The organism is Micromonospora sp. WMMD736, from assembly GCF_049179015.1.
Lineage (GTDB): Bacteria > Actinomycetota > Actinomycetes > Mycobacteriales > Micromonosporaceae > Micromonospora.
The window spans coordinates 2,750,919-2,975,788 of the sequence record NZ_JBMHMI010000001.1 but is presented as its reverse complement, the minus strand read 5'-3'; the positions used below and the strand labels follow the sequence as shown (position 1 = coordinate 2,975,788).

Here is a 224,870-nt window from a genome sequence, read left to right as displayed (position 1 = left end):
ACCGGCGGCCTCGTCACGATCGAGGACATCCTGGAGGAGATCGTCGGTGAGATCACCGACGAGTACGATGTCGAACGCCCGCCGGTCGAACACCTCGCGGACTCCTCGGTACGGGTCACGGCCCGCCTGCCGGTGGAGAACCTGGGCGAGCTGTTCGACACCGACCTGCCCACCGACGAGGTGGAGACGGTCGGTGGCCTGCTCGCCCAGTCGCTGGGGCGGGTGCCGATCCCCGGGGCGCAGGCCGAGGTGGCCGGCCTCCGGCTGGTGGCCGAGGGCACCACCGGTCGACGCAACCGGATCGACACCGTCCTGGTGAGCAGGGTGGAGTCGGGCGACGAGCAGGACGCCACCGGGCGCGGCGACCACGCCGGCGCCGGCAGCGACCCGAACCACTACCGAGACGACGAGAGGCAAGCCGCCGATGCCTGAGACACCCGCCGCGCCCACCGCCCGGCCCGCCCCCGGCGCGTCGGCGCCACTGAGCGCCGAGGACGGCAAGCTCGTCGTCCTGGCCCGGGGCGCCCGTGCGCGGGTCGGTGCCGTGGAGGGCGCCGCGGTCCGGGATCAGGACGGTCGGACGTACGCGGCGGCGAGCGTGGCGTTGCCCTCGCTGACCCTCACCGCGCTGCAGTTGGCGGTGGCCTCGGCGGTCGCCGCCGGGGCGAGCCGGCTGGAGGCGGCGGCGGTGGTGACCGAGGCGTCGACGCTCGACGGCGCGGGGCACGCGGTGGTGCGTGACCTCTCGCCGGACGCGCCGATCCACGTCGCCGCCCCGGACGGCACGGTCCTCGGCACGGTGACCGAATGAGCCCGGTGCGCGACCCGGAGGCACGCCCGTACCGGGCCGGGTTCGGCTGTTTCGTCGGCCGACCCAACGCGGGCAAGTCCACCCTGACCAACGCCATCGTCGGCACCAAGATCGCGATCACGTCGAACAAGCCGCAGACCACCCGGCACGTCATCCGGGCGGTGCTGCACCGCCCGGAGTCGCAGCTGGTCCTGGTGGACACGCCGGGCCTGCACCGACCCCGTACGCTGCTCGGCGAGCGCCTCAACGACCTGGTCCGCTCCACCTGGACCGAGGTCGACGTCATCGGCCTGTGCATCCCGGCGGACGAGCCGGTCGGGCGCGGCGACCGGTTCATCACGGGCGAGCTGGCCGAGCTGAAGGCGACCGTGCTGGCGGTTGTCACCAAGACCGACCTGGTGGACAAGCGTCGGTTGGCCGAGCAGTTGCTCGCGGTCAGCGAGCTGGGGGAGTTCGCCGAGATCGTGCCGGTGAGCGCGGTCTCCGGGCACCAGGTGGACACCCTCGTCGACGTGATGACGAACTACCTGCCGCCGTCGCCGCAGCTCTACCCGGACGACATGCTGACCGACGATCCGGAGCAGGTGCTGGTCGCGGAGCTGATCCGGGAGGCCGCGCTGGAGGGTGTGCGCGACGAGCTGCCGCACTCCATCGCCGTGGTGGTGGAGGAGATGATCCCCGAGGGCCAGCTCATGAAGATCTACGCCGACGTGTACGTGGAGCGGCCCAGCCAGAAGGCGATCGTGCTCGGCCACCGGGCCAGTCGGCTCAAGGAGGTCGGCACCACCGCCCGCCGGCAGATCGAGGAGCTGCTCGGCTCACGGGTCTACCTCGACCTGCACGTCCGGGTCGCGAAGGACTGGCAACGCGACCCACGGCAGTTGCGCAAGCTGGGTTTCTGAGGCGTCGTTTGGCGCGTGCGCCGCGCCGGGTAGGGGAGAGGGCAATCCCCGCGCCCCCGATCCAGATGCAGGCTGATGCGCAACAGATACCTCGATCTGCTCCGTTTCCTGGCCATCGTCCGAGTCGTCGTCTACCACGTCACCGGGTGGGCGACCCTCACCCTGGTGTTCCCCGCCATGTCGGTGATGTTCGCGCTGGCCGGCTCGCTGATGGCCGCGTCGCTCGTCCGGTCCGGCCCGGCGGCGGTCGGCCGTCGGCTGCGCCGCCTGCTGCCGTCGCTGTGGGTGGTGGCGGTGATCTTCGTGCCGGCCATGCTGTTCACCGGGTTGTCGCTGTCCCCCCGGGTGCTGCTGTGGCTGTTCCCGGTCGCCGACCCGCCGGCCAACTACTGGGGCGCCCTGGCGCTGAGCGTCATCTGGTACCTGCGCGACTACCTCTGGTTCGTGCTCGCCTCGCCGGTCGCGTTCTGGCTGTTCCGGCGGGCTCCGCTGCCCACCCTGCTGGCCCCGTACCTGCTGCTGGTAGCCATCGAGGCGGGCATCTACCCGGCGCCTACCGTCGTCCGCGAGTTCGGCCTGTACTTCGGCGCGTGGCTGCTCGGCTTCGCCCACCAGGCCGGGATGCTGCGCCGCCTCACCGGCCGGGTGCTGTATCCGCTCGCGCTGGCCCTCGCCGTCGTCGGCGGGGCCTGGATCGTCACGCATCCCGGGCCACGGGGGTACGACCTCAACGACAACCACCTGGGCAACGCCCTCTGGTCGGCCGCCTTCATCCTGGTCGTCCTGGGCCGGGCGCCGGCCGGGGTGGCCTGGCTGTCGCGCAGCCGGCTGGCCGACCGGGCGGTGACCGTGGTCAACCGGCGGGCGCTCACCATCTACCTCTGGCACATGCCGTTCGTGGTGGCGCTTACCCCGCTCGTCGACGTGGTCGGCTGGTCCCACCAGGACCCGGTGGGACTGGCGGTACGGGTGCTGCTGGTCTTCGTGCTGGTCGGCTTGGTCACCCTGGCCGTCGGCTGGGTCGAGGACGTCGCCGCCCGCCGCCGGCCGGAACTGGTGCCCGTCGGCTCGCCGACCCCGACCGGTCCGTCGGCCCCCTCGGACGACGGACCGGCGGGTCGGCCCGGAGCCGGTACGACCGTCGGGCGGGCCGTCGTGCCGGCGCAGCGGGCCGGTGAGGCGGCGACCGTCGAGATCACCGCTGGCTGATGGTCACGTCGCCGCTGCCGGCGGAGCCGTCGAGCACCAGGGACGCCGCCGGGTCGTCCGCCACGGTGATCCGCGCGTCGCCGGAGCCGGTGCTGGAGCGGACCCGGTAGCTGCCCGCCGGTACGAGGACGGTGACATCACCGCTGGAGGCGTGCGCCCGTGCCGAGGTCGGCGTCTCCAACTCGACGGTCACGTTGCCCGAGCCGGCCTCGGCATCCGTCGCGCCGGCCAGGCGGCGGGCGTTGACGTCGCCGGAGCCGGCCCGCAGTCGTACCGTCGAACCGGCCTCGCTCAGGTCGATGTTGCCCGAGCCGGTCTCCACGTCGAGCGCCCCCGTGACCTCGGTGATCCGCACGTCGCCCGAGCCCAGCCGCAGTTTCACCGTGCCCACCTTGGTCAGCTCGACGTCTCCGGAGCCGCTGTCGCCCTGTACGTTCACGCCCGCCGGAACGGTCACCTCGTACGAGACGCTGCACCGGTCACCGCAGTCGGTGTTCAACACCAACTCGCTGTCCTTGATCTCGTACCGCGCCTTGGGCTCGCCGCCCTGGTAGCGCACCACCCGCTTGATCCGCGCCTCGCCGGCCGCGCCGGTGCCTCGGATGATCACGTCGCCGGAGCCACCGTCCACCCGGATGGTGGTGATCTTCACCGGCTCGGTGTCGTCGTAGTCGAGCCGGCGGAACGACAGGTTGTCGCACCCGGCCAGCAGGATGAGGGCGGTGGACAACCCCAACGCGACGGGCGCGGTGGCGCGGCGACGACGGGCGGCGGTGGTCTGGTGCAGTGCCATGGCCAGCACGCTACGGCCGGCCGTCGGCCCGGCGCATCGGGGTTCATCCTCGCGTCCACCCCGAAGCGACCCTGATTTCACACCCCGAGGGAGAATGGTCCGATGGCCGGGTACCGCCGACAGCTCTACCGCGACGACGCGGTGGTGCTGCGCGTGCAGAAGCTCGGCGAGTCCGACCGGATCATCACCCTGCTGACCCGCCGGCACGGTCGGCTGCGGGCGGTGGCCCGGGGGGTCCGGCGCACCATGAGCAAGTTCGGCGCCCGGCTGGAGCCGTTCGGTCACGTCGACCTGCAACTCGCCGGTGACCCCAAGGGCAACCACGGCAGCTCGCTGCACACCGTCAGCCAGGTCGAGGGCATCGACCTGTACGGCAAGCGGTTCCTCGGCGACTACCCCCGCTACACGGCGGCCAGCGCGATCGCCGAGACCGCCGAGCGGCTGACCCCCGTCGAGCGGGAACCGTCGCTGCGGCTGTTCCAGCTCACGGTGGGGGCGTTGAAGGCGTTGTCCCGGGGCGAGCACGACACCACCCTGGTGCTCGACGCGTACCTGCTGCGGGGGATGGCCCTCGCCGGCTGGGCGCCGGCGCTGACCGCCTGCGCGGTCTGCGGCACCCCCGGGCGGCACCGCGCGTTCTCCGTGCCGGCCGGCGGCGCGGTCTGCCCGGACTGCCGGCCGCCCGGCGCGGCCCACCCCGCGCCGGCCACCATCGACCTGATGTCCGCGCTGACCACCGGCGACTGGGTGGTCGCCGATGCCACCGACACCGGGGTACGACGGGAGTGCAGCGGCCTGGTGGCGGCGCACCTCCAGTGGCACCTGGAACGCGCGTTACGCTCGCTGCCGCTGGTCGACCGGAGCACCACCCCGGTCGCCGGTACGGTCCCACCGCCGGGCGGCGGCGGGGCGGGGATACTCCGGCCGGGCGGTGACGTCGGGTCCGGGGCTGCGATGCTCCGGCCGGGCGGTGACGTCGGGTCCGGAGCGGACGGCACGAGCAGGGAGAGAGCCGAGTGATCCGATCGACGAGGTCCGGTCGGCGCGAGCCGACACCACCGACGCCCCACCCGTCCGGCGCGCGGCCGCCGGCGCTGCCCGCGGGGGCGGTGCCGAAGCACGTGGCCATCGTGATGGACGGCAACGGTCGGTGGGCCAAGGACCGTGGGCTGCCCCGCACCAAGGGGCACGAGGCGGGGGAGCACAGCCTCTTCGACACCATCGAGGGCGCCATCGAGATGGGCATCCCCTACCTGTCGGCGTACGCCTTCTCCACCGAGAACTGGCGGCGCTCGCCCGACGAGGTCCGGTTCCTGATGGGGTTCAACCGGGACGTCATCCGTCGACGCCGCGACCAGCTGGTCGACCTGGGCGTCCGGGTGGTGTGGTCCGGCCGGCCCGGCCGGTTGTGGAAGAGCGTCATCTCCGAGCTGCAGACCGCCGAGGAGATGTCCCGCGACAACTCCACGTTGACCCTGCAGTTCTGCGTCAACTACGGCGGGCACGCCGAGATCGGTGACGCCGCCGCCGCGATCGCCCGGGACGTGGCCGCCGGTCGACTGGACCCGGCGAAGGTCACCGAGAAGACCGTCGCGAAGTACCTCTACCACCCCGAGATCCCGGAGGTGGATCTGTTCCTGCGGCCCTCCGGCGAGGAGCGGATCTCCAACTTCCTGCTCTGGCAGACCGCGTACGCCGAACTGGTCTTCCTCGACACGCTCTGGCCGGACTTCGACCGCCGTCACCTCTGGTACGCGTGCGAGCTGTACGCCCAGCGGGACCGGCGCTTCGGGGGCGCGCTGCCCAACCCGGTGGCGCCGACGGCCTGAGCGAGGCTTACCCACACGTCACGCTGGGTATCAGGAACGTCAGGAGCCACTGACGGAGGTGAACCCACATGATCCAGAAGCGCATTGCCCAGTGGGCGGTGATGGCCGTCGCGGCGCCACTGGCCGCGGCCGGCGCGCGTCGGCTCAGCCACACCCTGGAGGCCCGCCGTGGTCCCTCCGGGGCGACCCGGCTGCTGACGAAGGGCGCGGACCTGATCCGCCCGCAGAAAGCCAAGCGCCGCCGATTCTGGTAACGCAAGAGCAACCCCCGAGGCGCCGCCCCGCACAACGTGCAGGGCGGCGCCTCGCCCCGTACCCCACCCCACCCCGACCCTCACCCCACCCCACCCCGCGCGACTTCCTCCGCGATGAGGCCCGCCGATCTTGCACTTTCCGTGGTGACAAAAGCCATGGAAGCGGACTTGTCGACCACCATAAGTGCAAGATCGGCGGGGCTCGGCAGGGGTGGGGTGGGGGTTGGTTGTTCTGGGGTTTGGGGCGGTGGGGGCCGGTAGGGTCCGAGAGGGAGGCGGGACCTGTCGAGTGGATGGGTGGGGGTGGGTGGGTGTGCGGGATCTGCGGTACAAGATGATCATGGCGTTGAACGCGGCCGACCTGGGTGGCCCGATCTGTGAGCAGGTCGCCGAGATCTGTGCCGAGATCGCCGAGCAGCACTGCGCCGAGTTCGGTCACACGCCCGCGCTGCGCACCGGTGAGATCGCCGAACTGGCCACCGGAGAGCCGGCGCTGACCTGGGCGCCGTCGATTCCCGACGCTGGGCAGCGTGCCTGGTGACGGCACCCGCCCCGGCGGTCGACGTACGCCGCGCCGAGGACCGCTTCGCCACCCGGATCTCCTGGCTGGACTCGAAGCACTCCTTCTCGTTCTCCCGGCACTACGACCCGGCCAACACCCACCATGGGCTGCTGCTGGTCAACAACGACGACGTGGTCCGGCCGGGCGCCGGCTTCGAGACCCATCCCCACCAGGACATGGAGATCGTCACCTGGGTGCTGCGGGGTTCACTCGTGCACCAGGACTCCACCGGCCACTCCGGCGTGATCTATCCGGGCCTGGCGCAGCGGATGAGCGCCGGCACCGGCATCCTGCACTCGGAGAAGAACGACGCCTGGCGGCTGAACAACCAGCAGCCGCACAGCGACCCCGTGCACTTCGTGCAGATGTGGGTGCTCCCCGACGAGCAGGGCGTGGACCCCGGCTACGAACAGTTGGAGATCGAGGACGAGTTGCTGCGCGGCGGCCTGGTCCCGATCGCCTCCGGGATGGACCGCTACGACGGTGCGTCCGCCATCCGGATCCGCAACCGGTACGCAACCCTGCACGCTGCCCGTCTCCGCCCCGGCGACGAGGTCACCATCCCCGACGCGCCCTTCGTGCACGTGTACGTGCCCAACGGCACGGTCACCCTGGAGGGCAGCGGTCCACTCGGCACCGGTGACGCGGCCCGGCTCACCATGACCGGCGGTCGACGGCTCAGCGCCGACGACCCGGCGGAGATCCTCGTGTGGGAAATGCACGCCACGATCAACTGACGGGTGGGCACGTCGTCGCGCCGTCGGTCAGCCGCCGCCACAGCCCGCCACAGCCCGGCGCCGCCCGCCGTCTCCCATGATCGCGCTCGAACATGGATGTAGTGGCCTCCCTGCATTGCGGAGGCCACTACATCATGGTTTGAGCACGATCTTGCCGTGGGCCGTGGGCCGTGGGCCGTGGGCCGTGGGCCGTGGGCCGTGGGCCGTGGGCCGTGGGCCGTGGGCCGTGCGTTACGCCGGGGACTCCGTCTTGTCGGCGGCCCAGGTGGTGTGGAACGAGCCCTCGCGGTCCACGCGCTGGTAGGTGTGTGCGCCGAAGTTGTCCCGCAGGCCCTGGATCAGCGCGGCGGGGAGTCGCTCGGCCCGCAGCGCGTCGAAGTACGCGAGCGACGACGAGAACGCCGGCGTCGGGACACCCGCCTGCGCGGCGTCGGCCACCACCCGCCGCCAGCTCGGCACGCCCGCGCTGACCGCCTCGGCGAAGTACGGCGCCACCAGCAGCGTCGGCAGGTCGGGCTGCTCGTCGTACGCCTCGCGGATCCGGTTCAGGAAGCGGGCCCGGATGATGCAGCCACCGCGCCAGATGGTCGCCGTACCGCCCAGGTCGATGTCCCAGTTGAACTCGCTGCTGCCGGCCCGGATGTGGTCGAAACCCTGGGCGTACGCGACGATCTTGGAAGCGAGCAGCGCCCGGCGGACGTCCTCGACGAACGCGTCCCGGTCGGCCACCTGCCACTTCTCGCCGGCGTCCGGGAAGGCCCGGCGGGCCGCCTCGCGCTGGTCGACATGCCCGGACAGCGAACGCGCGAACGTCGCCTCGGCGATCCCGGTGATCGGGATGCCCAGGTCAAGGGCGCTCTGCACGGTCCACCGGCCGGTGCCCTTCTGCTCGGCCCGGTCCTGCACGATGTCGACGAAAGCGCGGCCGGTCGCCGCGTCGGTGTGCGCCAACACGTCGGCGGTGATCTCGATGAGGAACGACTCCAGCTCGCCGCTGTTCCACTCGCGGAAGATCTCCGCGATCTCGGCCGGGGTGGCGTCCAAGCCGGCCCGCAGCAGGTCGTACGCCTCGGCGATGAGCTGCATGTCGGCGTACTCGATGCCGTTGTGCACCATCTTGACGAAGTGCCCGGCGCCGTCCGGCCCGACGTGCGTGCAGCACGGCACACCGTCCACCTGGGCGGCGATCTTCTCGAACATCGGCCCGAGCTTGGCGTACGACTCGGTCGAGCCACCCGGCATGATGCTCGGGCCGAGCAGCGCGCCCTCCTCGCCGCCGGAGACGCCGGTGCCGCTAAAGTGCAGCCCCTGCGCGCGCAGTGACTCCTCGCGGCGGCGGGTGTCGGCGAAGTGGGCGTTGCCACAGTCGACGATGATGTCGCCCTCGTCCAGCAGCGGAACCAGCTCGTCGATCACCGCGTCGGTGGGCGCGCCGGCCTTGACCATCACGATCACCGCGCGGGGACGCTCCAGCGACGCCACGAAGTCGGCCATCGTCTCACCGGGCACAAAGGTGCCCTCATCGCCGTGCTCCGCGACGAGGCTGCGGGTGCGTTCCGGGGACCGGTTGTGCACCGCCACGGTGAAGCCGTTGCGGGCCAGGTTGCGGGCCAGGTTGCGGCCCATCACCGCCAGCCCGGTCACGCCGATCTGCGCTGTCGCCTGCTGAGCCATTCGTGCCGCCACCTCTCGCCGTCGAACTGTCCCTGCGACGGTATCGCGGCATCCGGGATCACGGGCAGGTCGTCCCACGGCGGGTCACCGCCTGGTCGCGGCCCGTCCGTCCACCGCGTCCACCGGACGACCGAGGTCCACGCTCACTCCTGGGCCAGGCGTTCCTCCACCCGCGCCACCTTCGCGGTGAGCGCGTCGGTGACTCCCGGCCGGACGTCGGCCTTGAGGACGACGCTCACCCGGGGCGCCTGCGCGGCCACCACGTCGACGGCCCGCTTCACCACCGCCATCACCTCGTCCCACTCACCCTCGACGGTGGTGAACATGGCATCGGTCCGGTTCGGCAGACCGGACTCGCGGACCACCCGTACCGCCTCTGCCACGAGGTCGCCCACGGAGTCGCCGCCGCCCAGCGGGGTGATCGAGAACGCGATCAGCATCTGCTGATCGTGCCAGTAAATTCGGATGCGCGTCTTCCCAGCCGGTGGTTAGGGTTCCGGCATGCGTAACTGACGCCCCACTTCCGAGCCGGTCCGCCGCCCCGCGTCGCGGTCCGTGCGCTCCCGGGCGTCGCGCGTCTTTCTCCCCGCCATGCGGCGGCGTCGAGCCTGCCTGATCCCCGGTGAGCAGTCCCTTCCCACCGACCGTCGCACCGCGACGGTCACCAGCCGATCCGACCGACCGCCGGAGCGCGGGACCGGCCGCGACGGTCGGCACCGAAGGAGGCCCGGATGCCCGCCAGGCGTAACCCGAAGAAGTCCCGTACCCCGAAGACCACCCCGTCCGGAAGGATCCCGGCGGCCGACCACGGCCCGGCCGGCCCCGCTGCCGGGGGCGAGCCGGCGTGGCCGGCGGCGCTGGTCGAGCCGGCGCTGCCGGCGGCGCTGGTCGACCCGGCGGCGACCGTCGAGCCCGTGCGGCCCGTAGCTGTCCCGGCCGACATGGCGCTGCCGGTCGATGTGCCGGCGGCGGTCGACGCGCCTGCGGTGGAGGACCTGCCGACGCCGGCCCGGCGACCGTCCGCGCCCACGGCCGGACCGCCGACGGGCGGCGGCAACTGCTCGGCCGGCGGCCGCAGTCAGCCGGCGGGCCAGACCCGCCGCTACGCGTTCCGGCGTAGCTGACCGAGCCGCCCGGGCGCCGGTCCGTAACAGCAACTTCAGGGATGTTGTGGCCACCCACACGGACGAGGCCACAACATCCCTGAAGTTGCGCGGATCTTGCCGGCGGCTCGCCGGCCGGCGGCTCGCCGGCCGGCGGGCGGGGGCCGGCGTGCGGGGGCCCGGCGCGGGGCGGCCGGGAGTGCCCTGGACGGGCGCGCGGTGGCGCGGCGCGGGGCGGTGTCAGCCGAGTAGGGGGCGGAAGGTGCCGGCCAAGATGCTCGTCGTCAGGGCGGCGCCGGCCAGCGCCGCCGCGCCGACGACGAGCAGCGTGTCGGCGAGTACGAAGCGCTGCCGGCGGGCCACGGTACGGGGTGTGCCGGCGTCGAATCCGCGCGCGTCCATCGCGACGGCCAGCCGGGTACCTCGACGGATCGCCCCGACCAGCAGCGCGAACGCCGTGGACGCGAAGAGTCGTAGCTTGGCCACGGGATTGCGTCCCGCGTCGACGCCGCGTGCCCGGCGGGCCATGCTGATCATCTGCCACTCCTGTTCGAGCAGCGGTACGAGCCGGAACGCGGCCAGCGCCCCGATGGCGAACCGGGCCGGTGCCTTCGCGTTCTGGATCAACGCGTCCGCCAGGTCGGTCGGGTCGGTGGTGGCGAAGACGATCACGCCGGGCAGGGCCACCGCGAAGATCCGCAGCACCAGGCCGAGCGCGGTCAGCAGCACACCGGTACTCACCAGCACCGGCCCGGCGTCCAGCAGCACGCGGCCGGACTGGTCGGCGGCGAAGAGCACCAGGGTGACCAGGATGCCGACGGCGCTGAGCAGCAGCGGCAGCGCCCGCCGGGCCAGCACCCGGTAGCGCAGGCCGAACAGCGGCAGCACGGCGAGTTCGACGGCGATGGCGACCGCGGGCGCCACCGGGTCGAGCGTGGCCAGCAGGGTGAACGAGAAGACCAGCGCGGCGGCGAGCTTCGCCACCGGGTTGCGCCGGGCCAGCGGCGCTCCGGGCCTGGCGACCGGCTCGATGCCGATCATCGGCGCTCCGCCCGTCCGGCGTCGAGGCGTCGGTCGCCGCGCGCCACCCCGTCGACGACCGCTCCGAGGCGTCGGTCGCGCGCCACCGTCCTCACGACCGCTCCAGGGTGACGGTGCGGTCGGCGAGCGCGGCGACGAAGTCCGGGTCGTGGGTGACGCTGACGACGCCGTGTCCGGCGTCGCGCAGGTCGGCGAAGAGGTCGACCAGCTCGCCCCAGGTGCGCCGGTCCTGGCCGAAGGTGGGTTCGTCGCAGATCAGCACGCGGGGCGCGGTGGCCAGGGCCGTCGCCACGCTGAGGCGTCGCGCCTCCCCACCGGAGAGGGTGTACGGGTTGGCCGCCGCGAGCCGGGTCAGTCGTAACCGTTCGAGCAGCGTGGCCACCGTCTCCGTGACGGCCGCATCGGGTTGACCCGTGCGGCGTGGGCCGAGCGCCAGCTCGTCGAAGACGGTGCCGGTGACGAACTGGTGCTCCGGGTCCTGGAAGACCGACCCGATCCGGCGGGCCAGCACGGGCGCGCGCCAGCGGTGCGGGGGAGTGCGCTGGTGGGTGCCGGCCAACTCGGCCGAGGCGGTGACCCGGCCGGTGCCCGGTTTGAGCAGTCCGCCGAGCAGCAGCGCCAGGGTGGACTTGCCGGCCCCGTTCGGTCCGCGGACGGCGAGGGCCTCTCCGGCGCGTACCGTCAGATCGGTGGGGCCCAGCCGGGACGGCAGGCCGAGCCGGTCGGCGGTGAGCAACACGTCGCCGGCGGCGGTGGTGGCCCGGCGCGGCGCGATGGGGTGACCGGGCACCCAGACGCCCTCGGCGGCGAGGGCGTCGCCGTGCAGGGCGAAGACCGCGTCGGGTGGTCCGTCGGCGCGGACGCCGCCGCCGGGCGCCAGGACGACCACCCGGTCCACCAGCGGCAACGCCTCGGCGACCCGGTGTTCGACGAGGATCAGGGTGGTGTCGGCGTCCAGTGCGCCCGCCACCGCGCCCCGGACCAGGGCGGCTCCGTCCGGGTCGAGGTTGGCGGTGGGCTCGTCGAGCAGCAGCAGGCCGGGCCGCAGCGCCAGCGCGCCGGCCAGGGCGAGGCGTTGCTGTTCGCCGCCGGAGAGGGCGGCCGTGTTGCGTTCCCTGGGGTACGGGAAGCCGACCCGCCGCAGCGCCTCGTCGACGCGCGACCAGATCTCGTCCGTGGGTACGCCCCGGTTCTCCAAGCCGAACGCGACGTCGTCTCCGGTGCGCGCCATGACCAACTGGGTCTGCGGGTCCTGGAAGACGATGCCGACCCGTTCCCGGGCCTTGTGGGCGTCGAGCCCGTCGATCTCGACGGTGCCCTCCTGCTCACCGGAGTCCTCCGGCAGCAGCCCGGCGAGCGCGGCGAGCAGCGTGCTCTTGCCGGCCCCCGAGGGCCCGAGCAGCAGTACCCGCTCCCCGTCCGCCACCCGCAGATCCACCCCGCGCAGCGCCCACGCCCGCCGCCCGGCGTGCCGCCACCCAAACCCTCGCAGCAGTACCCCCACCGCCCCTCCTCCCGGGTCGCCGTCGTCGTTGATCAAGAGGTTCGCGTCAGATCTCCGCCTCGCGGTGACGCCAACCTCTTGATCAACGAGGTAAGGGCAGGTTCTAGACCAGGGCGCGGGTTCGGCCGGACGGGAGGCGGTCCAGGGCGCCGGTGTTGGCCAGGGCGCGGGTGAGGGCCCAGCCGCCGACGCCCGCGATGACCGTGGCGCTGACGATGGTGAGCAGCGCGTACGGGATGCGGTAGTTGACCAGCTCGGTCTCGCTGTTCCAGACGAAGAAGTCGAACAGGGCCGCGCTGAGGCCGGTCAGCGCGCCGGCCAGCACGGCGGTCGGCAGGCGGTACGACCGGTACCGGAAGGCGGCGAACGCCAGCTCGGCCCCGATGCCCTGCACGATGCCCTGCGGGATGACCGTGCCGGCCCACTGGCTGCCCAGCAGCGCGGAGACGACCGCGGCCACGGTCTCGCAGTAGAGTGCCGCGCCCGGCTTGCGGATGACCAGCCCGCCGACCACGGCCGGCATCAGCCACACGCCGTAGATCAGCGTCTGCGCGGGCGGGAAGAAGACGAACGCGCCCTCGGTGGCGCTCCACACCAGGCCCCAGGCCCAGAAGATGACGCCGAAGGCGACCGCGATCACCGAGGCGACCACGATGTCGATCGTGCGCCAACGGTTGGTGGTGTTGTTCATGCTGTGCTCCCAGTTCAGTGGAACGAACCAGGAGAAGACGCACGCCGCGCGTCCGGTGGCACCGGACCCACGGCGCGGCTGGAGGTCGACCGAACTCCCTGCGCTGGCATTACCCAGATCAGGTTCGAGGGTCTGCGGGCGTGCCCGCACTCTCAGCGCTGTGCGCTCCCCTGTCGGATGTGAAGTTGTCTCGCTGACGCTAGCACCGACCAGGGGTAACAGCCCAGCAGGGCGTCGCGCCGGCCCGCGCATCCGGGGCCGGCGCGGCGGCGGCTGGGTAGGCTCACGATCATGCAGGTCGACGCGCGGGGTCTGACGTTCGAGGTACGCACCGGCGGCCCGTCCGACGGCGCCCCCGTGCTGCTGCTGCACGGGTTTCCGCAGCACAGCGGCGAGTGGGACGAGGTGGTGCCGCCGCTGCACGCCGCCGGCCTGCGCACGTACGCGCTGGACCAGCGGGGCTACTCGCCGGGCGCGCGCCCCGCCGAGGTGGCGGCGTACCGCATCCCCGAGCTGGTCGCCGACGCGGTCGCGGTGCTCGACGCGCTCGGTCTCGACGCCGTGCACCTCGTCGGCCACGACTGGGGCGCGGTCGTGGCCTGGGCGGTGGCCGCCGCGCACCCGCAGCGGGTCCGGACGCTGACCGCGGTGTCGGTGCCGCACCCGGCGGCCATGGCACACGCGCTCGCCACCGACGGCCAACAGAAGGCCCGCTCGTCGTACATCGCGCTGTTCCGCAAGCCGGGCAAGGCCGAGAAGGTGCTGTTGGCGTGGCACGCGACGGCGCTGCGCAAGCTGCTGGGCGGAGTGGGCGACGCCGCCCGGGTGAACCGCTACGCCGACCCGATGCGCGAGCCGGGCGCGCTCACCGCCGCCCTGAACTGGTATCGGGCCATGTCCCGCGCCGACCTGGCCGCCGTCGGCCCGGTCGCCGTACCGACCAGTTACGTGTGGAGCGACCGGGACGTCGCGATCGGCCGGACCGCCGCCGAGGCGTGCGCCGCCCACGTCACCGGCGACTACCTCTTCGTACCCCTGACCGGGGTGAGCCACTGGATCCCGGACGCCGCGCCCGCCGCGCTGGCCGAGGCGGTCCTGGCCCGGGCCGCCGGGACGGCCTGAGCCGTGCCGGGCGCCACCGGTGGACCGGGCACCCGCCGGTCGATCGCCGCGCAACTCCGCCTGCTGGGCGTACGCCCCGGATCGACGGTGCTGGTGCACGCCGGGATGCGTCCGCTGGGCTACGTCTGCGGCGGACCGCAGGCGCTGGCGCTTGCCCTGCGGGACGCGCTCGGCCCCGACGGCACGATCGTGGTGCCGACGCACACCCCCGACAACAGCGACCCGGCGCAGTGGCGGCACCCGTCGGTGCCGGTGGACTGGTGGCCGCTGATCCGCGCCGAGATGCCGGGCTTCGACCCGGCGATCACACCGAGCCGCTACATGGGCGTCCTCGCCGAGACGGTCCGCTGCTGGCCGGGGGCACTGCGCAGCACGCACCCCCAGGTGTCGTTCGCGGCGCTCGGCCCGACGGCCGAGCAGGTCGTCGCCGGGCACGCCCTGGCCGACATGCTCGGCGAGGTCTCACCGCTGGCCCGGCTCTACGATCTGGACGCCGACGTGCTGCTGCTCGGCGTCGACCACAGCGTCAACACCTCGCTGCACCTGGCCGAGTACCGTCGTCCCGCTATCGTCCGCGAGCGACTGGGCGCGGCGGTGCGGACCGCCGACGGCGGCCGGGAATGGGTGTGGTGGCAGGACGTCCGGCTCGACGAGAGCGACTTCGGTGCCCTGGGCCGGGACCTCGACGCCACGACGGTGGTCCGCGTCGGCCCGGTGGGCGTCGGAACGGCGAGGCTGGTAAGCCAGCGGGCGGCGGTCGACTTCGCGGTGCGGTGGTTCGCCCGCAACAGACGGACGGAGGAAGCATGACGGTGAGCGCCGAGGACTACCTGAGGGTGGTGACCGAGACGATGTCCCGGGTGGCCGCCAGCCAGCGGGACGCCGTGGGTCGGGCCGCTGACCTGATCGCCGAAGCGGTACGCGCCGACGGGGTGGTGCACGCCTTCGGCACCGGGCACTCGGAGGCCCTCGCCATGGAGATCGCCGGCCGGGCCGGCGGGCTGGTACCCACCAACCGGATCGCCCTGCGGGACCTGGTGCTGCTCGGCGGCGAGCCGGCGGACGTGCTCGGGCCGCTGCTGGAACGGGACCCGGCGGTGGCGCACCGGCTCTGGGAGCTGGCTCCCGTACGGCCCGCCGACGTCTTCGTGCTCGCCTCGAACTCCGGCGTCAACGGCGCGATGGTCGAGTTCGCCACGCTGGTCAAGGAGCGGGGTCACCAGCTGGTGGCGATCACCTCCGCACAGCACTCCGGCCAGATGGCCTCCCGCCACCCGTCCGGACGCAAGTTGGCCGACCTCGCCGACGTGGTGCTCGACAACGGCGCCCCGTACGGCGACGCGACGCTGCCGCTGCCCGACGGGGGCGCGGTCGGCGCGGTCTCCTCGATCACGGCCGCGCTGCTGGCCCAGCAGATCACCGTGGAGGTGGTGGCTCGGCTGCTCGCGGTGGGGGAGCGGCCCCCGGTGTACCTGTCGGCGAACATTCCGGACGGGGACGCGCACAACAACGCGCTGGAGGCCCGGTACGCCGGCCGGATCCGTCGCGGGTCCTGACGTTGCCACACGATGAACGGCAGGTGTCGTGAGCCTGTTTCGCGCTCGGTCGGGTGGGGCATTGGCGTTGCTGCCGGCGGCGGGACCGCCGACAGTACCGTTCACACGGAGGTAGCGCGTGTCCAAGGAGACCGAGAAGCAACGCTGGCAGCGAAACTTCGCCGATCTGCTCCAGGAGTTGCGGGTCGCCCAGACCGGCGTGCAGATCCTCTTCGCCTTCCTGCTCACCCTGCCGTTCAGCAACGGGTTCACCCGGACCAGCGAGTTCCAGCGCGACGTCTACATCGTCGCCCTGCTCGCTGCGGCCGCCGCCACCGCGATGATCATTTCGCCGGTGGCGTTCCACCGGGCGCTGTTCCGTCAGGGGCGCAAGCCGGAACTGGTGCGGTTCGCGCACCGGATGGCGACCGGCGGGCTCGGCTTCATGCTGATCGCGATGGTCAGCGCGGTGCTGCTGATCACCGACTTCGTGCTGGACCGGCCGATCGCCTTCGTGCTGAGCGCGCTCGCCGGGATCTGGTTCCTCGTCTTCTGGGTGATCCTGCCGTTCGCCCGCCGCAACTGGGGTGACGACGACATCGACGACGAGGACGACGACCCGGAGACGCTCAGCGTCGGTTGACGCCCGTCGATGTTCACGCCACGCTACCTCTGGGTAACAACCGGGGGTAGCGTGGCGTCAGTCGCGCACGTCGAGCAGCCGCACCGAGTTTCGAGGGGGCAGCCGTGACCACGACACAGGACGGCCGACCGGCACCGGACGGCCCCGACTCCGCAGCCGCCGCCGGGTCTGCCGCCTCGCCCGCAGCCGCCGCCGGGTCTGCCGTTGGATCGCCGGCCGCCGGCACCGCCGCGCCGCTTCCGGCCGAGGCCGGGCAGGTCTCCGAGAAGGAAGCCCGCCGGGTCGCCGAGGCCGCCCGCGAGTCCACCTGGGACCGTCCCAGCTTCGGCAAGGAGCTGTTCCTCGGCCGGTTCCGGCTCGACCTCATCGACCCGTGGCCGCGCGCCGACCCGGCCGAGGTGGCCCGCGCCGAGGAGTTCCTCGGCCGGCTCCGCGCCTTCGTCACCGCCGAGGTGGACGGCGCCGCCATCGAGCGCGACGCCGCCATCCCGGACTCCGTCTTCCACGGCCTCGCCGACCTCGGCGCGTTCGGCATGAAGATCGATCGGAAGTACGGCGGCCTGGGGCTTAGCAACCTGCACTACTGCCGGGCGCTGATGCTGGCCGGTTCGGTCAGCCCGGCGATCGGGGCGCTGCTCTCGGCCCACCAGTCGATCGGCGTGCCGCAACCGCTGAAGATGTTCGGCACCGCCGAGCAGAAGCAGCGCTTCCTGCCCCGACTCGCGGCGGGCGAGGTCTCCGCCTTCCTGCTCACCGAGCCCGACGTCGGCTCCGACCCGGCCCGGCTCGCCACCACTGCCGAACCGACCGAGGACGGCACCGGCTACCGACTCAACGGCGTGAAACTCTGGGCCACCAACGGCACCGTGGCCACCCTGCTGGTGGTGATGGCCCGGGTGCCCGCCGCCGAAGGCCGCCGCGGCGGCATCACCGCGTTCGTGGTGGACGGCGACAGCGCCGGCATCACCGTGGAGCGGCGCAACGAGTTCGTCGGCCTGCGCGGCCTGGAAAACAGCCTGACCCGCTTCCACGACGTCTTCGTACCCGCCGAGAACGTCATCGGCGGCGAGGGCAAGGGCCTCAAGATCGCCCTGACCACGCTCAACACCGGCCGACTCTCACTGCCCGCCATGTGCGTGGGCGCCGGCAAGTGGGCGCTGAACGTGGCCCGGGAATGGGCCGCCGACCGCGTCCAGTGGGGGCGGCCGGTGGGCGAGCATGAGGCCGTCGCCCAGAAGCTCTCCTTCATCGCCGCGACCACGTACGGCATGGAGACCATGCTCGACCTGTGCTGCCTGCTCGCCGACGACGACCGAAACGACATCCGGATCGAGGCGGCGCTGGTCAAGCTCTACGCCAGCGAGATGGCCTGGAAGATCGCCGACGAGTTGGTCCAGATCCGGGGCGGACGCGGCTACGAGACCGCCGACTCACTCGCCGCCCGGGGTGAACGCCCGGCCACCGTCGAACAGGTGCTCCGGGACCTGCGCATCAACCGGATCTTCGAGGGTTCCACCGAGATCATGCACCTGCTGATCGCCCGCGAGGCCGTCGACGCCCACCTGTCGGTGGCCGGCGACATCATCGACCCGGAGGCTGGGCTCGGCCGCAAGGCCCGCGCCGGGGCGCGGGCGGGAGCGTTCTACGCCCGGTGGTTGCCGACCCTCACGGTCGGCAAGGGCCAGAGCCCATCGGGGTACGCCGAGTTCGGCCCCCTCGCCGGGCACCTGCGCCAGGTGGAACGCTCGTCGCGCAAGCTGGCCCGCTCGACGTTCTACGCGATGTCCCGTTGGCAGGGCAAGATGGAGCGCAAGCAGGCGTTCCTCGGGCGCATCGTGGACATCGGCGCGGAGCTGTTCGCGATGTCCGCCGTCTGCGTACGGGCAACCGCCGAACGTGACGCCCACCCGGAGAACGTCGAGTTGGCCGACCTGTTCTGCCGGCAGGCCCGCGTTCGGGTGGACGCCCTGTTCGCCGCCCTGTGGGACAACACCGACTCGGTCGACACCGCCGCCGCCAAGCGGATCCTCGCCGGCCGCTACGCGAGCGTGGAGGAGGGCGTCGTCACCCCGTCCGCCGAACTGCCCTGGGTGGCGCGCTGGAAGCCCGGCCCGTCCACCGCCGAGGACGTCCGCCGCCGCATCCCCCCGAAACCGTAACCGGTCACTGCGCGAGGTCGCTGTCCGACCCTGACGCAAGACCATGCCCGAGAGCGGTGCAAGCTCACGCTCGATCCTGGATTCGGTGGCATCCCTCCGACCCCGAGGCCACTACCTTCTGGTTCGAGCACGATCTTGGGGCGGCCCGGGCGGCCGGGACGTGGCGGGGTGGGGCGGGGCGGGTGTCGCGTGGCGGGGTGTGGCGGCGCGCAGTGTCGCGTTGCGGGGTGTGGCGGGGCGGGCCGTGGCGTCGCGGGGCAAGGCGTGGCGTTGCCGCAGGTCAACGGGCGACCGCCCAGGCCAGCACTCCCGCCAGGATCAGACCGTTGAGCACGGCCAGCGCGAGGTACGCGGCGGGCGGAATCTTCTTGCCCCGCCGCACGAAGGAAACCAGCACGGCGGCGTATCCGAGCAGCAGGACGGCGATGACGACCAGGAAGTAGAACACCCGACGACCTTAACGGCCTGCGCCCGCACCCCCGAGCCGCCACCACACACCCCAAGCCCTTCGCCCTCGTAGATCTTGCCCAGAGCCCTCGTCCACGCCCCTGTCCTCGTCGATCTTGCACTTTCGGTGGTCAATTCAGGACGGTTTGCCTCTTACGTCACTACAGAAAGTGCAAGATCGCGGGGTACTCGCCGCCCGGCCTCGTGGATCATGGAGTTGTGGTGCCTGTTTTAGGGGCTTACGGGGCGCTTTGTCGCCCACCACAAGTCCATGATCGGCATGGCGGGGCGGGGCGGGGTTGTGTTTAGGGGGTTTTGTTGCGGAGGCCTAGGTGGCGTAGCTCCAGGGCGGCCAGGGCTTCGACGGTGTCGTCGTCGCCGCGTCGCCACGCCTCGGCGACGTCGGGCGCGATCCGGGTGAGGCGGCCCAGCGGTTGAGTGGCCAGCGCGCGGAGCGCGAGCAGGTCCCGTCCGGCCGGTACGGCGGCGAGCTTCGCGGCGGAGCCGGCGCGACGCATCCAGCGCAGCCGCAGCGGCAGCCAACCGACGAGCACCAGACCGAGCGGGAAGATCAGCACCGCGACGGCGAGGGCGAGGGCGAGCTGGTCGACGAGGTGCTGCTGCTCCCGGCCGGCGTCGGCGAGACCTCGGGCGGCGTCGGCGGCGCGCTGGAAGGGTGCGGTGAGCTCGTCACCGACCAGCGGCACCCGCCGTACCTTGCCGCCGGCGTCGGCGAGGTTGTCGGCGAGGCCACCGCCCGCGCCCTCCAGCTTCTGCCCGGGTACGGCGAGCTTCTGCACCAGGTCGTGCAGCCAGAGGGCGGCGCGGATCGCGGCGTACACCCAGATGACGACGAGCAGGTCGGTGAGCAACTGACGGACGGCGGTCGGAAACCGATCGGCGTAGATCTTCACGCCGGACAGCGTGCCACGAACGGCTCCGGCCCGGCACCCGTCGATTCCGGTGCTCGGCCGGAGCGCCGGATCAGGCGAGCCGCAGGTCCACGAACGCGACGGTGTCGCCCGGCAGGACGTACCGTTCGATCTCGACGAAGCCGTGCTGGCGGGCGAACCGCAGGCCCTCGTCGTTGGACGCCAGGACGACCGTCTCGATGGTCTGCGCGCCCAGCTCACGGGCCCGGGCCAGTCCGCGCTGGTAGATCTGCTCCCCGTAGCCGTGCCGGCGGCTCTCCGGCAGCACCCGGGCGATCACGGTTGCGGCGTCGGGTGCCGGGGGACGTACGGTCGAGCAGCCCACTGCCGCCCCGTCGGCGTACGCGACCTCGAGGATGTGGCGCTGGGCGCGAGCGGCGATCTCGTCGGCCGACAGGGGTGCCGTCGGGATGATCGAGTTGTGGATGTGCTGCCAGTCGCGCAGCGTCGTGTCACTGCCCGCCGGATCGACCGGCGTGAACCGGAGGCCCGTCATCGGACGCACGTCGGGCAGGTGCCGAAGATTTCCAGGGTGTGGCTGACGTCGGCGTACCCGTGCTCGGCGGCGACCCGGTCCGCCCAGCTCTCCACCGCCGGGCCGGCGACCTCGACCGTCCGCCCGCAGGCCCGGCAGACCAGGTGGTGGTGGTGCCCCTCGCTGCACCGGCGGTAGAGGTGCTCGCCGCCCGGCGGGCGCATCACGTCGATCTCGCCCGCGTCGGCCAGCCCTTGCAGGGTGCGGTAGACGGTGGTCAGGCCGACCCGCTCACCGCGCTGCCGGAGCATCGCGTGCAGGTCCTGGGCGCTGTGGAAGCCCTCCATCTCGCCCAGCAGCGCGCTTACCGCCGAGCGCTGCCGGGTGTTGCGTACCGCGGCGCCGCTCTCGCTCATGATCCCTCCCCCGCGTGACTGACCGCGTCCGCCACGATGTGCGCGACGTGCTCGTCGACCAGGTTGTAGGCGATCTCCCGACCCCGACGCGAGCCGCGCACCACACCCGCGCCGCGCAGCACCCGCAGGTGCTGGGAGACGAGCGGTTGCGCGGCGCCCAGCTTCTCCACCAGCTCGTGCACGCACCGCTCGCCGTCGGCGAGCTCGCTGACGATGGCCAGCCGGATCGGTGCGGACAGGGCTCGGAGCAGTTCGCTGGCTCCGTCGAAACCCTCGTAGCCCGTTGCGCTGGTCATCTTGCAACGGTAACCAATACCACCGACATCCGCCGATCGGGTTCAGTCCAGGACGACCTCGTGCGGCTCCACCGCCGGTACGGGTGCCGGCGCGGTGCGGCGGCGCAGCGTCCGCCAGATCGCCCCGGCCACGGCCACCACCAGGAAGGAGGCGATCGCCAGCAGCACCACCGACGCTCCGGGCGGGGTGTCGGCGTTGGCGGCCACCCAGACACCCGAGCCGGCGGCGAAGAACCCGAGCGCCATGGCGGCGGTCATCGTGCTGCGGAAGCCCCGGGTGACCTGCTGGGCGGCGGCCACCGGAACCACCATCAACGCGCTGATCAGCAACACTCCGACGGCCCGCATCGCGATGGTCACCGTGACTGCGGTGGTGACCGCGATCAGTAGGTTGAGCGTGCGCACCGGCAGGCCGGAGACACGGGCGTACTCCTCGTCGTGGCTGATCGCGAAGAGCGCCGGCCGCAGGGCGATCATGGTGATCAGGATCGCCGCTCCGAGCACACCGACGGTGATCAGGTCGTTGACCGAGGTGGAGAGCAGCGATCCGAACAGGTAGGCGTTGAGGTTGGCGCTTGTCGCGTCCGAGAGACCGACCAGCAGGACGCCACCGGCGATGCCGCCGTAGAAGAGCAGGGCCAGGGCCAGGTCGCCGGAGGTACGCCCGCGGGCGCGGACCAGCTCGATGGCGATCGCGCCGGCGGTGGCGACGATCACCGCCACCAGCACCGGTGAGCGGTTCAGCAGCAGGCCGGCGCCGACACCCGTCAACGCCACGTGTCCGATGCCGTCGCCGATCAGCGTGAGTCGGCGCTGCACCAGATAGATGCCGAGCGCCGGGGCGGCCAGGCCGATCACCAGCGCGCCGATCAGGGCACGCTGCATGTAGGGGTACTGGAAGAGTTCCATGGTCAGTTGCTCCACAGCCCGGCGGGCTCGTCGGGACCGTGCGGGTGCACGTGGTCGTGGTCGGGCTCGGCGTGGTGGCCGGCCGGGTCCGGGACCGTGCCGTCGTGACAGATGCCGCCCTGGTGGACGACGACCGCCCGGCTGATCACCGGTCGCAGCGGCCCCAGCTCGTGGGCCACCAGCAGCACCGTCCCGCCGTCGGCGACGAAGTCGCGCAACGCGCCCGCGAACGCCTCCTGGCTGGCCGCGTCCACCCCGGCGGTGGGCTCGTCGAGGATCAGCAGCTCCGGCTTACCGGCCAGCGCGCGGGCGATCAGGGTGCGCTGCTGCTGACCGCCGGAGAGGGTGGACACCGGATCGGTGGACCGGTCGGCGAGCCCGACCGCCCGCAGCGCCGCGTCGACGGCGGCCCGGTCGGCGGCGCCGGGAGGGCGCAGGATGCCCCGGCGGGCCAGCCGGCCGGAGGCCACCACCTCGCGGACGGTGGCGGGTACGCCCGACCCGGCGCCGAGGCGCTGCGGGACGTACCCGATGCGCTGCCACTGGCGGAACTGGCGCAACGGCCGGTCGAAGAGGGTGATCGAGCCGGAGCTGAGCGGCACCAGGCCGAGGATCGTGCGGATCAGCGTGGACTTGCCGGAGCCGTTGGCGCCGAGCACCGCGACCACCTCCCCGGCGGTCACGGTGAGCGAGACGTCCCGGAGCACGGGGCGGCCCTCGTAGCCGACCGCGCCGTGCTCGACGGTGATGACAGGGGTGCTCACGAGCAGCTCAACGCCGTCCGCAGGGTCTGCAGGTTGGTACGCATCACCGAAAAATAGTCGGCGTCGCTGCCCGCAGCGAGTCCTTCGATCGGATCGAGCACCGCGGTCTTCGCGCCGACCTGACCGGCGATGGTCTCGGCGACCTTCGGGCTGACCAGCGCCTCGAAGAAGATCGTGGTGGCCCGGTGCTCCTTCGCCTCCTCGATGACCTGGGCGAGTCGCTGTGGCGAGGGCTCGACGTCGGGGCTGAGCCCGGTGATGCCGACCTGGTCGAGGCGGTAGCGGTCGGCCAGGTAGCCGAACGCGGTGTGGCTGGTCACGATCTCGCGTCGCTGGCAGGTCGTCAGGCCCTTGGTGAACTCGCCGTCGAGGGTGGTCAGGTCGGCGCGCAGGGTCGCGGCGCGGGCGGTGTAGTCGGCGGCGTGCTTCTCGTCGACCGTCCCGAGCTGTTGGGCGAGCTTGTCGCCGATGGCGGCGAGTCGGATCGGGTCGAGCCAGACGTGCGGGTCCTTGGCGTGCCCGTGCCCCTCTTCGCCCTCCTCGTCGCCCTCGTGGTTGTGGCCACCGGAACTCGCGTCCATCAGCGGCTGCACGCTGGCCACGTCGAACACCGGGGCGTCGTCGTCCTGCGCGATCGCCTCGTCCACCGCGGGCTGGAAGCCCTTGAGGTAGACGATCAGCTCGGCCTCGGTGATCTGACCGACCTGGCGGGGACTCAGCTCCAGGTCGTGCGGCTCGGCGCCGGGCTTGGCCAGGTTGGTCACGCGGACGGCGTCGCCGCCGACGCGCTCGGCGACGAACTGGAGCGGGTAGAACGCGGCCACCACGTCGACCCGTTGGGGATCGGCGCCGGCCGGGCCGCCGGTGGAGCAGCCGGCGGCGGCGCCCAGGGCGAGCAGGGCGGTAGCGGCGGCGGCCAGGACGCGGGGCGTGGTGCGGTTGCTCATGGTCCCCACTGTCCGTGGTAATGAGAATGATTGTCAAAAACGCATGCTTGCATGTCAGAGCAGCTTCGCCAGGCCCACCGTCACCAGCAGGGTCAGCATCAGCAGCCGGACCACCCTGGTCTGCGGCGCCTGAACCGGCCAGGTGGTCGCCAACAGGGCGATCAGGGCGGCGGCGAGGGCCAACGTCAGCAGGCCGCCGACCACCCCCGGCGTGAAGAACGCCACCAGCACCACCACGAGGGTGAGCAGGAACACCGACGTCGGGTTCGCCCCGGCCAACCGGGCCAGCAGAGGGCGCTGCGTACGCTGCATCCCACAGACTCTACGAGGAGGAACCCCCGGTGCTGGTGACCAACCGGTTCGTGGTCGACGTCGATGTCGCCGACGGCTTCACCGAACGGGCGCACGCCGCCCTGACCGCGCTGGCGGCCTGCCCCGGCTACCTGCGCGGCCAACTGGTCCGAGCCCTGGACGACCCCCGGTACTGGTCACTGGTCACCGAGTGGGAGTCCGTCGGCACCTACCGGCGGGCGCTGGGCGCCTTCGAGGTCAAGGTGAGCGCGGTGCCGCTGCTCGCCGAGTCGGTGGACGAGCCGTCCGCGTACGAGGCGCTGGCCAGCGCCGCGCCGGGCGGAGCCGTGGTGGTAGCCGAGAGTGATCGGGCTGCAGGTCCTTACCGCTGAGCCGTCGGGCACTACCCTGCTCCTATGACCGCACCCGCCCCGCCGCCCGGTCCCGGTGTGGCTCCGCCCTTCGCCGCGCCTCCCACCGAAGGACGCCGCACCCGGCTCTGGATCGGCATCGGCGTCGGCGCCCTCGCCGTGCTGCTCTGCTGTGGCGGAGGTGGCACGGCCGTCGTGGGCCTGGCCGTGAGCGGCGTGCAGGCGGTACGCGAGCAGGGCCGCACGGTGACCGACGACTACTACCAGGCGCTCGTCGAGCGCAACTACGGCCGGGCGTACGACCAGCTCTGCGACGACGCGCAGCGGCGCGAGTCCCGCCCCGAGTTCGAGCGGCGGGCGGCCGCCGAGCCGCAGGTCACCGCGTTCCGGGTGGGTGAGGTGGACACCACCACCCTGACCGTGCCGGTGGACGTGACCCTGGCCGGCGGCGACCGGGAGCGTCAGCAGGTCAGCCTGGGTCAGGACGGTCAGACCGGTGGCATGGAGGTCTGCGGGGTGAGCTGACCCGCCCCCGGTATTCTGCTGGGCTCGGGGCGGCGGTGGTCGTACCGTTGTCCCGAACCGACCGTTCCATCCACATCTCGCCCCCGCCGACCGCCAGCCGGCGTAGGAGGAAACATGCCAGCCGACCGTATCGACGCCGTCGTCAGCCTCGCCAAGCGCCGAGGCTTCGTCTTCCCCTCCAGCGAGATCTACGGAGGCACCCGGTCGGCGTGGGACTACGGTCCGCTCGGCGTGGAGCTGAAGGAGAACGTCCGCCGGCAGTGGTGGAAGACCATGGTCCAGCAGCGCGACGACGTCGTCGGTCTCGACTCCGCGGTGATCCTGGCCCGCAAGGTGTGGGAGGCGTCCGGCCACATCGCCGAGTTCGTCGACCCGCTCACCGAGTGCCAGTTCTGCCACAAGCGGTTCCGGGCGGACCACATCGAGGAGGCGTACGAGGCCAAGCACGGCCACGCGCCCACCTCGCTCGCCGAGGTCAACTGCCCCAACTGCGGCAACAAGGGCACGTTCACCGAGCCGAAGATGTTCAACGGCCTCATGAAGACGTACCTGGGTCCGGTGGAGAGCGACGAGGGGCTGCACTACCTGCGTCCGGAGACCGCGCAGGGCATCTTCGTCAACTACAAGAACGTCGAGACGGTCGCCCGCAAGAAGCCCCCGTTCGGCATCGCGCAGACCGGCAAGTCGTTCCGCAACGAGATCACCCCGGGCAACTTCATCTTCCGGACCCGCGAGTTCGAGCAGATGGAGATGGAGTTCTTCGTCGAGCCGGGCACCGACGAACAGTGGCACGAGTACTGGCTCCAGGAGCGCTGGAACTGGTACCTCGACCTCGGCCTCTCGGCGGACAATCTGCGCCTGTACGAGCACCCTGCCGAGAAGCTGTCGCACTACTCGAAGCGCACGGTCGACATCGAGTACCGGTTCCAGTTCGGCGGCACCGAGTTCGCCGAGCTGGAAGGTGTCGCGAACCGCACCGACTTCGACCTCTCCACGCACAGCAAGCACTCCGGCGTCGACCTGTCGTACTTCGACCAGAGCAAGAGCGAGCGCTGGATGCCGTACGTCATCGAGCCGGCCGCCGGTTTGACCCGCGCGGTGCTCGCCTTCCTGCTCGAGGCGTACGACGAGGACGAGGCCCCGAACACCAAGGGCGGCGTGGACAAGCGCACGGTGATGCGGTTCGACCCGCGCCTGGCCCCGGTCAAGGTGGCGGTGCTGCCGCTGTCGCGCAACGAGGCGCTGTCGCCCAAGGCGAAGGACCTCGCGGCGCTGCTGCGCAAGCGCTGGGTGGTGGAGTTCGACGACTCGCAGGCCATCGGCCGCCGGTACCGCCGGCAGGACGAGATCGGCACCCCGTTCTGCGTGACCGTCGACTTCGACACCCTGGACGACAACGCCGTGACGGTCCGGAACCGGGACACCATGGGTCAGGAGCGCGTCTCCCTGGACCAGGTCGAGCGGTACCTCATCGAGCGCCTTCCCGGCTGCTGACGTGTAAGGAAGGGCCCCCTCATAACGCCTCAGGTATAGGAGGGGGCCCTTCCTAACTTCGCTGCCCAGCTGAGCGGAGTGGTATCGAGGGCCGTATGCGATCAGGCCTTTGCCTGCTCCGGGCCGGCTGGATCGACCCGGACCCGAAGCGTGGCGCCGACGCCCTGCCGGGACTCGTACGCGTCCTCGACAGTTTGTCGAATGCGGTCCGGATGGCGTCGGAGCTGTGCTGGCGTGACGTGCAGAACCAGGACACCGTGCCGACTCAGCTCGTTGTGCCGCTCCAGCGTCCGAGCCCAGTCGCTTGGGCTGAAGTGGTACTCCTGTGAATCGACCTCCAGCGCCACCGCCGAATCGTCCATGTACCCGTCCGGCGTCGGCAACACGGTCCCGTCGAGCGTGCGAAGGCGGGGATTCCACCGAATCCGCGGCAGGATCGGGCTGCCCGCCAAGCATTCGCGTAGCTCTGCCTCCGGAGCCGACCGGGTGCCGGCCACGACTTCCGCGTACGCCATCCTGACCAGCGCGGTGCGACTGCGCCGCGCCCGGCGGATCTCCTCATCCAACCCGGCCAGGTCGGTGAAACCGCGCTGGATGGACTCGGCGACGATGGCCCGCACCGGGCGAAGCTGCCCGAGGTCGCGGCCCGCGTCCACCACCGCCCGCGCCGGCGAGCACACGGGGTAGGGCGCGCTCGAACGCGGCCGGCTGTCCAGTGCCAGGGCCCGTCGAACAAGGGCGTAGCCCGCCGACCGGCGCCGCGCGCGGTGCGGCACCACCAGGTGTACGTCGGTGTTGCGCGGAATCTGCCGGAACCCGTACCAGGCGAGCGCGGCCAAGCTGGTGAGCTGCGCCTGCGGCCCGGCGTAGAGGGCTGCGGAGATCCGCCGTTGTTCATCGGTCAGCGTGCCCGTGAACAGGGCGTAGGTCGCTGGCAGGACGCGTTGCCATTGACCGCGCCGGGCCTGGCGGTACAGGTACATGTCGTCGTAGCCGGCGGCGAGCAACTGCGCCCGGGTGGCGATCTGCTGCTGCCGCTCGGCCATCGCCGCCAGCTCGGGTGGATGTTCACGCATGACCGCAGCTTGACCGCCGGAACCAGGCCGTGTCCCGCCCGGTCGTACGGCCTGTGGAAACTCCTGCCAGGTGTGGATAACTCGTTCGATCATGGTGCGGTGTGATATGCGTCGTGAAAGGAAGGGCCCCCTTCTATGCGCTAGGCGTTAAGAGGGGGCCGTTCCTTACACTTGTCCGGTGACCGCCTCGACCGTGCCCGCGCTGCGCCCGTTGACCCTCGGGCCGTACCAGGTGTCACCGCCGGTGGTGCTCGCCCCGATGGCGGGGATCACCAACATCGGCTTCCGCCGGCTCTGCCGTGAGCAGGGCGGCGGCATCTACGTCTGCGAGATGATCACGACCCGGGCGCTGGTCGAGCGGAACCCGAAGACGCTGCGCATGATCGCGTTCGGCGACGACGAGCAGCCGCGCAGCCTCCAGCTCTACGGCACCGACCCGGAGATCACCGCCGCCGCCGTCCGGATCGTGGTCGAGCGCGACCTGGCCGACCACATCGACCTCAACTTCGGCTGCCCCGTACCCAAGGTCACCCGCCGGGGCGGCGGCGCGGCGCTGCCGTGGCGGCGCCGGCTCTTCGCCCGCCTGGTGAAGGCCGCGGTGGATGCCGCCGCACCCTCCGGGGTGCCGGTCACGGTCAAGATGCGCAAGGGCATCGACGACGACCACCTGACGTACGTCGAGGCGGGGCTCGCCGCGCAGGAGGCCGGCGTCGCGGCGGTGGCGCTGCACGGGCGTACGGCCTCGCAGCGCTACTCGGGTACCGCCGACTGGGACGCCATCGCCACCCTCAAGCAGGCCCTGGACGTGCCGGTGCTCGGCAACGGCGACATCTGGGAAGCCGACGACGCGCTGCGGATGGTCGCCCACACCGGCGTCGACGGCGTGGTCGTGGGTCGCGGCTGCCTCGGTCGGCCGTGGCTCTTCGCCGACCTGGAGGCCGCCTTCAACGGTCGGCCGGAGCGGCGACTGCCCACCCTCGGCGAGGTGGCGGTGACCATGCGCCGGCACGCCGAGCTGCTGGTCGACCAGTTCGTGGCGGGCGCCCGCAACCCGGCCCGGGGTGAGCGGGACGGCTGCACCGACTTCCGCAAGCACGTCGCCTGGTACCTGAAGGGCTTCCCGGTCGGCGGCGAACTGCGCCGCTCGCTGGCGATGATCGAGAGCCTCGCCCAGCTCGACGACCTGCTGGGCAAGCTCGACCCGGCGGAGCCGTTCCCGGTCACCGCCCTGGGCCAGCCGCGCGGGCGCACCAACTCACCGGGCAAGGTCGCCCTGCCGGACGGCTGGCTGGCCAGCCGGGACGACGACACCGTGCCCGAGGGCGCCGAGATGGACGACTCCGGCGGCTGACGCCGCGCGGCCGGGGACGGCACCTCGAGCCCGACCGCTCGTCGCCGTCCCCGCCCACCGCCCTACCCGCTGTTCCGCGGCGCAAGATCCACGCAACATCGGTGTTGTTGCTGTTTCCGGCGCGTCTGAGGCAGCACCATCGGGGATGTTGTGAGGATCTTGGCGCGGGGCGCGGGGCGCGGGGCGCGGGGCGCGGGGCGCGGGGCGCGGGGCGCGGGGCGCGGGGCGACGTGTCCTGGGCATGCCGAAAGGGCCGGGCCCCGTGGTGGGGTCCGGCCCTTTCGGTTGAGTCTTAGCTGGTGGCGTAGCCGCGGGTGGCGATCCAGTCGGCGAGGTGCTCGACGGTGATGTCGTACGCGGCGGTGTTCGGGTCGGCCGAGTCGGCGATCCGCACCACGTTGCCGTTGTCGCGGTAGCCCACGACGCTGATGTAGTGCCCGCCCTCGAAGGAGTGGATACCACCGTCGGTGTCGACGCTGGTGCCGGCGATGTTGGCGACCACGGCCCGACCGTTGTCCACGGTGCGGACGATGTCGGCGCGCAGCTGGTCGGTCTGCTTGGCGTCGGCGTCGGGCTTGCTGATCTCGACGCTGTGGTAGGCGTCGGTCTTGCCGGTTTCCTTGTTCAGCACCGGGGTGATGTCGTTGATGCTGTTGGTGCCGGCCTCGGTGGTGCCCATCTCCTTGGCCATGGCGTCCACGCTGATGTCCTTGCCCTGCACGCTCAGCGCGTTGCGGGCGGCGGCGGGGCCGCAGTAGTAGAAGTTCGGCTGGGCTTCGTACCGCACGCCGAGTTGACGCTCGCCGTGGCCCTTGCGGTCGGTCTGGGTCTGCGACACGGGCTTGGCGGTGCTCTCGGCGGCGAAGGCGGTGGTCACGGGGCCGGCGATGGCGCCACCGGTGAACGCGAGGCCAGCGGCGGTCAGGGCGGTCTTACGAATCAGATCGGTACGCATGATGGCGTGCTCCTCTGCTTCATCCGGGGGAAGAACGCACCCGACACACGGGGGTGTGCCCGGCGGGGAAAGTTCGTGAGGGAGTTCTGTCCGGCGACCCGACAAGAGGGGGTCTGCGCGGGAGGTGGTGCAACGGTCCGCGATGGCGGGTCATTCCCGCACCGCTGGGCCGGGGGATGGCCGGTGGTGCTCGGTGGTGCGGGGGCGTAACGACGCCGACCCGACGGGTGTTCCCGGGGGCGGCTATCGGCCCTGGGCCGGTGGTGCGGGGGGTGTAACGAGCCCGGCCTGGCGGGTGTTCCCGGGGGCGACTCCGTCCGACGCCGTGGTGCGGGGCGTGCGACTGCCCGTCGGGTTTTCCTCGGCCGCCCCGAACCCTGGGGGCGCGGCGGCATGGCAGGTATAACGACCCCGCCGGGCCCGCGATTCCGCCTGCGCGGTGGCACCGACCACAGCATGCGGACGGCCGAAACCGGACAGACGTCACGTCCGTGACGCCGTACCCGGTGCGCCTCGGCGTGATCGTCACGAGATCGCCGATCTGGGATATCCGCACGCCGGGACGACGCCCCCATCTCGGCGACCTGGAGTCGATCATCCGCGCGATCCGGCGGCCCCTTGGGGGGCGATGTGGGGCATCCGGCGTGTCGGGGCGTGATCGACTCGACGTCGGCGATGTCGGGGTGTCCGGGCGTGCGGGATACCCCGACATCGGCGATCCCGAGTCGATCACCCCCCCGCTGGCGACCTCAGGGGCTCCCGCTGGCGGCCTGGAGGTATCGCGACCTCAGGGGGTCGCCGGGTCCGCCTGGGGTGCGCCGTGTTGGCGGGGGACGGTGGGCGTCGCCGGCCAGGGGATCTCGGGGCTGCGGTGGAAGGTGATGCCGGCGGCGGACCAGCGCGGGCCGTGGCCGGCCAGGCGGTCCCGGAAGCCGGCCCAGTCGTGCGTGGCCCGGGGCGACCAGCCCAGCTCGGCGATGGCGGGGAGCCGGGGGAGCAGCAGGAACTCGATGTCGGCCAGCGAGGTGACCGATTCGGTCCACAGCGGGGCCTCGACGCCCAGGACGGCCGTGGCGGGCACACCCGCGACGTGGGTGCCCGGATCCCAGTCGTACGCGCGTCGTACGTCGATGAGGCCGGCCCAGTCGTGCCCGATCGGGGTGTCCTCGGCGTACTTCATGTCCAGGTACGCGTGGTTACCGGGGGAGACGATCAGGCGGGCGCCTCGGCGGACGGCGTCGGCGGTGGTGGGATCGTCGGTGTCCGTACCCCACCATTGCAGGACCCGTCCGTCGACGTGTGCGGCCGGGGCGAGCTGGTGCCAGCCCACCACGGTCTTGCCGGTGTCGGCGACGAGTCGCTGCGTCCGCTCCACGAAACCGGTGTAGACCTCGCCCTTGACCTTGAACGCCTCGTCGCCGCCGATGTGCAGCCACGGTCCGGGGGTGAGGGCGGCCACCTCGCCGAGCACGTCGGCGATGAAGTCGTACGTCTGCTCGTCGGCCGGGTCGACGTAGCTGAAGCCGACCTCGGTGCCGGTGTACGGCGCGGGCGCGACCTTGTCCGGCGCGAGGCGCGGGTATGCGACGAGCGCCGCATTGGTGTGCCCCGGTAGGTCGATCTCCGGGACGACGGTGACGTGCCGGGCGGAGGCGTACGAGACGATCCGCCGGTAGTCGTCCTTGGTGTAGTGCCCGCCGGGGCCGCCGCCGACCTCGGTCGCCCCGCCGACGGTGGCGAGCCTCGGCCAGGAGTCGACGGCGATGCGCCAGCCCTGGTCGTCGGTGAGGTGCAGGTGCAGGTGGTTGAGCTTGTAGCGGGCCAGGTGGTCGATGACCCGCAGGACGTCCTCGACGGCGAAGAAGTGTCGGGCCACGTCGAGCATCGTGCCCCGGTACGGGAAGCGGGGGCGGTCCAGGATCGTGCCGCCGGGCAACGTCCAACGGGCAGTCACCGGGGTGGGGCTCTCGATGGCGGCGGGGAGGAGCTGCCGGAGGGTCTGGACGCCGTAGAACAGACCGGTGGCGGTCTCGGCGACGACGCGTACCCCGGTGGCGGTCACGTCGAGCCGGTAGCCCTCCGCCCCGAGGTCGGCGCTCTCGGCGTCGGTGCCGGGGGGCGGGAAGGCCGTACCGGCCAGGGTGAGGGTCAGGGTGCCGTTCTTCTCGGCCGCGAGGGTCTCGGCGACGGGCAGGGGGTACCCGGTCGCCGGGCGGAGCAGTTCGGCCAGCTGGTCGGCCACCTGCCGGGCGTCGGGCGCGGCGGTGACCCGGATGGCGGTGTCCCCGTCGAGCGTGAACGTCGCGGTCGGGTCCGCTTCGACCCGTTCCGGCGCGGGCACGACGTCGTCGAGGCGTGCCGGCGGGGCGAGCAGGTCGGCACCGGCCGTCCGTGCGGCGAGCGTGGCCAGGTCAGCGGCCTCCGGTTGGTGCTGGGTGGGCAGCGCGGCGGGGTCGGGGGTGGGGGAGGAGAGCGGAAGGGTTGACACGACGACGGCTCCGGAAGGGGTTATTTCGCGTCGGATATGGCAAAAGCGAGCTTCGGCAGAACCAGTGGCGTCAACAATACGAGGGCCGGAGAAATTGCGTGATCGTGCGCGTGGAAGCGTTCCCAAAAACCGGTACGAACGCGGATAGTCGTGATGGCTGTGCCTATTGTCACCGAACGGTCCCAGCCCACCCGATCTTCGCTTAACCTTCGCCCTGAACCTTCGTTAAGTGTCAATCCGGCGCGCGTGGGAGGCTCTGGTGGCAGCGCAAGAGAACGACGATCACAAGTACGTCTACGACTTCTCCGAGGGCAACAAGGACCTCAAGGACCTGCTCGGGGGTAAGGGCGCCAACCTCGCCGAGATGACCAACCTCGGCCTGCCCGTGCCGCCCGGTTTCACCATCACCACCGAGGCGTGCCAGGCATACCTCGCCACCGGACGGGAACCGGACGGCCTTGCCGAACAGATCGAGGCGCACCTGCGGGCGCTGGAGAGCGAGATGGGCAAGCGCCTCGGCGACCCGCGGGACCCGCTGCTGGTGTCCGTCCGTTCCGGCGCCAAGTTCTCCATGCCCGGCATGATGGAGACCGTCCTCAACGTCGGCCTCAACGACCAGAGCGTGGTGGGACTCGCCGCGCAGGCAGGCCAGAACGACCGCTTCGCCTGGGACTCCTACCGCCGACTCATCCAGATGTTCGGCAAGACCGTCTGCGAGGTGCCGGGCGAGGAGTTCGAGCACGCCCTCGACGAGGTCAAGAGCGCCAAGGGTACGCACAACGACCTGGACCTGGACGCGGACGACCTGCGGGGGCTGGTCGACGCCTACAAGAAGATCTTCGCCAAGCACACCGGGCGGGAGTTTCCGCAGCAGCCACGGGAGCAGCTCGACCTGGCGATCCGGGCCGTCTTCGAGTCGTGGAACGCCGAGCGCGCGGTGCTCTACCGCCGCCAGGAGCGGATCCCGGCCGACCTCGGCACGGCCGTCAACGTGGTGACGATGGTCTTCGGCAACCTCGGCCCGGACTCGGGCACCGGCGTCGCGTTCACTCGGGACCCGGGCAGCGGCGCGCAGGGCATCTACGGCGACTACCTGGCCAACGCCCAGGGCGAGGACGTGGTCGCCGGCATCCGCAACACCGTGCCGTTGCAGGAGTTGGAGCGGCTGGACAAGTCCTCCTACGACGAGCTGTTGTCGATCATGGCCCGGTTGGAGGAGCACTACCGGGACCTGTGCGACATCGAGTTCACCATCGAGCGCGGCAAGCTGTGGATGTTGCAGACCCGGGTGGGCAAGCGCACTGCCGCCGCCGCGTTCGTCATCGCCGGGCAACTCGTCGACGAGGGACTGATCGACGAGGACGAGGCGCTGCACCGGGTCAACGGCGCGCAGCTCGCCCAGCTCATGTTCCCCCGCTTCCAGCTCGACCACGAGTTCGAGGCGGTCGCCACGGGCATCGGCGCGTCACCCGGCGCGGCGTCCGGCAAGGTGGTCTTCACCTCCGCGCGGGCCGTCGAGCTGGCCGCCGAGGGTGAGTCGGTGATCCTGGTCCGCCGGGAGACCAACCCGGACGACCTGAACGGCATGATCGCCGCGAAGGGCATTCTCACCTCGCGCGGCGGCAAGACCAGCCACGCCGCCGTGGTGGCCCGGGGCATGGGCAAGACCTGCGTGTCCGGCGCGGACGCGATCGACGTCAACGTGCCCGCGAAGCGGTTCACCGTGGCCGGGCGGACCGTGAACGAGGGCGACGTCGTCTCCATCGACGGCACCACCGGCAAGGTGTACCTGGGCGAGGTGCCGGTCATGCCCTCGGAGGTCGTGCAGTACTTCGAGGGCAGCCTCGACGGCGAGCACGTCGACAACCCGCTGGTCCGGGCCGTACACCGGGTCATGACGCACGCCGACGGGAAGCGGCGGCTGGCGGTCCGCACGAACGCCGACACCGGCGCGGACGCGGCCCGGGCCCGGCGCTTCGGCGCCGAGGGCATCGGGCTGTGCCGTACCGAGCACATGTTCCTCGGCGAACGACGCGAGCTGGTGGAGCGGCTGATCCTGGCCCGCGCCGAGGGTGAGCGCGACGAGGCGCTGGCCGCGCTGCTGCCGTTGCAGCGGGCCGACTTCGAGGAGATCTTCCGCGAGATGGACGGCCTGCCGGTCACCGTCCGGCTCATCGACCCGCCGCTGCACGAGTTCCTGCCGCCGTTGGAACAGCTCGCGGTCAACGTGGCGGTCGCCCAGGAGCGCGGCGAGGACGTGGCCAAGGAGGAGGCGCTGCTCGCCGCCGTCCGGCGGATGCACGAGGAGAACCCGATGCTCGGGCTGCGGGGCGTACGCCTCGGCCTGGTCATCCCCGGCCTGTTCGCGATGCAGGTCCGGGCCATCGCCGAGGCCGCCGTCGCGGTCGTCCGCGGTGGCGGCAAGGCCTGCCCCGAGATCATGGTGCCGCTGGTCGGGGCCGTGCAGGAGTTGGAGACGGTACGCGCCGAGGCCGAAAAGATCATCACGGAGGTGGTCGGGGACAGCGGCGTCGAGGTGTTGATCGGCACCATGATCGAGGTGCCCCGGGCGGCGCTGACCGCCGGCCAGATCGCGGAGGCCGCCGAGTTCTTCTCGTTCGGCACCAACGACCTCACCCAGATGGGTTGGGGCTTCTCCCGGGACGACGTCGAGGGCGCGTTCTTCTGGCGCTATCTGGAGCTGGGCATCTTCGGCATCTCGCCGTTCGAGTCGATCGACCGCGACGGCGTCGGCCGGCTGGTCCGGATCGCCGCCGAGGAGGGGCGGGCCGCCCGCCCCGGGCTGAAGCTCGGCGTCTGCGGCGAGCACGGCGGCGACCCCGACTCGGTGCACTTCTTCCACTCCGTGGGCCTGGACTACGTCTCCTGCTCACCGTTCCGGGTGCCGGTGGCGCGTCTGGAGGCGGGCCGGGCGGCCGTGGAGACCGACGGCTCGGACAGTCGCTGACGCCGCGCGCCACGGCGGCCCGGGACGACCGGGCCGCCGTCGGCGTTCGTCACCCGCCGACGCATCGGGGGCGCGTCGATCGGCCGTTACGGGCGTAACCTTGGCTCGCTCGCAAACGGCCGATTGGGTACGCCGTCGAACGGGAAGGGTGACTGAATGACAAGCGTCTGGGAGAGCCTCACCGTCGATGCCCGTGATCCGGCGCGGCTGGCCCGCTGGTGGGCCGAGGCGCTCGGCTATCGGATCGTCTCGGAGAAGCCGAGCGGCGTGGAGATCCGCCAGTCCGATCGGTCCCCCGCCATCTTCTTCGGCCCGGTGACCGAGGGCAAGGTGCGAAAGAACCGGCTGCACCTGGACCTGCGCCCCGCCGACCAGGAGGCCGAGGTCGAGCGACTTGTCGACATGGGCGCCCGGCACGTCGACATCGGCCAGGGCGATGTGGAGTGGACGGTGCTCGCCGACCCGGAGGGCAACGAGTTCTGCGTGCTCCCTGCGCGCGAGGAGTGAGCGTCGACCCGGCGGACCGGCTGGTGGCGGAGCCCCCCAAGGACACCGGCCACCGCCGGTCGCCGTACGAGCGTGACCGCGCCCGGGTGCTGCACTCGGCCGCGTTCCGTCGGTTGGCCACCAAGACGCAGGTGCACACCGCCGGCACCGACGACTTCCTGCGTACGCGGCTGACGCACTCGTTGGAGGTGGCCCAGATCGCCCGGGAGATGGGCGCCCGGCTGGGCTGTGACCCGGACGTGGTCGACGTCGCCGGGCTCGCCCACGATCTGGGGCACCCGCCGTTCGGGCACAACGGCGAGGCCGCGCTGGATCTGCTCGCGACGCCCTGCGGTGGCTTCGAGGGCAACGCGCAGACGCTGCGGGTGCTCACCCGGTTGGAGGCGAAGGTACTCGCCCCGGACGGGTCGTCCGCCGGGTTGAACCTGACCCGGGCGTCGCTCGACGCGATCGGCAAGTATCCGTGGCCGCGCCGCCCGGGGCAGCGCAAGTTCGGGGTGTACGCCGACGACACGGCGGTGTTCGAGTGGCTCCGGGCCGGTGCGCCGGGGGACCGGCGCTGCCTGGAGGCGCAGGTGATGGACTGGGCCGACGATGTCGCGTACTCGGTGCACGACGTCGAGGACGGCATCCACGGCGGGTACGTCGCGCTGGGCCCGCTGCTCGCCGACGTCGACGAACGGGCCGCGCTCTGTGCCGACGTGGCCGCCACGTACTCGGGGGAGTCCCCGGACGACCTGGCCGAGGTGCTGGTCGCGTTGCTGGCCGACCCGCTGCTCGCCCCCCTCGCCGCGTACGACGGCAGCCACCGTGCCCAGGTTGCGCTGAAGGCCACCACGAGCGGCCTGACCGGCCGGTTCGTGGCGGCGGCGGTGGAGGCCACCGAGGAGCGGTACGGCCCCGGCCCGCACCGCCGCTACGCCGCAGACCTGGTGGTGCCGAGGCGGGTCCGGGCGCAGTGTGCGCTGCTCAAGGGCATCGCCCTGCGGTACGTGATGCGGCGCAGCGGGTTCCGGGGCCGTTACGAGCGGCAGCGGACGATGTTGGCCGAACTGGTTGCCGCGCTGGTGCGGCGGGCGCCGGACGGGCTCGACCCGATCTTCGCTCCGCTGTGGCGGGCCGCGCCGGACGACGACGCCCGGTTGCGGGTCGTGATCGACCAGGTCGCCTCGCTCACCGACCCGGCGGCGGTGAGCTGGCACACCCGTCTGGTCGACACCTCGACAACTTAGGTTAGCCTAACTGTATGACGGAACGCCCCAGGAACGTCACCTCGGTCCGGGTGCTACGCACCGAACGACCCACCCCGCACCTGATCCGGCTCGTCCTCGGTGGGGACGAGCTGGCCGGCCTGCCGGTGGGCGAGTTCACCGACCACTACATCAAGGTGGTCTTCCCGCAGCCCGGCGTCGCGTACCCGCAGCCGCTGGACCTCGCCGCCATCCGCCGGGACATGCCCCGCGAGCAGTGGCCCCGGCTGCGGGCGTACACCGTGCGCCGGTGGGACCCGCGCGCCGGCGAGCTGACCGTGGACGTGGTGCACCACGGCGACGAGGGCCTGGCCGGGCCGTGGGCCGCCGCGCTGCGCCCCGGCGACCCGGTGCACTTCGTCGGCCCCGGTGGGGCGTACGCGCCGGACCCGGACGCGGACTGGCACCTGCTGGTCGGCGACGAGAGCGCCCTGCCGGCGATCGCCGCCGCGCTGGAGCGGCTGCCGGTGGGCGTCCCGGCCCACGTCTTCGTGGAGATCGCCGACCCGGCCGACGAGCAGAAGCTGCTCAGCCCGGGGGCGGTCGAGCTGACCTGGTTGCACCGTGGCGAGCGTCCGGTGGGCGAGGCGCTGGTCGAGGCGGTGCGGGCGTTGGAGTTTCCGGCCGGGCAGGTGCACGCCTTCGTGCACGGTGAGGCGGCCTTCGTCCGGCACCTGCGCAGGCTGCTGCGCGGCGAGCGGGGTGTGCCGCTCGACCGGCTCTCCATCTCCGGCTACTGGCGACGCGGCATGGACGACGAGGGCTGGCGTTCGTCGAAGCAGGAGTGGAACCGGCAGGTCGCCGCCGAGGAGCCGGCCGCGGCCTGAACGCCGAGGAGCCGGCCGCGGCCTGAGCGTCGGCCAGGTCAGTCCTCGGCCGTCGCGGTGAGTCGTCGGGTGAGCAGCACCGCGTACCCGACGACCGCCACCGAGAGCAGGGCCAGCATCAGCTTCGGCTCGTGCACCACGACGGTGATCAGGACGACCGAGCCCACGCCGTAACCGGCGATGCCGAGGCGGCCGACGCTCGGCCGGTTCCACACCCAGTGCAACGCCAGCCCGCAGAGCATCCAGGCCATGATCGAGGCGGCCAGGACGAGCCGCAGTTCCATCGGTAGCCGCATCACCTCGTCGTCGGCCAGTCGGACCACCTGCCCGAGTGACCAGCCGAGCAGCAGCAGTGCGCCGCCGAGCGGGATGTGCAGGTAGGCGTACGTCTGGCCGCCGCGCAGCCGTCGCCGTGGCTCGCGGGTGGTGACGAAGGTGGTGTAGACCCACCAGACGCCGGCCGGCACCAGGAACGCCAGTCCGGCCGTCACGATCATGTGCGGCCGGGGATGGTCCGGCACCGCGAAGAGCAGATTGGCCAGCGCGCTGCCCAGCACGATGATGGTGAACTGCCCGATCCGCTCGGGTAGGTGCTGGTCGTCGACCGGAAACCGGTTGAGCCAGCGCTTGCCGACCCACGGGGTGGCCAGCTCGATGAGCATCGCGACGATCCACAACGTCGCACGCGCCGAGGCGGGAGCGGCCAGCGAGGCCAGCCAGATCAGCCAGCCCGACCCGAAGCCGAGCAGGTAGATCGTGGTCACCGTACGGGCCGGCGGGCTGGTCGGGCGGGCCCGCAGATACAGCAGCAGCAGCACACCCCGCACGATCAGGTAGCCGACCGGCAGGAGCACGCTCTCCGGCACCTCGTCCACCCCGAGCGTCATCGTGCCCGCGCCGACCAGCGCGACCAGGACCAGGAGCCGGTGCGGTACGTCGTCCGGGTCGAAGCGGGTGTCGTAGAACACCTGGCCCAACCAGGCCCACTGGACCACCACGAACAGCCCGAGCACGGCCAGCACGGCGCTGGGCGACGGCGTGGGATCGTCGCCCAGCCGGCGTACCACCGCCGCCAGGGCGTACACGAAGATGAGGTCGAGGAACAGCTCCAACCAGGTGGCGTGCCGTTCACCGGTGTCGTCCGTCTGCGGACCCTGCCCGCGCATCCGCAGCCGACCGGACACCCATCGTGGCGGCCGGGGCCCGTTGGCGCGTACCCTGCGCATCTGGTCATGGTCCCCGCGCGGACCCGGCGTGGGGGCCGGAACCGCCCAGCCGGCAGCGGTGGTCGCCACACCGGCGTCCCCCGGCCGGCGTGTCGCCGGTCGGGCAGGGCAGGATGTACGGCGAGGGGGTGGCGCATGGCTGGGCGGATCCGGGACGAGGACATCGCGCTGGTCCGGGAACGCACCTCGATCTCAGATGTGATCTCCGAGACGGTCACCCTGAAGTCCGCCGGGGGCGGCAACCTCAAGGGCCTGTGCCCCTTCCACGACGAGAAGAGCCCGTCGTTCAACGTCTCGCCGGCCCGCAACGTCTGGTACTGCTTCGGCTGCGGGGCCGGCGGCGACGCGATCAAGTTCCTGATGGACGCCGAGCACCTCAGCTTCGTCGAGTCCGTCGAGCGGCTGGCCGGACGCGCCGGCATCCAGCTGCGCTACGTCGAGGACGACCGGGGCGCCCCCCGCCCGCGCCCGCAGCAGGGCCAGCGCCAGCGACTGGTCGCCGCGCACGCCGCCGCCGTCGAGTTCTACCGGGCGCAGCTGCGCACCGCCGGGGCCCGACCGGCGCGCGAGTTCCTCGCCCAACGTGGTTTCGACCGGGCGGCCGCCGAGCGCTACGGGTGCGGGTTCGCGCCGGAAGGTTGGGACCTGCTCACCAAACACCTGCGTCAGCAGGGCTTCACCCACCAGGAGCTGGTCACCGCCGGGCTGTCCCGGGAGTCCCGCTCGGGCACGCTGATCGACCGGTTCCGTCGCCGGCTGCTCTGGCCGATCCGCGACCTGACGGGCGACGTGATCGGCTTCGGGGCGCGCAAGCTCTTCGACGACGACGACGGCCCGAAGTACCTGAACACCCCCGAGACCCCGATCTACAAGAAGTCGCACGTGCTCTACGGCATCGACCAGGCCAAGCGCGAGATCGCCAAGCAGGGCCGGGCGGTGATCGTCGAGGGCTACACCGACGTGATGGCCTGTCACCTGGCCGGGGTCACCACGGCGGTGGCGACCTGCGGCACGGCGTTCGGCGCGGACCACATCGGGGTGCTGCGCCGGCTCCTGCTGGACACCGACTCGGTGGCCGGTGAGATCATCTTCACCTTCGACGGTGACGCCGCCGGCCAGAAGGCGGCGCTGCGCGCGTTCGCCGACGACCAGCGCTTCGTCGGGCGGACGTTCATCGCGGTCAGCCCCGACAACATGGACCCGTGCGAGCTGCGCCTGGCCAAGGGTGACCTGGCCGTGCGGGACCTGGTCGCCCGCCGCGAACCGCTCGTCGACTTCGCGCTGCGGCACGAGATCAACCGCTTCGACCTGGACACCGTCGACGGCCGGGTGGAGGCCATGCGCCGGGCCGCGCCGCTGGTCGCGCAGCTCAAAGACCGGGAAAAGCGCCCAGAGTACGTCCGCAAGCTCGCCATGGACCTCGGTATGGAGATCGAGCCGGTGCAGCGGGCGGTGCTCGCCGCCGCCAACACCCCGCCGTCCGGTGCCCGGGACGCCGCGCCCGCTCCCCGGCCCGCCCCGGCCCCGGCCGAGCCGGCAGTGGACAGCCCACAGTCGATGGTCGAGCGGGAGGCGTTGAAGCTCGCCCTGCAACAGCCGGTGCTGGCCGGGCCGATGTTCGACGCGGTGGAGGCGACCGAGTACCGCCACCCGGTGCACGTGGCCGTGCGCACGGCCGTCGCGGCGGCCGGCGGGGCCGCGTCCGCGACCGGCGGCGCGGTCTGGATCGAGAAGGTCCGCGACGCCTGCGCGGACCTGGTCGCCGCGGCGCTGGTCGGCGAACTGGCCGTGGAGCCGCTGCGGATCGACGGTGAGCCCGACCCGCGCTACGTGTCGATCACCATGGCCCGGGTGCAGTTCGGCTCGGTGACCGCTCGCATCCGGGACCTCAAGTCGCGGATCCAGCGCATCAACCCGGTCAACAACAAGGACGAGTACTTCGCCGCCTTCGGGGAGCTGCTGTCGCTGGAACAGCACGCCCGGGCGCTGCGCGAGCAGGCCGCGGGAGGGCTCTGAGATGGGACTGTTCAGCCGCAAGCCGAAGCTGCCCCCGGCCGACCGGCCGCCGTTGGCCACCGACGAGCGGGTGCTCGCCTGGGCGGCGGTGGGCAACGGCGAGGGCGACGGCGTCGTCGTGGCCAGCAACCTCGGGCTGTGGCTGCCCGGTCGGGGGCACCGCATCGGCTGGCACGACCTGATCAAGGCGGTCTGGTCGGGTCGGGAGCTGACCGTCACGCCCGCCGAGACCGTCGTCGAGCGCGACGGCTACCTCGTGGTCGCCGACGGGCCGGCCGAGACGTACCTGCTGCTCGACCCCGGTGAGCTGCCGCACCAGGTGCGCGCCCGGGTGACCCGCTCCGTCGCGTACACCGAACACCACCCGGTGCCCGGCGGCGCGGCGCGGGTCGCGGCCCGCCGCGCGGCCGGGGCCGACGGTCTGACCTGGACGGTCCGACTCGACCCCGGCACACCGGCGGACGACGAGGCGGTGCTCGCCGAGACCGACCGCCTGGTCGGCGCGGCCCGCGCCGCGACCGCCCCGACGGACCTCTGACCGACGGTCAGCGCGCTCCCAGGTCGTTCAGCGCCTTCTCGGCGCCCCGGTGCAGCGGCACCGGCAGGGTCCTGCGGGCCTTCTCCAGCGAGATGCCCTTGGCCGCCGGGTTGGCCTGGGCCAGGACGTCGCGCTTCTCGAACACCGTCCGGGTGATCACGCAGGCGACGTTGGCGTCCAGGTCCTCGCGGACCAGCAGCACGTTCGGCACGACGATGGTCGGGGTGTCGGTCGCCGTCCGGTACACGTCCCGACCGATCGTGCCGGCCTGGTAGCCGGGGCCCAGCGTGGTCAGCTTCGGCAGCAGCGGCGCGATGTCGACGAACCGCACCGTGTCGCCGGCGGTGGTGAACAGGTCGGTCAGGCCACCGGTGGGCAGGCCACCGGACCAGAAGAACCCGTCTATGCTGCCGTCCTTGACGCCGTCGACCGTCTTGGTCAAGTCGAGTCGCTGCGCCCGGACGTCCTTCGCCGGGTCGAGTCCGGCGGCCTCCAGCAGCCGGTTTGCGATCACCTCCGTGCCGGACTTCGGAGAGCCCGTGGAGATCCGCTTGCCGCGCATGTCGGCCACCGAGGTGATCCCGGCGTCCTTGCGGACCACCACCTGCGTGTAGTTGTCATAGAGGCGGGCCAACGCCCGCACCGGCTGCGGCGCGGTGAAGCTGCCGTTGCCCTCGACCGCGCTGACCGCCGTGTCGAACAGCGAGAACGCCACGTCGTACTGGCCGCCGACCAACTGCTCGACGTTCTGCACCGACGCGCCGGTCTCGGCGGCGGTGCCGGTCAGCTTGCCGCCGGTCGCATCGGAGAGTTGCCCGGCCAGGGCGTTGCCGACCACGTAGTAGACGCCCGTCGAGTTGCCGGTGGCGATGCCCACGCGGGTCTCCCGGGCCACCTCGCAGGTGACCGCACTGGCCGTGTCGTCCGTGGCCGCGCCGCCCTGTTGGCCTCCGCAGCCGGTGACGCCCGCCAGGACGAGGGCGAGCGCGCCCACACCCGCCGCGAGCCGTACGTCGGTTCGTCTCACAGTCTCTCCTCTGTTGGTGTTCGCGGTCGGCCCTGTGCTGGTGTCTGCGGTCGGCCCGTGTCTGTTGGTGTCTGCGGTCGGCCCGCGGATCCGCGGCGGACGAGCACTCCCACTGCCGCGATGGCGGCCAGCGCCACGCCGACCGCGACCGGCACGGGTTCGAGCCAGAGCAGGGTGACCCCGCCGACAGCGCCGAGCACCCGCTCCGGTGCGCCGGCCGGGCCCACGCCGGGCAGCCAACCACCTGCGGAGACGGCCAGCACGGCCACGCTGAGCGCCGTGACCACCGCGGCGATGGCAACCTGTTGGACACCACCGATGCCGAGCAGGCCCAGCCCGGTCGGGGTGATGACGAACGCGATCGGAGTCAGGTACGCCGGCAGCGCGTACCGCAGGGTCTGCCACATGGTCGGCACCAGCCGGCCCCCGGTGACGGCGGCGGCGGCCACGGCCGCGAGGGCGGTCGGCGGGGACACCTCGGACAGCACGGCGAAGTAGAAGACGAACATCGCCGCGGCGGGCGCGGTAACGCCCAGGTCGAGCAGGGCCGGGCCGACGATCACCCACCCGATCACGAACGAGGCGGTGACCGGCACGGCCAGGCCCAACAGGCTGAGCGCGACGGCCGCGAGCAGTGCCGTGAGCACCAGGACCAGCGTCGGGTTCGAGGTGGCCGCCTTAGCCCCGCCGATCAGCAGCGCCGCCGCCTGCGGCCCGAGCCCGGTCTTCGTGGTGGTCGCCGTGATGATGCCGGCGGCGGCGCACACGGCGGTGACGGCGAGCACCCCGCGTACGCCGGTGACCAGGGCGGTCACCAGCCGGGCCGGGGTGAGTCGGTGCGTACGGTCCAGCCACGACAGGGCGGCGGTGAGGACGATGGCGAAGACGACCGCCCTCATCGCGGAGACGCCGACCGCGAGGAACACGATGATCGCGATCAGCGAGGCGAAGTGGTAGCCGAACCGGCCCAGCAGCCGCCACGGCGAGCCGACGTCGAGCACGACCGGCTGTACGCCGGACCGGCGGGCATCGATTTCCACGGAGAGCAGGATGCCCAGGTAGTAGAGCACCGTCGGCACCGTCGCCCAGCCCAGCACCTGGAGGTAGGAGACGCCCAGGTACTCGGCGATGATGAACGCCGCCGCCCCCAGGGTGGGCGGGGAGAGGATCGCCCCCACCCCGGCAGCGGCCAGCATGCCGCCGGCCCGTTCCGGTGGATAGCCGGCGCGACGCAGCAGCGGCCAGGTGACCGCGCCGATGCTCACCGTCGTCGCCGCGCCCGAGCCCGAGACGGTGCCGAGTAGGAAGCCCGACGCCACCGCCGTCCGACCGGCGGCGGTCCGGGAACGACGGAACGCGGCGGCCGACAGGTCGACGAAGAACCGTCCGGCCCCGGACAGCTCCAACACCGCGCCGTAGATGGTGAACAGCACGATGTACGAGGCGGCCACGTCCAACGGGGTGCCGTAGAAACCGCTGTCGGAGTTGTAGAACGCGTCGACGAGTTGACGGAAGTCGAGCCCGGCGTGCGCGACCGGCCAGGACTGCGGCAGCAGCCCGCCGTAGTAGCCGTACCCGAGGAACAGCAGGCAGACCGCCGGCAGGATCCAACCCGTCGTACGCCGGCACGCCTCCAGCAGCAGGAGCAGCAGTACGGTGCCGAGGACCAGGTCGGTCGGCGCGAGCAGGCCCTGCCGGTCGAGGAACGCGTTGTAGCCGCCGCCACCCGTACCGATCGTGATCGGCAGGACGGGATAGAGGCAGGCCGCCACGGCCACGGCGGCCAGTACCCAGTCCGCGACGGTGGGCCGGGTGCTGGCGGCGCTGGGTCCCGTGCTGTCGGCGGGCCCGGCCGTGCTGGCGGTGTGTTCTGTGCTGGCCGTGTGTTCTGTGCTGGCCGTGTGTTCTGTGCTGGCGGTGTGTTCTTTGCTTGCGCTGGCTTGTCGGCGGCGGCGCAGGCGGGTCCAGCGCGGCAGGTCGGCCGGGTAGGCGAGGAAGACCAGCGGGAGCACACCCGCCAAGAAGATGATCAGGTAGTACTTGCTGCCCTGCGCGAGTGGGCGGAACACCTGCCAGAGAGCGAGCGCGCCGACCGCCAGCGCCACCGTGCCGAGCAGGAGGGCCGCCGGACCGGCCAACACCCGGCCGGGCTTCTCGTCCTCGAACTGGGCAGCCAGGTCCCTTGTGGCCCGCTCGGCGGCGCCGGCCGGACCGGCCGGTCCTGCGGTCTGGGTCGGGGCTGCGGTCTGGGCCGGTCCCGCTGTGTCGGCCGGCGGCGCGGTCTCTGTCGCTGCACGTGGTCGGGGTGGCCGGTCGGTCGCGTTCGTGTCGGGCCCGCCGCCGGATGAGTTGGCTGGTCGGGCGGGTGACGGCGGACCATCGGGCGAGCTGGCGGGCGACACAGGGGGACGATACCTGTCGATTGGCCGATGGCGTGGGGCATTGATCGGCGTTTCGCTTCCGGCGGCTCGGACGCGCGCATATTTCCGTGGAGGGGTGTCGGACCCGGCGGTTAGGGTCGGGCGGTGACTACCGGGCGACCACTGATTCAGGCCCGCGGGCTGGTGAAGCGGTTCGGTGACTTCACCGCCGTGGACGGCATCGACGTCGAGGTACAGGCGGGCGAGGCGTTCGGGTTCCTCGGGCCGAACGGCGCGGGCAAGTCCTCCACCATGCGGATGGTCGGCTGCACCTCCCCACCGAGCGCTGGCGAGCTGCGCATCCTCGGCCTGGACCCGGTGGCCGACGGACCGGCGATCCGCGCCCGCCTCGGGGTGTGCCCGCAGCTCGACAACCTCGACCCGGAGCTGACCGTCCGGGAGAACCTGACCGTCTACGCCCGCTACTTCGGCATTCCACGCCGGGCGGCCCGGGCGCGGGCCGACGAGTTGCTCGACTTCGTCCAGCTCAGCGAGCGGGCCGACAGCAAGGTCGATCCGCTCTCCGGCGGGATGAAGCGCCGCTTGACCATCGCCCGCGCCCTGGTCAACGAACCGGACATCGTGCTGCTGGACGAGCCGACCACCGGGCTCGACCCGCAGGCCCGGCACCTGGTGTGGGAGCGCCTGTTCCGGCTGAAGCAGCAGGGCGTCACGCTGGTGCTCACCACGCACTACATGGACGAGGCCGAGCAGATCTGCGACCGGCTGGTGGTGATGGACGGTGGGCGGATCGTCGCCGAGGGCTCACCTCGGGCGCTCATCGAGCGACACTCCACCCGCGAGGTGGTCGAGCTGCGCTTCGCGGCCGAGTCGCAGGCACCGTTCGCCGACAAGCTCGACGGGTTGGGGGAGCGGGTCGAGGTGCTGCCCGACCGCGTACTGCTCTACGTGCCCGACGGCGACGCGGCGGTCGCCGAGGTGACCGCGCTGGGGTTGCAGCCGGCGAATGTGCTGGTGCGCCGCAGCAGCCTGGAGGACGTCTTCCTGCACCTGACCGGCCGCACCCTGGTCGACTGAGGCGCTGCCGCTGCCGCGGCCGCGCGCTTCGCAGATCTTGGACACTTCCCGTCAGCAGATGACGGGAAGTGTCCAAGATCTGCTCTAGGTGTACCGGTCAGCTTCGCTCATCGGGCTCTGGCCCAGGTGAGGAAGCGGTCGGCCAGGCGTCCGGGGTCGAGGCTGGGGAGGTCGCCGGTGGCCTCGTCGAGCAGCGTGGCGAGGTAGATGAGCAGGCCGGTCCGGTTCTCCCGGTACTCGCCGAGCAGCGCCAGCCGGGCCGGGGAGCAGGGCCACCCGGCGCCGCAGACCCGGCAGCGCCACGACGGGCGGGCCGCCACATGCGCACGGTAGCGGGGCATGAATGCCTCCCTGGGTCGTGAGCCGACGTGCTCGGGTCGGGCAGGTCCTTTGCTCTGCTTCCACCGACGCAACACTCGAAGGCTCCCGGTGTTGCCTCCGGTGAAGCAGAGCAAAGGGTGGGTGGGAGCGCCCCGGATCGGGGGTCACGGGGCGCTCCCGGCCTGGTTCCGCCCGCCGTCCGATCCCGTGAGCGGTTCCGCTGCGTGACACTCTGGTGACGACGCGACTACGGTGGGAGGTTCCGCGCGCCGACGACCAGCGCGTACGACGGTCGGCCCGGCACGGTACGAAGATGTACGGAGGTTGTCCGTGGAGAGTTCGTCCATGCTGGAGCACTTCGCGGAGGAGCTGCGGCTGGCCCGGACGGACCGGGGCCTGTCGCAGGCGGCACTCGCCGAGGCGTTGAGCTATTCGGGTGCGCTGGTCGCCAAGGTGGAGACCTCCGAGCGCCGGCCGAGCCTGGACTTCGCGCGCCGCTGCGACGTCGTGCTCGCCGCCGACGGCCGGTTCGAACGCATCCAACGGCGGATCAGCCGCGAGATCGTCGTGCCGTGGTTCCGCGACTGGGCCGGCGTCGAGCAGGAAACCACCGCACTACGGTGGTTCGAGCCGCTCTACGTGCCCGGTCTGGTCCAGACCGAGTGATATGCCGGTGCCGGGTTATTCGCACCTGACGAGGTCGAGCAGCAGGTGACCGCTCGACTCGACCGCCAGGGCGTGCTCACCCGGGACCGACCACCGCTGCTCAGCGTGGTCGTCGACGAGTACGCGCTGCGCCGCCGCGTCGGCGAGCCGGAGGTGATGCGCGAGCAGTTGCGGCACCTGGTGAAGCTCGGGTCGGCCCTGCCCCGGTTCAGAATCCAGGTCGTGCCGCTGTCCGCCGGTGCTTACGCTGGGCTCGATGGTCCCTTCGTGATCGCCACTGCGGCAACCGGTGAGGATGTCGTCTACCTCGACGGGCAGCGTCACGGGCAGGTCATCGACCGGTCCGATTACGTGCGTCAGATGGTCGAGGTGTGGGAGTCGATCCGGGGTGAGGCACTATCGCAGCAACAGTCCCTCGACCTGATCGCGGAAGTGGCGGAGACATGGAACTGACCGGTGCCCGGTGGCGCAAGAGCACTCGCAGCAACGGCAGCGGCGGGGCCTGTGTGGAAGTGGCCGACAACCTGCCGGGCCTGGTGGCCGTGCGTGACTCGAAGGACCCGGGCGGCCCGGTGCTCGTCTTCGAGCCCGGGGCGTGGCGGGCGTTCGTCGGGCCCGGTGCCGGAGTCCGGTAGGTCGCCGGCCCGCGAATCCTGGGCCCGGTAGGTCGCCGGGGCAGTAGATGCTCGGCTGGTAGCCGCGGGGCCGGTCGGTCCCTGGACGGTCGCGTGGTCGAGCCGCCTGGTCCTGCACATCACCAAGGTCCACTCGGCTTTCAGCTAACCGGGGTGTTTGCGGGACCGGGACAACCCGCTTTCCGGGAGCCCGGGTTGATCTGCCACGAGGAACTACGGCAGCAGCGACGGAAGCGAAGAAGGTGGCGGAGACATGGAGCTGAGCGGCGCGCGGTGGCGCAAGAGCACTCGCAGCAATGGCAGCGGCGGCAACTGCGTGGAGGTGGCCGACAACCTGCCGGGAGTGGTGGCCGTGCGTGACTCGAAGGACCCGAGTGGTCCGGCGCTGGTGTTCACGGCCGACGCGTGGCGCGCCTTCGTTGGGTCCGACGCGGCCCGTCGAGCATGATCCACACCAGATCGCCGATCTGGGGGTGTCCGGGCGGGCGGTTTCAAGTGGTGGTTGCAACCAGGTGTTTGTGGAGTACCTCGGCTGGATTCTGCCAGTCGAGGGTTTGGCGTGGTCGTCCGTTGAGTTCTCGGGCCACGGCGTCGAGGTCGTCCTGGGTCCAGGTGCGAAAGTCGGTGCTGGAGCGGGGGAAGTACTGGCGCAGGAGACCGTTGGTGTTCTCGTTGCTGCCGCGTTGCCATGGGCTGTGGGGGTCGCAGAAGTAGACCTTGCAGTCGGTGGCCAGGGTGAACACCGGGTGGTAGATCATCTCGATGCCCTGGTCCCAGGTCAGGGTCTTGCGCAGCTCGGCCGGCAGCCGGCGCATGAGACCGGTGAGGGTGTCGATGACCTGTTCACTGACCCGCGATTCGGGCAGAGCGCCAAGCATCACGTATCGGGTGGCCCGCTCGACCAAGGTGATGATCGCGCTGGAGCCTCGGGCGCCGATGACCAGGTCACCTTCCCAGTGCCCGGGCACGGCCCGGTCTTCGACCTCGGCCGGGCGGGTTGAGATGTGGAAGTCACGCACCCACGGGCGTCCCCGCAGCGCGCCGGCCTGGCGCGACTGGGGCCGTCGGCCAGCGCGTCCCGAGCGCAGCGCGACTTGCCGGGCGAGTTCCTGGCGCATTCCACCTCGGGCCTGGAAGTAGATCGCTTGGTAGATCGTCTCGTGTGACACCCACATCTCCGGCCTGTCGGGGAACTCCCGCCGCAGCGACCGAGCGATCTGCTGCGGCGAGTGCCGCTGACACAGACGATCCTTGACCGTCTGCCACAACGGCGGCCACGCCCGCCCCCACCTCGGACGCAACTTGCCCTCACGAGGACGCCGCGCCCGCGCATCCGCCTTGTCCTGAGCGTTGCGGTGAGAGTACTTCCACCGGTACGCCCCACCCCATCCCTTCGGATAGCCCACCCCGGCCACATAACCCGGGTCAGGCCCGAACGGATGCCGCTGACCCGCCGGCACCCGACCCCCGGTGCCACAGTGATTCCGCGACAACTCCCGCCAAACCGTCGAGCGATGCCGCCCAATCACCTCCGCGATCTGCGGGAACGTCAACCCCTGACCGAACAACACCTCAATCTGCGCCCGCTCCGCGGACGACAACCTCTGCCCCGGCATGACCCCTCATCCTGACGAGAATCCACCCCGTTGCAACAACCACTTGAGCCCAAGGCGATGGGATGCCGCCACGTCGCCGATCTGGAGTGGATCATCGCGCGGGCAGCCCTCGCTGGCGTGGCGGGTGATCCACTCGACTTCCCGGATGTCGGGGCTTCCCCCGGCCGTCGACACCGCGACTTCCGGGAAGACGAGTCGATCACGCAATCGCGGCGGTCGGGCGTGGCGTAAAGGGGTCGCGGTCTGTCGTACCCCTTGGGTAGACAGGTCGGGGTCGATGCGGGCGGAGGTGGCGCGGTGAGTGTGGCGGAGCGGGCGGGGGCGAGACCGGGGCTGCCGTGGGCGCCGGCGTCCGCGGTGTTCGGCTACTACCTGATCGGGCTGCGGCGCACCTGGCGGGCCGGGGTGTTCTCGTCGTTCCTGCTGCCGTTGCTGACCGTGCTCGGGTTCGGCGTGGGCGTCGGGGGCTACATCGACCAGGGTGTCGACGGGGTGCCCTACCTGAACTGGCTGGTCCCGGGGCTGATCGCCTCGACCGCGCTCCAGGTGACGGTGGGCGACTCGACGTGGCCGGTGTTCAGTAACTTCCAGTGGGTCAAGAGCTACCAGGCGCAGAGCGCGTCGCCGCTGCGCGTCGGTGACATCCTGGCCGGGCACCTGGCCTTCGTGGTGTTCCGGGTGGTCACCACGATCGCGGTTTTCCTGCTGGTCACCGGCCTGTTCGGGGCGTTGCGGTCACCGTGGGCGGTGGTCACCCTGCCGGTGGTGGCGTTGCTCGGGCTGGCCGTGGCCGCGCCGACCTTCGCGTACGCCGGGGTGGTGCCCGGTGACAGCTGGCTGGCGATGCTGTTCCGGTTCGCGGTCATCCCGATGAGCCTGTTCGCCGGGGTGTTCTTCCCGGTCGAGTCGCTGCCCGAGGCGCTGCGCTGGCTGGCGTACGCGACACCGTTGTGGCACGCCGTCGACCTGTGCCGGGCCGCCACGCTCGGAGTCGCCCCACAGTGGTCCGTCGTCGGCCACCTGCTCTATCTGGCCGCCTGGGCGGTCGCCGGGTGGCTGCTCGCGCTGCGCACCTTCCGCCGCAAGCTCGTCGTCTAGGGGGAACCCGTGGTCACGCTGGTCCTGCCCCGGCTGGTCGACGTCTCCGGCGCGTCCCGCCGGTCGGCGTCGGTGGTCGGGCGCAACGTCACGGCCCTGAAGGCCGTCTACTGGCTGCTGTTGCTCTCCGGCTTCGTGGAGCCGCTGCTCTACCTGCTCTCCATCGGCCTGGGCGTGGGAGCGCTGGTCGGGGACCTGCCGTTGCCCGACGGGCGGCTGGTGTCGTACGCCGAGTTCGTGGCTCCGGCGATGCTGGCCTCCTCCGCGATGACCGGGGCGATCTCGGAGACCACATTCAATTTCTTCGGCAAGATGAAGTACATGAAGCTGTACGACGGGATGATCGCGACCCCGGTCCGCCCGTTCGAGATCGCCCTCGGTGAGCTGGGCTGGGCGATGCTGCGGGGCAGTGCGTACTCGGCGGCGTTCCTCGTGATCATGGTGGCGCTCGATCTGACCACGGTGCCCCGGGCGGTCACCGCGCTGCCGGCGGCGGTGCTGGTCGGGTTCGCGTTCGGCGCGCTCGGCATGGCGGTCGCCACCGTGATGCGCAGTTGGCAGGATTTCGACCTGGTGGGGTCGGTCCAGTTCACGCTGTTCTTCTTCTCGGGCACGTTCGTGCCGGCGCAGGCCTATCCGACGCTGCTGCGCTGGCTGGTCGAGGTCACCCCGCTGTACCGGGCGGTGCACCTGATCCGCGGGGTCACCGTGGGCACCGGTGGCTGGCTCTGGCTGCTCGACGTGCTCTACCTGCTGGCGATGATGGCGGTCGGTCTGCTGGTGGCCTCGCGCCGGATGGGCAGGATGCTCTACAAGTAGGGGGTTATGCCGACCCGTCGACGGGGCATGTCCGCAGGTGACACCGCCGACGACGAGGAGGGGCGATGGCCTCGGACGAGTCTCCCGCCCAGCGCGAGCGCGACCACAGCACCGCGCCCGACAGCACCGCGCCCGACAGCACCGCGCCCGCTGCCAAGCACGGTCGGAGCGAGCACGATCCCCGCAGGCGAGGCACCGAGCGTGACCGTGCGAGCGCGGCGGTCGGGCCGGTCGGGCCGGACGACGGCCCGGACAGCCCCACCGACCTGCCCGGCAGCGGCTGGAAGGCGGCGATCCGTCGCACGGTCAGGGAGTTCCAGGACGACAGCCTGACCGACTGGGCGGCGGCGTTGACCTACTACGGGGTGCTGTCCATCTTCCCCGGGCTGCTGGTGCTGATCTCCATCCTCGGGCTGCTCGGGGAGAGCGCCACCGAGGGCGTCAAGGACACCGTCAGCCAGGCGGTGCCGAACGACAGCATCCAGACGATCATCAACGACGCGATCAGCGCGGCGAACGAGAACGGCGGGCTGGCCAGCGTCGCGGCGATCATCGGTCTGCTGGCGGCGTTCTGGTCCGCGTCCGGGTACGTGGGCGCGTTCATGCGCGCCTCGAACACCATCTACGACGTGCCGGAGGGTCGGCCGATCTGGAAGACGTTGCCGATCCGGCTCGGCGTGACCGCGGTGATCGGGGTGCTGCTGCTGGCCAGCGCGGTGATCGTGGTGTTCACCGGTCGGCTCGCCGAGGCGGTGGGGGATGTCGTCGGCCTCGGCTCGACGGCGGTCACGGTGTGGGACATCGCCAAGTGGCCGGTGTTGCTGATCCTGGTCAGCCTGATGTTCGCCATCCTCTACTGGGCCTCGCCGAACGCTCGGCACGGCGGGTTCCGGTGGGTCAGCCCGGGTGGCGTGCTGGCCGTGGTGATCTGGCTGGTGATCTCCGGCCTGTTCGCCTTCTACGTGGGCAACTTCGGCTCGTACAACAAGACGTACGGGGCGCTGGCCGGTGTGATCGTCTTCCTGGTCTGGCTGTGGTTGAGCAACATCGCGATCCTGCTGGGTGCCGAGTTCGACGCGGAGTTGGAGCGCGGTCGGGCCATCTCGGCGGGGCACCCCGTCGACGACGAGCCGTACGTCGAGCTGCGCGACGACCGCAAGCTCCGCAAGAAAGGCGCCGCGCACACCAACTGAGCCACCCGTACCCGCCCCGCCAGCAGAGACCCGCTGGCGGGGCGGGTTCGCGTCGGTCGATGAAACTGCACGCGAGCGCCCGGGGGCACGCCGTTATCCTTTTCTTGATCCACTTTTAGCTTTTGTTCCTTCGGACAAAAGTTGGGAACGGAACGGCTGAAGCTCTGGACAGGCGGCGCAGCGCGCTCCTACTGTGTCGGACACAACACATCGGCATTGCGTCGATGTGAACGAGTCCGATGAAGAGGTGAACCGCGCGTGCGGAGCGTCGACCCCCTGCACGTCCGACTGTTGCGGTTGCTCCGCGACGAGGGGGCCGTGTCCCGCGCCGAGCTGGGCGACCGGCTCCAGATGCCGCGCCCGCGACTGCTCGCTGAGCTGGATCGCCTGGTCGCGCTGGGGTACGTCGCCGAGGCCGGTTTCGCCGCCTCCCGGGGCGGGCGTCGCTCGACGCTCGTCGAGCTGAACCCGAAGCTGCGCTTCGCCGCCGTCGACCTGGGCGCCAGCTCGATGGACGTCGAGGTGGTCAACGGCCGCCTCGAACCGGTGGCCCACTACGCCGAGCCGGCCGACATCCGCAGCGGCCCGAAGGTGACCCTGCAACGGGTCAACGAGCTGCTGCACAAGGCCCGGGTCGACGGGGCGTACGAGCGGCTGGACGCGGTCGGCATCGGCGTACCCGGGCCGGTCAGCTTCCGCGACGGCGTACCGGTGTCGCCGCCGATCATGCCGGGCTGGGACCGGTTCCCCGTCCGCGAGCTGCTCAGCCGGGAACACGCCTGCCCGGCGGTGGTCGACAACGACGTCAACATCATGGCCATCGGGGAACGCCACGGCGGGGTCGCCCACTCGGTGGACGACTTCCTCTTCGTGAAGATCGGCACCGGTGTCGGCTGCGGCATCTACCTCTCCGGCGAGGTCTACCGGGGCACCGACGGCTGCGCCGGGGACATCGGCCACATCCAGGTCGACGCGCACGGCCCGATGTGCTCCTGCGGCAACGCGGGCTGCCTCGAGGCGCTGTTCAGCGGCGCCGCGCTGGCCAAGGAGGCGTTCGCCGCGGCCCGCAGCGGGGCGTCGCCGGCCCTGGCCGAGCGGTTGAGCCTGCGCGGCACGGTGACCGCCCTGGACGTCGCCGAGGGCGCCGTCGAGGGCGACGTGACCTGCATCCAGTTGATCCGCGACGGCGGACGGCGGGTCGGCGGCGTGCTCGCCGGCCTGGTCAGCTTCACCAACCCGTCGATGATCGTGATCGGCGGCGGGTTGGCCCAGCTCGGGCACATCCTGCTCGCCGAGATCCGCAGTGTGGTCTACCGCCGGTCACTGCCCCTGGCTACCGGCAACCTGCCCGTCGTGCTGTCCGAGTTGGGTGGCCGGGCCGGTGTCGCCGGCGCGGCCGTGCTCGCCAGCGACGTCGCCTTCGGGGAAGCATCATGAGCGAGGAGGAGACCGTGGCCCTGTCCGACGAGACCGCCACCACCGGGTCGGCCGACGCCGACGCCGCCGCGCCGCTGGTCGAAGCTCCGCCCGACACCGTCGCGGGCGAGGTGGTCCTGCGCCTCACCGACGTGGTCAAGACCTTCCCCGGCGTACGCGCCCTGGACGGGGTCCAACTCGAGGTACGCGCCGGAGAGGTGCACTGCCTGCTGGGGCAGAACGGCGCTGGCAAGTCCACCCTCATCAAGGTGCTGGCCGGCGTACACCAGCCGGACTCCGGGGTGGTCGAGTGGCGCGGCGAGCCGGTCACCTTCGCCAACCCGCAGGCCGCCATGAAGGCCGGCATCGCCACCATCTACCAGGAGCTCGACCTCGTCGAAGACCTCTCGGTCGCGGAGAACGCGTTCCTCGGGCACGAGTACCGCAGCCTCGGCTTCGTCCGGCGCGGCCAGATGGCCCGGCACACCCGGCAGATCCTCAGCCGGCTCGGGCACGGCGAGATCCCGCCCGGTCGGATGGTCCGCTCCCTGCCGGCGGCCGGCAAGCAGATCGTCAGCATGGCCCGGGCGCTGTCGCACGAGGCGCGACTGATCATCATGGACGAGCCGAGCGCGGTGCTGGCCCACGACGAGGTCGGCAACCTGTTCCGGATCATCCGCGAGCTGACCGCGCAGGGCATCGCCGTCATCTACATCTCCCACCGGATGGAGGAGATCCGCGAAATCGGCGACCGGGTCACCGTACTCAAGGACGGCCGGACCACGGCGGCGAACCTGCCGGCGCGCGACACCCCGACCCGCGACCTGGTCAGCCGGATGACCGGCCGGACCATCGAGTACGTCTTCCCGGACCGCCCGGCCGACGACACCGCCGGCGTCGACCTGCTCCAGGTGGAGGGGTTGACCCGCACCGGCGAGTTCGCCGACGTCTCGCTGACCGTCCGGGCCGGGGAGATCGTCGGCATCGCAGGCCTGGTCGGCTCCGGCCGGTCCGAGCTGCTGGAGACGATCTACGGCGCCCGACTGGCGGAGGCCGGCACGGTGCGGATGGACGGCAAGGCGCTGCGCCCCGGCGTCGGGGCGGCGGTACGGGCCGGCATGGGCATGGCCCCGGAGGAGCGCAAGAGTCAGGCGCTGCTGCTGGGCGAGCCGATCTACCGCAACGTCACGCTTGCCACCTTCGGCCGGTACGCGCGGCTCGGCTTCACCAACGCGGCGGCGGAACGCGCCGAGGCGGACCGGATCGCCGAGACCCTGGAGCTGCGTCCCCGGGACGTCGACCGGCCGGTACGCACCCTGTCCGGCGGCAACCAGCAGAAGGTGGTGGTCGGCCGGTGGTTGCTCGGCGGCACCAAGCTGCTGCTGCTCGACGAGCCCACCCGGGGTGTGGACGTGGGCGCCCGGGCCGAGTTGTACCAGGTCATCCGCTCACTGGCCGCGCAGGGCGTCGGCGTGCTGCTGGTCTCCAGCGAGGTGCCCGAGGTACTGGGCCTGGCCGACCGGGTGCTGGTCATGCGCGAAGGCCGGGTCGTCCGCGAGGCGGCGGCCGGCGAACTGGACGAGAACACTGTGCTTGACCTCGTGATGGCGGGGTCCTTGATGGAAGGCGCACCGGCATGAGCGACGCGACTCCCACACCCACCGCGACACCGGAGCGCCCGCAGCTTCCGGCCCAGTCGCCGCCGGTGGACCCGGCGGAGACGGCGGTGGCCAGCGACAAGGCGGCATCGGTCGGCAAGCTCTCCTGGTGGCGGGGCGACGGTGGCGACGGCGCGAAGCGCAACCTCGGCCTGATCGGCGTGCTGGCCGCGCTCGTCGTGGTCGGCGCGATCACGAAGCCGGACCTGTACGGCGACCCGACCTGGGTCTGGAACAACGTCCTGGCGATCCTTCAGCTCGCCTCGGTCGTCGGTGTGGTCACGGTGGGCATGACCTTCGTGATCATCGGCGGTGGCATCGACCTGTCGGTCGGCGCGATCGTCGCGCTGGCCGGGGTCTGGTGCACCACGGTCGCCACCCAGAGCTACGGCGCCGGGGGCATGATCTTCACGGCCCTCGTGGTGGGCATCTGCGTCGGCCTGGTGAACGGCGTGCTCATCTCGTACGGCAGGTTGGTGCCCTTCATCGCGACCCTCGCGATGCTGGTGGCCGCGCGCGGCCTGGCGGCCTCGATCTCCAACAAGCAGACGCAGGTGTCGAGCAGCACGTTCATCAACGACATCGCCGCCCGCAAGGTGATCGGCATCCCGATCCTGGTCTACATCCTCGGCGCGGTCGTGCTGGCCGGTTGGGTGCTGCTCAACCGGACGACCTTCGGCCGGCGGACCATCGCCGTCGGCGGTAACCCGGAGGCCGCCCGGCTGGCCGGTATCAACGTCCGTCGGCACACGATGCTGCTCTACGCGCTCTCCGGTCTGTGCTGCGGCATCGCCGCCATCATGCTCACCTCGCAGGCCACCTCGGCGCAGGCGGCGATGGCCAACCTGTACGAGCTGGACGCGATCGCCGCGGCGATCATCGGTGGGACGTTGCTCAGCGGTGGTCGGGGCACGATCGTCGGCTCGCTGCTCGGCGTCATCATCTTCGCCACGATCACGAACCTCTTCGCCATCAACGGCCTCTCCATCGAGGCGCAGAACATGGTCAAGGGCGGCATTATCGTCGCCGCCGTCCTGATCCAGCAGTTCAAGTTCAAGTCAGTCACCCGGCTCCTCGCGCGGAACAGGGTCACCACCACAACCTGACGCACCGCACCGTTGTCCTGGCGACGTCGAGATCTTCGACGGTGGCCGGACCTCGCACACCCTCACCCAGATGAAAACCCGCTCCCAGGAGGTCGTTCATGACCCAGAACAGTCGCGACCTGTCGCGCCGCCGGTTGCTCTTCGGTGGTGCCGCGGTCGGCGCCGCCACCCTGCTGACCGCCTGCACCAGTAACGAGACCCCGGCCGCCAGCACCCAGACCAAGGCCGCCGGCAACGCCGAGGGCAACAACGCTCCGGGCAAGAAGGTCGTCATCGGCTTCTCCGCCCCGGCGGCCGACCACGGCTGGATGGGCGCCATCCACGCCAACGCCAAGGCGCAGGCCGCGGCGTACTCGGACGTGGAGTTCAAGGAGGTCGACGGCGGGTCTAACTCGGAGGCCCAGCGCTCCACGCTCGGCACCCTGATCGCCCAGAAGCCGGACATCATCGTCGTGCTGCCGCACGACGGCAAGGAGGTCAACGCCGTTGCCCTCCAGGCCATGCAGGCCGGCATCCCGATCGTCAACCTCGACCGGGCGTTCCCCGACGCGCTGGCCTCGCGGCTGGTGATCAAGGGTGACAACTACGGCATGGGCGTCTCGGCCGGCCACTTCATCGGCAAGATGCTCAAGGACAAGGGCGTCGCCAACCCGGTCATCGGTGAGATCGCCGGCCTGGAGATCCCGCTGACCGTCGAGCGCAGCGAGGGCTTCAAGGCCGCCCTGGCGACCTACGGGTTCAAGGTGGCCAACCGCCGTTCGGCCGAGTTCACCTCGGACAGCGGCCAGCGCGAGGCGGCCCAGCTCCTGCAGGCGCTGCCGAAGATCGACGCGATCTGGAACCACGACGACGACCAGGGCATCGGTGTGCTCGCGGCCGTCAAGCAGGCCAACCGGTCGGATTTCTTCATGGTCGGTGGCGCGGGCTCCAAGCTCGCGATCGACGCGATCAAGGCCGACAACTCGGTGCTCAAGGCGACGGTCACCTACAACCCGTCGATGGCGTCGTCGGCGATCTCGCTCGCGCGGCTCATCGCGCAGGGTCGGGGCCTGGGCGACCTGACGGAGCTGCAGGTGCCCAAGGAAGTGACCCTCGCCTCCGAGACGATCACCAAGGAGAACGCGAGCAGCTACGACAAGCTCGGGTTCTGACATACCGGGGGGAGACCCACCTTGTCCACGACAGACAGAGAACTGCGGATCGGCATGGTCGGTTACGCGTTCATGGGCGCCGCGCACTCGCAGGCGTGGCGCACCGTGAACCGCGTGTACGACCTGCCGGCGCGGGCCCGGATGGCGCTGATCTGCGGCCGGGACACCACAGCGGTGTCCGACGCCGCGGACCGGCTCGGCTGGGACGCGTACACGACCGACTGGCGTGACCTGGTCACCCGGGACGACATCGACGTGGTCGATGTGTGCACACCGGGCGACAGTCACGCCGAGATCGCCCTCGCCGCGTTGGCCGCCGGCAAGCACGTGCTGTGCGAGAAGCCGCTGGCCAACACGGTCGCCGAGGCACGGGCGATGACCGCCGCGGCGGACACCGCCCGCGCCGCCGGGGTGCGGTCGATGTGCGGGTTCAACTACCGCCGGGTCCCCGCGGTCACGATGATGCGCCAGATGGTCGCCGAGGGACGACTCGGGGTGATCCGCCACGTCCGCGCGACGTACCTGCAGGACTGGATCGTGGATCCGCAGTTCCCGCTGGTCTGGCGGTTGCAGAAGGACAGGGCGGGCTCCGGCGCGCTCGGTGACATCGGTGCGCACATCATCGACCTGACGCAGTTCGTCGTCGGCCAGTCGATCACCGGTGTCAGCGCGATCACCGAGACGTTCGTCAAGGAGCGGCCGTTGCCGGCCGAGTCGAGCGGGCTGGCGGCCACCGTCGACGGCGAGTCGGCCGACGGTGGTGCTCCGGCCACCGGGCCGGTCACCGTCGACGACGCCGCGGTCTTCGTGGCCCGGCTCGACGGCGGCGCCCTGGCCACGTACGAGGCGAGCCGGTTCGCCACGGGCCGCAAGAACGCCCTGCGTGTCGAGATCAATGGCTCGCTGGGCAGCGTGGTCTTCGACCTGGAGCGGCTCAACGAGTTGGAGTTCTACGACGCCACCCGGCCCACGCTGGAGCAGGGCTTCAGCCGGATCCTGGTGACCGAGGGCGACCACCCGTACATGTCGGCGTGGTGGCCGCCGGGCCACATCATCGGCTACGAGCACTCCTTCACGCACCAGATGCGCGATCTCATCGAGGCGATCGCCACCGGCACCGACCCGGCGCCGTCCTTCGCCGACGCGTTGCAGGTCCAGCTCGTGCTGGACGCGGTGACCCGTTCGGCGGAGACCGGTTCCTCGTGGACCGACGTGGAACCGGCGCTGACCGTGGTCACCGTCTGACCCTGACCATCCGCGACGGCGGTGTTCGCGCCGCCGTCGCCCGACCGGCTTTCCGGAGCCGACCGGCGAGGGACCGGCCGCGGTTTGCGCCCCGCGGCCGGGACGAGGTCGGCTCCGGAGAGTGTGCAGCCGGGCCATCGAGGCCCGGTGGCGCACGGCTAGGACGGTCGTCCGGTGCGACCGGACCGGGATTCCCCGGCCGCACCGGAGGACCGCCACCACCCCCCCCGGCGATCCGGAGGAGACCCGATGACATCGCCCGCCGCTGCCCCCACCCGTACCGCTTCCGCCTGCCACCACACGGCGGGCCGCACCCCGGTCGAGGATCCGGTGGGCGCGGCAACCTGAGACGTCCGGTCGGGGCATGCCAACGCCCCGGCCGGCGGATGCGGGGGAGGCAGGGTCGAGACGCCGACCGACCCTGCCTGCCAGCCCCGTCTGTCCGTACCCGTGCCGAGACCCGGTCCGTCGTCGTCGCCGCCGACGCCGACGCCGGGCCGGCGTCGCACCGGTACGGGTCGGGCGGGCGGGGCCCATCCATCCGGCCCGAAACTTTTCCGAAACCGGGCCGTATCTTTCCGAAACATATTCTGATATTCCTATATTTAGCGGTACCGACGGTTCCTCGGTAATGGGGAAGGAGCACCATGCGTACAGGTGTCTGGCTGGTAGGAGCGCGCGGTTCCGTCGCGACCACCAGCATCGTCGGGGGGCTCGCGCTGCGCGCCGGCCTGGCCGGGCCCACCGGCTGTGTGACCGAACTGCCGGATCTGCGCGGTCCCGCCCTGCCGTCCTTCGCGGACCTGGTCTTCGGCGGGCACGACGTGGCCACCACCCCGCTGTGCAAGCGCGCCGAGGCGCTCGCCGACGCCGGTGTCATCCCCGGGCGGCTGGTCGCCGCGCTCCGCGACGAGTTGGGCGTGGTCGAGCAGGAGTTGCGCCCCGCGCCGGTCGGCGACACCCAGGCCGACCGGGCCGCGGCGGTCGTCCGCGACCTGACCAGCTTCCGGGAACGCCACGAACTGGACCGCGTGGTCGTGGTCAACGTCTCCGCCACCGAGGCCGTGCCCCGACCGCACCCCGGACACGCCGACCCGGCCGCGTTGCACGCCGCCCTCGACAGCCCCGACGAGGTGCTGCCGCCCAGCTCCCTGTACGCGTACGCCGCGCTGCTGGCCGACTGCGCCTATGTGGACTTCACGCCGTCCACCGGTCTGCGGCTGCCGGCGCTCGCCGCGCTGGCGCAGGAACGCCGCCTGCCGTACGCCGGGCACGACGGCAAGACCGGCGAAACCCTGGTCAAGTCGGTGCTCGCACCGATGTTCGCGATGCGCAACCTCGCCGTACGCTCCTGGTCCGGGATGAACCTGCTCGGCGGCGGCGACGGCGCGACCCTCGCCGACCCGGCCGCCAACGCGGCAAAGGTGCAGAGCAAGCAACGTGTGCTCGGCGAGACGCTCGGCTACGTGCCGCAGGGCAACACCCGCATCGAGTACGTCGAGGAGCTGGGCGACTTCAAGACCGCCTGGGATCTGATCACGTTCGCCGGCTTCCTCGGGACCGGCATGCGGATGGAGTTCACCTGGCACGGCTGCGACTCGGCGCTGGCCGCGCCGCTGGTGCTCGACCTGGCCCGCCTCACCGCCGCCGCACACGCCGCCGGGCACGTCGGGCCGCTGGCCGACCTGGGCTTCTTCTTCAAGGACCCGCTCGGCACGCCGACCCACTCGCTGGCCGAGCAGTGGGCCCGGCTGACCGACTTCGCCCAGCGACTGCACGCCGGCCCGGACGGTGCCCATGACCACGCTGGCTGACCTGGCCGAGCTGGTCCGCGCACCGGCCGCGCTCTCGGTCCCCGGGGACGTCGTGGCCGGCGCGGCGGCGGCCGGCGCGCTGGGCCCGCGTACTCCCGCCCTGGCGGGCGCGTCGGTGCTGCTCTACTGGGCCGGCATGGCCGCCAACGACTGGGCCGACCGGCAGCTCGACGCCGTCGAACGCCCCGAACGGCCGATCCCCAGCGGCCGGGTCACCCCGACCGCCGCGCTGGGTCTCGCCGCCGGCCTCACCGCCGCCGGTGTGGGCCTGGCCGCCGCCGTGGGCGGTCGCCGCGCCGCCGCGCTCGCGGTGCCGTTGGCGGCCAGCATCTGGGGGTACGACCTGCTGGCCAAGAACACCGCCGCCGGTCCCGCCGTGATGGCCGCCTGCCGGGGGCTGGACGTGCTGCTGGGCGCGTCCGGCGGCCGGTTGGCGCGGGCGCTGCCCTCGGCGGCCACCGTGGCGGCCCACACCTGGACGGTCACCGCGCTGTCCCGTCGCGAGGTCAGCGGCGCGGACGCCGCCCTGCCGATGCGTACCCTGGCCGGCACCGCCGTGGTGGCCGCGAGCGCCGCCGTGGCCGTTCCCGGCGCGCGCCGGTCCGCCCACCCGGGCGCCCGCCCCGCCGCCGACCTCGAAGCCGGACGCACCGACGGACGGGCGGACGCACGCGCGGGCCGGGCCTGGTCGACCGGGATCGCCGCCGCGCTGCCCGCCGCGCTGGCCGGGTGGTACGCCGCCCGCTACGGCGCGGCCCAGGCCCAGGTGGTCCGGGATCCGTCGGCTCCGAAGGTCCGTGCGGCGGTGGGCGCCGGGATCACCGGCCTGCCCGCCCTGCAGGGAGCGCTCACCGCCCGGGGCGGCGCGGGCCTGCTCGGGCTGGCCGTCGCGGCGGCCGCGCCGCTGGGTCGTCGGCTGGCCCGGAAGGTCTCCCCGACATGACGGTGCCCCAGGCCCGCCGCGCCCAGCCGGGCAGCGCCGACCCGGAGGCCGCGCCGGCCGACGCTGTCCGGGCCGACGCGACGACGCTGCGCCTCGGGTACGGCACCAACGGCTTCGCCAACCACCGGCTCGACGACGCGCTCGCCGTGATCGCCGACCTCGGCTACGAGGGGGTGGCGCTCACCCTGGACCACGACCACCTGGACCCGTTCGCGCCCGGCCTCACCCGCCGGATCGCCGCGGTCGGCCGACGGCTGTCCGCGCTGGGTCTCGGGCTGGTCGTCGAGACCGGGGCCCGTTACCTGTTGGACCCGTGGCACAAGCACGCCCCGACGCTGCTGCACGACGACCCCACCCGGCGGATCGAGTTCCTGCGCCGGGCGGTACGGATCGGCGCCGACCTGGGCGCGGAGGCCGTCTCGTTCTGGGCCGGCGTACGGCCGGAGACGGTGTCGCCGCAGTGCGCGTGGGACCGGCTGGTGGCCGGCTGCGCCACCGTGGTCGACGCTGCCGACAGCGCGGGCGTGACCCTCGGCTTCGAACCGGAGCCGGGGATGCTGGTGCAGGACATCGCCGACTGGCGTCGACTGCACGCGGCGCTCGGCGGCCCGGCCCGCCTCGGCATCACCCTCGACATAGGCCACTGCCGGTGCCTGGAGCCACAGCCGGTGCCGCAGTGCGTCGCCGAGGTCGCCGAGCACCTGGTCAACGTGCAGATCGACGACATGCGCCGGGGCGTGCACGAGCACCTGGAGTTCGGTACCGGCGAGATCGACTTTCCGCCGGTGCTCGCCGCCCTGGCCGATGCCGGCTACCGCGGCCTGGTCGCGGTGGAGCTACCCCGCGACTCGCACGCCGCACCCGCCGTGGCCGCCCGGTCCATTGATTTCCTGCGCGCCGCGGCGGTCACCTCGACAATCGGTGACCGCCGGCGACAGAAGGTACCCGCCGACGCCCTTTGCTCTGCTTCAACGGACGCAACAGATCCGGACACCGACCGACGCGTGGAGTGAAGCAGAGCAAAGGACGCGCTCTGGCACCCGCGCAGCAGCACAGCAGCACAGCAGCACAAGGGGAGGAGACGGGATGACACCGGATTCACTGCGGGCCGCGCTGCGAGGCGTACCCGATCCCGACTGGCTGGACACGGCGCTGCGCCGGGTCGCGGCCGAGCCCACCGCGATCACCCGGCTCTTTCCGGCCGTCGGCCGGCGCTGCGGTCGGGCCGCGCTGCCCGACGCGCCCGGCTGGACCGCCGACGACGCGGCGCGGGTGCTGCTGCTGACCAGCCTGCCCGGCGAGCACGCCGGGTACGCCGAGACCCTCTACCGGCACGGCGACGCCGCCGAACGGCGAGCCGTGCTCCGGGCGCTGCCGCTGCTGCCGATCGGCGCCGAGGCGGTGCCGCTGCTACACGACGCGATCCGGACCAACGACACCCGGCTGGTCGCCGCCGCGCTCGGCCCGTACGCCCGGCACCTCGACGCGGCCGCCTGGCGGCAGGCCGTGCTCAAGTGCGTGTTCAGCGGGGTGCCCCTCGCGGCGGTGGCCGACCTGGACGGCCGGGCCGACGGCGAGCTGGCCGCGATGCTCGCCGCGCTCGCCGCCGAACGGCACGCCGCCGGCCGGGACCTGCCCGCCGACGCCACCGACCTGCTCCACCGGCTCACCGCCGCACTGCCCCGGGAGGCGTGACATGCGCATCTTCGACCCGCACATCCACATGACCTCGCGCACCACCGACGACTACGAACGGATGGCCGGCGCCGGCGTCCTCGCAGTGGTCGAGCCGGCGTTCTGGCTGGGGCAGCCGCGCACCAGCGCCGCGTCGTTCGTCGACTACTTCGACTCGCTGATCGGCTGGGAGCCGTTCCGGGCCGGGCAGTTCGGGGTGCGCCACTTCGCCACCATCGCGCTCAACCCGAAGGAGGCCAACGACCCGCGCTGCCGCCCCGTGCTCGACCTGTTGCCCCGCTACCTGGACAAGGACGGGGTCGTGGCGGTCGGCGAGATCGGGTACGACTCGATGACGCCCGAGGAGGACGAGGCGTTCGCCGCGCAGCTCGCTCTGGCCGTGGCGTACGACCTGCCGGCGCTGGTGCACACCCCGCACCGGGACAAGGCCCGGGGCTGCGAACGCACCCTCGCCGTGGTCGCCGAGTCCGGCATCGACGCGGGGCGCGTGGTGGTCGACCACCTCAACGAGGTGACCGTCAAGCTCGTCAAGGACAGCGGCTGCTGGCTGGGCTTCTCCATCTACCCGGACACCAAGATGACCCCGTCGCGGATGGTCGAGCTGCTGCGCGAGTACGGCACCGAACGGATGCTGGTCAACTCGGCCGCCGACTGGGGACGCTCCGATCCGCTGCTGACCCGGGCGACCGGCGAGGCGATGCGTCAGGCCGGTTTCAGCGACGACGACGTCGACAAGGTGCTGTGGCGCAACCCGGTGGAGTTCTACGGGCAGTCGGGTCGGCTGGACCTCGGCGACGTGGCGGAGCCCGCCGCGGTGGACCCGCAGACCGGCAACTCGATCCTGCGCGGTGGTAGCTGATGCGGCTGCGACACTCCGGCGGCGAGACCGTGCACCTCGGCTACTGCACCAACGTGCACCCCGCCGAGGACCTGGCCGGCATCCTCGCCCAGCTGGACACCTACGCCGTGCCGGTGCGGCAGGCGCTCGGCAGTGACCTGCTCGGGCTCGGCCTGTGGCTGGCCGCCCCGGTCGCCGCCGAACTGGCCGCCGAGCCGACGCTGCGCCGCCGGCTCCGCGCCGAGCTGGACGCGCGCGGTCTGGAGGTGGTCACCCTCAACGGCTTCCCGTACGCGGCCTTCCAGGCCCCCGTGGTCAAGCAGGACGTGTACCACCCGGACTGGACGACCGAGCAGCGGCTGACGTACACCCTGGATCTGGCCCGGGTGCTCGCGGACCTGCTGCCGGACGACGCGGCCCGGGGCTCGATCTCCACCCTGCCGCTGGCCTGGCGGCGGCCGTGGGACACGGACATGGCGGACGCCGCCCGGCGGCGGCTCGATGCGCTCGCGGCCGGCCTGGCCGACGTCCAGCGGGACACCGGCCGTGAGGTGCGGGTGGCGTTCGAGCCGGAGCCGGGTTGCGTGGTGGAGAGCACCGGGCAGGCCGCCGCCCTGTTGTCCGGCATGGACACCGACCGGATGGGCGTCTGCCTCGACCTCGCGCACCTGGCCTGCGCGTGGGAGGAGCCGGCGGCGGCGTTGGACCGGCTGCGGGCGGCCGGACTGCCGGTGGTGAAGGTGCAGGTCTCCGCCGCCGTCGAGGCGGCCGACCCGGCCGGTGGTGCCGACGCGCTGCGCCGCTGGGTGGAGCCGCGCTTCCTGCACCAGACCCGGGGCGCCGGCTGCGCGGGCGTGGCCGACCCGGCCGACGAGGCGTACGCCGCCGACGACCTCGACGAGGCGCTGGACCGGAAGCTTCCCGGCCCGTGGCGGGTGCACTACCACGTGCCCCTGCACGCCCCGCCCGAGGAGCCGCTCGGCTCGACCCTGCCGGTCCTGCGCGCGGCCCTGAGAGCGCTCTTCGACGGGCCGGTCGCCGGCTGCGACCACCTCGACGTCGAGACGTACACCTGGGGTGTGCTGCCGGCCGCACGGCGGCCCGGCACCGACGCGGAGCTGGCCGCCGGCATCGCCGCCGAGTTGGCCTTCGCCCGCGACGAACTGGTCGGCCTCGGGCTGACCGCAGACCGAACCGTGAGCATGGAGGTGACGCGATGAGCCGGCGACTGGTGGTCCTCGACGTGGTGGGGTTGACCCCGCGACTGCTGAAGCACATGCCCCGACTGCGCGGCGTCGCCGACGGTGGCTTCCGGGCCGAGCTGGGCACGGTGCTGCCGGCGGTGACCTGCTCGGTGCAGTCCACGTTCCTCACCGGCGAGCAGCCCAGCGGGCACGGCATCGTCGGCAACGGGTGGTACTTCCGGGACCTGGGCGAGGTGCTGCTGTGGCGGCAGCACAACGCGCTGGTCGGCGGGGACAAGCTCTGGCACGCGGCCCGCCGGGCCGAGCCGGGCTACACCGTCGCCAACGTCTGCTGGTGGTACGCCATGGGCGCCGACGTGAACTGGACCGTCACGCCCCGCCCGGTGTACTACGCCGACGGCCGCAAGGAGCCGGACTGCTACACCGACCCGCCGGAGCTGCACGACGCGCTGACCGGGCGGCTGGGCACCTTCCCGCTGTTCACCTACTGGGGGCCGACGGCCGGCCTGCCGTCGTCGAAGTGGATCTGCCAGGCGGCCGAGCAGATCCTGGCCGACGTGTCACCCGACCTGACCCTGGTCTACGTCCCCCACCTGGACTACGACCTGCAACGGTACGGTCCCTCGTCGCCGCAGGCCGCCACGGCGGCGGCGGAGCTGGACGCCGTCCTCGGGCCGCTGCTGGACGCCGCCCGCGCCCGGGACGCCACCGTGGTGGTGCTCTCGGAGTACGGCATCACCGACGTGTCCCGGCCGGTCGACGTCAACCGGCTGCTGCGCAGCGAGGGGTTGCTGCGGGTGCACACCCAGGCCGGCATGGAGTACCTCGACCCGTGGACGTCCAAGGCCTTCGCCGTCGCCGACCACCAGGTCGCGCACGTCTACGTCAAGGACCCGGCGGACGTGCCGGCGGTGGCGAAGCTCTGCGCCGGGCTGCCCGGCGTGGCCGAGGTGCTCGACGCCGACGGCAAGGCCGCGCACGGGCTGGACCACCCGCGTGCCGGGGAGCTGGTGCTGGTGGCCGAGCCGGACTCCTGGTTCACCTACTACTACTGGCTCGACGACGCCCGTGCGCCCGACTTCGCCCGGCTGGTCGAGATCCACCGTAAGCCGGGGTACGACCCCGCCGAACTCTTCTTCGACCCGGCCAATCCCGGTGCCGCCAAGGCCCGCGCCGGGGTGGCGCTGGCCCGCAAGAAGATCGGCATGCGCTACCTGATGAGCGCCGTCGGCCTGGACGCCGGCGCCCGGGCGATCCGCGGGTCGCACGGGCGGCTACCCAGCGACCCGGCGGACGCCCCGGTGCTGCTCTGCTCGGACCCCTCCGCCGCCCGGGACCGGATCGCGGCCACCGAGGTCAAGGGGCTGTTACTCGAGCTGGCCGGATTGAACGGTGCCGGGGCGCAGGGTCCGGGAGATCGGACGTGACCGTCACCGTCGCGCCCACCGACACCAGCGGTCTGCGGGCGCGCTTCGACGCGGAGTTGGCCGCCTTCCTCGACCGGCAGGGCCCGGACTGGCCGGACGGTGCGCCCCGGGGGGTGTTCACCGCGCTGCAACGGTTCGTGCTGGCCGGCGGAAAGCGGCTGCGCCCCCTGTTCTGCTACTGGGGCTGGCGTGGCGCCGGGGCGGCCGACGCCACCCCGATCGTGGTGGCCGCGGCGGCGTTGGAGCTGTTCCACGCGTTCGCGCTCATCCACGACGACATCCTGGACGGCAGCGACCGCCGCCGGGGTGAGCCGTCGGTGCACCGGCTCTTCGCCGACCTGCACACCCGGTCGTCGTGGCGCGGCGACCCCGAGGCGTACGGGCGCAACACCGCGCTGCTCTGCGGGGACCTCTGCGCGGCCTGGTCGGATCAGATGTTCCACGAGTGCGGGCTCGCGACCGAGCAGGTGCACCGGGGGTACGCGGTGTTCGCGCTGATGCGTACCGAGGTGATCGCGGGGGAGTACCTGGACCTGGTGTCCGGGGTGGGCGACGGCTCGGTCGCGAGCGCGCTCACGGTGATACGGATGAAGGCGGCCCGGTACACGGTCACCCGGCCGTTGCAGATCGGCGCGGCGCTCGCCGGTGCGGGACCGGAGCTGATTGCCGCTCTCGGCGAGTTCGGCGACCCGTTGGGGGATGCGTTCCAGCTCCGCGACGACGTGTTGGGCGTCTTCGGTGATCCGGCGGTCACCGGCAAGTCGATCCTGGACGACCTGCGCGAGGGCAAGCCCACGGTGATGATGGCGCTGGCCCGCAGCGCCGCGGACCGGTCGCAGACCGCGCGGTTGCGGGAGTTGTTCGGCAACCCGTCGCTCGACACCGACGGCGCGGCGGACCTGCGCGAGATCATCGAGGCCACCGGCGCGCGGGACCGGATCGAGCAGATGATCCGGGTCCGTACCGAGGCGGCGCTGACCGCGTTGCGGAGCGCGGCGGTGAACGAGGAGGCCCGCGCGGCCCTGATCGCGTTGGCCGGTCAGGCCATCGACCGGCGCGCCTGACCCGCCGACTTTCGATCAAATCGACGAAAGTTCATGCCGTGCTACCGGAAGGTATGGACACATCGACACTTGCGACTTAGTGTCGGGGCCAACACAGCAATGTTTCGTCGAGGTGAACCGGCGGCGCGGTAACCCATCGACCCCACCACCCGCTACGGCATCCGGCGCGACGGCGCGCGCCCCGCCCTGGCCTCCTCGTCAGGAAGGGACACCACAGATGTCCATGAAGGACAGACCCACCCAACGGTCCCGACGATGGTTCTCTGCCGGATCGGCCCTGCTCCTCGTGGCCGCGGCCGGCACGGTCACCCTCACCGCCGGTGCGACACCGGCCCAGGCGCACACGATCAACGCCAGCGACTTCCAGCAGGTCGAACTCGCCCGGGGCGTCACCGACATGGGTGAGCCGATGTCACTGGCCGTCCTGCCGGACCGCTCGGTCCTGCACACCGCCCGCAACGGCACCCTGCGTCGCACCGACGCGAACGGCACCACCTCGGTGATCGGCACCCTGTCGGTCTACAACCACGACGAGGAGGGCCTACAGGGCGTCGGCGTCGACCCGAACTTCGCCAGCAACCGGCAGATCTTCCTCTACTACGCGCCGCCGCTGTCCACCCCCGCCGGCGACGCCCCCGCGACCGGCACCGACTTCTCGGCCTGGCAGGGAGTGAACCGCCTCTCCCGGTTCACCCTCAACAGCGACTTCACGCTCAACCAGGCCAGCAAGGTCGACGTCCTCGACGTGCCGGCCGACCGCGGCCTGTGCTGCCACGTCGGTGGCGACATCGACTTCGACGCCGCCGGCAACCTCTACCTGTCCACCGGCGACGACACCAACCCGTTCGAGTCCGCCGGCTACTCGCCGCTGGACGAGCGGACCAACCGCAACCCGGCGTACGACGCGCAGCGCAGCGCCGGCAACACCAACGACCTGCGGGGCAAGATCCTGCGGATCAAGGTGAACGCCAACGGGACGTACTCCATCCCGTCGGGCAACCTGTTCGCGCCCGGCACCGCCCGGACGCGGCCGGAGATCTACGCGATGGGGTTCCGCAACCCGTTCCGGATCAGCGTGGACAAGGGCACCGGGGTCGTCTACGTCGGTGACTACGGGCCGGACGCCGGCTCGACCAGCGCCACCCGTGGCCCGTCCGGCCAGGTGGAGTTCAACCGGGTCGCGGCTCCGGGCAACTACGGCTGGCCGTACTGCACCGGCACCAACACCAGCACCGAGACGTACAACGAGTGGGACTTCGCCACCAACACCAGCGGGGCGAAGTACAACTGCACCGGCGGGCCGACCAACAACTCGTTCCGCAACACCGGCCTGATTACCCTGCCGCCGGCCCAGCCGGCCTGGATCCGGTACGCCGGTGACGCCGGCACCCCCACCGAGTTCGGCGGCGGCTCCGAGTCGCCGATGGGCGGTCCGGTCTACCGATACAACGCCTCGTCGACCTCCACCACCAAGTTCCCGCAGTCGTTCGACGGGCAGTTCTTCGCCACCGAGTTCGGCCGGGGCTGGATCAAGCCCATCCACGTCAACTCCGACGGTTCCCGGGGCACCATCGACACCTTCCCGTGGGTCGGCAAGCAGGTGATGGACTCGGCCTTCGGCCCGGACGGCTCGTACTACGTGCTCGACTACGGCACCGGCTACTTCAACGGTGACGCCAACTCGGCGCTCTACCGCTTCGACTACGTCGGCGGCGGCAACCGGGCCCCCAGCGCCGCGGCCAGTGCCAACAAGACGTCCGGCGCGGCACCGCTGACCGTGACGTTCTCCTCGGCCGGCTCGTCCGACCCCGAGGGCGGCGCGCTCACCTACTCGTGGGCGTTCGGCGACGGCACCACCTCCACGGTGGCGAACCCGACGAAGACCTACAGCACCAACGGCACGTACACCGCGACGCTGACCGTCCGGGACCCGCAGGGCGCCACCGGCAGCGCCAGCGTGCAGATCAACGTCGGCAACACCGCGCCCACGGTGACCATCAACAACCCCGGCAACGGCCAACTGTTCAGCTTCGGTGACACCGTGCCGTACAGCATCACGGTGACCGACCCGGAGGACGGCACGATCGACTGCACCAAGGTCAAGATGACCTACGTGCTCGGCCACGACCAGCACGGGCACCAGATCACCTCGAAGACCGGCTGCTCCGGCTCGATCACCATCCCGGTCGACGGCGAGCACGACGACGCGGCGAACATCTTCGCCATCTTCGACGCCGAGTACACCGACGCGGGCGGCCTGACCACGCACACCCAGCACACCCTGCCGCCGCGGCACCGCCAGGCCGAGTTCTTCGGTAGCTCCTCCGGCATCAACGTGTTCAGCAAGACCCCGGCCGAGGGCGGCAAGACCGTCGGTGACATCAACAACGGCGACTGGATCGCCTTCCAGCCGTACCGGCTGGGCAACGTCACCTCCTTCACCGCCCGGGTCTCGTCGGCGGGCAGCGGCGGCACCCTCCAGGTGCGGGCCGGCTCGGCCACCGGCACGGTGCTCGGCTCCGCGACCGTTCCGGTGACCGGCGGCTGGGAGACCTTCACCACCGTCACGGGGACGATCACCAACCCGCCGACCGGCACCACCACGCTCTACCTGACCTTCGCGGGTACCGGTACCGGCGCGCTCTACGACCTGGACGCGTTCACCTTCGTCACCGGGTCGGCCCCGACCGGCGGGACCGGCCCGATCAAGGGCCTGGGCGGCAAGTGCCTGGACGTGCGCAACGCCGCCACCGCCGACGGCACGCAGATCCAGATCTACACCTGCAACGGCAGCGCGGCCCAGACCTGGGCGGTCACGCCGAACTCCACCATCAAGTCGTTGGGCAAGTGTCTCGACGTCTCCGGCGCCGGCACCGCCGACGGCACCAAGATCCAGCTCTACACCTGCAACGGCACCGGGGCGCAGAACTGGTCCGCGCAGGCCGACGGCACGATCCGCAATGCCGCGTCCGGCAAGTGCCTGGACGTCTCCGGCAACAACTCCGCGGACAGCACGGTGGTCCACCTGTGGACCTGTGTCAGCGGTGCGGCGAACCAGAAGTGGACCCTGCCCTGAGCTGAGCGGAGGGGCTCCCACCGTCCCGGGAGCCCCTCCCACACCTTCCGAAGGAGAGCGACATGCGCAGACTCCTGCGATCCGTTGTCGGTGTGGGCGCTGCCGCCCTCGCCGTCATCGCCTGCACCACCCCGGCCACCCCGGCCAGCGCCGCCGACGCCCCGTACGACGTGCTGGTCTTCTCCAAGACCGCCGGCTTCCGGCACGACGCCATCCCGGTCGGCATCCAGACCATCCGTGACCTGGGCGCGGCCAACAACTTCACGGTCACCGCCACCGAGGACGCCGCCGCGTTCACCACCGCGAACCTCGCCCAGTACGAGGCGGTCGTCTTCCTCAACACCACCGGCGACGTGCTCAACGCCACCCAGCAGACCGCCTTCGAGTCGTACATCGGCTCCGGGCGCGGGTACGTGGGCGTGCACGCCGCCGCCGACACCGAGTACGACTGGCCGTTCTACGGCAACCTGGTCGGCGCGTGGTTCGCCTCGCACCCGGCCATCCAGCAGGCCAACATCAAGGTGGAGGACCGGGGGCACGCCGCGACCGGGCACCTGCCGCAGACCTGGACCCGTACCGACGAGTGGTACAACTACCGCACCAACGCCCGGTCCACCGCGCACGTGCTCGCCACGCTCGACGAGTCGTCGTACTCCGGCGGCGGGATGGGCGCCGACCACCCGCTGAGCTGGTGCAAGAGCTACGGCGGTGGCCGCTCCTTCTACACCGGCGCCGGCCACACCCAGGCGTCGTACGCGGAGTCGAACTTCCGCAACCACCTGCTCGGCGGCATCCGGTACGCCTCCGGCCGGAGCAAGGCCGACTGCCGGCCCGAAACCGGCTACACCCCGCTCTACAACGGCTCCACCACCGGCTGGTCGCAGGCCGGACCGGGCAACTTCACCAACTCCGACGCCACCCTCACCTCGGTCGGCGGCATGGGCCTGTACTGGTACAGCGCGAAGCAGTTCACCAACTACTCGCTGAAGCTGGACTGGAAGTTGGCCGGCGACGACAACTCGGGCATCTTCATCGGCTTCCCGCCGTCGAGCGACCCGCAGTCGGCGATCGACAACGGCTACGAGGTCCAGATCGACGCCACCGACGCGGTCGACCGCACCACCGGCGCGGTCTACACCTTCAAGGCCGCCGACATCGCGGCCCGGGACGCGGCGTTGAACGCGCCGGGGGAGTGGAACACCTACGAGCTGCTGGTCGAGGGGGAACGGCTCCAGGTCTTCCTCAACGGGGTGAAGATCAACGACTTCACCAACACCAATCCGGTACGGTCGCTGGCCGGCCACATCGGCATCCAGAACCACGGTACGGGTGACGACGCCTACTTCCGCAACATCCGGATCAAGGAGCTGGGCGGCAGCAACCCGCCGACCGGCAACACCACGGTCCAGGCCGAGGCGTTCAGCTCGGCCAACGGCGTCAGCGCGTTCACCAAGGCCGGCGCCAACGGCGGGCAGACGCTCGGCTACATCGAGCCGGGGGACTGGGCCGCGTACAACGGCGTGGACCTGACCGGCGTCACCTCGTTCACCTCCCGGGTCGTCTCCGGGGGCGCGGGCGGCACCATCGGCGTCCGCACCGGCTCGGCCACCGGCCCGTTGCTCGGCACCGTCACCGTGCCGAACACCGGCAGCTGGAGCACGTACGCCAACGTCACCACGACGCTGTCGAACGTCCCGTCCGGCACCCAGAACCTGTACCTCACGTTCAGCGGCAGCGGCACCGGCCTCTTCGACGTGGACGACTTCACCCTCGTCAAGGGCACCGGCGGCGGTTCCGGCGTCGGCCCGGTCAAGGGCCTGGCCGGCAAGTGCCTGGACGTCCGCAACGCCGCCACCGCCGACGGCACCCAGATCCAGATCTACACCTGCAACGGCAGTACGGCGCAGACCTGGACCGTGACGCCGAACTCGACCATCAAGGCGCTCGGCAAGTGCCTCGACGTCAACGGCGCCGGCACCGCGGACGGCACCAAGATCCAGCTCTGGACCTGCAACGGCTCCGGCGCGCAGAACTGGGCGGCCCAGTCCGACGGCAGCCTGCGCAACACCTCCTCCAACAAGTGCCTCGACGTGTCCGGCAACAACTCCGCCGACAGCACCGTCGTCCACCTCTGGACCTGCAACGGCGCAGCCAACCAGAAGTGGACCCTGCCCTGACCCACCGAGCCCGCTGGGGCCGTCGGACGTGACCGGCGGCCCCGGCGTACCACCCGATGACGCCGTCGGCGCGGCGGTACCTCACCGCCGCCGCGCCGGCCGCGTCCCGCGCGTCGGACCGATGCCGCCGACCAACGCCCAGCCGCCTGCCGTACCTTGGCCGGCATGGGGCGTTACGCGCGATGGCGCCGGATGGTCCAGGCGCAGGGACTCCGGCTGCACGACGCGCTGCGCCCGGCCGACGAGCCCGACCCGCTGACCGGGCCGGTGCCCAGCCTGAACCGTCTCGACGCCCTGGTGGAGGGCTTCGCCGCAGGCCAGCCCGTGCGCTGGAGCCTGGCCGGAGCGCCCCGGCCGCTCCCCGAGGCGGTGGACGTGGCGGCGTACCGGGTCATCGAAGAGTCCCTGACCAACGCGTGCCGGCACGCGCCGGGCGCGGCCGTCGCGGTCCGCCTGCGCTACGACGACGAGGGCATCACCATCGAGGTACGCGACAACGGCGGACCAACGGCGGAGCGCGCCCCGCGTGCCGGTGACGGTCTCCTCGCCGTACGCCGCCGCGTCGAGCGGGTCGGCGGCACCCTGAGCGCCGGCCCGGACCCCGACGGCGGCTTCACCGTCCGGGCGGTCCTGCCGGCCCCCGAAGAGATGGCCGGGTGAGACGGTCCGGGGCTTTTGTGATGCGGCCTGGTGGTGGTCCGGGGGATTCGCGATGCGGTCGGGTGGTGGTCGGGGGCTTTCGCGATGGGCCCGGCGGAAATAGGGTGGGGGCGGCGACCGTGACGGTGGCCGGTGACCCGGTGGGAGGCGCAACCCGCCGGGCTCAGGTGTGCTCGGCACCCACCGGCGTTCCGCCCCGGTGCCGCGTACCGGTCTGACCGGTCACCCTCGCCCCGGTCCGCACAACGGAATCCCCATCACATCAGGGGAGAAGGACAATGGCGCGACCCATCACGCTCTTCACCGGCCAGTGGGCCGACCTGCCGTTCGAAGAGGTCTGCCGGCTCGCCTCCGAGTGGGGCTACGACGGTCTGGAGATCGCCTGCTGGGGCGACCACTTCGAGGTCGACAAGGCGCTCGCCGACGACTCGTACATCGAGCGCAAGAAGGAGACCCTGGCCAAGCACAACCTCCAGGTCTTCACGATCTCCAACCACCTGGTCGGTCAGGCGGTCTGCGACCACCCGATCGACGAGCGGCACCAGGACATCCTGCCCGGCCGCATCTGGGGTGACGGGGAGCCCGAGGGCGTCCGCCAGCGGGCCGCCGAGGAGATCAAGGACACCGCGCGGGCGGCGGCGAAGCTCGGGGTGAACACCGTCGTCGGCTTCACCGGCTCGTCGATCTGGCACACCCTGGCGATGTTCCCGCCGGTGCCGCCGTCGATGATCGAGCGCGGCTACCAGGACTTCGCCGACCGGTGGAACCCGATCCTCGACGTCTTCGACGAGGTCGGGGTGCGGTTCGCGCACGAGGTGCACCCCAGCGAGATCGCGTACGACTACTGGACGACGAAGCGGACGTTGGAAGCCATCGGCAACCGGCCCGCGTTCGGGCTCAACTGGGACCCGTCGCACTTCGTCTGGCAGGAGCTGGACCCGGTGAACTTCATCTTCGACTTCGCCGACCGCATCTACCACGTCGACTGCAAGGACGCGAAGGTGCGTACCGGCGACGGCCGTCGCGGCCGACTCGCCTCGCACCTGCCCTGGGCCGACCTGCGCCGCGGCTGGGACTTCGTCTCCACCGGCCACGGCGACGTGCCCTGGGAGGACTGCTTCCGCGCCCTGAACGCGATCGGTTACGACGGCCCGATCTCGGTCGAGTGGGAGGACGCCGGCATGGACCGCCTGGTCGGTGCCCCCGAGGCGCTGCAGTTCGTCCGCCGGCTCGCCTTCGACGCGCCGAGCGCCGCCTTCGACGCCGCGTTCAGCAGCAAGGACTGACGAACCACCGCCCGGCCCGACGACCACCGGGCCGGGCCACGGTTCCGCTGGCTATTCGGCTGGCCGCTGGCCGGTTGGTGCCCGGCTGGCGGGCTGTCTGTCTGGCTGGCGGCCTGCCTGGTTGGCGGGCTGCCTCGTTGGTTGGTTGGCCGGTTGGCCGGTTGGCCGGTTGGCCGGTCGGCGGACTGGCTGGCTGGTTGGCCGCTGCCTGGCTGGCCGGGGCAGGGTCCGGACAGACCACGGGCCGGTCGCCTTGCGGCGGCCGGCCCGTCGACGTGCGGGTGGGTCAGAGCGTGCTTGCGTTGGTGCCCGAGCCGGACGGCTTGGTGCGGGGGGTGGTGGCCGACGGCGACCCGGAGGTCGTGCCGACCGGGCTGCTGCCCGACTTGGCGCCCACCGTGGCGGGCGTGCCGGCGAACGCGTCGTCAGCGGCGGTCAGCTCCTGCTTGCCGGTGCTGCCGTTGCCCAGCTTCTCACCCAGCTTGGTCTGGCCAAGCTTGTCCTTGCCCTCGCTGTAGAGCCGGTTGGCCTGGGCCTGCGCAACCCCGGCCGCCTCCTGGACGGTCGGGTGGTCGAGCACCTTGCGGCCCCGGACCACGAGCTCTTCGTACTTCTCCCGGCCGGCACGGGCGCCCAGGACGAATCCCGCAGCCAGCCCGCCAAGAAACATGATCTTTCCGCGCATGGCGGCTCCTTCCGTACCTGACGCGCCGTCGCTCCGTCGGGTCGCCCCGCCGGACGCGACCAATTCGCGCCTGCGTCCTCTGTCCGCAGCTAACTACCCATCCTGCTCTCCGCTCAAGCCTGCTTGTGCCCGGATGGCGATTTGCCCGGATTGTCGTATCGCCCCGAGCCCTGACCTGCGAACCTGGATCATGGTGAGTTATAGGTGGGCGGTGGGTGGAACCCACTGGACCACCACCCGGGTATGTCCTGTACTCTTGTCCCCGTCGCGAGGTGCCGGCGAGATCCGGTTCCCAGCGGTGCACGATCCCCTGTAGCTCAATTGGCAGAGCAGCCGGCTGTTAACCGGCAGGTTATTGGTTCGAGTCCAATCGGGGGAGCTTTTGCTCCACGCCAACGCCCGTCGGCCCACGCCGACGGGCGTTTCCGTATGCCCACCCTCCCAGCCCCAGCACGCCCCGGCCCGTGGCTCGGTCCTGCCACCCCGCCACCTCGCCCCGGCCCTTGGCTCGGTCCCGCCACCCCGCCCCGGCTCCTTCCCGCCGCCCGCCCCGCCCCGCCCCCGCCCGGCCCCCGCCCGGCCCCCGCCCCGCCCCGCCTCCTGGCCCCGCCCCAGCCCTCGCGGCCCACCTCTGCCCGGCGATCTTGCACTTAGTGCGGTCGCATATCGGGACGTAGCGCGCCTTTCGGCAGCCGAAAGTGCAAGATCGACGCGATCATGCCGGCGAGCACGGGGTGCGCGGGTGTGCGGGGTGCGGGGTCGGTGTTCGGGTCAGCAACTTCAGGGTTGTTGCTGTTTCCCGCGCGCCGGATGCAGCAACTTCACCGATGTTGTGAGGATCTTGGCGTGGGCGTGGGCGTGGGCGTGGGCGTGGGCGTGGGCGTGGGCGCGAGGCGCGAGGGCGCGAGGCGCGAGGGCGCGAGGGCGCGAGGGTGGAATGAGAGGTTCGGCCTGTTTGGGGCTTGTCGGCCCGGCAGGATGGCGATGTCGACTTAGACTCCCGCTGCGTCGATTTCTGCGTCGATTCTTGGAGTGAGCGCCAATGTCCGGACGACAGGGCTTCGGCCGGGCCACGCTGGTCGCGGTCGTGGTCGTGCTGGCCTGGTTGGTGATCGGTGCGGTGGCCGGCCCGTACGCCGGACGGCTCGGCGAGGTCTCCACCAACGACAACGCCGCGTTCCTGCCCACCGACGCCGAGGCGACCCGTGCCCAGGATCTCGCCGGTGGATTCGTCGACCGGCAGACCATCCCGGCGCTGGTCGTCTACGAGCGGTCGGCGGGGATCACCGACGCCGACCAGCAGCGGGTCGCCGCCGACGCGGCCCGGTTCGCCCAGGTGCCGGGCGTGGTCACCCCGCTGCCGCCGCCCATCCCGAGTCAGGACGGTCAGGCGCTACAGGTGATCGTGCCGGTGGACGACGCCGAGGGCGAGCAGATCGGTTCGGTCGTCGAGCAGGTGCGCGACATCGCCGGGGGCGACCGGGACGGTCTGAGCGTGGACGTCGCGGGCCCGGCCGGTCTGCTCGCCGATCTGATCGAGGTGTTCTCCGCCATCGACGGACCGTTGCTGCTCGTCACGCTCGTGGTGGTGCTGGTCATCCTGCTGATCGTCTACCGCAGCCCGGTCCTGTGGATCTTTCCGCTGCTGGCCGCGGGGATGTCGTACGCCCTCGCCGCCGTCTTCGTCTACCTGCTCGCCGACGCCGACGTCCTCAAACTCAACGGGCAGGCGCAGGGCATCCTCACTGTGTTGGTCTTCGGCGCGGGCACCGACTACGCGCTGCTGCTGATCGCTCGTTATCGGGAGGAGTTGCACCGCCACGACCGTCCGTGGAGCGCGATGCGTGCCGCGTGGCGGGGTGCGGCGCCGGCCATCATCGCGTCCGGCGGAACGGTCATCGTCAGCCTGCTGTGCCTGCTGCTGTCCAGCCTGAACTCCAACCGGGCGCTCGGTCCGGTCGCCGCCATCGGGATCGCCGCCACGCTGCTGGTGATGCTCACCTTCCTGCCCGCGCTGCTGGTGCTCGGCGGTCGGTGGGCGTTCTGGCCCCGACGTCCCCGCGTCGACCAGGCCGACCCGCAGGCCGAGCACGGCATCTGGAGCAGGGTCGCCGGCTTCGTGGCCCGGCACGCCCGTCCGATCTGGTTGAGCACCGCCGTCGTGTTGGCGGTGCTCACGCTCGGCCTCACCCAGCTCGGCGCGACCATTCTCGGTCAGTCGGATCTGTTCACCCAGCGCACCGACTCGGTGGACGGGCAGGAGGTGATCGCCCGGCACTACCCGGCCGGCACCGGAAGCCCGGCCACGATCTTCACCACCGCGCAGTCCGCGCAGCGGGTGGCCGAGGTGGCACAGGGGGTGCCCGGGGTGGCTGCCGTCCGCCCGTTCAGCGACGGCCAGCAGGGCGGCCCGCCCGACCGCAACGCCGCCCCGAAGATCGTCGACGGTCGGGTGCAGCTGGAGGCGACCCTGACCGACGCGCCGGACAGCAAGGGCGCCGAGCGGACCATCCGCGACCTGCGGGAGGCCGTACACCGGGTGCCCGGCGCGGACGCCGTGGTCGGCGGCTTCACCGCGATCAACGTGGACACCTCGGACGCCGCGAAGCGCGACCAGAACGTCATCATCCCGGTGGTGCTGGTGGTCATCGCGGTGATCCTGGCCCTGCTGCTGCGCGCCCTCCTCGCGCCGCTGCTGCTTATCGGCACGGTGCTACTCAGCTTCGCGGCCACCCTCGGCCTGTGTGCGCTGCTGTTCCGCCACGTCTTCGGCTTTCCCGGAGTGGACTCGTCGTTCCCGCTGTTCGCGTTCGTCTTCCTCGTCGCGCTCGGCATCGACTACAACATCTTCCTGATGAGCCGGGTCCGCGAGGAGTCGGTCAAGCGGGGCACCCGGGCCGGTGTGCTGGCCGGTCTCGCCGTCACCGGTGGCGTGATCACGTCCGCCGGCATCGTGCTCGCCGCGACGTTCTCCGCCCTCGCCGTGCTGCCGCTCGTGGTGCTCGTCGAGTTGGGTACGGCGGTCGCGATCGGGGTACTGATCGACACGATCATCGTCCGGTCGCTGCTGGTGCCCGCGCTCGCGTACGACATCGGGCCGAAGATCTGGTGGCCGGGCCGGTTGTCCCGGACGAACGGTGAGCGGGAGGCGCGCGATGCTGGCTGAGACCGACGTGGTGGTGGTCGGCGGCGGCCTGGCGGGCCTCGCCGCCGCCCGCCGGCTGCACCGGGCCGGTGTGCCCTGGCGGCTGCTGGAGGCCGGCGGCCGGCTCGGGGGTCGGGTCGCCACCGACGTCGTCGACGGGTACCTGATCGATCGCGGCTTCCAGGTGCTCAACACCTCCTACCCGAAGCTCGGCACGCTGCTCGACACCGATCGCCTGAACCTCGGCTACTTCACCTCCGGCGTGCTGGTCCGTCGGGGCGACGACCTGCTGCGGCTGGTCAACCCGCTGCGCGAGCCGACCGGTGGCCCGCGTACCGCGCTCGCCGACGTCGGTTCGCTGCTCGACCGGCTCCGCTTCGCCGCGCTCGCCACCGGTGCCGCCACGCTGCCGGTGTCCCGCCTGCTGGCCGCAACGGAGACCACCACCGAGACGGCGCTGCGCCGGGCCGGTCTCTCCGACGCGATCATCGAGGAGCTGCTGCGGCCGTTCCTGTCCGGTGTGTTCATCGACCGGGAGTTGGCGACCTCCAGCCACGTGTTCGCGATGGTGCTGCGCTCGTTCGCCCGGGGTCGCATCGGCCTGCCCGCCGAGGGGATGGCCGCGCTGCCCCGGGCCGTCGCCGATCCGCTTCCGGTCGACCTGCTCGACCTGGACACCCCGGTCGCGCAGGTCACGCCCGGCCTGGTCCGCACGCAGGCCGGCGACATCAGATGCCGGGCCGTCGTGGTCGCCGTCGACCCGCCCGCCGCGGCCGCGCTGCTGCCGGCTCTGACGACGGTACGGATGCACAGCTACACGACGTACTACCACAGCGCTGCCGAACCACCGCTGAGCGAGCCGATCCTGCTCGTCGACGGCGACCGTCGGGAGATCGTGGCGAACACGGTGGTGCTCAGCAACGCCGTGCCGACCTACGCCCCGGCCGGCCGGCACCTCGTGGCCACCTCGGTGGTCGGCCCGACGGCCCCGCCCGAGCCGACCATCCGGGCCGAGTTGACCCGACTGTACGGACGATCCACCGCCGACTGGACGCACCTCACCACCGTGTCCATTCCGGACGCGCTGCCCGCCGCCCCACCCCCGCAGGGGCGGCTGCGCAAGCCCGTCGCGCTCGGGCAGGGGCTGTTCGTGGCCGGTGACCACCGGGACAGCCCATCGATCCAGGGCGCTCTCGCGAGCGGTTGGCGTGCCGCGGGCGCGGTCCTCGAGGAGCTGCGCGCCGGCTGACCTGAAGCCGAAAACGGGGGCACCGCAGCCGTAGTTGATCACCTATGATCCCCCGCCATGCCCGCCACCCTCCCGGCGCCAACCTTCGACGTCGCCGACGCGTACCCCGAGGTCAGCGACCTCCACAAGGCGCTCGACGCCGCCGACTGGCCCGCGGTGCGGGCGGTGTTCGCGGACCGCGCGCCGGACGGCCGCACGCTGCTCGTCGCCGCGGCCGGCGACAAGCTCGGGACCGAGCCGTTCCTACGCCGGGTGTACGACGCGGACCCCGCCGACCCGCTCGCCGGGACGCTGCTCGGCAACCACCTCATCCGCGCCGGCTGGCGGATCCGCAGCGCCTACCGGGCCCGGTACGTCAATCGGGAGCAGTTCGACCAGTTCCACGACCACCTGCGGCGTGCCGAGCGGGTCCTCATCGACGTCACCGCCCGGCACCCCGACGACGCGGCCGCCTCGACCCAACGGATCACCATCGCCCGTGGTCTGGAACTGGGCCAGAACGAGGCGCGTCGCCGCTACGACCGGCTCGCCCAGCACCACCCCCACCACGCGCCCGCCCAGGCGACCCTGCTCCAGCAGCTCTGCCCGAAGTGGAGCGGCGACTGGGACCGTGCCTTCGCGTTCGCCCGCGAGTGCGCGCAGGCCGCGCCCGCCGGAGCGCCCAACGCCGTGGTGCTCGCCGAGGCGCACCTGGAACGCTGGCTCGACTTCGACACCGAACGGGAACGTACCGCGTATGTGCGCAGCGCCACCGTCGTGGACGAGATCATGCAGGCCGGGCAGCGGTCCGTGCTGCACCCGGACTTCGTCGACCGGCCCGGCTGGGTCTGGGTCCGCTCGTCGTTCGCGCTGATGTTCAGCCTGACCGAGCAGTGGTCGGCGGCGGCCAGCCAGTTCTCCGCTCTCGGCAACCTCGGCTCGGAATTCCCCTGGACGTATGCCGATGACGCCGAGGGCTACACGAAGTACCGCGCGAAGGCGTACGCGAAGGGTGGTCGGTCGTGATCCAGCACCTGGACGTGGACGGGGTGCCCACGCTGCTCGCCCCCACCGGTGGGCCGATGCGCGCCGGGCTGACCTTCCGGGTCGGCACGGCCGACGAGACCCTCGCCCGGGCCGGCACCACCCACCTCGTCGAGCACCTGGCGCTCGCGCCGCTCGGCCTGGCCGACTACCACGTCAACGGCGTGACCGCCCCGGCGTTCACCATGTTCCACACGCAGGGCTCCGAGTCCGACATCGCGGCGTTCCTGACCGCCGTCTGCGGGCACCTGTCCGACCTGCCGGTCGCGCGACTCGACGTCGAGAAGGACATCCTGCGTACCGAGTGGAGCAGCCGGGGCGCCGCCGCCATCGACGACATCCCGCTGTGGCGGCACGGGGCCCGGGACTTCGGGCTCAGCAGCTACCCGGAGTGGGGCCTGGGCGCGCTCACCGGCGACGACCTGCGCGAGTGGACGGCCCGCTGGTTCACCCGGGAGAACGCGGTGCTGTGGATCTGCGGCGACCGGGTGCCCGCGGGACTCCGGCTGCCGCTGCCGACCGGGGTACGCCAGCCCGTTCCGGCGGTCTCGTCGGCGCTGCCGCAGACCCCCGCGTACTTCGTGCACGGCGCGCGTGCCGTGGTGCTCGACGCCGTGGTGCGGCGCAGCGCCGCCGCAGCCGTCTTCGCCGGTGTGCTGGAGCGGGAGCTGTACCGGTCGCTGCGCCAGGAATCCGGCCTCTCCTACACCGCCACCACCGGGTACGACCCGCGCGGCGACGGCAACGCCACGCTGCGGGCGCTCGCCGACGCGCTGGCGGAGAAGCAGGACGCCGTCCTCGGCGGCTTCGTCGACGTGCTCGCCAAGCTGCGGGTCGGCCGGATCGAGCAGGCCGACCTGGACGCCACCGTGGCCAAGCGCGAGGACCTGCTCGGCACCGCCGAGGTCGATGCCGCGCGACTTCCCGGGTACGCCCTGAACGTGCTCACCGGGGAACCCAACCTCACCATCGACGAGCACCGGGCCGAGTTGAAGGCCGTGAACCTCGCCGACCTGCACGAGGTCGCGGGCGAGGTGATGGGCTCCGCGCTGCTCATGGTGCCGCGGGGGCTCACCGCCGACTGGGCCGGCTTCGTCGCCGCGCCCACCCACTCCACGGAGACCGTGGAGGGCACCGGCTACTCGGCGAGGGAGGGCCACGCCGCCCTGCGGATCGGCGTCGACGGGGTTACCCTGCTCCAGAGCGACAAGCCGCTGACCGTCCGCTACGCCGACTGTGCCGCCATGCTCACCTGGCCCGACGGAGCCCGGCAACTGATCGGCGCGGACGCCATCGTGCTGCACATCGAGCCGACGATGTTCCACCTGCACCCGGCGGCGCTCCCGGTCATCGACGCCCAGGTGCCGGCCGACCGGCACATCAGCATGCCGGCCCGTACGCCCGACGAGATCCCGCAGCCCTCGACCCAGGAGAAGCCGGCCCGCGCGCCCGGCGACCGCCCCTGGTGGGAGGTCGCGATGATCGTGGTCAGCGGCGTCGCGGTGCTCGTGGTGGGTGCGGTGAGCCTGCTGGTGACGTACGTCATGGCCGCCGCCGGCACCGAGCCGGGCGAAGAATGGCTCTGGGGCGTCGTCGTGGCAGGCTGGCTGCTCACTGTTATCCTCGCGTTGCCCATCGTGCTGCTGTGGCGACGGCGGCGGTGATGGGACGGGGGCCGCATCGGCGCTGGCCCGTGATCCACCGGGCGGGTTAAGATCCGCGCGGTTCCGGGGCGGTAGCTCAGCCGGTTAGAGCAGGGGACTCATAATCCCTCGGTCGCGGGTTCGAGTCCCGCCCGCCCCACCACCAAGAAGCGGCTTTGACCTGCTTCTTCTTGCTCTTCTTGCGATCTTTCTCGTTCGTCGACTTCGATGAAGACGGCAGCTGTGAGCCCGAGGTGAGCCCGGCGGGGCGCTCGTTGCCCCGGCGGGGCACCAGACGGGCGGCAGCTTCGGCGGCGTCGCGTGCCCGCCGCGAGCGCGATCGTGGCAGCTCCGTGGCGACGGTCGTGAAGGCGGATCGGTGGCAGGGCGGCCTTGCGTACCAGCCGATCGAAATGGTCGGACAGTCAGTCGGGCTCGATCCACCCGCCGGTCGGACGGCAGAAGAGGCGTCCGCTGCCCAGCATCAACGAGCGTTACCCACAGTGGACGGCACGTCCGTCCGAGGGCTGAGTTCGACGATGGCTGTGCCGGCCTTTGGGCTGACCGCGTTGACGATGAGCCTGGGAATGCGAGGGATCTACTCAGGGCTGACGGACGACCATGCTCAATTGTCGCGGCGTGCCCTTCGTTGACTGTGCCCGTGGCTCTTTGCTGTGCCCAGAACTGCTTCGACAACGGGGGATGGTCAACAATGACCCACGGGTACCTACCGCTGGATCATGCGGCTCCAAGGTCCTGCGACACCCAACCCGCTAAAGTTCGAAAGGCCCGAAACGTCGTAACCCCTTTACCGAAGCTGTCATGACAAATTCGGCCGCCAGGCATGTTCCCCGACCAGCCGCTGAATCGCCATCGCGGGCAGAAGATCCACAAGAGTATATTCATGACGGTGACGTCGAGATGGGATAGACCTGATGGATTGCGTCCACTAGGCTCCCGCCGAGACATGACTTTGGGGGTGCGGCGGTGCGGGACGAGCACGGGGGTGCGTCCGATATCGGCTGGTTACAGGCCGAGGCCAATGATCTTGCAAGGCGGATGGGTCAGGCCCAGGATCCGGCGGCGAGCTACAAGGGAGTCGACTCGCGCGGCGTGGTCACCGTGGCGGTAGATGGCAATGGCCTGGTTCGGGATGTCATCGTTGCGCAGGGCTGGAAGCGCGTCGGCGGAGCGGCCCAGTTGGCGGTCGCAGTGCAGGAAGCGCGCGAATCAGCCGCGCTGGAGCGGCTGCGGCGGCTCGACGAGAGCCTCGAGGAACAGTTGGACGCCGAGGAAGTCCCGCCCGCTGAATCGGCCGATTCGCCGATCGGGGTCGGTGCCGGCGGCGGGTCGATCGACGAGTTGGTTGAATCGTTGTCCACGCAGGCAAGTAGCGCTTCCACGGTGGCGGCACTGCGGGAACTGGTGACCATGTTGGAGGGCGTCGACGCCGACTTGGATGAGCTGGCTCGGCAAGTCTCCGGTCAGCAGAGTCAGCCATACGAGGGGCGCAGCACCGGTGGCCACGTCACCGTCCGTGTTGCCGGTGACGGGGCCGTCCTCGGCGTCGATTACGAATCGCGGTGGCTACGCGGGGCACATGAGTTCAACATCGCTCGGGAGACGCGTGACGCGTTCGAAGCGGCCTATCGAATCGCGGGCACGCAGACGGTGCAGGGACTGTTGCCGGACAGCCGGATAGCTGCGCTGGGACGCCTCGCCGGTGACCCGGTGGAGTTAGCCCGCCGTCTGGGCCTGCACGGCCGATAGACGACGTACGTATTGACGGGGGGTGACGTGGCAACACCGAGCAAGGAAGAGCTTGAAGTCGCGATCGAGGCGTTGCGGCAGGGCGGCATCACGTGGCAGCAGAACGCCGAGGTCATGCAAGCCGCCTCGTCGGCGGTGACGGCGCAGAGCCTGGGCTCCTTCGAGTTGTCGGCGCACGCCTCGATCACCGGGCTGGTGGAGACGTACGGGTTGTTGCAGGAAAAGGTGGCGACCCTGTTGCGGCAGGGAGCCGACAATTTCGAGGCGATCGGTGCCGCGCTGAAGACTGCGGCCGACGGCTACGAGCAGGACGAGATTGACGAGTTGCACCGCCAGCGCGGCATCTACTGACAATCCCCGATGAGCAGAAGGGCGGTGCGCGATGGTGCCGGGTCCCGGTGATCAGGAGTTCCGCGAGCTGATCGCAAAGGCCGAGGGCCTACTGAGAAGGGTTCACGACAAGGCGACCGAGATTGTCAACAACGTCAACCGGATCCTCGGTATGGTGCCTGGCTTCGTGGGCAATGGCATCCGCAGCGGAACTGAGCGTCTGCTCGGGCTGCTGAACAACATTCATCGCGAACTGGACAAGTACCTCGGCAAGCCCGGGTGGCCACCGGCGCTGCTGAGTGCTGGCAATGAATGGGCAGACCGGGTCGGGGCCCCGGTGAGCGCCACGGCAGGGGCAGCCGACCCAGACCTGTCCCCCATCCTGGACGAGTGGAAGGGCGCAGCCGCCGACGCTTACAAGCGGATCCTGGGTCCGCAACAGAAGGCCATTCTGGCTATCAAGAAAGAGTTCAGCGATGTCATCCACAGCGCGCTGACGGCGACGGCTGCCGCCATCGTCCTCTGGTGGGGGTCGATCGTCGTTGCACTCGTAGCCCTGGTTGGCGGCCTGATCGCAGCTGTGGGGTCTACCGCAACCGTGTTCGGCGCGCCCGCCGGACCAGTAATCGGAGTCGCCGCTTGCCTGGCCTTCCTGGCGGCCCTGGCTACCGGTCATGCCACTTTACTGGGAGTCACCGCCGTTCAAGACGGCAACCTGCGCGACAAGCTCGCAGAGTGGGGTGCCTTCGGGGGAGAGAGTTGGCCGATCTCCACCGCCAGCAAGCTGCAAGACGGCACGCTCCGCGACCCCGGGGTTCCAGACGACACCGACTGGCGTCTGCGGCCATGACAGGAACAAACGGGCCGACCGGCGTACCGCGGGGGACGAGAGCGCTGGCCGTACTCGCCGGGCTGGGCGCCGTCGCGTACCTCCTGTTGCTGGTGTTTGTGGCCTACCTGGCCACGATCCAGGCGGCCAGCGTGCTGGTTCCTCTGGCCGTCGGGAGCGGTTTCGGGCTCGTGGGTTCGCTCGCTGTATTTGCGGCAAATGCGCGGATGGCGGCCGGGCGGGGTGGCGGGCCAGCGCGCGGTCTGTTGTGGGGCGCTGTCGCCCTGACTGCGGTGGGCGCGGCTGCCCTGGTCGTGGTGGGGATCTTCTATCTGATCAGCTCTGACTCGACGGTCGGCCTCATCACTCTCGCCTCGGTCATCCTGCTGCTCGGGCCGCCGATCCTGGTGGCTCTGTCCCTGCCTGTGGCCCGCCGCCGTTGACTGGTACGGAAGGTGGAGCGGTCTTCGCAGTACTCGGCTGCGTCCTCGCCCTCGCGCTCGTGGGGTTGCTCGTCGGGTTGATCGCGTACTCCCGCAGACGTGAACGAGACCGGCGCGATGTGTTCCAACAGTGGGCCAGGCAGCATGGGTGGACCTTCGTTCCGTCACCGAACGTCGACTGGGGCAGCCGCCTACCAGGCCGTAATCGACGTGGTGTCTCCCTGGCCGTGTTCGGCGCGATCGGCGGCTACCGGGTCAGCGTCGCCGAATACTCCTACACCGAGACCCACACCTCCACCAGCGGTGACGGATTGGGCGGCACGACCACAACCACGTCCAGCCACAGCCATCCCTACGTCGTGATCGTGGTCCACCTCGACGAGCCTCATCCCACGATCTCTGTACAGCCACGCACCGCCGTCTCCCGAATGGGTCAAGTCCTGTTCGGCGACGCCGGGACCGTGACCGGCGACCAGAACTTTGACAAGCACTACCGGGTGGCTGGCGAACCGGTAGCCGTCCGGCAACTCATCGGGCCTGCCTTACGAGCCGAGCACGTTGCCGGCTCCGTGCCACTCTGGGCTCTGCACCAGACAGAGTTGATGACCTACCGGCCTGGCCGAATCGAAAGTCCGAGCCAGATCCCCGATCTGGCCGCACCCTTGATCCGTGTAGCTGTCCTGCTGACGGCGAAAGATCAGCGAAAGTTGTGAAGCGGTTCTTCCCAGCAGCAACGATGCAGGACCCAACATGCTCCGTCGAAGGCCGCCGCAAATTTCGTATCTCGATCGCGGAGCAGGAACCGGTGTCGGGGTGCCGGCACAAACACGAAGCCAGATAACGGTGCGTGACGGATCTCTGAGTACCGAGAGCCGCTCGCTTCCGGATCTAGCCGATGAGCGCCTACTCGATCCTGCCGGTCGCTCCGTGTCGCGACGATCGCGCCGACCGTCATGGAGCGGACCCGTCGCTTGCCGTCTCCGTCGTCCTGGTCGTCGCTGGCGTGCGGTGGGGCGGGCCGGCCGCGCATCCCTTCGGTGGTGATCTGGCCTTCCAGCTCCTCGATCGCGTTATCGAGGTCGGCCACCTGGTCCCACTAGGAGGCGCGGGCGGCTTCGTCGCGGGCGAACTCCAGATGCGCGCGAGCCACGATCAGCCCCCGTTGCGCGTCGGTCGCGGGCTGGAGGCCGAGGTCGGGTTCGTCGGAACGGTGCCAGCCCTCGCGATCTGCTGTTGCCGTAGCCGGCGGGCACGCTTCGCGCAGGCCGGGCACTTGCCGGCCGGGGAGTTGTCGAGGGTCCAGTCTTTGACGTGGGTGAAGGAGGCGGCCCCGGCGAAGCCGGCGACGATGAGCAGTATGGCGACCAGAGCGGCGGATTCGAGGCGGTCGTTGCGGCTTCGAGTCATCGGGCCTGCTCCTGTCCGAGAAACCTGCCACGATGAGCGGCGTGGGGGAATGGGATGACGTTGACGCACTGATCGTTGACGGCCGAGAGGTGAAGGCCGTGATCAAGATTCGTCAGAGTCGCGGGTGCACCTTGCCGGAGGCTTACCGGCTGTTCGAGGAGCGCTGTAAGGCGGTAAGGGCCAGGACGACCGGGCGTGAGCTTGGGGCAACCAGCAGCGAAGACGATCACGCGGCACCACCCTCGCTGACCTGACCGTCGATCACGCGCAGCCGGCCATAGGTGTGGGCCATGTCGCGGATCTCGTCGTCGGTCAGGTAGGGGAACCGCACCCGCATCGGCGTCGGGTCACCGTCGATGACCACGAAGCCCACGCCGGGCAGGGACTGCGGGATGCGGTCGCAGAGCGCGCCCCGGTCCCGCATCCCTTCCCCGAGCACGAGGTCGACCTGAGCGGCTTCCGCCAGCCGGAGGCCAATGGGGGTGGGGAACAGGTCCCGGAACGGCAGCACCTCCTTGCGCTCGGACCAGGACCACGGCCAGGCGGCCGAAGGCCTTCGCGGTCCACCAGGACAGGGCCAGCCACATCGGGATACGCACGAACGGGGTGCGGACGTTGATCGGTGCGTTCGAGGTGACGCGGTTCGTCATGCGGGCCGACGTGAACGGCTTGGACTACGAGATGCCCGTTGAAGACTGACCACCAGGGCGTCACCCGGGCGGGTATCGCCCGGTTGGCTGCTCTGGCGTTGCTGTGGGGGTCCAGCTTCCTATGGATCAAGCTGGCACTGCGGGGGTTCAACCCGGTCCAGATCGTGTTCGCTCGGCTCCTGCTCGGCTTCGTGGTCCTGGCGCCCATCGCCCTGTCGCGAGGGCTGGGGTTCCCCAGAGAGCGACGCGTCTGGGGGCACCTGTTCGTGGCGGCCCTGGTCTCCAACGCCGTGCCGTACGTGCTGTTTGGCATCGGGGAAGAGACGGTCGGATCGAACGTGGCAGGCGTGCTGAACGCGACCACGCCGCTGTGGACCCTGCTCCTAGCCTTCCTCGTCGGCGTCGACCGGGCCGTCACCGTGAAGAAGGCCCCCGGGTTCGCCCTCGGGTTCCTCGGCATCGTGGTCATCTTTTCCCCGTGGGTATCCGCGAGTGAGATCGCCAGTTGGGGCGGCCTTGCCTGCCTCGGCTTGCCCGACACCAGCACCGTCCAGCGACCCCGCTGGCGTTCGCCGTCCATCTTGACGATGGCGACCAGGCCGTGATCCCCAAGCTGGACCCGCGGGTTCGAGTCCCGCCCGCCCCACGCACTTTTCTGACCTGTGGCTCTTGGCGGTACCACAGTCGCCATGCGGACCAGTCGAGCCAAGGTCCGAGTCTTTCCCGGCGAGCGAGAGAGGCTGCATGCATAATGAATGCATGGTTGCTCTCCAGATTCGGGACGTGCCAGAAGAAGTACGAGACGCCCTGGCAGCCCAGGCCAGGGCGCGTGGGCAGTCACTCCAGGCATACCTGCTGGAACTGGTGGAAACGCAGGCTCGACGGCTGCGCAACACGGCGGCCCTTGATCGCTTCGCCGGCCGATCCGACGGTGCTCGCTCTCTGCCGGGGGAGAGCGCCGCAGAGTTGGACGACCAGCGGGAGCAGCGCGGACCGTGGGGAAGCGCCGCGTGATCGTCGTGGATGCGTCGGTTCTGGCCGACGCTCTGGTCGATGACGGGCCGGTCGGGGACGCGGCACGGGCGGAACTGACCGGAGATCCGCACTGGGCCGCGCCGAGTCACCTTCTGCTCGAGGTCATGTCCGTGATCAGGGGCAAGGTACTCGGTGGGAAGCTCGGCCTTGCCCGTGCTCAGGAGGCGATCGACACCCTGCCTTCGTTGGTCATCGACGAGGTTGGCGTTGCGCTGCTGCTCGACCGGATGTGGCAGATGCGGGGCAACGTCACAGCGTACGACGCGGCCTACGTTGCGGCGGCGGAACTGTTGGCCTGCCCACTCGTGACCGGTGATGGTCGGCTCGCCAAGGCGAGCGGCGTCCGCTGCGAGTTCCGACTGCTCGCGGTGTCCTGACGGTGGCCGCCCGAGGATCATCGGCCTGACGCCCTTGGGCCGGCCAACCTGAGTGGAAGCGGGTCACCGGCGATCGTCGCGGGGTGGTTCGCATGGTGGTACCTCCGGCCCACCACGTATTCCTTCGGTCAGTCATGCTTCCGACGAACCAGGCGAACCGCACTGAGGTCCGATGCCATCAATCGAGGCAGTGGACGTGGACGGCGATGTGCTGGCGTCGCGGATCGGTTGGCGGGCGACTGTCGCACCTCAGACGACGGAAGACAGTCCAGGTTCTGTGAAAGCTCGGGCCGGGCGCTGCGTGGGGCGTTACTGCTGGATGTGGCCCTGCGGGGAGGAGCCCCGTAGGGGCCGTGCCGCAGAATCGTGCCCATGAGCGCTTCTGACCTTGTAGCGGTCGATCTCACCGCAGACGAGCGGTTCCTGTTGAGCCGAGGGTTGGGTGAGTGGGGCGGACCCGCCAGTCCAACGGATGACCTCGCACGGGCAATGGGTTTCGTCAGCAAGGAGGACCTGTGGCGAGGCGAGGGACGCAGGCTGCGAGAGGCGCTGGACCACGGGGAGCCGTTGACGAGGTCGCAGTGGCGAAAGGCGGTGCTGGCCACTGAGATCGTCTTCGCGAGCGACGTGGTGGGTTCCGGCTGGGATTGGTCGATCACCACTGGCCTTTCCGACGAGGAGACGATCAAGCTGTTGCGGGTGGTGCAGCGGAAGGTGGCCCGCGCGCTGCGGATGCCCTAGCCACCAGTAGCCGCTTCGCGGGGTTGGCTGGCTTTCAGGTTGCGGACCGGCGGGTCGTGTGGAGGACGTCAACCCGGCCGCCGACGCCAGCAGCGTCGGGACCGGGATCGGAGCCGTGGGGAGACGAGGGTCTGGCCGAGGTCGCCGCCTGTTCGCTCGATCGCGTCCGTGGTCAGGAGGTCGTCGGGGCGTGGCCCCGCGGGGCTGCTTCCCACAGCACGCCGGGCGGGAGGATGCCGAACCAGGCTCCGGTGGCGGCCATCCCGGCAACGAGGTACGCCGCCCACCACACGAACAGCGCCCACATACCCTGGGCGACGGCCTCGGCCAGGCCGGGCATGAGGAGCACGAGGAAAAGGTAGGCCAGACGGCCGTACGAGAGGCTCCTGTTCTTCGGCAACTCGTGGGCCTGGCGGAACGGAATGAGTCCGACCCCGTAGGGACGACGGCGCAGCGTGGAGCTCGCCGGCCAGAGCCGCCCGTACCCGGCCACGTCGACCACGCTGACGCCGAACCCGTGCCGGATCGTAGCCTCACGCGGCCTGGTCAGCTCGCGAAACCACGGTTCCCAGACGACACGTTGGTGCAGGACACCGCCGCCCGGGCCCTTCATCGTCAGCCACACGGAGTATCCCTTGGGGCTGGCGTTGATTCCGCCGGCGGCGCTGACGGCGTGCGCCACAGCGGTGATCCGTCCCGGGCTTCCCGACTGCGCCAGATGCGCGGTCACCCTGGCGCGCCTCGCGGGAGCACGAGCAGCACCCCACCACTGCACCAGGCGGACGAGCCAGGGCAGCACCAGAAGGGCTCCCGGAGCCAGCGCCACGCGGATGATGACCCCTCCGTGCCCGACCCGCGGGTCGGCACCCAGCCGGTACCCCAGCGCCATGAGGGCGGCCACGGCCACGACGCTGCCGATCACGACCATCGGCGCGCGAGCACGCCGATTCGCCAAGCTAGCTGCACTTCCGCTGCTGGCCATCGCGTCGTCCCACCTGTTCGCTTCCGGACGTAGCGCCGACGCTAGCAACGCCCAGCAAGGCTCACATCGTGCGTCCGTTCCAGATTCCCACCGGCGTTGCACGGTGGGGCAGTGCAGTCGCCTACGGGCCCTGAGCCGATCGCTTCGAGCCGATGATGAGCGGGTGATTCGCACCTGGTCCGCACAGTCCCAGGCTGGACAGGAGCCAGCAGCTCACGCGCGAACGCGACCGAACGCGACAGTGGCGAGGAAGAAGGCCCCAGCTCCGAGCGCGGCCAGAGCGCGCCAGGTGTCGATGTGGGTGACCGTGGTGAGGACAGCCGTCAGGAACGTTGCCGATGCGCTTATCTGCCACCATTGGCGAACACGGAGCAGCTTTGCGCCGAGTAGCGCCACCAGGAGTGCTGCGGGAAACGCGAAGACCAGGCCAACCATGCTCTGCGCCGCCCCGCACGCAACGCCGTCGACGCCTGAGTTGAGGCATTCGGAAGTGGGAGGCATGACCTCCCAGGCGACGGTGACAGCTGCCACGCCGACCGCGCCCGACCCCAACGCCGTCCAGGGCCACCGGTCCCGCACGAACATCAAGGTTTCATGCCCCAACTTCACCACGGAGCCACCATAGTGCTGCCGGTCAGCCGTGTGCCGTGGCGGAGCCATGCACAGTCGGAACGGTCGATCGGACAGACCCACCGCCCGGTGCCGCTGGTGCTCGCGGAAGTCGATGCGCGTGGTCCCGGTTGGCTACTCCGGGGGAGGGGGATCCACGTACTCGCCGAACGGCTCGATCGAGCCGTCCCAGCCGAGCCAACCCTGTTGGGTCATCCGTCCGTCGGCGTAGATGTAGGACCAGCGGGCCCCATCCTCGCCTTCGAAGTTGACGATGCCGGAGCGAACGAACGGCGCGATCGCGACATAGAAGGCGATGGCCTGCTTCGACCACTTGGGGTCGCCCTCGTCGTCGTGGTCGAACTCGATCCAGTCCCCGTCGCGGGTGATCGAGGCTCTGGCCTCGCACGCTATGTCGACGAGCCGATCATTCACCTCAGCCATATCGGGCTGATACCAACGGCTTTGTTCGGCCATGGCGGCCTTGGCGGCGGCGGTCGCGGCGGCATCGTCCGACTCGGGTAGGTGCAGACGGCCCGAAGGCCGCACCGAATATCCCACGGCGGGCAGTCTGCGGTCGTCGATGTTCCGCACGTCGACTCGAACAGCGACCTAGCTCCGGGCCAGTCCGACGGCGGCGGCCAGGCGGGCCACGCCGGCTGTTGTCGGGCCGGCTCGTAGCGCGGCGGTCAGCGCCTCCCGGGCGACGGGGCGGGTCCGCGTCTCCGCGGGTGCGATGCGATCGGCGTTGACCAGGGCCTGGCCGGCTGCGCCCGCGTCGCCGATGTCGAGATGGGCGCGTGCGATGTCGATCAGGTGGGCGGCGCGATGTTCGGCGGGGAGCAGGTGCCAGCCGATGGCACCGATGGCCCGTCGGTGTCTGAGCACGGCCAGGTGGTGATCCCCGGACCACGTCGCGATCAGGGCGCGAGCGAGGTCGACCCCAGTGGCGCTGAAAGCGATGCCATCGTGGTCGTGGCAGTCGGCGTCGTCTGCGAGGCGGGTCGCGCGCTCGGTGAGTTCGCCTGCGGCGGTGACGTCCGAGCTGATGGCGGCGGCGAGCGCCGCTTCGATCAGCAGGGTCCCCGCTACGCCCGTCTGGCGGGGGTGCGGCGGCGCAAGGTCGATCTGGCGTACGGCGTCCATGGCGGCCGTCATCGCCAGCCGGCCCCGCCCCAGGGTCCGTAGTGCCTGCGCGAGGGAGATGGCCGCGAGACCGCCGCGCCACGGGTCGCCGTTGGCGGCGCTCATTGCCCGGTCGGCGGCCAGCCACGCCAGGTCGCCCTCGCCGAGCTTGACCAGCACGTGGGCGGCGAGCCGGTTCACTCGCACCGAGAGATCCGCTGCCTCCTGCGGGTGCGCGTGGCACATCCGGCGGCTGTCGGCGAGCAGCCCGGGCAACAGCCGTAACACCTGTGGGTGGTGACCGTGGCGGTACGCCGTCCACGCGTACCCCGCCTGGCTGTCCAGCTCGGCCAACGACGGCGTTGGTCGGTCGTCGCTGCCGGGACCGGGCAGGTCGTAGCGGGCGAGCGCCGCGCGGACCTGGTCCACGTCACCGCCGGTGTCGGCGACCGACTCGCGCGGCGCGTTGCCGGCGAGCAACACGTCGGGCGCGACGCCGAGGGCGCCGGCCACTGTCTCGATCACCGACAACCGATCGAGGGTACGGACGCCTCGCTCGACTTTGTCCACCCAGCTCTTCGACCTGCGGATCCGGTCGGCGAACACCTGTTGGCTCATGCCGCGTCGTGCTCGTAGCTCCGCCATCCGTCGCCCGATGGGCGGCTCGTTGCGGTGGCGGCTGCCGGACCCGCTCACCGCTCCCGCTCCGGCGATGACGACATGGCCTCCGTGGACTCGCCGCAGCGCGGACACCAGCGGGACTTGACCCGGAACGCGAGGAGCCCGACGAGGAAACCCGGCACCAAGCCGCCGAAGACGATCGGCACGACATCGGAAATCATGCGACGCGCTCGCTTTCTGTCCAGCTCGGACCGTCTGTCGGCTGCTTGTGGTGACGCTTCGTGGTCGGCTGCTATCAGAGTCGCGCATCATGTGATGCGAAGCAAGGGGATGGACATGATCGACACGCCGAGCACGTGAGCTAAGGCATGGATAAATGCGAGTAGGGCGCAGAATCACGACATGCCTCGATTCATCTCCGCGACGCCACGCTCCCGCCGCCTGGGCCGGGAGCTACGCAAGCTCCGGGAAGCGAAGGGACTCACCGGAGAGGCGACGGCCGACATCGTCGACTGCTCGCCGTCGCGGATCAGCCGCATCGAGTCGGGCGAGATCAGACCTCGTGCCGGTGACGTGATGGAGTTGCTCGTCGCGTACGGCGTCAGGATCGACGAGGAGCCGGGCACCTCGCTGCTCGACAAGGCGCGGGCGCTGCGCGAGGACGGTTGGTGGCAGCGCCTCGGCGGTAAGTACGCCACCTACATCGCGTACGAGATCGAGGCCGTGGAGCTGAAGAACTTCGAGCCGATGCTGGTGCCCGGTCTGTTGCAGACCGAGAGCTACGCCCGCGAGGTCAACGTGATCGGCCGGGAGACGGACCCGGACACCATCGACCAGCGCGTCGCCGCCCGGATGACCCGGCAGGAGGTGCTGCGCCGGCAGCCGAATCCGTTGCGGATGCACGCCATCCTCTCCGAGGCGTCGCTGCGCACCGAGGTCGGCGGCCCGGACGTGCTGCGTGAACAACTCGACCACTTGGTCACCCAGAGCCGGCTGCCGAACGTGACCATCCAGGTGCTGCGCTTTCAGGCCGGCGCGCACCTGGCCGACAGCAGCGGCTTCGTTCTGCTCAGCTTCGAGCAGGATGAGCCGCCGCTCGGCTACATCGAAACCCTGGCCGGTGAGCTGTTCCTCGAGTCGAGCCGCGACCTGGCGCGGCTGTCGGCGGCGTACGACAATCTGAAGATGCTGGCGATGTCACCCGCCGAGTCGGTCACGTTCATCAAGGAGCTGAGCAAGCATGGAACGTAACGCCTGGCGCACGTCGAGCCGTTCCGGTAGTAACGGCCAGTGCGTGGAGGTGCGGGACCGGGGCACCGGGGTCGATGTTCGCGACTCCAAGGCTCCGGATGCCGGGGTGCTGAGCTTCGCGCCGGCCGCCTGGGCGGCGTTCGTCAGCAGCGCCAAGCGGCCGCGCTGACCCGTTCCCGCGCACCCAGCCGGAACGGTCGTCAGAAGGACCAGTCGAACATGCGCACCGGCAGGAGTACGAGGACGACTGTCGCGGCGACGGCGAGCAGCACTCGCACCGTGCGGAGGCCTCGCCACCACGGGATGGTCCAGAGCAGCAACCACATGACGCCCGCGATCGCCAGGTGCAAGCCGATCACTCCGAGGCTGGTCTCCTCGCACATGTTGTCGGCGATCGCCTCTTCGCACAGCGCCGGGGTGCGGTGGTCGTTCTGCATGTTTCCCAATACGCCGACGATGCCAGCCAACACCGGCGCCGCCACGAGGGTGAACAGTGGCGTCACCACCCATCCGGCAAGGTCACGACGCCGGTCCAGTTTCACCGGTGGGACGATACCGCCGAATGTCGACGCCCACAGACCCGTCACCGCCGGGAGTGGGACGCCTTCGCACCCTGAGTCTCGCCGCGATCCCGCCAGAGTTTCGTCGCCGCAGTGGTGGCGACGAGGGTCGCGCCGACGGCGTTCGCCACCCGGGCGCTCCGCGTACGCCTGGTGTTGAACGCACTTGTCGTCAGCGCCCACAGGCCTGCGGCGGCGACTGCGACGTACCCGCGTCGGCTCGTGGCGAGCGTGCCCGCCAGCACGGCGGCGGCCCCCACCACCGCGGCGGCCGTCGTCCGTGGGTGCGGCGCCCGCTTGCGTACGGCGAAGACGTTGACGACCGAGGCCACGCTCGTCCAGCCGAGCAGCAGGCCGGTGCTGTGCGGCGCGATGCCCGCCGGGTCCGAGCCCTGGAGTTGACGGTGTGCCCCCGCCGCCAGAGCGGTCGCGATTGGCAGGATCGCGGCGGTGTATCGGAAGCGGTCAGACTGGGCGGCCAGCGACCAGGCGGCGTTCGCGGCGTGGGCGCCGGCAAGCCACCAGCCGTGCCGCCGGTTGGCGTCGTCGGTGGGGTGGGCGATGTGCTGGATGGTGCTCGCCGCGCTGGTGGCGAAGATCGGCGCCCAGATCGCGAAGGCGTAGTCGGGCGGCGTGATGTCGGTGTCGAACTCCTCCGCGCCCTCCTCGGTGCCGGCCAGTACCGGTCCGAGTGTGGGGACGAGAACCAGCGCGGCGGTCGATACGCCGAGCGCGACGCAGCGGAGTCGATCAGGCCTGTCCATGAGCACTCACCTCGCATCGAGTGTGGAGGGGCATGCCGAGACCAGCGAGCAGGCTTGGCAACTAAGTAGCTTGGTTTCCAAGCTAGACTATTATGCGGAGATGCGAAACCGGGACGACGACGCATCTCCGGACCTGTCGATGGCGCTGCACCACTTTGTCGTCGCGGCTGCGGAACTCGATGTCGCCCTGGGTCGGCGACTGCGCCTCAGCCCCGGCGACTATCTGGCCATGAAGCACCTGATGACCAGCGAGGCCGCCCTCGGTCCGGTCGAACTCGGCGCCCTGGTCGGCCTGACCTCCGGTTCCGCCACCGGCCTGGTCGACCGCTTGGAGCGCGGCGGCCATCTCCACCGCCACCGCGACCCGCACGACCGGCGTCGCCTCGTCCTCGAACCCACCGAGCAGGCACTCGACCGCACCGCGAACGAACTGCGTCCGCTCGACGACGCGATCCACGATCTGGCGGCCGACTACACCGTCGACGACCGCGCCACGATCGAACGGTTCCTGCACGACATCACCCGGCTGTACCGCGCGTTCAGTCGACAGGACCGCGACGGGCGGGCGTCCCGAGCCACCAGGGCGGAGGGGGCCGACGACGGCGACTGAACCTACGACGGCACGCGGACCATGTTCGCTGCCAGGTTGGCCTTATCCGCACCCCTCCGCGAACACCGTCCGCGCCGGACAGTGCACCTGTGCGTCCCAGGGGATCCCGATACCTGGATCGACGACGTGGTCAGTCGCCATCGGTGGAGGACTGTGGCTCGCCGACGCCTGCCGCACGTCGTAGCGGGATGCTACTCCGCAGGGGTCTCGTCGCCTTCGGTGACATAGAACTGCCTCTTGTTCCAATGATCGAAGTGGTAGCCGACGTCGGGGGTCAGGGCCAAGTCGCTGTTGAACAGAAGAAGCTCGACGTCCGTGTCTCCCAAGATTCCGGCCAGCCATTCGCGCCAATCGTCCTCCTCTTCGTCGAAGAGCGCCGGACTCATGTCGGCGAGAAGCTCGGCCTCCCCGAAGATCAGATAGAGCGCCAGTTCCTCCAACACGGTGTGCGCGACGAGGTCCCCATGAGCAAAGCGCCGACGAAGTCTGATCACTGCTGCCCTGAGGCCGTAGACGAACTCGTAGTCGTAACGAGTTAGGAACTGGGGTGGCAGGTCGCCGTAAAACCACGAGGCTGCGAGTTGACCTACATGCGTGCCTCGAGGGTGTTCCGCTAGAGCACTGAGGTCGTCCGCGAGGTGATCGTGGACGAGGTCGCTACCTACCGCGAACGTCGTTGCGCAGGCTCGGCCGTACAGGTCGTTGAGCGCCTCGGACCAGGCGTCATGGCTGTGGTCGATCTTGCGAAGCCAGTCGTCTTCGGCTCTGTCGGAGCCGTGCTCGTCTCCTGGCAGCTTGCTCCAGCCCAGGGCGCGGCAGACGCCGCGAACCTTGTCGCGGCGGATGGCAGCGCCCGACTCGTAACGACTCCAGGATTTCGCTCCAACTCCAGCCTTCGCGGCCGCCTCGTCGATGCTCAGGTTGAGCGCGACTCGCCGTTCACGGATGGCGCTTGCTAGCGCCGTACTTCCCGAGGTGGTGCGAGGAGGCATGGAGAGCTCCTTAGTGACCGGACACAACCAGGTAAGTATAGGACGCGTAGTGCGGCGGGTCGAGCAGCGGCTCCGAAGACCGATCGCCTGAAGGTGTACTACCGTCACGGGGTGTGGAGGAACACGCTGCGGCTTATGAGCCCCTGACGGTGGAGCGTCTGGCTTCCCTTCTTGTCAGCACCAGCGAGGCGCGGCGGTGGCGGCTGGTGGCAGAGTTCCTGGAGGAGTATCGATGGGAGCCGGCCGAGGTCCGGCCAGGTCTGCTGGACGTGGAACCGGCTCCGACCGGCGATGAGCGTTGGGACGTGTTCCTCGCGGCGTTGGCGGAGCACCTGGCCGCCAAGGATGGGCGCGGCGCGCCATCCTGGGTCACGACGCGGTCGCTGCGCCAGTTCTGGTTTCCCTTCAATACGCCAGCAGCTCGTGTCGACGCGGTGGTTCATGCGCCGGCAGCATTCAGGCGGCGCGGGGTGTATGTAGCGGCCCAGGAGTTGAACGTCGCGTGAGCCCCGATGACCCGCTGCTGGACCGCGCCTCGATCGAAGACGCTTTTCGCCGACTGGGTGACAGGCTGGCAAAGCGGGGCGTGGTTGCGGATATCTATATCTTTGGTGGGGCTGCGATGGCTCTGGCCTATGACGCGCGTCGGGCGACCCGAGATATAGGTGCCGTCTTTCAACCGCATGGTGTCGTGCTCGACGAAGCAAGGGCTGTCGCTGACGAGCTTGGTCTTCCGTATTGGTGGCTCAACGAGCAGGCGAGCGCCTACGTGGCGCCCGGCGGCGATGCGATGGCCCCTCGTGTGTTCGACCACCCGGGCCTACGGGTGGCGGCGGCGTCCCCGGAGCATCTGCTGGCCATGAAAGTGCTCGCTGCACGTCGACGGGACGCCGAGGACATCCGCTTCCTGGTCGGGCGACTCGGACTAACCAGTTCCGATCAGGTGGTCAGCCTCTGCGCAGAGATATTTCCAGACGAAGAGGTGCCGGCCCGGGCGAGACTCGTACTCGATGATGTTTTCATGGACGGCAACTAGGCAGCCATTTTCCGAACGATGCCGCCGGGCGATGCGGAAGGGTTTCCGGGGGCACCACGGGCGTCGATGATCGTCGTACGGTGTTCCGATGGTCTCGGAGGCGGTGCGGTACTACGACGACTTCCTCGCCGAGCGGGACTGGCTCGCCGAGGGGCTGAGCTGGGCCGTGGTGCAGCCGGCAAGTGCCGAGGCCACCGTTGACGGGGTCGTCGAGCGGTTGCGCTCGGCGACGGCTGGCCGACGGTACGCCAGGACCTCTACCGGCTGGTACGAAGAAGCGGCTGAGGGACGCCCAAGATCTGCACAACATCCCCGAAGTTGCTGCCACGAACACCACGCCACGAACACCACGCCACGAACACCACGCCACACTGTCGAATCGGGGTCGGGCCGTTCGTGGTACGGGTGGAGGCGGCCGACGAAGGCCGCCCGGAAGAGGGGAGTTCCGAGATGGCGCGATACCTGATCTCGTTCAACGACGGCGCGATGGACCACATCCCCGCCGAAGAGTTGCCCGAGGTGGGCAAGGCGGCGCACGCCGTGCTCCAGGAGGCCGTCGACGCGGGCGTCTGGGTGTTCGGCGGCGGCCTCGAACGGCAGCAGGCCAACATCGTGACCACGGACGGGTCGGTCACCGACGGCCCCTACCCGGAGACCAGGGAGGTCGTTGGCGGGTTCGTGGTCGTCGACGTGCCCACCCGCGAGGAGGCGCTCGGGTGGGCTGCCAAGTTCGCCGCCGCTTGCCGCTGCGCCCAGGAGGTTCGGGAGATCATGGCCGACCCCGAGATGGAGGAGATGCTCCGCCGCGCCGACCGTCGAGGGTGACCCCTCGTGTCCAGTGCGCGACGAACGGATCGAGGCTGCGGCCTGCGGAATTAGCCTGAGCCGGTGACGTCGATCGCGGACTTGGGCGTACGCGTCCGGCTGCTCGGGCCGGTGGAGGTCGTCGTCGCCGACGGGCCGCAGGCGGTGAACGGCGTACGCCGCAAAGCGGTCCTGGCGACGTTGGCGCTGCACGTGGGCCGGGTGGTGAGCGTCGATCGACTGGTCGACGTGGTCTGGGGTGAGCGTCCACCCGCGACGGCCGAGAACACGCTGCAACGTCACGTCTCCTATCTGCGCGGGGTGCTCGGCGAGCCCGGATCGATCGTGGCGCGTCGGCCCGGTTACCTGCTCGACACCGGGCCGGGGTCCACGGACGTCCAGGCCGCCGAGCACCTCCTCGACCTGGCCCGGCGGACGACGGATCGGGCCGAGCGGGTGGCCCGCCTCACCGCCGCGGTGGCGCTGTGGCGTGGCCCGCCGCTCGCCGACGTCACCGGCTCACCCTGGCTCGAGGAGCAGGCCGAGCACCTGGCCCGGCTGCGGCTGGAGGCCGAACGGGCGCTCGCCGAAGCGCGGCTGCGCGCCGGTGAGCACGCGCGACTCGTCCCCGGACTCGAACGGCTCGTCCGGCAGCATCCCTTCGACGAGCACCTGCACGCCCACCTGATGCTCGCCCTGTACCGGGACGGTCGGCAGGGCGAGGCGGTCGCCACGTACCGGCGGTTGCGGGACGGCCTTCGGGAGAACCTCGGCATCGACCCGAGCCCACGGCTCAAGGATCTCCAGGCGGCCATCCTGCGCCAGGACGCCTCGATCGCCGCGCCCACCCCGGCCACCCCGGCCGTACCCGCACGGGCGGTGGCGGCGCAGTTGCCTCCGCCCGTACCCACGTTCAGCGGACGTGCCGCGGAGCTGGCGGCCCTGGATGCGCTGGTCGACCGGGGCGGCGCGGTGGTGGTGTCCGGCACGGCGGGCGTCGGCAAGACCGCACTCGTCGTGCGCTGGGCGCACCGCGTGGCCGAGCGCTTCCCCGACGGGCAGCTCTACGTCAACCTGCGCGGCTTCGACCCGGCGACCCCGCCGACCGACCCGATGCGGGTGCTGCGCGGGTTCCTGGAGGCGCTCGGCGTTCCACCGGCACGGATGCCGAGCGATCCGGACTCGATGGTGAGCCGGTACCGGACGCTGGTGGCGGGCCGGCGTCTACTGGTGGTGCTCGACAACGCCCGCGACGCGGACCAGGTCCGGCCGCTGCTGCCCAGCTCGCCGGACTGCCTCGCGGTCGTCACGAGCCGCGACCAGCTCGTCCCACTCGTCGTCACCGAGAGCGCCCAGCCGGTGGTCCTCGACCTGCTGAGCCCCGACGAGGCCCGCGACATGCTCGTCCGTCGGCTCGGCGCGCGACCGGTCGCCGCCGAACCCGCGGCGGCGGACGACATCGCCGACCGCTGCGCGCGGCTGCCCCTCGCCCTCGCCATCGTCGCCGCCCGGGCGGCCACCAACCCACGCTTCTCGTTGGCCTCGGTGGCGAGCGAACTGGGCGGTCTGGACGCCTTCCACGGCGGGGACGCGACCACCGATGTCAGGGCCGTCTTCTCCTGGTCGTGCCGCACCCTCAGCCCGGCGGCGGTCCGGCTGTTCCGGCTGTTGAGCCTGCACCCGGGGCCGGATGTCGCCGCACCGGCCGTGGCCAGCCTCGTCGGCGGCGCCCCGCAGGCGGTCGGCCCCCTGCTCGCCGAGCTGACGCGGGCGAACCTCCTCGCCGAGCACGCGTACGGGCGGTACGCGTTCCACGACCTGCTGCGCGCGTACGCCGCTGGTCTGGCCGACGAGGCGGAGCCGGCGGCCGAGCGCCGTGCGGCGGTCCACCGGCTGCTCGACCACTGCCTGCACGCCGCGCACGTCGCCGACCTCGCGCTGCATCCGCACTTCAGCACGATCAGTCTGCCGGCCCCGCACCCGGGCGTGACGCCGGAGAGCCCTCGGAACCGGTCGGCCGCGTCGGCCTGGTTCGCCGCCGAGATCCCCGTCCTGCTGGCCGCCGTGCCGCTCGCGGCGCGGTCCGGGTTCGAGGGGCACGCCTGGCGGCTCGCCTGGACCATGGCCGGCTACCTGCACCGGCAGGGACACTGGCAGGACTGGCTCGGTACGCAACAGATCGCCCTCGCCGCCGCGTCCCGCATCGGGGACCGGACCGGGCAGGGGCACGCGCACCGTAGTCTCGGTCTCGTCTGCTCCCGGTTGCGCCGCTACGACGAGGCCGACGACCACCTGCGGCGCGCGCTCGACCTGTTCGGCGAGGTCGACGACGACGCCGGACGGGCACACACCTGCCTGAACCTCGGTCAGCTCGCCGAGCGGCGGGGCGACATCCGTGAGGCGTTGGAGCACTCCCGGCGGGCGCTGACCCTGTTCCGGCGGGCCGGGAACCGGGCCGGGCAGGGGTACACCCTCAACGCGGTCGGTTGGCAGGAAGGGCTGCTCGGTGAGCATCACCGCGCCCTCACCTCCTGCGGCGAGGCGCTGCGGATGTTGCAGGAGGTGGACGACGTCCAGGGTCAGGCCGACACCTGGGACAGCCTCGGCCACGCCCACCACCAGCTCGGGGACGACCGGCAGGCCGTCGCCTGCTACGCCCGGGCCCTGGAACTCTTCGGCCAGGTCCACGACCGGTACGCCGAAGCGAGCACGTACGTCAACCTCGGCGGTAGCCACCGGGCCCTCGGTGACCTGGGCGCCGCCCGTGCCGCCTGGCGTCGCGCGCTGCGCATCCTCGACGAACTCGGCGACGCCGGCGCCGACGCGGTCCGCGCCGACCTCGTACGGCTCGACGCGACCCGCTCGGGCTGACGTACCCGCTTTCCGCGCCGTTTCCGGGCCGTTTCAGGGCGGCTCGGCACTCTTCGGACACGAGTTTCCATCCAGGAATGGAGTGTTCGATGAGTCGCTTGGCACGCCGCCTCGCGGTGATGGCAGTGGCCGGCGCGACGGTGCTGGCCACGTCCAGCACCGCGCTGGCGCAGACCGACAAGCCGCCCACCAAGGGCGTCGACTGCGTGGTCCAGTACGTCGACGAGCGCGGCGGGATCATCCGCACCGAGACCGAGCCGGAGGGTCGGGAGTACGGCCGGTTCCGCTGCGCCAGCGGACAGTGGACGTTCGCCTGGGACCCGTTCGGCGCGGACGACGCGATCGTGGCCGACGAGGTCGTCGTCGACCCGTCCGGTGTCGTCTCGGTACGGCGGTTCACCGGCCCGGCGCTCGGCAACGACCTGACGATCGGCGAGATCACCGCCATCGCCCAGGCCGTCACCGGCAGCGGGGAGGTGATGGTCGACCGTGCGATCGTGGCGGTCGACGACGGCAAGCAGCGGACCCCCGAGGAGATCGCGGCACTGCTGGCCGGCAAGGACGACACCGGGGTACGGGTGCTGGGTACGATCGACAAGCCGGACGCCGCCATGTCGGCGAAGGACGTCATCGACGAGGCCGGCGGCACCCCCGAAGGCAGCGTCGTCTACTTCAGCATCTTGGGCGCGATCAAGTCGGTGTTCGCGTGGGTCGCGGACACGATCAGTGACATCGGTGACTGGATCGAGCGGCACTGCGACTGGGGGCTCTCGCCCAGCGGCCTGGGTGTGGTGGTCACATGTCGCTGGTAGCGCGGGACGTCACCAGGCGGGTCGGAGTCGTCGCCCTGACGCTCGTCGTCGGGCTGGTGGCGTCGTACGCGCCGTCGCGGGCGGCCGAGGGGGACGCCCGGACGACGGTCGTCGACCAGCCCGGTGCTCCGGGAACGATGCTGCGCCAGTTCGAGGACCTCACCGGCCGGAGCGTCGGTGACCTGAACACGGTGCTGGCCGTCGACACCGGCGGTCGGAACGTCACGGTCGACGAAGCCGCCGCGCTCGTCGCCGGCGAGAAGGTCGACGGTGTCACGGTCCTGGGCACGATGCCCGGCAGCCGGGACATCCTCGGCACCACCATGGCCGATCTGGCCGACGGCGCGTACGACGGCAAAGACGGCGGCGGTACCCTGCTCTTCGCCTCCTCCGTCCCGGGCGGCCGGGAGTGGTGCATCACCATGTGCGTGGCCTCGGGGAAGTCCGTGTACGAGTGCTTGCTGTCGCGCCGGACAGGCGAGCTGATCCGCACCCTCGACTTCACCGGAGACACGACGGTCGGCGCGACGAAGACGGCCTTCGAGAAGGTCAACGGGGTGGCCGTCGAGGGTCCGTACGCCGTCGACACGCTCATCGGTGACGGTGAGCCCTCGGCGGACGAGATCCATGCGTTGCTGGACGGCAAGGACGTCGACTCGCTGCGCCGGGTGGCGACCGTGCCGACGCCGGACACCGGCTGGGCGTTGGCCGACATCGCCGAGAAGTCCGGTGTGCCGTACCGGAAGACCACCATCCACATCTTCACCTTCGGGCTTCCCTTCATCGGGAAGGTCCTGGTGGTCTGCGTCTCGCACGACGACGGCAAGACGTGGAAGTGCTCGACCCGCCCCTGGAGCGGGTGGTTCTAGGTGCACCGGAGAGCGGTGTACCTCAGCGGCATGAGATTCCGCCGAGGTATACCGCTCACCAGGGTCAGCGCCTCGCGCGCACGGGTAGCGCAGGCTGTACCCGAAGGTGGGTAGCTGGGGGGATCGTCCCTGTATCGGAATTCTTGAACCCTTGAGGGCGTAGAGCTTTCCGAGACAGAGGAGCAGTCATGCCCCCGCACGCCGTCACGTCCACGCGCCGCCGGGCCCTGCGGGCTCTCGCCGCGACACTGGCCGCCGCCACCGTTCTGACCGGCTCCGCCGCGTTCGCCGCCACCGACAGCGGTCGGCCGACCGGTCCGCGCGACGCCGTCCAGCGGCAACTGGACGGCTTGGTCAGCGACAGCGGCTTCCCCGGCGTCCTCGCCTCCGTCCGGGGGGCCGACGGCCGGGTCCGCGACTACACCGCCGGGGTCGGCGACCTCCAGACGCGCCGCCCGGTTCCCCGGGACGGCCAGGTTCGCATCGGCAGCAACACCAAGACCTTCACCGCGGTGGTCGTCCTGCAGTTGGTGGGGGAGGGCCGCATCGACCTGGATGCCACCGTCGAGCACTACCTGCCCGGAGTCGTGCGAGGTCACGGCAACGACGGCGACACCATCACCGTACGGCAGCTGTTGCAGCAGACGAGCGGCCTGCCGGACTACGACGACGTGCTCTTCACCAAGGCGCAGGACCTCGTCGACAAGAGCCACTCGTACTACCAGCCGAGGCGGCTGGTGGACGCCGCGCTGACGAACGCGCCGCACTTCGCGCCCGGCGCGCAGTGGGAGTACAGCAACACCAACTACGTTCTCGCCGGGCTCATCGTCGAGCAGGTCACCGAGCGTCCCATCGGCGAGGAGATCACCAACCGGATCATCAGGCCGCTCGGCCTGCGCGACACCTACTGGCCGGGGGTGGGGGAGCAGTCTCTTCGGGGTACGCACCCGCACGGCTACGTTGCCGTGGCACCGGGCGCACCATGGGTGGGCGTCACCGACATGGACCCGTCGCTGGGCTGGGCCGCCGGCCAACTGGTCTCCACCCCGGACGAGCTGCGTACCTTCTTCCAGGCGCTCGTCGGCGGTCGGCTGCTCGAGCCCGCGCAGCAGAAGGCGATGCTGACCACCGTTCCGGCACCCGACTTCGAGCCGACCGGCGAGTACGCGTACGGGCTCGGCATCGCCAGCCACGAGTTGCCCTGCGGCGGCGAAGCCTGGGGCCACGGCGGGGACATCCAGGGCTTCGAGACCCGCAACCTGGTCACCCGCGACGGCCGTGGGGTCGTGGTAGCCGTGACCGGACTGCCGACCGGTGAGCAGATGCTCGCCAAGGTGAACGAGAGCGTCGAGACGGCGCTGTGCGCCACCGACCACTGAGGCACAACCGGTTCGGTGACATCGCACACGGATCGCGACGGCCCGGTGACGGCCGTCGCGGTCCCGTCCGTGCGGGTGACGGTCCGGCCTGCCCACGACCGACTGGCGGAGGTGGGCAGGCCGGACGTTCTCCTGAGCGTCACACCGTCGCGCGGGCCTGCGTCCGCGTCGCCGTCACGCGGCGGCGACGGACCGGGAACGGGATGGGGTGGGAGATGCTCCAGGCGGCGCCCTTGCAGACGACCTCCTTGTAGCGGGCCGCCAACCTACCCGTCAGCTGGGACGGCTTGGCCCGGTCGTCGGCGGTCACGTACTGGATGATGCCGTCGCGGCGGCCGAGGCTGATGCACTGGTTGAAGTAGCGCAGCGGCGCGTTCGGCATCTTCGTCCGGCCGGTCAGGCGTGCGGCGATGGCGTCGGCCGCCTGCCAGGCCATCGGGGTTCCCGAGGCGCAGGACATCCGCAGCGGCTTGCCGCCCGGCCCGGCGGCGAGTCCGGCGTCGCCGACGGCGTACACGTCGGGGTGCGAGACGGACCGCATGGTGTCGTCGACGACGATCTGCCCGGTGGCCGCGACGGTCAGGCCGGTGGCGGCGGCGATGGGGTGCACGGCGAAGCCGGTCGTCCAGACGGTCACTGCGGCCGGGATCGTCCGACCGTCGGCGGTGACCACGCCGGTCGGCTCCACCCGGACGACGTCGGTGTGCTCGTGGACCGTGATGCCCAGCCGGTCCGTGACGCCCCGCAGGTGCTGCCGCGCCTTCTCGCTGAGCCAGTCGCCGAGGCCGCCACGGGCGGCGAGCGCGACGTCCAGGTCGGGTCGGGCCTCGGCGATCTCGGTGACGGCCTCCAGGCCGGTGAGACCCCCGCCGACCACGAGCACCCGCTGGCCGGCCGCGAGGTGCGCGAGCCGGTCACGCAGCCGCAGCGCCGACGGCCGACCCGCGAGGTCGTACGCGTGCTCGGCGACCCCGGGAACGCCGTGGTCGGCGGAGGCGCTGCCGAGGGCGTAGACGAGCGTGTCGTACGCAATCTCGTCGCTGCCGTGCTCGTCGGTCAGCGCGACGGTCCGGCGGTCGACGTCGACGGCGGTCACCCGGGCGACGCGGACCCGCACCCCGGTGCCCGCGTACACCCGGTTCAGCTCGCGGCGCGGCAGGTCCTGGCCGGCGACGAGCTGGTGCATGCGTACCCGCTCGACGAAGTCGGCCTCGGCGTTGACCACGGTGATCTCGATGTCGTCGGGGTGCAAGCGGCGGGCCAGGCGGCCGGCGGCGATCGCTCCGGCGTAGCCGGCTCCGAGGACGACGATGCGGTGCTTCATGGCGGCGCTCCTGTCTCGGCGATGGTCGCTACCTGAACCGGGCGGCGACGCCGTTGCTGACAGCAGGCGGCTATGACCTGGGTCACCAGACGTGCAGGAGCGGCTCCGCGTGCGCGGTGACGGACCACTGGCGGGTGACGCGTTCGAGCTTGTCGGGGTTGACCTGCACGCGGATCGCCGCGACTCCCTCGGGCGTGACCTCCAGGGACATGACGCCGACGACCTGCTCGCCGGTCACGACGACGACCGCGGGGCCGCCGTTGACGACCTCGGCGTAGAGGGCGGGACTGCTGCCGCCCACCAGGTTCCGTTTGACGTCGCTGGGCCGGAAGAGGCCGCGCAGGAACTTCGCCACCGCCAGCGCGCCGACGACCGGCGTGGTGCGGGCCGGGATCTTGCCGCCGCCGTCACCGATGCTCGTCACGTCCCCGGTCAACAACTCCACCAGCCGCTGGATCTGGCCGCTGTTGGCCGCCGTGAGGAACTCGGTGACGATCGTCCGGGCGGCCGCGTCGTCCACGGCAGCGCGCGCCCGGCCGGCGGAGACGTGCTGCTTGGCGCGCCGGTAGATCTGCTGGCAGTTCGACTCGGTGAGGTCGAGGATCTCGGCGATCTCGCTGTGCGGGTAGCCGAACGCCTCGCGCAGCACGTACACCGCGCGTTCGTTGGGCGACAGCCGCTCCATGAGGGTGAGCACCGCCATCGAGACCGATTCACGCTGCTCGACGGTGTCGACCGGGCCGAGCATCCGATCCCCGGCGAGGACGGGCTCGGGTAGCCAGGTGCCCACGTAGGTCTCCCGCCGGGCGCGCGCCGAGGTGAGCTGGTTCAGGCACAGGTTGGTGAGCACCCTCGTCAGCCAGGCCTCGGGCGTCTCGACCCGCTCCCGGTCGGCGGCCTGCCAACGCAGGAACGTGTCCTGCACCGCGTCCTCGGCGTCGCTTGCCGAGCCCAGCAGTCGATAGGCGATCGCCTCCAGGCGCGGCCGGGAGCGCTCGAACACCTCGATCTCGTCGGGACGCAGCGACATGGCCCGACAGTAGCCGCGCTCGTCGCGCGGCCAGTGCCTGACCGCACCATCGACACAATGACGGCGTGGACGCGCGCCAGTGGACGTGGGCGGCGCAGGACCGCTGTCCGGGCTTCTGCCTCAGGGTGACCCGGGGTCAGCTGGCCGCAGATTGTGGACCGCGACGGGGCGCAGACGGTCACCCTGCACCGGCTCGGTGGTGACGGGTCGTACGAGGAGCACGCGAAGATGCCGTTGGCGTGGCTGCTCCAGTCGGCCCCCGCCGACCACCTCGACCAGAGCCTCTGACACCCGGCAGCAGCGCTCTCGCCGTGTGCCGCGCTGTCCGCTGAGGCGTTTGCGCAGGTCAGTGGCCTGTTCGTCAAGGACAGATGTCGCTAACTGGACAAGACGGTAAAGCCCCTGATAGGGGACGCTTGGGGCAGGTGAGAAGGCGGCGGCTGTCGGGCCACAGCCCCGCCCGCGTGCCCGGTACGGACAGCACCGTCCGCTCCGGTGCCGCCCTCGCCGGCCCGGCTCCGCCGGTGCGGGCCCGGCACAGCCGCCGGCTCCGACGAGGCGTACGGCTCGGCCGTCCCACACCGCTGGAGGCGCCCGCAGCGGTGTCACCGTCCACCGCCGGCGACGTCGCCCACCGGCACGTCGCCTACGTGCCCTGTCGACCACACGCATCGTGGATCCCGCCCGGTTCGGCGTCGCTCACCCGCGCGCCCGACCGGGCGACCGAACCAGAGAGGCCCTGCCATGGCGGCTCCCACCGCGACCGCAGCCCTGAACGCATCCGTCTTCGCGCCGGGTGACCAGATGCTGCTGACCGTCACGTACTCCGACGCCGACACCAAACCGCTGACCGTCACCATCGTGGTCACCGACGCGCAAGGCAACAGCAGCGCGCCGGTCAAGGTGACCGCGGTCATCGACCCGCTCACCGTGACCGTCTCCGACAACTCCGGGCGTGCCTGGACCCGGGTCTCCGACAACGGTTCCGTGGCCGTGTACCGGGCGGTGGCGTGATGCCCCGGGTCACCGTCCAGGTCCGCGACGCGGCCGGCAACACGGCGACGGCCGGGGTCGACTACACCCTGCGCCAACCGGTGCTCGGCGGCTACTACCTGTCCGGCGGGGCCGACCCCACCGCCGACATGGCCGGCGGCAACTTCCGCTCGTTGACCCAGTACCGCAGCTTCGCCGACGGGTACATCTTCCCCGGCTACAACCGGCCCTGGCTGGTCAACCTGGGCAAGGCCGGCGTGCAGATGAACATGGTCCTGGAGTTGAAGCACTACGGCGCCGGCGACGCCGGGCCGCAGACCTTCACCGTGGACGGCGTCACCTACACGGTGCCCGCGCCGTCGATGACGATCCAGCAGCGTCCGGGGGTCACCCCGTGGCCCAAGGCGTACGGGTACACCCAGGTGCTCAACGGCCAGTGCGACGGGCTGTTCGCGCGTGCCCTGTCCCAGTACCGTTCGCTCGGCTTCGGAGTGAACATCCAACTCGCCTCCGAACTGGACACCGACCACGAGTTCGGCACGACCGAGGCCGGCAAGGCGTACACCTGGGCCGAGTCCGACGCGCGGGCGGTGCAGGCCGTGAACTACATCGTCACCTGGTTCAAGGCCCGGACGCTGCCCACCGGCACCACCTTCTCGGTGGGGGTGGGCGGCTTCGACCGGGCGTGCTTCCAACGCACCCACACCGAGGCGCTGATGTCCCGACTGGACTACCTGCAGTGGAACGCCTACGCGACCGCCGCCGGCCAGACCGCGCTGGCCCGCTTCCGCCGGACCAAGGACTGGGCGGTGGCGGACCTCGGCCCGGTGGCGCTGTCCCGACCGGTGATCATCGCGGAGTACGGGGTGCGGTCCGCCGAGATCCCCGACCAGGCGGCCTGGATCGCCACCGTTCCGGCGGCGATCGCGCAGCTCAACGCCGAGCGTGGGCCCCTGATCGCGCGGACCAACTACTTCAACTCCGGGTGGGGCACGCTGTCGCCCAAGGCGGCCGGGTTGGCCGCGCTGCGGACCGCGTACGCCACCCGACCGTACGTCTGAGCAGGAGCGGCGGTCACTCGGCGTCGAGCTGCTCGGCGTACGCATCGCGCAGCGCGGGCCAGCCGAAGTCCTTGGCCTCCGCGCCGCGGATGGGGCCGACCGGGTCGCCGTCGAGCAGCCGGTCGGCCACGTCGAGGCAGAGGTGCCAGCCGGCGGCGACCATCGGCAGCACGCCCCGGTCCGCGACGGTGTGTCGCAGGGTGAGCCGGGTGCCGTCACCCGAGGGGGTCAGCTCCCAGCGCAGCAGGTCGTCACCCCAGGTGTATTCGAGCAGCTGGGGTGGCTCGGCTCGGCGTACCACCGCGGTCTGTTCGGCGGTCGTCTCGCCGTCGACCAGCGTGAGCACGGCGGCGCCGGGGCTGCCGAGGTCACGGTCGGCGAGGAACGGCGCCCACTGCGCGAGCTGGGCCGGGTCGGTCAGCGCCGCCCAGACCACGCCGGGTGGGTGCCGCAGGTCGCGGACGAACACCAGCGTCACGCCGCCGTCGGCGTGCTCGGTGTACGCCTCGCCGGGCGGGCTGGGGCGGAAGGCGTCGCGGTCCATGTCACTGCTCCTGACTGTCGAGGTGTCGTTGCAGGGCGTCCAGGTGCCGGCTCCACAGCCGGCGGTACGGGTCGAGCCACCCGTCGACCGCTCGCAGCGGCTCCGGGTCGAGGCGGTAGATCCGCTGCCGGGCGGCCACCCGGACGGAGACGAAGCCGGCCTCGCGCAGTACCCGCAGGTGTTTGGAGATGGCCGGCTGACTCAGGCCGAGCCCGTCGACCAGCTCGTTCACGCTGTGGTCGCTCGCGCGGAGCGCGTCGAGGATCCGGCGTCGGGTGGGCTCGGCGAGCACGGCGAACGCGTCGCTGGACACCCGCCTAATATGCCTTGCTGTTCATATGTCCGTCAAGGCATACGACGGTCAGAGCCGTCCCGGAGCGGGACCGAAGGCCGCTATCTATGCTCGGAGCATGGAACTGCGGATCTTCACCGAACCCCAGCAGGGTGCCACGTACGACCAACTGCTCGCGGTGGCCCGACGTGCCGAGGACGCCGGCTTCGGCGCGTTCTTCCGCTCCGACCACTACCTCAAGATGGGCTCGGTGAGCGGCGACCCGGGCCCCACCGACGCGTGGACCACGCTGGCCGGTCTGGCCCGCGACACCAGCAGCATCCGGCTCGGCACGCTGATGACCGCCGCCACGTTCCGGCTGCCCGGCCCGCTGGCGATCACCGTGGCGCAGGTCGACCAGATGAGCGGCGGCCGGGTGGAGCTCGGCATCGGCACCGGCTGGTACGGCGATGAGCACACCGCGTACGGAATTCCGTTCCCGGCCCTGGGCGAACGGTTCGACCGGCTGGAGGAGCAGCTCGCGGTCATCACCGGCCTCTGGTCCACCCCGGCGGGGGAGCTGTTCAACCACCCGGGCCCGTACTACCCGGTCAGCGACTCGCCCGCCCTGCCCAAGCCGGTGCAGCAGCCCCGCCCGCCGATCCTGCTCGGCGGAATGGGGCCGAAGCGGACGCCCCGACTCGCCGCCCGCTACGCCGACGAGTTCAATCTGCCGTTCGCGTCGGCGGCGGACTCGGCGGCGCAGTTCGACCGCGTCCGCGCGGCGTGCGCCGAGATCGGCCGCGACCCGGCGGGGCTGGTCTGGTCCAACGCCCTGGTGCTCTGCTGCGGACGCGACGACGCCGAGGTGGCCCGCCGGGCCGTCGCCATCGGCCGTGACCCGGACGAGCTGCGGGCCAACGGCCTCGCCGGCACCCCGGACGAGGTCCTGAGCACCATCGACCGGTACGCCAAGATCGGCAGCCAGCGGATCTACCTCCAGGTGCTGGACCTGGCCGACCTCGACCACCTCGACCTGGTCGCGAGCGAGGTGCTGGCGAACCTGTGACTCGTCATGCGCGGTGCTGCGCGTGCCGGCCCGGCTCGCGCAGCACCGTGTCCAACCGGCCGTCACGGTCGCTGTCCACATAGGTGATGTCCGGTACGCCGTCACCGTCCACGTCGATCTGGACGACGTCGGCGACGCCGTCACCGTCGAGGTCGGTGACGATCTCGACCGACCCGTCCAGGTGCCGCGTCACGATCGACCGCGACCCGCCGCCGGGCTCGCGGGGCGGCGGCCCCGGCGACGGTACGGGCGTCGGCGCGGGAGCGGGTGCGGGCGTCGGCCGGGGACCGGGGGTGGGCGCCGGGTGGCTCGGCATCCGGACGTCCGGCGGCGCGCTGGCCGGCTCGACCGCGCTGCCGGTCGGGTCCAACTCCTCCTCGGACGGGAAGACGTCGCCGCGCGGGGCCGGATCACGGTAACTGCTCATGGGCGTAGGGTTCCCCGACGACAGCGAGAACAACCGTGCCCGATCGTCGGGTGTCCTCGGTGCCCGGTGTGGCGGAAGATGTCGGGACCGACGCCACGGTCACGAAACGGGGGTCCACGGGTGGAATTGCGCCGGAATCGGGGGGCCCGCGCGCTCGCCCTGGCCTGCGTACTCGGTGGGGTGATCCTCCTGGTCTATCCCAGCGACCGCGCCCCGCTACGGACGATCATCGCGGTGGGTGCCATCGCGCTCGGCGCGGTGGCACTGGTCAGCGCGTTGCGCCCGTTCCGGTTCGGCATCCACGCGGACGGGCTGAGCATCCGGCGGCCCGGCCTGCGCCGGGAGTTCCGCTGGGCCGAGGTCGACACGGTGATCCTGGACGAGCCGCCCCGCCGGGACGGCTACCCGACGCCGCCGAGGCTGTTGCTGGTGCCCGTGCAGGCGATGCCGCGCGAGCTGGTGACCGCCCGCCACCCGCTCGACGGCCGACCGGCCATCGAACTGCTCGTCCTCGACCAGGTCCGCGAGCAGCCCGAGCAGGTGTCCGAAGCCCTCACCCGGCACGCCGGAGACCGCTTCGTCGACCTGCTCGCCCGGCGGCGCGCCGCCTTCGCCGTTCCGGACATCACGGTCGGCCTGCGCGGCTACGCCATGGATCGGGTCGACCGGTTGCTCCGGCGTGGCCAGGACGCCCTGCTGTCCGGTGACGCGGCGGCCCGGCAGGCGGCACGTGGTGAGATCGAACGCGCCACCGCGGCCGGTCTGCCGCGCGCGCAACGTGGTTACAACTCGGTCCAGGTGGATACGGTGCTAGACGCCCTCCTCGCCGCTCTGAGCGACCAGCAGTCCACCGATCGGGAGACCGCCACGTGACCACCCCGGGACCGAACGCCACGTCGACCGCAGCTCCCGAGATCCCGCGCCGTAACTGGGCCGGCAACGTCCGGTACGCGGCCCGGGCGTTCCACCGACCGACCTCCCTCGATGAGGTGCGCCGCCTCGTCGCCGGCAGTCCGCGCGTCCGCGCGCTCGGCACCGGGCACTCCTTCAACCGCCTCGGCGACACCGAGGGTGACCTGGTGAGCCTGGCCGGCCTGCCGCCGAGTGTCGAGGTGGACCGCGATCGCGGCCAGGTCACCGTGAGCGGCGCGATGCGCTACGGCGACCTCGCCCGGCAGCTGCACCCGCAGGGGTACGCGCTGGCCAACATGGCGTCGCTGCCGCACATCTCGGTCGCCGGCGCGGTGGCCACCGCCACCCACGGCTCCGGCCCCACCCACGGCAACCTGGCCAGCGCCGTCGCCGGCCTGGAACTGGTCACCGCCGACGGCGACCTGCTGCGGATCGACCGCGACGACGACACGTTCGCCGGGATGGTGGTGGGGCTCGGCGCGCTCGGCCTGGTCACCCGGGTCACCCTGGACCTGGTACCGGCCTTCGAGCTGCGCCAGTACGTGCGGCTCGACCTCGACCCGGCCGCGCTGGACGAGGCGCTCGACTCGGCGTACAGCGTGAGTGTCTTCACCGACTGGCGTACGCCGCGGCTGCGGGAGGTGTGGCGCAAGCAGCTCGCGGACCAGCCGCCGCCGACGGTGGACTGGCTCGGCACCACCGCCGCCGAGCAGCCCCGGCATCCGGTGCTCGGCATGCCGCCGGAGAACTGCACCCCGCAGCTCGGTGAGCCGGGCCCGTGGCACGAGCGCCTGCCGCACTTCAAGCTCGGCTTCACCCCGAGCAGCGGTGACGAGTTGCAGTCCGAGTACCACCTGCCGCGTGCCGCCGTCGCCGACGCGCTCGCCGCCCTGGCCGACGTGGCGCACCTGATCGCCCCCGTCCTGCACGTGTGCGAGCTGCGGACGGTGGCCGCCGACGAGCTGTGGCTCAGCCCCAACTACCGGCGGGACAGCTTCGTCGTCCACTTCACCTGGGTCGACGACACCGACGCGGTGCTACCCGTGCTGGCCGAGGTGGAGGCGCGGTTGGCCCCGTTCGCCCCGCGCCCGCACTGGGGCAAGGTCTTCGTCACCGACCCGGAGGACCTGTCGGCCCGCTACCCGAGGTACGCCGACTTCGCCGCGCTGCTGACCACCCTGGACCCCGCCGCCAAGTTCCAAACCACCCAGCTCAACCACCACTTCCCCCGCTGACCGGCCCGGACCCATTCGCCCGGTGATCATGAAGTTATTGCCTTCCGGCTCGGCGTGTCGGCGCAATAACTTCATGATCAGCGGGAGGAGGACCGGGAGGAGGAGCGGGAGGAGGAGCGGGAAGCCGTGGGGGTGCGGAGGGTGGCGCGTTGGACGGCGCGGCTGATGTCGCTGGGGGAGACGATGCCGGTCAGGTGGCCGTCGTCGGTCACCACCAGGGCGCGGCCGTCGGCGCACTCGGTGAGCCGGGGGAGCAGGTCGTTGAGCTGTTCACCCGGCTGGGCGAGCACCAGCTCGTCGGCCCGGCAGGCCACCTCCGCGAGGGTCGTCGATGCGCGCCGCTCGGCCGGTACGCCCCGCACCCGGTCCACGGTGACCAGGCCGGTCGGTCGCCCCTGGTCGGTCAGCGGCAGCGCCGAGTGCCGGTACGCGAAGAGGTAGTGGTCGACGAAGTCCGCGACCGTCATCTCCGCCGACGCGGTCTGCGGCTGTGGAGTCATCACGTCGGCGACCCGGATTCCACGCAGTGCCGTACCGGTGCGGGCCTGCCGTTCCTCCACCCCGGCGGCTCCGATCAGGAACCAGCCGATCAGCGCCAACCAGAGGCCGCCGAAGCCGATGCCGGACAGGAACTGCCACAACCCGAGGCCGATGAGCAGCACGCCGAGCACCCAGCCGGCCCGCGCGGCGACCACGGACGCCCGGGTCCGGTCGCCGGTGGCCTTCCACACCGCCGCGCGCAGTAGCCGGCCGCCGTCCAGCGGAGCGGCCGGCAGCACGTTGAAGACCGCCAGCAGCACGTTGATGCCCGCCAGCCAGGCGATCGCCCCGAAGAGCAGCCCGCCCTGCCCAACCAGCGCGAACAGCAGCGCGATGACACCGAAGAACGCCCCGAGCAGCAGACTGACCAGCGGGCCGACACCCGCGATGCGCAACTCCGCGCCCGGGTCGCGCGGCTCGCCCTTCAGCTCGGCCACGCCGCCGAACAACCACAGGGTGATCCCGTCGACGGTGAGCCCGTTGCGCTTGGCCACCACGGCGTGCGACACCTCGTGGGCGAGCAGGCCGACGAAGAAGACCACCGCCGCGGCCAGACCGGCCAGGGTGTACGCCACGGGCGAGCGGTCCGGGTACGAGCGGGGAAACTGGTTGGCGGCCAGTCCCCACGCGATCAGCGCGAAGATGACCAGCACGCTCCAGTTGACGCCGACCGGCACCCCCGCGATCCGACCGATCCGGAAACTCGCCCTCATCCTGGGCTCATACCCACGGTCAGCCGAGCCATGCGGCAGGCGGTGCGAACGGCGAGGCCGAGTCCCTGGCCGTCAGCGGCGAGGCATCTCGCTGGCGATCGTCGCCTCGCGGGGAAGTGCCGCCGCCCGCATCGCCCAGTCCAGCGCGTAGTCGGCGATCGCCTCCCAGCCGGGCGCCCCGACGGTGAAGTGTGACCGGTCGGGAAACTCCTCGTACGCGGTGAGGGCGCGGGACTTCTGATAGAGCCCCGCGTTGGCGCGGACCACCGACGCCGGCACCACGTGGTCCTGCCCGCCGGCCATCAGCAGCAGCGGCGCCCGGTCGACGCGTCCGGTGTCGACACGGGCGGGCGAGCGCGGGTCGACGTTGGCGAACGCGCCCTCGAAGAACACCCGGCCCGCTCCGGGGACGGCGTATCGCTGCCAGGCCCGGTCGGACTCCTCGCGGCTCAGGGTGTTGCCGAAGGTGTAGGCGAAGTCGTCCGGGGTGAACGGGACGGCCTTGCCGCGGTTGGCGGGGCTGCGCAGGATCGGGAAGCCGGAGCGCAACTGGCTCAACGGCACCTTGAGCACCCCCTTGATCGCCGCGGGGTGCACTCCCACCACCGCCGCGCCGAGGCCCCGGTCGGCGAGGACCTGGGCGAACAGCCCGCCGAACGAGTGACCCATGATGATCGGCGGCCGGGGGAGCGCCCGGATGATCCGGTCGTAGTGGGCGACGATCGTGGCCATGCTCTGCTCGGCGATCGGGCTGGGATCGTCGCGCAACTGCTCCACGGACCGGTCCATCCCGGGCCAGGCCGGGGCGATCACGTGCATGCCGCGCGCGGTGAATCGCTGGGCCCACCCCTCCCAGCTGCGCGGAGTCATCCAGAGTCCGTGGATCAGCACGACCGTGTCGACCTGGCCCTGCGGTGTGGCGCCCATCGCGTCCTCCCGGTGTCGCGGCGTCCGGCGGCGCGCTTACCCGCTGCCGCCGCCGCAATGCCTGCGGCGGGGCGGATGTGCCGGAGAGCGTGATGACTCAGGGGCATCTTGATGACTCGGTGGCATCACGCTCGTCGCGGTCCTCGCCCGCCGGCCCGTCACGCTGCGTGCCCGCCGAGCTCTGAGCCGTGCCGTCGGGGCCCTGACAAATGTCACGGCCGGGACGTGACGGCCGGTTCAGGAGTCGAGGTCCGCGACACCCCAGCATTCATTTCATGACAAGTACGCAGCCGGCCGTCGAGCTGAACGGCCTCACCAAGACCTTCGGTACGGTCACCGCGGTCGACGGACTGAGCCTGCGGGTGCAGCCCGGCGAGGTGGTGGCGTTCCTCGGCCCCAACGGGGCGGGCAAGACCACCACGATCGACATGCTGCTCGGCCTGGCCCGTCCGGACGCGGGCGCGGTGCGCGTACTCGGCGGCACCGCCGACGAGGCGGTGGCCCAGGGTCGGATCGCCGCCGTGCTCCAGACCGGGGGTCTGCTCAAGGACCTGACCGTGGGCGAGACGGTACGGATGACCGCGCACTTCTACCGGCACACCCGCCCGGCGGCCGAGGTGCTGGAGCGCGCCGGTATCGCCGAGATCGCCGACCGGATGGTCGGTCGGTGTTCGGGCGGTCAGCAGCAGCGGCTGCGCTTCGCGTTGGCGCTGCTGCCGGACCCGGACCTGATGGTCCTCGACGAGCCGACCACGGGCATGGACGTCGAGGGCCGTCGGGACTTCTGGCAGGCTCTGCGCCGCGATGCCCGCGACGGCAGGACCGTCATCTTCGCCACCCACTACCTCGACGAGGCGGACGCGTACGCCGACCGGATCGTGCTGGTCCGCCAGGGCCGCGTCGTCGCCGACGGCACCACCGCAGAGATCAAGAACCTGGCCGCCGGTCGTACGGTGCGGGCCACCCTGCCCGGCGCGGACCAGGCCGCGCTCGCCGCGTTGCCCGGCGTCGACGCCGTGGAGGTACGCGGCGACACCGTGCTGGTGCGTACCGGCGACTCGGATGCGATCGCCCGGCACCTGCTCACCCGGACCGCCGCCCGGGACGTGGAGATCACCTCCCGCAACCTCGAGGACGCCTTCCTCGCCCTGACCACCGAGCGAATCGGAGCCTGACGAATGTCCACCCCCATCGCCCCGGCCGTTCTCGGCATCGAGCTGCGCCGGGTGCTGCGCAACCGCCGTACCCTCGCCTTCACGCTGATCATGCCGGCCGCCTTCTTCCTCATCTTCGGTCTGCCGCAGCGGGGGCAGACGCTCGACAACGGCCGACCCGTCACGGCGTACATCATGATCAGCCTCGCCGTGTACGCGGCGATGGTGGCGACGACCAGCGCGGGTGGCGCGGTCGCCACCGAGCGGGCGTTGGGGTGGAGCCGGCAGCTACGGCTCACCCCGCTGCGCCCGAGCGCGTACGTGGCGATGAAGCTCGCCACCGCGATGACCCTCGGCCTGCTCGCGGTCGTCATCGAGTTCCTGGTGGGCGCCATGGCAGGTGTCCGCGTCCCGGCGTACGTCTGGGTGCTGTCCGGGCTGGCCGCGTGGATCGGCTCGCTGGTGTTCGCCGCGTTCGGCCTGTTCGTCGGCTATCTGGCGCCGGCCGAGAACGTCATGCAGTTCATCGGGCCGATCCTGGCGGTGCTGGCCATGTTCGGCGGGCTGTTCGTGCCGGTCGAGGTGCTGCCGCACGTGCTCCAACAGGTCGCGAAGTTCACCCCGGTGTACGGCATGGGTGAGCTGGCCCGCTCGCCGCTCACCGGCGACGGTGTGAGCATGGCGGCAGTGGCCAACATCGTCATCTGGACCCTGGTCTTCGGTGTCGGCGCGGCCCGGCTGTTCCGCCGGGACACCGCTCGGGTCTGACCGCCGCGACCGCTAGCGTGGACCCGATGGACCTTCCGGCAGGGCAGCCCCGGCCGATGACCCGCCACTGGCGGTACATCGGCTGGCTGCTGGCCGCCGTGTGGCTGTTCTTCCTCAACGTGCCGCTCACCACGGCGCTGCACCAGCCGCAGCCCTGGCGGCGGGTCGTCGGAGTGGCCGCCCTGGTGCTCTTCGGCCTGGGCTACGTGCTGCTGTTCCAGTGGGCCCGTCGACTGCGCCAGTCGCTGCTGCCGATCCCGGCCGGGCGGGCGCGGGTGGGCCTGCTGTTGCTGCTCGCGGTGGGGCTGGCCAGCATCCCGGGCACCGGCGGAGACTGGCTGGCGACGCTGGTCTACGTGGCTGCGGCCGGTGTGTTCCTGCTGCCGGCGTGGGAGGCGGCGGCCACCGTGGCGCTCTGCGCGGTGACCCCGGCGCTGACGTCCTGGCTGGTGAGCGGGTGGGAGGCGGAGAACGGCATCGTCTTCGCGGTGCTGCTCGCGTCGTTCGCCATGTTCGGCGTGTCGCGACTGGCTCAGCGCAACAGCGAGTTGCAGGCCGCCCAGCAGGAGATCGGCCGGCTCGCGGTCGCCGAGGAGCGGGCCCGCGCCGCCCGCGACCTGCACGACATCCTCGGGCACTCGCTGACCGTGGTGGCGATCAAGGCCGAGCTGGCCGGCCGACTGATCGAGGTGGACACCGTCCGGGCCGCCGCCGAGATCGCCGAGGTGGAGCGGCTGGCGCGGTCGGCGTTGGCCGACGTCCGGCAGACCGTCGGGGCGTACCGGGAGGTCACCCTCGCCGGTGAGCTGGCCGGCGCGCGGTCCGCGCTCGCCGCCGCGGGCATCGCGGCCGAGGTGCCGGCCGAGACGCCGGAGTTGCCGCGCGAGTGGGACCGGTTGTTCGGGTGGGCGGTGCGCGAAGGGGTGACGAACGTGGTCCGGCACAGTGGGGCGCGGTGCTGCGTGATCCGGGTGCACCCGGATCGGGTCGAGATCGGTGACGACGGGCGGGGCCCGTCCACACCCGACGCCGCCGGGTACGGCCTGGTCGGCCTACGGGAGCGGGCCCGCCGGCTGGATGCCGTGGTCACCGTGGGTCGGCGTGGCGACGGCACCGGTTTCCTGCTGCGGGTGCACGCTCCGGGGGAGGCCCGGTGAGCGGCTCCTCGACGCCGATCCGGCTGTTGCTCGCCGACGACCAGGCGCTCGTGCGGGGCGCGTTGGCCGCGCTGCTGTCGCTGGAGCCGGACCTGACCGTCGTGGCCGAGGTCGGCCGGGGCGACGAGGTGGTGTCCGAGGCCCTCCGGCACACGCCCGACGTGGCCCTGCTGGACGTCGAGATGCCCGGCCTGGACGGCATCGCCGCCACCGCCGCGGTGCGGGCCGCGCTGCCGACCTGCCGGGTGCTGGTGGTGACCACGTTCGGTCGGCCCGGCTACCTGCGTCGCGCCATGGAGGCCGGCGCGAACGGGTTCGTGGTCAAGGACACCCCGGCCCGGCAGCTCGCCGACGCCGTCCGACGGGTGCACGCCGGCCTGCGGGTGGTGGACCCGACCCTGGCCGCGGAGACGCTGGCCACCGGGGCGAGCCCGTTGACCGAGCGGGAGACCGAGGTGCTGCGGGCGGCGCGGGGCGGCGGCGCGGTCGCCGAGTTGGCGAGGGCGCTGCACCTGTCCGAGGGGACGGTACGTAACCATCTGTCGGCGGCGATCGGCAAGACCGGCGCGCGGAACCGGGCCGCGGCCGTACGCATCGCCGAGCAGAACGGTTGGCTGCTCGGTGACTGAGCGGCCCGCTCAGGCGGTCGGCGGTGGGGTGGGGAGCTGGTCGACGACCACCAGGCTGCTGCCGGGCCGGACCTCGGCGAGCAGTTCCCGCTGACCGCTGCGGGTCACCCGGATGCAGCCGTTGGTCGTGTTCTCGCCCAGTTCGTCGTCGTTCTGCCAGGTGTGCAGGCCGATGTGCGCCCCCTTGAGCCCGGTCGGCACCGCCTCCGGGTCGTCCGGCACCGAGCCGAGGGCGTAGATGTCCACGCCGCCGTAGACCTCCTCGGGTGGCGGGGTGCGGCCCAGGATGAAGGTGCGCCCGAGCGGCGTCTCCTGTCCTGACTGGCCGAGGCTCGTCTCCCAGGAGCGCACCGCCTTGCCAGCCCGGTACCAGGTCAGCCGGTGCGCCTTGCGCTCCACCACGAGCTGGTCGCGCAGCGCCACGGTGTCGAACCCGCCCGGCGCCAGCCAGGCGAGTTGCCGGTTCGCCGACGGCAGCAGCACGGCCGTCCAGCCGGCCCGCCGCTGGGCGATCGGCACGGTCAGCTCGACGCCCGCGAGCGTCGGCTCGACGAAGGCCAGCGGCCGGCCACCAGGCGCGTCGTACGCGGCGATCCGTCGGGTCGGGTGCACGCCCTCGGTCAGTGGGGTGGTGTCCATCGTGGCCGGGTCGGCGGGGAAGCCCCGGGGAGCGGGGTCGTAGTCGAGCACCGGTAGGCCGGCCGGGGCGGGTGCGGCCGGCGGGACCGACTCGTCCGGGCTCTGCTCGACGCTGTTCGGCGTCGGGTCGGCGACCACCACGTTCTGCTCGTCGCGGGCCGCCGAGCGTGGGGTGAGAGCCTGGCCGACCAGCAGCGCGGCGACCAGCAGCACGGGTACGGCTACCGCACCGACGATCCAGCCGGCGCGACGACGGTACGGGGACATTCGGTCAAACGGCACCAAACCACTCTATGGCGGTGGCCGGTCCGGGGCCCCCGGTTCGGCGATACCCGCCGTCTGGAGGCCCCAGGGTCGGTCAGAGCCGCGCGCCGATGTGGATGGCCACCGCGTCGTGCGCCGGCACGTTCGTGGCGAACCAGCCGTTACCGTCCACGGTGATCACCGGGCCGCTGCACGATCCGTTGGCGTACGTGCCGTGGATGACGTCGCAGTACCGGCCGGCGGGCAAACCGGTGTAGTACGAGCGTCCGTTCACCGCGGCGTCCTCGTCGTTGACCGTGAGGTAGCCCTTGCCGCTGCGGCTGAACGCGATGTGGTTGTTGCCGTTGTCGTACCAGTTGGCCACCCCGGCGCCCTCGGTGGCGTTGCGGAAGCCGACCATGTTGGCGATCACCGGCCAGCGGTGCTCGCATTCCCAGCCGGAGTAACAGGTGGTGTCGAGGGTCTTGTTGCTGCCGTCCGAGGGCGGGCCGGCGTCCCGGTCGCTGAAGGTGTAGCTGGACATGACGGTCGGCGACCCGTACGGCCAGGCCAGCATGAAGGCGTTGGCGAGGGCGTAGATGCCCCGGTCGCGGTAGGTCAGCACGCCGCCGCTGTCGCGCTGGGTGTCGTGGTTGTCCACGAACACGGAGGCAGAGCCGGAGGGCAGGTGCCCCCAGCCCTCGCCGAAGTTCTTCAGGTAGGCGAGCCGCTCGGAGCGGAACACCCGGGCCAGGTCCTTGCCGTAGCGGAACTCGTGCACGTCGCCGTTGCCGGTGTACTCGGTCGGCTGGACCGGCTCGCCGGCGCCGTAGATGACCTCCTGCACGATGTACGCCGAGCGGGAGAGCTTGCCCTTGATGGCGGCGATGTCGGCGGCCGGCATGTGCTTGCTGGCGTCCATCCGGAAACCGTCCACACCGAGGGACAGCAGGTCGTTGAGGTAGGACGCGATCTTCGTACGGACGTAGTCGGACTCGGTCTTCAGGTCGGACAGGTTGACCAGCTCGCAGTTCTGCACCTCGTACCGGTCGTTGTAGTTGGCGATGTCGTCGCCGCCGTTGCGCCCGCAGTGGTGGAAGTCCTGGGTCTGGTAGATGCCCGGGTAGTCGTAGTGCGCGTACGACGAGCCGGCCCAGCCGGTGCCGCCGCTGTCCTGGCCGGACATGTGGTTGACGACGGCGTCGACGATCACCTTCACGCCGGCCGCGTGGCAGGTGTTCACCATCGACTGGAACTGGGCCCGGGTGCCCTTGCGGGACTCGATCCGGTAGCTGACCGGCTGGTACGCCATGTACCACTGGTTGCCCCGCACGTGCTCCTGCGGGGGCGAGACCTGCACGTAGCCGTAGCCCTTGGGGCCGAGAGTGCTCTGGCACTCGCTGGCGACCGACGGCCAGTTCCACTCGAAGAGCTGGACGATGACCTTCTTCGCGTTGGCCGGGCTGGCGGCGGCCGGGGGCGGTGTCGCGGTGAGGGGAACCAACAGGCTGGCGACCAGGCCGAGGGCGAGGATCGCCGAGCCGCGTCGACGGTGGCGCATCGGAACTCCTGAGGGGAGCGGGGGTGGGGGAGGTGGTGCGGGGGAGCGCAGAACTGCTCGGATCTTGCAGTTCGTGCTGAAAATTTGCGGAAAGGTTACAAGCGTGTTGCAAGGACTGTCAATGCATGGACCTGTGTCACTGCCTCTTGTCTGCGCGGGGGCGTGCACAACGCACCGCGACCCCACTCGGTTCGATCGCGGCCCAGAATTTTTTCCTCCCGGGTGATCCGCGCGCGCCGCCGGTCCGTACTGGATGGGGGAGCAGGGGTCGGCCGGTGGTACGCCGCCGCGAGACGATCGAGGAGCAGATGGCCCGGGCAAAGCAGAACCAGAAGGCCACCGAGGTCCGGACCAGCACCAGCAGTCGAGGGGTGCGGACGCGGTCCCGCTCGGCGACGATGATGCTGATCGCCTCGATGCTCGCCGCGTTCTGGGCGGCGACCATGCTGACCGGCGCGGGTCAGATGGCGTACGCGTACGGCTTCTTCTTCACCGAGTTCTTCGCCGGCGTGATCGCCCTGGTGTCGCTGAGTCTCACCGTGATGCTGGGACTGCTCGCCACCGACCGGCTGGTGCTGAACATCTCGCACCGCGTACTGATGCAGTCCGCGCACCGCGCCACCGGCGTCCTGGGCACGGCCGGACTGGTCTTCCACGTGCTTACCAAGATCGCCACCGGTCGGGCCGCGCCGACCGACTCACTCGTGCCGTTCGTCGGTGGCCGAGGGCTCTACGTCGGCCTGGGCACGGTGGCCGCCCTGCTCATGGTCAGCGTGATCTGGACCGGCATCATCCGGGCCCGCTTCGCCGGCGTCGGTCCGAAGTGGCTGTGGCGTACGCTGCACTCCGCCGCGTACCTCGCCTGGCCTTTCGCGATCTTCCACGGTCTCAACGCCGGGCGGGCGGCGGCGTCCTGGGTGGTCCTCAGCTACGCCGCGTGCGTCCTGTTCGTCGTGCTGGCGCTGCTGGTCCGGCTCTCGGTCACCATCGGCCGGCGCAGCCGCGAGCAACACCAGGCCGCCGTGCGCAACGCGGCGCTGGCCGGGCGGGGCACCGACGAGGGCCGTGGACGCTCGCTGCTGGCCGGCCTGGGCCGCCGCCGCGAGACCAGCGAGGACAAGCGTCCGGCCTGGGCGGAGGCCACCACCGCCACCTGGACCGCGCCGACCGGCCCGCGGCGGCGGGACCCCGAACGGTTCACCGTTCCGGTGGTGCCCGAGCCCGGCTCGCTGGTCGAGCCGACCCGACCCAGCCGGCGTCGCCGGGACGAGGAACCCGCCGCCCGACAGGACCGCCGCGAAGAGCTGGAGACGACGGCCACCCGCCGCGCCGCGCGCCGCAGCGCCGAGGAGGAGACGGCGCCGGTGACCCGGCGGCGCGCCTCGCGCAGCCGCGACCGGGACGAGGAGACCACCCAGACCGGGCGGCGGCGTGCCGAGGAGCCGGTGGTCGAGCGGAGCAGTCGCCGGTCCCGCACCGAGGACGAGGGCACCCGGTACTCGGCCCCGCCCCGGCGGGCCGCCGACGAGCCGGAGGAGCCGTGGGACAGCCCGCGCCGCTGGCAGGCCGCCGAGCCGATCTCGGCCGGTCCGGTCTCGGTCGAGCCGATCTCGGCGGGTCCGATCTCCAGCAGCCCGATCTCGGCCGGTCCCATCTCGGCGGCACCGCGCAGCGGCAGCGGCCGGCACAGCGCCGAGGACGACCTCCCGGAGGAGCCGGACTACTGGCGCCCGCCGGCCCGGTACGTCCCCGACGAGGTCCCGCCGCCCGTCGACGACACCCCCACCCTGGTCGACCTGGCATCTCGTCGCGCGCGGCGGGCCGAGGGACGCTCCGCCAAGCGCCGCAAGGCCAGCGCGGACGCGGTGGACGGGGCGTACTGGGCCGGACTGCGGGGTGAGGCGAAGTGATGCGGACGACCGTCCCTCCGGTGGCCTGCGTCGGTGAGCCTCGGCTGACCGCCGGCTTCGCCGAGTTCGGACGCCTCGACCTGGCCGCGCACGAGGAGGTGCACGGACCGATCGGCCCGATGGAGCCGGCGCAGCTGCTGCGACTCGCCGAGGGCATGCAGCTCAAGGGCAAGGGCGGCGCGGGCTTCCCGTTCGCCCGCAAGCTGCGCGCCGTGCTGGAGTCCTGCGAGCGCCAGGACCTCGCCGCGGTGGTGGTGGTCAACGCCACCGAGGGGGAGCCGGCGAGCTGGAAGGACAAGGTGCTGCTCACCCGCGCCCCGCACCTGATCCTCGACGGCGCGGCGTTGGCCGCGTACGCGCTGGACGCCGACGAGATCGTGATCGGTGTGGCGGACGACGGGGTCGGCCGGGACTCGCTGATGGAGGCCCTCGACGAGCGGCGGATGCCGGTGCCGACCACCATCGTCACCGTGCCGCACCGGTTCATCTCCGGCGAGGGTGGCGCGCTGGTCAACGGGATCAACGGGCTGCCGCACATCCCGCCCGGCACCAAGAAGCGCTCCAGCGACTCCGGGGTCAGTGGCCTGCCCACCCTGTTGTCCAACGCCGAGACGTTCGCCCAGCTCGCGGTCGGCGCGCGACTCGGCCCGTACGAGTACGCGGCGCTCGGCACCGACGACGAGCCGGGCACCGTGCTGCTCACGGTGACCGGCGCGGCGGCCCGGCCGGCCGTGGTGGAGTGCACCGCCGGCATGCCGCTGCGCGACGTCCTCGACCTGTGCGAGGTCCCGGACGTGCAGGGCATCCTGATGGGCGGCTACCACGGCAAGTGGATCACCGCCGAGGCGGCGGAGAAGGCCGAGGTCTCCCGCAGGGGCCTCGCCGCGGTCGGCGGCACCCTGGGCGCGGGCATCATCATCCCGATCGGGGTGGACACCTGCCCGCTCGGTGAGGCGGCGCAGGTGGTGCGCTACCTGGCCGGCGAGTCCGCCGGCCAGTGCGGCCCGTGCAAGATGGGTCTGCCGGACCTGGCCCGCGCCGTCGACCTGGCCGTGGCCGGCAGCCAACCGGCCGACGTCGTCCGCGCCGCCGCGGGCGAGGTCAAGGGCCGGGGCGCGTGCAGCCACCCCGACGGTACGGCCCGCTTCGCGCTCTCGGCGATCGAGGTCTTCGCCGAAGACCTGCGGCTGCACAGCACCGGCGACGGCTGCGGTCGGCGGGTCAAGGGTGTCATGGGGCTGCCCGGCGCACCCGATCCGAACCCGCAGAAGCTCACCCTGGACTGGTCCCGCTGTGACGGGCACGGCCTCTGCGCGCACGTGGTGCCGGACTTCATCCGGCTCGACGCCAACGGTTACCCCGCCTTCCCCACCACGCCCGTGCCGACCTGGCTGCGCGAGGGCGCCCTCAAGGCCGTCAAGGTCTGCCCGGAACTCGCCCTGCGCCTCGCCAAGGCCGAGTAGGGAAAGGCACTGACCACCACACCCGTCGAACGGAGCTGCGGATGCGCAAGCGGAACGGGCGGACAGCGGCGGCGTACCCGCCCCGGGTCGCCATCGTGGGGGCGCTCGTCGCCGCCCTGCTCGCCACGGCGGCCTGCACCGGCACGGTGCCGCCCGACGCTGCCGCCGCCGGGACCCCGCCGGCCGCGACCGGCTCCCCGACCCCCTCGGCTACCCCCTCGGCCGGCGCGTCGTCGGCCCCGGCGGCCCCGGTTCCGGACACCCTGCGCTTCACCGGCACGACCCTTGCCGGCAGCGCCTTCGACGCGACCCGACTGGCCGGTCGGCCGGTGGTGCTCTGGTTCTGGGCGCCGTGGTGCGCCACCTGCGCCAGCCAGGCCTGGACGGTGGCCGAGATCGCCCCGAAGTACCGGGACACCGTGCCGATCGTCGGCGTCGCCGGACTGGGCGAGCAGCGCGACATGAAGAACTTCGTCACCGAGTTCGACCTCGGCGACATGCCCCAGATCGACGACCGCAAGGGCGTGCTCTGGAAGCGGTTCAAGGTCACCGAACAGAGCATCTTCGTGATCGTCGACCGGGACGGCAAGGTCGTCCACCAGGGCTTCCTGGACGGTGAGTCGCTCACCGCCCGCGTCGCCGCGCTGGCCGGGGCGTGACCGGTCCGCTGCTGCTCGCGCTGACCGCCGGCATGCTCGGCGCGGTCAACCCGTGCGGTTTCGCGTTGCTGCCCGCGTACCTCTCACTGCTGGTCGCCGGAGCGTCGGACGCCCGCGGCGCGGTCGGCCGCGCGCTCACCGCGGCGGCCGGGCTCACCCTCGGGTACGTGGTGGTCTTCGGCGCCTTCGGCTTGGCGCTCGCGCCGCTGGCCGGCTGGCTGCGGCCCCGGTTGCCGTGGCTGACGGTGGTGCTCGGGCTGCTGCTCGTGGGGGCCGGTTGCTGGCTGCTCGCCGGTCGGCGTCTGCCCGCGCCGGGTTGGACCGCCCGGGCGCCCCGGCTGAGGAGGTCCTGGCCGTCGATGGCGCTGTTCGGGGCGGCGTACGCGCTGGCCTCGCTCGGCTGTGCCATCGCGCCCTTCCTGGCCATCGTGGTGACCAGCCTCCAGGCCGGCTCGACCGGCCGCGGGTTGGCGCTGTACGGCGCGTACGCCCTCGGGATGGGCCTGGTGGTCGCGGTCGCCGCGGTCGGTGTGGCGCTGCTGCGCGATTCGCTGGTGGCGCGGCTGCGCATCGCCGGCGCGCTGGTGCCCCGGCTCAGCGGTCTGGTGCTGCTGCTGGCGGGTGCTTACGTCGCCTGGTACGGCTGGTACGAGCTACGGCTCGCCGCCGGCCGCCGAGATGCTCTGCACGACCCGGTCATCCAGGTGGCCGCCCAGATCCAGCGAGCCCTGGCCGACACCGTGGACCAGGCCGGCCCAGCGGTGCTCCTGGCCACCCTGGCAGCGCTGCTCCTCCTGGCCGCGCTCCTCACAAAGCGTCCCCGCCGCCCGCCCCCAACCCTTGTTGACCATGAAGTTATTGCCCCGACACGCCGAGGTGCGGAGCAATAACTTCATGATCATCCGCCGGGGCGGGCGCGGTGGTGTGGGTCTTGACATCGCGGAACGATCATCGGAGGCTGGCTGACAACGTTGTCACCACCGAAGGACCACCATGCGCATATCCGAATTCGAGCTGAGTAGGCGACGGCTCCTCATGCTTGGCGGCGCCATCGGCGCTGGACTCGCCATCGCCCGCCCCGCCGCCGCCCAGGCCGGGCCAGCCGCCACCACGCCACCGGCCGCGGCCACCGGCCCGGTCGCCGACACCTACCACGCGCTGCTGCTCGCCCACACCCGATGGGCCGAGGAGCAGTGGGATCCGGCGACCAACGCGTACCGCCTCGCGGACTTCAGGTTCGCGGTCGTCCTCGGTAACGCGGTCCTGCTCATCTCGCCCGGGTACGACGCGGCGGTGACCGGCGTCGACCGGAACACGCTGCACGCCCGCACCATCGCCACCATCCGCCGGTTCGCGGCCACCAACCGGCTCACCGGCGGCACCGAGTGGGGTCGGCAGCTGTTCTGGGACAGCACCTTCGAGCTGTACTTCGTCCTGGCCGCCCGACTGCTCTGGTCCGACCTGGACGAGGTGACCCGCGCCAACGTCGACCGCATCGCGCGTGGGCAGGCCGCGTACGCCCACTCCCTCGGCACCGGTAACGACCCGCTCAGTGGCAGTTGGACGCCGAACGGTCTCACCGGTGGCTGGGTCGGTGACACCAAGCTCGAGGAGATGGGGGTCTACGCCCAGGCGATCGCGCCCGGCCTGGCCTGGGCGCCGGACGACCCCGCCGCCGCGGCGTGGCACGAGCGGTTCTCGATGTGGACGCTCAACGCGAGTGGACTGCCGGCAGCCGACCGGGCCAACCCCGCCCTCGTCGACGGGCGGGCGATCGCGGACTGGAACACCGCCCACAACATCCACGACACGTTCCTCGTCGAGAACCACGGCTCCTTCGGGCCGCACTACCAGGAAGAACTGTGGCGCACCGCAGGTCGTACCGCGGCGCACTTCCTGACCGCCGGCCAACCGCTGCCCGAGGCGCTCTCCCGGCAGCCCAACGGCGACCAGCTGTGGCGGACCATGCGGCTGCTGGCCAGCGATGCCGGCGAACCCTTCATGCCGATGGTCGCGGACCGCTACCACCTGTACGGCCGTGACGTCCTGCCGCTCGCCTTCCTCGCGCAGGTCCAGGGCGACCGGCACGCCGCCCGGGCCGAGGCAGACCTCGCCGAGCGGCTCATGCCGTACCTGAACTACCCGCCCGAGAATCGGCTCACCAAGTTCAGCGGCGAGCCGAAGTACGAGCCCGAAGCCCGGGCCGAGGTCGCCATCAGTTATCTCTTCCACGCCTGGCGGGCGGCCAACGGCGGCGTGGTCCAGCCGGTCGCCAGCGGCACGTTCTTCGCGGCGGCGGCCGGCACCCGGGACTTCGGGGAGCAGGCCGGGCTGACCGCCCACCAGACTCCGGCCGCCTTCGCCGCGGCCGTCAGCAAGACCGGATTCGTCTCGTTCCAGTGGGCGCCCGCCCACGACAACTGGTTGTTCGACACCCGGGCCGCCGCGCTGCTGCCGAGGCAGTCCGCGCCGGTCCTCGGCCGCACCTCCGCCGCGTACACGGTGGCCCGGGACGGCGTCGACGCCACGGCGACCGTTCTGCGCGTCGCGGGCGGCACCGCCGGATACGTCACGCTGCCCACCGGCACCGTCGTGTACGCCACCACCGGCACCGGTGCCGACGAGGGCGTGTTCACCCTGTTCAACCTGAACATGCCCGGCGTTCCCGGGCTCACCGGCACCCGTACCTTCACCGGCGAACCGGGGTCCGTCACCCTGGCCGGACAATCGGGCGTCGGCGACGGCGGAACCGACCAGATCAGCTTCGCGTCCCGTGCCGCCAGGTACGTGCGGATGCTCGGCCGATCCCCCGCCACCCAGTACGGCTACTCGCTGTTCGCCTTCGCGGTGCTCGACGGCGGTGGGGTCGATCGGGCCATCGGCCGGCCCACCACGGCCTCGTCCGCCGACCCCGCCTACCCGGCGGCGCGGGCGACCGACGGCAACCCCGGCACCCGCTGGGCGGTCGCCCGGGAGGAACGCGCCCGTGCGGACAGCTGGCTCGCCGTCGACCTCGGCGAACCCATCGACATCAGCGGCGTACGCCTGGACTGGGAGGCCGCGTACGGCACCCGCTACGTCATCCAGACCTCCCTCGACGGCACCGGATGGAGCGACGCGGCGGTGGTGCCGGACAGTCCGACCATTGCCGGCTCCTGGCTGGACGTCGACGGACGAGCGGGCCTGGTGGTCCACAACGCCCAGAATCCGATCACCGTGACCGCCACCACCGTCACCCTGTCCAGCGGACCGGCCACCGGCAGCACCCGGCTGATCGTCGAGGGGTACGCGGGCGCGAGCCGGTCGGCCCTGGCCGCCGCGGCGTCCCGCACCCTGCCCAGCGGCGGTCCGGAGACGTTGCGGGTGAGTGACGCGGACGGGTACCTGAGCCTGTTCAACCTGTCCGACGACGCCATCACGACGGCGGCCGTCACCCTGTCGCAGGACGCCACGCTGCGGCTCTACCACGGAAGCCAGGTCACCGGATCGGGGACCACGATCTACCAGGTCGACCTTGCCGCCGCGACCGCACGTGTCGAGCCGCCCCGGTTCACCGTGACCGCGGCACAGCCGGAGAAGGCGATTCCCGCCGGTACCCGGTTCGAGGTCACCGACTCGCACCGGGTCCGCGTCACCGCACCCGCCGGGCACATCGTGAAGGTGCAGGTGGAGGCCGCGGCCGGCGGCGCCCGACAGCGCGTGACGGTTCCCGCTGGCCACAGCAAGGACGTCGCGTTCCCGGGTGGGACGGTGACGCCGACCAGCGACCTGGCCCGGTCCCGGACGACCTACCCGACGTCACCGCTGCCGGCCGGCATGACCGACCCGTCGGCCGCCGTCGACGGCGACCCGGGGACCGCCTGGCAACCCGGCCCGAACGGCCGAATGGTGATCGACCTCGGATCGCTCCAGGAGTTGGCATCGGTCCGCCTGACCTGGACTCCCGGTCGGCGGCGGCCGGTCACCGTGACCGCCTCGGCCGACGGACTCGGCTACGTGACGGTGGCCTCGGTTGCGAAGCCGAAGCCCGAGACCACCATCTCGGCCAGCTCCTCGGCGCGGTACCTGGCGGTCGCGGTCGCCGACTGGCAGCCCGGTGACGCCCGGCTGACCTCCGTGGAGGCGTTCGGAGCCTGAAGGCCCGAACAAACGACGGCGGGGCTGGTGCGGATCGCACCAGCCCCGCCGCCGACTGATTCAGCGCGAGGGGGTCAGGCGGTCGGTTCCCAGGCGGTCCTGGAGGACCTTGGGGACCAGGACGCTGCCGTCGGCCTGCTGGTACTGCTCCAGGATGGCCGGGAAGAGGCGGCTGGTGGCCAGGGCGGAGCCGTTGAGCGTGTGCACGAAGCGGGTCTGCTTGCCACCCGGTTCGCGGTAGCGGATGGCCGCCCGACGCGCCTGGTAGTCACCGGCCCAGGAGACCGACGACACCTCCTTGTACTTGCCGGTGCTCGGCATCCACACCTCGATGTCGAGCGTCTTCTTCATCGAGGCGCTGGCGTCACCGGCCGAGAGCAGGGTGCGCTGGTAGTGCAGGCCCAGCCCCTCGACCAGGCTCTCGGCGTGGGCGAGCATCTCCTCCAGCGCCGCGTCGGCCTGCTCGGGCAGGGTGAATTGGAAGATCTCCACCTTGTTGAACTGGTGCCCGCGCACCGTGCCGCGCTCGTCCGAGTGCGACCCGGCCGACTCCCGCCGGTAGCACGGCGTGTACGCGAACGCCTTCAACGGCAGCTTCGTGGTCTCCAGGATCTCGTCCTGGTACGCGCCCAGGATCGCCGTCTCCGACGTGGGCAGCAGGAACTGTCCGCGCGGCGCGGAGGCGGCGTCCAGGTGGTAGACATCGTCGTAGAACTTGGGGAACTGGCCGGCGGCGAACCCGGCCGAGTCGAGCAGCAGGTGCGGCGGGAGCAGGAACTCGTACCCGGCCTTGATGTGCTGGTCGACGAAGTAGTTGAGCAGCGCCCACTCCAGCCGGGCGCCGATCCCCGTGTAGATCCAGAAGCCGGAGCCGCCGAGCTTGACGCCGCGCTCGTAGTCGACCAGACCGAGCGCCCGGGACAACTCCACGTGGTCGCGGACCTTCTCGATGACCGGCGGTTCACCGAAGGTCTTGACGACCCGGTTGGCCTCCTTGCCGCCGGGGAGGATGTCGTCGGCGGGCAGGTTCGGCAGCTCGCTCATCGCGTCGCGCAGCCGGGCCTGCACCTCGTCCAGCTGGGACTCCAGCTCGGCGAGCTGCTTGCGCTCCGCCTCGGGGGCGGAAACCTGCGGCTCGGTGCCGGCGCGCTTGGCCTGCGCGTACGCCCGGGCCTCGGCCTTGCGGCGCTGCCGCTCGGCGTCGATCTCCGTGATCAGGGCGCGGCGTTCCTGGTCGAGCCGCTGGATCTCGTCCAGGGATCGGGTGACCTCGGCGGGATCCAGTCGCTTCGCCAGCGCGGTCGCCACCGCCTCGCGATCCTTCCGGATCAACTCCATGTCGAGCATGCTGCTCCGTACGCCTCCGTCCGGGGTTCACTGGTGAACCATCAAATGCTACCGTCGCGCACGTTTCCACCCGACTACGGGGAGCGCGACCGGTTTCTACAGCCGGATCGGCATCAGCACGGAGAAGGTGTCCTCGTCGTGCGGGCGGCGGACGGCCAGTGGGGCGATCGGCCCGTCCAGCTCCAGCACCAGTTGCGGGCCGCCGGCCGCGTCCAGCGCGTCGAGCAGGTACGCGCCGTTCACCCCGAACCGCAGCCCGTCGTTCGGATCGGCGGGCGGCCCGGTCAGCTCGGTGGGGTGCAGCAGTCGCAGGCCGCCCACCTCGTCGAGGCCCAGGACGGAGACCGCCAGCGGCGTGCCCGCGTACTCGCGGGCGAGTGTGGGGGCGGCCGGGTCGCGCAGCGCGGCGCGCAGGGCCGCCACGTCCACCGGAATGCGGTACGCGGCCGGCCGTGCCCCGACCGCCTCCCGCAGCAGCCGCCGGTAGTCCGGGAAGTCGTACGGCAGGGCGGTGCCGGTGAGTGTCCGGCCGGCCACCATGACCTGTAGCTCTGGCCCGGCCACCGTCAGTCGTACCGGCCCGTCGTCGGTGTCCAGCAGCCGGCGCAGCCGGTCGACGAGGTCCACCGGCAGCAGCACCCGGGCGGGCGGCCCGTCGACGGCGGCCCCGGCCCGGGCCAGCGCGAGGCGGTGCCGGTCGGTGGCGACCAGCCGCACCCCGTCCGCCTCGACGTCGAGCAGCACCCCGGACAGGGCCGGCAGCTCCGGGTCCACGCCGACGGCGAAGCGCACCGCGTCGAGCGCGGCGGCGAACTCGGCGGGGGAGAGCAGCAGCGTGGTCACCACGGCCGGGGCCGGATCGACCAGGGTGCGCAGCCGCGCGATCTCGCGGCGCGCGTCGGCGAGCCCGTCGGCCAGCCGGCGCAGGTGCGCGTCGAGCAGCCGGTGCACCTCGACCGGCTCGGCGCGGACGGCGGCAGCGATGTCGGGCACCGGCATACCGACCCGGCGCAACCCCGCGACCAGCCGGGCCGGCCCGATCTGCGCATCGGTGTACCAGCGGTAGCCGGTCACCGGGTCGACCAGGGCCGGCGTCAGCACGCCCGCCGAGTCGTAGAAGCGCAGCGCGCTGACGGTCAGGCCGCTGGCGCGGGCCAACTCGCCGATGCTGTGCAGGTCGCTCACCACGTAGGGCATCCTGCCCCCTCGACCTGGTCGAGGGTCAAGCGGCGGGGTGCGTGCCCCGCGTCGCCGCCTCCGTCGCCGGCTGGGCCGGGACCGCCTCGTCCCGTTCCAGCACCCGGAAGGTGAGCCCGGCGCGGACCAGCCGGTCGAGCAGCGCGTCGCCCATCGCGCTGACCGGGGTGAGCTGGCCGGCGGTCGGCGGCAGGTCGTCGAGCGTCAGGCACAGCGCCGACTCGGCGAGCATCTTCGCCGTCTCGTCGTAGCCCGGGTCGCCGCCCGCGACCTCGGTGACCACGCGCCGTCCGCCCCCGGTGCCGACGAACCGGACCCGGAACCAGGACGACGCCCGCTGCTGCGCGCTGGGCCCCTGCCCGGAGGCCAGCCATCCGAGCAGCCACCGCCGGGTGGGCGGCACCTTCACCAGGCCGAGCAGCGCGCCGAGCCCTGCCGCGCCGACGAGCACCGTCGGCAGCCGTTTCAGCGCCGCGAAATGCCGGTAGCGGAAGTCCGGCCCGTACTCGGGGCGGGCCGCGGCCGACCGGCGGACGACCTGCGGATCGATGGTGGGCAGCGGCACGGTCCAGATGCCCAGCTCCGCCGAGCGGGCCAGCCGGCCGGGCACCGCGCGGACCCGACGGTCGGTGGGGCGCGGCTCGACCGCGCGGCGGGCCCGGGCGGCCCGGCTCGCCTCCTTCCGCCGGGCGAACGCGGTGAGCGCGGAGTGGTACGTGCCACCGGAGAACCGGGCACCGGCGCGCACGTAACCGTCCACGGTGATCGGTGCACCGGCCGGCAGGTGCTTGACGGTGAACCAGACACCCAGGTCGTGCGGGACGGAGTCGAACCCGCAGGCGTGCACCAGGCGGGCGCCCGTGCGGGTCGCCTCGACGTGGTGGCGGACGTACATCAGGTCGACGAACTCCGGCTCGCCGGTGATGTCCAGGTAGTCGGTGCCGGCGCGGGCGCAGGCCGCGACCAGCGGTTCCCCGTGGTGGACGTACGGGCCGACGGTGCTGGCGACCACCCGGGCGCTCTCGGCCACCGCGCGCAGCGACCCGGCGTCGGTCACGTCGGCGCGCAGCAGCGGCAGGTCCACCAGGGCGGGGTCGATCGCGGCGAGCCGGTCGCGCACGGCCGCCAGGCGACCGGGGTCGCGTCCGGCCAGTGCCCAGCGCAACCCGGGCGGCGCGTGCCGGGCCAGGTACTCGGCCGTCAACCCGCCCGTGAAGCCGGTCGCGCCGAACAGCACCACGTCGTACGCCCGCTCGCCAGTCATTCTCCGAGTCTGCCACCGGTCTTCGCCCCCGCACCGGTCCCGCGCGGGCGGGTCACGGCGTGAAGACGGCCCGGACGCAGCCGTCGGCGCGGTCGGCGAACAGCGCGTACCCCGAAGGCCCGTCCGCGAGCGGCAACCGGTGGGTGGCCAGGTGCTCGGTGCGCAGCTCGTCGCGGGCCATCCGGTGCAGCAGCATCGGCACGTCCCGCAGGTCCGGCCGACGTGCCGCGCGCACCGTGAGCCGCTTGTCGGTGACGGTGTCCAGGGCGAACCCGTCGGTGCCGCCGAGCACCACCACCACGCCGTCCTTGCGGCAGGCGTGCACCGCCTCGCGCACCGGGTCCGGGCGGTCGCCGCCGGCCAACCGGTCGCCGATCGAGCGGGGCGGCGGCGGACCGACCGCGACCACGCACACGTCCGGGCCCCGCCCACCGCTGCGTTCGCGCAGCTCGGCCGTCACATCGGCCTGGCGGTAGTCCAGCGGCTCGGCCCCGGCGTGCCGTTCGGCCATCCGCAGCCGCTCCTCGTACCGGTCGACGACGAGCACCCGGGCCGCGCCCCGCAGCACGGCGGCGTGGGCGGTCAACTGGCCCACCGCGCCGGCCCCCCACACGGCCACCACGTCGCCGGTTCGCACCTCGCCCAGTTCGGCTGCCAGCCAGGCGGTCGGTGCCGCGTCGGCGGCGAAGAGCGCCCGGTCGTCGTCGACCGCGTCCGGCACCCGGAACGCGCCCACGTCGGCGTACGGCACCCGCACGTACTCGGCGTGCCCACCGGCGAAGCCGCCCGCTTCCCGGGGGCGACCGAAGCAGCCGGCGTCCGGACGTTCCCAGCCTGGATCGACGCCCGGCACGTCGACGCCGGCGTTGTCGCAGCACGAGTGTCGCCCCTGGCGGCAGTACCAGCAGCCGCCGCACGCCACGCCCGCGCCGACCACCACCCGGTCGCCGATCCGGTGCCCCCGGATCGCCGGCCCGGCCTCGACCACCTCACCCACGAATTCGGCCCCCAGCACGTCACCGGCGCGCAGCAGCGGGTCCCGTCCCGCGAGCAGGGGCAGGTCACCGCCGCAGGTGGCGCTGCGGCGGACCCGGACGATGACGTCCCGCTCGTTGCGCAACTCCGGGTCGGGCACCTCGCGTACCGCCAGCTCGTCGGCGGCCACCCAGCACAGCGCCCTCACCCGGGGGCCCTCGGGCGGTCCAGCGCCGAACGGTCCGCGCGCAGCACCTCGCCGGTCTCCACGTGCTGCTTCACCTGGCGCAGGGTCCGCCGGACCAGCAGGCGCGGATCGTCACCGACGAGGTGGGCGGTGAGGCCGGCCGTCGCGGCGGCACGGGCCAGTGGCCGGGCGGCCAGCTCGGTGCCCCGGTCACCAGGTGCCGGTCGCACCCGCACCTCCACCACGCCGTCCAGGCGGCGCAACGGCTCCGGCCACCGGCCGTCGGGAAGCACCTGCGCCGGGGGTCGGTCCACGGTCACCACCTCCCACCCGGCCGCGGTGAGGTCGCGGTCCGCGCCGGACCGACCACGCCACCGGGGTACGCGCAAAAGCCGTCCCGCCCCGGCCAACGCGACACCGGCGCGGGCCGATCCCGCCCGTGTCAGCCGTCTCCTGCGTCCCATCGGTCCTCCCGGTCCACGTCCCCCGATCGTCGGTCGGACCCGGGTGAAGCGGGCTCGCCCGGAAGGGGTGAACCGGCCCCCGCCGGGTAACCGCTCGCCGACCGGGGGGTGGAACGCGGGCGGTGGGGGTGGGGGCCGGGTGCCGGAACAGCAGGATTCCGCGCGGGTCGGCACGGCGGCGGCGCGGCAGGGGCAGCAGCGGCCGCTGCTGTCGTCCCGGCTGACGCCGACCGTGCCGCCGGAGCCGGTGGTGGCCCGGCCGCGTCTGCTGCGCCGCCTCGACGAGGGCAGCGCCGGGCCGGTCACCCTGGTCGTCGCGCCGGCCGGGTGGGGCAAGACGACCCTGCTCGCCTCCTGGGTACGGCTGGCCGATCCCGAGGACGTGCCGGGGCCGGCGTGGGTCTCGGTGGAGGCGGGCGACGACGGCGACCGGCTCTGGGCGTACCTGGCGGCGGCCCTGCGCACGGCCACCGGCGCGGCGGACGACGACCTGGTCGCGCCCCTGCCGACCGGCCCGCCGCGCCCCGATCAGCTGGAACTGTTGGCGGCCGGGCTGGCCGCCGCCGAGCGGCCCGTCCGGTTGGTCCTGGACGACCTGCACCGGATCACCGACCCGGCCGCGCTGAGCGGGTTGGAGTTCCTGCTGCGGCACTCGGAGCAGCGGCTGCGCCTGGTGGTCGGCGCGCGGGCCGGGCTGCCGCTGGCCCTGCACCGGCTACGCCTCGCCGGCGAGCTGACCGAGGTCGGCACGGACGAGCTGGCCTTCACCGACGACGAGGTGGCCGACCTGCTGACCGCGCACGGTGCGCCGCTGCCGGCCGCCGCCGTGCACCGGCTCGCCGAGCGCACCGGGGGCTGGCCGGCCGCGCTGCGGATCGCCGCGCTGGCGTTGCGCGGCCAGCCCGATCCGGAACGGTGGGTGGGGCAGTTCGGCGGCGACCAGCCGGAGATCGCCGGCTACCTGCACGAGGAGGTGCTGGCCGCGATCGACCCGGACGATCGGGACCTGCTGCGTCGTACGGCCCTCGCCGAGAGCGTCTGCGCCGAGCTGGCCGAGGCGTTGACCGGCCGCGCGGACGCCGAGCGGGCGTTGGCCGACCTGGCCGGGGCCGGCGGCCTGTTGCGCCGGGAGGACAGCCGACCACCCTGGTACCGCTGCGACCCGCTGCTCGCCGACCTGCTCCGCGCCGAGCTGGCCCGGCTGCCCGGCGACGAGGTGCGGGAACTGCACGCGCGGGCGTCCGACTGGTACGCCGGGGCGGGCCGACCGGCCGACGGCCTGCGGCACGCCCTCGCGGCTGGCAGGTGGAACCTGGCCGCCGACCTGTTCGTCGCGCACTGGCCCGAGCTGACCCGCTACGACCACGACCCCGTCGATGGCCCGACACCGCCGGCTCCGCCCCCGGCGGCGGTCGAGGTCGATCCGGAGGTGGCCCTCGCGAGCGCCGCCGAGCGGGCGTACGCCGGAGACCTCAGCGCCGCCACCGGTCACCTGCGCACCGCCGCGTCGTACGCGGACGCGCTGCCGACGCCACGGCGGGACCGGTTCCTGCGGTTGGCGACCGCGCTGGAGCTGACCCTGGCCCGGCTCGCCGGTGACCTGCCGCAGACCCGGGCAGCCGCCGCCCGACTGCTGCGCACCCGCCCGACCGCCGCCCCGACCGCCGGCTCACCCGACGGCCCGCCCGCCGGGCCGCTGACCGACTCCGCGGATCCCGAGGACGCCGACCTGCGCGCGTTCACCGGGACCGCGCTGGGCCTGGTCGGGATGTCCGCCGGAGGGCTGCCCGACGCGCGGTTCGTCCGGGCCCGGGCGGCGGCCCGGGAGGCCGGCCGGCCGCGTACCGAGCTGGTCGCGGCCAGCCGCAGCGCGCTGCTGCTCGCCGTGCGCGGTGACCTGCGCGCGGCGGAACGGGCGGCGCACGACGCGCTGGGCATGCCGGCCTGCCGGGGTTGGTCCTGCCGGCTCGACTGCGGCTACGCGTACCTGGCGTTGGCGGTGGTGGCGCTGCACCGTGACCAGCCCGAGGAGGCCGCCGCGAACCTCGCGCTGGCCGCGCCCGCCACCGACGCGCCCGGCGACGAGCCGGTGGCGGCGGCGGTCCTCGCGCTGTGCCGTGCGGGTCTGGCCCGGGACGCCGGTGACCCGGCCGCCGCGCAGCGGCTGCTCGTGGGCGCGCGCGAGGCACTGCCCGACGAGCTTGCCGCCGCCGAACTGTCGAGCCTGCTCCGGGCCGCCGAGGCCGATGCCCGCGCCGAGCGGGGCGACCTGGACGCCGCCCGGGACCTGCTGGTGGACGTCATCGGCGACCCGGCCACCCCGGCGCTCGACGTGGCCCTGGCCCGGGTGGAGCTGCGGGCCGGCGATCCCGGCGCCGCCGGTCGGGCGCTACCGGACTGGCAGGCGCCGCCGGCCGCAGCCTGGCCCCTGTCGGTACGCCTGGACGCCGGCCTGCTGGAGGCGGTGCTCGCCGAGCGGGCCGGGGACGCACGACGGGCCGGGCGGGTCCTCGAACAGGTGCTCGACCTGGCCGGCCCGCCCGGCTCCCGTCGGGCGTTCACCCGGGCGCAGCCGTCGGTCCGGGACCTGCTGGCCGCCCACCTCGACGCGGGTACCGCGCACTTCCCGCTGGTCGGCGACCTGGTCCGGGGCGTCGAGGAGGGCGCGTCCCGGCCGGCGGTCGAGCCGGGCGGCCCGCTCGACGAACCGCTCACCGAGCGGGAGCTGACCATCCTGCGCTACCTGCAGAGCATCCTGTCCAACGTGGAGATCGCCGGTGAGCTGTCGCTGTCGGTCAACACGGTCAAGACGCACGTGCGCAACATCTACCGCAAACTCGGCGCGACCCGCCGGCGCGAGGCGGTCCGGCGGGCGCGCGAGCTGCGGCTGATCTGAAGTCGCCCGGATCGGCCGACGGCCGTCAGGCGTTGGCCGCCGCGTCCACGGCGGCCAGCAGGTCGGGCAGGTCGTACCCGCCGTCGTGCCGGACGTCGTTGACGAAGAGGGTCGGCGTTCCGTTGACCCCGCTGCGGATCCCGCCCACGAAGTCCCGGCGTACCCGGTCGGCGTACGTGCGGCGGTCCACCTCGCCGTTCACCTCGTCCGTCGGCAGCCCGAGCTGCTCGACGCCGAGCGAGAGATGGACGGGGTCCAACTGGTCCTGGTGCTCGTACAGCCAGTCGTGCATCTCCCAGAACTTGCCCCGCGACGCGGCGGCCTCCGCCGTCTCGGCGGCCCGCTCGGCGTACGGATGCACGTTGGCGATGGGGAAGTAGCGGTAGACCAGCCGTACCGTGTCGGCGCGCTGGCGCAGCAACTCGTGCAGGTTCGGGTACGCGGCGCCGCAGAACCGGCACTGGAAGTCGCCGTACTCGATGATGGTCACCGCGGCGTCGGACGGCCCGCGGACGTGGTCCTCGACGGTCAGCGGCTCACGCAGCCGTGCGGTGACCTGCAGTGGCGTGGTCATCCGGCCATCACCTTCCGCTCGTTGGTCAGGTTGTCCAGCGCGTCGAAGATCCCGTCCGCGCCCGGGTTGACGTCGGGGGCCGAGAGGTAGCTCCACGCCACCGTCCCCGCCGGGTCGATCACCACCAGCGCGCGGGCCGACTCGCCCCGCGGGAGGTACGCGCCGTACCGGCGGGACACCTCGCCCTTGGGCTCGAAGTCGGACAGCAGCGGGAAGGTGATGCCCTGGCTCTCGGCGAACGCCCGGTGCGACCAGATGCTGTCCACCGAGATGCCCAGCACCATCGCCCGGTACTGCTCGAACACCGGCGCCGCCGCCTGGTAGAGCGACATCTGGTCGCCGCAGACGGGGCTCCAGTCGGCCGGATAGAAGGCCAGGACGACGGGGCGACCCCGGAACTGCTCGGGACCGGTCTGACGGCCGTCCGGAGTGCTGGCCAGGGTGAAGCCGGGGGCGGGGTGCCCGGGTTGGATCAGCCCGTTCGGATCACTCATGCCACCAGCCTGCCGCCGGGACGGGTGAGGTGGGCTCACCCGTCCCGGGTGGTATCCGCGCTCAGCGCAGGACCGGGGCGACCGCGATGTGGTTCTGGACCTCCCGGATGCCCGGCGCCGACCAGGCCACCTGCTCGATCTCGGCGCGTTCGGGCATGGAGTGCACCAACCCGGCGAGCACCGCCGTGTCGCCGTGCACCCGGACGGTGACCCGTTCGGCCTCGGTGGCGCCGGCCCGGGCGAGCGCGTCCACGATCCTGCCGGCCAGGTTCACGCCGTCCGGCGTCGCGTCCGGCTGGACGGTGATGCCGTTGCTGACCCCACGGACGCCGGTCAGCCGGCACACCGCCCGTTCGGCGGCCCGGCGTTGGTACTCCCACTCGACCTCGCCGTGCAGCGTCACCCACCCGGCCGAGACGGTGACCTGGAGCTTCTCGATGGGCACGAACGCGTCCCACTCCAGCGCGTTGCCGGCCGCGGCGGCTAGGTCCGGGTCGGCGCGTTCGGCACTGCCGGCCAGTTGCACGGTCAGGTCGTTGGCGACCGCCCGGACACCGGCGACGCGGTGCGCGGCCCGTTCCCCGGCCCACTTCTTCGCGTAGCTGTCCACCCGCCCGTTCAGCGTGACGACGCCCTCGGTCACGGTCACGCCGATCTCGTGCGGCTGCACCCGGGGTTCCCAGGTCAACTCGTCGAGGACGGCGGACTGGATGTCCTGGTCGGTACGCGTGATCGTCGCGATGGCCATCTGCCCCTCCCATCGGCTCGCGTGCCTGGCGGACCGGGGTGTTGGCCGTGACCGGCCCGCCGAGGTCCGATCCTGCCGGTGGCGCGGGCTAGCCGTCCTCACCCGATGCGGGTGGGGTCGTGCGATCCGGCGTGCCAGGCGAGCGTGTCGACCATGATGGGAGCGCTTCCATAGCGGCGTCGGATCGGTTAGGGTGAGTGCGTTCCTCGATCGCGGGAGCCTCGCGTCGGGTGGTTGGAGCCAGGGCAGCTCCGATTCTTCCCCCGCGTCGTCGTCCGTCCCCCGGGCACCGACGCGCCACTTCTGGTCGATCCGTCCCCGCGTCGCCGCGCTCGTCCCCCGGGCCGCGACGCCACCCCGGTCGATCCCCGACTCCCGGGTTCCCACCCCCGAGAGGAACACAGATGCCCAGATCACTGGCGAGCGTGGTCGTCGCGGCGCTGACCGTCGCCACGGCCGTCGTGGCGGTCCCGATCACCGCCGCGGGCTCGACGCCGGCACCGGCCGCCGCCGAGGCGTACACCTGGCGCAACGTCCCGGTCGGCGGCGGTGGCTTCGTGCCGGGCATCGTCTTCAACCCCACCGAGAAGAACCTGATCTACGCCCGGACCGACATCGGCGGGGCCTACCGCTGGGAGCAGGGCAGCCAGTCCTGGACGCCGCTGCTCGACTGGGTCGGCGCGGACCGCTGGGGCTACAACGGCGTGGTCAGCATCGCCACCGACCCGGTGCAGACCAACCGGGTGTACGCGGCCGTCGGCATGTACACCAACGGCTGGGACCCGAACAACGGCGCGATCCTGCGCTCGACCGACAAGGGCGCCACCTGGCAGGTCACCGAGCTGCCGTTCAAGAACGGCGGCAACATGCCGGGCCGGGGCATGGGCGAGCGGCTGGCCGTCGACCCCAACCGCAACAGCGTCCTCTACTACGGTGCCGAGGGCGGCAACGGGCTGTGGCGCAGCACCGACTACGGGGCGACCTGGGCCAGGGTCACCGCCTTCCCCAACGTCGGCAACTACCGGGCCGACCCCAGCGACCCGAACGGCTACAACGGTCAGAACCAGGGCCTCACCTGGGTCAGCTTCGACAAGAGCACCGGCACCGCCGGCAGCATCACCCAGACGATCTACGTGGGTGTGGCGGACAAGGACAACCCGGTCTACCGCAGCACCGACGGTGGTGTCACCTGGGCACGGATTCCCGGACAGCCCACCGGCTACCTGGCGCACAAGGGTGTCGTCGACCCGGTCGGCGGTCACCTCTACATCGCCACCAGCGACACCGGCGGCCCGTACGACGGCGGCAAGGGCGACGTCTGGAAGTTCACCCGGTCCACCGGGGCCTGGACGCGGATCAGCCCGATCCCCTCCACCAGCGGCGACGACTACTTCGGCTACAGCGGCCTGACCATCGACCGGCAGCGCCCGAACACGCTGATGGTGGCGACCCAGGTCTCCTGGTGGCCGGACGCGATCTTCTTCCGTAGCACCGACGGTGGGGCGAGCTGGACCCGTATCTGGGACTTCACCAGCTACCCCCAGCGGTCCAAGCGCTACACCATGGACATCAGCTCGGTGCCCTGGCTGACCTTCGGCAGCAACCCGGCGCCTCCGGAGGAGAGCCCCAAGCTCGGCTGGATGAACGAGTCGGTGGAGATCGACCCGCACGACTCCAACCGCCTGATGTACGGCACCGGGGCCACCATCTACGGCACCACCGACCTCACCAAGTGGGACACCGGCGGTCAGTTCACGATCCGGCCGATGGTCCGGGGCCTGGAGGAGACGGCCGTTCTCGACCTGGTCAGCCCACCCAGCGGCGCACCCCTGATCAGCGCGCTCGGCGACGTCGGCGGCTTCCGGCACACCGACCTGGAGACCATTCCGTCGATGCTGTTCACCCAGCCGGTCTTCACCAGCACCACGAGCCTGGACTACGCCGAGAGCAAGCCCGCCGTGCTGGTGCGTGCCGGCAGCTTCACCGACTCCGACCGGCCCAACGACAGCCACGTCGCCTTTTCCACCGACGGCGGGACCACCTGGTTCCAGGGCACCGAACCGTCGGGCGTCAACGCTGGCGGTACGGTCGCCGCGGCGGCCGACGGCAGCCGGTTCGTCTGGGCACCCGGCGACGCGGGCCAACGCGTCGTCTACGCGGTCGGCTTCGGCAACTCGTGGGCACCGTCCACCGGTATCCCGGCCAACGCGACCATCGAGTCCGACCGCGTCGACCCGAACCGCTTCTACGGCTTCAGCGGCGGTCGGCTCTACCTGAGCACCAATGGTGGCGCGAGCTTCACCGCGACGGCGGCGACCGGGCTGCCTACCTCGGACGTGCGCTTCAAGGCGCTGCCCGGCAAGGCGGGAGAGCTGTGGCTGGCCGGCCCGGGCGGGCTCTGGCGGTCCACCGACTCCGGGGCCAGCTTCACCAAGCTGGGCGGCGTCAGCGCCTCCGGCAACGTCGGCTTCGGCAAGGCCGCGCCGGGGCGGACCAACCCCGCCGTCTTCCTCTACGGCACGGTGGACGGTCAACCCGGCGTCCACCGCTCCGACGACGGCGGCACGACGTGGGTACGCATCAACGACGACCGCCACCAGTACGGCAACCCGACCGAGGCGCTGACCGGAGACCCCCGGGTCTACGGGCGTGTCTACCTGGGCACCAACGGCCGCGGCATCCTGGTGGCCGACCGCACCGGCGGCACCCCGACGACCCCGCCTCCCACGACCCCGCCCCCGACCACGCCACCCCCGACGACGCCACCGCCGACCACGCCACCCCCGACGACGCCGCCGCCGACCACGCCACCTCCCACGACGCCACCCCCGACAACGCCGCCTCCGGTCGGCGGGTGCGCGGCGACCTACCGGGTCACCGGCTCGTGGACGGGCGGGTTCCAGGCCGAGATCGTGGTCAGCAACCCCGGCACGGGGCCCATCGCCGGCTGGACGCTCGGCTGGACCTTCCCCAACGGCCAGCGCGTCAGCCAACTCTGGGGCGGCACCCACACCCAGACCGGGGCGGTCGTCTCGGTCGTGGACAGCGGCTGGAACGGCGCGCTCGCCGCCGGGGCCAGCACCACGATCGGCTTCCTCGGTACCTGGACCGGCACCAACTCGCCGCCCACCTCGGTGAGCTGCACGAGTCGCTGACCCGGTGGCCCGGCCTCGTCCGGGCCACCCGAGAACACCGGTCCGCCGGGGCTGCCTGAGGGGTCCGGCACCCCGGCGGACCGGGCCACCCGACACCGATCGGGCCCCGTCGACAGCGCGTCGACGGGGCCCGATCGGTGTTGCCCTAGTCGTCGAGTCCGACGGGGGAGTTGGGGCGGTCGACGTCGACGAACTCGACGTCGTGCACGGCGCGGTCGTCCCGACTGCCGGCGGCGCGGGCGGCGGAGCCGACGGCCCAGCCGACCGCCGCGCCGACCAGCGCGGCACCGATCAGCAGCGTCCACGGCAGCGCCGGCTGGCGTCCGGCGAGCGCGTCGAAGGCGCGCGAGGCGCGACGCCGTGCCTCCTCTGCCGCCGAGCCCACCAGGTCACCGGCGCCGTCGGCGAGGTCGCCGCCGCTGCGCCGGGCCGTCCGTGCGGTGTCCCGGACGCTGTCTCCCGCGGAGCTGACGGCGGAGAGCAGCTGCTCCCACGCCTGGTCCGCGATCCGCTCCGGCTTGCTGCGCCGGTCCAGCAGGTTGCTTCCGAACATCGTCGTTACCTCCTCAGGTGCCGAAGCCGCCGGCCACTTCGGACCTCGGCGTCCGTCCAGCGCGACACGGTTCGCTGACTGCGCAGTGCCCCGGGCCGGCCGCGCGCAAACCCGGCCCCGGGTGGCGCACCGGCCGGATCAGCGCACCGCCACCGCGGCCACACCGTTTGCGAAGTCGTCGTCATCGTCATCGTCGTCGTCCCCGCCGCCGAAACCGCAGGCCAGTACGAGGGCGAGCAGCAGACCGACGCCGGCCAACCCGGCCATTCGCTTGATCATCGAAGGTCCTCTCCGTTGCGGTGGGTGTCCCGGGCCGATGCTAGGAAGCGCCGGCAATCATCCCGGCGGATCGGGCCACGGGCCGGCGGCGCGACACGCCGGCTCCACGCGGGACGGGCGTGCGGGACGGGACGGATGTCGGGCTCGCCGGACCGCGACCGCTACCCTGGTCCGGCGACGCGTCGGTTCCGACCGATCGTCGACTGATCAGATAACGAAAAGTATTGAATGATCAGATGCCGAAAAGTGGGGATATGGGCGACTTTGTCCGCTCGGATCCGTGAATTGCTCATCCCGAGGGGTGGCGACCGAGGCCGTTGGAGGAATACTCTCGGTCGCGGCCCGCGTACTGATGAGGCGCCCGGGGGACGGGCGGGTGGAGGTGCTCGCGTGAGCCTGTCGATCGTGAAGTCGGTCCTGTCCGGTGGTGTCGTCGAGATCGCCCCCCGGGGTGAGATCGACGTCGACACAGCGTACGAGGTGCGTGAGGCGATTGCGGAGGTGCTGGCCAAGAGCCGTCCGCTCCGCATCGAGCTGAACATGAGGCTGGTCACCTTCATCGACTCCGTGGGCATCAGCGCCATGGTCGCCGGCTTCCAGACCGCCGAGGTCAGCGGCGTCAAGCTGGTCGTCACCGAGCCGAGCCGGTTCGTGCACCGTCAGCTCTGGGTGACCGGCCTGCTCGGTCTCTTCGGCGCCCCCGAGCCCTACTTCGCCGGGGCCGCCACCCCCGAGGTGCTCCCCGGCGCCTGAGCGCGGCTGCCACCGTCAGGCCTGCTCGTCCAGACCGGTGAGGTCCACGTCGGTCACCGCGGTGACCGCCCGGATCGCCGTGACCGACGCGTACCCGGCGGCCAGCAACGCCACGTCGGTGCCGGGCTGCGCGGCCTGCCCGGGCTCCTCCAACGAGGTACGCACGAAGCCGTGACCCGACTCCGCCACCGTCATCTGCACCTGACCGAAGCTGGCCAGCGCGCCGCGGCGTACCCCGTGCAGCCGCTCGTGCGGCAGGTCGGGGGCGTTGACGTTGAGCACGCTCTCCGGCGGCGCGGAGGTCAGCCGGGGGAGCAGGTCCAGGGCCACCCGCGCGGCGGTGCTCCAGTGCCGCTCGGCGTCGCGTACCCGGCCTGCGGCGTCCACGGCGGCGCCACCGCTGGCGGCCGTCGCCTCGCCCACGCTCAGCACGTCCAGCGACACCGCCATGGCCCGGCACCCGTTCGAGGCCGCGGTGAACGCGGCGCCCACCGTGCCGGAGTGCAGCACCGCCCGGCCGGCGTTGGCGCCCCGGTTGATGCCCGACAGCACCACCGACGGGGGCGGGCCGAACGCGCCGTGCAGCGCTATCAACGTGATGAAACCCGGCGAGCCGCCGACCCCGTACGCGGGCACCCCCGGCAGGTCGGGCAGCGGATGGTCGTTCACCACCACCCGTCCGTCCCGCTCGATCGCGCTCATCGAGGCGCTGGTGCCGCTGGCTTCTTCCAGCGGTGCCGCGACCACCACGTCGAGCCCGCGCTGGGCGGCCGCCAGGGCCAGCGCCTGGATGCCGGGTGCGCCGATCCCGTCGTCGTTGGTGACGAGCACCCGCAGCGTCATCGCTCGAGCACCCGGTCGGCCAACTCGTCGGGCGTGGTCCGCTCGTGGTGCCGACTGTCCGCCGGGACGAGCCGGACCCGCTCCACGAGACCGGTTATCGAGTCCACCCGTCCGGTGCCGAGCCCGTGCCGGGTCACGTTCAGCGCGCCCGCCGCCGCGCCAGTGCGGATCGCCGTACGGATGTCGCCGCCCCGGGCGATGACGGCCGCCACGCCGGCGGTCATCGAGTCGCCCGCGCCGCGTGGATCGGCGGCCTCCAGTCGGGGCATCTCCACCTCGAAGAGTTCCCCGTCGACGAGCGCCAGCGCCGGCTGCTCGGCGCGGCTCACCACCACCGTCTCCGCACCGGCGGCGTGCAGGTCGTACATCGCCCGCGTCAGCTCCGGGCCGCTCCCGTCGCGGGCGCGGCCGTCCCGGATCAGCTCCTCGTGGCTCACCTTGAGGAAGAATACGCCGCTGTCCAGCACCGCGCCGAGGTGGTCACCGGACAGGTCGACGACCACCCGACTGCCGTTCGCGCCCAGGTCGGCGGCGAAACGCCGGTACAGGTCGGCCGGGACGAGCCACGGCGCGTTCGGGCCACTGAGGACGCTCACCTCGGCGCGCAGACCTTCACCGAGCGCCAGGTTGTACAACTCGTCCAACTCGTGGCGGCTCAGGCGTTCCCCGGGCACGTCCACGACCTCCTGGCGGGAGCCGCCGCGGCGGTCGTGCACGTACCCGCCGCTGCCAGAGTCGCGCACCACGACCTTCAGGTCCACCCCCTCGCTGACCAGCAGCGGCTCCAGCACCTGGCCGATCTCGCCACCGAGCGCGGCGCAGAGCACCACGTCGACCCCGAGGGACAGCACCATGCGGGCCTGCCAGACGCCCTGACCGCCGGGGTGCAGGTGCAGCTCGGGCTGGTCGTTCGGTTGGTCCACCGTCACCGTCAGCTGCGGCGTCGGCGCGAAGACCATCACGTGCCCGCTCACCGGTCGTCACCGTTCACGTAGCCACCTTTCGTCACAACCGGTGATTGTCCATCAGCCGACCGTAGTGGCAACGCTGCGCAAATGGCGGCACAACGCACGGTGTCCGTCCGGCCGTTGCCAGGCCGGGCGGGCGTACGGGACGATCGTGCGACCAGCGACGTCGGGAGACGGTGTGCTCAGCAGCGATACCTTCAGCTACACCGTCCAGGCCCGCTGCTCACTCGCCGAGGCTGCGGCGCTGTTGAGCGACCTGACCCGGCAGGGTGAGTTGCACCCCCTGATCGTGCGGGTCCGCGAGGTGCCGCCCCGCCCGGGCGCCCGCGCCAGCTACACGATCAACGACAGGCTGGTCGCCGGTCCGCTGCGCTTCCGCACCACCTACCACGCGGACGTGCTGGTCAGCGAGCCGAACGAGATCATCACCGTGGCCCGTCAGTGGCCGGCCACCACGGTCCGCAACCACACTCGGCTGCGCGCCGAGCCGGACGGACTGGTCCGCATCGACGTCGACATCACCCTGCGCGCGCCGACGCCCCTGTTCCGGTACGCCTTCCGTCAGGCCCGCGCCGCCCACCTCGCCCTGGCCGCGCGCCTCGGCGCGGCCCTCGACACCCGGGCGCCCTGATCGCCCGGCCCGCCGGGGGCAGTTGATCGACCCCGCCCGGCCCGGCCGCTCGTGGCCGTGGTGATCAGGCTCGTACCTCGGAGACCGGCGGCGTGATCGCGACAGCGACGGCGTTGGTCATCGCGTCGGCGCGCGATCGCGCCCGGTGCTGCCGGCGGGAGAAGGGTGCGTCGTGGCGTGTGCGGCCCTGGGGCGGCGGGCTCGCGCAGGTCGGCGTCCCCAGGGCTTGTACGTCGACAGCACCGTCGCGATGATCATGAGGCTGGTCGACACCGCGGGCGCGATCACCAGGTCGGCGCGCTCCCGCGTGGGTAGGGCGGCACCCAGCGCGCCGGCGTGCCGCAGCTTCGGGGTGAGCAGGAACAGCACCAGCCCGACCATCACCGTCGTGATCACCAGCTTGACCACCACCCACCGGTAGCGCAGCAGGCCCCAGGGGGTGAGCAGCGCGCTGGCGACACCGACGAGCCACACGAGCACGCTCAGCGGCGCGAAGAGCACGGTGCCGACGAGCCCGGCGACGGGGTAGACCACGGCCGGGTCAGCCCCGCGCTGGGCCGCGATGCCGAGGGTGAGCAGCACCAGGTCGGCCCCGAGCCAGCCGAGGGAGGTGACCAGGTGCAGGGTGAGCAGGGCCTTGCGGGCGGTGGGCGCGATTCGCGGCATACCCGAATGCTCCCGGCCCGTCCCGGCGTCGTCGTCCGACCGCCGACGACGTCCGGGGTACGCCCGCTGACGTACCCCGGACGTCGGCCGGGTCAGTACACCGACAGGTGCACGTGGTTGGTGTGGTCGCTGGACGGGTCGCCGTTGCCCCCGCTGTACGCCTTCCAGCCGCTGCTGGGCAGCCAGATCTGCTTGAACCAGATCACGTAGAGCACCGCGAGCCGGTCGGCGTTGCGGATGAAGTACGCCGCCAGGTTGTTGCCGTACGTCTTGTCGCCGCCGGTGGCGACCCCGCCGAAGCCACCCTTCTGCGCGGCGAAATCGCAGGCCCGGCCCTTGGGGTGCTCGCCTGAGCCGCCGTTGCGGTGACAGGAGACGTACCGGGTGAAGCCGGCGGCCTTGGCCTGGTTGAGCGCGTGCAGGGTGCGGGGGGTGATGCAGCCGCTGGCCGGGGTGGGGTCGTTGATGCTGCACGACTCGGACGGCCAGGAGCCGTCGGAGTTGCGGGGGGCGGGCTGGGCGTTGGCGGTGGAGGTGCCGCGGTTGGAGCCGGTGTCGGCGGTGGTGGCGGTGCGTGCCTTGTCGTTGGCGACGGTCAGGGCCCGTTCAGCCTGCTCCTTGCGCTTGGCCATCACCTCGACCTGCTTACGCTGCTCCCGGATCTCGCCGTCGAGGGCGACGCGGGTGCGGTTCGCCTCGTCCCGGGTGGCGTGCAGGTCGCGCAGCACCCGGTCCTCGTTGGCGGCCACCACGTCGAGGGCGGCCGCCCGGTCCATGAACCCCTCGGGGGTGTTGCTGTTGAGCAGAGCCGAGACCGTGCTGAGTCGACCGGTGCGGTACGCCACGCCGGCGATCTCGCCGACCTTGCCGTTGCGGACGGTCATCTCGGCCTCGGTGGTCTTGAGCTTGACCGCGAGCTGTTGCTGCCGCTGGACGGAGGTGTCCAGGGCGCGCTTCGCGTCCAGGTAGCCCTTGCTGGCCGCCTCGAGCTGGGCCCGGAGCGCCGGGGTGCCGCCCTCCTCGTCACCGTCCGGTGCCAGCGCGGCCCGCAGGCCGCCGGGGGGAGCGGCGGTGGCGGCGCCGACCGGGATCGCGACGCCGAGGGTGACCATCATGACGATCAGTGCCGCCAGTCGGGCGGCCAGAGGTCGTGCTGGTGCCACTACGCATGTCCTTCCGTCAGCCGCCGACCGGGTTAGCTGACGGGTTCGGGACGGAAGATCCCTACCGCTGACGCGGATGCACCCCAGGAACGTGGTTCCCCGGTTCGCCCTGTCGGGCGATTAGGCGACGGCCGCCACCGGCGCCGGGAGGCGCCGCCGGGTGGTGGCCGGGACAGAGCCTACCGGTGCTGCTGGGGTCTGTGCAGCCGATGTGACGGACGGTGCGTGTGGCGTGACGGAGTAGCACTCTCACCACTCGACGGAACCGCAGACGCCCGGTGCGGCCCCGGGCTCGATCTGAAGCGTGGCGTGCTCGATGCGGAAGTCGTCCCGCAGGGCGGTACGCGCCGCGGTGAGCACCGCCCCGACCTCCGCGCCGGGCGCCATGGTCAGGTGCGCGGAGGCCACCTCCATGCCCGAGGTGAGCGTCCAGACGTGCAGGTCGTGCACCTCGACCACGCCGGGCACGGCGGCCAGTCGGTCGTGCACGGCGGTGACCTGGAGGTGTTCCGGGGCGGCCTGCACGAGGATGCGTACGGCGGCGCGTCCCAGCCGCCAGGTGCGCGGCAGGATGAACACGCCGATGGCGACCGCGACCAGCGGGTCGGCCCACCACCAGTCGGTGACCGCGATGAGCAGCGCCGCGCCGATGACGCCGAGCGAGCCGAGCAGGTCGCCCAGCACCTCGAGGTAGGCGCCCTGGAGGTTGATGCTCTCCTTGGCGCCGGCGCGCAGCAGCCCGAAGGCGACCACGTTCGCGAGCAGCCCGAGGACGGCCACCGTGAGCATCGGACCGCTCAGCACCTGGTGCGGGTCGCCGAACCGGCCGATCGCCTCGATCACCACGTAGACCGCCACGCCGGAGAGCAGGACGGCGTTGGCCAGCGCGGCGAGCACTTCGAGGCGGTAGAGCCCGAAGGTGCGCTGCGGGTCGCCGGTGGCCCGCCGGGTGGCGGTGATCGCGGCGAGCGCCATGCCGATGCCGAGCACGTCGGTGAACATGTGCCCGGCGTCGGACAGCAGGGCCAGAGAGCCGGTGTGGAAGGCGGCGACCGCCTCGACCACCATCAGGGTGGCGAGCAGTCCGAAGGCCGCCCAGAGCCGTCCCCGATGCTGGTGGGCGGCGTTGGCGACCGACCCGTGGTGGTGGTCATGTCCTGCTCCCACGAAACCCACCCTCCGACGCCGCACCGGACCCGGTCAAATGTATGCTCACATCGCTATGTGTGCAAGTGTAGGGCGAGGGTCCGCCCATGGGCGGCGCCAACGCGACGGTCAGCCGGTCGGGTCGACGGTGGTGAGGCGCTGGGTGGCGCGGGAGAGCGCCACGTAGAGCGTGCGGACGCCGGAGCCCGGATCGGCCCGGATCTCGCCCGGAGCGACCAGCACGACTCCGTCGTACTCCATGCCCTTGGCCTCCAGGCTGGTCACCACCTGCAAGCGCGCCGCGCCGAGCGCGGCGAGCCAACCGGCGACCTCGTCGCGGCGGGTGACCGGCGTGATCACCCCGACCGTGCCGTCGACCTCGCCCAGCAGGCCGGTGGCCGCCTGCACGACCGCGGCCTCGAGCCCGGCGGGCGGCACGACCAGCTCGACCGGGTCGACGCCGGTGGAGCGGACGGCCGTCGGCAGGGACAGGTCCGGGTAGAGCCGGCGGATCTCCGCCGCCGCCACCGCGAAGATCTCCGCCGAGTTGCGGTAGTTGGTGGTGAGCGTGAACTCGTGCCGTTTGCGCCGGCCCAGCGCCTGGTCGCGGGAGCGGGTCAGCTCCTCGGGGTCACCCGTCCAGGCGGTCTGCGCCGGATCGCCCACCACCGTCCACGAGGCCAACCGGCCACGGCGACCGATCATCCGCCACTGCATCGGCGAGACGTCCTGCGCCTCGTCGACCACCACGTGCGCGTACTCCCGGTAGTCCTCCGGCCGCTCCCGGGCCGCCGCGCGGGCGGCCCGCTGCCGGTCGGCCGCGGTGCTCAGCTCACGGACGCCGCCCGCGAGCTGGAACGGGTCGCGCCGGGCCCGCGCCGGTTTCACCGGCTTGCCGAGCAGCGCGTCCAGCTCGTCGAGCAGCGCCACGTCCGCGATGGTCAGGCCCTCGCTGTCCAGACTCTGGTACGCCGCGCCGAGCAGCCGGATCTCCGCGCCGGAGAGGATCCCGCCGGCGTACCGGCGCAGCCGATCCGGTCGGGCCAGCCAGCCGAGCACGTGCCGGGGGTGCAGACGCGGCCACCAGGCCTTGAGGAACTCCCGGAACTCCGGCCGCTCCGCGATCTCGTCCTCGAAGGCCCGCTGCTCGGGCAGCCGGCCGATGTTCACCCGCCGGGCCTGCGCCCACAGCGCGGCGAAGACACCGTCGAAGCCGGCCCGGCGCACCTCGTTGCGCCGGGCGCCCCGGTGCAGCGCGCGGTCCCGGATCGCGTCCAGCTCGCGGCGGTCCAACCGCAGCAGCCCGCCCCGGTAGAGCAGCCGCAGCTCGCCGGGAGCCCCCGGGGCCGCGTCGCGGGCCGCCCGTTCCAGCACCCGGCGCATGCGCAGCGAGCCCTTCACCGCCGCCACCTCGGGCGGATCGGTGCGGGTGGCCGTCATCCCCGGGAACAGGGTGCCCAGCGAGTGCAGGGTCGCCGTCTCCTCACCGAGCGACGGCAGCACCGACGCGATGTACTCGACGAAGACGGTCGACGGCCCGACCACCAGGATGCCGCCACCGGCGTACCGGCTGCGGTCGGAGTAGAGCAGGAAGGCCGCCCGGTGCAGGGCGACCGCCGTCTTGCCGGTGCCCGGGCCGCCCGCGACGATCGTCACTCCGGAGCCGGGCGATCGGATCGCCTCGTCCTGCTCCCGCTGGATGGTCGCCACGATGTCGCGCATGCCCCGGCCGGTGGCCCGGGAGAGGGTGGCCAGCAGCGCGCCGTCACCGACGACCGTCATCCCCTCCGGGGCGGCCTCCGGATCGAGCAGGTCGTCCTCGATGCGGGTGACCCGCTCGCGCTGCGACTGAATGGTACGGCGGCGCACCACGCCCAGCGGCTGCGCGGGGGTGGCCTGGTAGAACGCCGACGCGGCCGGCGCCCGCCAGTCGACGACCAGCGTGGTTGCGTCCTCGTCCCGGATGCCGAGCCGCCCGACGTGCAGCACCTGCCGGTCCCGCAGGTCCAGGCGGCCGAAGACCAGCCCCTCGTGCTCGGCGTCGAGGGTGTGCCGCCGCTGTGCCGCGTGGAAGACCATCGCGTCGCGTTCGACGAGCGCGCCGAACGTGCCCACCCGCGCCATCCGGTAGCCGTCCCGCTCGGCGCGCACCGCCGACTGCCGCAGCTCGGCCAGTCGGGCGTACACCCGGTCGAGGTGCCGTTGCTCGACGGCGATCTCCTGCTCCAGGGCGGTCTGGTCGGTCAACGCACGCTCCTTCGATGTCGCCGGCAAGCGGCGCGAACCGCGCGGGCCAACCGCAGAAGGGTACGGCCCCCCGCCCGGCCCGCCGCGCCCGAGGTGCGCGAACGTGCTCAGCGACCCGCCGCGACGGTGCTCACGACCTGCCCGTCCGGCGGCGGCGCGGCGCTCAGGCCGGCCGCGCGCGCCGGCAGTGCGGCGCTCGGCCCGGCGGCCGGCGGCGGCGCTGCGGCGAACACCCGGCCCAGGACGCCGTTCAGGGCCGCGTTCACCTCAATCGGACGCTCCATCATCAGCATGTGGCCGGCGCCCGGGCAGACGGTCAGCTCGGTGGCCGGCAGGACGGCGGCGATCGACTCGGCGCACGGCGGCGGGGTCAGCCGGTCCCGGTCACCGACCAGGGCGGCGGCCGGCAGGTGCGCGAGGGCGGCGAGGGTGTCCAGGCGGTGCTGGGCGCCGATCGAGGCGCGGAAACCGCCGATCGAGCGCAGCGAGGCGCGGGCCACCGCCGACGTGACCAACCGGATGTCGGAGGGATCGCAACGGTCGCCGAAGAGCATCCACCGGATGCTCGGTCGCAGCGCGTTGAGCAGCGCCCGGGGGGCTCGCCAGGAGCCGCAGCGGGCCAGCACGCCGGCGCCGGTCGTCTCGGCGAGCCGGATCAGTCGGGCGATGCGTGGCGAGAGCCCGTACACGGTGTGCGTGTGCCCCTCGGCGGTGGTCGAGACGAAGACCAGGCCGGCCGTACGCGCGGCGAAGTGCTGCCGGTGGCGGTGCGCGTACTCCATGATCGTCATGCCGCCCATCGAGTGCCCGACCAGGACCACCCGACCGCTCGGCGCGACCGCGTCGAGGACGGTGGCCAGGTCGTCGCCGAGTTGGGCCAGGGTGGCCGTGGGCAGCGCCATGCAGCTCGACCGGCCGTGGCCCCGCGCGTCGTAGGTGACCACCCGCACCGATTCGCCGAAGGACGACGTGAGCGCGTCGAGCTGCCGGTGCCAGCTGCGCCCGTCCAGCGTCCAGCCGTGCAGCAGGACCGCCGTCACCGGGGCGTCCGCGGGACCGGTGGTCTCGACGTGCAGCCGTACGCCGTCGGGCATACCGACTTCGAACCGCTCCGGCATCGCCACCTCCCAGGGCCGCCCCGGCCGCACCCGCACCGGATTACCCGGTGGTAACACCGGCTACCCCCCGGGACACCACGCCAATCGCGTCCGAGCGAACATTCCCGACCTCGCCCGTGGTCGTACCGCGGCGGGCCAGGCTGGACGGCATGAAGGTGGCGGGGCAGGGGCGGCAGGCCGGCGGTACGCCGCGCGCCGCGCTCGCCGAACTGCTCGCCGGCAACCGGCGGTTCGTCAGCGGCCAACCCGTGCACGGTCACGACGTCACGGCCGCGGCGGCCGCCTCCGGCGACCAGCAGCCGTACGCGGTGGTGCTCGGCTGCATCGACTCGCGGGTGCCGCTGGAGGCGATCTTCGACCAGACCTTCGGGGCGATCTGTGTGATCCGCACGGGCGGGCACGTGCTGGACCGCGCGGTGCGCGGATCCATCGAGTTCGTGGTCGGCCAGCTCGGCGTGCCGCTGGTGCTGGTGCTCGGCCATGAGCGGTGCGGGGCGGTGGGCGCCACCGTGGACGCGCTGCGTACGGGGGAGCGGCCGGGCGGCTCGCTGGACCACCTGGTCGACGAGATCGCCCCGGCGGTCACCGAGGTGGGGCTCGACGACCCGGCCGTGCTCGCCCTCACGGTCCGCCGGCACGTCCGGCGTACGGTCCACACGCTGCGCGAGGACGACCTGCTGGCCGAGGCGGTCGCCGCCGGTCGGGTCGCGGTGGTCGGCGGCCTCTACGACCTGCGTACCGGCGAGGTCGCCCTGCTCGAACCGTCCTGAGAAACGAACGACCGCCCGCCGGGAGATCCCGGCGGGCGGTCGGTGCTGCGGTGGGGGAGGGCTCAGCCCTCGAAGACGCCGGCCGCGACCAGACGCTTCTCGGTGGCCTCCCAGCCGTCGTTCGGGTGAACGGTGGCCAGGTTGTTGATCTCCGCCCGGATCTTGGCGGCGTGGCCGGCGGCGGCCAGCGCCCGGATCTCCTCGACGAAGGCGTCGGAGTCGGTACGCAGGTGCGCGGTCTTGCCGTTGGTCAGGTTGCGCACGTAGGCGTGCTTGCCGCCGTTGAGCGGGATGAGGTACTTGAACTCGCCCAGCACGCTGAGGGCGCCACCCTGGCCAGCCTGGCCGGCCCGGACTGACGCGCGCGCGGTCTTAGAGGTGTTGCTCGCCACGGAGGTACTCCTTGCAAGACGTACGGGAGGACTGGAACGTCCGGGGGCTGTGTGCGGGTGACACTGCGTCGGCCCGCAGAGGTGTAACGCGGCAGAAGCCGCCGATGGAACTGTACATGACCACGACATCAGGCTGGTCGTCGCGGTGTCCTGAGAGGCAACGGAGACCACCCGTCCGGCTATTCCGGGAGGCGTTTTTTCCGATTCCCTGGCGCACCATCCGTCACAGCAGTCATCATGTGTTCCAGCAACCACTCGGGTGGACGAGGTCGTAGGGGAAGACGCACCTCGCTCTCCGGGAGGTCACCGTGCCAACGCGTGGCGTCGTATACGTCCACTCGACCCCGCTCGCCGTGTGCTCGCACGTCGAGTGGGCGATCGCGCGCGTCCTAGCCGCGCCGGTCAACCTGCAGTGGACGGCTCAGCCCGTCGACCCCGGCGCCCGCCGGGCCGAGTGCGGGTGGACCGGCCGTCCGGGGACGGGCGCTGAGCTGGCTGCTGCCCTCCGGCAGTGGCCCATGATCCGTTTCGAGGTCACCGAGGAGCCGAGTCCCGGCGTCGACGGTGAGCGCTTCATGTACGTGCCCGCCCGTGGGCTGTTCCGGGCCACCGTCGGGGCAGCCGGTGACATCCAGCTCGGCGAGGACCGGCTGCGGGCCCTGATGGCCTCCGCCCGGGCCCCGGAGGCGTTGTCGCACGCCCTCGACAAGGCACTCGGCACCGCGTGGGACGCTGACCTGGAGCCCTACCGGTACGCCGGTGACGGTGCGCCGGTGACGTTGCTCACCCGGGTCGGCTGACGACGGGGCCTCGCGCGCTGCCCAGCTGGCTGTCGCGTCACCCGTACGGCGCCGACCGGTAAGGTCAAGTTGCCCCGATAAGGGGGAACTGGTGGGATGGTCGGCGTGCCGATTCGCCCGCGACACGCCGGTGTCGCCGTCGCCGCCCTGACCGCCCTGATCGTCTCTGGCTGCTCGGGTACCCCGGATCGTCCCGACCCGACGCCCGGCCCCACCGGTGCCTCGGCGGCCCCGAGCGCACCCGCCTCGCCGCCGACCGACGACCCGGCCGCCCGGGCCGCCGCGCTGGTCGTGACGCTCTCCGACGAGGACCTGGTCGGGCAGGTGCTGATGCCCTACGCGTACGGCGACTCGGCCACCAAGGTCTCCACCGGCTCGGCGGCCGGCAACCAGGCGCTCGCCGGCGTCGACACCCCCGCCGAGATGATCGCCAAGTACCGCCTCGGCGGGCTCATCCTGGTCGGCTTCAGCGCCGACGACCCCACCAAGGGCAACCAGGAGACCACCAACGTCGACAACCCGAAGCAGGTCCACGACCTGACCACCGGGCTGCGCGGGGCCGCCGGACGGCTGGCCGCCGGCCCGGCGCCCTTCCTGATCGGCACCGACCAGGAGTACGGCGTGGTCACCCGCGTCACCGACGGCGTCACCATCCTGCCCAGCGCCCTCGCGGCGGGCGCGGCCGGCGACCCGAAGCTGACCGAGGCGGCCTGGCGGGCCGCCGGCGCCGAGCTTGCCGCCATGGGCATCAACATCGACTTCGCCCCGGTGGCCGACGTGCTCGCCACCCGCAGCACGGTGATCGGCTCCCGGTCGTTCGGCGCCGACCCGAAGCTCGCCGCCGCGCAGGTCGGTGGCGCGGTCCGGGGCCTACAGGCCAGCGGCGTCGCGGCCACCCTGAAGCACTTCCCGGGGCACGGCCACAGCGCGGACGACTCGCACAAGGACCTGCCGGTGCTCACCCAGTCCGCGGCGGCGTTGCAGAGCGGCGCGTGGCCGCCGTTCAGCGCCGGGTTCGACGCGGGCGCGATGGCCGTCATGTCCGGCCACCTGGACGCGCAGGCCATCGACCCGGGCACCCCGGCGACCTTCTCCCACAAGCTGCTCACCGACGTGCTGCGCGGTCAGCTCGGCTTCAAGGGTGTGGTGATCACCGACGGGATGAACATGCCGCCGGCCAAGCGGTGGGCACCCGGCGAGGCGGCCGTCCGCGCGCTGAACGCCGGCAACGACCTGATCCTGATGACGCCGAACGTCGGTCAGGCGTACGACGGGCTGCTCGCTGCCCTGCGCGGCGGGTCGCTGCCCCGGGCCCGGCTCGTCGACGCGGTCACCCGGATCCTGACCATGAAGTTCCGGTTGGCGGCGGCTCCCGCCGAGCCGATGTCCACGCTCAACACCCCGGCACACCGCGCTGCGGCGGACGCGCTGGCCGCCGGAGCGGTCACCGTGTTGCGGGGGGCCTGCGGAGGCGCGGTGCACGGCCCCGTCACCGTCACCTCCTCCGACGGTCGGGACGGCACCCGGGCCACGCTCACCACCGCGCTGAAAGCGGCCGGGGTGACCGTGAAGCCGAGCGGCGGGACGGTGGTGCACCTGGTCGGCTACGGCGACGGGGAGAAGGACCTGAGCGCCAGCGCGGCCGTCACCGTCGCCATGGACACGCCGTACGTGCTGGCCAAGGCCAAGTCGCCGACGCTGCTGGCCACGTACTCCTCCAGTCGGGCGTCGATGACCGCGCTCGCCGCCGTGCTGGCCGGCAAGGCCCGCCCGAGCGGGCGGTCCCCGGTGGCCGTGTCCGGCCTGCCCGCCACCACCTGCAAGAACTGACGGCATCGGAAATTCGATCGGATCCCGGTCAGTCGACGCCCTCGACGATCGTCGCGGAAGCGGGCTGGTCCGCTCCGGAATTCGGTCGCGCCACGCGGGGCCGCCCTGGCAGCGTGTCGCCCATGGGTCAGGCGCAGGGCTTCCGGTACGACCAGCGGGCCGACGGCACGGTGGTGATCACCCATCACGGCCGGGTGGCCGGCACGCTGCGGGGCGCCCGCGCGGCGGAGTTCCTCGCCGAGGTCGACGACGACCCGCAACTGGTGATGGCCCGCTGGACCGGCAACTACCGCCACGGCAACGAGCGCACCGCCCGGCAACACCCCCGCAACCGAGGCTGAACAGCCGAACGGGCCCCCTCTGGTGAGAGGGGGCCCGTTCCGGATAGCCGCGGATCGGTCGGGTCAGGGCCGCGCGAAGACCAGCGCCACGTTGTGACCGCCGAAACCGAACGCGTTGTTCAGCGCGGCGGGAATCTCCATGTGACGTGCCTTGTGCGCGGCGACCTCCAGGCTGAGCCCGGGCTCCGGGTCGTCCAGGTTGATCGTCGGGGGTACGACGCTGTCGCGGATCGCCAGGATCGTGGCGATCGACTCCAACGCGCCGGCCGCGCCCAGCAGGTGACCGGTCATCGACTTCGTCGCCGCCAGCACCGGGTGGTCGCCGAGCGCCTTGTGCAGCGCGCCGATCTCCAGCATGTCGCCGACCGGAGTCGACGTGGCGTGCGCGTTGACGTGCACGATGTCCTGCTTGGCGATGTCCGCGTCCGCGATCGCCTTGGCGATGGCCCGGATGGCGCCCTCACCCTCGGCGTGCGGCTGCACGATGTCGTACGCGTCGGAGGTGATGCCGGCACCCGCGAGACGCGCGTACACCCGGGCGCCCCGGGCCGCGGCGTGGTCGGCCCGCTCCAGCACCACGATGCCCGCGCCCTCACCGAGGACGAAGCCGTCGCGGCCGGTGTCCCACGGGCGGGAGGCCCGCTCCGGCTCGTCGTTGCGGGTCGACATGGCCCGCATCGAGCTGAAGCCGGCGATCGGCAGCGGGTGGATGACCGCCTCGGTGCCGCCGGCCACCACCACGTCGGCCCGGCCGGCGCGGATGATGTCCAGGCCGAGCGCGATCGCCTCCGCGCCGGTCGCGCAGGCGCTGGCCACCGTGTGCACGCCGGCCTTGGCGCCCAACTCCAGGCCGACCCAGGCGGCCGGTCCGTTGGGCATCAACATCGGGATCGTGTGCGGGGACACCCGCCGCGGTCCGGACGCCTCCAGGATGTCGTCCTGGGCGAGCAGGGTGGTGGCGCCACCGATGCCGGAGCCGACGCTGACCGCGAGCCGCTCGGCGTCCAGGCCGGCGTCCGCCAGGCCGGCGTCCGCCCAGGCCTGCTGCGCCGCGATGAGCGCGATCGCCTCGGAGCGGTCCAGCCGGCGCAGCTTCACCCGGTCCAGCACCTCGGACGGCTCCACGGCCAGCTGGGCGGCGATCCGGACGGGCAGTTGCGCGGCCCACTCCTGGGTGAGGGCACTCACCCCGGAGCGGCCGGCGAGCATGGCGTCCCAGGTCGACGCGACGTCCCCGCCGAGCGGGGTCGTCGCGCCGAGCCCGGTGACGACGACGTCAGGACGACTCATGATCAGGACTGCGCCTCGATGAAGCTGACGGCGTCCCCGACGGTCTTGAGGTTCTGCACCTCGTTGTCCGGGATCTTGACGCCGAACTTCTCCTCGGCGGCCACCACGACCTCCACCATGGAGAGCGAGTCGACATCGAGGTCGTCGGTGAAGGACTTCCCCTCGGCCACGTCGTCCGGGTTCACCCCGGCAACCTCTTCGAGGATCTCGGCGAGGCCGGTGGTGATCTCGTCACGGGTCATTGCGGTTGGTTCCTCTCATAGGGGGTTCTCCGGCGGCCGGCGTCGCCGACCGCCACTCCTGGAGCGCGTACGCGGCTCAAGGGGGCTTCAGGGGCAGCGAACGACCTGACCGGCGTAGGTCAGGCCACCGCCGAAGCCGAACAGCAGGACCGGGGCGCCCGAGGGCACCTCCCGCCGCTCGACGAGCTTGGACAGGGCCAGCGGGATGCTCGCCGCCGAGGTGTTGCCGGACTCGACGATGTCCTTCGCGATGATCGCGTCGGGGATGTTGAGCCGCTTGGCGATGCCGTCGATGATCCGGGCGTTGGCCTGGTGCGGCACGAACGCGGCCAGCTCCGACGGGTCCACCCCGGCCCGCTCGCAGGCTTGGAGCGCGAGCGGTGCCAGCGCGGTGGTGGCCCAGCGGAACACCGACTGACCCTCCTGCTGGATGTACGGGCGCCAGCCCTCGATGCGTACCGCGTCGCTCTTCTCCGGCGCCGAGCCCCAGACCACCGGGCCGATGCCGGCGGGCTCGTCGTCGGCGGTGGCGGTGACCACCGCGGCGCCGGCGCCGTCGCCGAAGATGATGCAGGTGGAGCGGTCGGTCCAGTCGGTGAAGTCGGACAGCTTCTCCGCGCCGATCACGATCGCGTTGCGCGACGCTCCGGCGCGGATGGCGTGGTCGACGGTGCCCAGTGCGTACGCGAAACCCGAGCAGGCGGTGTTGACGTCGAACGCGCCCGGAGCGGCGATGCCCATCTTGGCGGCGACCCGGCAGGCCACGTTGGGGCTCCGGTCGATCGAGGAGCAGGTGGCGACCACGACCAGGTCGATGTCGGCGGCGCTGAGGCCGGAGTTGGCCAGGGCCTTGCCGGCGGCCGCGGCGGCCATGTCGGCCACCGTCTCGCTGTCGGCGATCCGCCGGGTGGCGATGCCCACCCGGTCGCGGATCCACTCGTCGTTGGTGTCCACCAGTTGGGCGATGTCGTCGTTGGTCACCACCCGGGAGGGCTGGTAGTGCCCCATCGATACGATGCGACTGCCAGTCATGAGTGTCCTCCGATGCGGGCGAGCGGTTGGCCCGGCGTGGCGTGGCGGGCGATCAGGTCCCGTGCGGCCGGCAGGTCGTCCGGGGTGTTCAGGGTGACGATCTCCGGGGCGCCCTCGCCCCGGAGCTCCCGCTTGACCAGACCGGCGAGGGTACCGGCCGGGGGGAGCTCGATGACGCCGGTCACCCCGTGCTCGACCAGGGCGCGCATGCACAGGTCCCAACGCACCGGCGCGGTGACCTGGCGGACCAGGCGTCGCACCAGCTCGTGCCCGTCGGTGACGGCGGTGCCGTCGAGGTTCGACAGCAGGATCCGGGCCGGGTCGACGGGGGCGATCCCCGCGGCGACGGCGGCCAGCGCGGTCTCGGCCGGGGCCATGTACGGGGTGTGGAAGGCCCCGGCCACCTGGAGCTGCTTGACCCGTGCCTTCGCGGGCGGCGCGGCGGCGAACGCGTCCAGCCCGTCCAGCGCGCCGGCGGCGACGATCTGGCCGGCGCCGTTGCGGTTGGCGGGGTGCAGCCCGTTGGCGCTGATCGCGGCCAGCACCTCGTCGGGGTCGCCGCCGAGCACGGCCGCCATCCCGGTCGGCTCCAGCGCGCAGGCGGCGGCCATCTCCCGGCCGCGGATTCCGGCGAGGGCGATGGCGGCCTCGGCCGACAGCACCCCGGCCACCGTCGCGGCCCCCAGCTCGCCGACGCTGTGCCCGGCGGTGAGCGCCACGCCGTCCAGCGGCAGGTGCTCGGCGGCGAGCAGCGCCGCGGCGACGAGCAGTGGCTGGGTACGGGCGGTGTCCTTGATCTCGTCCGCGTCGGCGGCGGTGCCCAGGTGCACCAGGTCCACGCCGGCCAGCGCCGACCACCAGCGCAGGCGCGCCTCGGTGCCGGTCAGATCGAGCCAGGGGGTCAGAAAGCCGGGTTTCTGGGAACCCTGGCCGGGACTAAGTACGGCGAGCACGCCTATGACTCTCCCGGATACGCGTGGGTAGCGCTGTGCCGGGGCCGACCAAACCGCACTAGAACCTTTGGAGGTTTCTTACAAAGATCGGCGGGGATCATCACTGGTTTGGGCGGATTTCCGGGCGGCCGGGGTCAATGTCTGGGTCGGGACCGAGGAGGCCACCGGGACCACCGGGTCCAGCCGACCGACAGTCAACGCCACCTGGAGGGCGAACGCGTCCCGGGGCGACAGTGGCGAGAAACCGGTCACCTCGGCGATACGGCGCAACCGGTACCGCACCGTGTTCGGGTGGACGAACAGCGCCCGCGCCGCGCTCTCCAGCGTGCCACCGGCGGCCAGGAACGCGTCCAGGGTCTCCAGCAGCTCGCCACCGGCCCGGACCAGCGTCGCGTACACGTCGTGACGCAGCCGGCGGCGGGCCTCCGCGTCGCCGGCCAGGGCCCGCTCCGGCAACAGGTCGGCGGCCGCCACCGGCCGGGGCGCGCTCGGCCACGCCGGCGCCGCCCGGAAGCCGGACAACGCCGACCGCGCCGACTCCGTCGCCTCGTCCAGACTGGGTACGGCCGGACCGACCACCACCGGGCCCGCACCGAACGCGTCCAGCAGCTTGCCGGTGGCGCTCAACGGGTCCGCCGCGCCACCCAGCACGATCACCAGCCGGTCGCCGTGCACCCCGCCGATCACCTCGACACCGATCCGCCGTGCCAGCCGGTACACCACGTGCAGCACGGCGGAGACCTCTCCGCCGGGGGAGTGGCCCACCGCCACCGCGACCGGCGGCGCGTCCGCCCAGCCCAACGCGGCGGCCCGGCTCGCCAGGACGTCCGGCGAGTCACCGCGCAGCAGCGCGTCGACCAGCAGCGCCTGCAACCGGGCGTCCCACGCGCCGCGCGACTCGGCGGCCCGCGCGTACACCCGGGCTGCGGCGAACGCGATCTCCCGGGAGAAGCGGAGCACCGCCTCGCGCAGCAGCTGCTCCTCGCCCTCGGCGGCGAGCTGCGACACCTGCTCCTCGACGACGTCGATGGTCACCTTGATCAGCGCCACGGTCTGCTGGAGGGTGATCGACCGGGCCAGCGCCTGCGGCGCCGCGTCGAACACGTCGTCGGAGACCTCCTGCGTGCTGTCCGCCGTGCCGCCACCCTCGCGCAGCCACTGCACCAGCGAGCGGGCGCCCGCCTGGGCCACCAGCATCACCCAGGAGCGCTGATCGGCCGGGAGAGCCCGGAACCACGGCAGCGTCTCGTCCATCCGGGCCACGCTGGCAGTGGCCAACGCCCCCGCCGAACGCTCGATCCGGCGCAGCGTGGCCGCCAGCTCCCCACCCTCGGCCGTGCTCACCGCTCTAGCCTGACACGTGGTGAGCAGGCCACGAACGCCGGCACCGATCAGCGGGCCGCCAGCCCGGTATTTTCGAGGGACCCGCTGAGCTGCCGGTTTGGGCTGTGCAGGAAGCAGATGGCGCTGAGTCGGCCCGCGAGCCATTCCGGCTCGCTCTCCAGGAAGTACGCCAACACCTCCAGCCGGCCCTTCAGGGCGGCCTCCGGCGCTGCGACGTACCGGGCCACCGTCGATCGGCATCCCGCCTGCATGACCTCCTCGGTGAGTTCCTCCACCTCCGGGCCGGCCGCCCAGATGCCGGCGAACTCGGTGCTGTGCGGCCCGGTGCAGGAGGCCGGCGGCAGGTCGACCAGGCTCTCGGCGTTCTCCTCGGGCGCGGTGAAGCACGTCAGCCGCAGCGGTGAGTCACCCGTCAGGCCGGCCCGCAGGCTGTTCGCCCGCGGGTTCGGCACCCACCGGTCCAGCGCGAGCATCTCCACCAGGTCACAGCGGTACCACCGTTCGCCCGCCTTCCAACGCGCCGTCGACGGGGTCAGCGTCCGCATCGCCAGTCGTGACTCGCGCCACTCGCCGCCCAGGAAGCGGGCCGCCTCGCTGTCGCAGGCATCGTGGAGACGCCACATGGCCTCGGTGTCAGCCGCCGGTGGCGCCGACGCGGCACCGTCCGTGCCACGGATGACGCCGACCAGGAACGTCTCCACCTCGTGCTTGGCGGAACAGGGGATCGGGGCGTACGTCTCGGGGCTGCGATCGTCGGAGGCGGTGGCATGACACACGCCCGCCGCGGGAGCGAAGGTCGAACCCGCCTCCTCGGTGGGAGCGCTGTCACAGCCGCCCATCCCCACGGTCAGCGCCACCAGGACCGTCGTTCCCCACAGCCGTCGCACGTCGTCTCCGTCCGCAGCGGTGATCATCGGTACCGCTGGCGCGCAGCGTACGACAGCAGGGCCGTCCGGTGGTGTCCGATGTGGAGCGGGCGACTCAGGGTCGTGGCGGGGCGGAGAGCCCCAGCTCCTGGGCCAGGATCGCGGCCTGCACCCGGCTGCGCAGGTCCAGCTTCGCCAGGATGCGGCTCACGTGGGTCTTGGTGGTGCTCTCCGCCAGCGCCAGCCGGTCGGCGATCTGCTGATTGGACAGGCCGAGTCCGAGACAGGCCAGCACGTCGCGTTCGCGCGGGGTCAACGTGTCCAGGGCGGCCCGGGTGGCGGCCGACGCGCCCGGCGCGGTGGCCGCGAAGGCGGTGATCAACCGGCGCGTCACCGCGGGGGCGATGAAGCCGTCGCCCCGCGCCACGGTGCGTACCGCCGCGACCAACCCCGCCGCGTCGGTGTCCTTGAGCAGGAATCCGGCCGCGCCTGCACGCAGCGCGCCGAAGACGTACTCGTCCCGGTCGAAGGTCGTCAGCACCAGCACGTCGGCGAGCCCGTCGGCGACGATCGCCCTGGTCGCGGCGATGCCGTCGAGCCGTGGCATCCGCACGTCCAGCACCGCCACGTCGGGACGTACCTGCCGGCACAGCCGGACCGCCTCGTCGCCGTCGGCCGCCTCGCCGACCACCTCGATGCCCGGTGAACCGGCCAGGATCAGCACCAGCCCGGCCCGCACCGCCGGCTGGTCGTCCGCGAGCACCACCCGTACCGGGGCGGTCACCGGCCATCCCCGGTGGGCAGCGCGGCCCGCACCTGCCAGCGGCCGTCCTGCGGTCCGGCGGTGAACCGGCCGGCCAGCAGCGCCGCCCGCTCCCGCATCCCGATGAGTCCCGCTCCGGCGCCCGTCAGCCCCGCCCCGTCCGGGCGCACCGGGTTCTCGACGGTCAGCACCACCTCCGCCGGGCGGTACGCGATCGTCAGATCCGCCTCGCCCGTGCCGTGTTTGAGGGCGTTGGTCAGCGACTCCTGCACGATCCGGTACGCGGCGAGATCCACCCCCACCGGCAGCGGACCCGGCGTGCCGTCGGTGCGGAAGCGCACCGCGAGGCCGGCCGCGCGAACCCGCTCGATCAACCCGTCGGCCTCGGCGAGCCGCGCGGCGACCGCCTCCGGCACCGTGCCCGGCCCGCTGTGTCCACCACCATCCGGCTCCCGCAACACCTCGATCATCTGCCGCATCTCGGCCAGACCCTGCACACTGCTCTCCCGGATCACCCGCAACGCGGACTCCACCTGGCCACGTTCCAACCCCGGTACGGACAGCACGGCGGTGGCGTGGATGGCCACCGCGCTCAGGTGGTTGGCGACCACGTCGTGCAGCTCCCGGGCCATCCGGGCCCGCTCGGCGCTGACCGCCTGCCGACGGTCCAACTCCACCAACCGGGCGGTCTGCTCGGCCCGGGTCCGCTCGGCGGCGGCCTGGTCGCGGTACTGCCGCACGCTGATCCCGGTCAGCACCGGCAGCAGCCCGGCGAGCACCACCGGCACCCCGACGGCGGCCCCGCGCCACTGACCGAAGCCGAGCACGCCGGCCACCGCCCCGATCACGCTCAGCGTCACGGTGATCCCCAGCAGCCACCGCCACAGTCGGGGCGGTCCGTACACGCACGCGTCGTAGAGCACCTGGGTGTAGACCACCACCGTGCCCAGCGAGTTACCCAGCGCCGTGTCCACCACCAGCGCCCCGGTGCCCACCGCCAGGCTGGCACGGGGCGCGACCCGGCGCAGGCCGACAGCCCCGCACACCGCCAGCAGCGGCACCAGGAACAGCGCGGGCGGCACGTCCGGGTGCGGGATGATCTGTGGCTGCATGCCCAGGCCGTAGAGCACCAGGCCACCGACGAGCGACGCGCCGGCCAGCGTGAGGTCCCGGCCAGGCGTACCGGAGCCGAGCCACGGTGGCGGTCGCATGCCCCGATCCCATCACGACGGCCGGCCCTTCGACTCCGACCGAGGGAGGAGCCCGGTCGCTCCGACATGCGCCGAAAGGGGTACGCCGGGTGGCCGGTCCATCGAAGGGAGGACTCCGATCTCGTCTCCGGTGTCGAGGTCCGGGCCCGGCCGGTAGGCGACGCTGGTCGCGACGACGGGGGAGGACGCCATGCTGATCGCGGTGATCATCGGTTGTGAGATCGCGTTCTGGGTGCTGATCGCCGCCGGGCTGGTGGCCCGCTACCCGCTGCGCCGACCACGGCTCGGCGGGGTGCTGCTGCTCTGCGTACCGCTCGTTGATCTGGCCCTGCTCGCCGCGTCCGCGCTCGACCTGCGGCGCGGCGCCACCGCCGACGTCGGCCACGGCCTCGCCGCCGCCTACCTCGGCTTCTCGGTGGCCTTCGGGCACTCGATGGTCCGGTGGGCGGACCAGCGTTTCGCCTACCACTTCGCCGGTGGCCCGCCGCCCGTGCGGCCACCCCGCCACGGCTGGGCCCGCGCCCGGCACGAGTGGCGGGAGTGGGCCAAGGCGCTCCTCGGCTGGGCCGTCGCGTGCGGCCTGCTCGGCGCGGCCATCCTCTGGGTGAACGACGCGGAAAGAACCCGTGAACTGGGCAACTGGATTCGCAGCCTGACCACCGTGATCCTCATCTGGCTGGTCGCCTTCCCGGTCTGGGCGACCGTCTTCCCGGGCCGCCCGCGGCGCTGACCCCGGGGTACGCCGTGCACAACCCGTCGGGCCCGGCCAGTACGGTGACAGGGCACGTACGGGGGGAGCACCTGCGTGTGAGTGCGAGCGTGAGGAGACCGGGGATGGCGCACGGGGAGGCCGAGCACGGCTGCGCCCAGGGCGAGCCCTGCCGCCTGGGGCACCACGACCCACAGGCGGCCGGCAAGCCCCGCCGGCCGGTCGGCCCGGCGGCGGCGCACCCGAGCGAGGTGTCCACCGGGCGGCCGGACGAGGAGATCCCACGCCAGCGGGCCGCCGAGCCGGTGGCCCTGGGCGAGCCGGAGTCGGACGCCGCTGGTTGCCTCAGTGAACTTCCGGGCTGGGCGGGCGCCCACCGGCACGGCCCGGTCCGGCCACGTCAGCGGGGCACACGACGGGAACGCCCGCCACGCCGCTGGTGCTGACCCCGGAGGCCGGTGTGGCCCGCTGCACCGCGCCGACGTCTTCCGGCGGTCGTGTGAGCGGGCCGGCGGTGGGCGGTCGTGTCGGCGGGCCGGCGGCGTCGTCGGGCGGTCGTGTCAGCGGGTCCGGCGGCGGATCAGCAGGGCGATCCCGGCGAGGCCGACCGTGATGGTCAGCATCACCCCGACGTTGAGCAGCAGCAGCCGCTGCAACTCACCGAGCGCTTCGTCGATGTCCCGCACCGGATCCATCGTGTCCTCCGGCAGCACCCGCTCGCCGCCGCCCACGCCGCCGCTGACCGTGTCGAACTGCCGCTCCAGCGGCACCCCGGCGGTGCGCAGCGTCTCGGACATGCTGAGCCGGCCCAGGAACCAGCCGGCGCTGGTCTTACGGCCGTCCGGCTGTTTGGCCGGGCGGTAGACGCGCGGGCCACCGGCCGCCTTGGGGTAGAGGTCGAAGATCTGCTTCGGGGTCTCTCCGGCCAGCACCACGACCGTGTACTTCGGACCGAGGTCGGCCGCCTTGGGGCCGGTCGCCATTCCGGTACGACCGAGGAAGTTGACCTGGTCGATGACCGCGAGAACGTGCGCCGGCTGGGTCTCGGACCGTAGCCGCAGCGGCTCGGTGAGCCCTTCGCCGGTGACGTCCACACCGGCGGGCGCGGGCTTGGGCGCCGCGCTGACCGGGCCGGCGACGCCGAGCATCACAAGTGCCGCAGCCAGCGTGCCCGCCAGCACGGCGAGCCAACGCCTCATCTGTCGGACCATCCCGCCTCCTCGCCCCGTTCGATGGATGGCTTCGCCGTGACGTCCGGGTCGGTCGGCCGGTGACGGCACCGACCGGGTCGGTCCCACTCTCACAGACTCCGCAGAACGTCGATGGATTGCAGCTTGTGGAACAGTATTTGGAACTATCTGCGATCTCTGCTCGACTAACGAGGAGCTGTTTGATCAGCGGGCGGATCGTACCCTTACGGAGGGGTTCATGGGGGGCAGGGTTACACGGATGGCACGGCTCGTGCCAGTGGTACTCGGCGTGGCGTTCGGTGTGTCGTTACTGGCACCGGCGACGCCAGCTGCCGCGCACAACTCGCTGACCGGCAGCGATCCGCGCGACGGCGCCCGGGTGGCCACCGCGCCCACCCGGATCGAGCTTCGTTTCCTGGCCAAACCGCCGCCGGCTACGACGAAGATCACAATAACCGGACCGGACAATGTGGCCGCTGGCGGGCCGCCCACCTTCGACGGCACCCGGGTGCGCGTGCCCTTCGAGCCGGGCGCGGCGGGGCTCTACACCGTCGGCTACCAGCTGCCGTCGAACGACGGCCATCCGATCAAGGGCGAGGTGCGGTTCACCCTCACCACCGGTACGGCCGCCGACCCCTCGGCCAGCCCTTCGGCGGCCGGCAGCCCTTCAGCCCCCGGCCCGTCGGCAACCATGACCGGCTCGCCCCCGGCGTCCCCCGCCGCACCTGTCTCGCCGTCGGCCGACACCGTGTCCGCCGTACCGGCCGCCGACGAACGATCCGACTCGGGCGGCCCCTGGTGGCCCTGGGCCCTGGGCGGCGCGGCGCTACTGGCCGGCCTGGCCGCCACCCTGCTGCTCCGCCGCCGCCCCCGCTAACGCCCCCCGCCCTCGGGGGTGCCCCTGCCCCGCCCCCCGAGCCCGCCGATCTTGCGCTTTCTGTGCCGACGTAACGGACACGAAGCCCCGTATCGACAACCGAAACTGCAAGATCGACGCGGCGCGGGGAGCGCGCACGCAACACCGCCTACAGCGAGCCGGCACCTCCCGCCGCCGCATTCCGCCCTTGCGGGCGCTGCTCGCCAGGATCGGGGTCGATCATGGACTTGTGGTGGGGGCAAAACCTGCGCAAAGGTGCCCAACCCGGCACCACAACTCCATGATCGGCGGGGGCGGGGCGCAGGGGCAGGGGCAGGGGGCGGGTTAGATCAGGCGGAGGCGGGCGGCGCGGATTCTGGTCAGGGTGCGGTCGCGGCCCAGTACCTCGAGGGACTCGAAGAGCGGCAGGCCCACGGTGCGCCCGGTGACCGCGACCCGGACCGGTGCCTGCGTCTTGCCGAGCTTGAGGCCCCGCTCGGCCCCGACCGCTTCCAGCGTCGACTTCAGCGACTCGGCGTCCCAGGACTCCAGCGTCTCGAAGGCCGCGACGGCGTCGTCCAGCAACTCGGCCGACCCGTCCTTCATCGTCTTGGTCCAGGCGGCTTCGTCGATCGTCGGCGAGGCCAGGAAGAGGAAGTCGACGTTCGGCACGATCTCGCTGAGCACCGCGATCCGGGTCTGGGCCAGCGGTGCCACGGCGGCGAACGCGTCGGCGTCGAACTCTTCCGGCTGCCACGGCGGCGGTGCGATGGTCTCGGTGCCGGTCAGCCACGGCTGGCAGGCGTCGACGAATTCGGCCACCGGCAGAGCGCGGATGTACTCGCCGTTGAACGCGCGCAGCTTCTTCTCGTCGAAGAACGCGGGGGAGGGGTTGACCTCCTCCAGCCGGAACTCGTCCTCGATGACCGACCAGGGCACGATCTCCCGGTCGCCCGAGGGGGCCCAGCCGAGCAGCATGAGGTAGTTGCGCATCGCCCCGGCGAGGTAACCCTCTTCGCGGTACGCCTCCAGGGCGACCTTGTCGCGGCGCTTGGAGAGCTTCTGCCGCTTCTCGTTGACCACCACGGGCACGTGCGCCCAGACCGGCGGCTTGACCCCGAGGGCGTCCCAGAGGAGCTGCTGCTTGGGCGTGTTGGGCAGGTGCTCCTCGGCGCGGATCACGTGGGTGATGCCCATGGTCATGTCGTCGACGACGTTGGCCAGCAGGAAAACCGGCGAACCGTCGCCCCGGGCGATGACGAAGTCCTCGATGAGCTTGTTCTCGAAGGTGGGCTCGCCGCGGATCAGGTCGACGACCACGGTCGTGCCCTCGTCGGGCGTACGGAAGCGCAGCGCGTGCCCGGGCCCCGGCCCGAGGCCACGGTCGCGGTGGTAGCCGTCGTAGCCCTGGTACTGCGAGCCGGTGCGGGCCTGGACGTCCTCACGGGTGCAGTCGCAGTAGTAGGCGCGGCCCGACTCGTAGAGCCGGGCGGCGGCGGCCCGGTGCTCGCCGGCGTTCTCGGACTGGAAGTGTGGCCCTTCGTAGCTGCCCCGGGAGATGCCGATCCAGTCCAGCGCGGAGAGGATGCCCTCGGTCCATTCGGGCTTGTTGCGCGCCGCGTCCGTGTCCTCGATGCGCAGCACGAACACCCCGCCCTGCTGCTTGGCGTAGATCCAGTTCTGCAGCGCCGAGCGGGCGCCGCCGACGTGGAACATACCGGTCGGGGAGGGGGCGAAGCGCACACGTACCGTCACGTCCTTAAGCCTACGGCGGTGCGCGACCGCTTTCGGCCACGGCCCCCCGACTCCGGGCGCGCGAAAGCCGCCGGCCCCCGACTCAGGCCACCGAACGGATCTTGAACACGAGGGCGCTGCCCACCACGGTGACGGCGGCGGTGACCGCGTAGAGCGTCGGATAGCCGCCCAGGTGGACCACGAGCGGGGCGGAGAGCGCCGGACCGAGCACCTGCGGCGCCGAGTTGGCGATGTTGATCACGCCGAGGTCCTTGGCCCGATCGGTGGCCCGGGGCAGCACCTGCGTGATCAACGCGGCGTCCACCGAGAGGTAGACGCCGTAGCCGGCGCCGAGCAGCAGCGCGGCGACGATCGCCATCGGCCAGGTGGGCGCGACCGCGAGCAACAGCGCCGCCACCGCCATGATCAGGCCGGAGACGACCACGTAGATCTTGCGCCGCCCGGAGCGGTCGGAGAGCCGGCCGGCGACCACTGCGGTCAGCATCATGCCGAGCGTGTAGAGCAGGATCAGCACCAGCAGGCCGCCCTCGGGATCGGGGTACCGGACCCCGTCGGTGAGGAAGTACAGCAGGTACAGGGTGCCGAGCGCGTTGCCGAGCTGGACCAGGAACCGGGTGATCCATGCCCAGGCGAAGTCCGGGTGCCGGCGCGGGCTGATCCACATCGAGGTGAACAGCGCGCGGACGCGCAGCGCCGGACGGTTCGTGCGGGGCAGCGGGTCGTCGGGGGTGAACAGCGCGAACGGCAGCGACAGCAGCAGGATGGCCACCGCGATGGCCAGATAGCCGGCGGCGTTGCCGGTGACCACTGCGGTGACCAGGATCGCCCCGAGGACCAGCCCGAGCGCCTGCGGGATGCCCACCCAGCCCGACACGCCGCCGCGCTGCGTCACCGGCACCCGGTCCGGGATGGCGGCGGTGAGGCTGGCCAGCATCGCGTTGAAGCACACCTGCGCGGCGACCCAGCCGACGGCGACCCCGAGGATCGTCCGCTGCTGGGCCAGCAGCACCAGCGCCGCCGCGCCGAGCACGGCGCCGCCGGCGGTCCAGACGTGCCGCCGGCCGAACTCCCGGCCTCCGATCCGCAGGCAGGTCCGGTCGGACAGCGCGCCCGCCAGGGGGTTGGCGAGCACCGCCGCCAACGCGCCCAGGCCGGTGACCACGGCCAGCATGGCCTCCTTGTCGCCGGGCGTGATCCGCTCGATCTGCTGCGGCAGCAGCACCTGGATGGGGGTGAAGAACGCCATCCACACACCCAGGTTGGCGGCGAAGACCAGGCCGATCCAGCCGCGCCGCACCGGCACGGTCGGCTCGGCGAGCGCCGCCGGCAGCGCCGCCGCCGTCGGGTCGACGGTGGTCACCGCGCCGACCCCGGCGCGCTGCCCGCGATCAGGTCCCGCAGCCAGGTGTACGACGACTTCGGCGTACGCCGCTGCGTGGCGTAGTCGACGTGCACCAGGCCGAAGCGCTTGGTGAACCCCTCGGCCCACTCCCAGTTGTCCAGCAGCGACCAGACGAAGTACCCGCGGACGTCCACCCCGTCGTCGATGGCGGCCCGGACGGCCCGCAGGTGCCCGTCGAGGTACGCGATCCGTTCCGGGTCCGCCACCTGCCCGTGCGCGTCCGGCTCGTCGTCGTACGCGCAGCCGCCCTCGGTGATCTCGATGGGTGGCAGGGCCGCGCCGTAGGTGTCCCGCAGCCAGCGGAGCAGCTCGTGCAGGCCGTCCGGGGCGACCGGCCAGTCGAAGGCGGTACGCGGGTAGCCGTCCAGCGGCACCAGGTCGAACGGCAGTGGCGAGTCCGCCTCGGCTGCCCGTACCCCGGTGGGGTTGTAGTAGTTGACCCCCAGCACGTCGATGGGGGCGGCGATGGTGTCCAGGTCGCCGGCGCGGACGACGGCCGGGTCGAGGCCGGGCAGCTCGGGGTAGCCGCGTCCGAGCAGCGGGTCGGTGAAGAGCCGGTTGTGCAACGTCTCGTACGCGGCCCCGGCGGCCCGGTCGGCGTCGCTGTCGCCGAGCACCCGCACGGGCGAGTAGTTGTTGGCGATCGCGACCGGGCTGGCGGTGTGCGCCCGCAGCGCCTGCACCGCGAGCCCGTGGCCGAGCAGTTGGTGGTGGGCGACCGGGAAGGCGTCGAAGAGCAGTATCCGGCCGGGGGCGTGCTGGCCCATGCCGTAACCGAGGCTCATGTGGATGAACGGCTCGTTGAGGGTGATCCAGAGCCGGACGCGGTCACCGAGGCGGGCGGCGGTCCGCTCGGCGTACTCGGCGAAGCGGGCGGCGGTGTCGCGGTGCAGCCAGCCACCGGCGTCCTCGAGGGGTTGCGGCAGGTCCCAGTGGTACAGGGTGGCCACCGGATCGATGCCGGCGGCCAGCAGGTCGTCGACCAGCCGGTCGTAGAAGTCCAGGCCGGCGGCGTTGGTCGGCCCGGAGCCGTCCGGCTGCACGCGGGGCCAGGCGATGGAGAACCGGTACGCCCCGACGCCCAGCCCGGCCATCAGCGCCACGTCCTCGGCGGACCGGTGGTAATGGTCGCAGGCGACCTCGCCGCTGCTGCCGTCGCTGATCCGGCCCGGCTCGCGGGCGAAGGTGTCCCAGATGGACGCTCCGCGTCCGTCGGCCGTGGTGGCGCCCTCGATCTGGTGGGCCGAGGTGGAGACGCCCCAGCGGAAGCCGTCGGGGAACTCGGGCATCGGTGCGGTCGACATGCGCCCTCCCGGTCAACGTGAAACGTGTTCGGGACTCTAGGGCGCTGTCGATGAATGCGCCATAGGGCGGTCTGGCGCAATCCGCAATGGTTGATCGGCGTGTCTTTTTCCGAACCCGTCCGGGTTGGTCCGTTTTGACGCATAGAGTGCCGATATCGTGGGATGTCCTCACTGGAGGCAAGACGGAAATGATCCTCGTGGAACGTAGTGCGCACGTGGCGGCGCCGATGGAAGTGGTCTGGGACGTCGTCCAGCGGGCCGAGCAGTTGCCGGCCTGGCTGGCGGGGGTTCGCGCGGCCGAAGTCCTCTCGGGAGAGGGCTTCGGGCGGCGACAACTGGTCCAGGCGGGGCGTTCGGCGCATGAGGCCGAGGTGATCGCCTATCAGGAGCCGACACTGATCGGCTGGCGGGAGCGGGCCAAGGGGGCCGGTGCTCGTGCGGAGGCGCGCACCGAAATCTACGTCCAGCTCACCGAGGACGAGGAGGAGGGCGGGACGGTCGTGCGGCTCATCGTGGTCCGCTGGCCGGCCGGCCCCGTCAAGGCGGCTCTGCTGCGCCTCGGCCTGCGTCGGGTCGGCGCCGACCTGGAGGACTCGTTGGCCCGGCTCACCGACCTGGCCGCCGTCGGCTGACCGAGCCACGTCCTCTCGGCGCCACCCGCCCCGGCGGTGGCCCGGCGTCCCCACCAGGAACGTCGGCCACCGCCCCCCGTGCCCGCCGCCCCCGAGGAGCCGGGTCGATCAAGAACTTGTGGTGCCCGGAACGAGGTGACTTCACCGCTTCGTCCCCCACCACAACTCCTTGATCGACGCAGTGCAGGGCGAGGGCGAGGCGGGGCGGGGGCGACGCAGAAGGGCCCGGCGCGTCAGCGCCGGGCCCTTCCTCGATCGTGCTGGATCAGCTGTCGCCGCCGGTCTCGCCGACCGGGGCGGCGTTGACGTCGTCGATCGCGTACTTCTTGGCGGCCTCGGCCGGCACGGTGGCCTCGACCGCGCCGCTGCGGGCGAGCTGCCGCAGCGTGGCGACCACGATCGACTCGGCGTCGACGTGGAAGTGCCGGCGCAGCGCGTGCCGGGTGTCCGACATCCCGAAGCCGTCGGTGCCGAGCGACGTGTAGTCACCGGGTACCCAGCGGGCGATCAGGTCCGGTACGGCCCGCATCCAGTCGCTGACCGCGACCTTGGGGCCGTCCGCGTCGGCCAGCTTCTGCGCGATGTACGGCACCTTGGCCTCGGCGCCCGGGTTGAGCAGGTTGTACTCCTCGGTCTCCACCGCGTCGCGGCGCAGCTCGGTCCAGGAGGTCACCGACCAGACGTCGGCGGCCACCCCCCAGTCCTGGGCGAGGAGCTGCTGGGCCTTGAGCGCCCACTGCATGCCCGTGCCGGAGGCGAGGACGTTGGCCTTCGGGCCGTCGACCTGCGGTGCCGGCGAGTAGCGGTAGATGCCCTTGAGCAGGCCCTCCACGTCGACGCCCTCGGGCTCGGCCGGCTGGAGGATCGGCTCGTTGTAGACCGTCAGGTAGTAGAAGACGTTCTCCTGCGCGTCCCCGTACATCCGGTGCAGGCCGTTCTCCATGATGTGCGCGATCTCGAAGGAGAACGCCGGGTCGTACGCGACCACCGCCGGGTTGGTGGCGGCGATCAGCAGCGAGTGACCGTCTTCGTGCTGCAGACCCTCACCGTTGAGCGTGGTCCGCCCCGCGGTCGCGCCGAGCAGGAAGCCCCGCGCCATCTGGTCGGCCGCGGCCCACAGCCCGTCGGCGGTCCGCTGGAACCCGAACATCGAGTAGAAGATGTACATCGGGATCATCGGCTCGTCGTGGGTGGCGTACGCCGAGCCCGCCGCGGTGAACGAGGCGACCGAGCCGGCCTCGTTGATGCCCTCGTGCAGGATCTGCCCGGTGGTCGACTCCTTGTACGACAGGAACAGCTCCCGGTCGACGGAGGTGTACCGCTGACCGTGCGGCGAGTAGATCTTCGCGGTCGGGAAGATCGAGTCGAGACCGAAGGTGCGCGCCTCGTCCGGGATGATCGGCACCCAGCGCTTGCCGAACTCCTTGTCCTTCATGATGTCCTTGAGCAGGCGGACGAAGGCCATCGTGGTGGCCACCTTCTGCTTGCCCGAACCGCGCTTGACGTCGGCGAACCGCTCCGGACCGGGGATGCTCAGCCGCTTGGTGCTGGTCCGCCGGGAGGGCAGGTAGCCGCCGAGCTGCTCGCGGCGCTCCTTCAGGTACGCCAGCTCCTCGGACTTCTCACCCGGGTGGTAGTACGGCGGCAGGTAGGGGTTGTCCTCCAGCGCCTTGTCCGGGATGTCCAGGTAGAGGCGGTCGCGGAAGGTCTTCAGGTCCTCCAGCGTCAGCTTCTTCATCTGGTGGGTCGCGTTGCGGCCCTCGAAGTGCGAGCCGAGCGTCCAGCCCTTGATCGTCTTCGCCAGGATGACCGTCGGCTGACCGGTGTGCTCGGTGGCCGCCTTGTAGGCCGCGTAGAGCTTGCGGTAGTCGTGCCCACCCCGCTTGAGGTTCCAGATCTCGTCGTCGCTGAGCGGCTCGACCATCTTGCGGGTACGGGCGTCCCGACCGAAGAAGTGCTCCCGCACGTACGCGCCGGACTCCGCCTTGTAGGTCTGGTAGTCGCCGTCGGTCGTGGTGTTCATGAGGTTGACCAGCGCGCCGTCGGTGTCCGCGGCGAGCAGCGGGTCCCACTCCCGGCCCCAGACCACCTTGATGACGTTCCAGCCGGCGCCCCGGAAGAACGCCTCCAGCTCCTGCATGACCTTGCCGTTGCCCCGGACCGGGCCGTCCAGCCGCTGGAGGTTGCAGTTGATCACGAAGGTGAGGTTGTCCAACTCCTCGCGGGCGGCCACGCCGATCGCGCCGAGCGTCTCCGGCTCGTCCATCTCGCCGTCGCCGAGGAACGCCCACACGTGCTGCTGCGAGGTGTCCTTGATGCCGCGGTGCTGCAGGTACCGGTTGAACCGGGCCTGGTAGATCGCGTTCAGACCGCCGAGACCCATCGAGACGGTGGGGAACTCCCAGAAGTCCGGCATGAGCCGCGGGTGCGGGTACGACGGAAGACCGCCGCCCGGGTGCGACAGCTCCTGGCGGAACCCGTCGAGCTCGTGCTCGCTGAGCCGCCCCTCCAGGAACGCCCGCGCGTACATGCCGGGCGAGGCGTGGCCCTGGTAGAAGATCTGGTCGCCGCCGCCCGGGTGGTTCTTGCCCCGGAAGAAGTGGTTGAAGCCCACCTCGTAGAGCGACGCGGAGCTGGCGAAGGTGGAGATGTGCCCGCCGACGCCGATCTCCGGGCGCTGCGCCCGGTGCACCAGCATCGCGGCGTTCCACCGCACGTACGCCCGGATGCGCCGCTCGACGTGCTCGTCACCCGGGAACCACGGTTCGCGTTCCGGAGTGATGGTGTTGATGTAGTCGGTGGTGGTCAGGGGCGGAACCCCGACCTGGCGCTCACGGGCCCGCTCCAGCAGGCGCAGCATCACGTAGCGGGCGCGCTTGGCTCCCCGCTCGTCGATGACACCGTCAAGCGACTCGACCCATTCGCTGGTCTCTTCAGGGTCGATGTCCGGAAGCTGGCTCGGTAGGCCGTCGCTGATCACCGGGCGCTTGCGTTCCGTAGCCACAGGCGTTCCCTCGGTTGTGTGTGGGATAGGTCTCTAGCGCCATCCTGCCCCCTGGTGGCACCTGTCGTCACGTCTAGGTCCCCCGGACGCGATGCTGAACACAGGTACTCGCCGGTAACTTAGCGCTACGGCGGTCCGACCGCCCACTTGCCCGGGCTCGCTACGGTGCCGGGTATGAACCGGCGGCGGGTGGTGAGCGGCGGTGTGGTCCTCCTGGTTGGCGCGCTCGGAGCGCTTGTCTCCGTGCCGGTGCTCCTGGCGGGGAATCCCGCCGTGCTGCCGATCACGATTCTCGGCGTCGCGGCGATGGCGTTCGGCGCGGTCCAACTCCGCGGCGGGTGGCGCGCGCCCGCGCCCCGACGGACTCGTCGTGTACCGGGTCCGCGCCGACGGTACGCCGACACCAGCGTCCCGTTGACGTACTACGGCGCGGGTGACTGGTCCGGCGGCGGCGACTCCGGCGGCGGCGACTCCGGCGGTGGTGGCTTCTTCGGCGGCGGGGACTCCGGCGGCGGCTTCTCCGGCGGTGGTGGGGACTCCGGTGGCGGTGGCGGCGGTTCCTGACCGCCGGCTGCGGCAGAATGCGACGTATGCGCAGTGACGTGATCACCGTCCAGACCGGGTCCCGGCCGGCCGTCCGGGACATCACCGCCGAGGCCCAGAGTTTCGTCTCCGGCGAGGGGGACGGTCTGCTGCACGTCTTCGTGCCGCACGCCACCGCCGGGTTGGCGATCATCGAGACCGGATCGGGCTCCGACGACGACCTGCTCACCGCGATCGACGCGCTGCTGCCCACCGACAACCGCTGGCGACACCGGCACGGCTCGGCCGGCCATGGGCGGGACCACGTCCTGCCGGCGTTCGTCCCGCCGTACGCCACGCTGCCGGTGCTCGGCGGCCGGCTGGCCCTGGGCACCTGGCAGTCGATCTGCCTCGTCGACACCAACGGCGACAACCCGACCCGCCAGGTCCGGTTCTCGTTCCTGCCCGCCTGACGCCCCCACCGTCCCGGATCTTGACCGCCCCGACGGCTGTTGCGGCCGGGCAGCCCGGAGCCGGCAGGATCTGATCGCTGAGCTGGGCGGTCGTTGCGGTGCGTACGATGTGGCGGTGGCGGGGGAGACGGCGAACGGGCAGGTGGACCGCGACGGGTTGGCCGCCGACGTGATGCGTCGGATGGCGCACCTGACGGCGTCCCTGCGGCATCGGCAGGGCACCGCCTTCGCCGACCTGGGGCTCACCCCGGCGGCGGCCCGGGCGCTGCACGAGCTGGACCCGGACCGGCCCCTGCCGGCACGTGACCTCGCCGAGCGGCTGAGCTGTGACCGGTCGAACGTGACCGCCCTGGTCGACAAGCTGGAGCAGGCCGGCCTGGTCGAGCGTCGGACCGACCCGGCCGACCGCCGGCAGAAGACGCTCGTGGTGACCGGGGACGGTCGCGCCGTGCGGGACCGGGTGGCCGAGGTGATGTCCGACTCCCGACTCCTCGCGCCACTGCGTGACGAGGAGCTGTCCACCCTGCGTGACCTGGTGTGGAAGGTGTCCGACGGCGGTTGTCCGGAGCCCTGCGACCCGCAGTGAGTCGACCGGTGGCTGCCGTGTCCCACTGGGCGACGGTGGCCCGCGTCGGTAATGCTGTCGGACGTGACCACCCCGCAAGATCTCGACGACCGGTTCCGGGAGACGCTGGCGGCGCTGCCCGCCGCACCGCAACGGCGTGACCTCGCCGAACCGGTCACCGACGACGCCCCGCTGACCGGCGCCCAACTGCTGGAGCTGTTCGACGCGCAGGTGGCCAGCCGGCAGCTCGACCTGGCCGGGCGCTGGCTGCGCAGCTTCGGGGAGGGCTTCTACACCATCGGCTCGTCCGGGCACGAGGGCAACGCGGCGGTCGCCGCCGCGCTGCGCCCCACCGATCCGGCGCTGCTGCACTACCGTTCCGGGGCGTTCTACTGCGTGCGGGCGGCCCAGGTCGCCGCCGCCGCTCCGGCGTCCGCCGCCGAGGCCCCGGAGCCGGCCTCCGACGCCCCCGAGCCGGCCTCCGACGCCGAGGCCGCCGGGTCCGCGACCCCCACCGGTGGATTCGAGGTGTACGCCGAGGCGGCCCGGGACGTGCTGCGGGGGATGGTCGCGTCCAGCGAGGAGCCGATCGCCGGCGGCCGGCACAAGGTGTTCGGCCGTGCCGACCTGGCCGTCGTGCCGACCACCTCCACCATCGCCTCGCACCTGCCCCGCGCGGTCGGGATGGGGTTGGCCGTGGAGCGGCTGCGTCGGCTGGACACCGCCGGGCGGCGTACCGGGACGGGGGTGCGGGCCGGCAGCGGCGCCGGCGCGGCGAACGTCGCGTGGCCGCCGGACGCCATCGTGGTCTGCTCGTTCGGCGACGCGTCGGTCAACCACGCCAGCGCCACCGCCGCCTTCAACACCGCCGGCTGGTACGACCACGCCGGCCTGCGCATCCCGGTGCTCTTCGTCTGCGAGGACAACGGGCTCGGCATCAGCGTCCGCTCGCCGGAGGGCTGGGTGGAGGCGACGCTGCGCGCCAAGCCGGGCATCCGCTACTTCAGCGCGGACGGCGCCGACCCGGTGCGGGCGTACACGGTGGCGCAGGAGGCCGCTGCCTGGGTACGCCGGTACCGGCGGCCGGCCGTGCTGCACCTGCGCACGGTCCGGCTCATGGGCCACGCCGGGGCGGACGCGGAGTCGGCGTACCGCACTCCGGCCGAGCTGGCCGAGGACCTGGACCGGGACCCGGTGGTCGCCACCGCGCGGCTGCTCGTCGCCGCGGGCGTGGCGACCGCCGACGAGCTGCTGGCCCGGTACGACGAGACGGGCTGGCAGGTACGCCGGCTCGCCGAGGAGGTGCTGGGCGAGCCCAAGCTGGCCTCCGCGGCCGACGTGGTGTCGGCGCTGGCTCCCCGCCGCCCGGTGCGGGTGGCGCGGGCCGTGGCCGACGCGGCGGCCCGGGCCAGCGGGCCGGGCGCGGCGGCCCGGGAGGAGGCGTTCGGCGGCAAGCCGCCCGAGCTGGTCGGCCCGATGACCCTGGCGCAGAGCATCAACGCGGCGCTCGCCGACGGGCTGCTCGACCACCCCCAGATGGCCGTCTTCGGCGAGGACGTGGCCGCCAAGGGCGGGGTGTACGGCGTGACGAAGGGCCTGCGCGACCGGTTCGGGCCGGCGAGGGTCTTCGACACCCTGCTCGACGAGACGTCGGTGCTCGGGTTGGGCCTCGGCGCCGGGCTGGCCGGAATGCTGCCGGTGCCGGAGATCCAGTACCTGGCGTACCTGCACAACGCCGAGGACCAGCTCCGCGGCGAGGCCGCCACCATGCAGTTCTTCTCGCGCGGCGCGTTCCGCAACCCCATGGTGGTGCGGGTCGCCGGTCTGGCGTACCAGGAGGGGTTCGGCGGGCACTTCCACAACGACAACTCGGTGGCCGTACTCCGGGATGTTCCTGGTCTGGTGGTCGCGGTGCCGGCGCGGCCGGACGACGCCGCGCCCATGCTGCGGACCTGCCTGGCGAGCGCGGCGGTGGACGGCAGCGTGTGCGTGTTCCTGGAGCCGATCGCGCTCTACCACACTCGTGACCTGTACGCCGACGGCGACGGGGAGTGGCTCGCCGGCTATCCCGAGCCGGGCTCGTGGGTGGCCGGGCACGTGCCGATCGGCCGGGCCCGGGTCTACCGGGTCGGCTCGGCCGACGACCTGACGATCATCACCTTCGGTAACGGGGTGCGGATGTCGCTGCGGGCGGCGGCCGTGCTCGCCGAGGAGGGCGTCGGCACCCGCGTGGTGGACCTGCGCTGGCTGGCGCCCCTGCCGGTGGCGGACATCATTCGGGAGTCCGCGGCGACCGGCCGGGTGCTGGTGGTGGACGAGACACGCCGGTCGGGCGGGGTCGGCGAGGGAGTCATCGCCGCCCTGGTGGATGGTGGATATGTGGGCGCAGCGCGGCGGGTGGCCGGAGTTGACTCGTTTGTACCATTAGGTCCGGCGGCACGTCATGTTCTGGTCTCCCCGGAAGCCATTACCGACGGTGCCCGTACGCTGCTGGCACGGTAAATTCCGTTCCACCCGGTGCGCCACTTGCGCGCAGACGCACAACTGTGTGGACTTTGCCTGACGGCGTCGGTCCGACGCCGCGAGCAGGGACGAGATGAGGAGGCACGCGACAGTGAGCGCGACCGCTGGTCAGGCCGCCGACGGGGTACGCAGCCTGGCGGACCGGTTCGGCATCGAACCGGGGATGGTCGTCATGGAGATGGGGTACGACGACGACGTCGACCAGGATCTCCGGGACGCCCTGACCGACCGCTGTGGAGATCTGGTCGACGAGGACACCGACGAGGTGGTCGACGCGGTGCTCGTGTGGTACCGCGACGGCGACGGTGACCTCTTCGAGCTGCTCGTCGACGCCCTCGGCCCGCTGGCCGACAACGGGGTCGTGTGGCTGCTCACCCCGAAGGCGGGGCGCGAGGGGCACGTCGAGCCGAGCGAGGTCGCGGAGTCCGCGCCCACCGCCGGCCTCCAGCAGACCTCGACCGTCAACGCCGGCCGGGACTGGAGCGGCGCCCGCCTGGTGCTGCGCCGAGGGGCCAAGGGCAAGAAGTAACCCACCCGCGCCCCTCGCGCCCCGACGGTCCGCCGTCGGGCGCGCTGGGCTGGCCTTGTCCTCCGAGTCGACCCGAGGAGTTCGCATGCCCATCGAGGTTGGCGCCGAAGCGCCGGACTTCGTGCTCAAGGACCAGAACAACCAGGAGATCCGACTCTCGGACTTCCGGGGCCGCCGCGCCGTGCTGCTGGTCTTCTACCCGCTGGCGTTCACCGGCACCTGCCAGGGAGAGCTGGCCGAGGTGCGGGACAACCTCCACGAGTACGCGAACGACGACGTCCAGGTGCTGACCGTCAGCGTCGACTCGGTCTACAGCCACAAGATCTGGGCCGACCGGGAGGGCTACCAGTTTCCGCTGCTGGCCGACTTCTGGCCGCACGGCGGCGTCGCCCAGGCGTACGGGGTCTTCAACGACGTGGCCGGCATCGCCAACCGGGGCACCTTCGTCATCGACAAGGTCGGCGTGGTCCGCTTCGCCGAGATGAACAACCCCGGCGAGGCCCGCGACCAGCAGGCCTGGCGCAAGGCCATCGCCGACGCGACAGCCTGATGCGGTCGGGTCGGCGGCGAGCAGGTAGGCTTGCCAGCCACCGGCCCGCCGCAGACGGGGCGATCCGGGGCGCGTAGCTCAGTGGGAGAGCACCCGCCTTACAAGCGGGGGGTCGCAGGTTCGAAACCTGCCGCGCCCACCAGTCACCAACAGCCAAAACCCGCGATCACTGCCCGGGGCGGTGACGGCAGCGGGTCCACGAGAGCCGCTCGCGGTGGAGCTGGACCAGGCCATCAAGGATGTGCAGTCGGTGCTGAGGGCAGCCGCAGACGGGGATGCCCCCGGCAGTCATCCGGCAAGTTCCCGCAGAAGGCTTGTTCGGTCGTCGCTCCACAGTTCGATCGAGTAGCGCAGGCCCAGACCCGCGAGGACGGCACCGAGTTCGTCTACGCGGGACGGATCGACGACGCCGCTGAAAAGGCGTTCATCAGGTGACGGCTCGACCAGCTCGATGCACACCCACTCGTGCTCAACCTCATACTCAGTCCACGAGCTTGCACGGGCACGCCAGCCTGCTCGTATGAACATCTCAGCCAAGACCTTCACCCCCGGGGCATTGGGGAGACAGCCATAGACGTTGTTGTCGAGAACGGCTAGCTGGTCGGCAAGACGCGGCCCGGGGGTACCGCCAGAAGTGATGTTCATGTTGCCTCCCTACTTCGATCGTGCCCGTTCCGTGCCCGACGCAACGGTCAACACCAGTCCTCAGCAGTAGCCCGCTGCAGACTGCATCAGCGCTCTGCGCTAGGCGTCACCGGCCGCCTCGATCAGCTCGGCGAGTTGAAGCCGAGCCTTGACCACCGCGACCGACCTCACCTGACGGCGCCACGCGTCGATAAGGACGGGATCGGTGGAGACGGCGTCGATCCCGCAGCACCAGGCGAATGCATTCGACCTCGCAAAATTCGATGCGATGGTATTTCGACCGACACGTCCACCATTGCCGCTCCTTCCGCTGAGCCCACCGCAACGGTGACGGGCAGCCGATGCTAGCTGCCGCGCCTACCATGACCAACAGCCGAAACCGCTCTGGGACATGCCGGCCAGGCAGCCGCGGGTGAGGTGCGGCCGTGCCCGTTGCGTGCTCGACGGATGGTTCCTACCCACCGAAGCGGTCGTGGTCAGAAACAATGCTTCGGTGGGTTGGGAAGATTTTCTCTGGCATATGGACCACCGGCTGGGTATGTACGTCGGACGGCCAAGGTATGAGCGAGCGTTCTCGGCGGTGACAGGGTTCGACCTCGCGCGTGGCCGGGGCGAGCTGGCAGCGTTCCAAGGGTGGATGTCCGCCCGCCACCGTGGCAGCAGCCTTGCCTTCTGGGCGCTGGTGCTGGCGGAGACCTTCGGTGAGGGGGCGGCCGAGGAGAGCATTGCCAACGATGACGATCACATGCTGGCCATCTCGAACCTCTGCCGGCTCCTCCGCGAGTTCCTTGGGCAGCAAGTGGCGATCGCCGACCAACACTAAGCGGCGGTGGCACCCAGAACTCACATGCGAGGGGTCGCAGGTTCGAGACCTGCCGCGCCCATCAATCACAACAGCCGTAGGTGCTTCCGATGGTCGAGCGACGTCAGCCAGCTACCGGGGCCGCTTGTCCTCGACGTGTACGACGTCGAGCTCATGCCCGTCCTGGTCGCGCTTGTGGCGTCCATAGAAGCCAACGGCCAGGTCGCTGTTGTCCTGGACTTCGTCGGGCCCCACGTAGGTCAGCACGTCGTTGTGGTGGCCGTAGACCACCCATCCGGGACCGGGATCGAGAGTGATGGTGCTGAAGTCTCCGGCAGGTGAGCCGACGTGAACAGGGCCGTACTCGCGCAGGATCTCGATGGCCTGAGCGGCGAGGTCGGCGCTGGGTCCGGGAGATGGCAGTACGACGCACGTGCCGTTGGCGAACACGACCCAGGATTTACCATCCCCTTGGATGATGCGACGCCAGGTTCCGGCCAGATCTTGCTCCGACATGGCGATGATCATCCCTGAGTTGGTGCACCGGCGCTAGCCGTGAAGGGCTTCACCACGGTGACCCGGGTTGGGCTTTCCGCGCTAGTGATCGTCGATGATCGGCTCGGCCCACGCCGCGTGAACGAACTCCCAGGTCCAAATGATGCCGTCCGACCCGCCCGTGGTCGCGTCGACGGCGGCGGCGATCAGATGCTGCCCTCGGGGCACGATGGCGACTCGCTACCGGACACGTGCCGTCACAGTTCTGCGCCACCACAGGTGCGATGATTCCCCCGCCGTTGCGGGCTGCGACGGCGGAATGGGAGGGCAGCGGTGCGGTACGTCAGCGTTGAGCGGACCAGCCATGGCGTGGCTCTGGATCCCGAGGCATACCTCCGGCAGTTGCCGTCGTTCGCCGACTCGTTGCCCGACGGAGCGCGCAGGTTCGCGGTGGACCCCGACCACTACGACTTCCACGGGCAACGGTGCGTCAAGAACCTGAAGCCCGAGCGCCTGACCTCTGGTGAGACGGACGGGAGTCGCTGGCTGGAGTTTCAGCTGCGGCACAACTGCTGGAAGCACGAGGAAGATCTGACGATCCGCTACAGCGGCGTGCACAGCGTCACCATCGAGCCCGTTGACCATGGGCTGGACGTCGCCCGGCTCCAGGACGTGATGCTGGACGAAGTGCTACCGGACGAAGACGGGTGCCGACACGAAATCGTCTGTCTCTCGGGACGGCTGATCGTGACAAGCCAGGACCTGGTCGCAACCTGGCTCTACGCCGACTGCGCGGAGCGAGAGCCGAGTCAGTGAGCCAGCTCCGCTGACCTTCTCACTACGGGCGTGCAGTGTGAGGTATCGAGCTATGGACCGTCGTAGGAGAGCAACCATGCCGACCCGGCACAGCCGCCATGGCCTGACGTTGAGTCCGGACTACCGGATGATCGTCCTACGCGACGTCTACTGCGACGCCGCGGTGGGCTCGACGGCCGCAATCAGGGAGGCCACTGAGAATGTGGCGGGGAGCACCGGATACGAGATCTACATCGTCGTGACCCAAGACCTCGTCGAGGTGCGAGCCGACGTGGAGATCTGGGACAAGCCCCCCGATGATGACCTGAGTGTGTCCGGGTGGACGGGTCCTCTGACGTTCGACCTCGACTGTCCTACCGGCAAGCTACAGGTTGGCGACATCTTTGGCAGGGTCATTTCTGGCATCGACCCGCCGAGCGGTCCTGGCCGGTACACGGTCGCGCTTTTCCATCGCGGGCGTGAGCAGGCAGACCGGGCATTCCACGAGATTCTGATGGTGACGGGCGCTGATGACGACAACGCCCGCATCGCCGACCTGCAACGACAACACGCCGGCATCGAGCGTTACCTGATGCGGATCTGGTGGCAGACCGACCTGCCACCAGACGAGGACGACGAAGACCTGTGACGACCCATGAACGGTTCGTCTGAGGGTCCGCAACCTGTCGCGATCTGTCAGGCGGCACCCTCAAGAAGATGATCAGTGGGGCTGTAGTTGATCCGCCAGTCGGCGTAGACGCCCATCGTGCCGTCCTGAACACAGCGCAGTCCGACGCTGATCCAGCGGATCTCACCGTCCGCGTACAGGGCGAAGCCGACGGCGACGTGGAAGACTTCGCCGCCGCACGGGCAGGCGCAGTCGCCCGGCTCGGCGTCCTCCCAGTGGTCGGCGCTGTCCGCGACGAAGGCACGTGCATCGCAGGCCGCGCAGCTCACCTCGGCGCAGCCCTCCTCGTCGTCGACAAGGACGTCGAAGGCCCGGCCGGCGCACTCGACGCAGACCACCTCCTTGACCCGCACCACCGGGTAGCCGCCGGGCTGGAACTCACGGAGGTAGTCGGCAAGGTCCGTGAAGTCCTCGCCTCGCCAGAACTCGCCGCTTCTGTCGATCGCCACCGGCGCAGCCTGCCGTACGCGTTCAGCGGTGTCGAGAGCAGGCGGCGATGGCGTGGTACGGCCGTCAGGACTGGGTACGGGTCCACTGCTGGTTGGCGCCGGTTCCGCAGGTGTACTGGGTGATGTCGGTGCCGTCTGCCGTGCCGCTGCTCACCACGTCCAGGCACTTGCCGCTGTGTCGGGCGCGCAGCTGGTAGTAGCTGCCGGTGGCGACCCACTGCCACTGCTGGTTGGTGCCCGTGCCACAGGTGTACTGGACGATGTTGGCGCTGTTGGCGGTGGAGGCGTTGGCGACGTCGAGGCATTTGCCGCTGTTCTGGTTGACGATCCGGAAGTAGCCGCTACCGGCGTCGCGGAACTCCCACTTCTGGTTCGCGCCCCCGTTCCAGGACCACTGTCTGACTTCGGCGTTGTCGCTGACGGACATGTCCAGGACGTCGACCACCTTGCCGCTGTTGCGGTTGGTGATGCGATAGGAGAGCGGCGCCTCTCCGGTCACGGTGCCTGCTGCGGCGTCGATGGTGATGGTGGGATACCAGGTCAGGCTCATGCTCGTGGCGGTGGGGAAGGCGATCGGCAACCACACGTACTGCGAGTCGTTGACCGGCCCGCCCCAGGCGCCGGCCCAGCGGTCGCCGAGGTAGAGGTAGCTGGTCGTCGACGTGCCCTGGATGGGGAGCACGAAGGCCGACTGGGAGCGGAAGGTGGTCGAGTCCCCGACGTTCGTCATGCCGCTCCACGGGCCGGAGATGCTGGACGCCGTGGCGTACCTGGCCTGGTTCGGGCTCCAGCCGGTCAGGCCCGAGGTGAGCAGGAAGTAGGTGCTACCGCGCTTGAACAGGGCCGGTGCCTCGCGGTTGCCGTCGTTCCAGAAGTTGCCGACCAGCGTGGCCGGGGTGAGGTAGTCGGCGCTGAGGCGGTAGATGAGCAGGTCGCGGTTCTCGTCGCCGGCCGAGATCATGTAGGCGGTACCGCCGTCGTTGTAGAGCGTGATGTCCCGCGACATGTTGCCCAGCGGCCGGAAGCTGCCGTGGTAGGTGTAGGTGCCGTCCACGGTGGCCGAGGAGGCGACGGCGGCCCTCGCCTCGCCGTAGTCGCTGCCGTTCTCCTTGTGCATCCACATCACGTACCGGTTGGTGCTGGCGTTGTAGATGACCTTCGGCCGCTCGATGTTTGCCGACTGCAGTTCCGCCGCCGACGACTGGGTCAGCACGTTGTTGCGGAACTCCCAGTCGCGCAGGTTGGTGGAGCGGTAGACGGAGACCGCCCGGAACGTGTTGTTGGCGTTGCGGTTCTCGCCGAACCAGTAGTAGTAGTCGCCGACCTTTAGCACCCCACCACCGTGCGCGTGCACGAGATTGCCGGTGGTGTCGGTGAACTGCGTGCCGTTGGGGATCGTGACCGGCGCGGCTTGGGCCGGGGCGGCGGCCATGGTGGTGACCGCCACGATCGCCGTTCCGACCAGGGTGAGCGCCGCCACCAGGGATGGAAGCAGTCTGTTGCGTCTCACTACGTTCGTCCTTCCGTGGGCGGGCGGCGACCGTTCATCAATGTACATCTATTTTCGTCGGTGCAGGTCGAGAACGATCGCCGGTGGCGTCGTGCCTCCGTGGACCGACCGTGGTGCAGGATGCAGCGGTGACGTCCATCTACCGCACCCCTGCGGGCAGAGACACCATCCGGCGGTGGTGTGAGCAGCAGTTCAGCGGGTGGTCGACCCCGCACGAGCGACACGTCATCCGGGCCCACGGCCACGACACCCACCTCCTCACCGCCGGCGCGGGCCGCGTGACGGTCGTCCTCGTCGCCGGTGACCGCTTCAGCACGGCCGCCTACCTGCCGCTGCTCACGGCCCTGGCACGGCAGTACCGGGTGGTGGCCGCCGACATCCCGGGCCAGCCCGGGCTGAGTTCCGACGCGGCGGACGTCGCCGACGGCGGGCTTGCCGGGTACGGGGCGTGGCTGGCCGAGGTTGTCGAGGAGGCCACCACCGGACCGGTCGTGACCTTCGGGCACTCGTTCGGCGGCGCGGTGACGCTCGCCGCCGAGCATCCCCAGGTCAACGGCACGGTCGCGGTGGCACCGGGCGGACTGTGCCGGCTCAGAGTCACCCCTCGTGTCCTGCTGGCGTTCCTGGGCTGGCTCGCGCGGCCCCGGCCGGCGTCGAGCCTCCGGTTACTGCGTCTCCTGTCCGCGCCCGGCCGCACGCCGCGCGCCGAACTGGTGGAGTGGATGACGCTTGTCGCCCGGCACGCCCGTCCGGTGAGTACCGATGATCTCGTGCCGGCGACGACGGGCAGGGCGCCGGTCGTGATCGCGAGCGGCGACCACGACGTGTTCCTGCCCCCGGACCGGCTGCGTGCGGCGGCGGAACGGCGGCTTGATGCCGGCGTCGACATCGTCCCCGCCGCCGGTCACCTCGTCACCGACGAACACCCCGACACGCTCGCCGCGCTGGTGGATCGGCTGGTCAACTGACCCGGGTCGCGGCGTGCAGACCGTGCCGCCGCGCGGAGTCATTTGACCGCACCCGATAGCCTTCGCGGCTATGGGCGCGATCAAACCATGGCACCTTGCGGTCCTTAGCCTCTGCTGTCTCCTTCCGTTCACGGCCGCAGTCGCCGGCGGAGTCTGGGCCGTCCTCCGCAAGCGCAACCGACGCTGACCCGCGGTCGCCCGTTAGTGTCAACGGCCATGACCAACGCGAACGAGCACGGTCACCCCGAGCCGCCGATCGCGGGCGACGAGACCGCCACCCTGCTCGGCTCCCTCGACCGGCAGCGCGCCACCCTGGCCTGGAAGACAGGCGGGCTCGACGCCGCCGGCCTGCGGGCGACGCTCGGTCCGTCGTCGATCACCCTGGGCGGGCTGCTCAAGCACCTGGCCTTGGTCGAGGACCTCTACTTCTCGTTCAAGTTGGCCGGGCGCTCACCGGGACCGCCGTGGGAGACCGTCGATTGGGACGCCAACCCGGGCTGGGAGTGGCGTTCGGCCGCCGAGGACACGCCGGAACAGCTCCACACGCTGTGGCGGGAGGCCGTGGCGCGCTCCCGGGCCACCGTGGCCGAGTTGCTGGCCGACGGCGGTCCGGAGCAGTTGGCCCGGGGCGAGTGGCCCGACGGCCAGGTGCCCAGCCTGCGGCGGGTCCTGGTCGACCTCATCGAGGAGTACGCGCGGCACGCCGGGCACGCCGACCTGATCCGTGAGTCGGTGGACGGGCTTACCGGCGAGGACCCGCCCCGCTGATCGCCACCCGCCGTCTCACCTCGACGTCGGATTGCCCCCGATCACTGTCTCCCGCAGCACGTGTAGTGCATCGCCGAACTCGGCGGTGGCTGGCTCGCGTGGGTACCGACGGTGCAGTTCGGCGTCCACCTCGCCGGCAATGAGCAGAAGCGACGGGAGCGAGCGACGGCCGGCGGTGAAGGCAGCCAGGCCGGTCTGAACAGCCAGCTCCAGATCGCCCGAGCGCGCTGCGGTGGCGGCCAGCGTCAGTTGCGCCTCTGCCACCCGCATCGGCGACCGATGGACACCGTCTGGTGCGGTCGCTGTCTCGATCACCTCGACCGCGTACCGCCGCGCTCGCGCATCGTCCTCCGCGAGCCGGTACGCGTCCATGGCATAGAACGACCATTTCGCCCGATCGACCTGAAAGTGATCGTCGGGCCGTTCCGCGATCGGCAGTTCGTCGAGCAGCTCTCGGCCGCGATCCAGCGCCCGGTGGACGCCCGCGATGTCGGCGAGCCGGCCGAGGGCTTTCGCTTCCTGGGCGATGAGCTGCACCGCGACGGCGGACGACCCCGCTGTGCGCTGGCCAGCCCGTGCCGCGTCCAGCGCCGCCGAAGGGCGTGACTGGGTGAGGGCGAACCAGGCGGCCATCTCCCACGACCAGCCGACTATCCCGTTGTGCCCGGCCTCCTCGCCGAGCTGGCGAGCGGCGATTCGGGTCGCCTCCGCGCTCGCGCGCATTCCGAAGTCGTACTCGACGCAACCGATGAGCAGCGCCAGCCGACCGGCGCAGACCAGCAGTTCCCGGTGCTCCCGTAGACCGACCGGTTGTCGGAGCAGGCGGACGGTTTCGCGGAGCCAGCCCTGGCCCTCGGCTCTCAAGTCTCGAGCGTCGCGCCAGCCGTACTGACAACACAGCTCGGTAACCGTGGCCTGGAGCGATTCCAGAGTGGCCGGCGCGCTGTCGCTGAGGCGGACCCGGCGCAGCAGGTCCGCAGTCTCCCACGGACGCGCGTCCCGTGCCGCGGCGACGTCGAGGTGGGCGATGGCGATGAGTTCGCCTCGGGCATCGAGGACACCGTCGATGCGTCTTGCCAGATCGTCGGTGGGCTTGCGGTGCCCGTTCTCCAGACGCGAGAGGTGACCCTTGTCGGCGGGCAGCCGCTCAGCGAGGGCGGCCAACGAGAAGCCGCGCACTTCGCGCAGCGCCCGCATCCGTACGCCGAAGGACGGCATCGTCTCACCCTCTCACCGTTGCGGGTTGCCGCCCTGCGACTGGCAACCGACAACCGATCGACCCCGCCAACACTACCGCCGGAGAGTGATGGCAGGAATGACGACGCGTGACGGTCGAGGGGGTTCGATGCGGCGAGTGGGCTACGACCAGTACCTCGTCGTTACCGCGCTCACGCTCGCGCAGCGGCATCGACCGGTCTGGTCCTGGAGGCGTTGGCGGCGGATCTGTCGCTGCGGGGCGGACCTGCCCTGCCGACAGCGTCACCGAATCCCGATTAGCCGACAGCTTTGGCCGGACGAGGAGGAGTCGTGAGCGATTATCACGCATCCGAGCCTTGCCATTCGCCGGTCCTGCCCATCTGGAGTTGCCAGGGATGTGACCTGCCCTGGCCCTGCCCCGCAGAACGGCGAAGGCTGCATGCTGAGTTCGCGGACGCGCCGCTGACCCTGGCCCTGTACCTGGGTTCGCAGTTCGCACGGGCAAGCGCCGACCTGGCCTGGATTCCCGCCGAGCGGCTGCATCAGCGCTTCCTGGGCTGGCTGCGCTGAAGCGGCGGGTTGCCAGCAGAATGGGCGCGTGCAGGACACCGTTGCCGTCGCGCTGATCACGTCACTGTCCACGTTGGCAGCCTCCGCCCTGACCGGGCTGATCGCCGCCCGCAGCACCCGTCGGCAGCTCGCCCACCAGCTCACCATCGCTCGGGAGGAGAGCGCCGACCGGGCCGCTACCCGGCGCGAGGAGCTGCGGCGCGACGCGTACGTCGGGTTCCTCGGCGCCTGCGACGCGGCCTACCGGCGGCTGGACCGGCGGTGGGTCGAGCCGGGCGCGGACGCGGTCCCGCCGTGCTACGACGAGACGTACGCGGCGATGCGCGCCGTGGACGAGGCGTACAACCTGGTGTTGTTGGCAGGCCCGGCGGAGGTCGCGGCGGCGGGCCGGTCGGTGGTGGCCAGCCTGACGACGGAGTACGCCGAGCAGCGCCGGCTCGCCGACGAGCCGGGCGACGCGGCGGCGGCGCTGCGCGACCGGCATCGGGAGCGGTGGCTCGCGGCCATCGAGGTACGAACGGACCGCCGCGTCGCGTTCGTCGACGCCGCGCGTCCCGCCGTCGACAGTAAGGGCTGACCGCGTCCCGCCTATGCTCGGGCGGGAACAGGGGGAGGTCAGGTGGATCTGTCCGGCATCGGCGCGGTGCTCTTCGACATGGACGGCACCCTTGTCGACTCCGACGCCGCCGTCGAGCGGGCCTGGGAGCGGTGGGCGTCCGAGTACGCCGTCGAACCGGCGGCGGCACTCGCGATCTCGCACGGCAGGCCGGCCGACCAGACGATCCGTCGGCTCCTGCCCGCACTCGACGACGCGGCGGCGGCCGTGGCGGCGGCCCGACAGTTGGCGTTGCAGTACGACGACCTGTCCGACGTGACCGCCACCCCGGGCGCCCGTGAGCTGCTGTCGACGTTGACCCGGTCGGGGGTGCCCTGGGCGGTGGTGACCAGCGCCGACGTGCGGCTGGCCGAGGCCCGGCTCGGTGCCGCCGGCATCGCGCCACAGGTGTTGGTGACGGTGGAGGACGTACGGGAGGGCAAGCCGGCGCCGGAGGGCTACCTGCGCGCCGCCGCGCTGCTCGACGTGCCGCCGGCCCGCTGCCTGGTCGTCGAGGACGCCGAGGTCGGGCTGCGGGCCGGGCGCGCGGCCGGCGCGATGACGGCCGCGCTCAAGGGGCTCGACGGCGACGTGCGCCTGGACGACCTGGGGCAGTTGGCCCGCCGGTTCCAGGCGGCGACCGCCGCGAGCTGACCGATCGGCGTCAGCCGAGGCGTGCTGCCAGCCAGGGCAGCAGGGCGTCGGCCTGGGCCTGCTGGAACGCCCGTACGGTGGGGATGCCGGGCGGCGGCGGACGGCGGGCGCTGTCGGTGAAGAAGCCGGCCAGCCCGGCGTACACGCCGGTGATCGCGGCCGGGTCGACGTCGGCGGTGAGCGGCAGCCGGCGCAGCATCGCCTCGGTGTCGTGCCCGCCGTGCAGCCGGACGTTCACCAGCAGCAGCGCCGTGTCCAGCCAGGCCGGCCCCTGGCAGGCCCACGGCCAGTCGACCACGGTCACCGTTGCGGCGGCGTCGAGCAGCAGGTTGTCGGCCCGCACGTCGACGTGGCAGAGCGTGTCCCCGGTCAGCGCGGCGACGCCCTCGTCGGCGGCCGCGCGCAGTTCGTCGAGGTGGGCGCGGGCCCACGGGTCGAGTCGTGGCGGCGGGTCGGCGGCGATCCGGTGCCAACCCGCGAAGTCCCGGGCCAGCAGGTCGGCGGCGGTCGGCACGTGCGCGACGGGGCTCGGGGTGAGCGCGACGGCCATCGCCTCCAGGGCGTCCAGGACCCGGGTCAGCTCGTCGGACCGCCAAGGGGTGACCGGGTGCCGGCCGTCCACGTCGGAGAAGACCAGCGCCACCCAGTCGCCGTCGTCGTGGCAACCCAGCAGGCGGGGCGTCGGCGCGGTCGCCGGGAGCGCCCCGGCGATGCCGGCCTCGGCGCGGTGCATGACCGGACTGTCCGGGTTCAACGCCGGGTTGACCGCCTTGACGAACGCCCGTCGCCCGCTGGCGGTGCGAACCCGGTCGGCGGTGCCCGGCGAGTAGCCACCCGACTGGGAGACCGCCGCCACCACCCGGTCACCGATGATGCCCTCCACGGCGGCCCGGACCGCCGCCGGCAGGTCACCCCAGCCGATTCGCGTCGCCGTCCCCTGCGCCATTCCGCCACGGTGCCCCTCGGCCCACCCCCGCGACAACCCGATTACGCGTGCCGAAGAGATCAACTTTCCGGCTAACCTCATGATCACCGCGCCGAGGGCTGGGGTGGGTGTGGTGAAGTGGTGGCGGAATCCGACCGAGGGGGAGAGGGAGGCCACGGTGGAGTTGACCCTGACGCCGATGACCGAGCAGGAACTGGCCCGGCTGCGGGAACCCCTGGAGGTCGGGTACGCCGAGGATCTCGTCGCGCACCGCGGCCTGACCCCGGAGGCGGCCCGGGAGCGCACGGACGAGCAGCTCCGCGAGCTGCTGCCGGCGGGCGCGGCCACCGAGCGGGCGCTGCTGCGGGTGGGGCGGGTCGACGACACCGAGGTCGGCTGGATCTGGGTGGGCCTGCCCGCGAGCGCCGACACCCGACAGGCCTGGATCTACAACATCGAGGTACATCCGGCGCACCGGGGACGGGGACACGCACGACGGATGATCCAGCTCATCGAGACCGAACTGGCCGGACTCGGCGTACCCGAGCTGGCTTTGAACGTCTTCGGCACGAACACCGTGGCGATCGGCCTCTACCGGAGCCTGGGCTTCGAGGTCACCGCGCAGCAGATGGCGAAGCGGATCGACCCGCCGAGCTGAACCGGGACTGTTCACCTGCCCAGCGGGAAACCCGCGCGGACCGCACCTGGGGAGGAGCGAGGAGATGACGCACGGCGCCGGACTGACCATCGGTGTGCTCGGCTCGTACGGTGGCCGGAACCTCGGCGACGAGGCGATCCTCACCGGCCTGCTCGCCGATCTGCGCACGCAGGAGCCGAACGCCCGGATCATCGTCTTCTCCCGTCACCCGGAGCACACCCGGGCCGCGCACCCGGACGTCGAGGCGGTGCCGTGGGAGGGCGTCAGCCGTACCGACTCGGCATTGGTGCTGGCCCAGCTCGACCTGCTGATCCTCGGCGGCGGCGGGATCCTCTACGACCGGGAGGCCCGCCGCTACCTGCGGGTCGTCCGGGTCGCCCAGGAACGCGGCCTGCCGCTGATCACGTACGCGGTGGGGGTCGGACCGCTCAGCGACGCGGTCGACACGGGCATGGTCCGCGAGACGCTGGCCGGCGCCACCCAGGTCACCGTCCGAGACCAGGAGTCCCGGATGGTCCTGGAGGAGGCCGGACTGCTCAACCCGATCACGGTCACCGCCGACCCGGCGTTCCTGCTGCAACCGGAGGAGTTCCCGACCCACCTGCTGGCCGAGGAGGGCGTACCGGTCGGCAAGCGGCTGGTCGGGATCAGTGTGCGTGAGCCGGGACGGGCCGCCGAACGCCTCGACGTCGACGGCTACCACCGGCTGCTGGCCCAGATCGGTGACTTCCTGGTGCACCGCATCGACGCGTACGTGCTGTTCGTGCCGATGGAACGCGACGACATCCGGCACTCGCACGGGGTGCTGTCGCACATGGTCGCCGCCGAGCGGGGGCGGATCCTGCACGGCACCTACTCGCCGCAGCAGGTGCTCGGGCTGATGCGCCACTTCGACCTGGCCGTCGGCATGCGCCTGCACTTCTTGATCTTCGCGGCGATGGTGGGTACGCCGTTCCTGCCACTGCCGTACGCCGGAAAGGTCTTCGACCTGGCCCAACGGCTCGGTGTGCCGGCACTGCGCGGCGTGGAACGGGAGGTGGAGGGGCCGCTGCTGGCCGAGGTCGACCGGCTGTGGGACGAGCGCGAGCAGCGCGCCGAGGCCACCGCCCGCCGGGTCGCCGAGGTCTGCGAGCAGGCGCGGGGCACCTCCGAGGTCACCCGTGGCGTGCTGGACCAGCTGCGCAGTCAGAACCTCACCCGGGCCTGACCGACTGTCACACGGCAGGGCCGGTGAAGCGGTAGGTCCACTCGCGGGTTTCCTCGCGGGCGGTTTCCAACTCGTAGATCTGCGCCTCGGCCAGCCCGCCCGGCCCGAGGTGGTGGTGGGTGAGCGGCGGGCGGCCGTTGGTGTCCAGCTCGACGGTCACGGTCTGCCCGTCCGCCGTACCGCCGACGAGAAGGATCTGCACGGATGAGGCCATGCGCCCATCCTGCCCGTCGCGAAGCCGCCTCGCAGCGGATGCGGGGCAGCGCGAGGCCTCCCGCGCGGTTAGTGTCGGCGGATGGCAGAGCAGACCATCGATCCGACGCTCGGCCCGGTGCTCGCCCGCGTCGGCGACGAGCGCGCCGTCCTGGAGTCGTTCCTCGACTTCCACCGCGCGGTGGTGGTGCGCAAGGTGCGGGGTCTGTCCCACGACGATGCCGCCCGCCGGCTGGTGCCCTCCGCGACCACGCTCGCCGGGCTGGTCAAGCACCTGACGCTGGTCGAGCGGAACTGGTTCCCGGTGCTGCTCGCCCCCGAGCCCGGCGACGTCTACCTGACCTCGGAGGAGGACGCGGTGGCGAGCTTCACCCTCGACGAGCGGGACACGGTCGACGGGCTCGTCGAGGCGTACCAGCGGGCCTGCGCCCGGTCCCGGGCGGTCGTCGCGCGTTTCGACCTCGACCACGTGGTGCCGCACCCGCAGCTCGGCGAGGTGTCGGTGCGCTGGATCCTGGTCCACCTCATCGAGGAGACCGCCCGACACGCCGGCCACGCCGACATCCTGCGCGAACTGACCGACGGGTCGACGGGCGCCGTCTGAGCGCGGCGGTTCATCGCCTCGGCCAGCACCGCCGGCACCCCGGCCCGGGTCAGTGCCGACCGCACCACGTCGCCGGCCGGGTCCGCGCCGAGGGTGTCGACCACCCGTACCCGCAGTCCGAGCGCCCGGCCGGCCAGCGCCACCCCGGCCCCGGTGTTGCCGATCCGCAGCTCGATCGGCTCGACGGTGTGCGAATCGGCGGCCGGCAGCGGAAGCGCGGGCACCCGAACCCGTACGTCCACCCCCAACCCGCCCAGCACCAGGAGATCGACCACGTTGCGACGCTAGCCCTCGGCGCCGCGATCTTGCACTTTCTGTCCTGACGTAACGGGCATTACCACGCATCTCGACAACAGCGACCGCAAGATCGGCGCGGGCTTGTCGCGCCGGGCCGCCTATCCTGGGCCGGGGCGGCGATGAGGGGGAGTAGGTGCTGGTCATCCACGGGCTGTGGTTGCCCGGCTCCGGGCTTGGCGTGTGGGCCGAGGACAGCGCCGCTCCGGTAGCCGTCGCGCGCTCCGGCCGGCCACGCCGGGAACGCCCGCACCCCTTCGCGGCCGGGCACGACGACCTGGTCGCGGCCCTCGCCGAGGCCGCCGCGCCGGCCCGCCGGGCCACCGCGCTGCTCACCCTGCCCACCCGGGCGGGCGCGCCGGCCGACTCACCCGAGCTGATCCGGACCACCGTCGCACCCCCGGTCCGCGGCCGGCTCACCCTCGCCGCGTGGCGGGTGCCCACCCTGGTGTACGCCCCGGACGACGCCCTGCCCCTGCTCCGCGCCCTGGACGATCTCCCGGTGGTGTGCGGGGCGACCCTGCGGCACCTCGCCGAGCTGGCCGACTTCGCCGCCGACCTGGTGGCCCGGGGCCGCGTCCTGCCCGGCGTGCACGCCCCGACCGACCCGACCGCCCTGGCCGGTGCCGACGCGGCTGGTGTCGCCCTGGCTGGTGCCGGCGCGGCCCGCTCGGTCGACGAGCGGGCGGCCCAGGTCGTCGCGCGGGCGGTGTGGCGTCCGTTGCTGACCGGCACCGACGCCGCCTGGGCGCGCTCGCTGGCCCTGGCCCTGCCACCGGCCACCCGCGCCGCCACCGTCTCCGCTGTCGCCTCGACCGCGCTGCCGGCGACCGCCCCTGCCCGGGTGCCGGCCGGCGCTGCGCCTGCTCCGGTGCCCGACGAGGTGGGGGCGTCCCCGGTGACCGAGCGCGGCGGCGAGCTGACCGCCGCCGACCTGGTGGCGGACGCGCTCGACGCGCTCACCGACGCCGCCGCGCGGGCCGCCCTCGCGAACACCACCCTGGGTCGGGGAGTGCGCCCGACCGGGCCCGCGCCGGCCTGGCTGGCCGCGTTGGCCGGGCCCCACCGGGACTTCACCGTCGAGCAGGCGGCGCTGGACCTGCTGCGTACCGAGCTGGACGAGTGGCAGCGCGACGCGGCCGGCGGGGCCGTGCGGGCCAGCTTCCGGCTGGTCGAGCCGGCCCCCGACGAGGTCACCGAGCCGATCCTGGCCACCCGCCCATCCGGGGACAGCCCGCCCGTCACCTCGACCGACAGCGCGCGGTGGCGGTTGGAGTTCGGGTTGCAGTCCGCCGACGAGCCGGGCCTGCACGTCGACGCCGCCGAGGTCTGGCGGGCGGACCCGGACGGCCGTACCGGTAGTCCGCAGGAGACCCTGCTGGCCGAGTTGGGTCGGGCCAGCCGGCTCTGGCCCGACCTGGACGCCGCGCTGCGCACCGCCGCCCCCGAGGCGATGGAGTTGGACGTGGAGGGCGCGCACCGGTTCCTCAGCGAGGGCGCGCCGGTGCTGCACGCCGCCGGGTTCGGGGTGCTGCTGCCCTCGTGGTGGCAGCGCCGGTCGGCGCGGCTCGGCGCTCGGCTGCGCGCCCGCAGCCGTACCGCGCCCGGCACGGTCGCCGGCACCGAGGCCGGGGTCGGGTTGGACGCGCTCGTCGACTACCGCTGGGAGATCGCACTCGGCGACCAGCCGCTGTCGGCCGAGGAGTTGGCGGCGCTGGCTGAGCTGAAGACCCCGCTGGTGCGGCTGCGCGGCCGGTGGGTGGAGCTGGACCCGGGACGCCTCGCCGCCGGTCTGCGGCTGCTCCGCTCGGCCGGCGAGCTGACCGTCGCCGACCTGCTGCGCCTGGGGCTCACCGACGGCGACGACACCGGGGCGCTGCCGGTGCTGGAGGTGAGCGCCGACGGCGCGCTGGGTGACCTGCTCGCCGGAGCGGTCGAGCACCGGCTCACCCCGCTCGATCCGCCGCCGGGGTTCGCCGGGACGCTGCGGCCGTACCAGCAGCGGGGGTTGGCCTGGCTGGCCTTCCTGCGGTCGTTGGGGCTCGGCGGGGTGCTGGCCGACGACATGGGGCTGGGCAAGACGGTGCAGTTGCTCGCGCTGCTCGCCGGAGACCCGCCGGACGCCGGGCCGACGCTGCTGGTCTGTCCGATGTCGCTGGTCGGCAACTGGCAGCGGGAGGCGGCGAAGTTCACGCCGGGGCTGCGGGTGCACGTACACCATGGCGCGGAGCGCGCGCGGGGGGCGGAGTTCACGGCGGCCGCGCACGGCGCGGACCTGGTCCTCACCACCTATTCGGTGGCCGCCCGCGACGCCGTCGACCTGGCCGGCATCGACTGGCACCGGGTGGTGGTGGACGAGGCGCAGGCGATCAAGAACGCCTCCACCCGGCAGGCCGAGGCGGTCCGTGCGCTGCCGGCCCGGCAGCGGGTGGCGGTGACGGGTACGCCCGTGGAGAACCGGCTCGCCGACCTCTGGTCGATCATGCAGTTCGCCAATCCGGGGCTGCTCGGCCCGGCCGCGACGTTCCGCAAGCGGTTCGCCGAGCCGATCGAGCGCAACGGCGACGCCGAGGCCGCCGAGCGGCTGCGCCGGATCACCGGCCCGTTCGTGCTGCGCCGGCTCAAGACCGACTCGTCGATCATCTCGGACCTGCCGGAGAAGCTGGAGATGGAGGTGGTCTGCAACCTCACCGCCGAGCAGGCCGCGCTCTACCAGGTGGTGGTCGACGACATGCTCGCCCGGATCGAGACCAGCGACGGCATCGAGCGACGCGGACTGGTGCTGGCCACCATGACCCGACTCAAGCAGGTCTGCAACCACCCGGCCCAACTGCTGCGCGACGGCTCCCCGCTGGACGGGCGCTCGGGCAAGCTGGCCCGGCTCACCGAGATCCTGGAGGAGGTGTTGGCGGCGGGGGAGCGGGCGCTGCTGTTCACCCAGTACGCCGAGTTCGGGGCGATGCTGCGCGGCCACCTGTCGGCGCGGTTCGGCCGGGAGGTGCTGTTCCTGCACGGCGGGCTCGGTAAGGCCGAGCGGGACGCGCTGGTGCAGCGGTTCCAGTCCGCCGACGGGCCACCGCTGTTCGTGCTCTCCCTCAAGGCGGGCGGCACCGGCCTCACCCTGACCGCCGCCAATCACGTGGTGCACGTGGACCGGTGGTGGAACCCGGCGGTGGAGGACCAGGCCACCGACCGGGCGTTCCGGATCGGGCAGCGGCGACGGGTGCAGGTCCGCAAGTTCGTCTGCGCGGGCACCGTCGAGGAGAAGGTGGCCGCGTTGATCGCCGACAAGCGCAGCCTCGCCGAGCGGGTGGTCGGCACCGGCGAGCAGTGGATCACCGAGCTGTCCACCGGCCAGCTCCGGGACCTGTTCGCCCTGGAGGCCGGGGCGGTGGTGGAGTGACCGACTTCTCCGACTACGGCCGTCCCCGGAAGGTCGACGGGGGACTGAAGGCGCGCAGCACCCGGGGCGCGATCGGGCGGTCCTGGTGGTCCCGGCGCTTCCTGGAGGTGCTGGAGTCGTTCGCGCTCGGCACCCGGCTGACCCGGGGCCGGTCGTACGCGCGGGCCGGTCAGGTGCTCCGGCTCGACGTCACGCCCGGCCGGGTCACCGCCCAGGTGCAGGGCTCCCGGCCCCGCCCGTACGAGGTGTCCATCGCGCTGGCGGCGTTCCCGGAGGCGCTCTGGTCCCGGATCGAGGACGAACTGGCCGGGCAGGCGTTCTTCAGCGCCCGCCTGCTCGCCGGGGACCTGCCCGACGAGTTGGAGGAGCTGTTCGCCGCGGCGGGCGCCCCGCTCTTTCCCACCGCCGTCGACGAGCTGACACAGCGCTGCAACTGCCCCGACTTCGCGGTGCCGTGCAAGCACCTCGCGGCCACGTTCTACCTGCTCGCCGAGGCGTTCGACGCGGATCCGTTCGAGCTGCTGCACTGGCGTGGCCGGTCGCGCGCGGACCTGCTGGACCGGTTGCGTGCCCGCCGCGCCGAGGCGACCGGCCAACCGGCGTCGGCCGCGCCAACCTCCATCGTGGACACCAGCCGATCGGCGGTCGACGTCCGGTCACCGGCCGGCGCGTCCCGGGCGCTCGCCGGACTGGCCACCACGCCCGTCGCGGAGGCGGTGGACCGCTTCTGGACGGCCCCGGTGCCGCTGCCCGACCGCCCACCCCGACTGGCGACCGGGCCGGATCTCCTGCTGCGCCAGCTCGGTCCGCCCGCGCCGGCCATCGGTGGGCCGGGCCTGCTGGAACGGCTGCGCCGCGCGTACCGGGCCTTCGGCCCGGGGTGAGCCGTCACGTCCAGCGGCGGCGGAACCGCCACATGATCGCCGCGTTGGCCACCAGCACCACCGCGCAGATCGCGCCGGCCAGCCGGCCGGCGAAGACGGCCATCGCCGGGAGCGACGCCCACAGCACGATGGTCAACAACATCAGATAACGGCCCCGACGGGCCCGGACCCGATGGTCGAGCCGGGCGAAGAACGCCGGGTCGCTCTCCCGGAGCTGACGGGTGATCTGGTCGAACCTGCGCTGATCCTCTTTGCTGAGCATGGCGCTGCCTTCCCCTCACGCGTTCAGCGGTTCGGCGGCATACCCGCTGCGACGGCGGCTCACGCTCCTGCTCCTGCTACTTTTCGCCAGCGTGAGGGCACCTCACGTCCGGCTTATCCGAACCTTAAGTTTGCCTGTGGTGGTGAACAGCGGTGAACGGGGCGCGTACGGCCGCGTGGTCCGATCCGTACCCGGCTGGCGCGCGTCCGCCCTGCTGGGAAGGTTGGAACCCGGCCGCGTCGGCCCGTCGGCCTTGAATGCCGTGGTGAGGGCTGTCTTAAGTGCCCTCCCGGGCGTGTTCGGCTCACCTTGAAGGCACCTGAGCGCTTGGTTACTTTGCCGTAGCAACCCCCTCAGGCAACAGTCGCCGCACCTGCCGCACCTGCCCGGTCGCAGCTTCCGGCGCTCATCAGAAATCGAGATTGGTACATGGCCGACCAGAATGTGCCACCACGTCGACCGCGGGACGACCGCGGCTGGGACGGACGCCAGCACCACACCTCGGACACGTACGGCGACCCGACCGCGTCCGCGTCGTACGGATACGACTCGCCCCACCCCTACCAGGGCGGCTACCCGGCGCAGGGCGACCCGCGTGAGCAGTACGTCGACGGGTACGCGTACCACGCGCAGCCCGCCCCCGCCCCGCGTGGGCCGCAGTGGGTCGGCCCGGAGGGCCTCGGTCGTCCCGCCCCGTCCGGCCCGGCCGGCGCCGGACTGCCCACTCTGGACGATGACGGTGAGCCGGGCCGCAAGGTCGGCCGCCGTAAGGCCATGGCCGCCATCGGTGGCACCGCCGCCGTCGTGGCCGGTGGCGCGGCGCTCGCCATGACCCCGCAGTTCCGTGACCTCTTCGGTGACGAGGCGGCGGCCGACGCGACCGGCAGCACGGTGACCGACGGAACCGCGGCGCGTCCCAGCGGCCAGCAGCCCAGCACGGTGCGCACCTACACCGAGCAGAACGAGAGCTACATGGGCTCGCGCGCCGGAGAGGCGCTGAAGAAGAACGCGCCCGCCGGTGGCCGTACCTTCTCCGGCCCGGCGGCGGCCGCCGCGGCGACCGAGGTGACCGTCAAGACGGTGCTCGCCAAGGACCCGATCCTGCACCTGGCCCGGCGGGCCACCTTCGGGGCGACGCCGACCGTCGTCGCCGACATCAAGAAGCAGGGCATCGACGCGTGGATCCGGACGCAGCTCGACCCGGACAAGGTCGAGCCGAGCAAGGCCGAGCTGAAGCTCGCCGAGCTGCCCACCCAGTCGCTCTCCGTGCAGCAGCTGCGTGACCAGCGGGACAAGCTGAACGACCAGGGCGCCCAGCCGGAGCGGGAGGTGGTCGACGCCACCCTGGCCCGGCAGATCTGGTCGAAGCGTCAGCTCTTCGAGGTGATGGTCGACTTCTGGAACGACTTCCTGCACGTCGCCGCCGACTTCGACGGCGGGGAGGTCTACCGCACCTCGTTCGACAAGGACGTCGTGCGCAAGCACGCGCTGGGCAGCTACCCCGAGATGCTGGTGGCGGCGAACAAGCACCCCGCGCTGCTGATCTACCTGAACCAGAAGGACTCCCGCAAGGACGCCATCAACGAGAACCTCGCCCGGGAGAACCTCGAGCTGTACTCGGTCGGCGTCGACGGCGGCTACAAGGAGGGTGACGTCCGGCAGGCCGCCATGCTCCAGACCGGCCGTGGCGTCGACGACAAGGGCCAGTACGTCCTGCGCGTCAACCAGCACTACATGGGCAAGGTGAAGATCCTCGGCTTCACCCACGCCAACACGTTCAGCATCAAGGACGTCAACAACCCGACGGCCAAGGAGATCGCCGCCGTGGACGCGGCGATCGACAAGTACATCACCTACATCGCGCTGCACCCCTCGACCGCGAAGTACGTGGCGCAGAGCCTGGCGACCCGGTTCGTCTCGGACACCCCGCCGAAGTCCCTCGTGGACCGGCTGGCCAAGACGTACAGCAGCAACAACGGCATGATCAAGCCGGTGCTGATGACGCTGTTCAGCTCGTCGGAGTTCTGGGCGGCGGTGGGTCAGAAGGTCCGCCGGCCCATGGAGTACCTGGTCGCCACGTACCGCACCCTGGGCGTCTCGCCCGAGGCGTCGCCGAAGAACAACAACGGCGACAACAAGCGCACCCCGTTCGCCCGGGGCCTGCGGCAGATCCACGACAAGCTGCGCGAGCTGGGCCAGTACCCGATGGGTCAGCCCACCCCGGACGGCTACCCCGACGTCTACGTCGCGTGGACCTCGGCGGGCACCATGGTCAACGGCTGGAACGAGGCCGGCGAGATCGTGGCCGGCTACCGCACCGTCTTCACGTACACCGCCCCGGAGAAGCTGGTCAAGGCGCCGGCCACGGCCGGGGCGTACGTGGACGCGCTGTCCCTGCGGCTCGTGGGCCAGAAGCTGAGCACCCGGGAGAAGAACCTGATCCTCGGCGTGGCCGGTGTGGCGGCGACCGCCAAGGTCGACGCCACGTTCAACGGGGCCATCACCGCCGTAGCGCGGGCGATCCTCGCTTCCCCCCAGCACCACCTCCGGTGAGGCACCCGATGGAGAAGACTGTGTACAACTCTTTCCCCCTGCACCCCGAATGCCCCGACGTGCGACGGCTGGCCGACAACCCGGCCGAGGCGCTGCTGCGCGCCGAGGCCGACCTGGTGGCCGCCGAGAACGCGGCCGAGGCCGACCGCTACCGCCGGCTGGAGGACCTGGAGGAGGCCCAGCAGGACGGGCGCGGCGTCACCCGACGCACGTTCGTCGCCGGTGCCGCGGCCACCGCCACCGCACTGGCCACCGCCCAGTTCGTCACCACCTCGGCGTCGTTCGCGGCCACCAAGACCGGCACGCTGATCCACGTCTTCCTCTACGGCGGCCTGGACGGGCTCAGCCTGGTCGCACCGGACGGCGACCCGGTGCTCGCCAAGGCCCGGCCCGACCTGCTGCTCGGCAACGACTCGCTGGCCCTGAGCCGCGGCTTCAAGCTGACCAGCGCGTTCAAGCCGCTGGAGAGCTTCCTCAAGGCCGGTCAGCTCGGCTTCATCCCGGCGGTCTCCGACGAGCGGCTGTCCCGCAGCCACTTCCAGGCCGCCGACGCCTGCAACTTGGGCGGCCTGCCCAACGAGACCGGTGGCCGGGGCTGGCTCGACGGCCTGGTCGACCACCTCGGCAAGGGCACCGCGTTCCGCAGCGTCGGCATCGGCAGCACGCTGCCCCGCTCGTTGGTCGGCAACAACGGCGCGCTCTCGCTGAACAGCGTCGGCTCGCTGCGCCTCAACGGCGACGACAAGTTCCGGGCCGCCACCGAGAAGGCCATCAAGGGGCTCTTCACCGGGATCAACCACCCGGTGGAGGAGGCCGTCCAGGAGGGCATGGGCGCGCTCGCCACCGCCCAGAAGCTGGCCGCCAAGCCGTACCAGCCCGCCGCGGGCGTCAAGTACGAGGGCGTCGGCAACGCGTTCCAGCAGCTCGCCCAGCTCATCAAGGGCGGCGCCAACGTCCGGGTCGCCACCGTCGGCATGGGCGGCTACGACACCCACGAGAACCAGGGCACGCAGAGCGGCGGCCAGCTGCACCGCCGGCTGAACGAGCTGGCCAGCGCGATGGCGGCGTTCTTCACCGACCTCGGCCCGCAGGCCGCCGACGTGACGATCATGGTGTCGAGCGAGTTCGGTCGCCGGGTCGGCTCGAACACCGGCGGCACCGACCACGGTCACGGCGGCGTGGTCACCGTCCTGTCCGGCAAGAAGCTGGCCGGATCGCTGCTGGGCACCTGGAACGGGCTCAGCAAGTTGGACTCCGGCGACGTGCCGGAATACAACAACATGTTCAACGTCTACGGCTCCCTGGCACAGGGTCGCTTCGGGCTCACCAACGCCGAGGTGCAGAAGGTGTTCCCGCGCATGAAGTACGCCCCGATGAAGCTGTACGCGTGACGTACCCGGGCACCCACGCCGCCGGCCGCCGCACCGGGACCTCGTCCCGGCACGGCGGCCGGTCGGCTGCTCCCGTACCCCCGCAGGTTCCGCAGCGGCGCGGACCCGGCGGCCGGCGGTTGCTGGCCGTGCTGCTGCTGGTCGGGCTGCTGGCCAGCGTGCTGCCGTGGTGGCTGGGTACGCCCGCCGGCTCGCTGCGCAGCACCGCCGCGACCCTCACCGCGGCGGGGCGGATCACCGGCCTGATCGCCGGTTACCTGCTGCTCGTGCAGGTGCTGATGATGAGTCGCCTGCCGGTGCTGGAACGGTGGATCGGCGGTGAGCAGATCGGCCGCTGGCACCGCGACATCGGCGCGACGCTGCTGGTCGCCGTGCTGGCGCACCTGTCGCTGATCCTCGTCGGCTACGCCGACCTGCGGAACCACTCGGTGTTCGCCGAGGTGGGCACGCTGCTGGGCAGCTACGAGGACATGCTCTCGGCCTTCGTCGCCACCGGCATCATGATGGTGATCGGCTTCAGCAGCGTCCGGGCCATCCGGCGGGCGCTGCCCTACGAGCTGTGGCACCTGCTGCACCGCTCCAGCTATCTGGTGCTGCTGCTCGGCTACGGGCACCAGTTCAGCCACGGCGCGCAGCTCTACAAGCCGGGCCCGGTACGTACCGGCTGGATCGCGCTCTACCTGCTGGTGGTCGCCGCGTTGCTCTGGGGACGGGTGATCGCGCCGCTGGCGTTCAACCTGCGCTACAAGCTGCGGGTCGCCGACGTGGTGGCGGAGAGCCCGGACACCATCTCCATCTACCTCACGGGTGAGCGGCTGGGCCGGCTCGAAATGCTCGGCGGGCAGTACTTCCGCTGGCGTTTCCTCACCCCCGGCTGCTGGTGGCAGTCGCACCCGTTCTCCGTCTCCGCCGCCGGGAACGGCCGCTGGCTGCGGCTCACCGTCAAGGTCGTCGGCCGGCACACCGCCGACCTGCGCGACCTCGACCCGGGTACCCGGGTGTGGGCGCACGGCCCGTCGGGCACCTTCACCGCCGCGCACCGGGTGCGCGAGCGGGCGCTGCTGATCGCCGGTGGCAGCGGCATCACGCCCATCCGGGCCATGCTCGAGGAGTTGCCGCCGGGCGCGGCCCTGATCTACCGTGCCCGCACCCCGGCCGACGTGCTGCTCAGCCGCGAGCTGGACTGGCTGGCCCAGGAACGCGACACGTCGATCTGGTACGTCATCGGCTCCCGCGACGACCCCGGCCCCCGCCAGCTCATGAGCCCGGACGGGCTGCGCCAACTGGTACCCGACGTGGCCCGGCGGGATGTCTACCTCTGCGGACCGTCCGGACTCGTCGAGCAGTCGGTGCGTGCGCTGCGCCGCGCCGGTGTGCCCCGCCGGCAGATCCACCTGGCCACCTTCGAACTGTAGGAAGGCATCGCATGCGTCGCGCGTTGCTCGCGATCACCGGCCTGGCCGCCAGCACCACCGCCCTGGTGGTGCTCAAGGGCTCGCCGGGCACCACCCAGGTCGCCCAGAACCTGCCGACCGCGCAACCGGTCAATCCGAGCGGACCGGGGGTCGACCCGAGCGTCGCCCCGGCCGTCGACCCGTCGGGTGCGGCGCCGAAGCCGTCGGAGACCGCCGACGCACCCGCGTCGCCGAAGCCCGGCAAGACCACCGCCAAGCCGTCCGGCACGAAGACCACCGCGAAGGCCCCGACCGCGCCGAAGACCACCAAGGCGCCGCAGCCGACCACTCGCCGGATCACCGGCCCTCCGGTGGACACGGCCAGTGACTACGGGACCGTGACGGTGCAGATCGTGGTGTCCGGCAACAAGATCATTGACGCCACCACGCTGGAACTGCCCAGCGGCGGAGAGTCCGACATCCACAGCGGCGACGTCCGCAGCAAGTACAACGGCACCGGTGGCGAGGTGGTGCAGAAGCAGAGCGCCAACCTCAACACCGTCTCCGGCGCCACCGCGACCAGCAACGCGTACAAGTCGTCTCTGCGGGCCGCGATCGAGCAGGCGTTCTGAGGTGTCGGCCGCGATGACCCGGCCCGGGTTGTGCCGGGTCGAGCACATCATGGGTACGACGATCACCCTGGACCTCGCCGACGACCTGCCTCCCGCGCGCCTACGCGAGCTGGCCGACGACGTCTTCGCCTGGATGCACGAGGTGGACGCCCGGTTCAGCACGTACAAGCCGGACAGCGAGGTGTGCCGGTTCGACCGGGGCGAGGTGCTGCTCTCCGAGGCGTCGGCGGACCTGCGTTTCGTGCTGGAGGCGTGCGCCGACCTGTGGGGCGTCACCGACGGGTTCTTCGACGCGTACGCCACCGGCCGGCTCGACCCGTCCGGGTACGTGAAGGGCTGGGCGGCGCAGGTCGCCTCCGACCGGCTCCTCGCCGCCGGGGCGGCGAACCACTGCGTCAACGCCGGTGGCGACGTCCGCGTACGCGGCTTCTCGCCCACCGGCGAGCCGTGGCGCATCGGCATCCGGCACCCGTGGGACGAGATGGCGACCTGCCTGGTGCTCGCCGGCACCGACCTGGCGGTGGCCACCTCCGGCGTCTACGAGCGGGGCCGGCACGTGCTGGACCCACGCCGGGGCGCCCCGGCCAGCGGGCTGCGCTCGGTGACCGTGGTCGGCAGCGACCTGGGTGTCGCGGACGCCTACGCCACCGCCGCCCTGGCCATGGGCGCGGCGGGAACCGGCTGGCTGGACCGCCTGACCGACCACACCTACGCGGTCGTCACCGACGACGCCCGCCAGTTCCACTCCGCCGCCCTAGCACTGACGGTCTGACCCGCCCCGCGACCCGCTCCTGCCCCCGCTCCTGCCCCACGACCCGCGCCTGCCCCGCGACCCGCTCCTGCCCCGCGATCTTGCAGTTTCGGTTGTCGATTCGCCCCTCGTGAGGGGGAATGTCACCGCACAAAGTGCAAGATCGACGAGGTGGGGGCCGTGGGGCTGGAAGGGTTAGCGGAGGGGGCGGTGGGTGGTGGCGGGGCGGGTGCCGGTGGGGCGGGGGCGACCTGGGCGGGAGCCTGTGGGGCGGGTGCCGGCCCAGCGGTGCCCTCGTTGGCCGCGCCTGGGCGGCTCGGTGCCGCCGGGATACGGCGACCGGTCGTGTGTGGACATCGTTCCCCCGTTCGTGCCGCGCGTTCGCGCCGTCACCTGCTCAACGAGGACCGGTGGTCCGGCGACGCTGTCGGTCACCGGATCGGATCGCATCGTCGGCCGGCCCCGGCTCACCTGCCCCGGCGGGGGAGCGGCAGGTGCCCGGGGAGCAGGTCGTGGGTGAGCGTCACCCCGCTGGCCCGCAGCGCCTCGATCAGGGTGTTCTGCACCAGGTACGAGTCGGGGAGCTGCCAGCGGGCCTGCTCCGGCGCGACCGCCCAGCGGACCGTCCCCTCCGGCAGCCGGGTCGGCGGCGCGGGGATCCACGATCCCGGCCCGTGCCGGACCACGTGGAAGCAGTGCTCCAACTCCGGCCGCAGCGGGTCACCGGGGCGCACCAGGAACATCCACCGGCCGGTGGGGGTGACCAGCACGGGCCCGCGTACGCCGGTGCCGGCCGGGTGGGTCTGCACGGCGTCGAGGACGTGCCGGCCGAGGTGCGCCGGCACCTCCAGCACGTCGAAGGTCCGCCCGGTGGGCAGCAGTACGCCGTGTGGACGCGTCCGCCACCAGGTGGCCACCCGGGCCGGGTCGGTGGTGGCGGCCAGCTCCCAGTTCTCCAGCGCGGGGTGGCAGCCCACGGTGGGACAGCCGGCCCGACCGCACACGAACCTGCTGCGGGCGAGGCAGGCGCCGGGCGTCACCTCCCACCCGTGTACGGCGTACCGGATGGCGACCCGGCGCAGCCGGACGCGTTCCAGCGGCGACAGTTCGGCGACGCGTGGTCCGACGTTCCCCCACATGTGTGCCATCTCCCCTCGGTCGGGCCCGGCGGACGCCAGGTCGCAGTTCGAACGCCGTCACTGCCGTAACCCACGATCGTTGAGGTTGACGAACGGCTCGTGCAACTTGCACGAAAAGTACGAGGACTGGCTGTCCGGCTGACGTACAGGCTGTGCGACCAGCGAAAACTGCAAGACGAACGACTGAATCGCCGCACCCACGGACAGTGCCCCGCCCGTTCGGCGGTGGCAGGGGAGGAATGGGCAGATGGACGAGCTACCCATTGGCCGGCGAGTGGCCTACTGGCGGGGGCGGCGCAAGATGTCGCAGCAGGTCTTCGCGGACCGCCTGGGCAAGTCGAAGAGCTGGGTCGACAAGGTCGAGCGGGGCGTCCGCCGGCTGGACAAGTTCTCGGTCCTCTACGAGATCGCCGACATCCTCCAGATGGACGTGCAGCTGCTGCTGGGTCGGGACCCGGAGCGGCGTACGGACGCCTTGAACTGCATCGACCAGATCGAGGTGCAGGAGATCCGGGCGGCCCTGGAACGGTACGACTCGATGAGCGCGTACTTCGACGCCGTGCCGTACCCGCCGCCGCTGGACGACATGCGCAAGGCCGTCAACCACGCCTGGCTCACCTACCAGTACGGCCGCTACGGGATGCTCACCCGCGCGCTGCCCAAGCTGCTGCGCGACGCGCAGGCCGCCGACGCCGCCTACAGCGGGGCGCAGGCGCCGGAAGCGGCACACCTGCTCGGGCAGGTCTACCAGATCGCCTCCTCGGTGCTGCGCAAGCTCGGCGAGTTCGAGCTGGCCTGGCTGGCCGCCGACCGGTCGATGGCGGTGGCCCAACGCGCCGACGACCCGCTGCTGGCCGGGATCGCCACCACGCGGGTCTGCAACGCCCTGGTCGCCATGGGCCGGGCCCGGCCGGCGCTGGAACTGAACGTGCAGATCGCCAACCGGTTGGCCCCCGGCGGCGGCAACGACGTGTCGCCGGCCCGGCTGTCCGTCTACGGGATGCTGCTGTTGCAGGGGGCCATGGCGGCGTCCCGGATCGGCGACTCGGCCAGCGTCGACGACCTGATCAACTGCGCGGAGGAAGCCGCCACCCTGCTCGGCGGCGACCATAACCACTACTGGACGTCGTTCGGCCCGACGAACGTCGAGCTGCACCGGGCCGCCGCCGCCGTCGAGCTGGGCGACGGGGGCCGGGCGGTGGAGGTGCACCAACTGCGCATCGCGGAGCCCGACTTCAACGCGCTGCTGCCCGAGCGCCGGGCCCACCACCTGCTCGACATCGCCCGTGGGTACGCCCAGATCGGCGACGTGGCCAACGCCGGGGAGATGCTGCTGCTCGGTGACCGGCTCGCGCCGTCGGAGATCCGCTGCCGACCGATCGCCCACGAGGTGATGTCCGACGTCCTTCGTCGCACACGGGGTGCGCCGCCTTCTCCGGTAGCGGAGTTGGCTGAGCAAATGGGAGTAGGGGTATGAGCACGGAGCCGGTGTGACGACCGGCGGACCACACACCAGCGAGCACCGTGCGGTGCTCTACGTCATCGCCTGCGGTTCGCCGTTGGCCCGTCACGTCGGCCGCCTGGTCGAGTTGGCCCAGGCCGACGGCTGGGACGTCTGCGTGATCACCACGCCGGACGGCGCGAAGTTCGTCGACCGGGCGGCCCTTCATCGACAGACCGGCCACCCGGTACGGACGCACTACAAGAATCCCGGCGACCCGGACGTGCTGCCGCCCGCCGACGCCATGGTCGTCTGCCCGGCGACCGTGAACACGGTCAACAAGTGGGCGGCGGGTATCGCCGACACCCTCGCGCTCGGCCTGCTCGTCGAGGCGCAGGGCAGGGGCATCCCGATCGTCGCCGTGCCGTACACCAACGTCGCGATGGCCGCCCACCCGGCGTTCCGGGCCGGCGTGGCCCGGCTGGCGGACTGGGGGATCACCGTGCTCTTCGGTGACCACGTGGTCGCCCTGCACCCACCCGGTACGGGAGAGCAGCACATGCACGCCTTCCCCTGGGCGATGCCGCTCGCCGCCCTGCGGACCGTCGCGTACCGCGCCGCCTGAGCCCGCCCGCCCGGTCCCGGTCGACGCGGCCGGGGCCGGGTGTCGCCGCCAGACGGGCTCGACGCCGGTAAGCTGGCCCGCCGTGAGCACAAGCCGATCCGCCCCCACGGTGAGCGACGTGGTGGCCGAGGTGGAGCGCCGCTATCCGCCCGTCTGGGCGCAAGAGTGGGATCGTGTCGGCCTGGTGCTCGGTGAGCCGACTGCCCCGGTCCGCCGGGTGCTCTGCGTGGTCGACGTGGTGCCCGAGACGGTCGCCGAGGCGCTGGCCGTCGAGGCAGACATGATCGTCGCGCACCATCCGCTGCTGCTACGCGGGGTGTCGTCGGTCGCGCCGACGACCGTCAAGGGGCGGATCGTCCACGAGCTGATCCGGGCCGGCGTGGCGCTGTACGCGGCGCACACCAACGCCGACGTGGCCTCGCCGGGCGTCTCCGACGCTCTCGCCGCCCGGTTCGGCCTGACCGGGCTGCGACCGCTGCAACGGCCCGCGCCCGGCTCTCCCGCTCACGGCGACGACCGTGGTTTCGGCCGGATCGGGGAATTGCCCCACCCGATGAGCCTCGCCGAGCTGACCCGGCACGCCGCCGCCGTGCTTCCCGTCACGTCCTGGGGAGTTCGCGCCGCGGGCGATCCCCGGCGTATGGTTCGTACCCTCGCCGTCAGCGGCGGATCGGGAGACAGCTTCCTCGGCGCCGCGACCGCCGCCGGGGTGGATGCGTTTCTCACCTCCGACCTGCGGCACCATCCGGCCAGCGAGCACGTCGCCGCCGATGGTCCCGCCCTGATCGAGGCCGCCCACTGGGCGACCGAACGACCGTGGCTGGACGACCTGGCCGCTTTCCTGCGGGAGGCTCCGGGCGTCGAGACGCTGGTGTCCGACCTGGACACCGACCCGTGGACCGTGCACGCCGCCGCACCCGTTGTGGACGACAAGGAGCCCGACCGTGAAGGCTGACCCCCAGGTCCAGCGCCGCCTGCTCGACCTTCAGGCGCTCGACACCAACCTCGCCCAGCTCGCGCACCGCCGCCGGTCGCTGCCGGAGCGGGCCGAACTGGAGGCACTGGCCCGGGAGCTGTCGTCGCTGGAGGACGAGCGGGTACGCGCCCAGGTGGCGGTCGACGACCTGGACCGGGACATCGCCCGCCTGGAGAAGGACGTCGAGCAGGTCCGCGCCCGCAAGGAGAAGGACCAGAACCGGCTCGCCGCCGGCACCGGCCCGGCCCGGGAGCTGGAGGCGCTCCAGCACGAGCTGGCCTCGCTCAACCGGCGTCAGGGTGACCTGGAGGACGCCGAGCTGGAGTTGATGGAGCAGCGGGAGACCGCCCAGGGCGTCCTGGACGGCGTGGAACAGCGCCTCGCCGACGCCCGGGAGAAGCGGGCCGCCACCGAGCAGCGTCGGGACGACGCGCTGGCCGAGATCGCCAAGGAGGAGGAGTTCAAGCGGGGCGCCCGCCAGCCGCTCGCGGCCGACCTCCCCGGCGACCTGGTCACCCTCTACGACAAGATCCGCGAGGACACCGGGCTGGGCGCGGCGCTGCTCACCGCCGGCCGTTGCGGCGGCTGCCGGCTGGAACTCTCCGGCGCCGACCTGGCCCGCATCCGCCAGGCCGCCCCGGACGACGTGGTCCGCTGCGAGGACTGCCGGCGGATCATGGTCCGCACCAACGAGTCGGGTCTGTAGGTCGTGGCGCCGCGCGTGGTCGTCGTCGAGGCCGACGGCGGGTCCCGGGGCAACCCCGGGCCGGCCGGCTACGGCGCGGTGGTGCGTGACCCGGAGACCGGCGAGGTGCTCGCCGAACGCGCCGAGTCGTTGGGTACGGCGACCAACAACGTCGCCGAGTACCAGGGCCTGATCGCCGGTCTGCGGGCCGCCGCCGAACTGGACGCCGCCGAGGTGGACGTCCGGATGGACTCCAAGCTGGTCGTCGAGCAGATGTGCGGCCGGTGGCAGATCAAGCACCCCGGCCTGCGTCCGCTCGCCGCGCAGGCGGCCGCGCTGGTGGGCCGCTTCGGCGCGGTCCGCTTCACCTGGATCCCGCGCGAGGAGAACCGGCACGCCGACGCGCTCGCCAACGCCGCGATGGACGCCGCCACCGGCCGTACCACCCCGCCGACGTCCCCGAGCGCGCCCGCCTCGGCCACTGCGCCGCAAGGAGGCGCGTCGGCGGGCAGCGACCCGGCGACCGCGCCGGCCTCCTGGGAGCCCCGTCCGAGCTTCACGGCCACCCGGCTGATCCTCGTGCGGCACGGCGAGACCGCGTACACCGAGCAGGGCCGCTACTCCGGCCGCGGCGACGTGCCGCTCTCGGAGCGCGGCCGTGCCCAGGCCGCCGCCACCGGCACGCGCGTGGCCGCGCTGGCCCCGTCCGTCGCGGCCGTGCTCAGCTCACCCCTGTCCCGGTGTACGGCCACCGCGGCGGCGATCGCCGACGCGATCGGTGACGTGCCGGTACGCACCGAAGCCGACCTGATCGAGTGCGACTTCGGGCAGTGGGAGGGGCGCACCTTCGCCGAGGTACGCCAGCAGTGGCCGGGGGAGATGGACGCCTGGCTGGCATCGGCGCGGATCGCCCCGCCCGGCGGCGAGTCGTTCACCCAGGTCGCCGAACGGGTGCGTCGGGTCGTCGAGGCGCTGCCGAAGGCGTACCCCGGAGAGACCGTGGTGGTCGTCTCGCACGTCTCGCCGATCAAGCTGGCGCTGCGCGACGCCCTCGCCGCCACCGACGGCTTCCTGCACCGGCTCTTCCTGGACGCGGCCGGCATCTCGGTGCTCGACCTGTGGCCCGACGGCGGCATCGCCGTCCGCACGGTCAACGACACCGCGCACCTGCCCTCCGCCTGAGCAGCGCGCCCCCGCCATTCGGCGCAGCCGATGCGCCGTTCGGCGCAGAGCCGTCCGCACCGTGATCGCGACGGCGGTCACCGAGTCGTAGCCTCCGGCGGTTACATCGACTGTCTCGATTCCCCGGAGGTGTGTCAGATGGCTGCACCCGAACCGGAGGCGCCTACCAGGGCGCCCTCCAGGGCGAAGGACCACAGCCCCTGGAACTGGTTGCTCCTGATCCCCATTGTGGTGCCGCTCGTCCCGGCGTTCTTCAACAGTGACGCGCCCCGAATCTTCGGATTCCCGCGCTACTACTGGCTGCAACTGGCCTGGATCCTGCTCGGCGTCTCCACCACGACGCTCGTCTACCAGATGACGAAGAAGCGGGGGACCCGCTGATGTGGCGCGACCATCTCACCGAGATCATCGTCTTCTCGCTGCTGTTCCTGCTGGTCAGCGCGATGGGCTTCGTGGCCGCCCGCTGGCGCGCGCCGAAGGACATGGCGCACCTCGACGAGTGGGGCCTGGGCGGGCGCAGCTTCGGTGGCTGGATCACCTGGTTCCTGGTCGGCGGTGACCTCTACACGGCGTACACCTTCGTGGCGGTGCCGGCCCTCATGTTCGGAGCCGGGGCGGCCGGGTTCTTCGCCGTGCCGTACACGATCGTCGTCTACCCGCTGGTCTTCCTGGTGCTGATCCGGCTCTGGTCGGTCTCGCACCGGCACGGCTTCGTCACCCCGGCCGACTTCGTCCGTCGGCGGTTCGACTCGCCCGTACTGGCGCTGCTCATCGCGATCACCGGCATCGTCGCCACCATGCCGTACATCGCGCTGCAACTGGTCGGCATCGAGGCGGTCCTCAAGACGATGGGCGTGACGGGTGACAGCGCCCTGGCCCGGCATCTGCCGATCATCATCGCGTTCGCCATCCTCGCCGCGTACACCTACCAGTCGGGGCTGCGCGCGCCCGCGCTGATCGCGTTCGTCAAGGACAGCCTGATCTACATCGTCATCCTGGTGGCGGTCATCTACCTGCCGTACAAGCTCGGCGGCTGGGGCGACATCTTCGACGCGGCGGACGCGAAGTTCCAGGCGTCCCCGAACCCGAACGACGGCATCCTGCTCAACGGCAACAACCAGCTCCAGTACGTCACGTTGGCGTTCGGCTCCGCGTTGGCCCTGTTCCTCTACCCGCACAGCATCACCGGCGTCCTGGCCAGCCGGAACCGTGACGTGATCAAGCGCAACATGTCGGCGCTGCCCGCGTACAGCCTGCTGCTCGGGTTGATCGCGCTGCTCGGCTACATGGCCATCGCGGCCGGGGTGAAGCCGCTGCCGGGGGCCAAGGAGGGCAGCGTCGACAACAACACGATCGTCCCGCTGCTGTTCGACCAGCAGTTCCCGGACTGGTTCGCCGGCGTCGCGTACGCGGCCATCGGCATCGGCGCGCTGGTGCCGGCGGCCATCATGTCGATCGCGGCGGCGAACCTGTTCACCCGCAACATCTACAAGGAGTACCTGAAGAGGGACGCCTCCCCGGCGCAGGAAGCCAACGTCTCGAAAATCACCTCGCTGGTGGTCAAGGTCGGCGCGGTCGCCTGCATCGTCTTCCTCGACCCGCAGTTCTCGATCGACCTCCAGCTCATCGGCGGCGTCATCATCCTCCAGACGCTGCCGGCGGTGGCGCTGGGCCTCTACACCCGCTGGTTCCACCGCACCGCCCTGATCGCCGGCTGGGTCGCCGGCATGGGCCTCGGCATGTGGATGCTGTACCAGGTCGCCAGCCCGACGAAGAAGCACTTCGGAGGCTCGGCGTTCCCGCTGTCCGAGTTCGGGTTCGACACCAAGAAGACGATCTACGTGGGCATCGTGGCGGTGCTGGTCAACCTGGCCGTCGCGGCGCTGGTGACGCTGATCCTGCGGGTACTGAAGACGCCCGACGGAGTCGACGGCACCGAGCCGGACGACTACTTCGCCGACGAGGGCGACCCGCGCGTCACCCCCGGCGTCGACCGCGACGCCGACTCGGCCCGCGAACCTGTCGCCTGACCCGCGTTTCCCGTTTCTCGTCCACCGTTCCCGTTCCCCCGGGCGCCTGCCGCGAGGCCGGCGCCCGGGGGCGCTCGGCAGGCCCGCCGCACCTCAGCACCCATCGCCCCTGGCCCCTGGCCCTCCATCCGGCGCTCGCCACCCGTCACCCGGCGCGCGCCAATCGCGGTCGAGGTTGCCCGTCGCCCGTTGCGTGCGCTGTCGCGAGTCACCCACCGACCAAGATCGTGCTCGATCCTTGTTCTAGTGGTGTCGGGCGGCGGGGGATGCCACTACATCCACGATGTTGCGCGATCTTGGGGCGAAACGGCTAAGCCACAGCGTCCGTAAGCCCGGACGGTGGCGGTGCAAGGGCCCGCGCGCCCACCTTCCACGTCGATCATGGAGTTCTGGTGCCCGGGTGGTGGCTAAATGCGCCTGTCCGTGTCCCACCACCACTCCATGATCAACGGGCCAGGCAGGATCGGTCCCGGCAGGGGTGAGGTCAAGACGGGCCGGGCCGGGCCGGGCGGGGCCAGGTCGGGGGGGGGGGGGGCAACTTCAGGGTTGTTGCTGTTTCGGGCGGGGCGGAGGCAGCAACAACCCTGAAGTTGCGCGGATCTTGACGTTCAGCGGGGGCGGTTGCGGTTTACCAGGGCCTGGTTGAGGCGGCCCAGCAGCCGTGCGAGGGTTTCTCGGTCCTCGGGGCTCCAGTCGGACAGCATGTCGCCGTAGAGCCGGGTCCGGGCCGCCTGTACGGCGGCCATCCGCTGGAGGCCGGCCGTGGTGGGGGAGATGACCGTGCCGCGCCCGTCCGTGGGGTCGGGGGCGCGGGCGATGAGGCCGTCGCGTTGCAGGGCGGAGACCTGCCGGGTCACCGTCGAGCCGTCCAGGTTGAGCCGCGCGGCGAGCGCGGAGACGTTCTGCGGGCCGGCGGCGTCGAGGTGCCGCAGGATGACGTACGCCGCTCGGTCGAGCACCCGGTGCTCGGCGGACCCGCTGGCCCGTCGGGTGGCCTCGCCGAAACGCATCAGCAGGGCCACCTCGGTCTCGATCAGTCCGAGGGTGCTCTCGTCGTCGTCGCTCATAGCTGTAGGATACAGGGTAAATACCTGTACGATACAGCTAATTGGGGAGTCGGAGTGGATCGGTCATCCGAACCAAACCGCAGTGCCATCTGCGCCACCACGCTGGTGGCGTTCCTCGCCATCGCCGGCATCGCCGTCGTCGACCCGATCCTGCCCGCCATCGGCGAGGCGATCGGGGTCACCGCCTGGCAGGTCGAACTGCTGTTCACCGCGTACATCGCGGTCATGGCCCTGGGCATGATCCCGGCGACGCTCGCCAGCGGCCGCTTCGGCTTCAAGCCGGTGCTGGTCGCCGGTGTCTCGGTGGTCGGCCTGGCCGCCATCCTCGCCTCGTTCAGCGGCAACATCGTGCAACTCTCCGTGCTGCGTGGCGTGTGGGGCCTGGGCAACGCGATGTTCTTCGCCACCGCGATGGTGGTGTTGGTCAACCTGGCCGTCGACCGGGAGTGGGTGGTCGGCCTCTTCGAGACCGCCCTCGGTCTCGGCTTCGCCGTCGGCCCGCTGATCGGCGGCCTGCTCGGTGAGGTGAGCTGGCGGCTGCCGTTCTTCGTGTGCGGCGTGTTCATGGTCCTCGCCCTCGCCGTGGCCGCCCGCAAGCTGCGCGAGCCCACCAACCGCCAAGCGCCGGTACGCGTCGGCCAGATCTTCGCCACCTACCGCCGCCCGGCGTTCATCGCGCTCTGTGCGGTCACCGCCGCGTACAACTTCGTGTTCTTCGTCGTGCTCGGCTACACGCCGCTCTTCCTGGGCCTGGACGTGATCCCGCTGGGCCTCGCCTTCACCGGCTGGGGCCTCGGCCTGGCCACCGGCATCCTGGTGATCGGCCACCGGCTCGCCCACCGGATCGGCGCGGTACAGACCGTCGGCGTGGCCATCGCCGGGCTGCTGGTCTGCATGGTCCTCTTCGCGACCTCCACCAGCACCGCCGAGGCGCTCGTGGTGCTGGTCCTCGCCGGCCTGTGCATGGGCCTGGCCAACGCCAACCTCACCGACCTGGCGCTCGGCCTCGGCTCCAGCGACCGCCGGCTCGCCACCGGCGCGTTCAACCTGGTCCGCTGGGGTGCCGCCGCGCCCGCCCCGATCATCTCCGGCAAGCTCGCCGAGCAGTCCCTGGCGCTGCCGTTCTGGGTCGGCTTCGGGGTGCTCGCCGTCGGGGTGCTGGTCTACCTGGCGTTCGCGCACATGATGGCCGCCGGTTACGGCGAGCGGGTCCTCTGGTCCCGCTGGAACCGTGCCGCCGCCGACACCGAGAAGTCCGTCGAGGAGCCGGTAGGCGAGGCCTACTGACCCGTCCCACTAGCCCGCCCGCCCGCGCCGCCCGCCCGCGCCGCCCGCCCGCGCCGCCCGCACCGAGATCCGCGCACTTTCGGGGATGTTGCTGCTTCCGGGTCTGCTGAGGCAGCAACATCCCGGATGTTGCGCGGATCTCGGCAGCGACGCCGGGCGGGCGACGCCGGGCGGGCGGGCGGGGGTGCGTCAGCGCAGGGCGCGGTAGAGCAGGTAGAGGCCGATCGTCGTGCCGAACACCACGATCAGGGTCTTGAGCACCACCGGCGGCAGCCGGCGGACCAGCCGCGCGCCCGCGTACCCCCCAAGGAGGGTGGCGGGCGCGACCACCGCGACCGCCGCCCAGTTCAGCGGGCCGAACAGGGCGAAAATCACGAGCGTGGTCAAGCCCACCACGGCCGAGAGCAGGTTCTTGATCGCGCTCACCCGCGCCAGCGTCGCGTCGAGCACCAGGGCCAGGCCGGCGACCAGCATCACCCCGAGCGCCGCGCCGAAGTAGCCGCCGTACACCGCGCCGAGCGCGACCATCGTCTGGACCGCGACCGTCCGCCGGCGTGGCGACAGGTCCTTGGGGTGGCCGACCAGCCGGCGTAGCGGGTCCTGGAAGGCCAGGACCGCGGTCGCGCCGAGCACCAGAAAGGGTACGACCAGCTCGAACGCGCGGGCCGGAGTCGCCAGCAACAGCAGCGCCCCGACGATCGTGCCGACGATCGTGGTGGGCACCAACGTGGCGAGCGCGCGGGGGCGCGGCAGGTCCTGGCGGCTGCCCGCCACGCTGGCGACGTACCCGGGGAAGACGGCGACGGAGTTGCTGACATTCGCGGGTACCGGCGGCAGCCCGACCGCGATCATCGCCGGGAACGTGATCAGCGAACCACCACCGGCCACCGCGTTGACCGTGCCCGCGGCGAGACCGGCGGCGAGCAGCAGCGCGGCGTGGGAGAGATCCATAGCCCCACGAGGCTAGCCCCCGCCTGCCGAGCTGGCGTCGCCGGATCGCCCATGAGCTGCGCGATCTTGCGGGCGGGGCATACCGGCCATCGTCGGGGTGGAGGTGCGACGGACGAGTCGCTCGGGCGTGCGCCCCGCTTGGCCGGGGGCGGCTCGGTGAGCTCCGGAAGCGGGGTGTGGACTACGGGGATGCCCTCACATCTGGACTTCCTCGCTGATGTCGCGGTCACCGGCACGGTCCTCGGCGTCGGCCCCGGCTCCCGCCCGGACGACTGGCCGGGCGTCCTGGGCGCCGACTTCCATGAGGCATCGTGGACCGATCACCACCTGGTGCGGCAGTTCGGGTTCGTCGATGCCAACTTCCATGACGGAACGGGCGAGTGGATTTGTGGTGACGTCGACGTCAAACTCTGGCAGTTGCACCGGTTCGACGACTTCGTCCCCGAGGCGATCCTCGGCCGGTACGGGGACTTCCCGCCGCGAGTGCCGTTCGAGGAGGTCGCCGACCGGCTCGTCAGCGCGGGCGTGGAGATCTATCACGTCAGCCGGGTGCATGTGGCGTCCCTCGAACAGTATTGGATACCGGATGGCAAGGTCATGTTCTCGTTGATCTCCGAGTACCAGCGGGACGACCTCCCCGTACTGCGGATCGGGGACATCCATGCGGTGTCCGCCACCGGCGTCGACCTTCGGGCGGAGCTGCTGACCCGCTATCGCTGACGGGGATCAGGTCGTCTGCCTCTGATCCGAGGTCTGACCCGTGCCGCTGCTGTGGCACGCTTCAGCAATGATCGAGCTCGCGGACATCGAGGCCGCCGCCGGCCGGATCGCCGGCCATGTGGTCCACACACCGACAGTGCCCAGCCCCGGCCTGTCCGAGCTGCTCGGCGTGCCCGTCACCGCCAAGCTGGAGCTGTTGCAACGTACCGGGTCGTTCAAGGCGCGCGGCGCGGCCGCGAAGCTGCTCGTCCTGGACGACGCCGAGCGGGCGGCCGGCGTGGTGGCGGTCAGCGGCGGCAACCACGGCATCGCGGTCGCGGTGATGGCCGGCGCCCTGGGCGTGGCGGCGACCGTGGTGATGCCCCGGACGGCGCCGGCGCGTGCCATCGAGGTGGCCCGCGCGGCCGGCGCGGACGTCCACTTGACCGACGGCATGTCCGCCGCGTTCGCGCTCATGTCCCGGCTGCGGGAGGACGGCCTGACCCTGCTGCACCCGTTCGACGACCCGGTGGTGCTCGCCGGGCAGGGCACGGTCGGACTGGAGTTCGCCGACGACGCCGGTGAGTTGACCGACGTGCTGGTCAGCGTCGGCGGCGGGGCGCTGATCTCCGGGGTGGCCGCGGCGCTGCGGGCACGTCGCCCGGGGGTACGGATCTGGGGCGTGGAGACCGAGGGCGCACAGGCGATGTCGCAGGCACTGGCCAAGGGTGGGCCGGTCGAGGTGCCGCTGTCGTCGATCGTCACCACGCTCAGCGCGCCGACCGTCTCGCAGCTCACCTACGACCACGTGACCGCCCTGGTCAGCGACGTGCTCGTGGTCTCCGACGCCGAGGCGGTCCGGGGGACGGTGGAGTTGGCCGAGCACGCGAAGGTCTGGGCCGAGCCGGCCGCCGGATGCCTGCTGCCGGCCGCCCGCCAGGTACGGGAGCGGGTGGGTGACGACGCCCGGTTGGGTCTCGTGCTCTGCGGCGGCAACTCGACGGTCGCCGACGTCGCGTCGTGGACGGCGAGCCTGGGGGCCTGAGCGCCCTCGGGCGTCTGCCGGGCTCGACGCGTCGTTCCTGCGTCCCGGCCGTCTCGCCCTCGTCGGCCGCGCCGGCCCGCCACCGTCATCGGCCGAGCCGGGGTGGGAAGGGGCGTCCCCGCCCCGCCGTTAGGATGGGGGCGCGACGGACGAGTCGACCGGGCGGTCGCGTCGGCGGGCTCCGGCCCGCCGCCGAGGAACGTCCGGACTCCACAGGGCAGGGTGGTTGTTAACGGCAACCCGGGGCGACCCGCGGGACAGTGCCACAGAAAACAGACCGCCGACCCCAACGGGGACGGTAAGGGTGAAACGGTGGGGTAAGAGCCCACCAGCACCCCGGGTGACCGGGGTGGCTCGGTAAACCCCACCCGGAGCAAGGCCAAGCAAGGGCCGTCACCGCAAGATGACGACCCGGCGCAGACGCTCGAGGGCTGCCCGCCCGATGTCTGCGGGTAGGCCGCTGGAGCCTGCCGGCAACGGCAGGCCGAGATGGATGGCCGCCGCCGTCGCGAAACCCCTTGGGGTACGCGCCGTGCACAGAATCCGGCGTACAGGTCGACTCGTCCGTCGCCCACCAGCTCAGAGACCTGATCAAGGCTCTGAGCTGGTTCTAGGCTCAAGATCGACGGTTCGACTAAGCGATGACCTGGTACCGCGCGAGCATAGACAGGACAGTTTCGATGCGGGCTGTCAGCAGATCGTCGGGCGCGTGGTGGACCTGAACCGTGGTGATGATGGATCCGGGGTCGTTCGCCAGCTCTACACGGAGCGTGGCGACGGTCCCGATGAGTGGGTAGTCGTACCACCCGTGCGGATCGTCGGCGTCCGTGCCTCTCAACCCGGCCTCGATGGCATCCCAGTCCCAGGCGTCGGCCTCGTAGTCGACCAGGGCTGCCAGTGACTCGATCAACGGGCGGACATTCGCAGCGAGGACCCAACTGCGGGTGCTCGTGGACGCACTCGCCCGAAGGCTGTCGCTCATGCACGTCAGGCTAGAGGGCAGTGAGCCGGTGAGCGTGCTCCTCGTCGACCGCGGGTGACGTTTGGGGACGGTGTGCCCGGCCGGGCGCATTGCACGAAGCGCAGCCGGGGCCGCGCCCTGGCCGTGATGATCTAACCCTTGTCGCCGTCCGACGACGCATGCCAGGCTTCGCCGATGACCTTGCTGCGGCTGATCGAGACGACTCCCGGGCGGTACTCGCTGTTGTTGAATGCCGGGGACTCGCCGGTTGACGACCTGGTCGAGGAACTCGGACACGAGCCGAACGGGTACTTCTGGGAGGGCGTGGCGCAGGTTCTCGTCAGCACCGAGGCTCAAATGCTCGAGGGCCGGTTCTCCTATGACCCCGAGGGTGGAATGTTTTGTGCCTACGGGACTGATCGTGAAGCGCTGGAAGAGTTGGCAGCACGAATGAGGGTGGTCGCGACCGACGGTGAACGGATGCGGCGGTTGATCACGGATGCCGAGGCGCGCGGGTTCGAGTTCGACGACTGACCGCCAGGGTGAAAACTGTCTGTCCTCAGCCGTCGACCTTTCTCGCGTGGGTTATCCGGTAGGCAGGGCTCGTAAGGCGGTCTAGCGTCGTTGGGTGAGCTTCGGCACCTACGCCCGCCGCGTGCGCAACGCTGAGCTGCCGTACCGGCAACGGGTCTCTGCGCTGAGCTCTTGCGTGCAGTTGTACCGGCCGATCGGCTTCCACGCCACGCTGAGTTTCCTTGAGGAGATCGCCGGACCGTTCGACCGCGACGAGGCGGCGTTGCTGCGCGCGTTGGACGCCCTCGTGGCGAGTCGTACGGGCTGGCATGCCGATCTCCGCGAGTACGCCGCCGAACGGAAGCTCGCCAAGCGCCGTGGGCAGCGGAGCCCTCACCCGACCGAGCGGAACACGAACGGCTTTCCCCGGTGCTGGTACGGCGCTCCCGGACGGGCTGCTCTGCACGCCGTGCGGTACTGGCGTCAGCATGAGGCACCCGGGCTGCTGGCAGAGCCGGATTCGATCACGTTGGACCTGGCCGCCTGCGTCACCGCGTCCCTGGCCGCAGGCGGCTCACTGCTATCCGCCGAACGAGAAGTGCTGAGCGCAACCGTCGAAGCTCTGCGGCAGCGGATGGGGTCCGAGACGTGGCGCAATGACTCGCAGGCTTACTACCGGGCGTTCGACCTGCTGAAGGTCGCACGGCACCTCGAGATGGCCGCCGACCCAGCGCCCGCATCCGTTGCCAGCGCGCGACCTAGATGCGGCCGCGATTACGGCCGCGCGACGACCTGAGCGACGAACGCCCGCCAGGCTGCCGGACCGAAGGTCAGTGCTGGGCCAGCGGGGTCCTTGCTGTCCCGTACGCCGACGATGCCGGGCAGATTGTCGGCGACCTCGACGCAGTTGCCGCCGGACGATCCGCTGCGCCGGGACTTGCGCCAGATGGCGTTAGTGAGGTCCATGATGGCTCTGCACTTCCTTCATCAGCTCGTTGGACTGTCGGCGCGGGAGTGCTTCGTTGCGAACGTTCTCCCACCTTGCCTGGAGAGTATCCAGCCGATCTTCCGTGTTGACCACGATGCCGCCTAGCTGATTCTCAAGGTGCCCGACCCACGCCCCGTCGCTGGCTCGGGCCAGCGCGAACGGCCCGGACAGCCCGATGTGCAGGCCCGCGCCAGCCGGAATCACGTGTACGTGGACGTGTGGCAGTTCGGCGATGGCGATGAGGTGGACACCATCCGTGGGTTGACCACGCCGTGTACCTTCGCCGCCGTTATGACCAGCGACCGCGACGCGACGCCCAGCGAGATAGCCACACCGGGGTGGAAGGGCACCGTCGGCTGTCTCGCGGCCGTCGTCATGCTGTGCGCCGTCTGCGCCGGAGTGACGTTTGTGCTCGGCTCGGCGATAGATTTCCGGCAACGCTTCGTTCCGTGGTTCGCCGAGTTGGCTTGCCAGGCCTCCGGCTGCGGCCGGTTCTCCATGGCCACGATCGGCTGGAGTGTGCGGGCGACTGCTGTCGTTATGGTGGCCGTGCTTGCGCTCGTGTACCGGCCGCGTCGATGGCTCTTCTACGTTCTCCTGCTCCCAGCTGTGGGGCTGGTTGTTCCAGGTCTGCTGCTCTCGGACGTCACGTACGAGACTGGCCACGAGCCGTGGATGAGAGACCTCGTGGTCGGGGTGCCGAACGGAGACGCCCTCGTGGTCGGGATCCACTGCGGGACGTGGGCCGCGTGGTTGGTGCTCTTGACCGTGTGGCTCGCGAGCGGCCGCATGAAGCACGGTTCGCGCCGCAACGTCTGGGCGTGGCAGCTCGTCCGCCTTGCGGCGCCCCTCATGATGCTGCCCGCCCTGGTGATCGCGCTGGTCCTGGCGTAGGTCCGAGCCGAGACCGCAGGGCATTGGAGAGGCGGCCCATGGCGGTTGACGCGTTGGGGATCCTGGACAGGTGGACAACCAGAACCTCGACGAGCTGATCCGGGCCGGCTCAGGACCCAGGATCTTCGGCGTCCCAGCCGAGATCGGCGAGTTTACGCAGGACCATGCCGACGCGCGGAGTCCAGAAGAGCAGAACCTGGTCGCGTCCCTCGACCTGGAAGGAGACGGCGGTCGCCGGCAGCGGGAACCGTCCGTATAGAGGTCGGTGCGGCAGCGCCTCCACCTCGAAGTGTGGCAAGGTGTCCGAACTGGTGCGCGATGTCAGGGTCAAGGTGCTGTCGTCGACGTGCAGCT

General features: G+C 71.8%; 223 protein-coding genes, 3 tRNA genes, 1 other RNA gene, 7 pseudogenes and 2 riboswitches (2 of these 236 cut by a window edge). Of the genes and pseudogenes, 142 read left to right on the top strand and 92 right to left on the bottom strand.

Annotation, left to right across the window (positions count from 1 at the left end; all coding sequences use genetic code 11):
* From ACN269_RS12850 to ACN269_RS12835, 4 genes are all read left to right on the top strand, one after another.
* On the top strand, window positions 1-432 hold the end of the coding sequence (locus ACN269_RS12850) for a hemolysin family protein (protein WP_421476308.1). It extends 993 nt beyond the left edge of the window; 432 of the gene's 1,425 nt are visible here — the last part of the coding sequence; its start codon lies beyond the left edge, outside the window; its stop codon occupies window positions 430-432.
* Complete coding sequence (locus ACN269_RS12845) at window positions 425-811, top strand: cytidine deaminase (protein WP_421472670.1); 387 nt, start codon at window positions 425-427, stop codon at window positions 809-811. The genes ACN269_RS12850 and ACN269_RS12845 overlap by 8 nt, the downstream gene beginning before the upstream one ends.
* Window positions 808-1,713 (top strand): GTPase Era, encoded by a 906-nt coding sequence (gene era / locus ACN269_RS12840; protein ID WP_421472669.1) that lies wholly within the window; start codon window positions 808-810, stop codon window positions 1,711-1,713. Before ACN269_RS12845 ends, era begins: the two co-directional genes overlap by 4 nt.
* 75 nt (window positions 1,714-1,788) lie before the next feature.
* The gene (locus ACN269_RS12835) at window positions 1,789-2,922 is read left to right on the top strand and encodes an acyltransferase family protein (protein WP_421472668.1); all 1,134 of its coding nucleotides are present in this window, start codon (window positions 1,789-1,791) and stop codon (window positions 2,920-2,922) included.
* Here the strand turns inward: ACN269_RS12835 and ACN269_RS12830 are convergent.
* Window positions 2,909-3,715, bottom strand: a complete 807-nt coding sequence (locus ACN269_RS12830) for a DUF4097 family beta strand repeat-containing protein (RefSeq protein ID WP_421472667.1) — start codon at window positions 3,713-3,715, stop codon at window positions 2,909-2,911. The genes ACN269_RS12835 and ACN269_RS12830 overlap by 14 nt on opposite strands.
* A 102-nt stretch (window positions 3,716-3,817) precedes the next feature.
* On the opposite strand from ACN269_RS12830, the gene recO reads away from it, so the two are divergent.
* From recO to ACN269_RS12805, 5 genes are all read left to right on the top strand, one after another.
* On the top strand, window positions 3,818-4,735 hold the full coding sequence (gene recO / locus ACN269_RS12825; protein WP_421472666.1) for a DNA repair protein RecO: 918 nt from the start codon (window positions 3,818-3,820) through the stop codon (window positions 4,733-4,735).
* A complete protein-coding gene (locus ACN269_RS12820; RefSeq protein WP_357133255.1) occupies window positions 4,732-5,544 on the top strand; it encodes an isoprenyl transferase in 813 nt (270 codons plus the stop codon). The genes recO and ACN269_RS12820 overlap by 4 nt, the downstream gene beginning before the upstream one ends.
* A 68-nt stretch (window positions 5,545-5,612) precedes the next feature.
* Window positions 5,613-5,798: a hypothetical protein gene (locus tag ACN269_RS12815; protein ID WP_421472665.1), complete on the top strand. Its 186-nt coding sequence runs from the start codon at window positions 5,613-5,615 to the stop codon at window positions 5,796-5,798.
* A gap of 313 nt (window positions 5,799-6,111) precedes the next feature.
* Window positions 6,112-6,339, top strand: a complete 228-nt coding sequence (locus ACN269_RS12810; RefSeq protein WP_421472664.1) for a thioredoxin reductase — start codon at window positions 6,112-6,114, stop codon at window positions 6,337-6,339.
* Window positions 6,336-7,097 (top strand): pirin family protein, encoded by a 762-nt coding sequence (locus ACN269_RS12805; RefSeq protein WP_421472663.1) that lies wholly within the window; start codon window positions 6,336-6,338, stop codon window positions 7,095-7,097. The genes ACN269_RS12810 and ACN269_RS12805 overlap by 4 nt, the downstream gene beginning before the upstream one ends.
* 231 nt (window positions 7,098-7,328) lie before the next feature.
* On the opposite strand, the gene gndA is transcribed toward ACN269_RS12805, so the two are convergent.
* The gene (gene gndA, locus ACN269_RS12800) at window positions 7,329-8,771 is read right to left on the bottom strand and encodes an NADP-dependent phosphogluconate dehydrogenase (protein ID WP_421472662.1); all 1,443 of its coding nucleotides are present in this window, start codon (window positions 8,769-8,771) and stop codon (window positions 7,329-7,331) included.
* Window positions 8,772-8,914: 143 nt separating this feature from the next.
* Window positions 8,915-9,211, bottom strand: coding sequence for an MTH1187 family thiamine-binding protein (locus ACN269_RS12795; RefSeq protein WP_421472661.1), 297 nt, complete (start codon window positions 9,209-9,211; stop codon window positions 8,915-8,917).
* 291 nt (window positions 9,212-9,502) lie between these two features.
* On the opposite strand from ACN269_RS12795, the gene ACN269_RS12790 reads away from it, so the two are divergent.
* Window positions 9,503-9,895 carry a hypothetical protein gene (locus ACN269_RS12790; RefSeq protein WP_421472660.1) on the top strand — a complete coding sequence of 131 codons (393 nt, stop codon included), beginning with the start codon at window positions 9,503-9,505 and terminating at the stop codon, window positions 9,893-9,895.
* A gap of 219 nt (window positions 9,896-10,114) precedes the next feature.
* Here ACN269_RS12790 and ACN269_RS12785 read toward each other — a convergent pair whose 3' ends face one another.
* The 3 genes from ACN269_RS12785 to ACN269_RS12775 form a co-directional block, all read right to left on the bottom strand.
* Window positions 10,115-10,915, bottom strand: coding sequence for an energy-coupling factor transporter transmembrane component T family protein (locus ACN269_RS12785; protein WP_421472659.1), 801 nt, complete (start codon window positions 10,913-10,915; stop codon window positions 10,115-10,117).
* 91 nt (window positions 10,916-11,006) lie between these two features.
* Window positions 11,007-12,419 carry an ABC transporter ATP-binding protein gene (locus ACN269_RS12780; protein WP_421472658.1) on the bottom strand — a complete coding sequence of 471 codons (1,413 nt, stop codon included), beginning with the start codon at window positions 12,417-12,419 and terminating at the stop codon, window positions 11,007-11,009.
* A 103-nt stretch (window positions 12,420-12,522) separates the two neighbouring features.
* Complete coding sequence (locus ACN269_RS12775; protein ID WP_421472657.1) at window positions 12,523-13,110, bottom strand: ECF transporter S component; 588 nt, start codon at window positions 13,108-13,110, stop codon at window positions 12,523-12,525.
* 77 nt (window positions 13,111-13,187) lie between these two features.
* A riboswitch (TPP riboswitch) is annotated at window positions 13,188-13,292 on the bottom strand.
* Between the two features lie 109 nt (window positions 13,293-13,401).
* Here ACN269_RS12775 and ACN269_RS12770 point away from each other — a divergent pair.
* The 5 genes from ACN269_RS12770 to ACN269_RS12750 all read left to right on the top strand — a co-directional run bounded on the left by ACN269_RS12770 (window position 13,402) and on the right by ACN269_RS12750 (window position 18,569).
* The gene (locus ACN269_RS12770; protein WP_421472656.1) at window positions 13,402-14,232 is read left to right on the top strand and encodes an alpha/beta fold hydrolase; all 831 of its coding nucleotides are present in this window, start codon (window positions 13,402-13,404) and stop codon (window positions 14,230-14,232) included.
* Window positions 14,233-14,235: 3 nt separating this feature from the next.
* A complete protein-coding gene (locus ACN269_RS12765; protein WP_421472655.1) occupies window positions 14,236-15,042 on the top strand; it encodes an aminoglycoside N(3)-acetyltransferase in 807 nt (268 codons plus the stop codon).
* Window positions 15,039-15,788 (top strand): sugar isomerase domain-containing protein, encoded by a 750-nt coding sequence (locus ACN269_RS12760; RefSeq protein ID WP_421472654.1) that lies wholly within the window; start codon window positions 15,039-15,041, stop codon window positions 15,786-15,788. Before ACN269_RS12765 ends, ACN269_RS12760 begins: the two co-directional genes overlap by 4 nt.
* 118 nt (window positions 15,789-15,906) lie before the next feature.
* Window positions 15,907-16,410 (top strand): DUF6328 family protein, encoded by a 504-nt coding sequence (locus ACN269_RS12755; RefSeq protein WP_421472653.1) that lies wholly within the window; start codon window positions 15,907-15,909, stop codon window positions 16,408-16,410.
* A gap of 104 nt (window positions 16,411-16,514) precedes the next feature.
* Window positions 16,515-18,569: an acyl-CoA dehydrogenase family protein gene (locus ACN269_RS12750; protein WP_421472652.1), complete on the top strand. Its 2,055-nt coding sequence runs from the start codon at window positions 16,515-16,517 to the stop codon at window positions 18,567-18,569.
* Window positions 18,570-18,849: 280 nt separating this feature from the next.
* Here ACN269_RS12750 and ACN269_RS12745 read toward each other — a convergent pair whose 3' ends face one another.
* From ACN269_RS12745 to ACN269_RS12705, 9 genes are all read right to left on the bottom strand, one after another.
* Window positions 18,850-19,017, bottom strand: a complete 168-nt coding sequence (locus tag ACN269_RS12745) for a hypothetical protein (protein ID WP_421472651.1) — start codon at window positions 19,015-19,017, stop codon at window positions 18,850-18,852.
* Window positions 19,018-19,321: 304 nt separating this feature from the next.
* Entirely contained in the window at window positions 19,322-19,930 is a 609-nt protein-coding gene (locus tag ACN269_RS12740; protein ID WP_421472650.1) for a hypothetical protein, read from the bottom strand.
* Window positions 19,931-20,000: 70 nt separating this feature from the next.
* Window positions 20,001-20,444, bottom strand: coding sequence for a GNAT family N-acetyltransferase (locus tag ACN269_RS12735; RefSeq protein ID WP_421472649.1), 444 nt, complete (start codon window positions 20,442-20,444; stop codon window positions 20,001-20,003).
* Window positions 20,441-20,839: a Fur family transcriptional regulator gene (locus ACN269_RS12730; protein ID WP_421472648.1), complete on the bottom strand. Its 399-nt coding sequence runs from the start codon at window positions 20,837-20,839 to the stop codon at window positions 20,441-20,443. The genes ACN269_RS12735 and ACN269_RS12730 overlap by 4 nt, the downstream gene beginning before the upstream one ends.
* Window positions 20,836-21,135 carry an ArsR/SmtB family transcription factor gene (locus tag ACN269_RS12725; protein WP_421472647.1) on the bottom strand — a complete coding sequence of 100 codons (300 nt, stop codon included), beginning with the start codon at window positions 21,133-21,135 and terminating at the stop codon, window positions 20,836-20,838. The genes ACN269_RS12730 and ACN269_RS12725 overlap by 4 nt, the downstream gene beginning before the upstream one ends.
* Before the next feature lie 42 nt (window positions 21,136-21,177).
* Complete coding sequence (locus tag ACN269_RS12720) at window positions 21,178-22,044, bottom strand: metal ABC transporter permease (RefSeq protein WP_421472646.1); 867 nt, start codon at window positions 22,042-22,044, stop codon at window positions 21,178-21,180.
* Window positions 22,045-22,046: 2 nt separating this feature from the next.
* Window positions 22,047-22,808, bottom strand: coding sequence for a metal ABC transporter ATP-binding protein (locus ACN269_RS12715; RefSeq protein WP_421472645.1), 762 nt, complete (start codon window positions 22,806-22,808; stop codon window positions 22,047-22,049).
* Entirely contained in the window at window positions 22,805-23,755 is a 951-nt protein-coding gene (locus ACN269_RS12710) for a metal ABC transporter substrate-binding protein (protein ID WP_421472644.1), read from the bottom strand. Before ACN269_RS12710 ends, ACN269_RS12715 begins: the two co-directional genes overlap by 4 nt.
* Window positions 23,756-23,809: 54 nt before the next feature.
* Window positions 23,810-24,067, bottom strand: coding sequence for a hypothetical protein (locus tag ACN269_RS12705; RefSeq protein ID WP_421472643.1), 258 nt, complete (start codon window positions 24,065-24,067; stop codon window positions 23,810-23,812).
* A gap of 29 nt (window positions 24,068-24,096) precedes the next feature.
* On the opposite strand from ACN269_RS12705, the gene ACN269_RS12700 reads away from it, so the two are divergent.
* The 3 genes from ACN269_RS12700 (at window position 24,097) to ACN269_RS12690 (ending at window position 26,436) form a co-directional block, all read left to right on the top strand.
* Window positions 24,097-24,438 (top strand): antibiotic biosynthesis monooxygenase family protein, encoded by a 342-nt coding sequence (locus ACN269_RS12700; protein ID WP_007463893.1) that lies wholly within the window; start codon window positions 24,097-24,099, stop codon window positions 24,436-24,438.
* 24 nt (window positions 24,439-24,462) lie between these two features.
* Complete coding sequence (locus ACN269_RS12695) at window positions 24,463-24,942, top strand: hypothetical protein (RefSeq protein ID WP_421472642.1); 480 nt, start codon at window positions 24,463-24,465, stop codon at window positions 24,940-24,942.
* Window positions 24,943-25,056: 114 nt separating this feature from the next.
* Window positions 25,057-26,436 carry a glycine--tRNA ligase gene (locus ACN269_RS12690; protein ID WP_421472641.1) on the top strand — a complete coding sequence of 460 codons (1,380 nt, stop codon included), beginning with the start codon at window positions 25,057-25,059 and terminating at the stop codon, window positions 26,434-26,436.
* Between the two features lie 101 nt (window positions 26,437-26,537).
* Here the strand turns inward: ACN269_RS12690 and ACN269_RS12685 are convergent, their stop codons facing one another.
* Entirely contained in the window at window positions 26,538-27,512 is a 975-nt protein-coding gene (locus ACN269_RS12685; protein ID WP_421472640.1) for a type IV toxin-antitoxin system AbiEi family antitoxin domain-containing protein, read from the bottom strand.
* A gap of 178 nt (window positions 27,513-27,690) precedes the next feature.
* On the opposite strand from ACN269_RS12685, the gene dusB reads away from it, so the two are divergent.
* The gene (gene dusB, locus ACN269_RS12680) at window positions 27,691-28,863 is read left to right on the top strand and encodes a tRNA dihydrouridine synthase DusB (RefSeq protein ID WP_421472639.1); all 1,173 of its coding nucleotides are present in this window, start codon (window positions 27,691-27,693) and stop codon (window positions 28,861-28,863) included.
* A 292-nt stretch (window positions 28,864-29,155) separates the two neighbouring features.
* Here the strand turns inward: dusB and ACN269_RS12675 are convergent, their stop codons facing one another.
* Window positions 29,156-29,818 carry a C39 family peptidase gene (locus ACN269_RS12675; RefSeq protein WP_421472638.1) on the bottom strand — a complete coding sequence of 221 codons (663 nt, stop codon included), beginning with the start codon at window positions 29,816-29,818 and terminating at the stop codon, window positions 29,156-29,158.
* Window positions 29,819-30,605: 787 nt separating this feature from the next.
* Window positions 30,606-32,306 carry a beta-N-acetylhexosaminidase gene (locus tag ACN269_RS12670; protein ID WP_421472637.1) on the bottom strand — a complete coding sequence of 567 codons (1,701 nt, stop codon included), beginning with the start codon at window positions 32,304-32,306 and terminating at the stop codon, window positions 30,606-30,608.
* Window positions 32,307-32,565: 259 nt separating this feature from the next.
* Between ACN269_RS12670 and ppdK the strand changes: the two genes are divergently transcribed.
* From ppdK to ACN269_RS12650, 4 genes are all read left to right on the top strand, one after another.
* Complete coding sequence (ppdK, locus tag ACN269_RS12665; protein WP_421472636.1) at window positions 32,566-35,274, top strand: pyruvate, phosphate dikinase; 2,709 nt, start codon at window positions 32,566-32,568, stop codon at window positions 35,272-35,274.
* Window positions 35,275-35,430: 156 nt separating this feature from the next.
* On the top strand, window positions 35,431-35,781 hold the full coding sequence (locus tag ACN269_RS12660; protein ID WP_421472635.1) for a VOC family protein: 351 nt from the start codon (window positions 35,431-35,433) through the stop codon (window positions 35,779-35,781).
* A complete protein-coding gene (locus ACN269_RS12655) occupies window positions 35,778-37,013 on the top strand; it encodes a deoxyguanosinetriphosphate triphosphohydrolase (protein WP_421472634.1) in 1,236 nt (411 codons plus the stop codon). The genes ACN269_RS12660 and ACN269_RS12655 overlap by 4 nt, the downstream gene beginning before the upstream one ends.
* Window positions 37,014-37,027: 14 nt before the next feature.
* Window positions 37,028-37,858 carry a siderophore-interacting protein gene (locus tag ACN269_RS12650; protein ID WP_421472633.1) on the top strand — a complete coding sequence of 277 codons (831 nt, stop codon included), beginning with the start codon at window positions 37,028-37,030 and terminating at the stop codon, window positions 37,856-37,858.
* Between the two features lie 38 nt (window positions 37,859-37,896).
* Here the strand turns inward: ACN269_RS12650 and ACN269_RS12645 are convergent, their stop codons facing one another.
* A complete protein-coding gene (locus tag ACN269_RS12645) occupies window positions 37,897-39,084 on the bottom strand; it encodes a low temperature requirement protein A (RefSeq protein WP_421472632.1) in 1,188 nt (395 codons plus the stop codon).
* A gap of 113 nt (window positions 39,085-39,197) precedes the next feature.
* Here ACN269_RS12645 and dnaG point away from each other — a divergent pair.
* A pseudogene (gene dnaG, locus ACN269_RS12640) lies at window positions 39,198-41,100 on the top strand (DNA primase).
* Window position 41,101: 1 nt separating this feature from the next.
* Complete coding sequence (locus tag ACN269_RS12635) at window positions 41,102-41,638, top strand: hypothetical protein (RefSeq protein ID WP_421472631.1); 537 nt, start codon at window positions 41,102-41,104, stop codon at window positions 41,636-41,638.
* Between the two features lie 7 nt (window positions 41,639-41,645).
* Here the strand turns inward: ACN269_RS12635 and ACN269_RS12630 are convergent, their stop codons facing one another.
* Window positions 41,646-42,665 (bottom strand): TAXI family TRAP transporter solute-binding subunit, encoded by a 1,020-nt coding sequence (locus tag ACN269_RS12630; RefSeq protein WP_421472630.1) that lies wholly within the window; start codon window positions 42,663-42,665, stop codon window positions 41,646-41,648.
* Entirely contained in the window at window positions 42,662-45,067 is a 2,406-nt protein-coding gene (locus tag ACN269_RS12625; protein WP_421472629.1) for a TRAP transporter permease, read from the bottom strand. Before ACN269_RS12625 ends, ACN269_RS12630 begins: the two co-directional genes overlap by 4 nt.
* 123 nt (window positions 45,068-45,190) lie before the next feature.
* On the opposite strand from ACN269_RS12625, the gene ACN269_RS12620 reads away from it, so the two are divergent.
* Complete coding sequence (locus ACN269_RS12620; RefSeq protein ID WP_421472628.1) at window positions 45,191-46,123, top strand: ABC transporter ATP-binding protein; 933 nt, start codon at window positions 45,191-45,193, stop codon at window positions 46,121-46,123.
* Window positions 46,124-46,230: 107 nt separating this feature from the next.
* On the opposite strand, the gene ACN269_RS12615 is transcribed toward ACN269_RS12620, so the two are convergent.
* A complete protein-coding gene (locus ACN269_RS12615) occupies window positions 46,231-46,464 on the bottom strand; it encodes a flavin reductase (RefSeq protein ID WP_421472627.1) in 234 nt (77 codons plus the stop codon).
* A 310-nt stretch (window positions 46,465-46,774) separates the two neighbouring features.
* On the opposite strand from ACN269_RS12615, the gene ACN269_RS12610 reads away from it, so the two are divergent.
* The 4 genes and pseudogenes from ACN269_RS12610 (at window position 46,775) to ACN269_RS12595 (ending at window position 48,193) form a co-directional block, all read left to right on the top strand.
* Complete coding sequence (locus ACN269_RS12610) at window positions 46,775-47,110, top strand: helix-turn-helix domain-containing protein (RefSeq protein ID WP_421472626.1); 336 nt, start codon at window positions 46,775-46,777, stop codon at window positions 47,108-47,110.
* Between the two features lie 30 nt (window positions 47,111-47,140).
* Window positions 47,141-47,563 (top strand): annotated as a pseudogene (locus tag ACN269_RS12605) (DUF5753 domain-containing protein); the annotation flags it as partial.
* Window positions 47,554-47,745: a DUF397 domain-containing protein gene (locus ACN269_RS12600; RefSeq protein ID WP_421472625.1), complete on the top strand. Its 192-nt coding sequence runs from the start codon at window positions 47,554-47,556 to the stop codon at window positions 47,743-47,745. The pseudogene ACN269_RS12605 and the gene ACN269_RS12600, both read left to right, overlap by 10 nt.
* Before the next feature lie 253 nt (window positions 47,746-47,998).
* The gene (locus ACN269_RS12595; RefSeq protein ID WP_421472624.1) at window positions 47,999-48,193 is read left to right on the top strand and encodes a DUF397 domain-containing protein; all 195 of its coding nucleotides are present in this window, start codon (window positions 47,999-48,001) and stop codon (window positions 48,191-48,193) included.
* Window positions 48,194-48,236: 43 nt separating this feature from the next.
* On the opposite strand, the gene ACN269_RS12590 is transcribed toward ACN269_RS12595, so the two are convergent.
* Window positions 48,237-49,361, bottom strand: a complete 1,125-nt coding sequence (locus ACN269_RS12590) for an IS30 family transposase (RefSeq protein ID WP_421470828.1) — start codon at window positions 49,359-49,361, stop codon at window positions 48,237-48,239.
* A gap of 297 nt (window positions 49,362-49,658) precedes the next feature.
* On the opposite strand from ACN269_RS12590, the gene ACN269_RS12585 reads away from it, so the two are divergent.
* The 20 genes from ACN269_RS12585 to ACN269_RS12490 all read left to right on the top strand — a co-directional run bounded on the left by ACN269_RS12585 (window position 49,659) and on the right by ACN269_RS12490 (window position 75,232).
* A complete protein-coding gene (locus ACN269_RS12585) occupies window positions 49,659-50,459 on the top strand; it encodes an ABC transporter permease (RefSeq protein WP_421472623.1) in 801 nt (266 codons plus the stop codon).
* Between the two features lie 9 nt (window positions 50,460-50,468).
* A complete protein-coding gene (locus tag ACN269_RS12580; RefSeq protein ID WP_421472622.1) occupies window positions 50,469-51,278 on the top strand; it encodes an ABC transporter permease in 810 nt (269 codons plus the stop codon).
* Between the two features lie 65 nt (window positions 51,279-51,343).
* Window positions 51,344-52,471 (top strand): YihY/virulence factor BrkB family protein, encoded by a 1,128-nt coding sequence (locus ACN269_RS12575; protein ID WP_421472621.1) that lies wholly within the window; start codon window positions 51,344-51,346, stop codon window positions 52,469-52,471.
* Window positions 52,472-52,729: 258 nt separating this feature from the next.
* Window positions 52,730-53,908 (top strand): ROK family protein, encoded by a 1,179-nt coding sequence (locus tag ACN269_RS12570; protein WP_421472620.1) that lies wholly within the window; start codon window positions 52,730-52,732, stop codon window positions 53,906-53,908.
* Window positions 53,905-55,527, top strand: a complete 1,623-nt coding sequence (locus ACN269_RS12565) for a sugar ABC transporter ATP-binding protein (protein ID WP_421472619.1) — start codon at window positions 53,905-53,907, stop codon at window positions 55,525-55,527. Before ACN269_RS12570 ends, ACN269_RS12565 begins: the two co-directional genes overlap by 4 nt.
* Window positions 55,524-56,651: an ABC transporter permease gene (locus tag ACN269_RS12560; protein WP_421472618.1), complete on the top strand. Its 1,128-nt coding sequence runs from the start codon at window positions 55,524-55,526 to the stop codon at window positions 56,649-56,651. The genes ACN269_RS12565 and ACN269_RS12560 overlap by 4 nt, the downstream gene beginning before the upstream one ends.
* 98 nt (window positions 56,652-56,749) lie before the next feature.
* A complete protein-coding gene (locus tag ACN269_RS12555; protein ID WP_421472617.1) occupies window positions 56,750-57,802 on the top strand; it encodes a substrate-binding domain-containing protein in 1,053 nt (350 codons plus the stop codon).
* A 54-nt stretch (window positions 57,803-57,856) separates the two neighbouring features.
* A complete protein-coding gene (locus ACN269_RS12550; RefSeq protein ID WP_421476306.1) occupies window positions 57,857-59,047 on the top strand; it encodes a Gfo/Idh/MocA family protein in 1,191 nt (396 codons plus the stop codon).
* Between the two features lie 647 nt (window positions 59,048-59,694).
* Entirely contained in the window at window positions 59,695-60,861 is a 1,167-nt protein-coding gene (locus ACN269_RS12545) for an inositol-3-phosphate synthase (protein ID WP_421472616.1), read from the top strand.
* Window positions 60,845-61,804, top strand: a complete 960-nt coding sequence (locus tag ACN269_RS12540; RefSeq protein ID WP_421472615.1) for an SCO3242 family prenyltransferase — start codon at window positions 60,845-60,847, stop codon at window positions 61,802-61,804. Before ACN269_RS12545 ends, ACN269_RS12540 begins: the two co-directional genes overlap by 17 nt.
* On the top strand, window positions 61,801-62,817 hold the full coding sequence (locus tag ACN269_RS12535; RefSeq protein ID WP_421472614.1) for a sugar phosphate isomerase/epimerase family protein: 1,017 nt from the start codon (window positions 61,801-61,803) through the stop codon (window positions 62,815-62,817). Before ACN269_RS12540 ends, ACN269_RS12535 begins: the two co-directional genes overlap by 4 nt.
* A 73-nt stretch (window positions 62,818-62,890) precedes the next feature.
* Window positions 62,891-63,499: an EboA domain-containing protein gene (locus tag ACN269_RS12530; RefSeq protein ID WP_421472613.1), complete on the top strand. Its 609-nt coding sequence runs from the start codon at window positions 62,891-62,893 to the stop codon at window positions 63,497-63,499.
* Between the two features lies 1 nt (window position 63,500).
* Window positions 63,501-64,358, top strand: coding sequence for a TatD family hydrolase (locus tag ACN269_RS12525; protein ID WP_421472612.1), 858 nt, complete (start codon window positions 63,501-63,503; stop codon window positions 64,356-64,358).
* On the top strand, window positions 64,358-65,557 hold the full coding sequence (gene eboE, locus ACN269_RS12520; protein WP_421472611.1) for a metabolite traffic protein EboE: 1,200 nt from the start codon (window positions 64,358-64,360) through the stop codon (window positions 65,555-65,557). The genes ACN269_RS12525 and eboE overlap by 1 nt, the downstream gene beginning before the upstream one ends.
* Window positions 65,554-66,969 (top strand): alkaline phosphatase family protein, encoded by a 1,416-nt coding sequence (locus ACN269_RS12515; protein WP_421472610.1) that lies wholly within the window; start codon window positions 65,554-65,556, stop codon window positions 66,967-66,969. Before eboE ends, ACN269_RS12515 begins: the two co-directional genes overlap by 4 nt.
* Entirely contained in the window at window positions 66,966-68,033 is a 1,068-nt protein-coding gene (locus ACN269_RS12510) for a polyprenyl synthetase family protein (protein ID WP_421472609.1), read from the top strand. Before ACN269_RS12515 ends, ACN269_RS12510 begins: the two co-directional genes overlap by 4 nt.
* A 217-nt stretch (window positions 68,034-68,250) precedes the next feature.
* On the top strand, window positions 68,251-71,109 hold the full coding sequence (locus ACN269_RS12505) for a PQQ-dependent sugar dehydrogenase (RefSeq protein WP_421472608.1): 2,859 nt from the start codon (window positions 68,251-68,253) through the stop codon (window positions 71,107-71,109).
* 62 nt (window positions 71,110-71,171) lie between these two features.
* On the top strand, window positions 71,172-73,286 hold the full coding sequence (locus ACN269_RS12500) for a ThuA domain-containing protein (RefSeq protein ID WP_421472607.1): 2,115 nt from the start codon (window positions 71,172-71,174) through the stop codon (window positions 73,284-73,286).
* A gap of 165 nt (window positions 73,287-73,451) precedes the next feature.
* Window positions 73,452-73,946, top strand: a complete 495-nt coding sequence (locus tag ACN269_RS12495; RefSeq protein WP_421472606.1) for a sensor histidine kinase — start codon at window positions 73,452-73,454, stop codon at window positions 73,944-73,946.
* Window positions 73,947-74,224: 278 nt separating this feature from the next.
* Window positions 74,225-75,232, top strand: coding sequence for a sugar phosphate isomerase/epimerase family protein (locus ACN269_RS12490; protein ID WP_421472605.1), 1,008 nt, complete (start codon window positions 74,225-74,227; stop codon window positions 75,230-75,232).
* Between the two features lie 286 nt (window positions 75,233-75,518).
* Here the strand turns inward: ACN269_RS12490 and ACN269_RS12485 are convergent, their stop codons facing one another.
* Entirely contained in the window at window positions 75,519-75,917 is a 399-nt protein-coding gene (locus ACN269_RS12485; protein ID WP_421472604.1) for a hypothetical protein, read from the bottom strand.
* 306 nt (window positions 75,918-76,223) lie between these two features.
* Here ACN269_RS12485 and ACN269_RS12480 point away from each other — a divergent pair.
* The 11 genes from ACN269_RS12480 to ACN269_RS12430 all read left to right on the top strand — a co-directional run bounded on the left by ACN269_RS12480 (window position 76,224) and on the right by ACN269_RS12430 (window position 87,062).
* Window positions 76,224-76,296: transfer RNA gene (locus tag ACN269_RS12480), tRNA-Asn, on the top strand.
* Between the two features lie 663 nt (window positions 76,297-76,959).
* Entirely contained in the window at window positions 76,960-79,083 is a 2,124-nt protein-coding gene (locus ACN269_RS12475) for an MMPL family transporter (RefSeq protein WP_421472603.1), read from the top strand.
* Window positions 79,073-80,311 carry an FAD-dependent oxidoreductase gene (locus tag ACN269_RS12470; RefSeq protein WP_421472602.1) on the top strand — a complete coding sequence of 413 codons (1,239 nt, stop codon included), beginning with the start codon at window positions 79,073-79,075 and terminating at the stop codon, window positions 80,309-80,311. Before ACN269_RS12475 ends, ACN269_RS12470 begins: the two co-directional genes overlap by 11 nt.
* 57 nt (window positions 80,312-80,368) lie before the next feature.
* Window positions 80,369-81,316 (top strand): hypothetical protein, encoded by a 948-nt coding sequence (locus ACN269_RS12465; RefSeq protein ID WP_421472601.1) that lies wholly within the window; start codon window positions 80,369-80,371, stop codon window positions 81,314-81,316.
* Window positions 81,313-82,998, top strand: coding sequence for an insulinase family protein (locus ACN269_RS12460; protein ID WP_421472600.1), 1,686 nt, complete (start codon window positions 81,313-81,315; stop codon window positions 82,996-82,998). Before ACN269_RS12465 ends, ACN269_RS12460 begins: the two co-directional genes overlap by 4 nt.
* A 65-nt stretch (window positions 82,999-83,063) precedes the next feature.
* A tRNA-Ile gene (locus tag ACN269_RS12455) sits at window positions 83,064-83,140 on the top strand.
* 824 nt (window positions 83,141-83,964) lie between these two features.
* Window positions 83,965-84,747 (top strand): hypothetical protein, encoded by a 783-nt coding sequence (locus tag ACN269_RS12450; protein ID WP_421472599.1) that lies wholly within the window; start codon window positions 83,965-83,967, stop codon window positions 84,745-84,747.
* A gap of 27 nt (window positions 84,748-84,774) precedes the next feature.
* Entirely contained in the window at window positions 84,775-85,098 is a 324-nt protein-coding gene (locus ACN269_RS12445; protein ID WP_421472598.1) for a hypothetical protein, read from the top strand.
* A 31-nt stretch (window positions 85,099-85,129) separates the two neighbouring features.
* The gene (locus tag ACN269_RS12440) at window positions 85,130-85,927 is read left to right on the top strand and encodes a hypothetical protein (RefSeq protein WP_421472597.1); all 798 of its coding nucleotides are present in this window, start codon (window positions 85,130-85,132) and stop codon (window positions 85,925-85,927) included.
* Window positions 85,924-86,349, top strand: a complete 426-nt coding sequence (locus ACN269_RS12435) for a hypothetical protein (protein WP_421472596.1) — start codon at window positions 85,924-85,926, stop codon at window positions 86,347-86,349. Before ACN269_RS12440 ends, ACN269_RS12435 begins: the two co-directional genes overlap by 4 nt.
* Window positions 86,350-86,576: 227 nt before the next feature.
* Entirely contained in the window at window positions 86,577-87,062 is a 486-nt protein-coding gene (locus ACN269_RS12430; RefSeq protein WP_421472595.1) for a hypothetical protein, read from the top strand.
* Here ACN269_RS12430 and ACN269_RS12425 read toward each other — a convergent pair.
* The 3 genes and pseudogenes from ACN269_RS12425 to ACN269_RS12415 form a co-directional block, all read right to left on the bottom strand.
* Window positions 87,047-87,436, bottom strand: coding sequence for a hypothetical protein (locus ACN269_RS12425; RefSeq protein WP_421472594.1), 390 nt, complete (start codon window positions 87,434-87,436; stop codon window positions 87,047-87,049). The genes ACN269_RS12430 and ACN269_RS12425 overlap by 16 nt on opposite strands.
* 65 nt (window positions 87,437-87,501) lie before the next feature.
* Entirely contained in the window at window positions 87,502-87,756 is a 255-nt protein-coding gene (locus tag ACN269_RS12420) for a hypothetical protein (RefSeq protein ID WP_421476697.1), read from the bottom strand.
* A gap of 226 nt (window positions 87,757-87,982) precedes the next feature.
* Window positions 87,983-88,276: pseudogene (locus ACN269_RS12415) on the bottom strand (cell division protein FtsK); the annotation flags it as partial.
* Between the two features lie 168 nt (window positions 88,277-88,444).
* Here ACN269_RS12415 and ACN269_RS12410 point away from each other — a divergent pair.
* The 4 genes from ACN269_RS12410 (at window position 88,445) to ACN269_RS12395 (ending at window position 90,559) form a co-directional block, all read left to right on the top strand.
* Window positions 88,445-89,011, top strand: a complete 567-nt coding sequence (locus ACN269_RS12410; RefSeq protein ID WP_421472593.1) for a DMT family transporter — start codon at window positions 88,445-88,447, stop codon at window positions 89,009-89,011.
* A gap of 154 nt (window positions 89,012-89,165) precedes the next feature.
* Window positions 89,166-89,420, top strand: a complete 255-nt coding sequence (locus ACN269_RS12405) for a FitA-like ribbon-helix-helix domain-containing protein (RefSeq protein WP_421472592.1) — start codon at window positions 89,166-89,168, stop codon at window positions 89,418-89,420.
* On the top strand, window positions 89,402-89,818 hold the full coding sequence (locus ACN269_RS12400) for a type II toxin-antitoxin system VapC family toxin (protein ID WP_421472591.1): 417 nt from the start codon (window positions 89,402-89,404) through the stop codon (window positions 89,816-89,818). Before ACN269_RS12405 ends, ACN269_RS12400 begins: the two co-directional genes overlap by 19 nt.
* Window positions 89,819-90,190: 372 nt before the next feature.
* The gene (locus ACN269_RS12395) at window positions 90,191-90,559 is read left to right on the top strand and encodes a hypothetical protein (RefSeq protein ID WP_421472590.1); all 369 of its coding nucleotides are present in this window, start codon (window positions 90,191-90,193) and stop codon (window positions 90,557-90,559) included.
* Between the two features lie 172 nt (window positions 90,560-90,731).
* On the opposite strand, the gene ACN269_RS12390 is transcribed toward ACN269_RS12395, so the two are convergent.
* The 5 genes from ACN269_RS12390 to ACN269_RS12370 all read right to left on the bottom strand — a co-directional run bounded on the left by ACN269_RS12390 (window position 90,732) and on the right by ACN269_RS12370 (window position 94,117).
* Window positions 90,732-91,460 carry a hypothetical protein gene (locus ACN269_RS12390; RefSeq protein WP_421472589.1) on the bottom strand — a complete coding sequence of 243 codons (729 nt, stop codon included), beginning with the start codon at window positions 91,458-91,460 and terminating at the stop codon, window positions 90,732-90,734.
* Between the two features lie 294 nt (window positions 91,461-91,754).
* Window positions 91,755-92,153: a hypothetical protein gene (locus tag ACN269_RS12385; RefSeq protein ID WP_421472588.1), complete on the bottom strand. Its 399-nt coding sequence runs from the start codon at window positions 92,151-92,153 to the stop codon at window positions 91,755-91,757.
* A gap of 132 nt (window positions 92,154-92,285) precedes the next feature.
* Window positions 92,286-92,744: a hypothetical protein gene (locus ACN269_RS12380; RefSeq protein WP_421472587.1), complete on the bottom strand. Its 459-nt coding sequence runs from the start codon at window positions 92,742-92,744 to the stop codon at window positions 92,286-92,288.
* An 18-nt stretch (window positions 92,745-92,762) separates the two neighbouring features.
* Window positions 92,763-93,920 (bottom strand): helix-turn-helix domain-containing protein, encoded by a 1,158-nt coding sequence (locus tag ACN269_RS12375; RefSeq protein WP_421476305.1) that lies wholly within the window; start codon window positions 93,918-93,920, stop codon window positions 92,763-92,765.
* A 47-nt stretch (window positions 93,921-93,967) separates the two neighbouring features.
* A complete protein-coding gene (locus ACN269_RS12370) occupies window positions 93,968-94,117 on the bottom strand; it encodes a hypothetical protein (RefSeq protein WP_421472586.1) in 150 nt (49 codons plus the stop codon).
* A gap of 181 nt (window positions 94,118-94,298) precedes the next feature.
* On the opposite strand from ACN269_RS12370, the gene ACN269_RS12365 reads away from it, so the two are divergent.
* Window positions 94,299-95,147, top strand: a complete 849-nt coding sequence (locus tag ACN269_RS12365) for a helix-turn-helix domain-containing protein (protein ID WP_421472585.1) — start codon at window positions 94,299-94,301, stop codon at window positions 95,145-95,147.
* Window positions 95,137-95,316 carry a DUF397 domain-containing protein gene (locus tag ACN269_RS12360; RefSeq protein WP_421472584.1) on the top strand — a complete coding sequence of 60 codons (180 nt, stop codon included), beginning with the start codon at window positions 95,137-95,139 and terminating at the stop codon, window positions 95,314-95,316. Before ACN269_RS12365 ends, ACN269_RS12360 begins: the two co-directional genes overlap by 11 nt.
* A gap of 31 nt (window positions 95,317-95,347) precedes the next feature.
* Here the strand turns inward: ACN269_RS12360 and ACN269_RS12355 are convergent, their stop codons facing one another.
* Together ACN269_RS12355 and ACN269_RS12350 are read right to left on the bottom strand one after the other, a co-directional pair.
* Window positions 95,348-95,689: a hypothetical protein gene (locus tag ACN269_RS12355; RefSeq protein ID WP_421472583.1), complete on the bottom strand. Its 342-nt coding sequence runs from the start codon at window positions 95,687-95,689 to the stop codon at window positions 95,348-95,350.
* A 41-nt stretch (window positions 95,690-95,730) separates the two neighbouring features.
* A complete protein-coding gene (locus ACN269_RS12350) occupies window positions 95,731-96,471 on the bottom strand; it encodes a hypothetical protein (protein WP_421472582.1) in 741 nt (246 codons plus the stop codon).
* 100 nt (window positions 96,472-96,571) lie between these two features.
* On the opposite strand from ACN269_RS12350, the gene ACN269_RS12345 reads away from it, so the two are divergent.
* Entirely contained in the window at window positions 96,572-97,081 is a 510-nt protein-coding gene (locus ACN269_RS12345) for a MarR family winged helix-turn-helix transcriptional regulator (RefSeq protein ID WP_421472581.1), read from the top strand.
* A 191-nt stretch (window positions 97,082-97,272) separates the two neighbouring features.
* Here the strand turns inward: ACN269_RS12345 and ACN269_RS12340 are convergent, their stop codons facing one another.
* Window positions 97,273-98,073 (bottom strand): helix-turn-helix domain-containing protein, encoded by an 801-nt coding sequence (locus ACN269_RS12340; RefSeq protein ID WP_421472580.1) that lies wholly within the window; start codon window positions 98,071-98,073, stop codon window positions 97,273-97,275.
* Window positions 98,074-98,186: 113 nt separating this feature from the next.
* On the opposite strand from ACN269_RS12340, the gene ACN269_RS12335 reads away from it, so the two are divergent.
* The 7 genes from ACN269_RS12335 (at window position 98,187) to ACN269_RS12305 (ending at window position 105,844) form a co-directional block, all read left to right on the top strand.
* Window positions 98,187-98,579, top strand: a complete 393-nt coding sequence (locus ACN269_RS12335; protein ID WP_421472579.1) for a hypothetical protein — start codon at window positions 98,187-98,189, stop codon at window positions 98,577-98,579.
* Window positions 98,576-99,109 carry a DUF6036 family nucleotidyltransferase gene (locus ACN269_RS12330; RefSeq protein WP_421472578.1) on the top strand — a complete coding sequence of 178 codons (534 nt, stop codon included), beginning with the start codon at window positions 98,576-98,578 and terminating at the stop codon, window positions 99,107-99,109. Before ACN269_RS12335 ends, ACN269_RS12330 begins: the two co-directional genes overlap by 4 nt.
* Window positions 99,110-99,559: 450 nt before the next feature.
* Window positions 99,560-99,934, top strand: a complete 375-nt coding sequence (locus ACN269_RS12325; protein WP_421472577.1) for a YciI family protein — start codon at window positions 99,560-99,562, stop codon at window positions 99,932-99,934.
* Window positions 99,935-99,997: 63 nt separating this feature from the next.
* Window positions 99,998-102,784 (top strand): BTAD domain-containing putative transcriptional regulator, encoded by a 2,787-nt coding sequence (locus ACN269_RS12320; protein ID WP_421472576.1) that lies wholly within the window; start codon window positions 99,998-100,000, stop codon window positions 102,782-102,784.
* Window positions 102,785-102,873: 89 nt separating this feature from the next.
* A complete protein-coding gene (locus ACN269_RS12315) occupies window positions 102,874-103,596 on the top strand; it encodes a hypothetical protein (RefSeq protein WP_421472575.1) in 723 nt (240 codons plus the stop codon).
* Window positions 103,584-104,465, top strand: a complete 882-nt coding sequence (locus tag ACN269_RS12310) for a hypothetical protein (RefSeq protein ID WP_421472574.1) — start codon at window positions 103,584-103,586, stop codon at window positions 104,463-104,465. Before ACN269_RS12315 ends, ACN269_RS12310 begins: the two co-directional genes overlap by 13 nt.
* A 188-nt stretch (window positions 104,466-104,653) precedes the next feature.
* Window positions 104,654-105,844 carry a serine hydrolase domain-containing protein gene (locus ACN269_RS12305; RefSeq protein WP_421472573.1) on the top strand — a complete coding sequence of 397 codons (1,191 nt, stop codon included), beginning with the start codon at window positions 104,654-104,656 and terminating at the stop codon, window positions 105,842-105,844.
* Window positions 105,845-105,983: 139 nt separating this feature from the next.
* On the opposite strand, the gene ACN269_RS12300 is transcribed toward ACN269_RS12305, so the two are convergent.
* Both ACN269_RS12300 and ACN269_RS12295 read right to left on the bottom strand, forming a co-directional pair.
* Window positions 105,984-107,168: an NAD(P)/FAD-dependent oxidoreductase gene (locus tag ACN269_RS12300; RefSeq protein WP_421472572.1), complete on the bottom strand. Its 1,185-nt coding sequence runs from the start codon at window positions 107,166-107,168 to the stop codon at window positions 105,984-105,986.
* A gap of 82 nt (window positions 107,169-107,250) precedes the next feature.
* Window positions 107,251-108,198, bottom strand: a complete 948-nt coding sequence (locus tag ACN269_RS12295; protein WP_421472571.1) for an RNA polymerase sigma-70 factor — start codon at window positions 108,196-108,198, stop codon at window positions 107,251-107,253.
* Window positions 108,199-108,351: 153 nt separating this feature from the next.
* On the opposite strand from ACN269_RS12295, the gene ACN269_RS12290 reads away from it, so the two are divergent.
* The 3 genes from ACN269_RS12290 (at window position 108,352) to ACN269_RS12280 (ending at window position 110,252) form a co-directional block, all read left to right on the top strand.
* Entirely contained in the window at window positions 108,352-108,486 is a 135-nt protein-coding gene (locus ACN269_RS12290) for a hypothetical protein (RefSeq protein ID WP_421472570.1), read from the top strand.
* Window positions 108,487-108,942: 456 nt separating this feature from the next.
* Window positions 108,943-109,212, top strand: a complete 270-nt coding sequence (locus ACN269_RS12285; protein WP_421472569.1) for a hypothetical protein — start codon at window positions 108,943-108,945, stop codon at window positions 109,210-109,212.
* Window positions 109,212-110,252 carry a hypothetical protein gene (locus tag ACN269_RS12280; protein WP_421472568.1) on the top strand — a complete coding sequence of 347 codons (1,041 nt, stop codon included), beginning with the start codon at window positions 109,212-109,214 and terminating at the stop codon, window positions 110,250-110,252. The genes ACN269_RS12285 and ACN269_RS12280 overlap by 1 nt, the downstream gene beginning before the upstream one ends.
* Window positions 110,253-110,265: 13 nt before the next feature.
* Here ACN269_RS12280 and ACN269_RS12275 read toward each other — a convergent pair whose 3' ends face one another.
* Window positions 110,266-110,796: an SRPBCC family protein gene (locus tag ACN269_RS12275; RefSeq protein ID WP_421472567.1), complete on the bottom strand. Its 531-nt coding sequence runs from the start codon at window positions 110,794-110,796 to the stop codon at window positions 110,266-110,268.
* 1 nt (window position 110,797) lies between these two features.
* Complete coding sequence (locus tag ACN269_RS12270; protein WP_421472565.1) at window positions 110,798-111,109, bottom strand: ArsR/SmtB family transcription factor; 312 nt, start codon at window positions 111,107-111,109, stop codon at window positions 110,798-110,800.
* Window positions 111,110-111,206: 97 nt separating this feature from the next.
* Here ACN269_RS12270 and ACN269_RS12265 point away from each other — a divergent pair, with 97 nt between their 5' ends.
* Window positions 111,207-112,136 carry an LLM class F420-dependent oxidoreductase gene (locus ACN269_RS12265; RefSeq protein ID WP_421472564.1) on the top strand — a complete coding sequence of 310 codons (930 nt, stop codon included), beginning with the start codon at window positions 111,207-111,209 and terminating at the stop codon, window positions 112,134-112,136.
* A 4-nt stretch (window positions 112,137-112,140) separates the two neighbouring features.
* On the opposite strand, the gene ACN269_RS12260 is transcribed toward ACN269_RS12265, so the two are convergent.
* The gene (locus ACN269_RS12260; protein ID WP_421472563.1) at window positions 112,141-112,563 is read right to left on the bottom strand and encodes a hypothetical protein; all 423 of its coding nucleotides are present in this window, start codon (window positions 112,561-112,563) and stop codon (window positions 112,141-112,143) included.
* Window positions 112,564-112,683: 120 nt separating this feature from the next.
* Between ACN269_RS12260 and ACN269_RS12255 the strand changes: the two genes are divergently transcribed.
* Together ACN269_RS12255 and ACN269_RS12250 are read left to right on the top strand one after the other, a co-directional pair.
* Window positions 112,684-113,436: a hypothetical protein gene (locus ACN269_RS12255; protein WP_421472562.1), complete on the top strand. Its 753-nt coding sequence runs from the start codon at window positions 112,684-112,686 to the stop codon at window positions 113,434-113,436.
* 41 nt (window positions 113,437-113,477) lie between these two features.
* Window positions 113,478-114,710, top strand: coding sequence for an FAD-binding protein (locus ACN269_RS12250; protein WP_421476303.1), 1,233 nt, complete (start codon window positions 113,478-113,480; stop codon window positions 114,708-114,710).
* Between the two features lie 77 nt (window positions 114,711-114,787).
* On the opposite strand, the gene ACN269_RS12245 is transcribed toward ACN269_RS12250, so the two are convergent.
* Window positions 114,788-115,963, bottom strand: coding sequence for a site-2 protease family protein (locus ACN269_RS12245; RefSeq protein ID WP_421472561.1), 1,176 nt, complete (start codon window positions 115,961-115,963; stop codon window positions 114,788-114,790).
* Between the two features lie 72 nt (window positions 115,964-116,035).
* On the bottom strand, window positions 116,036-116,890 hold the full coding sequence (locus tag ACN269_RS12240) for an alpha/beta hydrolase (protein ID WP_421472560.1): 855 nt from the start codon (window positions 116,888-116,890) through the stop codon (window positions 116,036-116,038).
* A 275-nt stretch (window positions 116,891-117,165) separates the two neighbouring features.
* On the opposite strand from ACN269_RS12240, the gene ACN269_RS12235 reads away from it, so the two are divergent.
* The 4 genes from ACN269_RS12235 to ACN269_RS12220 are packed head-to-tail and all read left to right on the top strand — an operon-like array spanning window position 117,166 to window position 120,598.
* A complete protein-coding gene (locus ACN269_RS12235; protein WP_421472559.1) occupies window positions 117,166-118,065 on the top strand; it encodes an ABC transporter ATP-binding protein in 900 nt (299 codons plus the stop codon).
* A gap of 3 nt (window positions 118,066-118,068) precedes the next feature.
* Complete coding sequence (locus ACN269_RS12230; protein ID WP_421472558.1) at window positions 118,069-118,812, top strand: ABC transporter permease; 744 nt, start codon at window positions 118,069-118,071, stop codon at window positions 118,810-118,812.
* A 26-nt stretch (window positions 118,813-118,838) separates the two neighbouring features.
* Entirely contained in the window at window positions 118,839-119,969 is a 1,131-nt protein-coding gene (locus ACN269_RS12225) for a sensor histidine kinase (protein ID WP_421472557.1), read from the top strand.
* Complete coding sequence (locus ACN269_RS12220) at window positions 119,966-120,598, top strand: response regulator (RefSeq protein ID WP_421472556.1); 633 nt, start codon at window positions 119,966-119,968, stop codon at window positions 120,596-120,598. Before ACN269_RS12225 ends, ACN269_RS12220 begins: the two co-directional genes overlap by 4 nt.
* 9 nt (window positions 120,599-120,607) lie before the next feature.
* Here ACN269_RS12220 and ACN269_RS12215 read toward each other — a convergent pair whose 3' ends face one another.
* Together ACN269_RS12215 and ACN269_RS12210 are read right to left on the bottom strand one after the other, a co-directional pair.
* A complete protein-coding gene (locus ACN269_RS12215; RefSeq protein WP_421472555.1) occupies window positions 120,608-121,519 on the bottom strand; it encodes a L,D-transpeptidase in 912 nt (303 codons plus the stop codon).
* A gap of 76 nt (window positions 121,520-121,595) precedes the next feature.
* The gene (locus tag ACN269_RS12210; protein ID WP_421472554.1) at window positions 121,596-123,041 is read right to left on the bottom strand and encodes an alpha-amylase; all 1,446 of its coding nucleotides are present in this window, start codon (window positions 123,039-123,041) and stop codon (window positions 121,596-121,598) included.
* A gap of 275 nt (window positions 123,042-123,316) precedes the next feature.
* On the opposite strand from ACN269_RS12210, the gene ACN269_RS12205 reads away from it, so the two are divergent.
* From ACN269_RS12205 to ACN269_RS12185, 5 genes are all read left to right on the top strand, one after another.
* Entirely contained in the window at window positions 123,317-124,951 is a 1,635-nt protein-coding gene (locus tag ACN269_RS12205) for a hypothetical protein (protein WP_421472553.1), read from the top strand.
* Complete coding sequence (locus tag ACN269_RS12200; protein WP_421472552.1) at window positions 124,948-126,414, top strand: NADH-ubiquinone oxidoreductase-F iron-sulfur binding region domain-containing protein; 1,467 nt, start codon at window positions 124,948-124,950, stop codon at window positions 126,412-126,414. Before ACN269_RS12205 ends, ACN269_RS12200 begins: the two co-directional genes overlap by 4 nt.
* A 41-nt stretch (window positions 126,415-126,455) precedes the next feature.
* Entirely contained in the window at window positions 126,456-127,073 is a 618-nt protein-coding gene (locus ACN269_RS12195) for a thioredoxin-like domain-containing protein (protein WP_421472551.1), read from the top strand.
* Window positions 127,070-127,963 carry a cytochrome c biogenesis CcdA family protein gene (locus ACN269_RS12190; protein WP_421472550.1) on the top strand — a complete coding sequence of 298 codons (894 nt, stop codon included), beginning with the start codon at window positions 127,070-127,072 and terminating at the stop codon, window positions 127,961-127,963. Before ACN269_RS12195 ends, ACN269_RS12190 begins: the two co-directional genes overlap by 4 nt.
* Before the next feature lie 103 nt (window positions 127,964-128,066).
* A complete protein-coding gene (locus ACN269_RS12185) occupies window positions 128,067-131,210 on the top strand; it encodes a discoidin domain-containing protein (RefSeq protein WP_421472549.1) in 3,144 nt (1,047 codons plus the stop codon).
* Window positions 131,211-131,270: 60 nt separating this feature from the next.
* Here the strand turns inward: ACN269_RS12185 and serS are convergent, their stop codons facing one another.
* The 5 genes from serS to ACN269_RS12160 form a co-directional block, all read right to left on the bottom strand.
* The gene (gene serS / locus ACN269_RS12180) at window positions 131,271-132,557 is read right to left on the bottom strand and encodes a serine--tRNA ligase (RefSeq protein WP_421472548.1); all 1,287 of its coding nucleotides are present in this window, start codon (window positions 132,555-132,557) and stop codon (window positions 131,271-131,273) included.
* A 96-nt stretch (window positions 132,558-132,653) separates the two neighbouring features.
* Window positions 132,654-133,754 carry a MerR family transcriptional regulator gene (locus ACN269_RS12175; RefSeq protein ID WP_421472547.1) on the bottom strand — a complete coding sequence of 367 codons (1,101 nt, stop codon included), beginning with the start codon at window positions 133,752-133,754 and terminating at the stop codon, window positions 132,654-132,656.
* A 25-nt stretch (window positions 133,755-133,779) separates the two neighbouring features.
* Window positions 133,780-135,018 (bottom strand): saccharopine dehydrogenase family protein, encoded by a 1,239-nt coding sequence (locus ACN269_RS12170; protein ID WP_421472546.1) that lies wholly within the window; start codon window positions 135,016-135,018, stop codon window positions 133,780-133,782.
* 52 nt (window positions 135,019-135,070) lie between these two features.
* Window positions 135,071-136,201 (bottom strand): alcohol dehydrogenase catalytic domain-containing protein, encoded by a 1,131-nt coding sequence (locus ACN269_RS12165; protein WP_421472545.1) that lies wholly within the window; start codon window positions 136,199-136,201, stop codon window positions 135,071-135,073.
* Window positions 136,198-136,644 carry a hypothetical protein gene (locus ACN269_RS12160; RefSeq protein ID WP_421472544.1) on the bottom strand — a complete coding sequence of 149 codons (447 nt, stop codon included), beginning with the start codon at window positions 136,642-136,644 and terminating at the stop codon, window positions 136,198-136,200. The genes ACN269_RS12165 and ACN269_RS12160 overlap by 4 nt, the downstream gene beginning before the upstream one ends.
* Window positions 136,645-136,711: 67 nt before the next feature.
* Between ACN269_RS12160 and ACN269_RS12155 the strand changes: the two genes are divergently transcribed.
* Window positions 136,712-139,540, top strand: coding sequence for a LuxR C-terminal-related transcriptional regulator (locus ACN269_RS12155; RefSeq protein ID WP_421472543.1), 2,829 nt, complete (start codon window positions 136,712-136,714; stop codon window positions 139,538-139,540).
* A gap of 25 nt (window positions 139,541-139,565) precedes the next feature.
* Here ACN269_RS12155 and ACN269_RS12150 read toward each other — a convergent pair whose 3' ends face one another.
* From ACN269_RS12150 to ACN269_RS12140, 3 genes are all read right to left on the bottom strand, one after another.
* Window positions 139,566-140,114, bottom strand: coding sequence for a DsbA family protein (locus ACN269_RS12150; protein ID WP_421472542.1), 549 nt, complete (start codon window positions 140,112-140,114; stop codon window positions 139,566-139,568).
* Window positions 140,111-140,608, bottom strand: coding sequence for a redoxin domain-containing protein (locus ACN269_RS12145; protein ID WP_421472541.1), 498 nt, complete (start codon window positions 140,606-140,608; stop codon window positions 140,111-140,113). The genes ACN269_RS12150 and ACN269_RS12145 overlap by 4 nt, the downstream gene beginning before the upstream one ends.
* Before the next feature lie 61 nt (window positions 140,609-140,669).
* A complete protein-coding gene (locus ACN269_RS12140) occupies window positions 140,670-141,356 on the bottom strand; it encodes a BON domain-containing protein (RefSeq protein WP_421472540.1) in 687 nt (228 codons plus the stop codon).
* Window positions 141,357-141,760: 404 nt separating this feature from the next.
* On the opposite strand from ACN269_RS12140, the gene ACN269_RS12135 reads away from it, so the two are divergent.
* Entirely contained in the window at window positions 141,761-144,511 is a 2,751-nt protein-coding gene (locus tag ACN269_RS12135) for a cellulose binding domain-containing protein (RefSeq protein WP_421472539.1), read from the top strand.
* Between the two features lie 145 nt (window positions 144,512-144,656).
* Here ACN269_RS12135 and ACN269_RS12130 read toward each other — a convergent pair whose 3' ends face one another.
* A complete protein-coding gene (locus tag ACN269_RS12130) occupies window positions 144,657-145,064 on the bottom strand; it encodes a hypothetical protein (RefSeq protein WP_421472538.1) in 408 nt (135 codons plus the stop codon).
* Between the two features lie 138 nt (window positions 145,065-145,202).
* Entirely contained in the window at window positions 145,203-145,343 is a 141-nt protein-coding gene (locus ACN269_RS12125) for a hypothetical protein (protein WP_421472537.1), read from the bottom strand.
* Window positions 145,344-145,733: 390 nt separating this feature from the next.
* Here ACN269_RS12125 and ACN269_RS12120 point away from each other — a divergent pair, with 390 nt between their 5' ends.
* Window positions 145,734-146,096, top strand: coding sequence for an STAS domain-containing protein (locus tag ACN269_RS12120; RefSeq protein WP_007463546.1), 363 nt, complete (start codon window positions 145,734-145,736; stop codon window positions 146,094-146,096).
* Between the two features lie 15 nt (window positions 146,097-146,111).
* Here ACN269_RS12120 and surE read toward each other — a convergent pair whose 3' ends face one another.
* Complete coding sequence (gene surE, locus ACN269_RS12115; protein WP_421472536.1) at window positions 146,112-146,939, bottom strand: 5'/3'-nucleotidase SurE; 828 nt, start codon at window positions 146,937-146,939, stop codon at window positions 146,112-146,114.
* Complete coding sequence (locus ACN269_RS12110) at window positions 146,936-147,898, bottom strand: PfkB family carbohydrate kinase (protein ID WP_421476302.1); 963 nt, start codon at window positions 147,896-147,898, stop codon at window positions 146,936-146,938. The genes surE and ACN269_RS12110 overlap by 4 nt, the downstream gene beginning before the upstream one ends.
* Before the next feature lie 187 nt (window positions 147,899-148,085).
* Between ACN269_RS12110 and ACN269_RS12105 the strand changes: the two genes are divergently transcribed.
* Entirely contained in the window at window positions 148,086-148,538 is a 453-nt protein-coding gene (locus tag ACN269_RS12105; RefSeq protein ID WP_421472535.1) for an SRPBCC family protein, read from the top strand.
* Between the two features lie 117 nt (window positions 148,539-148,655).
* Here the strand turns inward: ACN269_RS12105 and ACN269_RS12100 are convergent, their stop codons facing one another.
* From ACN269_RS12100 to ACN269_RS12080, 5 genes and pseudogenes are all read right to left on the bottom strand, one after another.
* Window positions 148,656-149,204 (bottom strand): hypothetical protein, encoded by a 549-nt coding sequence (locus ACN269_RS12100; RefSeq protein ID WP_421472534.1) that lies wholly within the window; start codon window positions 149,202-149,204, stop codon window positions 148,656-148,658.
* A 92-nt stretch (window positions 149,205-149,296) separates the two neighbouring features.
* Window positions 149,297-150,367, bottom strand: a complete 1,071-nt coding sequence (locus ACN269_RS12095; RefSeq protein WP_421472533.1) for a coiled-coil domain-containing protein — start codon at window positions 150,365-150,367, stop codon at window positions 149,297-149,299.
* A gap of 5 nt (window positions 150,368-150,372) precedes the next feature.
* Window positions 150,373-150,504, bottom strand: a riboswitch (cyclic di-AMP (ydaO/yuaA leader).
* Between the two features lie 112 nt (window positions 150,505-150,616).
* The gene (locus ACN269_RS12090) at window positions 150,617-151,534 is read right to left on the bottom strand and encodes a cation diffusion facilitator family transporter (protein WP_421472532.1); all 918 of its coding nucleotides are present in this window, start codon (window positions 151,532-151,534) and stop codon (window positions 150,617-150,619) included.
* 108 nt (window positions 151,535-151,642) lie between these two features.
* Window positions 151,643-153,760 carry a HelD family protein gene (locus ACN269_RS12085; protein ID WP_421472531.1) on the bottom strand — a complete coding sequence of 706 codons (2,118 nt, stop codon included), beginning with the start codon at window positions 153,758-153,760 and terminating at the stop codon, window positions 151,643-151,645.
* 212 nt (window positions 153,761-153,972) lie between these two features.
* A pseudogene (locus tag ACN269_RS12080) lies at window positions 153,973-154,878 on the bottom strand (alpha/beta fold hydrolase); the annotation flags it as partial.
* Between the two features lie 149 nt (window positions 154,879-155,027).
* On the opposite strand from ACN269_RS12080, the gene ACN269_RS12075 reads away from it, so the two are divergent.
* Window positions 155,028-155,648, top strand: coding sequence for a carbonic anhydrase (locus tag ACN269_RS12075; RefSeq protein ID WP_421472530.1), 621 nt, complete (start codon window positions 155,028-155,030; stop codon window positions 155,646-155,648).
* A gap of 62 nt (window positions 155,649-155,710) precedes the next feature.
* Here the strand turns inward: ACN269_RS12075 and ACN269_RS12070 are convergent, their stop codons facing one another.
* Window positions 155,711-156,040 carry a hypothetical protein gene (locus tag ACN269_RS12070; RefSeq protein WP_355051393.1) on the bottom strand — a complete coding sequence of 110 codons (330 nt, stop codon included), beginning with the start codon at window positions 156,038-156,040 and terminating at the stop codon, window positions 155,711-155,713.
* A gap of 308 nt (window positions 156,041-156,348) precedes the next feature.
* Here ACN269_RS12070 and ACN269_RS12065 point away from each other — a divergent pair, with 308 nt between their 5' ends.
* The 3 genes from ACN269_RS12065 to ACN269_RS12055 all read left to right on the top strand — a co-directional run bounded on the left by ACN269_RS12065 (window position 156,349) and on the right by ACN269_RS12055 (window position 159,011).
* On the top strand, window positions 156,349-156,840 hold the full coding sequence (locus ACN269_RS12065) for a DUF3145 domain-containing protein (protein WP_355051394.1): 492 nt from the start codon (window positions 156,349-156,351) through the stop codon (window positions 156,838-156,840).
* A 96-nt stretch (window positions 156,841-156,936) separates the two neighbouring features.
* Window positions 156,937-158,670 carry a glycoside hydrolase family 3 protein gene (locus tag ACN269_RS12060; RefSeq protein WP_421472529.1) on the top strand — a complete coding sequence of 578 codons (1,734 nt, stop codon included), beginning with the start codon at window positions 156,937-156,939 and terminating at the stop codon, window positions 158,668-158,670.
* A gap of 122 nt (window positions 158,671-158,792) precedes the next feature.
* Window positions 158,793-159,011 (top strand): hypothetical protein, encoded by a 219-nt coding sequence (locus tag ACN269_RS12055; RefSeq protein WP_355241242.1) that lies wholly within the window; start codon window positions 158,793-158,795, stop codon window positions 159,009-159,011.
* A 63-nt stretch (window positions 159,012-159,074) separates the two neighbouring features.
* On the opposite strand, the gene fabF is transcribed toward ACN269_RS12055, so the two are convergent.
* The 8 genes from fabF to ACN269_RS12015 form a co-directional block, all read right to left on the bottom strand.
* Entirely contained in the window at window positions 159,075-160,301 is a 1,227-nt protein-coding gene (fabF, locus tag ACN269_RS12050; RefSeq protein ID WP_421472528.1) for a beta-ketoacyl-ACP synthase II, read from the bottom strand.
* Between the two features lie 2 nt (window positions 160,302-160,303).
* Window positions 160,304-160,543, bottom strand: coding sequence for an acyl carrier protein (locus ACN269_RS12045; RefSeq protein WP_007463517.1), 240 nt, complete (start codon window positions 160,541-160,543; stop codon window positions 160,304-160,306).
* An 87-nt stretch (window positions 160,544-160,630) separates the two neighbouring features.
* Window positions 160,631-161,575, bottom strand: a complete 945-nt coding sequence (locus ACN269_RS12040; protein WP_421472527.1) for a beta-ketoacyl-ACP synthase III — start codon at window positions 161,573-161,575, stop codon at window positions 160,631-160,633.
* A complete protein-coding gene (locus ACN269_RS12035; RefSeq protein ID WP_421472526.1) occupies window positions 161,572-162,528 on the bottom strand; it encodes an ACP S-malonyltransferase in 957 nt (318 codons plus the stop codon). The genes ACN269_RS12040 and ACN269_RS12035 overlap by 4 nt, the downstream gene beginning before the upstream one ends.
* Window positions 162,529-162,606: 78 nt before the next feature.
* Complete coding sequence (locus ACN269_RS12030) at window positions 162,607-163,920, bottom strand: PucR family transcriptional regulator (protein ID WP_421476300.1); 1,314 nt, start codon at window positions 163,918-163,920, stop codon at window positions 162,607-162,609.
* The gene (locus tag ACN269_RS12025; RefSeq protein ID WP_421472525.1) at window positions 163,920-164,759 is read right to left on the bottom strand and encodes a septum formation family protein; all 840 of its coding nucleotides are present in this window, start codon (window positions 164,757-164,759) and stop codon (window positions 163,920-163,922) included. The genes ACN269_RS12030 and ACN269_RS12025 overlap by 1 nt, the downstream gene beginning before the upstream one ends.
* A 94-nt stretch (window positions 164,760-164,853) precedes the next feature.
* Window positions 164,854-165,522, bottom strand: a complete 669-nt coding sequence (locus ACN269_RS12020) for a response regulator (RefSeq protein ID WP_421472524.1) — start codon at window positions 165,520-165,522, stop codon at window positions 164,854-164,856.
* Window positions 165,519-166,712 carry a sensor histidine kinase gene (locus ACN269_RS12015; RefSeq protein WP_421472523.1) on the bottom strand — a complete coding sequence of 398 codons (1,194 nt, stop codon included), beginning with the start codon at window positions 166,710-166,712 and terminating at the stop codon, window positions 165,519-165,521. Before ACN269_RS12015 ends, ACN269_RS12020 begins: the two co-directional genes overlap by 4 nt.
* A 190-nt stretch (window positions 166,713-166,902) precedes the next feature.
* Here ACN269_RS12015 and ACN269_RS12010 point away from each other — a divergent pair, with 190 nt between their 5' ends.
* Complete coding sequence (locus ACN269_RS12010; protein ID WP_421472522.1) at window positions 166,903-167,442, top strand: hypothetical protein; 540 nt, start codon at window positions 166,903-166,905, stop codon at window positions 167,440-167,442.
* Between the two features lie 104 nt (window positions 167,443-167,546).
* Window positions 167,547-167,867: a hypothetical protein gene (locus ACN269_RS12005; protein WP_421472521.1), complete on the top strand. Its 321-nt coding sequence runs from the start codon at window positions 167,547-167,549 to the stop codon at window positions 167,865-167,867.
* 114 nt (window positions 167,868-167,981) lie between these two features.
* Here the strand turns inward: ACN269_RS12005 and ACN269_RS12000 are convergent, their stop codons facing one another.
* Window positions 167,982-168,632, bottom strand: a complete 651-nt coding sequence (locus ACN269_RS12000; RefSeq protein WP_421472520.1) for a hypothetical protein — start codon at window positions 168,630-168,632, stop codon at window positions 167,982-167,984.
* A 238-nt stretch (window positions 168,633-168,870) separates the two neighbouring features.
* Here ACN269_RS12000 and ACN269_RS11995 point away from each other — a divergent pair, with 238 nt between their 5' ends.
* Complete coding sequence (locus ACN269_RS11995) at window positions 168,871-169,488, top strand: copper resistance protein CopC (RefSeq protein ID WP_421472519.1); 618 nt, start codon at window positions 168,871-168,873, stop codon at window positions 169,486-169,488.
* 324 nt (window positions 169,489-169,812) lie between these two features.
* On the opposite strand, the gene gltX is transcribed toward ACN269_RS11995, so the two are convergent.
* The 3 genes from gltX to ACN269_RS11980 form a co-directional block, all read right to left on the bottom strand.
* Complete coding sequence (gene gltX / locus ACN269_RS11990; RefSeq protein WP_421472518.1) at window positions 169,813-171,222, bottom strand: glutamate--tRNA ligase; 1,410 nt, start codon at window positions 171,220-171,222, stop codon at window positions 169,813-169,815.
* Between the two features lie 82 nt (window positions 171,223-171,304).
* On the bottom strand, window positions 171,305-172,582 hold the full coding sequence (locus ACN269_RS11985; RefSeq protein WP_421472517.1) for an MFS transporter: 1,278 nt from the start codon (window positions 172,580-172,582) through the stop codon (window positions 171,305-171,307).
* Window positions 172,579-173,928 carry a GH1 family beta-glucosidase gene (locus ACN269_RS11980; RefSeq protein ID WP_421472516.1) on the bottom strand — a complete coding sequence of 450 codons (1,350 nt, stop codon included), beginning with the start codon at window positions 173,926-173,928 and terminating at the stop codon, window positions 172,579-172,581. Before ACN269_RS11980 ends, ACN269_RS11985 begins: the two co-directional genes overlap by 4 nt.
* 188 nt (window positions 173,929-174,116) lie before the next feature.
* On the opposite strand from ACN269_RS11980, the gene ACN269_RS11975 reads away from it, so the two are divergent.
* A complete protein-coding gene (locus ACN269_RS11975; protein ID WP_355051413.1) occupies window positions 174,117-174,560 on the top strand; it encodes an SRPBCC family protein in 444 nt (147 codons plus the stop codon).
* A gap of 265 nt (window positions 174,561-174,825) precedes the next feature.
* On the opposite strand, the gene aceE is transcribed toward ACN269_RS11975, so the two are convergent.
* Entirely contained in the window at window positions 174,826-177,564 is a 2,739-nt protein-coding gene (gene aceE, locus ACN269_RS11970) for a pyruvate dehydrogenase (acetyl-transferring), homodimeric type (protein ID WP_421472515.1), read from the bottom strand.
* A gap of 174 nt (window positions 177,565-177,738) precedes the next feature.
* On the opposite strand from aceE, the gene ACN269_RS11965 reads away from it, so the two are divergent.
* The 8 genes and pseudogenes from ACN269_RS11965 (at window position 177,739) to ACN269_RS11930 (ending at window position 182,868) form a co-directional block, all read left to right on the top strand.
* Window positions 177,739-178,128, top strand: coding sequence for a hypothetical protein (locus ACN269_RS11965; protein ID WP_421472514.1), 390 nt, complete (start codon window positions 177,739-177,741; stop codon window positions 178,126-178,128).
* Between the two features lie 26 nt (window positions 178,129-178,154).
* Entirely contained in the window at window positions 178,155-178,559 is a 405-nt protein-coding gene (locus tag ACN269_RS11960; protein WP_421472513.1) for a YjbQ family protein, read from the top strand.
* Between the two features lie 172 nt (window positions 178,560-178,731).
* The gene (locus ACN269_RS11955; RefSeq protein WP_421476298.1) at window positions 178,732-179,145 is read left to right on the top strand and encodes a MarR family winged helix-turn-helix transcriptional regulator; all 414 of its coding nucleotides are present in this window, start codon (window positions 178,732-178,734) and stop codon (window positions 179,143-179,145) included.
* A 51-nt stretch (window positions 179,146-179,196) separates the two neighbouring features.
* Window positions 179,197-179,545: pseudogene (locus tag ACN269_RS11950) on the top strand (transketolase); the annotation flags it as partial.
* 110 nt (window positions 179,546-179,655) lie between these two features.
* Window positions 179,656-181,626 (top strand): annotated as a pseudogene (locus ACN269_RS11945) (thiamine pyrophosphate-dependent enzyme); the annotation flags it as partial.
* 112 nt (window positions 181,627-181,738) lie between these two features.
* Window positions 181,739-182,176: a DUF3052 domain-containing protein gene (locus ACN269_RS11940; protein ID WP_132237238.1), complete on the top strand. Its 438-nt coding sequence runs from the start codon at window positions 181,739-181,741 to the stop codon at window positions 182,174-182,176.
* 85 nt (window positions 182,177-182,261) lie between these two features.
* On the top strand, window positions 182,262-182,726 hold the full coding sequence (locus tag ACN269_RS11935; RefSeq protein WP_421472512.1) for a peroxiredoxin: 465 nt from the start codon (window positions 182,262-182,264) through the stop codon (window positions 182,724-182,726).
* Window positions 182,727-182,793: 67 nt separating this feature from the next.
* Window positions 182,794-182,868: transfer RNA gene (locus tag ACN269_RS11930), tRNA-Val, on the top strand.
* Window positions 182,869-183,014: 146 nt separating this feature from the next.
* Here the strand turns inward: ACN269_RS11930 and ACN269_RS11925 are convergent.
* Both ACN269_RS11925 and ACN269_RS11920 read right to left on the bottom strand, forming a co-directional pair.
* Complete coding sequence (locus tag ACN269_RS11925; protein ID WP_421472511.1) at window positions 183,015-183,371, bottom strand: hypothetical protein; 357 nt, start codon at window positions 183,369-183,371, stop codon at window positions 183,015-183,017.
* Window positions 183,372-183,470: 99 nt separating this feature from the next.
* The gene (locus tag ACN269_RS11920) at window positions 183,471-183,563 is read right to left on the bottom strand and encodes a hypothetical protein (RefSeq protein ID WP_421476296.1); all 93 of its coding nucleotides are present in this window, start codon (window positions 183,561-183,563) and stop codon (window positions 183,471-183,473) included.
* 244 nt (window positions 183,564-183,807) lie between these two features.
* On the opposite strand from ACN269_RS11920, the gene ACN269_RS11915 reads away from it, so the two are divergent.
* Window positions 183,808-184,194 (top strand): hypothetical protein, encoded by a 387-nt coding sequence (locus ACN269_RS11915; protein ID WP_421472510.1) that lies wholly within the window; start codon window positions 183,808-183,810, stop codon window positions 184,192-184,194.
* A gap of 111 nt (window positions 184,195-184,305) precedes the next feature.
* Here the strand turns inward: ACN269_RS11915 and ACN269_RS11910 are convergent, their stop codons facing one another.
* Together ACN269_RS11910 and ACN269_RS11905 are read right to left on the bottom strand one after the other, a co-directional pair.
* Window positions 184,306-184,701, bottom strand: a complete 396-nt coding sequence (locus tag ACN269_RS11910) for a hypothetical protein (protein WP_421472509.1) — start codon at window positions 184,699-184,701, stop codon at window positions 184,306-184,308.
* Between the two features lie 69 nt (window positions 184,702-184,770).
* Window positions 184,771-184,896: a hypothetical protein gene (locus tag ACN269_RS11905; protein WP_421472508.1), complete on the bottom strand. Its 126-nt coding sequence runs from the start codon at window positions 184,894-184,896 to the stop codon at window positions 184,771-184,773.
* A 105-nt stretch (window positions 184,897-185,001) separates the two neighbouring features.
* Between ACN269_RS11905 and ACN269_RS11900 the strand changes: the two genes are divergently transcribed.
* Complete coding sequence (locus ACN269_RS11900) at window positions 185,002-185,484, top strand: hypothetical protein (RefSeq protein ID WP_421472507.1); 483 nt, start codon at window positions 185,002-185,004, stop codon at window positions 185,482-185,484.
* 76 nt (window positions 185,485-185,560) lie between these two features.
* A complete protein-coding gene (locus tag ACN269_RS11895; protein ID WP_421472506.1) occupies window positions 185,561-186,112 on the top strand; it encodes a hypothetical protein in 552 nt (183 codons plus the stop codon).
* 47 nt (window positions 186,113-186,159) lie between these two features.
* Here the strand turns inward: ACN269_RS11895 and ACN269_RS11890 are convergent, their stop codons facing one another.
* Window positions 186,160-186,600 (bottom strand): hypothetical protein, encoded by a 441-nt coding sequence (locus ACN269_RS11890; RefSeq protein ID WP_421472505.1) that lies wholly within the window; start codon window positions 186,598-186,600, stop codon window positions 186,160-186,162.
* Between the two features lie 64 nt (window positions 186,601-186,664).
* The gene (locus ACN269_RS11885) at window positions 186,665-188,110 is read right to left on the bottom strand and encodes an RICIN domain-containing protein (protein ID WP_421472504.1); all 1,446 of its coding nucleotides are present in this window, start codon (window positions 188,108-188,110) and stop codon (window positions 186,665-186,667) included.
* 128 nt (window positions 188,111-188,238) lie between these two features.
* Between ACN269_RS11885 and ACN269_RS11880 the strand changes: the two genes are divergently transcribed.
* Together ACN269_RS11880 and ACN269_RS11875 are read left to right on the top strand one after the other, a co-directional pair.
* The gene (locus ACN269_RS11880; RefSeq protein WP_421472503.1) at window positions 188,239-189,078 is read left to right on the top strand and encodes an alpha/beta fold hydrolase; all 840 of its coding nucleotides are present in this window, start codon (window positions 188,239-188,241) and stop codon (window positions 189,076-189,078) included.
* 216 nt (window positions 189,079-189,294) lie between these two features.
* Complete coding sequence (locus ACN269_RS11875) at window positions 189,295-189,846, top strand: DinB family protein (protein ID WP_421472502.1); 552 nt, start codon at window positions 189,295-189,297, stop codon at window positions 189,844-189,846.
* 15 nt (window positions 189,847-189,861) lie between these two features.
* On the opposite strand, the gene ACN269_RS11870 is transcribed toward ACN269_RS11875, so the two are convergent.
* Window positions 189,862-191,043, bottom strand: coding sequence for a helix-turn-helix domain-containing protein (locus tag ACN269_RS11870; protein WP_421472501.1), 1,182 nt, complete (start codon window positions 191,041-191,043; stop codon window positions 189,862-189,864).
* Between the two features lie 330 nt (window positions 191,044-191,373).
* Between ACN269_RS11870 and ACN269_RS11865 the strand changes: the two genes are divergently transcribed.
* The 3 genes from ACN269_RS11865 to ACN269_RS11855 are packed head-to-tail and all read left to right on the top strand — an operon-like array spanning window position 191,374 to window position 192,862.
* Complete coding sequence (locus ACN269_RS11865; RefSeq protein ID WP_421472500.1) at window positions 191,374-191,613, top strand: hypothetical protein; 240 nt, start codon at window positions 191,374-191,376, stop codon at window positions 191,611-191,613.
* Window positions 191,614-191,641: 28 nt separating this feature from the next.
* The gene (locus tag ACN269_RS11860) at window positions 191,642-192,190 is read left to right on the top strand and encodes a hypothetical protein (RefSeq protein WP_421472499.1); all 549 of its coding nucleotides are present in this window, start codon (window positions 191,642-191,644) and stop codon (window positions 192,188-192,190) included.
* A gap of 42 nt (window positions 192,191-192,232) precedes the next feature.
* Entirely contained in the window at window positions 192,233-192,862 is a 630-nt protein-coding gene (locus tag ACN269_RS11855; protein ID WP_421472498.1) for an HAD-IA family hydrolase, read from the top strand.
* 10 nt (window positions 192,863-192,872) lie between these two features.
* Here the strand turns inward: ACN269_RS11855 and ACN269_RS11850 are convergent, their stop codons facing one another.
* Window positions 192,873-193,808, bottom strand: coding sequence for a phosphotransferase (locus ACN269_RS11850; RefSeq protein ID WP_421472497.1), 936 nt, complete (start codon window positions 193,806-193,808; stop codon window positions 192,873-192,875).
* Between the two features lie 157 nt (window positions 193,809-193,965).
* Between ACN269_RS11850 and ACN269_RS11845 the strand changes: the two genes are divergently transcribed.
* Window positions 193,966-194,445, top strand: coding sequence for a GNAT family N-acetyltransferase (locus ACN269_RS11845; RefSeq protein ID WP_421472496.1), 480 nt, complete (start codon window positions 193,966-193,968; stop codon window positions 194,443-194,445).
* Between the two features lie 64 nt (window positions 194,446-194,509).
* Window positions 194,510-195,652, top strand: a complete 1,143-nt coding sequence (locus ACN269_RS11840; protein WP_421472495.1) for a polysaccharide pyruvyl transferase family protein — start codon at window positions 194,510-194,512, stop codon at window positions 195,650-195,652.
* A gap of 7 nt (window positions 195,653-195,659) precedes the next feature.
* On the opposite strand, the gene ACN269_RS11835 is transcribed toward ACN269_RS11840, so the two are convergent.
* A complete protein-coding gene (locus tag ACN269_RS11835) occupies window positions 195,660-195,866 on the bottom strand; it encodes a hypothetical protein (protein ID WP_421472494.1) in 207 nt (68 codons plus the stop codon).
* 81 nt (window positions 195,867-195,947) lie between these two features.
* On the opposite strand from ACN269_RS11835, the gene ACN269_RS11830 reads away from it, so the two are divergent.
* From ACN269_RS11830 to ACN269_RS11820, 3 genes are all read left to right on the top strand, one after another.
* Window positions 195,948-196,469: a DinB family protein gene (locus tag ACN269_RS11830; RefSeq protein WP_421472493.1), complete on the top strand. Its 522-nt coding sequence runs from the start codon at window positions 195,948-195,950 to the stop codon at window positions 196,467-196,469.
* Between the two features lie 430 nt (window positions 196,470-196,899).
* Window positions 196,900-200,166 carry an SNF2-related protein gene (locus tag ACN269_RS11825; RefSeq protein ID WP_421472492.1) on the top strand — a complete coding sequence of 1,089 codons (3,267 nt, stop codon included), beginning with the start codon at window positions 196,900-196,902 and terminating at the stop codon, window positions 200,164-200,166.
* Window positions 200,163-201,050, top strand: coding sequence for an SWIM zinc finger family protein (locus tag ACN269_RS11820; protein WP_421472491.1), 888 nt, complete (start codon window positions 200,163-200,165; stop codon window positions 201,048-201,050). The genes ACN269_RS11825 and ACN269_RS11820 overlap by 4 nt, the downstream gene beginning before the upstream one ends.
* Before the next feature lie 4 nt (window positions 201,051-201,054).
* Here ACN269_RS11820 and ACN269_RS11815 read toward each other — a convergent pair whose 3' ends face one another.
* On the bottom strand, window positions 201,055-201,312 hold the full coding sequence (locus ACN269_RS11815) for a DUF3040 domain-containing protein (protein ID WP_234586377.1): 258 nt from the start codon (window positions 201,310-201,312) through the stop codon (window positions 201,055-201,057).
* A 429-nt stretch (window positions 201,313-201,741) separates the two neighbouring features.
* On the opposite strand from ACN269_RS11815, the gene ACN269_RS11810 reads away from it, so the two are divergent.
* The 5 genes from ACN269_RS11810 to ACN269_RS11790 are packed head-to-tail and all read left to right on the top strand — an operon-like array spanning window position 201,742 to window position 208,054.
* Window positions 201,742-203,865, top strand: coding sequence for a DUF1800 domain-containing protein (locus ACN269_RS11810; RefSeq protein WP_421472490.1), 2,124 nt, complete (start codon window positions 201,742-201,744; stop codon window positions 203,863-203,865).
* An 8-nt stretch (window positions 203,866-203,873) separates the two neighbouring features.
* On the top strand, window positions 203,874-205,256 hold the full coding sequence (locus ACN269_RS11805; protein ID WP_421472489.1) for a DUF1501 domain-containing protein: 1,383 nt from the start codon (window positions 203,874-203,876) through the stop codon (window positions 205,254-205,256).
* A complete protein-coding gene (locus ACN269_RS11800; RefSeq protein WP_421472488.1) occupies window positions 205,253-206,671 on the top strand; it encodes a ferric reductase-like transmembrane domain-containing protein in 1,419 nt (472 codons plus the stop codon). Before ACN269_RS11805 ends, ACN269_RS11800 begins: the two co-directional genes overlap by 4 nt.
* A gap of 11 nt (window positions 206,672-206,682) precedes the next feature.
* A complete protein-coding gene (locus tag ACN269_RS11795; RefSeq protein ID WP_421472487.1) occupies window positions 206,683-207,282 on the top strand; it encodes an FMN-binding protein in 600 nt (199 codons plus the stop codon).
* A 49-nt stretch (window positions 207,283-207,331) separates the two neighbouring features.
* Complete coding sequence (locus ACN269_RS11790) at window positions 207,332-208,054, top strand: FAD:protein FMN transferase (RefSeq protein WP_421476294.1); 723 nt, start codon at window positions 207,332-207,334, stop codon at window positions 208,052-208,054.
* A 446-nt stretch (window positions 208,055-208,500) separates the two neighbouring features.
* Here ACN269_RS11790 and ACN269_RS11785 read toward each other — a convergent pair whose 3' ends face one another.
* Window positions 208,501-209,172 carry a bifunctional DNA primase/polymerase gene (locus tag ACN269_RS11785; RefSeq protein WP_355051440.1) on the bottom strand — a complete coding sequence of 224 codons (672 nt, stop codon included), beginning with the start codon at window positions 209,170-209,172 and terminating at the stop codon, window positions 208,501-208,503.
* 247 nt (window positions 209,173-209,419) lie between these two features.
* Between ACN269_RS11785 and ACN269_RS11780 the strand changes: the two genes are divergently transcribed.
* From ACN269_RS11780 to mctP, 7 genes are all read left to right on the top strand, one after another.
* Window positions 209,420-210,649 (top strand): helix-turn-helix domain-containing protein, encoded by a 1,230-nt coding sequence (locus ACN269_RS11780; RefSeq protein WP_421472486.1) that lies wholly within the window; start codon window positions 209,420-209,422, stop codon window positions 210,647-210,649.
* A 13-nt stretch (window positions 210,650-210,662) separates the two neighbouring features.
* Window positions 210,663-211,238, top strand: coding sequence for a flavoprotein (locus tag ACN269_RS11775; protein WP_421472485.1), 576 nt, complete (start codon window positions 210,663-210,665; stop codon window positions 211,236-211,238).
* Window positions 211,239-211,356: 118 nt separating this feature from the next.
* Window positions 211,357-212,193, top strand: a complete 837-nt coding sequence (locus ACN269_RS11770; RefSeq protein ID WP_421476292.1) for a Nif3-like dinuclear metal center hexameric protein — start codon at window positions 211,357-211,359, stop codon at window positions 212,191-212,193.
* The gene (locus ACN269_RS11765; protein WP_421472484.1) at window positions 212,183-212,920 is read left to right on the top strand and encodes a zinc ribbon domain-containing protein; all 738 of its coding nucleotides are present in this window, start codon (window positions 212,183-212,185) and stop codon (window positions 212,918-212,920) included. Before ACN269_RS11770 ends, ACN269_RS11765 begins: the two co-directional genes overlap by 11 nt.
* 3 nt (window positions 212,921-212,923) lie before the next feature.
* Window positions 212,924-214,081, top strand: a complete 1,158-nt coding sequence (locus ACN269_RS11760; protein ID WP_421472483.1) for a bifunctional RNase H/acid phosphatase — start codon at window positions 212,924-212,926, stop codon at window positions 214,079-214,081.
* Between the two features lie 138 nt (window positions 214,082-214,219).
* On the top strand, window positions 214,220-214,462 hold the full coding sequence (locus ACN269_RS11755) for a DUF3311 domain-containing protein (RefSeq protein WP_421472482.1): 243 nt from the start codon (window positions 214,220-214,222) through the stop codon (window positions 214,460-214,462).
* The gene (mctP, locus tag ACN269_RS11750) at window positions 214,462-216,111 is read left to right on the top strand and encodes a monocarboxylate uptake permease MctP (RefSeq protein ID WP_421472481.1); all 1,650 of its coding nucleotides are present in this window, start codon (window positions 214,462-214,464) and stop codon (window positions 216,109-216,111) included. Before ACN269_RS11755 ends, mctP begins: the two co-directional genes overlap by 1 nt.
* Window positions 216,112-216,719: 608 nt before the next feature.
* Here mctP and ACN269_RS11745 read toward each other — a convergent pair.
* On the bottom strand, window positions 216,720-217,178 hold the full coding sequence (locus tag ACN269_RS11745; RefSeq protein WP_355051448.1) for a MarR family winged helix-turn-helix transcriptional regulator: 459 nt from the start codon (window positions 217,176-217,178) through the stop codon (window positions 216,720-216,722).
* A gap of 54 nt (window positions 217,179-217,232) precedes the next feature.
* Here ACN269_RS11745 and ACN269_RS11740 point away from each other — a divergent pair, with 54 nt between their 5' ends.
* Window positions 217,233-218,465 (top strand): MFS transporter, encoded by a 1,233-nt coding sequence (locus tag ACN269_RS11740; RefSeq protein WP_421472480.1) that lies wholly within the window; start codon window positions 217,233-217,235, stop codon window positions 218,463-218,465.
* Between the two features lie 189 nt (window positions 218,466-218,654).
* On the opposite strand, the gene ACN269_RS11735 is transcribed toward ACN269_RS11740, so the two are convergent.
* Window positions 218,655-219,416 carry a sulfite exporter TauE/SafE family protein gene (locus ACN269_RS11735; protein ID WP_421472479.1) on the bottom strand — a complete coding sequence of 254 codons (762 nt, stop codon included), beginning with the start codon at window positions 219,414-219,416 and terminating at the stop codon, window positions 218,655-218,657.
* A gap of 189 nt (window positions 219,417-219,605) precedes the next feature.
* On the opposite strand from ACN269_RS11735, the gene ACN269_RS11730 reads away from it, so the two are divergent.
* The 3 genes from ACN269_RS11730 to rnpB all read left to right on the top strand — a co-directional run bounded on the left by ACN269_RS11730 (window position 219,606) and on the right by rnpB (window position 221,727).
* Window positions 219,606-220,136, top strand: coding sequence for a hypothetical protein (locus tag ACN269_RS11730; protein ID WP_421472478.1), 531 nt, complete (start codon window positions 219,606-219,608; stop codon window positions 220,134-220,136).
* Window positions 220,137-220,203: 67 nt separating this feature from the next.
* Window positions 220,204-221,160: a threonine/serine dehydratase gene (locus tag ACN269_RS11725; protein ID WP_421472477.1), complete on the top strand. Its 957-nt coding sequence runs from the start codon at window positions 220,204-220,206 to the stop codon at window positions 221,158-221,160.
* A gap of 150 nt (window positions 221,161-221,310) precedes the next feature.
* An RNA gene (gene rnpB, locus ACN269_RS11720) (RNase P RNA component class A) lies at window positions 221,311-221,727 on the top strand.
* 67 nt (window positions 221,728-221,794) lie between these two features.
* On the opposite strand, the gene ACN269_RS11715 is transcribed toward rnpB, so the two are convergent.
* The gene (locus ACN269_RS11715; protein ID WP_421472476.1) at window positions 221,795-222,142 is read right to left on the bottom strand and encodes a hypothetical protein; all 348 of its coding nucleotides are present in this window, start codon (window positions 222,140-222,142) and stop codon (window positions 221,795-221,797) included.
* A gap of 174 nt (window positions 222,143-222,316) precedes the next feature.
* On the opposite strand from ACN269_RS11715, the gene ACN269_RS11710 reads away from it, so the two are divergent.
* Both ACN269_RS11710 and ACN269_RS11705 read left to right on the top strand, forming a co-directional pair.
* Window positions 222,317-222,655 (top strand): Imm51 family immunity protein, encoded by a 339-nt coding sequence (locus ACN269_RS11710; protein WP_421472475.1) that lies wholly within the window; start codon window positions 222,317-222,319, stop codon window positions 222,653-222,655.
* 94 nt (window positions 222,656-222,749) lie between these two features.
* Window positions 222,750-223,430, top strand: a complete 681-nt coding sequence (locus ACN269_RS11705; protein WP_421472474.1) for a hypothetical protein — start codon at window positions 222,750-222,752, stop codon at window positions 223,428-223,430.
* Here the strand turns inward: ACN269_RS11705 and ACN269_RS11700 are convergent.
* Both ACN269_RS11700 and ACN269_RS11695 read right to left on the bottom strand, forming a co-directional pair.
* Window positions 223,409-223,600, bottom strand: a complete 192-nt coding sequence (locus ACN269_RS11700; protein ID WP_421472473.1) for a DUF397 domain-containing protein — start codon at window positions 223,598-223,600, stop codon at window positions 223,409-223,411. The genes ACN269_RS11705 and ACN269_RS11700 overlap by 22 nt on opposite strands.
* Window positions 223,587-223,868 (bottom strand): annotated as a pseudogene (locus ACN269_RS11695) (Scr1 family TA system antitoxin-like transcriptional regulator); the annotation flags it as partial. The gene ACN269_RS11700 and the pseudogene ACN269_RS11695, both read right to left, overlap by 14 nt.
* On the opposite strand from ACN269_RS11695, the gene ACN269_RS11690 reads away from it, so the two are divergent.
* Window positions 223,827-224,516: a hypothetical protein gene (locus ACN269_RS11690; RefSeq protein ID WP_421476696.1), complete on the top strand. Its 690-nt coding sequence runs from the start codon at window positions 223,827-223,829 to the stop codon at window positions 224,514-224,516. The pseudogene ACN269_RS11695 and the gene ACN269_RS11690 overlap by 42 nt on opposite strands.
* 109 nt (window positions 224,517-224,625) lie before the next feature.
* Here ACN269_RS11690 and ACN269_RS11685 read toward each other — a convergent pair whose 3' ends face one another.
* Window positions 224,626-224,870, bottom strand: the 3' portion of a protein-coding gene (locus ACN269_RS11685; protein WP_421472472.1) for a hypothetical protein. 112 nt of this gene lie beyond the right edge of the window; the window shows 245 of its 357 coding nt (coding positions 113-357); the start codon falls outside the window, past its right edge; it ends in the stop codon at window positions 224,626-224,628.

Coding starts and splice junctions, on each gene's coding strand:
- ACN269_RS12845 (WP_421472670.1), top strand. CDS start 425: ATGCCTGAGACACCCGCCGCGCCCACCGCCCGGCCCGCCCCCGGCGCG.
- era (WP_421472669.1), top strand. CDS start 808: ATGAGCCCGGTGCGCGACCCGGAGGCACGCCCGTACCGGGCCGGGTTC.
- ACN269_RS12835 (WP_421472668.1), top strand. CDS start 1,789: ATGCGCAACAGATACCTCGATCTGCTCCGTTTCCTGGCCATCGTCCGA.
- ACN269_RS12830 (WP_421472667.1), bottom strand. CDS start 3,715: ATGGCACTGCACCAGACCACCGCCGCCCGTCGTCGCCGCGCCACCGCG.
- recO (WP_421472666.1), top strand. CDS start 3,818: ATGGCCGGGTACCGCCGACAGCTCTACCGCGACGACGCGGTGGTGCTG.
- ACN269_RS12815 (WP_421472665.1), top strand. CDS start 5,613: ATGATCCAGAAGCGCATTGCCCAGTGGGCGGTGATGGCCGTCGCGGCG.
- gndA (WP_421472662.1), bottom strand. CDS start 8,771: ATGGCTCAGCAGGCGACAGCGCAGATCGGCGTGACCGGGCTGGCGGTG.
- ACN269_RS12795 (WP_421472661.1), bottom strand. CDS start 9,211: ATGCTGATCGCGTTCTCGATCACCCCGCTGGGCGGCGGCGACTCCGTG.
- ACN269_RS12790 (WP_421472660.1), top strand. CDS start 9,503: ATGCCCGCCAGGCGTAACCCGAAGAAGTCCCGTACCCCGAAGACCACC.
- ACN269_RS12785 (WP_421472659.1), bottom strand. CDS start 10,915: ATGATCGGCATCGAGCCGGTCGCCAGGCCCGGAGCGCCGCTGGCCCGG.
- ACN269_RS12775 (WP_421472657.1), bottom strand. CDS start 13,110: ATGAACAACACCACCAACCGTTGGCGCACGATCGACATCGTGGTCGCC.
- ACN269_RS12770 (WP_421472656.1), top strand. CDS start 13,402: ATGCAGGTCGACGCGCGGGGTCTGACGTTCGAGGTACGCACCGGCGGC.
- ACN269_RS12760 (WP_421472654.1), top strand. CDS start 15,039: ATGACGGTGAGCGCCGAGGACTACCTGAGGGTGGTGACCGAGACGATG.
- ACN269_RS12735 (WP_421472649.1), bottom strand. CDS start 20,444: ATGACGGGCCTCCGGTTCACGCCGGTCGATCCGGCGGGCAGTGACACG.
- ACN269_RS12730 (WP_421472648.1), bottom strand. CDS start 20,839: ATGAGCGAGAGCGGCGCCGCGGTACGCAACACCCGGCAGCGCTCGGCG.
- ACN269_RS12725 (WP_421472647.1), bottom strand. CDS start 21,135: ATGACCAGCGCAACGGGCTACGAGGGTTTCGACGGAGCCAGCGAACTG.
- ACN269_RS12720 (WP_421472646.1), bottom strand. CDS start 22,044: ATGGAACTCTTCCAGTACCCCTACATGCAGCGTGCCCTGATCGGCGCG.
- ACN269_RS12710 (WP_421472644.1), bottom strand. CDS start 23,755: ATGAGCAACCGCACCACGCCCCGCGTCCTGGCCGCCGCCGCTACCGCC.
- ACN269_RS12705 (WP_421472643.1), bottom strand. CDS start 24,067: ATGCAGCGTACGCAGCGCCCTCTGCTGGCCCGGTTGGCCGGGGCGAAC.
- ACN269_RS12695 (WP_421472642.1), top strand. CDS start 24,463: ATGACCGCACCCGCCCCGCCGCCCGGTCCCGGTGTGGCTCCGCCCTTC.
- ACN269_RS12690 (WP_421472641.1), top strand. CDS start 25,057: ATGCCAGCCGACCGTATCGACGCCGTCGTCAGCCTCGCCAAGCGCCGA.
- ACN269_RS12685 (WP_421472640.1), bottom strand. CDS start 27,512: ATGCGTGAACATCCACCCGAGCTGGCGGCGATGGCCGAGCGGCAGCAG.
- ACN269_RS12675 (WP_421472638.1), bottom strand. CDS start 29,818: ATGCGTACCGATCTGATTCGTAAGACCGCCCTGACCGCCGCTGGCCTC.
- ACN269_RS12660 (WP_421472635.1), top strand. CDS start 35,431: ATGACAAGCGTCTGGGAGAGCCTCACCGTCGATGCCCGTGATCCGGCG.
- ACN269_RS12650 (WP_421472633.1), top strand. CDS start 37,028: ATGACGGAACGCCCCAGGAACGTCACCTCGGTCCGGGTGCTACGCACC.
- ACN269_RS12645 (WP_421472632.1), bottom strand. CDS start 39,084: ATGCGCAGGGTACGCGCCAACGGGCCCCGGCCGCCACGATGGGTGTCC.
- ACN269_RS12635 (WP_421472631.1), top strand. CDS start 41,102: ATGGGACTGTTCAGCCGCAAGCCGAAGCTGCCCCCGGCCGACCGGCCG.
- ACN269_RS12615 (WP_421472627.1), bottom strand. CDS start 46,464: ATGCCCCGCTACCGTGCGCATGTGGCGGCCCGCCCGTCGTGGCGCTGC.
- ACN269_RS12600 (WP_421472625.1), top strand. CDS start 47,554: ATGGAACTGACCGGTGCCCGGTGGCGCAAGAGCACTCGCAGCAACGGC.
- ACN269_RS12595 (WP_421472624.1), top strand. CDS start 47,999: ATGGAGCTGAGCGGCGCGCGGTGGCGCAAGAGCACTCGCAGCAATGGC.
- ACN269_RS12590 (WP_421470828.1), bottom strand. CDS start 49,361: ATGCCGGGGCAGAGGTTGTCGTCCGCGGAGCGGGCGCAGATTGAGGTG.
- ACN269_RS12575 (WP_421472621.1), top strand. CDS start 51,344: ATGGCCTCGGACGAGTCTCCCGCCCAGCGCGAGCGCGACCACAGCACC.
- ACN269_RS12565 (WP_421472619.1), top strand. CDS start 53,905: ATGAGCGAGGAGGAGACCGTGGCCCTGTCCGACGAGACCGCCACCACC.
- ACN269_RS12560 (WP_421472618.1), top strand. CDS start 55,524: ATGAGCGACGCGACTCCCACACCCACCGCGACACCGGAGCGCCCGCAG.
- ACN269_RS12555 (WP_421472617.1), top strand. CDS start 56,750: ATGACCCAGAACAGTCGCGACCTGTCGCGCCGCCGGTTGCTCTTCGGT.
- ACN269_RS12550 (WP_421476306.1), top strand. CDS start 57,857: ATGGTCGGTTACGCGTTCATGGGCGCCGCGCACTCGCAGGCGTGGCGC.
- ACN269_RS12545 (WP_421472616.1), top strand. CDS start 59,695: ATGCGTACAGGTGTCTGGCTGGTAGGAGCGCGCGGTTCCGTCGCGACC.
- ACN269_RS12540 (WP_421472615.1), top strand. CDS start 60,845: ATGACCACGCTGGCTGACCTGGCCGAGCTGGTCCGCGCACCGGCCGCG.
- ACN269_RS12535 (WP_421472614.1), top strand. CDS start 61,801: ATGACGGTGCCCCAGGCCCGCCGCGCCCAGCCGGGCAGCGCCGACCCG.
- ACN269_RS12530 (WP_421472613.1), top strand. CDS start 62,891: ATGACACCGGATTCACTGCGGGCCGCGCTGCGAGGCGTACCCGATCCC.
- ACN269_RS12525 (WP_421472612.1), top strand. CDS start 63,501: ATGCGCATCTTCGACCCGCACATCCACATGACCTCGCGCACCACCGAC.
- eboE (WP_421472611.1), top strand. CDS start 64,358: ATGCGGCTGCGACACTCCGGCGGCGAGACCGTGCACCTCGGCTACTGC.
- ACN269_RS12515 (WP_421472610.1), top strand. CDS start 65,554: ATGAGCCGGCGACTGGTGGTCCTCGACGTGGTGGGGTTGACCCCGCGA.
- ACN269_RS12505 (WP_421472608.1), top strand. CDS start 68,251: ATGTCCATGAAGGACAGACCCACCCAACGGTCCCGACGATGGTTCTCT.
- ACN269_RS12500 (WP_421472607.1), top strand. CDS start 71,172: ATGCGCAGACTCCTGCGATCCGTTGTCGGTGTGGGCGCTGCCGCCCTC.
- ACN269_RS12495 (WP_421472606.1), top strand. CDS start 73,452: ATGGGGCGTTACGCGCGATGGCGCCGGATGGTCCAGGCGCAGGGACTC.
- ACN269_RS12490 (WP_421472605.1), top strand. CDS start 74,225: ATGGCGCGACCCATCACGCTCTTCACCGGCCAGTGGGCCGACCTGCCG.
- ACN269_RS12485 (WP_421472604.1), bottom strand. CDS start 75,917: ATGCGCGGAAAGATCATGTTTCTTGGCGGGCTGGCTGCGGGATTCGTC.
- ACN269_RS12475 (WP_421472603.1), top strand. CDS start 76,960: ATGTCCGGACGACAGGGCTTCGGCCGGGCCACGCTGGTCGCGGTCGTG.
- ACN269_RS12470 (WP_421472602.1), top strand. CDS start 79,073: ATGCTGGCTGAGACCGACGTGGTGGTGGTCGGCGGCGGCCTGGCGGGC.
- ACN269_RS12465 (WP_421472601.1), top strand. CDS start 80,369: ATGCCCGCCACCCTCCCGGCGCCAACCTTCGACGTCGCCGACGCGTAC.
- ACN269_RS12440 (WP_421472597.1), top strand. CDS start 85,130: ATGGTGCCGGGTCCCGGTGATCAGGAGTTCCGCGAGCTGATCGCAAAG.
- ACN269_RS12435 (WP_421472596.1), top strand. CDS start 85,924: ATGACAGGAACAAACGGGCCGACCGGCGTACCGCGGGGGACGAGAGCG.
- ACN269_RS12420 (WP_421476697.1), bottom strand. CDS start 87,756: ATGACTCGAAGCCGCAACGACCGCCTCGAATCCGCCGCTCTGGTCGCC.
- ACN269_RS12405 (WP_421472592.1), top strand. CDS start 89,166: ATGGTTGCTCTCCAGATTCGGGACGTGCCAGAAGAAGTACGAGACGCC.
- ACN269_RS12395 (WP_421472590.1), top strand. CDS start 90,191: ATGAGCGCTTCTGACCTTGTAGCGGTCGATCTCACCGCAGACGAGCGG.
- ACN269_RS12375 (WP_421476305.1), bottom strand. CDS start 93,920: ATGGCGGAGCTACGAGCACGACGCGGCATGAGCCAACAGGTGTTCGCC.
- ACN269_RS12370 (WP_421472586.1), bottom strand. CDS start 94,117: ATGATTTCCGATGTCGTGCCGATCGTCTTCGGCGGCTTGGTGCCGGGT.
- ACN269_RS12365 (WP_421472585.1), top strand. CDS start 94,299: ATGCCTCGATTCATCTCCGCGACGCCACGCTCCCGCCGCCTGGGCCGG.
- ACN269_RS12360 (WP_421472584.1), top strand. CDS start 95,137: ATGGAACGTAACGCCTGGCGCACGTCGAGCCGTTCCGGTAGTAACGGC.
- ACN269_RS12350 (WP_421472582.1), bottom strand. CDS start 96,471: ATGGACAGGCCTGATCGACTCCGCTGCGTCGCGCTCGGCGTATCGACC.
- ACN269_RS12345 (WP_421472581.1), top strand. CDS start 96,572: ATGCGAAACCGGGACGACGACGCATCTCCGGACCTGTCGATGGCGCTG.
- ACN269_RS12340 (WP_421472580.1), bottom strand. CDS start 98,073: ATGCCTCCTCGCACCACCTCGGGAAGTACGGCGCTAGCAAGCGCCATC.
- ACN269_RS12325 (WP_421472577.1), top strand. CDS start 99,560: ATGGCGCGATACCTGATCTCGTTCAACGACGGCGCGATGGACCACATC.
- ACN269_RS12315 (WP_421472575.1), top strand. CDS start 102,874: ATGAGTCGCTTGGCACGCCGCCTCGCGGTGATGGCAGTGGCCGGCGCG.
- ACN269_RS12310 (WP_421472574.1), top strand. CDS start 103,584: ATGTCGCTGGTAGCGCGGGACGTCACCAGGCGGGTCGGAGTCGTCGCC.
- ACN269_RS12305 (WP_421472573.1), top strand. CDS start 104,654: ATGCCCCCGCACGCCGTCACGTCCACGCGCCGCCGGGCCCTGCGGGCT.
- ACN269_RS12300 (WP_421472572.1), bottom strand. CDS start 107,168: ATGAAGCACCGCATCGTCGTCCTCGGAGCCGGCTACGCCGGAGCGATC.
- ACN269_RS12295 (WP_421472571.1), bottom strand. CDS start 108,198: ATGTCGCTGCGTCCCGACGAGATCGAGGTGTTCGAGCGCTCCCGGCCG.
- ACN269_RS12285 (WP_421472569.1), top strand. CDS start 108,943: ATGGCGGCTCCCACCGCGACCGCAGCCCTGAACGCATCCGTCTTCGCG.
- ACN269_RS12280 (WP_421472568.1), top strand. CDS start 109,212: ATGCCCCGGGTCACCGTCCAGGTCCGCGACGCGGCCGGCAACACGGCG.
- ACN269_RS12275 (WP_421472567.1), bottom strand. CDS start 110,796: ATGGACCGCGACGCCTTCCGCCCCAGCCCGCCCGGCGAGGCGTACACC.
- ACN269_RS12265 (WP_421472564.1), top strand. CDS start 111,207: ATGGAACTGCGGATCTTCACCGAACCCCAGCAGGGTGCCACGTACGAC.
- ACN269_RS12260 (WP_421472563.1), bottom strand. CDS start 112,563: ATGAGCAGTTACCGTGATCCGGCCCCGCGCGGCGACGTCTTCCCGTCC.
- ACN269_RS12245 (WP_421472561.1), bottom strand. CDS start 115,963: ATGAGGGCGAGTTTCCGGATCGGTCGGATCGCGGGGGTGCCGGTCGGC.
- ACN269_RS12240 (WP_421472560.1), bottom strand. CDS start 116,890: ATGGGCGCCACACCGCAGGGCCAGGTCGACACGGTCGTGCTGATCCAC.
- ACN269_RS12235 (WP_421472559.1), top strand. CDS start 117,166: ATGACAAGTACGCAGCCGGCCGTCGAGCTGAACGGCCTCACCAAGACC.
- ACN269_RS12230 (WP_421472558.1), top strand. CDS start 118,069: ATGTCCACCCCCATCGCCCCGGCCGTTCTCGGCATCGAGCTGCGCCGG.
- ACN269_RS12225 (WP_421472557.1), top strand. CDS start 118,839: ATGGACCTTCCGGCAGGGCAGCCCCGGCCGATGACCCGCCACTGGCGG.
- ACN269_RS12210 (WP_421472554.1), bottom strand. CDS start 123,041: ATGCGCCACCGTCGACGCGGCTCGGCGATCCTCGCCCTCGGCCTGGTC.
- ACN269_RS12195 (WP_421472551.1), top strand. CDS start 126,456: ATGCGCAAGCGGAACGGGCGGACAGCGGCGGCGTACCCGCCCCGGGTC.
- ACN269_RS12185 (WP_421472549.1), top strand. CDS start 128,067: ATGCGCATATCCGAATTCGAGCTGAGTAGGCGACGGCTCCTCATGCTT.
- serS (WP_421472548.1), bottom strand. CDS start 132,557: ATGCTCGACATGGAGTTGATCCGGAAGGATCGCGAGGCGGTGGCGACC.
- ACN269_RS12175 (WP_421472547.1), bottom strand. CDS start 133,754: ATGCCCTACGTGGTGAGCGACCTGCACAGCATCGGCGAGTTGGCCCGC.
- ACN269_RS12170 (WP_421472546.1), bottom strand. CDS start 135,018: ATGACTGGCGAGCGGGCGTACGACGTGGTGCTGTTCGGCGCGACCGGC.
- ACN269_RS12160 (WP_421472544.1), bottom strand. CDS start 136,644: ATGGGACGCAGGAGACGGCTGACACGGGCGGGATCGGCCCGCGCCGGT.
- ACN269_RS12150 (WP_421472542.1), bottom strand. CDS start 140,114: ATGACCACGCCACTGCAGGTCACCGCACGGCTGCGTGAGCCGCTGACC.
- ACN269_RS12145 (WP_421472541.1), bottom strand. CDS start 140,608: ATGAGTGATCCGAACGGGCTGATCCAACCCGGGCACCCCGCCCCCGGC.
- ACN269_RS12140 (WP_421472540.1), bottom strand. CDS start 141,356: ATGGCCATCGCGACGATCACGCGTACCGACCAGGACATCCAGTCCGCC.
- ACN269_RS12135 (WP_421472539.1), top strand. CDS start 141,761: ATGCCCAGATCACTGGCGAGCGTGGTCGTCGCGGCGCTGACCGTCGCC.
- ACN269_RS12130 (WP_421472538.1), bottom strand. CDS start 145,064: ATGTTCGGAAGCAACCTGCTGGACCGGCGCAGCAAGCCGGAGCGGATC.
- ACN269_RS12125 (WP_421472537.1), bottom strand. CDS start 145,343: ATGATCAAGCGAATGGCCGGGTTGGCCGGCGTCGGTCTGCTGCTCGCC.
- surE (WP_421472536.1), bottom strand. CDS start 146,939: ATGACGCTGCGGGTGCTCGTCACCAACGACGACGGGATCGGCGCACCC.
- ACN269_RS12110 (WP_421476302.1), bottom strand. CDS start 147,898: ATGGTCTTCGCGCCGACGCCGCAGCTGACGGTGACGGTGGACCAACCG.
- ACN269_RS12100 (WP_421472534.1), bottom strand. CDS start 149,204: ATGCCGCGAATCGCGCCCACCGCCCGCAAGGCCCTGCTCACCCTGCAC.
- ACN269_RS12075 (WP_421472530.1), top strand. CDS start 155,028: ATGAAGGTGGCGGGGCAGGGGCGGCAGGCCGGCGGTACGCCGCGCGCC.
- ACN269_RS12060 (WP_421472529.1), top strand. CDS start 156,937: ATGGTCGGCGTGCCGATTCGCCCGCGACACGCCGGTGTCGCCGTCGCC.
- ACN269_RS12055 (WP_355241242.1), top strand. CDS start 158,793: ATGGGTCAGGCGCAGGGCTTCCGGTACGACCAGCGGGCCGACGGCACG.
- fabF (WP_421472528.1), bottom strand. CDS start 160,301: ATGAGTCGTCCTGACGTCGTCGTCACCGGGCTCGGCGCGACGACCCCG.
- ACN269_RS12045 (WP_007463517.1), bottom strand. CDS start 160,543: ATGACCCGTGACGAGATCACCACCGGCCTCGCCGAGATCCTCGAAGAG.
- ACN269_RS12040 (WP_421472527.1), bottom strand. CDS start 161,575: ATGACTGGCAGTCGCATCGTATCGATGGGGCACTACCAGCCCTCCCGG.
- ACN269_RS12015 (WP_421472523.1), bottom strand. CDS start 166,712: ATGCGACCGCCACCGTGGCTCGGCTCCGGTACGCCTGGCCGGGACCTC.
- ACN269_RS12010 (WP_421472522.1), top strand. CDS start 166,903: ATGCTGATCGCGGTGATCATCGGTTGTGAGATCGCGTTCTGGGTGCTG.
- ACN269_RS12005 (WP_421472521.1), top strand. CDS start 167,547: ATGGCGCACGGGGAGGCCGAGCACGGCTGCGCCCAGGGCGAGCCCTGC.
- ACN269_RS12000 (WP_421472520.1), bottom strand. CDS start 168,632: ATGGTCCGACAGATGAGGCGTTGGCTCGCCGTGCTGGCGGGCACGCTG.
- ACN269_RS11995 (WP_421472519.1), top strand. CDS start 168,871: ATGGCACGGCTCGTGCCAGTGGTACTCGGCGTGGCGTTCGGTGTGTCG.
- ACN269_RS11980 (WP_421472516.1), bottom strand. CDS start 173,928: ATGTCGACCGCACCGATGCCCGAGTTCCCCGACGGCTTCCGCTGGGGC.
- ACN269_RS11975 (WP_355051413.1), top strand. CDS start 174,117: ATGATCCTCGTGGAACGTAGTGCGCACGTGGCGGCGCCGATGGAAGTG.
- ACN269_RS11965 (WP_421472514.1), top strand. CDS start 177,739: ATGAACCGGCGGCGGGTGGTGAGCGGCGGTGTGGTCCTCCTGGTTGGC.
- ACN269_RS11960 (WP_421472513.1), top strand. CDS start 178,155: ATGCGCAGTGACGTGATCACCGTCCAGACCGGGTCCCGGCCGGCCGTC.
- ACN269_RS11955 (WP_421476298.1), top strand. CDS start 178,732: ATGCGTCGGATGGCGCACCTGACGGCGTCCCTGCGGCATCGGCAGGGC.
- ACN269_RS11935 (WP_421472512.1), top strand. CDS start 182,262: ATGCCCATCGAGGTTGGCGCCGAAGCGCCGGACTTCGTGCTCAAGGAC.
- ACN269_RS11925 (WP_421472511.1), bottom strand. CDS start 183,371: ATGAACATCACTTCTGGCGGTACCCCCGGGCCGCGTCTTGCCGACCAG.
- ACN269_RS11910 (WP_421472509.1), bottom strand. CDS start 184,701: ATGATCATCGCCATGTCGGAGCAAGATCTGGCCGGAACCTGGCGTCGC.
- ACN269_RS11895 (WP_421472506.1), top strand. CDS start 185,561: ATGCCGACCCGGCACAGCCGCCATGGCCTGACGTTGAGTCCGGACTAC.
- ACN269_RS11875 (WP_421472502.1), top strand. CDS start 189,295: ATGACCAACGCGAACGAGCACGGTCACCCCGAGCCGCCGATCGCGGGC.
- ACN269_RS11870 (WP_421472501.1), bottom strand. CDS start 191,043: ATGCGGGCGCTGCGCGAAGTGCGCGGCTTCTCGTTGGCCGCCCTCGCT.
- ACN269_RS11850 (WP_421472497.1), bottom strand. CDS start 193,808: ATGGCGCAGGGGACGGCGACGCGAATCGGCTGGGGTGACCTGCCGGCG.
- ACN269_RS11840 (WP_421472495.1), top strand. CDS start 194,510: ATGACGCACGGCGCCGGACTGACCATCGGTGTGCTCGGCTCGTACGGT.
- ACN269_RS11835 (WP_421472494.1), bottom strand. CDS start 195,866: ATGGCCTCATCCGTGCAGATCCTTCTCGTCGGCGGTACGGCGGACGGG.
- ACN269_RS11830 (WP_421472493.1), top strand. CDS start 195,948: ATGGCAGAGCAGACCATCGATCCGACGCTCGGCCCGGTGCTCGCCCGC.
- ACN269_RS11815 (WP_234586377.1), bottom strand. CDS start 201,312: ATGCTCAGCAAAGAGGATCAGCGCAGGTTCGACCAGATCACCCGTCAG.
- ACN269_RS11810 (WP_421472490.1), top strand. CDS start 201,742: ATGGCCGACCAGAATGTGCCACCACGTCGACCGCGGGACGACCGCGGC.
- ACN269_RS11805 (WP_421472489.1), top strand. CDS start 203,874: ATGGAGAAGACTGTGTACAACTCTTTCCCCCTGCACCCCGAATGCCCC.
- ACN269_RS11795 (WP_421472487.1), top strand. CDS start 206,683: ATGCGTCGCGCGTTGCTCGCGATCACCGGCCTGGCCGCCAGCACCACC.
- ACN269_RS11790 (WP_421476294.1), top strand. CDS start 207,332: ATGGGTACGACGATCACCCTGGACCTCGCCGACGACCTGCCTCCCGCG.
- ACN269_RS11785 (WP_355051440.1), bottom strand. CDS start 209,172: ATGTGGGGGAACGTCGGACCACGCGTCGCCGAACTGTCGCCGCTGGAA.
- ACN269_RS11780 (WP_421472486.1), top strand. CDS start 209,420: ATGGACGAGCTACCCATTGGCCGGCGAGTGGCCTACTGGCGGGGGCGG.
- ACN269_RS11755 (WP_421472482.1), top strand. CDS start 214,220: ATGGCTGCACCCGAACCGGAGGCGCCTACCAGGGCGCCCTCCAGGGCG.
- mctP (WP_421472481.1), top strand. CDS start 214,462: ATGTGGCGCGACCATCTCACCGAGATCATCGTCTTCTCGCTGCTGTTC.
- ACN269_RS11745 (WP_355051448.1), bottom strand. CDS start 217,178: ATGAGCGACGACGACGAGAGCACCCTCGGACTGATCGAGACCGAGGTG.
- ACN269_RS11735 (WP_421472479.1), bottom strand. CDS start 219,416: ATGGATCTCTCCCACGCCGCGCTGCTGCTCGCCGCCGGTCTCGCCGCG.
- ACN269_RS11730 (WP_421472478.1), top strand. CDS start 219,606: ATGCCCTCACATCTGGACTTCCTCGCTGATGTCGCGGTCACCGGCACG.
- ACN269_RS11725 (WP_421472477.1), top strand. CDS start 220,204: ATGATCGAGCTCGCGGACATCGAGGCCGCCGCCGGCCGGATCGCCGGC.
- ACN269_RS11715 (WP_421472476.1), bottom strand. CDS start 222,142: ATGAGCGACAGCCTTCGGGCGAGTGCGTCCACGAGCACCCGCAGTTGG.
- ACN269_RS11710 (WP_421472475.1), top strand. CDS start 222,317: ATGACCTTGCTGCGGCTGATCGAGACGACTCCCGGGCGGTACTCGCTG.
- ACN269_RS11700 (WP_421472473.1), bottom strand. CDS start 223,600: ATGGACCTCACTAACGCCATCTGGCGCAAGTCCCGGCGCAGCGGATCG.